This window comes from Agrobacterium sp. SORGH_AS_0745 (assembly GCF_030818995.1).
In the GTDB taxonomy this organism is placed as follows: Bacteria; Pseudomonadota; Alphaproteobacteria; order Rhizobiales; family Rhizobiaceae; genus Agrobacterium; species Agrobacterium tumefaciens.
This window is the reverse complement of sequence record NZ_JAUTBI010000001.1, coordinates 433,580-662,500: the sequence shown is the minus strand read 5'-3', so window position 1 is coordinate 662,500 and position 228,921 is coordinate 433,580. Positions and strand designations below refer to the sequence as shown.

Genomic DNA, 228,921 nt, shown 5'->3' with positions numbered 1-228,921 from the left:
GGACGGCGCGCGCCACGAGGCGCGACGGCCGACCGGCCTGTGTGGGTGGATTGATCGGTGAGTTGAATATCCTTTTGAAGAAATAAAAGTTTGCATCTTCTGCTAAGGAAGATGCCTGTTCTGAATACATTGTGAAGAGAAGATATGTCTGGAAGCGTCCAGGTGTTTTGGGTTTATGCCTGAAACGTCCGAGACCAATCCTTGTGAAACCATGTGATGGCTTAGTCGGCCGGAATTGGTGGAGGGGTTGGAGGTAGGAAGGATCGCTTGTCCGAGGCATTTTTGTTGTTGGAGCTTTTGCTCCTCTGATGGGAATGCTGGATTGATGTTGCCTGACCGCGCATCACCGGATGATATCTCGAGAAGCTGGTCTTAATGATACGACCTCGAAGTGCACCGGCGTGCCTTCAAAGAGGATTGTATCGAACACGTCGATGTCATCAGGAGATGATCTGGTTGTAAAAGGTAACCGGATTTTGCTGGTTTGCGGCTACCGAGAGGTGACCGTATGGCCGGATTTGGAACCCCTTCGAGCGCAAGCGAGGAGGATCAAGAATTCCAAATCAAGCAAATATGGATGAGCATAGACAATGAGAACGAAGAAGTGAATTAAGGGCATTTGGTGGATGCCTTGGCATGCACAGGCGAAGAAGGACGTGATACGCTGCGAAAAGCCGTGGGGAGCTGCGAATAAGCTTTGATCCATGGATCTCCGAATGGGGCAACCCACCTTAAATGCTTGGAAAATCCAGTCTGTTTTATGAACGGCCTGGGTTTCCAAGCATTGTTATAAGGTATCTTACTTTCGAATACATAGGGGTAAGAAGCGAACGCAGGGAACTGAAACATCTAAGTACCTGCAGGAAAGGACATCAACCGAGACTCCGTAAGTAGTGGCGAGCGAACGCGGACCAGGCCAGTGGCAATGATGAATAAAGCGGAACGATTTGGAAAAGTCGGCCATAGAGGGTGATAGCCCCTTACGCGTAGAACAGTCATTGTCCTTGAGTAGGGCGGGGCACGTGAAATCCTGTCTGAACATGGGGAGACCACTCTCCAAGCCTAAGTACTCGTGCATGACCGATAGCGAACAAGTACCGTGAGGGAAAGGTGAAAAGCACCCCGACGAGGGGAGTGAAATAGAACCTGAAACCGGATGCCTACAAACAGTCGGAGCCCGCAAGGGTGACGGCGTACCTTTTGTATAATGGGTCAACGACTTAGTGTAACTAGCAAGCTTAAGCCGGTAGGTGTAGGCGCAGCGAAAGCGAGTCTGAATAGGGCGATTGAGTTAGTTGCATTAGACCCGAAACCGAGTGATCTAGCCATGAGCAGGCTGAAGGTTGGGTAACACCAACTGGAGGGCCGAACCCGTATCTGTTGCAATAGATTGGGATGACTTGTGGCTAGGGGTGAAAGGCCAATCAAACTCGGAAATAGCTGGTTCTCCGCGAAATCTATTTAGGTAGAGCGTCGACCGAATACCCTCGGGGGTAGAGCACTGGATGGGCTATGGGGACTCACCGTCTTACTGATCCTAACCAAACTCCGAATACCGAGGAGTACTAGTCGGCAGACACACGGCGGGTGCTAACGTCCGTCGTGAAAAGGGCAACAACCCTGACCTCCAGCTAAGGTCCCCAAGTCATGGCTAAGTGGGAAAGGATGTGAGGATCCCAAAACAACCAGGATGTTGGCTTAGAAGCAGCCATCATTTAAAGAAAGCGTAACAGCTCACTGGTCTAAATAAGGGTCTTTGCGCCGAAAATGTAACGGGGCTAAAGCCATGCACCGAAGCTGAGGATGTGACAGTTGTAGTGACTGTTGCGTGGTAGCGGAGCGTTCCGTAAGTCTGTGAAGGCGGACCCGTGAGGGCTGCTGGAGATATCGGAAGTGCGAATGTTGACATGAGTAACGATAAAGGGAGTGAGAGACTCCCTCGCCGAAAGACCAAGGGTTCCTGCTTAAAGTTAATCTGAGCAGGGTTAGCCGGCCCCTAAGACGAGGCGGACACGCGTAGTCGATGGGAACCACGTTAATATTCGTGGGCCTGGTGGTAGTGACGGATCTCGTGTGTTGTACATTCTTACTGGATTGAATGTGCGGCGAAGAGGTTCCAGGAAATAGCTCCACCGTATAGACCGTACCCGAAACCGACACAGGTGGTCAGGTAGAGTATACCAAGGCGCTTGAGAGAACTATGTTGAAGGAACTCGGCAAATTGCACGCGTAACTTCGGAAGAAGCGTGACCCCATTTTACGCAAGTATGATGGGGTGGCACAGACCAGGGGGTAGCGACTGTTTATCAAAAACACAGGGCTCTGCGAAGTAGCAATACGACGTATAGGGTCTGACGCCTGCCCGGTGCTGGAAGGTTAAAGGGAGGGGTGCAAGCTCTGAACTGAAGCCCCAGTAAACGGCGGCCGTAACTATAACGGTCCTAAGGTAGCGAAATTCCTTGTCGGGTAAGTTCCGACCTGCACGAATGGCGTAACGACTTCCCCGCTGTCTCCAACATAGACTCAGTGAAATTGAATTCCCCGTGAAGATGCGGGGTTCCTGCGGTCAGACGGAAAGACCCCGTGCACCTTTACTATAGCTTTACACTGGCATTCGCCAAGGCATGTGTAGGATAGGTGGTAGGCTTTGAAGCAGGGACGCCAGTTCTTGTGGAGCCATCCTTGAAATACCACCCTTATCTTCGTGGATGTCTAACCGCGGTCCGTTATCCGGATCCGGGACAGTGTATGGTGGGTAGTTTGACTGGGGCGGTCGCCTCCGAAAGAGTAACGGAGGCGCGCGATGGTGGGCTCAGACCGGTCGGAAATCGGTCGTCGAGTGCAATGGCATAAGCCCGCCTGACTGCGAGACTGACAAGTCGAGCAGAGACGAAAGTCGGTCATAGTGATCCGGTGGTCCCGTGTGGAAGGGCCATCGCTCAACGGATAAAAGGTACGCCGGGGATAACAGGCTGATGACCCCCAAGAGTCCATATCGACGGGGTTGTTTGGCACCTCGATGTCGACTCATCGCATCCTGGGGCTGGAGCAGGTCCCAAGGGTATGGCTGTTCGCCATTTAAAGCGGTACGTGAGTTGGGTTCAGAACGTCGTGAGACAGTTCGGTCCCTATCTGCCGTGGGTGTAGGAATATTGACAGGATCTGTCCCTAGTACGAGAGGACCGGGATGGACGTATCTCTGGTGGATCTGTTGTCCTGCCAAGGGCATAGCAGAGTAGCTATATACGGAATGGATAACCGCTGAAGGCATCTAAGCGGGAAACCAACCTGAAAACGAGTGTTCCCTATCAGAGCCGTGGAAGACGACCACGTTGATAGGACGGGTGTGGAAGCATGGCAACATGTGAAGCTTACCGTTACTAATAGCTCGATCGACTTCTTCGTTCCCATTGTTCATGCTCATCAAAGACGAGCATCATCTGTTCTGTCCTGACGCGCATAGCGCTCCGGACGGGCCGCGCCACAGGGCGCGACGACCTCTGGTCTGTATGGCAAACATACGGGAAGGGTCGCAGAAAGACGTGTTAAATTAAATGAAGCGCAAGCTTCCCAGCTTCTCGAAACAACACTCATGTGAAAACATGAACTGTGTTGCGTTTTGCCGACCTGGTGGTTATCGCGGGGCGGCTGCACCCGTTCCCATTCCGAACACGGCCGTGAAACGCCCCAGCGCCAATGGTACTCCGTCTCAAGACGCGGGAGAGTAGGTCGCTGCCAGGTCTGCAAAACGCAACAAATATCTTCTCAAGCAAACTCTTCGGCCCAGCCGATACAAAGGGCCGCTCAAAGCGGCCTTTTTGCATTGCGGAACATGAAAACATAAGGAAAACGCAACGTGCGTCCCTTAAAGGAGACAAATCGCCTTCGGCAATTTGATCCGGAACTATACATCACAGCGTCCCTGTGATGCAGTCGCGATAAATCCAATACGGATTTACGCTGGTCGCGATAAATCCCATAGGGATTTACGCTGGTCGCGATAAATCCCATAGGGATTTACGCTGGTAACGCGGGGTGGAGCAGCCCGGTAGCTCGTCAGGCTCATAACCTGAAGGCCGCAGGTTCAAATCCTGCCCCCGCAACCAATATCTTCAAGACTATCAACAACAAAGCCCTCCCATCCCGGAGGGCACTTTGCGTTTAGAGCCTTGGATACCGCAAATGACTTGCTGGTGGTACAGCCCCGTGGGGCTCTGGTAGCGTGCAGCTAGGCCTTTGTAAAACACGAGCCGGAACAAGCACTTCAAGCGCTCAGAGCGGCATTCACTTTGTGATCAGGGTTTCCGCGTCACCGACGTGGCGTTGTTTCGGCAGATTTGGGCAAGGTCGCAGGCAGGCGTTTTCTCTCGATCGATTTCACTGGAATTTTCTATGTCGCCCTATCTTGGGCCGGGCGGTAGCAGACACGCAGGCACTCTCAAGTCTTCAAGGACATGCTCGCTCGAGGGTGCAAAGGAGCGAGGCTCACCCCGTGCGCTCCGCAAGAAAGGTCACCTCTGCCGGTTGCCGCAATCCGCTTGCGACAACGGACACTTTCAGTCGACCCGCAAGCGCATCGTCGAACGTCGCGCCGATCACGACATCGGCGTTAGCGTCGACCTCTTCGCGCACGCGCGTGGCTGCTTCGTCCACATCGAACAGCGTCATGTCCGGTCCACCGGAAATCGAGACGAGGAGCCCTTTGGCACCTTTGACCGATGTGTCGTCAAAAAGCGGATTAGCAATCGCTGCTTCGGCGGCAGCTCTTGCACGTCCTTCGCCTGCCGCTTCTCCCGTGCCCATCACAGCTCGGCCCATACCGCGCATCACTGACCTTAGGTCGGCGAAATCGAGATTGATAAGCCCTTCCCTGACAATCAGATCGACGACGGAGCTGACGCCTGCATAAAGAACCCGATCCGCCATTTCGAAAGCCTCAGCAAACGTCGTTGTGGCATCTGCCACCCGGAAGAGGTTCTGATTTGGGATCACGATCACGGCATCCGCGCTTTCGGCTAAACACTCTACCCCGTGTCGGGCCATTCGCATTCGATGTATGCCCTCAAATGCGAATGGCATGGTTACCACGCCGACCGTCAGTATTCCGGCCTTCCGCGCAGCTCGAGCTATAACAGGCGCGGCGCCCGTTCCAGTGCCGCCCCCCATGCCCGCGGTCACGAAACACATATGCATCCCGGTCAGATGGTCCATGATTTCGTCGATCGTTTCTTCGGCCGCCGCTTGTCCGACCTCGGCGAGTGATCCGGCCCCAAGCCCGCCAGTCGCGATCAGGCCGAGTTGCACAACTCGTGGGGCTTTAGACATGGAGAGAGCTTGTGCATCGGTGTTTGCTGCAATGAATTCTACCCCTTGCAGCTTCTGCGCCATCATGTTGTTGACCGCATTACCACCACCGCCGCCGACGCCTATAACGGCAATCCTCGGTTTGAGGTGCAGTATGTCCGGTGTCGTGCCCAAGGTTTGGTTCATTGACGTTCAAGTCCCAAGCGAAAACAGTTTCAGCGTGTGGTGGCGCGACGGTGATCCTCAGCCAGCGCCGTTTGCCTTCGGCCACCGCCGGAACACTGCGCTCGCATTGACACCGCCAAAACCGAAACCATTGGATATTGCGAATTCAGCGTCTAATTGGCGCGCGTGGTTCGCCACAAAATCGATGCCTTCGGCTTCCGGATCCGGAGCATTCAGGTTGAGAGTTGGCGGCGCAATCTGGTGCTGGAGTGCCAGAATGGTGAAGATTGCTTCCAATCCTCCAGCCGCGCCAAGTAGGTGTCCTGTCGCTGACTTCGTCCCGCTTACAGCGACAGTCTTCTCGGAACCAAAGATACTTTTGATGGCCCTGATTTCGCCGAGGTCTCCGACCGGGGTCGAGGTGGCGTGGGCATTCAGATGACCAATTTCGCGGGGGGAAATGCCTGCCTGCGCAATGGCGATCTCCATGGCTCTTTTGGCACCGTTCCCGTCTTCTGGTCCTGACGTGATGTGATGAGCGTCGGCTGTCGTGCCGTAGCCGACGAGTTCGGCAATTGGTGTAGCGCCGCGAGCAATTGCGTGGCTCAGGGATTCAATGACAAGCATGCCCGCTCCTTCGCCCATGACAAAGCCATCGCGTGATGTGTCGAAGGGGCGCGATGCCTTGTCCGGCGTTTCGTTGAAAGCAGTCGACAGAGATCTGGCGGCTGCAAAACCTCCGAGGCTGACGATGTTCATGCAGGCTTCTGTTCCGCCGCATATCGCAATTTCGGCTTCATTTGACCGAATAAGCCTCGCAGCATCGCCAATTGCCTGAACGCCGGCGGCGCACGCGGTTACCGGTGCACCGAGAGGGCCTTTGAAGCCATGACGGATTGAGACATGCCCGGCTGCGAGATTGACCAGAAACGACGGTATGGTGAAGGGCGAAAGGCGACGGACACCGCGTTGATCGACGGTGCGGACCGCTTCGGTTATCGCAGGAAAGCCGCCGATACCGGACGCGATAATCGTCGCGGTCCTCAGCCGTTCCTCATTCGAGGTCGGCTTCCAGTTTGCTTGTGCAAGCGCTTCTTCCGCGGCTGCCAGTGCAAATATGATAAAACGGTCGACCTTGCGTTGGTCCTTCGGAGCCACAATGGTGTCGGGATCGAAGCCGCCCTCGGGATCTTCCATCAATGAGGGGACAACGCCCCCGATTTTCGATGGAAGGTCCGCCACCACGTCGTCACCCAGCCGTCGAATGCCACTTCGACCCGCGAGCAGGCGCGACCAGGAGATACCGACATTCGCTCCAAGGGGACTGACAGCTCCCATTCCTGTGACAACGATACGACGCATGTTTTACACCTGTTCTTCGTTTAAATTGGCATGCCTTCGGCATCCCGACCGACGGTGCGGTCAGGGCCTGTTCTCTGGATATCCAGTTTCTTCAGTGCCTAAATCGCATCCGCCCGAACCCGACGCGGCGACTGCGTTTGGCTTTTGTTTTCCCTAGCTACCGAGCGCGATCCTCAGGCCGCATGATCAGCGCCTGCGATGCGCCTGATTTCCTCCGCCGCTGCGTCGAGGATTCCTTGAGACGTATTCTCGTCTTCCATGATCCGCGACAGGGTAACGGCGCCGACCATGAGAGACAGGATCGCCATCGCCTTGCCGCTGGGATTGGAGCTTCTGGTGTCATCAAGCAGTTCATTGAGCACCTCGAAGTGAGCGCGTATCCCATCCTCGAATGGACGCCTGACTTCTTCACTCTGCCGAGTAGCGTCCGACCCCAGTGCCACCAGGGGGCAACCTTCTGCCTTTTCTCCACGGTGGTCCTTTGACAGATAGAACGCCATCACTGCTTCGAGAGGATCGGAACTGTCCGCAGCCGCTTCAGACCATCTGCGTGTAGCGCTTTCCATCGCGCGCCTCGAAGCCTGGGCTGCAAGATCGTCCTTCGATGCAAACTGCTTGTAGAACCCGCCTTGAGTGAGTCCTGCACCCTTCATCAAATCTTTCAGGCCAATGCCATCGAATCCGTGCTCGCGAAACAGACGGCTGGCAACGTTGATCACCGTCTCCCGATTTTCCTCGGCTTGTGCCCGGCTCACTCTCATATCGACCTCCGGTTAGATTTCGTTTGACATTTATATCGCACATAGATTTAGATCGCAATCTAAATCATTTGCACCGCTGGTCAAGAAGAGAACTTACAATGAAACGCAAACATGTCCTGACTGTCGTGGGTCTTGTCGCAGCGGCTGGGGCCGCCGCCTTTTTCCTCGTTTCTGAAACCCCAAAACGGGAAGCCGAGGCCGCAGACCCAAGGACGGCTTCACCACTGGTAAGGATTGCGGAGGCGAAAAGGACAGGCAGGGCCGACCGGTCATTCACCGGGACGGTCGCATCGCGCGTTCAAAGCAATCTCGGATTTCGCGTTCCCGGTAAAATCGTGGAGCGGCTGGTCGATGTCGGTCAGCAGGTCAAACAGGGCCAACCGCTGATGCGCATTGATGAGACCGATCTTCAGCTTGCACTGACAGCAAAGCGGAATTCGGTCATATCAGCGCGTGCTATTCTGCTTCAGGCGCAAGCCGATGAGAAGCGCTATGCGGCACTGGTCAAGAATGGCCTGGCGGCCACGCCCCAGCGTTACGAACAGGCAAAGGCGGCTCTCGATACAGCGACGGCACAGCTTGCGGCGGCCGAGGCGGAAGCGGAGGTTGCCGAGAATGCGGCAACCTACACCACTCTTGTTGCTGACTCGGATGGAACGGTCGTCGAAACTCTCGGTGATCCGGGACAAGTGGTCGCCGCCGGCCAGACGGTTGTTCAACTCGCAAAGGCCGGCCCTCGCGAGGCGGTCGTCTGGCTGCCTGAGACACTGCGACCTAAGGTGGGATCGGAAGCACAGGCCAGTGTTTATGGAAGCGACGGGCTTAGTGGAAACGCCAGACTGCGACAAATCTCCGATTCGGCTGATCCTCAAACGAGAACCTATGAAGCGCGTTACATTCTTGAGGGTGATGCGGCCTCAGCACCGCTTGGCGCCACTGTAACAATCAGAACACCGGATGCCGAACGCCAGTCGGAAGTCACCGTGCCCGTCGGCGCCATTCTGGACGACGGTAATCGCACAGGTGTGTGGATCGTCGACGGCGCAACGTCAAAGGTGAAGTTCACCCCGATTAAAGTTCAGCAGATTGGCGAGGAGACGGCATTTGTCACGGGGATCGGCACCGGGGAGCAGGTCGTTGCCCTCGGCGCGCATCTTCTCGACGATGGTGCGACCGTCAGGATTGCCTCGAGCCGAGAGGTGAAAAACTAATGCGCTTCAACCTGTCAGCCATCGCGGTTCGCGAACGCGCTATCACCCTGTTCTTTATCGTGCTGCTGGCCGCAGCCGGCGTCTACGCTTTCGTCAAGCTGGGGCGCGCCGAGGATCCGTCCTTTACCATCAAGACATTGACGGTCACGTCAGTCTGGCCGGGTGCAACAGCGCGAGAAATGCAGGACCTGGTCGCCGAGCCGCTTGAGAAACGTATTCAGGAACTGACCTGGTACGACCGCGTCGAGACCACAACGAGGCCAGGTTACGCTTTCCTGACCGTCACCCTCAAGGATAACACGCCGGCAAGTGCGGTTGCAGAAGAGTTCTATCAGGCGCGCAAGAAGCTTGGCGACGAAGCCCGCAATCTCCCCCCGGGCGTGATGGGCCCATTCGTCAACGACGAATATTCTGACGTGAGTTTCGGCCTCTATGCCCTGAAGGCAAAGGGAATGCCGATGCGCGATCTCGTTCGGCAAGCGGAAGTCATCCGCCAGGACCTCCTGCACGTGCCTGGCGTCAAGAAAATCAACATCGTCGGCGAGCGCCCCGAGCAGATTTTCGTCGAGTTCTCCTATGCGAAGCTCGCGACACTCGGCATATCCGCGCAGGATATCGCTTCTGCGTTGCAGCGACAGAACACGGTCACGCCTGCGGGTTCAATCGACACACGAGGCCCACAGGTCTTTATCCGCTTCGACGGAGCTTACAACAGTGTGCAGGCGATTGCCGACACGCCGATCGTTGCTGCTGGACGAACCCTGAAGCTCTCCGATCTTGCAGAGGTGCGACGCGGTTATCAGGATCCCGCCACGTATATCATCCGCCACGAAGGTGAACCGACAATCATGCTGGGTGCGGTGATGCAGGCGGGATGGAACGGTCTTGATCTCGGCAAGGCGCTTGAGGCTCGCTCTGCCGCCATTGCGCAAACGTTGCCGCTGGGGATGACGCTTACCAAAGTCAGCGACCAGGCCGTCAACATCGATGAAGCCGTCGGCGAGTTCATGCTCAAGTTCGCGATGGCGCTTGGCGTGGTTCTGTTTGTCAGTCTGGTGGCACTTGGCTGGCGCGTTGGTATTGTTGTCGCTCTTGCTGTGCCACTCACCCTTGCGGTGGTCTTTCTCATCATGCTGGAGACCGGGCGCTTCTTCGACCGCATCACGCTTGGCGCTTTGATCCTCGCGCTTGGCCTTCTAGTTGACGATGCCATCATTGCCATCGAAGTGATGGTGGTGAAGATGGAGGAGGGCATGGACCGCATCAAGGCGGCCGCCTATGCCTGGAGCCATACGGCAGCGCCGATGCTGTCCGGCACGCTGGTCACGATCATCGGGCTGATGCCCGTGGGTTTTGCCAAGTCGACCGCAGGCGAATATGCCGGTAACATCTTCTGGGTCGTGGGCTTTGCGCTCATCGTATCCTGGATCGTCGCCGTCACCTTCACGCCCTATCTCGGTGTGAAGATGTTGCCCAACATCAAGCCGGTCGAGGGCGGTCATCACGCCATCTATGACACGCCGAATTATCGCCGTCTGCGCTCCGTCATCGAGTTCGCTGTCCGCCATAAGTTCATGGTCTGCGCCGTGGTCGGCATTTCCATGGCCGTTTCGGTCGTTGGAATGGGCGGCGTGAAACAACAGTTTTTCCCGACATCGGATCGGCCTGAGGTGCTGGTTGAGGTGCGCATGCCCGAGGGCACAAGCATCGAGGCGACGGCATCTGCGGTGAAGAAAGTCGAGGACTGGCTGCAAACTCAGCCTGAGACCAATATCGTCACGTCGTACGTAGGGCAGGGCGCACCCCGGTTCTTCTTTGCCATGGCACCGGAACTACCTGACCCTGCCTTCGCCAAGGTCGTCGTGCTCACACCCGATGCCCACGCACGTGAAGAACTGAAGCATCGCCTTCGTGCACTTATTTCGGAGGGTCTTGTTCCTGAAGCGTCCGTCCGCGTCACCCAGCTTGTGTTTGGTCCTTACACGCCGTTCCCGGTCGAGTTCCGGATCATGGGTCCCGATCAGGATGAACTCTACAGGATTTCTGAGCAGGCTCTGGCGATCATGAAGACTATCCCCGATGTTCGCCAAGCCAACCGTGACTGGGGCAACCGAACACCCGTTCTGCGATTTGTGCCCGACCAGGAGCGGCTCAATCTGATTGGTCTTTCTCCATCGGAGGCAGCCCAGCAATTGCAGATGCTGCTCTCCGGCATCCCCGTTACGCAGGTGCGCGACAATATCCGCAACGTGCCCGTCGTCGCTCGCAGTGCTGGCGAAAACCGCCTCGATCCGTCACGTCTTGCCGATTTCTCTCTGATGAGCAGGGATGGCCGTCAGGTTCCGCTGGATCAACTCGGGCACTCCGAAATCCGGTTTGAAGAACCTATCCTGAAGCGTCGTGACCGCACGCCTGTCATCACGATCAGGTCTGATATCAACGAGGCGACGCAGCCTCCGGAGGTTTCCCAACAGGTTATGAAAGCTCTGCAGCCACTCATCGCGTCGCTTCCCGTTGGATATCGTATCGAGATGGGCGGCAACATCGAGGAGTCTCTCAAGGCGAATACGGCACTCGCTCAGGTTTTCCCGGTGATGATTGCTGCCATGCTGATCGTCATCATTCTGCAGGTTCGCAGTCTCTCGACAATGACAATGGTGATGCTGACAGCGCCGCTTGGTCTTGCCGGGGTGGTTCCGACCCTGCTCCTGTTCAATCAGCCTTTCGGCTTCAACGCCATTCTCGGCTTGATCGGACTGGCGGGTATCCTGATGCGCAACACGCTTATCCTGACAGAGCAAATCAAGGAGAACCAGGCGGCGGGGCTTGATGACTATCATGCCGTTATCGAAGCGACAGTGCAGCGGACACGACCCGTGATCCTGACGGCTCTCGCGGCGATCCTGGCGTTCATACCTCTGACCCACTCAGTATTTTGGGGGTCGATGGCCTATACCCTGATCGGTGGAACGGCAGCAGGCACGGTGATGATCCTGCTCTTCCTTCCGGCTCTCTATGCTGTCTGGTTCCGGATCAAGCCACCCAAGGCGGGTGCCGAAAAAGAGACGGTCGAGCACGTAGGGCAGCCACTGGCGCTCGCGGCAGAGTAGGGGCGTCCATGCGTGCCGGCTCAAACCTGAAGCGTGATGTGACGGCGGCATTTAAGGGCAGCAGGAGCCGAACAATGCGTGGCCTCACACCATCTGGCCGAGCACCGTTGAAAGGCTGGGATTTTCCATCTTATCCACATCCGGACCGATCTTCCGCCCGGACTAGTAGCACGGATACCAGACCCCGGCAGCCTATGCCGGGATCATCACTGCGCCCGGCTCCAATGCTGCGGGAGATCAAAGCTTCGCTTTGCCACCGATTTGCCACACCGCGCCAAATGGAATGTTGAAAAACGCAGAACCTCCAATCGCATTTGGATGAAGGTTCCGTGGGAGGTCATGCCGGTACGCGTCGTCGTTTTTTGCGGACTAACTGACGCTGTTGTCGATCCATGCGTGCGTCTGTTCCAGAATCTCGTCCGATAGTTCCGGATCGTCGATTGCCCGGGCGAGTATGACCGCCCCAACCATGGCCGCCCAGCTTCCTATCGCTGTGCGCCGGCGATCTGCCGGGTCCAGTTGCGGGAGTGCCTTTTCGATCCGGCTGATCTGCGCACGAAGGCCTTCTGTCATGGCGGAGCGCGCCGGCGGCGTCTGATGGCGAATTGCTGCAGCGAGACCGGCGGTTGGGCAGCCACCGGCAGCGTTGTCGCGATGGCGAGGCGCAAGATAGGATTTGACGAAATCGCTGAAGTTGCCTCCTCCGACGCTATCTGAAGCAAGGGCATGGGCAAGGGTCTCCGCGACCAGATCGTCTTTTGAACTGAAATGTCCATAAAAGCCGCCGTGAGTAAGACCGGCTGCCTTCATCACCTCCGCAACGCTGACGGCATCGAACCCCTTGTCGCGAAACAGCCGGCTGGCGACATCCAGAATCCGGCGACGGTTTTCCGCCATCTGTTCTCGGCTGACCTTCATTTTCACAATTCTCCCAACATGGTCGTTGACATTTACATGATGGCTATCATATTTAAATCCAATCATGACGATTGTCATGAATATAGGTTCCATCACAGAAAAGAGCAATCCCATGAGCACAAATCCTGCAGTCCTCATCACCGGCGCCTCCACCGGTATTGGTGCAACCTATGCCGATCGGTTTGCGCGGCGCGGCCACGATCTCGTGCTGGTCGCCCGTGACGTGGCGCGAATGGAGGCCGTTGCAAGCCGTCTGCGACAGGAAACCGGCGTGGCCATAGACATCGTCCAGGCGGATCTCACGCAACTCGCCGATCTTGCGAAAGTAGAGACGAGACTGCGCGACGATGACAGCATCGGCATCCTCGTCAATAATGCCGGAACGGCCATCGGTGGAACGTTCATCGAGCAGAGCACCGACGACATGGCCCGGCTTGTTGCACTCAACTCGACTGCACTCGTTCGCCTTGCCAGCGCAATTGCTCCTCGACTCGTCAAGAAAGGTGAGGGTGCAATCGTCAACATCGGCTCCGTGGTTGGTCTGGCGCCGGAGTTCGGCATGACGGTCTACGGCGCAACCAAGGCCTTTGTCCTCTTCCTGTCTCAGGGGCTTAGCCTCGAGCTTGGACCGAAGGGCGTCTACGTTCAGGCTGTTCTTCCCGCCACGACTCGAACCGAAATCTGGGACCATGTCGGCGCCGACGTCAATGCACTGAACAACGTCATGGAGGTGGGCGATCTTGTGGATGCGGCTCTGGTCGGCTTCGACCGTCGCGAGCCGGTGACCATCCCGCCGCTTCCCGATGCCGGTCAGTGGGAAGCCTTTGAAGCTGCGCGCAAGACCATGCTGGCCAACTTCGGCAATGCGCTGCCAGCCGAACGGTACCGCACCGTCGCTTGAGCAGACCGCGCAACCCATACCGCTGCGGCGGCAACACATAGGTAAATCATGACTAAAAAGACGCTTTTCGAACCCTATACGCTCGGCTCCTTGACGCTTTCCAACCGGATCGTCATGGCGCCCCTGACGCGCAATCGCGCCGGTTCGGGCTTTGTCGCAGGTGACCTGACGGCTGAATATTACGGCCAGCGTGCTTCTGCCGGGCTCATCATTTCCGAGGCCACGCAAATATCACAGCAGGGGCAGGGATACCAGGACACGCCCGGTATCTATACCCAGGCGCAGATCGAAGGCTGGCGCAAGGTCACCAGTGCGGTGCACGAGAAGGGTGGCCATATATTCCTCCAGCTCTGGCACGTCGGTCGCATCAGCCATGTTGATCTCCAGCCGAACGGCGCAGCGCCGGTTGCCCCTTCAGCCATCCGCGCCGAGACAAAGACGTTCGTCAACAATGCCTTCGTGGACGTTTCGCAACCCCGTGCCCTTGAACTGGAAGAGCTTCCTGGGATCGTCGACGATTTCCGTCAGGCAGCAGCCAACGCCATCGAGGCTGGTTTCGATGGTGTCGAGATCCACGGGGCCAACGGCTATCTGCTTGATCAGTTCGCCAAGGACGGTGCCAATGTTCGCACAGACGCCTATGGCGGCTCTGTCGAAAACCGTGCGCGCCTCATGCTGGAAGTCACGGCCGCGGTTGTCCAGGAAATCGGCGCTGCACGCACCGGCATCCGCATCTCGCCGGTCTCGCCCGCCAATGGCATTTCGAGTACTGATCCGCAGGCGCAGTTCGATTACATCGTCGATCAGCTCGAAGCCCTTGGCATCGTGTACATTCATGTCGTCGAGGGTGCCACAGGTGGGCGGCGCGATGTCGCGCCATTCGACTTCGGATCATTGCGCCGTCGCTTCAGCAAGACCTATATCGCCAACAACGGCTATGACCTCGAACTGGCGACTTCGCATCTTACCGAGGGCCTGGCGGATCTGATCGCCTTCGGCCGGCCGTTCATTGCCAATCCCGATTTGGTTGAACGATTGAAAAGCGATGCGCCGTTGGCAGAGATAAACCCGGCTACGCTCTACGGTGGCGGTGCTGCGGGTTATATCGATTACCCCTCTTTGGCGGCAGCTGCCGGGCGTTGACTACTTTTGGGGTCGCTCGCTGGTGCGGCCCCATCAAATCAGTGTGCTGTGCCTGATCCGTTGCGGATTGGTGCCGGGTCCCGACACTGAAGGGTTACCCTTTCCCTCGCCGTCTGAAAGTCACGCTTGACTTTAATGATGATATATATCATTAAAAATCATCAATGATGACGGAAATCATCATAAAATTAGTGTCGTAAAACCATATGCCTTGGCGGCAATCCATGGTGATACCGAAAAGAGAGAAAGACGCTATGGCGACGTTTGCTACTAAAAGACAGAAGACTGCCTTTGTGACCGGGGCTTCCAGTGGGATTGGCAAGGCGGCCGCCACGGCTCTGGCCCGGGCAGGCTACCGGGTGATTGGCACGAGTCGTAAGGCCGCACCTGGCGAGATACGTGATGGCATTCGGATGATTGCTTGTGACGTGACTTCCGATTTGTCTGTCTCGGATGCCGTGGCGCTGGCGCATCAGGAACTTGGCCGTATCGACCTTCTGGTCAACAATGCCGGTTACGCCCTGTCCGGGGCGGCCGAAGAAAGCTCGGTGGATCAGGTTCGTTCGCTGTTCGAAACCAATTTTCTGGGTGTCGTTCGGGTGACCAATGCCGTGTTGCCGATGATGCGCCAACAGGGCTATGGCAGGATATTGAACATCGGCTCTGTCCTGGGCTTAATACCCGGTCCTTTTGGAGCCTATTACTCGGCCAGCAAGCACGCCATTGAGGGCTATTCGGAATCGCTGGACCATGAGGTTCGCCAGTTCGGCATCCGTGTCGCCGTGATCGAGCCTTGGGCAACGAAAACTTCGATCGAGGCCAACTCTCCGCAAGGCGACCGTCCGGTTGCAGCCTATGGCCAGACACTGGCCAGATACCGCACGGCGTTTGACTTGGCCATGGCGACCGGCGACACGGCGGATGATGTTGCGGCCACCATCCTGATGGCGGCGCAGGACAAGGCGCCGCGGTTGCGCTACCCCTCCGGCAAGGCGGCCCGGCAGACCTCGTTTGCCCGGCGTTTCCTGCCGCGCGCGCTGTTTGATCGAACCTTGCGCAAGCAATTCAACATCGCGTGAGCGAGAATGACGGCCACGGCAGGGCCTTCCAACAACATGCTCAGTTCGCGCTGAAAGCCTTGGCTTTTTTAGCCATCTGAGCCGATAATATTTTTACACTGGAGAACGTCCGTGAAAGCCTTCGTTGTCGACAAATACAAAAAGAAGGGCGCCTTGCGTCTGGCAGACATGCCCGAGCCCCGGATGGGCGCGAATGATGTTCTGGTTCGCATTCAGGCCACGGCGATCAACCTTCTGGATTCCAAGGTAAGGGACGGCGAGTTCAAGCTGTTCCTGCCCTATCGCCCGCCCTTTATTCTGGGTCACGATCTAGCCGGAACGGTTGTAAGCGTGGGCGCGAATGTGCGGCAATTCAAGGCTGGGGACGAGGTTTACGCCCGTCCGAGGGATCACCGGGCTGGTACCTTTGCAGAGTTCATCGCAATTGACGCCGCCGATGTAGCGCTGAAGCCCGCGAGCCTTTCGATGGAGCAGGCTGCATCCATACCGCTGGTTGGACTGACCGCCTGGCAGGCGCTGGTGGAGGTCGGCAAGGTCAAGCCCGGCCAGAAAGTGTTCATTCAGGCTGGTTCCGGAGGGGTTGGGACCTTTGCCATCCAGCTTGCCAAGCATCTCGGCGCCACGGTGGCCACCACGACCAGTGCCGCGAATATTGACCTGGTCAAAAGCCTCGGCGCCGATGTGGTGATCGACTACAGGACGCAGGATTTCGAACAGGTGCTATCCGGTTATGATCTGGTGCTGAACAGTCAGGATGCCAAGACGCTGGCCAAGTCGCTGAATGTTCTGAAACCGGGTGGTCGGTTGATATCGATCTCGGGGCCGCCGGATGTTCCCTTTGCCAGATCTCTGGGGCTGAACCTGTTCCTGCGCTTGGTGGTACGGATGCTGAGCCGGGGCGTGCTGAAGAAGGCGAAAAGCCGGGGCGTCTTGTATTCCTTCCTGTTTATGCGCGCGGAAGGGCAACAACTTGCCCAGATCGCCAAGCTGATCGACGCCGGCGTGATCCGTCCGGTCGTGGACAAGGTATTTCCCTTTGCTCAGACGGCGGAGGCCTTGGCCCATGTAGAGACCGGGCGCGCCAGGGGCAAGGTCGTTGTGAAGGTCGCAGACTGAGTTCGTATTTTGCAGGAGATGGGGCCGCATGGCTGCGGCCCTATTGCTCCCGCCCGCCATTTTCGACAGAGGCCCGGCAATCGGCGCGGCAAATATCGAGAATTTCATCCGCCAGGGCCGATGCGTCCGGGCAGGCCCGCGATAGCACGATGGCCCCGACAGCTTGCGCCATAATGCTGATGGCTTGCGTGCGGGCATTTGAGCCGGCGGGCTGGTTCGCCGCAAGATTGCTCTCCAGTGCGTCAACAAGGCGCTCGATGCCTTCGCCGAAAACAGCTCTGGTTTCGTTTGGCAGCCGCGCTGCTTCCCCGCTCAGTGCAGCGGCCGTGCAGCCTTGGCCACGCGCATCACGATGCGTGCGCGAGATGTAGGCGTCGATCATCTCGCCCAAATCATACCCGGCATAGCGTGCCAACGTTTCGGAAAACCCTTTGGCGGAGGTTTCTGCTATGAGCGCCTCCTTCGAGACGAAGTGGTTGTAAAATCCACCATGGGTCAGGCCCGCACCCTCCATCAGGTCAGCCACGCCAACGCCATCGAACCCTCGTTCGCGAAACATCCCGGATGCAATCGCAACAATCCGGTCATGATTTTCCTGCTTCTTTTCCTTGGTGATCCGCATGTCAGAACCCTTTCGACGGCGCCGTCTCCATGATGTTGGATATTATCATGGATTGAGAGTATTGCTGACGCTTATCATTAATAATGCGCTCAACACAAGGAACACGTCGTATCGGCTACCTAATTTTCCGTCCTTCGCCGCCGACATCTTGTCGCTGGCTGCAACGAAGCTTCTGTTTCTGGGAAGCTGGCCCGGATTGTTTGGTAAAATAAAGCTCGGTTACGTGGATCGGCGTATCCTCACTGGAACGCCCTTATATGCTGGGGTCCCGGATTTCCTGTCGTAGTCTGCGAGGGCAATGACCTGGTTCATTTCGGGGTAATAACCTGCTACCGAGCCGGGCGGAATATTGTAGGCAACGGCGGTAAATCCGGTAGCGGTTTTGGCGCCACTCCCGCAAATTGCTTCGACATCGATGAGGTCTCCGTCTCTTAGTCCCCGCGTTTCAAGGTCCCGCTGGTTCATGAAGATGACGTCGCGGCGACCGTAGACACCACGGTAGCGGTCGTCGAGGCTGTATATGGTGGTGTTGTACTGGTCATGACTGCGCAAGGTGGTCAGCAAAAGGGCTTCGGGGTCGTGCAAGCGTGTGTCCTCATCAAGGCCCGGTGCGACGAGAAATTCGGCCTTGCCGGACGGCGTATTCCACACACGATCAGAAGCCGCGACAGTGAGCCGGAAGCCTCCGGGCGTTTTCACGCGCGTATTGAAATCATGAAAATCGGGAAATACGATTTCGATCTTGTCGCGGATCTGCTCATAGTCGCCGGCCATGCCGTCCCAGTCGATGTCGTGCCGGTTACCTAGCGTCGCCTTGGCCATGCCGGCAACGATCCAGGGTTCCGAGCGCAACTCATCGCTTGGCGGTTTGAGGAAACCGCGCGACGCGTGCACCATCGACATGGAATCCTCTACCGTGACGGATTGGCGCCCTGTCGCCTGAATATCCAGATCCGTTCGGCCCAGAACCGGCAGGAGGATCGATGTCTTTGCCAGCAGCAGATGCGAGCGATTGAGCTTTGTCGCAAGATGAACGGCCATATCGAGTTTCCGCATGCCCGCGAACGTCGCTTCAGGATCGGACATGGCGACAGCAAGATTGCCACCAAGACACACCAACGCTTTCGACCTGCCCTCAATGATGGCCTCGATTGCCTCCACGGCATTATGGCCCTTTTCACCAGACGGGCGGAAACCGAAGGCTTTCTCCATGCCAGCAAGAAGAGCCTCGTTGGGAATTTCAGTGATGCCGACGGTCCGATCGCCCTGAACGTTGGAATGGCCGCGCAGGGGACAGATACCGGCGCCTGGCCGGCCTATATTGCCGCGCAGCATCAGGAAATTGGCGAGTTGCTGCACATTGGCCGTGCCATGGGCATGCTGTGTGATGCCCATGCCATAACAGAGAATGACGTTTTTCGCCTTGAGGTAGACATCCACGGCGCTATCGAGCGCTTCCAGTGACAGGCCGGATTTCTCGATAATTTCCGACCATTGAGTCTGTTCGATATCGGCTTGCAGGGCTTCGAGGCCAATCGTATGCGCCGCGATGAAATCGCGGTCGATGACGCCGGGTCCGCCAGCTTCGATATCGGCCGCGTCCCGCTCGAAGATGCGCTTCATCATGCCCTTGAGTGCGGCAAGATCGCCGCCGGTACGAACCTGATGATAGGCAGACGCGATCGGCGTGGATGACATCGTCGCCATTTCGATCGGATCCTGCGGGGCTGCAAACCGCTCCAGCGCCCGCTCCTTGAGTGGATTAAAGACGACGATCGGCACACCCCTGCGGGAGGCCTCATGTAATGTCGTCATCATGCGCGGATGGTTGGTGCCGGGATTGTGCCCGAACGAAAAGATCGCGTCGGCATGATCGAAATCCTCCAGCGTTACAGTGCCCTTGCCGACACCGATCGACAGGGGCAGACCGACGCTGGTGGCTTCGTGGCACATGTTGGAACAGTCGGGGAAATTGTTGGTGCCATAGGCGCGAACGAAGAGCTGAAAGAGAAACGCCGCTTCGTTGGAGGCACGACCGGACGTGTAGAACTCGGCCATATGAGGGCTGGGAAGGGCGTTCAACTCCGAGGCAATACGCGCGAATGCGGCATCCCATTCGATCGGCACGTAGCGGTCACTGGCATGATCATAGATCAGCGGATGCGTCAGGCGCCCCTGATCTTCAAGCTTGTGGTCGGTCCATTGCCAGAGATCAGTCACCGAATGAGCGGCAAAGAAATCGGGGCCAACCCGCTTGGCCGTCGATTCCCAGGTGATCGCTTTTGCTCCGTTCTCGCAGAACTCAAACGAACTTGTGTGCTTCGGATCGGGCCAGGCGCAGCCGGGACAATCGAAGCCTTCGGGCTGGTTTGCCTTTAACAATGTCGCCGCGCCCTCGGCGATGATCTGCTGGTGAGCAAGGGTTTTGGCAACGGCTTTTAGTGCGCCCCAGCCACCTGCTGGCGCTGTATAATGCTCTATCCCATCCGGCCGCTTCTCGCTCATCACAGTCTCCCTTCAGCGTGTTTCAATAAATCTAGCATCGAACGCATCAGTACGAACCTAGACCGATGTATAGGTCCAGGTAGACGTCTATCGAATGTGCGGCCAACGAGATTGAGCATATTTTGCCCAGATCAAGATTGGCGGTGGAACAGTATCATGGAAAAGACAGGACAGATGCAAGCCGGGGCGGCAAGCGCCACCCACAATGATGCGATCGGACAAGTGGCGCTTCTGGCCATGGCCGTCGCGGGCGGTATTGCCGTCGCAAACATCTACTACAATCAGCCGATGCTCGGGCTCATCGAGGCGGATTTCAGTCGGCAGCCAGTCACCGGCATGGTGCCCACCGCAACGCAACTCGGTTACGCACTGGGGTTGTTCCTTTTACTGCCGCTCGGCGACCTCGTTAATCGCCGCCGGATGATCATCGGGCAATTCGTGGTGCTTGCCGCCGCGCTTGCGCTGGCTGCACTGGCGCCGACGGCCTGGATGCTGGTTGCAGCATCGGTCATGGTTGGAGCATGCTCGACAGTCGCCCAGCAAATCGTGCCCTTTGCGGCATCGCTGGCCGCGCCGGAAAAGCGCGGCGCCACAATCGGCACCGTTATGGCAGGCGTATTGTCGGGCATATTGTTCAGCCGCACCCTCTCGGGCTTTGTGGGCGAACACGCCGGCTGGCGGGAAATGTTCTGGATCGGCGTACCGCTTGCCCTGCTCGCCGCGGGCCTCATGTTTGCGGTCCTGCCGCATCATCGGCCAACCTCGACTTTGCGATATCATCAGGCGCTCCGGTCGCTCGGCCAGCTATGGAAACGCCACCCGGCCTTGAGGGCAGCGACCATCATCCAGGCGTTTCTGTTCGCGTCGTTCACGGCCTTCTGGACCATCCTCGCTCTCTATCTGGCGGGGCCAGAATTTCAGCTCGGTGCGGATGTCGCGGGTCTGTTTGGGATCGTCGGTGCGGTCGGCATATTTGCAGCGCCTCTGGCAGGAGTTGTTGCCGACAGACGGGGACCGCATTTCGTGGTCTGGATGGGCGCCGGATTGACGATCGCCGCCTGGCTTATCTTCGGCCTCTGGGCATCGATCGCTTCCTTGGTTGTGGGCGTCATCGTGCTTGATTTCGGCATACAGAGCGCGCTGATTTCTAACCAGCACATCATTTATGCCCTGGATGCCGATGCGCGTAGCCGTCTCAACACGGTCTTCATGACTGGAATGTTTCTGGGGGGTGCCACAGGTTCGGCGATGGCGACACTGGCCTGGGGGCAGGGCGACTGGCTCGTCGTCAGCCTTCTCGGCGCGGCGTTTGGCCTCGCAGCCTTCGCGGTTAAAATATTTCATCATCGCCGGCATTCGCTGACGGTTGTCGGAAACTGAGGGCGGAACGATGGAAAAACTACGCATAGGAATCGTCGGCGGTTCGCTTGCCGGCCTCTTCGCTGGCATCATGTTACAACAGGCTGGCCACGATGTCCGCATCTACGAGCGATCGAAGAGCGGTCTTGCAGGTCGGGGAGCGGGCCTCGTCGGTCAGAGGGACCTGCTGCACATTCTCCGGCTGATTGGCTGCGAGCATGTCGCCCGTATCGGCGTGGTGGCTAAGGAACGCATCTATCTCGATCAGGATGGCGTTATCGCCCAGACCGTTAAGGCGCCCCAGACCCAGATCTCCTGGGACTACCTGTTCGAAACTGTCGCTTCTCGCATCGCTTCAGGAAGCTATGTGCTGGGTCGGGATGTCGTCAAAGTGCTGGATGGCGAGAGTGGCGCGGAGCTGATTTTTGGTGACGGCACGCGGGTGAATGTCGATCTGGTTATCGGTGCCGATGGCCTTGGTTCGGTGGTGCGCGCAGCGGTCAATCTCGGAGACACGCAAAACCGCTATTCCGGCTATGTCGCATGGCGTGGATTGATCCCGGAAACGAGGCTTCCAACGGCAGCTAATCTGCTTCTCGACCGGTTTGCCTTTCATGTCAGGCCCGGCGTACATGCGCTCGGTTACCTTGTCCCGGGCTCGAAGGGCGAAATGGACATCGGCAATCGCCGATATAACTGGGTCTGGTATCGCAAAGTGCCAGCAAGCGAACTTGCCCACACGTTCACCGATCTAGATGGGCGAACGCATGCATTTTCGCTGCCGCGTGGTGGCTTGTCGAGCGACCATCTGGAGGCGTTGCGCGTCGATGCGCTGCAGATGCTTCCGCCGCAATTCGCCCAGGCGGTCGAGGCGGAGCCAAGCCCCTCTATCCAGGGCATTTTCGACTACGAGTCGCCCCGCATGACGGGCCGTTCGGTCGTCCTCATCGGCGACGCCGCCTTTGTCGCGCGTCCGCACACCGCGATGGGCGTGTCGAAGGCAGCGGGCGATGTCATGGCGTTGAGCGACAGCCTGGAGTCCGAGGTTGACCTTCCCAGTGCCTTGCAGCGGTTCGAGGATGAGCGCATCGCGGTTGGCCGAGAAATCGTTGCTTATGGCCGGCAACTCGGTGCGTCGGCTATCTGAGTATCGACCGGCTGTCTGTCACGGTACTCAAGAACGATATTTTTAACCCGCTGGCTTCTGCCAGCGGGTTTTTGATTTTGAGAAAGGTCGGATGCTTCAGTTTGGGGGCTTTATCAGGCTTAGTGCGGCGTGGATTTGCGAGACGACGGCGGCACCTTCCCCCACTGCTGCCGCGACCCGCTTGGTCGATCCGGCACGGACATCCCCGATGGCAAAGACATTCGGCAGGCTGGTTTCGAGGGGCAATGGCTTGCGGGAAAAACGACAATGCTCATCGAAGGATTGCCCAGTGACGATGAAGCCCTTGTCATCGGTTTGCACCCGGCTGCTGATCCAGCCAGCGTTCGGATCCGCGCCGATAAAAAGGAAGAAATGATGAAGCGGCAAGGTGTTCACGCTTCCATCCAGGCGGTTGCGCAGTCTTGCGGAGGAGATGCCAGTGGCGTTATCGCCATTGATCGCGTCCACTTCGCAATGCATGTGCAGTTGGACGTTCGGCAGGGCCTTGATACGGTCGATCAGATATTGCGACATCGTATCTTCGAGTGCGCGCCGCACGACCAGATGAAGTGTCTTGACCTGAGGCGCCAGAAAAACGATGGCCTGGCCTGCCGAATTGCCGCCGCCAACCAGGACGATCTCTTCGCCGGCGCAAAGTTTTGCCTCGATCGGCGAGGCCCAATAGGAAACGCCGTTGCCCTCGAAACCGTCAATGTTGGTGATGTCCGGTCGCCTGTAGCGAGCGCCGGATGCGATGACGACACTGCGGGCCGTCACCGATTTTCCACCGTCGAGTTCGAGCGCCAGCACACCTGCGTCATCTTTCGGAGGGATCAGATTTTTGACAGCGACGGGAAGAACCATTTCCGCCCCGAACTTGAGAGCCTGATTGTAGGCACGTCCCGCCAACGCCTGTCCGGATATGCCCGTCGGGAAGCCGAGATAGTTTTCGATCCGAGACGAAGCGCCGGCCTGCCCCCCAATCGAGTGTTCATCGATGACAAGGACGTCGAGCCCTTCCGAAGCGGCATAGACGGCGGTGGCAAGGCCCGCCGGTCCAGCGCCGACAACAGCTACGTCATAGAGCTTTCCGGGCTTGAGGTCCGGCGTCATGCCGAGACATGCTGCGGCCTCCGCATCTGTCGGTTTCTTGAGCACGGTGCCGTTGGGGCAGACCATTAGCGGAAGGTCGGAGGCGAGAATACCCAGGCGTTCGATCAGCGCCTTACCTTCACCCTCCATGGCAGCATCAAGTACGATGTGGGGAAAGGCATTGCGGGCTAGAAATCCTTGCAGACGCGAGAGCGCGGCATTGCCAGCGGTTCCAATCAGAACAGAACCTGCGCCTGCATCGATCAGACCGACGCGGCGCAGGATGAAGGCGCGCATGATGATTTCGCCGACATCGGCCGATCCGATCACCAAGGCCCGCAAATGGGCGGCATCAAAGGGAATGGCCGTGCAGCCCTCGGACCCGGCGCGGGCCCCGGCAAGTGTCGGTCGACCCGACAGCTGGTTGACTTCGCCAGACAACTGGCCTGCTCCATGCGTCGTGATCGGCGCCTCGCCGGAAAGACCTTCGTGGCGAAACACGTCCATCGATCCCTTCAGCACCAGCCAGGCGGGCGCTGCGTGGTCTCCTACCTTGTAGACGAAGTCACCACGAGCGAAATATTTTGGCTCGCCGCTGGCAAAACGCTTGGCCGTCTCGACCTGATGGGGGTTGAGCACCGGAAACATCTGGTCCAGGCGCGCGCTGAGATCTGCCATCTGTTACCTCCAGCTGGAAATGTCGTCCGCAGGTCACCGCCGATTTTTCGGCGAAGTTTCAGTAATATCGCGGTATCGGCCCGCGTTGCGGTGTCTGATCAGGCAGGTCCACCATGGTTTCGTCCACATAACACCAGCCCCAGCCTTCCGGCGGGTCATAGCCCTCGATGATGGGGTGGCGGGTGGTGTGGAAATGCGCGGTCGCGTGGCGGCCGGGGGACTGATCGCAGCAGCCGACATGACCACATTCGCGGCAGAGCCTCAAATGAAGCCATATCTGGCCAGTTTCGAGACATTCCTCGCAGCCAAGCGTCATGGGCTTGACCGATCGGATCGTCGGCAGGTGCGAGCATTGATCAGACATGGTTCCACTCCTGAACGTGTTGGAAATTTCAGTGCTTCAGTGCTTCTTCAAGACACAGTATAAGCTGGTTGAAATCGACTGGCTTCCCAAGGAATGCGAATGCACCGCCATCCATTGCCGCTGCTCTCGTTCGCTCGTCGCAATAGGATGTCATGAAGATCATCGGCGGCTTTTGATCACCACGCGAGTTTAACACGTCCTGCATCTGGATGCCGCTTAAGCCTGGCATTTTAACGTCGACCAGCATGCAGTCGATCGCGACGCGATCACCGCGGGCCAGAAAGTCTTCCGCAGACGAAAACAGCCGGCTCTCGTAACCGCAGGACAAAACGAGATCGTCAAGGGCTTCGCGGATCGACCGATCGTCGTCAACGATGGCTATGACAGGTGTTTTGGACAATTTGATTGGGCCTTGCCTCTTAAAATCAACTGGCTTCTATATGCGCCATCGAGACACAACATTGCACCATACAAGGGTCTAGGTTTTGGCCTCAAAGGCCTAGCAGTTCCGCCTTGCGCACCAGTTCGGCTACGGAGCGCGCCTCCATTTTGCGCATGACATTGCCGCGATGCAGCTTGACCGTGATCTCGCTGATCCCGAGGTTGAACGCAATCTGCTTGTTCATCAGGCCTTGCACGACAGCCGTCATGACCTCATGCTCGCGGCGGGTCAATGTCTTGGCCAGTTCCACGACGGCGCCATTTGCAGCAGATTGCTGGCGCATTTCCCGATCTTTCTGAAAAGCGACCGAGACGGCGTCGAGGATGTCCTGGTCCCGAAAAGGTTTGGTCAGGAAGTCGATGGCGCCTGCTTTCATGGCACGGACTGTCATTGGTATATCACCGTGACCCGTCATGAAGATGATCGGCATTCGGTTGCCGAGTTTTTCCAGGTGGAGCTGAAAATCAAGGCCGTTCGCACCGGGCAGGCGAACGTCGAGAAGAATGCAGCCAGGTCGGTCCAGATCGGCATTTTCGAGCAGGTCCTGGGCGCTTTCAAAGGATTTTGCTTCTGTTCGAATTGACAGGAACAGATCGACCAAAGCCTCGCGTATCGCAGTATCGTCATCGACGACGTAGACAACCGGCGTATCGCCGTTCGGCGGTTTGCCGGACTTTCTCGCATCATTCATGGGTTGCCTCCATCGGGACGATCATTTCGAACAATGCGCCACCATTGATGTGATTGCTGGCAGACAGCGTGCCGCCGCGGGCTTCGAGCATGCTGCGGCAGATGGCAAGGCCCATGCCAAGCCCGGTTGGTTTGGTCGTGCAGAATGGTTTGAACAGGTTTTTGAGAACGTCCGGACTGAGCCCGGGACCTGTGTCGAGAACCTTGATGATCACGCTTTGACCATCCCCAGGCTCGATCGTTACCGATATCCGCCGCATCGCTTCCGGGGTTTCGGCCATGGCGTGAAGGGAATTGGTGATCAGGTTGATCAAGACTTGCTGCAGCTCTATCCGCACAGCGTTGACGGTGGGCACATCGCTTGCTTCAGCTATTTCAACAATGACCCCATTTCTGACCAGCTCGCTCTCCATCAGCGCGCGTGTCTCCGTGACGAGATCGGCCAGCGAAACCGACTCGATATCGGGCGGGCGGTTACCAAGCATTGATCTTGCGCTCTGAATGATGTCGCTGGCACGCTGGCTGTCACGAGCGATGCGCTCAGCTGAGCGGGAAACGGCTGCCAGATCCGGCGGGTCGCGATCCAGCCAGCGCTGCAGGGTCTGGGCGTTGACCACCAAGGCGCCGAGCGGCTGATTGAGTTCGTGCGCGAGCGAGGCAGATAACGCACCGACGGTTGCCGCGCGCGACGCCAATGCCAATTCCGCCTGGGCCTCGAACAGTGCTTTCTGGGCGAGTTCCCGTTCCGTAATGTCGAACATACCGACAATGACACGGTTGAAATTGGCAGGATCTTCAGGAAAGCCAACGGTCAGCAGCACAAATTTGCTGGTGCCATCGCTGGTGATGATGCTGCCCTTGCCTTCGAAATGCGTCTCGTTGTTGAAAATTGCCGCGATGAGATCGAGAAAGGTGGCGTCGTCCTGGGCAATATAGCGGCGCATGGCGCCGGGATTGTTGTTGCCCACATGACCCAGCAATTCAAGTGCCGCCGCGTTGGCGGCAACGGTAGGGACGCTGACGATGCATTGCTCCAGAAAATCCGGGTTCTCCCGAGCGTGAGCACTAAGGTCTTTGACACCATCTGCTTTCAACGCCATCAGCATGGCGCGGACCTGCGAATAGTCGCGCTCCCAAAGTGCAACGCGGCTTTGCTCGAAAATCGTCCGGTAGCGCTCTTCGCTGCTCTGCAGGGCGGCATTGAATTTCACAAGATTGAGGCGCGCGCGCTGATTGCGGATGATCAAGGCGCAGGTGATCAACATTGCAGCAACCGCGACCGCCAGGCGTAGGGTTGCGGCGAGGTCGGTTTGCAGCCCATGAGCTGCAAGATACGAGACTGCCGCCAGACTGATACAGATACCGGTCACCAGCATCGTTCCTTTTTCTGTCAGGGTTTCTGCCGACAGAAGCAAGGTGATGACATAGAGCGTGGCAAGCGCGCTGTGAATGTCGGTATAGGTATCGAGATAGAAGATCAGCGCTGCGAGCAAAAATGCGCAGACGAGCACGCAAAGTTCAAAGCGCGCCGGCAGCCGTCTTTCCGGGTTTACCAGGACCAGCGAATGCAAGGAGATTTCCCACGTTGAGATCGACCGCATTATCAAGCCATCCCTGCTGCCAAAACGCAAATGGCAATTCCAATATTCCTATGCAAACTCAATCTCATAACCGCGCAAAAAAGAAAGGCCATTCCAGGACTGGGATGGCCTCAGATGGATCGCGACATCCATGTGAAAGGGCGCGCTTGAAAATTCAGGGTGCATTGGCATCCAGCATCTCTTCAGTGGAGGGCCTGAATTTGTAGCCTCGGTTCGGCAGGCGAGCCACTATACTTAGGTGTCAGTCCGACTAACCAAGCATTGGATACCGCGCGACCAGATCCTCGCCTACAACCATCTCGTCAAACAAACGATGTGGGCAGGAGCTGAAGATGCAGATTTCAAAACATGTTCTTTCTCTCAAGGACCGGCCTGCAGCCTTCGAAAGCCCGGCGGGATCGATCATGCGCCTTGGTCGCGATCAACTGCCAATCCTCAAAGGCCTTTCAATACGCAGGCTGGTGCTCACGGCACACGCGATCAGGGAGCCTCACTGGCATGCGAATGCCAATGAACTAGGCTACTGTGTCCGCGGCCAGGCACTGGTGACTGTCGTCGGCAATCATGGCAGCCGCGATGTCTTTCTTATCGGCATTGGCGAAATGTTCTTCGTTCCGTCAGGCATGGTTCACGCAATTGAAAATACCGGTGAGACGGAGGCGGAGTTCATCCTTGCCTTTTCGAACGAGGATCCGGAAGATTTCAGCCTGTCTGGCGCCTTCGACGTGATGTCCGACGCCGTGCTGCTGAGCACATTCGAGTGGCAACCGCAAAAGCCGCCGAGTTTTGGCAGGCTGAACGCAAACACAGAGATATTCGACCTGCAGGCCCAGCCAGCCATTGAAAAGCAGGCGCTTCATCCAAACAGGCTCAAATTCCGTGTCGAGGAGTCAGCGCCGCACGTATCGTCGCCGGCGGGCTCTGCAAGGACCGCGCAGGCTCCGGCTTGGTCTGCTCTCGATGGTCTTTCGATGTTTTCTGTCCGCATCAGCGAGATTGGCCTGCGCGAACCGCACTGGCACCCCGAGACCGCCGAAATGGGCTATGTGCTCGAAGGGACCGGTCAGATGACAGTCCTTGATCCCGATGGAAGCGCTGACACTTATTCGATCCATCCGGGTGACGCCTATTTCGTGCCGCCGGCTTACCCGCATCACATCGAAAACGCCGGCAGTGGCACACTGCATATCCTGATTTTCTTCAGTCACAGCGCGCCACAAGATATCGGTTACCGAGCAGCGGCGGCCGGTTATTCACGCAATGTGATCGCTAGCCAGTTGGGCCTTTCCGAGCAAGCCCTCCTGCCTCTTCCTGTCGATATCGACGATCCGCTGATCGTTGCACAGCTCTGAAACCCTGAAATCCAAATCCAAACCCAAACCCAAACCCAATGGAGATTACCATGAACCGCACCCTCGCTGAAAAACATCGCAAGTCGCCTCTTGCAACACCGACTGCCCTTGGCACGAACGCAACCGCCGATATTTCCGGCGCGTTGACGGCGCTGCTGGCCGATGTCTTCGCGCTTTATCTCAAGACGAAGAATTTTCACTGGCATATGAGCGGTCCGCATTTCCGTGATTACCACCTGATGCTGGACGAGCAGGGCGAGCAGATCTTCGCCATGACGGATGACATTGCCGAGCGAGCCCGCAAGATCGGCGGCACCACACTTCGTTCGATCAGCCATATTTCCAGGTTGCAGCGGCTTCTCGACAACGACGCCGATTTCGTGACCCCGGCGGATATGCTGGCCGAGCTTCGCGACGATAACCTCACACTCGTCTCGCTGATGAAGGCGACACACAATCTTTGTGAAGACCATGGCGACATCGCAACCGCCAGCCTGATCGAAAACTGGGTGGATGAGGCAGAGCGCCGTGCCTGGTTCCTGTTCGAAAGCACCCGCGGCGCCGAATGAGCGCGCGAAATTTCGGAGAGGCCCATGATCAACGAACTTTCACTGTCCCGTCGGCAGGTCCTGTTGGCCGGCACCACGGTTTCTCTGGCCTTGGCCATGCCGGCGATGGCTTCCGAAAAGAAAATTTCCCGTAACCCAGAAGGAATTGCATCGATGACCACGAATTTCGTCACCACCAAAGACGGCGTAGAGATCTTCTTCAAGGACTGGGGTCCGAAGGATGCACAGCCGATCGTCTTCCACCATGGCTGGCCGCTGTCGTCAGACGACTGGGATGCCCAGATGCTGTTCTTCCTCAGCAAGGGATATCGTGTTGTGGCCCATGACCGCCGCGGCCATGGACGCTCCAGCCAGGTGAGCAATGGTCACGACATGGATCATTACGCTGCCGATGCCTCCGCCGTCGCCGAATATCTTGACCTGCGCAATGCCGTTCATATCGGTCACTCCACAGGCGGCGGCGAAGTCGCTCGGTACGTCGCACGGCATGGTCAGCCACAGGGACGCGTGGCAAAGGCAATCCTCGTCAGCGCCGTTCCGCCGCTGATGCTGAAAACCGCAGGCAATCCTGATGGCACGCCGATGGAAGTCTTCGATGGGTTCCGTAGCGCCCTGGCAGCCAATCGCGCGCAGTTCTTCCTCGATGTTGCGTCGGGCCCATTTTATGGTTTCAACCGGCCGGATGCGAAAGTTTCGCAGGGTGTGATCGACAATTGGTGGCGCCAGGGGATGATGGGCAGCGCCGTGGCGCACTATGAAGGTATCAAGGCGTTTTCGGAGACAGATCAGACCGAAGACTTGAAGGCGATTACCGTTCCCACGCTGGTGACCCAGGGTGATGACGACCAGGTCGTTCCCTACAAGGCCGCCGTGGAGCTTCAGGCCAAACTGATCAAGAACAGCACGATGAAGATCTACAAGGGCTTCCCGCACGGGATGCTGACCACGCATGCCGACGTGATCAATCCAGACCTGTTGGCCTTCATCAAGGCTTGATTGTTTCCCCATCCCAAGACGTATGTGGCGGCTCCCCAAAGGGCCGCCACTACAAATGCGGGGTCAGCGGGTTAGTCAGCAGCTCGTCGCGAAAGCTCGCGGGCCAGATCAAGAAACGCTTTCACTCCAGCCGACAGATTGCGGCGCCCGGGATAATACAGGCAGAGCCCCGGATACGGTGGTGTCCAGTCCTCCAGCACCCGGACAAGGCGCCCCGCTTTGATGTCGGGGAGCACTTCCTCTTCCATGGTATAGCCCAGGCCGGTACCTTCCAGCACCGAAGTCCTCACAAGGCCCGCTTCATCAAGTGTGATCGGGCCTCGCACATCGATTTGCACCGGCTCGTCGTCTTTTTCAAACCGCCATCGAAACAGTGAGCCGTCCGGCAAGCGAACGCGAATGCATCTGTGATTGAGAAGATCCGGAGGAACCACGGGTTTAGGATGTTGTGCGAAATAGTCCGGAGAACCAACAACAGCGTGTCGCTGGGGCCGGCCGAGCGAAACGGCAATCATGTCGCTGGGAACGAGACCTGCCACCCTGACGCCCAGATCAAAACCGTCATTGACGATATCAACCATTTTTCCTTCCGTGACCAGATCGACATTCATCTCGGGATAGCGACGCAGGAACTCAAGCACGAGCGGTGAGATGATGGCGCGTGCTGCAAACGGTGCCGCATTGATGCGTATCGTTCCAGACGGTGTCTCGCGTTGTGAGCGAACCGTTTCCAGAGCGGCATGAAGGTCCTGAAGCGAAGGCGCAACCTGCTGTACAAAGAGCCTGCCGGCATCTGTCAGCGAGACGCTGCGCGTGGTGCGATTGAACAATCGTACGCCGAGCCCCGCCTCAAGCCTGCCGATGGTGTGGCTGAGCGCAGTTGTGGACATACCGAGATCGATAGCCGCTGCGCGAAACGTCCCGCGCCTGGCGATCGCGATGACTGCTTCGAGTTCCCTAAGGTTTAACTGTTCCATTATCCCGATCTGTTCAACATCACGTGCATATTTATCCCACTTATCCATGCAATGGTAGAGCACTAACTTAGGGGCACCTCACAAGGAGAAATAAGATGGATATGCCCCAAGTTGTGAATATGTATTTTGACGCCGACACCCGCAACGATGCCGACGGGCTGTTGCAAACGCTTGATGTCGATGCGGTGGTCGAGGACGAGAATGCCCGCTATCAGGGCACTGCCGCCATCCGTCAATGGTGGGTGGCCGCCAAGAGTTCGGCTCAATACGTTGCCGAACCTGTGGAAACCACGGTTGACGGTGACAAGGTACTCGTGCGGGCGAGGGTGAGTGGCAAGTTTCCCGGTAGTCCGGTGATGCTAATCCATGCCTTCACGATCAAGGACGACAGGATCGTCAGGCTGGAGATCCGGTCATGATCGACTTTCTCAATCTGAAAGGCAAACGCGCACTCATTACGGCTGGAACCAAGGGTGCTGGCGCTGCGACCGTCAGCCTGTTTCGCGAACTAGGCGCAAAGGTGCTGACGACAGCGCGTGCCCGTCCGGAAAACATGCCGGAAGAATTGTTCGTCGATGCGGACCTGAGCACCGAAGAGGGATGTGAAATCGTCGCAGAGGCCACGCGGCGGCGCCTTGGCGGCGTCGATGTCATCGTCCATATGCTGGGTGGCTCCTCAGCATCGGGGGGCGGCTTTTCTGCCCTGTCGGAGGATGACTGGCACAAGGAAATGTCGCTTAACCTTTATCCGGCTGTCCGGCTGGATCGGCAACTGGTCCCGGATATGGTCGCCCGGGGAAGCGGCGTCGTCGTGCATGTGACATCCATCCAGAGAGTCCTGCCACTTCCGGAATCGACAACAGCCTATGCCGCAGCAAAAGCGGCACTTTCGACCTATAGCAAGGCGATGTCGAAGGAAGTGTCGCCCAAAGGTGTGCGTGTCGTTCGGGTTTCGCCGGGCTGGATCGAAACGGAAGCCTCCGTCCACCTTGCAGAGCGCCTGGCGAAGCAGGCCGGAACTGACCTTGAGGGTGGCAAGAAGATCATCATGGATGGACTGGGCGGCATTCCGCTCGGCCGCCCGGCAAAACCGGAAGAGGTCGCAAACCTGATCGCCTTCCTCGCTTCCGACCGTGCGGCTTCGATTACTGGTACCGAATACACAATTGATGGGGGGACGGTGCCGACAGCGTAGGTTCCGAGATGCGCCTGCAGATCAGGCGGGCGCGTCCCACCCGCCGATCTGTGAATAGATCGCGTCGCGGAGATGGCGGACGTCGTGGTTCAGATCGGCCAGCTCCTTTGGAGTTTGCATTGAAGCTGCAAGCAAGGTGTCGCTGAGGCAGCCCGCCCTGTGCTGCAATGCGCGGCCTTCCTCGGTCAAAGCGATGACCACCTGCCGCTCATTGCTGAGGTTTCTGGTCCTGCGCAACAAGCCGGCTGTCTCAAGGCGCTTCAAGAGCGGCGTCAGTGTGCTCGATTCCAATGCGAGGGCGTTTGCAATGGCGCCAACGGTTTGCTCATCTCCGCTCCAAAGCACGTTTAGCACGAGATATTGCGGGTACGTCAGCCCCAGCTCATCCAGAAGGGGCTTGTAAGCGCGCTGGATGGCAATGCCGGCAGTATAAATTGCGTAGCACAGCTGGTCGTGCAAAGGCGGTGGATTGTTGTGACGTATGGTCATTCTAGGCTCCTTCACACATACATATAGCCAATCATATGGCAAAAATAAATATCGCGATAAGAATTATCTTGACGGAAGGGTCAGCATCTGTCAGCTTATGTGTATCGCGATAACAGTTATCGCAAAACAAAAAGGAAGAAGCCATGACACGCAAGTCCGCAACCGCCCTTTCTGCAATTGCCACCGCCGCATTGTCTGCCGCACTGCCGGCAAACGCTGCCGACACCATTTCCCAGAACCAGTCCGTAAAAAACGTCGTGCTTGTCCATGGCGCTTTTGCTGACGGCTCTGGCTGGAAGGGTGTCTACGACAATCTCACAAAGCGTGGTTACCGCGTGACCATCGTCCAGAATCCCCTGACCTCTCTGGCGGACGACGTTGCCGCCACAAAGCGTGCTCTCGAGCGGCAGGACGGTCCGGTCATTCTGGTCGGACATTCCTGGGGCGGCACGGTCATTACAGAAGCGGGCGTTGATGAAAAGGTTGCTGGCCTCGTCTATGTCTCTGCGCTCTCACCAGATGCCGGCGAAACGACAGCCCAGCAATATCAGGGGTTTGCTCCCGCATCGGAATTCGTCATCGAAACCACGAAGGATGGTTTTGGATATGTCAGCCCGGCAAAGTTCAAGGCTGGTTTTGCTCATGACGTTAGCGATGCCGATGTTGCGTTCATGAGGGACGCTCAGGTCCCGATCAACATGTCGGCGTTCGGCACGAAGCTCGAACATGCTGCCTGGCGCACCAAGCCCAGCTGGGCTGTGATCGCTACCGAGGACAAGGCATTCGACCAGGCAATGCTGATCCATATGGCCGAACGCATCAAAGCCAAGATCACCAAGGTCTCAGCAAGCCACGCCCTGTTCATGACGCAGCCGACGGTCGTCGCTGATACCATCGATGCTGCCGCCAAGGCCGTCTCGGCAAAGCAGAAATGATAGATTCCGCGTTATCGGGACAATCCGCACTGTCCCGATAACGACCGGAACGTATTATTTCGAATTTCACAACAAACTATGAATTATTAGTTCAATTGTTGTGCCCGCGACTTGGTAGCAATATCCACGCATCAGACGAGCAACGGCGTCGCCTGAAACACGAAACCATACATTTGCAGGACGTGAGATGACCCAGAACGACTTTTCCATAACGCGCCGTGGCGCACTGCTTTCAGTTGGTGCAGCCGCAGCGGCGATGGCCATTTCACCCGTATTCACCTTCGCAGCAAACGCTGCCCCCACCAACACATCAATCGAAGGAAACAAGACCATGGGTACTATCACCACCAAGGACGGCGTCGAAATATTCTACAAGGATTGGGGCTCCAAGGATGCTCAGCCCATCGTATTTCATCACGGCTGGCCGTTATCGTCTGACGACTGGGATGCCCAGATGCTGTTCTTCCTCGCCAACGGTTACCGGGTCGTTGCCCATGATCGCCGTGGCCACGGACGCTCTGCCCAGGTCTCCGAAGGGCATGATATGGACCACTATGCCGCCGACGCTTTCGCTGTCGTCGAAGCGCTGGATCTGAAAAATGCCGTGCATATCGGCCATTCCACCGGCGGTGGCGAAGTGGCACGCTATGTGGCGAAGTTTGGTCAGCCGGCCGGTCGTGTCGCCAAGGCCGTTCTGGTATCGGCAGTCCCGCCGCTGATGCTGAAGACCGCAGCCAATCCCGAAGGCCTGCCGATCGAAGTGTTCGACGGCTTCCGTTCGGCGCTGGCGGCCAATCGGGCGCAATTCTTCCGCGATGTCCCGGCCGGCCCGTTCTACGGTTTTAACCGCGATGGCGCCAAGGTTCAGGAAGGCGTAATACAGAATTGGTGGCGCCAGGGCATGATGGGCGGTGCAAAGGCGCACTATGATGGCATCAAGGCCTTCTCCGAAACCGACCAGACGGAAGATCTGAAGGCAATCACGGTGCCGACGCTCGTTCTCCACGGCGAAGACGATCAGATCGTTCCAATCGCGGATTCTGCACTGAAGTCCGCCAAGCTGCTGAAGAATGGTTCGCTGAAGACCTATCCCGGCTTCTCGCATGGCATGCTGACCGTGAATGCCGATGTGCTGAACGCCGATCTTCTGGCATTCATTCGATCCTGACGATAAGAGGTGGCCGTGGCGGAACCTGCCACGGCCACTGATGCAATCCTTGCCGTACTACCGATCGAGACGACGATGCAGTTGACGCCCGAGCTTGTAGCCCTGACCATCAGAGACGTCCGTGACGACGGCCCAGAGCCGGGCTGGACGCCGTTATCTGAAACAGAACTTGACGCTCTGGTTGCCGCTATCGAGCGTGAAGCCGATAGCGATCCAATCTGGGTGTTTGCATACGGTTCCCTGATCTGGAATCCTGAGTTCAAGCCAGCCGGCAGGCGACGTGCCACCGCCCATGGCTGGCATCGTTCGTTTTCCCTGAAAATCGAGCGCTGGCGGGCAACGAGCGCACAGCCAGGTCTGATGATGGCGCTTGAGCGTGGTGGACAGTGCGACGGCGTCATCCTGCAACTCTCGTCCGAGCGGCGGCGTGACGACCTTCGAGCTCTCGTCGCCCGCGAAATCAGGTATCGGGAAGTCATCGACATGGTGCGCTGGGTAAAGGTCAAAACGCCTGACGGCATCCAGAAGGCTCTGACATTCTGGGCGAGCACAAAGCGCGCGGGTCTGACGGCGCCGCTACCGGTGGAAACGACGGCAAAACTGATCGCCAGCGCCTGCGGAGAGGGCGGTTCCTGCGCCCAGTATCTGCACAACACGATCGTCGATCTTCAGGCAGAGGGCATTCGCGATCGAAACCTCTGGCAGTTACAGGCGCGGGTCGCGGCCGAGATCTCCGCACAGCAAGGACGCTGTGGCGGGACAGTCCGGGATATCAATCAAGCATGACCATCTGCGCCGCAACCTGCTCCTCGAAGAATTTGGAGAAGGATGCAATGCGGGGAGGCAGAGCCTGATAGGGCGGGTAGTAAAGGGTCAACCACAGATCGGGTGGGGCCCAGCCCTTGAAGACATGCACGAGGCGCCCACTCTTGAGGTGTTCCGAGACATGAAAGTTCGGCAGCATGGCAACGCCTGCTCCATCTGCGGCCATGTCGGCCAGAACCTCACCATTATTGGCGCTGAAGGCGCGCCCTGCCGATATCGTCATGCTCGAGCCGCCGTCCGAGAGCACCCAGTTCTCTCGCCGGCTTTCGCCGCTATAGGCGAGGCAATCGTCTGGCGTCAACTCGTTCGGATGCTGCATCTCGACAAACCGGCTTCCCGGTGCCGCAACCAGAATGCGCGGCACGACGCGGATTTTCCTCCATATCGTGAACTTGTCCGATGGCTGAGACGAGATGCGGATCGCCAGATCGTAGTCATCATCAACGATATTCACCAGTCCGTCGGACAGTGATATCTCGAAGCCCATCTTCGGGTACCGCTCTTTGAAGCCGGAGAGGATCGGTGGGAGCACCGCCTTGCCAAACCACGTCGGCGCACTGATCCTGAGACGCCCTTCGTCGGATTTGTGAGCGTTCATCACGTCGCGGCGCGCTTCTTCAAGTGTCTTCACCGCCGGCTGAATCTGGGCGGCGAAGATCGCACCGTCTGTTGTCAGCGACACTTGCCGGGTCGTACGGACAAACAGCTGAACGCCGAGTTCGGCTTCAAGTGCGGCAATAGCCCTTGTGACTGCAGCCGGCGTCATGTCGAGTTCGCGGGCAACCTGGGCGAAATTTCGCTTTTCGGCCGCAAGGAGGAAGGTTCGCAGAGCTTTGTAATCGTTCATTGGGATTGTTTCAAAAAGAGCAACGCAGTCGAAATGAATATTGCAATTCTCTGGCGTGATCAATCGGCCTAGATATTCGTCAACAGCCAAACACTAACGGCGACATTGAAAGGCAAGGACATGATCAAGGATATCAAGGGACTGCATCACGTAACCTCAATGGCTTCGGATGCGCGTCAGAACAATCGCTTCTTCACCGACACACTGGGCCTGCGTCGCGTCAAGCAGACCGTTAACTTCGACGACCCGAACGTCTACCACCTTTATTATGGTGACGAGAACGGCTCCGCAGGCACCGTCATGACCTACTTCCCGTTCCCGAACATGATGCTGGGTCGTCCCGGTGTTGGTGAGGTCGGGGAAACCCAGTTCTCCGTGCCAAAGGGCGCATTGAAATTCTGGCAGGATCGGTTTACCGCACACGGTGTCGATGGCTTGAAAACTGACACCGTCTTTGGCGCCAACAGACTTCAATTCATGGGTCCGGACGGCGACAGTCTGGCGCTGATTGAATCTGCCGATGACAACCGCGCGCCGTGGCTGGCGGACGGCATTCCGGGCGATGCAGCTATCCGCGGTTTTGCCGGCGCCCGGTTCAGCCTGCACGATACTGCCGCGACAGAAGAGCTTCTGGGTTTCATGGGGTATCAACGCGCCGAGAAGGAAGGTGACGTGACCCGCTTTATCATTCCCAATGGAAACGGCGCCGATACGATTGATGTCGCAGCACTGCCGAAAACGTCGTTTGCCCGTCAGGGCGCCGGTTCGGTTCACCATATCGCCTTTGCCGTCGAAAACCGCGAAAAGCAACTCGAAGTTCGCAAGGCACTGATGGACACGGGTTATCAGGTTACGCCCGTCATTGACCGCGATTATTTCTGGGCAATCTACTTCCGCACACCAGGCGGCGTGTTGTTCGAGATTGCCACGAACGAGCCGGGGTTTGACCGGGACGAGGACACGGCACATCTGGGCGAGGCGCTTAAGTTGCCGAGCCGGTATGAAGCGTTCCGTGACCAGATCCAGGCAAATCTCGAGCCGCTGACTGCCTAACAACCCCCGCTCACTGGTGTCTGTGGCAACTGATCGGGCTTCTATGGAGAAATGCCAATGGATCAATTGGGAGCAATCAGAGCCTTTGTTCGCGTCGTCGAGGCCGGATCCTTTGCAAAGGCTGCCAGCACGATGGGTGCGCCACGGTCCACCGTGAGCAAGCTTGTTCAGGATCTTGAGGCCAGCTTGAGCCTCAAATTGCTGGAACGAACGACACGTTCACTCACGGTGACACCCGAGGGCGTTGCTTATTACGAGCGCGCCCTCCGGCTGATCGCCGATTTCGATGAAATGAACAACGAGGCGACCCGCGGGCGCCTTGCCACCAGGGGAAAACTTCGTGTTGACGTAGGAGGGACCTTCGCTAATACGATTCTGATCCCTCGGTTGCCAGAGTTTTACGCGCTCTATCCAGAGATCGAGTTGCACCTTGGTGTGACAGAACGTCAGGCCGACATCGTTGAAGAGGGAATAGATTGCGTCATTCGTGCCGGAGATCTGCCCAGCGCATCTCTTGTTGCGAAGAAACTATGCAGCGTCGAGATAGTAACCTGCGCCACCCCGGCGTACCTCGAAAAATACGGCGTGCCAGCTTCGCCATCGGATCTGCAGCGTGATCATGTTTTCGTTCAGTACTTTTTCGCGCGGAGCCTGAAGGCCGCACCAGTGCGATTGATGAATGGTGACGAGAAAATAGAAATCTATAGCCCCATCAAGCTCTCCACCAGTGATGCGACTGCGCATTTGCATGGAATATTGGCGGGGCTGGGTATTGGACAGACATTTGAATTCTTGGCACGCGCCCACATCGCTCGCGGCGCACTGGTCCCCATCCTGCAAGATTGGGCGCCACCACGTTATCCTGTTCACATAGTTAGGCCAGCGGGCCGGTTTCCGAGCGTGAAGTATCGGGTATTTGCAGACTGGGTTGCGGGCGTGTTTTCTGCCTACGACGAGGGTACCGCCACGTCCGGATAGCTTTATCCATATCCATGGATAGTTACTCCACAACGGCGGGCTTCTCCACGTTCTCCTTTGACGATATCCCACGGCTGATGTGAGCCCGTGGCTCTATCCCGAATGGGAGTAGGCTGTGACAGGCTTGGCTCCTTGGTCGCACGAACCCACCTGCAATTTGGAATAACGGTTGTTCAGATCAAGTATAAGGCGACGTGATCGCGATATGGGGCGTCAATGCCAACGGTGACCCGCCATCTTGTCGCGTCAATACTTAACGGCAGACTGCCAAGCATTACGCGGCTCCCACACCGCGCAACCGTTGTTCACTGGCAGTGCCGCGCAGAGCAAATTCAGCCAAATCGCTTCCCACCGAACAGCGAAACCAAGGACGCTGCAGAGGTCTTCAACGCCGACTCTGCGCATCAAATTTCCTTCAGAAGTTTTCGGAACGCGTGGCCGCGTATCGCAGCCCCGTGCGAAGTCCGCAGCTCAGCCGGATCGCGAGATTATTGTTGCGATAAAAGCAATTCATTCGCAATTAATATTGCAATTCTACGGGGTCGCAAGTCGCGCTACCTTTTCTATCAGCAGCCGAGGCAGCAAGCGACAGAAAGCATCGGTTTCAACCTCCCGACGGTATTGGAAGCTCTGTCCCTGGGCACGGCATCCGACCGAAAGGTCCTGCTCATTTCATAACCGGCCGCATTCGCGGTCCAAAACAACCGAAGAGGAATTGACATGTCCAAGCTTGAAGTTCTTACCCCCGCCAACAGCCAGCTCATTTTCATCGATCAGCAGCCGCAGATGGCATTCGGCGTTCAGTCTATCGACCGCCAGACCCTGAAGAACAACGTTGTTGGCTTGGCCAAGGCTGCCAAGATTTTCAACGTGCCAACCACGATTACCACGGTTGAGACCGAGAGCTTCTCCGGCAACACCTTCCCCGAACTTTTGGCCGTCTATCCGCAGAATGACATCCTTGAACGCACCTCGATGAACTCCTGGGATGATCAGAACGTACGCGATGCGCTGGCAAAGAATGCTGCCAACGGCCGCAAGAAGATTGTCGTCTCCGGTCTGTGGACCGAAGTCTGCAACACGACCTTTGCACTCTCTGCTTTGCATGACGTTCCGGAGTACGAAATCTACATGGTCGCCGACGCTTCCGGCGGCACCTCTTCCGATGCGCACAAATATGCAATGGACCGCATGGTGCAGGCTGGCGTCATACCCGTCACCTGGCAGCAGGTCTTGCTCGAATGGCAGCGCGACTGGGCTCGCAAGGAAACCTACGATGCGGTCACCACACTTGTGAAGGAGCATTCCGGCGCTTACGGCATGGGCATCGATTACGCAGTCACCCACGTCCACGGCGGTGCCGAACGCGTCAGCCATGGGAAGCGCATCGGCCCGAACCCCGCGAAGTAAGCCAGATCAACCGCTCCGGTGACGCATCGGAGCGGTTGTCCGTTTTAACGAGGATGACTCTCATGAAAATCTATCTTCTGTCTCTTGGCGCGGGTCTGCTGGTCGGCATCGTCTACAGCCTGCTCAACGTGCGTTCGCCTGCTCCGCCGGTTATCGCGCTTGTCGGCCTGCTCGGCATTCTCGTCGGTGAGCAGATCATCCCGCTCGCCAAATCGCTCTGGAGCAAGGAGCCGGCAGCGGTTTCCTGGCTCCAGCAGGTGAAGCCCCACATGTTCGGTCACATGCCGAAGGGCGGAAATTCTCCGGAGATTGCCCATCGTTCGCAAACCAATTTGGAGGAGCGGAGCTGATGACGACGCGCCGAACCTTCCTTGGAGCGGCCTCGAGCCTGGCGTTTTCGAACCTCTTCTCAAAGGCCAATGCCGCCGATCCCAACCAGACCGGAATAGATACCATGCACCCAGACCTGATCCTCCATAACGGTCGTTTCACGACCCTTGACCGCACCAATCCAAACGCGACCGCGGTCGCCATCAAGGATGGACTGTTTCTTGAAGTCGGTTCGGACAGCGAGGTCATGTCCCTTGCTGGTTCCAACACCAGGATCGTCGATCTCAAGGGCAAGCGCGTCCTGCCCGGCCTCATCGATAACCATACCCACGTTGTGCGTGGCGGGCTAAACTACAATATGGAATTGCGCTGGGACGGCGTGCGCTCGCTGGCAGATGCAATGGACATGCTCAAGCGCCAGGTGGCGATAACGCCAGCCCCGCAATGGGTGCGTGTTGTCGGCGGCTTCACCGAACACCAGTTTGCGGAGAAGCGTCTGCCGACGATTGAGGAGATCAACGCGGTCGCGCCAGATACCCCAGTATTTCTGCTGCACCTCTATGACCGCGCGCTCTTGAACGGTGCTGCACTGCGCGCCGTCGGTTACACCCGCGATACGCCCAATCCACCCGGTGGCGAAATCACCCGTGATGCCAACGGCAATCCGACTGGTCTGTTGCTGGCCAAGCCTAATGCCGGCATTCTCTATTCCACCCTTGCCAAGGGACCCAAACTGCCTCTCGACTATCAGGTCAACTCCACCCGCCATTTCATGCGTGAGCTCAATCGTCTTGGCGTAACGGGTGTGATTGATGCAGGCGGTGGCTTCCAGAACTACCCTGATGACTACGAGGTCATTCAAAAACTCTCTGACGAGAACCAGATGACGGTGCGTCTGGCCTATAATCTCTTTACCCAGAAGCCCAAGGAAGAAAAGCAAGACTTTCTCAACTGGACGTCTTCGGTCAAATACAAGCAGGGCAACGACTATTTCCGTCACAACGGTGCCGGCGAAATGCTGGTCTTCTCCGCGGCGGACTTCGAGGACTTTCGCCAGCCACGTCCGGAAATGGCGCCGGAAATGGAAGGCGAACTTGAAGAAGTGGTGCGCGTTCTGGCCGAGAACCGTTGGCCATGGCGCATGCACGCCACGTATGACGAGACAATCTCCCGTTCGCTTGATGTCTTCGAGAAGGTCAACAAGGACATTCCGCTTGAAGGTTTGAACTGGTTCTTCGACCATGCGGAAACCATCTCGGACCGGTCCATCGACCGCATTGCGGCCCTTGGTGGCGGCATCGCAACCCAGCATCGCATGGCCTATCAGGGCGAATATTTTGTCGAGCGATATGGCCAAGGCGTTGCCGAAGCGACCCCACCGATCCGAAAGATGCTCGACAAGGGCGTCAACGTTTCCGCCGGCACGGATGCGACCCGCGTCGCCTCCTACAACCCCTGGGTCTCGTTGTCCTGGATGGTGACCGGCAAGACGGTTGGTGGCATGCAACTCTATCCGCGTGCCAACTGCCTTGATCGCGAGACGGCTCTGCGGATGTGGACTGAAAAAGTCACATGGTTTTCGAATGAAGAAGGCAAGAAAGGCCGTATCGAGAAAGGCCAGTTCGCCGACCTTGTCGTTCCCGACAAGGACTTCTTCTCCTGCGCCGAAGACGAGATCTCGTTCCTGGTATCGGAGCTGACCATGGTTGGCGGCAAAATCGTCTATGGAGCGGGTGACTTCAAAACGCTCGACGAGAACGACGTGCCGCCTGCAATGCCCGACTGGTCTCCAGTCCGCAAGTTCGGCGGATATGCGGCATGGGGCGAGCCGGAAGGTGCTGGCGCGCGTTCTCTAAGGCGCACGGCTATCTCGACCTGTGGCTGCGCCAGCGATTGCGGCGTGCATGGTCACGACCATGCGGGAGCCTGGACCTCGAAACTTCCGATCGCCGACCTCAAGGGTTTCTTCGGCGCTCTTGGCTGCTCTTGCTGGGCAGTCTGATCGTGCCCTCGCTTGGGCGACTTCTGTTCGCCCAAGCGATCCGACCCTATAATTGCAATATTGGCAATTAAATCGAAACTATTGCTGCAATTGTTGGCAGAGCGATCACCGGCCAATATCGCTCCATCAAACGCGGCCGCTCGATCACGTCAGCGACCAAAAAGGAGCAGGATATGACCTACCAATCCCCTATATCGAATTCGGCCTTGAGCGGACTTGCACGCGTCGTCGGCTCTCCCATTACGAGAACTGTATCGCTGCTTGCTCTCTGCGCTGCCTACATCCAGGGTCCACTCACCAAGATTTTCGATTTCAATGGCGCGCTTGCTGAGATGAATCATTTCGGTCTGCGCCCTGCTGCTCTCTTTGCCGTCGTCGTCATCGTGTTCGAGCTTACGGCCTCCGCGATGGTGGTCTCGGGCTTCCTGCGCTGGGCAGGCGCGCTCGCACTTGCAGGCTTTACGCTTCTCGCAACGTTCATTGCTCTTCGCTTCTGGGAAATGGCGCCCGGCATGGACCGCATGATGGCAACGAACGCCTTCTTCGAACACGTCGGTCTGGCCGGTGCATTCATCTTCGTTGCAGCGGCCGACCTTGCAAAGGGAGCGGGTAAATGAGCGCCGCGAAAACATCCGGGGGCACTTTTGCTCCTCTCGCACAGCCCGTCTTCGCGGTCCTGTGGATTGCAACGGTTCTCGGCAATACCGGAAGCTTCATGCGCGATGTCGCAAGCTCATGGCTGATGACGGACCTCTCGGCATCGCCTGCTGCAGTCGCCATGGTTCAGGCGGCCGGAACATTGCCGATCTTCCTGCTTGCCATTCCGGCAGGCGTTCTCACCGACATTCTGGATCGCCGCAAGTTCCTGATTGCGGTCCAGCTCCTGCTGGCCTCCGTAAGTATCTCGCTGATGGTCCTCTCGCAGACAGGCATGCTTTCCGTGAGCGCACTGATCGGCCTGACCTTCCTCGGCGGCGTTGGTGCCGCATTGATGGGCCCGACCTGGCAGGCGATTGTTCCTGAACTGGTGAGACGCGAGGACGTGAAGAGCGCTGTCGCTCTCAACTCCCTCGGCATCAATATCGCTCGTTCCATCGGCCCAGCTGCTGGCGGTTTGCTTTTGGCAGCGTTCGGGGCGGGGATCACCTATGGCGCAGACGTTGCAAGCTACATCTTCGTTATCGCGGCTCTGGTGTGGTGGCCACGTGCCAAAAACGCCAACGACGCTCTACAAGAGAACTTCTTCGGTGCGTTCAGGGCTGGCCTACGTTACACTCGCTCAAGCCGCCCCCTGCATGTCGTCCTTCTTCGTGCCGCCATCTTCTTCGCATTCGCCAGTGCCGTCTGGGCACTTCTTCCGCTGGTTGCCCGTCAACTGCTGGGTGGTGATGCCAGCTTCTACGGTATTCTGCTTGGTGCGGTCGGCGCCGGTGCGATCGGTGGAGCATTGGTCATGCCGAGGCTACGCGAACGCCTGAGCTCGGATGGTCTGCTTCTTGGCGCAGCGGTGATCACCGCAGTTGTCATGGGTGTCCTTTCGCTCGCCCCGCCGAAGATCGTCGCCATTATCGCTCTTCTGTTCCTCGGTGGTGCTTGGATCACCGCCCTTACGACCCTGAACGGCGCAGCCCAGGCTGTTCTGCCCAATTGGGTGCGTGGGCGTGGCCTCGCTGTCTATCTGACCGTATTCAACGGAGCCATGACGGCGGGCAGCCTCGGCTGGGGTGCTGTGGGCGAAGCCGTTGGAATTCAGACGACATTGCTTATCGGTGCAGCTGGCTTGCTCGTTGCAGGGTTCATCATGCACCGCGTAAAGCTCCCGGCTGGTGACGCCGACATGGTGCCGTCCAACCACTGGCCGGAACCGCTGGTCGCCGAGCCTGTTGCTCATGACCGTGGTCCTGTCCTGATCCTCATCGAGTACAAGGTCGAGAAACAGCATCGTTCAGCCTTCCTGCGTGCTCTCGACCACCTGTCTCAAGAACGCCGCCGCGATGGTGCCTATGGGTGGGGTGTGACGGAAGATTCCGCCGATCCGGAAAAGATCGTCGAGTGGTTCATGGTGGAATCCTGGGCTGAGCACCTCCGCCAGCACAAGCGGGTTTCCAACGCCGATGCAGACGTGCAGGGAAAGGTTCTGACCTACCATGTTGGTCCGGACAAACCCGTCGTTCGTCACTTCCTGACGATCAATCGGCCAGGGGCGGCGTAAATATTCCATAAAAAGGGCGGCTCTGGCCGCCCTTTTTTTATGCCATTTGACGCAGGAAACTTGGAGCCGACTAAACTTTTCTCATTCATCCGTTGTCGTGATAAGGTACCAGATGGATGTCGGCCATCATGCAAGCGGCATCTCAAAACACGAGCGCTATCGCGCCAATCGATTTGGTTTTCTCGCCCATCCTCCCCGCCAGAAAAGCCTGACCAAACGGCGCATATACGGATCGATTAACCGGCTCCTGCTGCATTCGAAGCGAAAAAGCCGCAATCCAGCTTTACAACTGTCTGAAAGACGTGGAGGAGCGTGGCACCGTGAAACATCCTATCCCAGCGCTGTTTGTATGTATGGCGTCGCTCGTCGCCTCAACCGCCCCCGTTTTCGCAAATTGCTTTTCTCTGGTTGGGCGGCCTGAATGGCCGCTCATTGCAGGGGCAGTTTCCTCAGCACAGGTTTGTGAGCAGCTCCCAGCCGGGCCCAACCAAACTCGCAGTTTCCGCGTGCAATCCGCAGAACTTTGCCGTGGCGTGGATCAAAACTCCACTCTCAGAGCTACGGCCATAGTTTACTTGCGAAAGCCCTCCCGACGCGCTTTTCGAGATGCCACCGATGCAGTCGGAGATTGCGGTGATCGTTTCAGTCAACGAAAGAGCATGCAAAATCACCGATGCTCAAATTCAGATCGGCGGTGAGCTGGGAAGCCTGCTGCCCGGCACGGTGGATGCCAGCGAACTCGCGAGGCGCTGGACGGGGTCGCAATTGTCGCAACTCTGCCAGATGCGTTAGTTTTATGAGCGCGTGGTCTACTCCATCTCTCGAAAGACGGCCTGGGTGACAGTGGGCGGCTGACGGTGGCTGCCCCATGGATCGCGTATGCCGATTTATGAGCCTCGCTAATAAGTGTTAGCGAAAAGGCGCATCTAATCATCTTCTTTTGCTTCCCTATGTTGAGATATGGCGTTTCTCCGAGTGCGCCAGGCCATCAACAACGAATGGAGCTGGAGATGAGAGATCACTCACATTTGGAACTTTCGCGGCGGGACTTACTTGTTTCCTCGGCGGCGGCAATTGCTGTCACGGGAGTTGCGGCAAAAGGAGCCGCAGCACAGTCCTCGGGGGAAGAAATGAATTTCAAGACAAGTGTTTCCTTCAAAGTGAACGGCGAGATGCATGATCTCGAACTCGACAATCGCACGAGCTTGCTCGACGCCTTGCGCGAGCACCTTCATCTAACCGGCACAAAGAAAGGCTGCGATCACGGACAGTGCGGCGCTTGTACCGTGATGGTGGATGGACGCCGGATCAATTCGTGCCTGACGTTGGCTGTGATGCACGACGGTGACGAGGTCACCACCATCGAGGGCCTCGGACAGCCTGGAAACCTGCATCCCATGCAAGCCGCGTTCATCAAACACGACGGTTTTCAGTGTGGTTACTGTACTCCCGGACAAATCTGTTCCTCCGTGGCGGTCTTGGAGGAAATTAAGTCGAATATCCCAAGCCACGCCACTGCAGACATTTCCGCAAAGGTGGAAGTCACCGCGGCAGAAGTTCGGGAACGAATGAGCGGAAACATCTGTCGATGCGGCGCCTACTCGAACATTCTCGATGCAATTGCCGAAGTCGGGGGGATCGAAGCATGAGAGCCTTCACATACGAGCGAGCCACAACGGCTCAGGCGGCAGCGAAAGCGGCAGCAGCCAATCCGGAAGCCAAATTCATCGCCGGCGGGACAAATATCCTGGACTTGATGAAGCTGGAGATCGAGCACCCGGCGCATCTCATCGACATCAACGGAGTTGGTCTCGACAAGATCGAAACCACCTCTGATGGCGGTCTGCGCATAGGGGCTCTGGTCCGCAATACCGATCTGGCAAGCGACGAGACTGTCCGTCGCGACTATGGTTTGCTTACCCGCGCCCTGGTCGCCGGGGCATCTGGTCAACTGCGAAACAAGGCCACCACCGCGGGCAATCTCCTACAGCGCACGCGCTGTCCGTATTTCTATGACACCAACCAACCGTGCAACAAGCGGCAGCCGGGAAGCGGATGTTCGGCCCTTGGCGGTTTTTCGCGACAGCATGCAGTCGTTGGAAGCAGCGAATCCTGTATCGCCACTCATCCCAGCGACATGGCTGTTGCGATGAGGGCGCTCGACGCAACCGTCGAAACGGTCAATGGCGACGGCCGTAGCCGCGCAATCCCGATCGCAGACTTTCACAGGCTTCCCGGCGATACCCCACACATCGAGACGGTCCTGGAGCCGGGCGAGTTCATAACTGCGGTCACGCTGCCGAAGCCAATTGGGGGCAAGCATATCTATCGCAAGGTGCGCGATCGGGCCTCCTACGCGTTTGCGCTCGTATCCGTCGCTGCGGTGATCCAGCCGGATGGCACCGGCCGCGTGGCTGTCGGTGGCGTCGCTCACAAACCCTGGCGAACAGGCTCAGGTGACCGGGAGCTGAAGAGCGGTGCAAAAGCCGCAAGCGCGGCACTTCTCGGCGACGCTCGCCCGACGGAGCAAAATCGCTTCAAGATAACCCTCGTGGAACGAACGATCGGTGCGGTGATCGCAGAGGCAAGGGGATAACGACCATGAAATTCGACACACCCGCAATCAACAATCCCATCGACCGGATGAAAGTCGTCGGTCAGCCTATCCCACGCATTGACGGCCAAGAGAAAACGACGGGCCGAGCAATGTATGCCTACGAATGGCACGATCCGAATATTCCTTACGCCTACGGGTATCCGGTCGGTGCCGCGATTGCGAAGGGCCGTATCCGGTCGATATCGACCGACGCCGCAAAGCGGTCCCCCGGCGTTTTGACGGTTGTCACCACCTTGGACGTGGGCAAGCGCGAGAAGGGTAAATTCAACACAGCCAATCTTTTTGGTGGCGATGAAGTCCAGCACTATCACCAGGCGGTGGCAGTGGTCGTCGCAGAAACCTTCGAGCAGGCGCGCGCCGCAGCTTCGCTTGTGACAGTAGAATATGAAACTGCGCCCGGGAGCTTCGATCTCAAGAAGGCCAAGGACAGTGCGGTCAAGCCCGACGAGAAGCAGCAGCCCGACACGGCAGTCGGTGACTTCGAGGGAGCCTTCAAGAGCGCACCGGTCACTCTCGACGAAAGTTATACCACTCCAGATCAGTCACATTCCATGATGGAGCCCCATGCGTCCATCGCTGCGTGGCATGGCGATAAACTGACCGTTTGGACGTCCAGCCAGATGATTGATTGGTGGCGATCCGATCTGGCGACTACACTTGGTATCGACAAGGACAATATCCATTTGATGTCGCCATTCATAGGCGGGGGTTTCGGGGGTAAGCTTTTCTTGCGGGCCGACGCGGTGCTCGCTGCCTTTGCAGCAAAGGCTACTGGACGTCCGGTCAAGGTCGCGCTTCCCCGTCCGTTCATAGCGAACAACACGACGCATCGGCCGGCGACAATCCAGCGTATTCGCATTGGAGCGACACAGGACGGCAAAATCACCGCGATTGCTCACGAAAGCTGGTCGGGTGACCAGCCTGGGGGCCAGCTGGAAACGGCTGTCAATCAGACACGACTGCTCTACGCGGGTGAGAACCGGATGACTGCCATGAGACTGGCCACGCTCCACTTGCCCGAAGGCAATGCGATGCGGGCGCCCGGCGAAGCGCCGGGGTTGATGGCCCTCGAGATCGCCATAGACGAGATAGCCGAAAAGGTGGGCGTCGATCCGGTCGAGTTTCGGATACTCAACGACACTCAGGTCGACCCTGAGAAGCCCGAGCGCGCTTTTACCCAAAGGAACCTGGTCGGCTGTCTCAAGCTCGGGGCGGAACGGTTTGGCTGGAACCAGCGCGGCAAGCCGGGTTCCCGACGCGAAGGAAACTGGCTTATCGGATCGGGTGTTGCAGCCGCTTTGCGCAACAATCTTCTCCTCCCATCCGCAGCAAGGGTTCGGCTCGGCGCTGACGGCATTGCAACGGTTGAAACCGATATGACCGATATCGGGACCGGCAGCTATACCATCATCGCACAAACAGCAGCTGAGATGTTGGGCCTGCCGGTCGATCGAGTAGCCGTCCAGCTGGGCGATTCCCGCTTTCCGGTTTCGGCGGGGTCGGGCGGGCAGTTCGGCGCGAACTGTTCTACCTCCGGCGTCTACGCAGCCTGCGTGAAGCTTCGTGAGGCGGTGGCGCAGAAACTCGGCTTTAACACTGATGACGTCGTGTTCGAGAACGGACAGGTTCGATCAGGAAACCGTTCGGTAGCGCTTACGGAGGCGGCTGCGCCAAACGGCCTTGTTGGCGAGGATGGAATGGAATGGGGCGATCTTTCCGAAGCCCATCAACAGTCAACGTTCGGTGCCCATTTCGTGGAAGTCGGTGTTGACGTGGCCACGGGTGAAACGCGCATTCGACGCATGCTGGCCGTTTGCGCGGCCGGACGGATCCTGAACCCGATAACAGCGCGCAGCCAGGTTATTGGTGCCATGACAATGGGTGTGGGTGGAGCCCTGTCCGAGGAGTTGGCGGTCGATACGAAGCAAGGCTTCTTCGTCAACCACGATCTGGCTGGCTACGAAGTTCCGGTGCATGCTGACATTCCTCATCAGGAAGTGATTTTCATGGACGAAGCAGACCCCATGTCGTCGCCGATGAAGGCCAAGGGCGTTGGCGAGCTTGGTCTCTGCGGGGTTTCTGCAGCTGTCGCCAACGCAATCTACAATGCCACCGGGGTGAGGGTGCGTCACTATCCTGTGACGCTCGACAAGATCATAGGCGGGCTGCCGGATGTTGCATGACGACATCGCCGCCCTTACGGATATCTGTCCTCAGGAGGATATCCAAGCTGCGACAAAGCCGACGCCGGTCAGGTCGTTGCTCACCGATGATACGGAAGAAATATTTGGCTTTGCGATAAGGGAGCTTGCAAAAGGCAGGGTGGCACTTGCCACCCTTGTCGAAATTCGCGGGGGAGCGGCTCGTGCGCTTGGCTCCCATGTCGCCATTGCGGCCGATGGTCGTTTTTGTGGCTATGTGTCGGGGGGCTGCATCGAGGCAGCGGTCGCTTCCGAGGCGCTCGACGCAATGGGCGAGAACAGAGATAGGGAGGTGAAATTCGGATTAGGCTCCCCCTTTTTCGACATTGCCCTGCCGTGCGGTGGTGGAATTACCGTGTCGATCCACGTGCTGCAAAATACCGAGATGTTGAGCGGCGTTCTTGAGCAGCTTTATCAGCGCCGGACCACGGGCCTGTGCTACACGAGGCAGACCCAACAGCTCGAGATCGTCGAGCCGCCATCGCGGGCCGGTTACGCCGACGACCGCTTTTTCACGATCTATCGGCCGCGCACGCGTGTCGTGATTTCCGGTCAAAGTATAGAGGCCGAGAGGGTCGCTGATATAGCCCAATCTTCCGGCTACGAGGTTGTAGCCTGCACAGCGAGCGAAAAGGTTGTGCCCGATATCGATCAGTACACCGCCATTGTTCTTCTCCATCACGACCTCGATGCCGAGCAGGTCGTTCTGCAAGCCGCGTTACGGTCACCCGCATTCTACATCGGCGCCTTGGGGAGCACCCGTACACACCGTAGACGGGTCGATTTCCTTGTAAGCTCCGGTTTCTGCCGGGCAGATACTGATCGGATAAGGGCGCCGATCGGGCTTTTCGGGCCAACCCGCGATGCGAACTCCCTTGCCCTGTCCATCCTTGCCGACATCGCGGCGAGCCGCTTGTCCCTCTATGCGTGAGGTTCGGTGTGGAAGCGGCAGGAGCTAGACGAGTGTCAGTTGCCGTGGTTGTCCTGGCCGCTGGACGATCGAGCAGGATGGCGGGTGCCGGGCACAAGCTTCTTGCGCGTTTTCGGGAAACCAGCCTCGTTCGTCGGGCCGCATTGGCAGCTATTGGGGCCGGCAATCGTTCTGTGGTTGTTGTGACCGGATACCGAAGCTCGGACGTCGAGGCCGAAATTGCAGGGCTCGACCTGATCATCGCGAGAAACTCCAACTTCAGTGACGGAATGGCAAGCTCGATCGTGCTCGGCGTCCAGCGCGCCGCGTTGCAAGCTCCCGACGGGATTATGATCATGCTTGCGGATATGCCGTTGCTTGAACCTGCGGATATTGACGCACTCATCGACGCTTTTGCGGAGAGAAACGGAAAGGCGATTATTCGCGCGGTGTGCGATGGAGATCCGGGAAACCCGGTTGTCTTTCCTCGCGCCGCATTCCCGCAGCTCATGGCGCTTATAGGCGACAGCGGCGCGCGCAAGATAATCACCCAATCTGGTCTCGACGTCATCGATATAGAGATCGGCGAAAGCGCCAAGGTGGACATAGACAACACAGAGCAGCTCGTTGCTTTAGGTGGCGATCCAGAAATCGACTGATCATCGAAACCTCATGTGTGCAGAGGCGTGGATCGCATTTTTACATCGACACCCCTTTTTATTGTCCATCACCGAACATTTGTCGTGCTTAACGCGTTCCTTCAGTTGCGGCACAATGATGTGCCCATGGAGGTGGTCATGACCAAATTCGCGCTTTACGTTCCGCTCGAGGCAATGCCCGGCAAGGAACAGGAGGTCGCCGAGTTTCTGCGATCAGCCTTACCGCTGGTCAATGCAGAGCCCGGCACGATTTCCTGGTATGCGATACAGGGAGGCCCAACTTCGTTTGCAATCTTCGATACGTTCGACGATGAGGACGGTAGGGATGCGCACTTAAATGGCCAAGTCGCTGCAGCCTTGATGGCGAAGGCAGAGGCAGGGGACCTGTTCGCCAAGCCGCCGCAGATACACATGCTGTCTATCCTCGCCGAAAAGCGTTCATAGCCCAGACTATTCGGACCTCATAATGTCGAACAGATGGGCTCAGATCGGCAACAAAATGAGATAATATCTCGTTCACTAATGGCTGGCGGCTGGGATTGCGGTAGCAATCATAAAAGCATCCGTTAGTGGTCGGCAGTTCGAACAAAGTCAGCGCGTGCAGAGTTCTTCCGTCGCTTCGAGCTAATACCTTTGACTTTGACGGACCTTCAGCATTGTGCAACCGTCGCCACATAGACCGGCGTCGGCGCGTAGATCCTCGTCGAGAGCTTTGAGTCCTTTGTGCAGGGAAAGATACTCTCATGCGGATCGTGATCTTCGTTCCAAAGGACGTGCATTCTCTGGAGCTTGCAGGGCTAATGGACGTGTTTGCCGAAGCAAATGCCCGTGTTGAAAAGTTATTCTACGAAGTTGCTGTCTTGGCAGGGCACGAGGGCACGATCCGCTGTGCATCGGGGCTAAAAATCCTGACCGACTGCGCTTTCGATGCGTACCTTGGTAGCCCCGATACATTGCTTGTAGCCGGCAGCGTCGGAGTTCCGCAAAGTCCGGGCGGGCGTGTTGTCGACTGGATTGTTAAAATCGCGGCTCAGGCGCGGCGCTATGGCTCCGTCTGCACAGGGGCATTCGTGCTTGGCGAGGCAGGTCTACTGAAAGACCGGCGTGTTACGACGCACTGGCAGTTCGCGTCACTGTTGGCCGAGCGCTTCCCCGAGACGCGGGTGGAAAGCGACCGGGTTTTTGTGCGTGATGGCGCGATGATCACGTCGGCCGGTTCCAGCGCGGCTATAGATCTCAGCCTTTCCCTCGTCGAGGAGGACTTGGGCCGGGAGATTGCGCTCTACGTTGCTCGCCGACTCGTCGTGTTTCTGAAGCGACCAGGCGATCAGTCGCAGTTCAGCGTGCATCTGGCGGCACAGGCTATCGACCGCAGCCGTCTACACAACGTCCAGCAATATGTTCTGAACCATCCGGCGGCGGACCTCTCTGTCAGCGCCTTGGCGAAGATCGCGGCCATGAGTGTGCGGAACTTTACGCGTGTTTTTTCGCAGGAGGTCGGTATATCGCCATCAGACTATGTCGACCGGACCCGTATCGACGTTGCGCGCTTCCTTTTGGAAGGGAGCCGCCTGCCAATCGCATTGGTGGCAGCGAGAAGTGGTTTTGGATCGACACGCGCGATGCGCCGTGCCTTTGTTTCGCACGCTGGAGTGACGCCGTCCGACTACCGTGATCGCTTTCGGACGTCTGGCGATGGCGCGAGAATCAGTTTGTCCGAAAACGGCTGACGCTTGTCCTGGAACCGCCTCGGCTGCGGGTTGCCCCGTCTGTGTTCGCCGTCCATGGTTCTTGTCATGGAAGAATTCGAAAAACGCATGCAGTCGCACCTCATGCAGCCCGCGCCGGTCATGTCGGACAATGCGCTTCTCAGCTCCGACGCTATCAGGCCAATTCTTGCGACGCTGGTCGAAGAACTAACCGATGGGATCGCGATCGCACAGCGTTTGGGCGCCAATTCGCCTTTGCTCTATGTCAATAAGGCCTTCGAGCATCTGACTGGCTACGCTCGGAACGAGGTCGTCGGGAAAGATTGCCGCTATTTGCAGGGCAACGAGCGCGACCAACAAGAGGTCGTCCACATTCGCGCTGCGATCGAGGCGGCGGAGCCTCTGGACTCAACGCTGCGTAACTATCGAAAGGACGGGTCGGCGTTCTGGAACAGTCTCAGTCTCCGGCCTGCCTGGGTGGGCGAAGAACTATTTTACGTCGGCATACTGCGCGACGTCTCGGCGATTCGCCAGGCGCACACCGCGCTGGATCGTGTCGCGAACCTCGACGCGACCACGGGTTGCCTGAACCGTCAAGCATTTATCCTGGCTACCGAGGAACGTTTCGCAACCAATGCCAAAGCGACGCCCTTGGTCGTGAAGCTGGATGTGATCGGTTTTCACGATTTCAACACGGGATACGGTTTCGAAGTCGGGGATGCCCTGCTTTATGAAACCGGGCGGCGGCTGCGGGACGTGGGAGCTGCCCAGGTGGGACGCATGGGCGCCAATGAGTTCGCTTTGGCTTTTGAGCTCGCGGATGGATCAAGTGCGGATACTATCGTGGCAGCGGTATCCGCTTCGCTTGCCGCTGACTTCGTCGTGCCAGGTGCGAGTGTCTCACTGCGTTTCGCCATCGGCTATGCGGTGGGGCAGCCTCGGGCGAGACCCATTTCGCTGATCCGCAATGCCGGCATCGCCCTGTGGGCCGCCAAGTCCGCCCCTCTGGGTGGTCCGCGACGGTTTCGAGACTCGGATCACGAACAGGCAAGCCGACGCGTGCGAATGACTCGCGAATTGAAGGTCGCGGTCGCGAATGACGAATTTGTGTATCACTTCCAACCCCAGGTAGACCTTGCAACCGGCGAGTGGGTGGGTGCGGAAGCTCTGATACGCTGGAATCATCCTCTGTTTGGCAGCCAGCTCCCCGGAAGTTTCGTCGAGACTGCCGAGCGATCAGGTCTGCTGCTTGATCTGACCGAACGAAGTCTGACGACCGTCGCGGCTTATGCACGGCGCATTAACGCGCATCGCGACAAGGCTTTGCGCTTTGCGGTGAATGTATCCGCCGGGGAGTTCCTGCAGCATCACATGGCCGAAATGCTGGATCGGGTCCTGTGCCTGACCAAGGCCGACCCGGCATGGTTGACGCTTGAGATCACCGAAAGCATGTTCCTCAGCGATACACCCGGCGTGATGGACGCATTTCAGCGGCTGCGACAGAGCGGCGTCGGCCTTTCCGTCGATGACTTCGGCACAGGCTATTCGAACCTGCGCTCGCTCGAAACCTTTCCGGTTACCGAGATCAAGATAGACCGCACCTTTATCAGCGAACTCGCAACGAGGCCGTCCAGAAGGGTGATCGTCCAGGCCGTTATCGATCTTGGACGCGCCCTTGGGTTAACTGTGGTTGCAGAAGGCGTGGAGACCGAGGCCCAGCGCAAAATGCTTCGCGAAATGGGCTGTCCGGTCGGCCAAGGCTACCTTTTCAGCCGTCCCATCGACGCCGAAGTTTTTGCATCCGGCTTGGCACGGATCGGGAGCGACGGGATGGAAACAGCCTAAGGTCAGCGGGAGTCAGGACCGATTTGGCCCCGCGAGTAATCGCGGAGCCAAGAGACGCTGATCAGATGAGGCTGACGTTCTCGGCCTTGGACTTTCCAGTCTTGCGGTCCTGTCCCACATCGTAGCTGACCTTCTGGCCATCCTGAAGAGAACCACCAAACCCTACGGCGGAGATGTGGACGAAGACGTCCGGGCCGCCGTTGTCCGGAGTGATGAAGCCGAAGCCTTTGTCCTGTGCGAAAAATTTGACGGTACCTGTTGCCATGTTATCCTCGTTAATTGAATACGACGCGGTAATACTATTGTTCGATGGCGGTGGCCACAAGGCTTTATGGCCTTCTCGAGCCAAGTCGCCGTGGATGAGTGGTTTTCAAAAACGCCTGTTTTGCGGTCTCAGTCACGATCAGCACGCGATCTGTTGAATTTCAGCACGAATTAATTCGTATTTCCATTCTGCTCCCGCGCACAAAAATTGAAGCAACGAGTTGCTTATGAACAAATTTGTCTCGTTGAGCGGGCCTGATCTTGATCGGCAAAGCAGCGCAGTTTGAAGGCGTAGAGAGTTGCGGCCGCCGAGATCGCTTGCTCTATGTGCATACAGCGCCTCTATAGCGGTCAAAATGCTTAAAGTTTAGTCATTTGCAGGGTTGCGGATATTTTCATCGATCTATCTTGCGGATACGCTATTTGCGTGCTTGTATAGACAACCTAGGCAGTCATCACAGTTGCCGAGCCTGAAGGCGCAGACAGAGCGCAGGAGAGATTTGCATGATCGTCTTCGACAACGTCACCAAGCAATATGCGGGCGCGGCTACTGCCGTAAACGGTTTGTCCCTGACGGCGCCAAACGGCAAGCTGACCGTGTTCGTCGGCCCTTCGGGTTGCGGCAAAACCACATCCTTGCGGATGATCAACAGGTTGATCGTACAATCGTCCGGTTCGATCCTTCTTGACGGCGAACCGACAGATGGCATGGACGTGGCACTGCTGCGTCGTCGTATCGGTTATGTCATCCAGCATGCCGGGCTTTTCCCCCATCGCACCGTTGTTCAGAACATTGCGACCACTGCGCGGCTAAACGGATCGCCGAAGGAAAAAGCACTGCGCACGGCGCATGAGTTGCTTGAGCGTGTAGGGCTAACCGCCGCCTTTGCCGATCGCTATCCGTGGCAGCTTTCGGGTGGCCAGCAGCAACGCGTCGGTGTTGCGCGTGCACTCGCTTCCGATCCCAAATTCATGCTGATGGACGAACCCTTCAGTGCTGTCGATCCCGTCGTTCGCACACAGTTGCAGGACGAATTTCTTCGCTTGCAGCGTGAGATTGGCAAGACCATCATCATGGTGACCCATGATATAGACGAGGCGTTGAAGCTTGGCGATCAGGTTGCTGTTTTGCGTGCCGGCGGAACGCTTGCGCAGATCGCCACTCCAGAGGAATTGCTGGCGCGCCCGGCAGATGCCTTCGTGGCGGACTTTATCGGCCGGGACAGAGGGTATCGCTTCCTGAGTTTTGCAGAATTTGACGGAGCAGTCCCTCTCGGTGCGGAGCCGACAGCCTTGCTCGGCGCAACACCGGACAGCCTTCGTGGCGTTGCAACGGATCGCTGGGTTCTGGTGACTGACGCCGAACATCGTCCCATTGGATGGGCCGATGCGCAAGGTCTCAGGCAGCCACTGCGTGAGGGAGATCTCAATCTCAGTGGCACGCTGGCGCCGGAAGGCAGCAGTTTGCGCCATGTGCTCGATGCAGCGTTGAGTTCGCCCTCCGGCCGCGGGGTCATCGTAGGGTCAACGGGCCAGCTTGTCGGCACCGTCACACTCTCTGATGTCGCCAAAGCCATCGAAGCCGCGCGGGTCGGTCGCTTCGGAGGTCAGCCATGAGGTTTGATTGGCTCTACCGGGAATCCGGGCGGATTTTCGAGCTTTTCATCTGGCATCTAGGCCTTTCGGTCATCCCGGTGGTGATCGGCCTGCTTCTTGCCCTGCCGCTCGGTTGGATTGCGCAGCGGGCCGGTTTATTCCGGTCGACCCTGCTGGGGGTTGCCGGACTTCTTTACACAATTCCGTCGCTTGCGCTGTTCGTCCTGCTGCCGCTGGTGCTCGGCACCCGTATACTCGATCCGCTAAACGTCGTCGTCGCGCTGACGATCTACGCGTTGGCGCTTCTGGTGCGAACAGTGAACGATGGTTTGGAATCGGTTTCGCCAGACGTCCTCCAGGCGGCCAATGCCATGGGCTACAGACAGGTTGCGCGTCTGGTGGTGGTGGAGCTACCGCTCGCGGTCCCTGTGATTGCCGCCGGATTGCGTGTGGCCGTGGTTTCCAATGTCAGCATCGTTTCCGTAGCGGCACTGGTTGGAACGCCGCAACTTGGTCTGCTCTTCACGCAGGGGCTTCAGCTGCGGTTCCTGACGCCGATTATAGCAGGCATCGTACTCTGCGTGCTTCTCGCAGCCTTGCTGGACGGGCTTGTTCTGCTCATTTCACGCCGCCTGACGCCGTGGCAGCCTGGGAGTGCGGCGCGATGATAGAATGGTTTAGCGATCCAGCTCACTGGACAGGGAGTGATGGTGTCATCGTTCTCGTCGGTCAGCATCTGGCTTATAGCTTTGCGGCCCTTTTCCTCGCCTGTCTGATTGGCTTGCCGGTTGGGCTTTATGTGGGACACACGGGACGCGGTGTCGTCTTCATCGCGGGTCTTGCAAATGCGCTGCGCTCCCTTCCAAGCCTCGGCCTGATCGCACTTCTTGTGATTGTTTTTGGCCCCGTTTTCGCATCCGATATGGCTTTTATCGTACCCAGCCTTATCGTGCTCGTGCTTCTGGCCGTGCCGCCGATCATGACTGGCAGTTACGCCGGTATCGCGGCGGTGGATCCCGCTGCGGTGGATGCTGCAAGAGGCATGGGGAAACGTCCGCTCGATATTCTGTTCGATGTGGAACTGCCCTGCGCTCTGCCATTGATCTTTTCCGGTCTGCGCAGCGCCACGCTTCAGATCATCTCGACCGCAACTATCGCCGCTTATGTTTCTCTTGGTGGTCTCGGTCGCCTGATCATCGATGGGCGGGCGCAGAACGATTATTATCAGATGGCCGCAGGTGCCGTTCTCGTCGGTGCGTTGGCCCTGACCGTGGATCTGATCATCGGCGTCATATCGAGGGTCACCGTATCACCAGGCCTGACGCGTCGAGCGAAGCGTTAGAGGTTCTAAAATAACCGGGTTTTCTATTCCACGACTGTTTCAACATAAAGGAGAAGCTCGCATGGCATTCAGGATCATCACTGCCGCCAGCGCATTTGCGCTCATGGCACTTTCCGCTGCTTCGGCATTGGCGCAAAGCAATCCGCTGGCCGCGCCAGCCACTCCGCGAACCGATACGACGACAATCATCGTCGGTTCCGCCGACTTCCCCGAAAGCCAGCTTCTGGCGACGATCTACGCCAAGGCCCTTGCCGCCAAGGGTGTTGCCGTCGAAACGAAGTTGAGCATCGGTAGCCGCGAAGTCTATATCCCTGCGTTGCTGGACGGATCAATCGATCTGTTGCCGGAGTATGCTGGTGCGACGCTGAGCTATCTCGACAAGAACGCCACGGCCCATTCGCCAAGCGATGTGGCCGCAGCGCTCAAGGCGGCTCTGCCGAAAGGCGTCTCGATGCTGACACCCTCCGCAGCACAGGATTCCGATAGCGTGGCTGTGACGCGCGCGACCGCTGACAAATACAAGCTGAAGACGATTGCCGATCTCGCACCCGTAGCCTCGCAGCTCGTACTTGGCGGTCCACCGGAATGGAAAACGCGCAAGGAAGGCATTATCGGTCTGAAGGAACTTTATGGCCTCGAGTTCCAGTCGTTCAAATCGCTTGACGTCGGTGGCCCGCTGACCCTTTCGGCACTCATCAACGGTCAGGTCCATGCTGCAAACCTGTTCTCGACCGATCCGGCCATCGCTGCAAACGATCTCATCGTGCTTGAAGACGTCAAGAACCTCTTTCCCGCCCAGAACATCGTACCAGTGATTGCCACACCGAAAGTTAGCGACGTTGTGACAAGCACTCTCGATGCTGTTTCTGCCGCCCTGACGACGAAAGATCTCGTCGTTATGAACGGTCGTCTGGCCAATCACGACAGTTTCGATGTCGTGGCGGGCGACTGGCTGGCCGAACACAAATTGAACTGAATCCATCGGCAAAGGGCGTGGCATTGCCCCTCCCTTTGCCGACAACCCTGCGTATTGGTGACGTCATAGCTATGGATCACGACAGAAAGATTTTCCGGGAAGTGATGTCACCGATATCTGAGAACGCTCATGACGCGCAGGGCACCGAAGACCAGAGTTCACCACTCTATGTAAAGCTGAAGGACTATGTCCGCAGTCGCGTCGAGGCGGGTGAGTGGAAGATCGGTCAACGTGTTCCATCGGAAAACGAACTGGTCGATATTCTCGGTGTCAGCCGTATGACGGCCAACCGCGCTTTGCGTGAGCTGGCCGACGAAGGGCTTGTGGTGCGTGTACGCGGCAAAGGTTCGTTCGTTGCGTCCAAGAAGCGCACATCGCAGTTCCAGAGCGTACCCAACATTGCCGAAGAAATAACACGCAACGGCGGTGTTCACAGCGCGCGGGTCATACTTCTTCAAATCGAAACCTGCGATCCAGATCTTGCCGAAGCGCTCGCTGTTCCGGCTGGCAGCCTTGCTGCGCACTCGATCATTGTGCATGCGGAAGACGGCGTGCCGATGCAAATCGAGGATCGTTTCGTCAATTCGGACTGCGCGCCCGATTACATCAAACAGGATTTCAACCTCGTAACACCCAACAGTTATCTCACGCGAGTGGCACCGATCGTGAAAGCCGAGCAGCATATCGAGGCGGTCAGCGCACAGCCCTGGGAATGCAAGCTGCTGGCGATTTCCAAGACGGAACCATGCCTGCTCGTGCGTCGTCGCACATGGTCGACAAAGGGGATCGTGTCTTCTGTCCGCCTCCTTTATCCCGGCAGCCGCTATCGTCTTTACAGCAGTAATTGAGACACGGGCCAACGCCGGCAGTATTCAAGATGGAAAATTCCCGCTCCTCGCAGCCGTTTCTGCATCATAGGAAAACGTCATGACTGTTCTACTGGATGATGGATTGAGTTGGCGCGATGTGGCCCATATCGGCAAGGGCGAGGCACTGCGTGTGTCAGACGCGGCCTATCTGCGGATTGACCGGGCGAGCCAGATCGTTGACAGCATCGTCGAAAGCGGTGTGCGTGCCTATGGCATCAATACCGGGGTCGGTGCACTGTCGGACACTGTGGTGGATCGCACCGCGCAGGGTCGGCTGTCGCGCTCCATTATTCTCAGCCATGCCTGCGGTGTCGGCCCGTTGTTGGATCCTCGCGAAGTTCGGGCAATCATGGCGGCGCAGATCGCCAATTTCGCCCATGGGCACTCCGGTGTCCGACGCGAGATCGTCTCGCATCTGTCGACGTTTCTGGAACAGGATTGTATTCCCGACGTGCCGTCCCGCGGATCGGCGGGCTATCTGGTGCACAACGCGCATGTTGCGCTTGTTCTGATCGGAGAGGGCCAGGCCCGGCTCGGCGGGCGCGTTATGAGTGGACGAGATGCCCTGGCGGCAATGGGACTTCAACCCATCGTGCTGGGTGCCAAGGAAGGGCTGAGCCTCGTCAATGGTACAGCCTGTGCGACCGGTCTTTCCTGCATGGCACTCGCGCGGGCCAATCACCTGCTAGATTGGGCCGATGCCATAGCGGCGCTGACGCTTGAAGCAGCAGGCTGCCAGATCGACGCTTTTGACGAGACGGTTCTCGCGCTGCGTCCCTCGACGGGAATCGCGGCCGTCGGGGCCGCTCTGCGATCCCGGCTTGAAGGCAGTGGGCTGGTTGCCGCCGCTCATGGCAGGCGGACACAGGACGCGCTAAGCCTGCGTGCCGTGCCGCATGCGCATGGTGCTGCACGCGACATCTTCGATGCCTGCGCCTCCATCGTTGACCGAGAGCTCGCCTCCGTCACCGACAATCCCGCGATCCTTGGCACGCCCGAGCAGCCCATCGTCTCGTCGGAGGCCCATGCCGTTGCCCCGGCATTGGGGCAGGCGGCAGACAGTCTCGCCATCGCCATTGCACAGATTGCGTCCATGAGCGAGCGCCGTATCGACAGGCTGGTCAATCCTCTGGTGAGTGGTCTGCCGCCATTTCTGGCGACCGATGCCGGAAGCCATTCAGGTTTCATGATCGCGCAATATACGGCCGTAGCCCTTGTCGGCGATAGCAGACGTCTTTCCGCGCCTGCCTCCACAGATGGAGGGCTGACATCGGGATTACAGGAGGATTTCCTCTCTCATCCCACGGCAGCCGCCAACAAGCTGCTCGCGGTTCTCGACAATGCAGAATATATTCTGGCCATCGAATGGATGGCCGGGGTGCAGGCCCATGATTTCCTGGAAAATGTTGCCGGGCGGGCAGCCGGAACAAATGCGGTCTACAATCTGCTTCGCGAGCACCTCCAGCCCTATTCGGATGACCGGCCCCTGTCTGCGGACATGGAAAAGGCAAGGCTGCTCCTGCGTGATTTCTCGCCACCGGATATGTGATTGAAAGCCGTAAGGCTCGTGCCTTACATGGTGAAAGGCAGATCGATACCCTTGGCGCGGATGAAGGGCAGGCCTTTGCGCCGTGCAGTCCAGCCGATAACGTGAAGGCTCCGGGCGGCCGGTTCATGCCGTTGCGCAAGCATCCAGGATTTGCAGTCGATCGCGGCAATGTCCGCCCGGCCCTCGGCCACTGCGATGACGGAAGCGCGGTGCGCACCGGTTTCGAGACAATTTTCAAACAGATCGAGGCCCGCGCCTTCTGCTTCCAGATCGCGTTTCAAGCTGAGATAGCCGGATAATGACTTGTGCTCGTTGAATGCCAGTATTTTCCCGCTAAGAAATCCTTTCGGCAAAGCGGCCTCACCGGTTCTCGAAGGTTCAGCACCCTCTCCACCGTCTGCTATGCGGGCAATGATGGCGCTGGAATAGAACTCGCCTGCACCACCCTTGATGCCATTATAATCGCTCTGTCCAATCACCTGCACATGATCCTGCAGGCCAAACTCCATTGGCCCCCAGCAGGTGCCGGAGATCAGCAGAGCCGGATGCCGCCAGAGCACCGCAAGATCCAATGCATCGGGATCGAGCGTGGCAGGGTCTGCGGCAATGATGGCGCCGTCCTTTCCACGAATACCTCCCGGAACCGCCGGCATATCGCCGTTGCGTCTGGTGAGGCCTTTGGGAGCGTCGATACCCTCTGCTAAAAAACGGGTGCGCATATCGGCCCACAGCTTGTCCGTCTCATTGCGCAGTTCGGGCCAGTCATACATTGGCAGTGCCGCGATCCATGTCACGACGGAATTTCCAGTCTCACGTCTTGTTCCTGCATCGCATGGTCAGAAAAAATCAGAGCGGCAGGCACGACGGGTGACGCGATTAAAACTTGCTCGTCCCGTCTCAAGACAGGATGCGCTACCGGTTCCTTGGCCTTGAAGGCGAAAGCGCGGAACACCTCGAAATAATTGCTGAACACATATCCGTCATTCATCTTCTGCCACTCCGCCCGCCTCTCGCTGTAGAGGGAGGGCAATTTATACCAGGCGGCTGTCGGCATTTTGTGATGCACGAAATGCAGGTTGTTATAGAGAAACAGTGGAGCCAGGATGGAGTTTTCAACAATGATCGTTCTCCCATCCGGCTGTTCGGACCATTGATGTTCGCAATAGGAGCGAATGGCAATGATGGATATGCCCAGATAGGCCGCCACACTAACATAGAGCCAGATTGGAACGCCGAAAATCAGGGATATGACCAGCAGTGTCGGAACAAGTCCGGCCAGATGCAGGGTCCAGGCATAGATCACCCGCCGATCACCCTGCGCGATCTTGCGCCATTCGGATATCGTGAAACCAACAACCATCAACGGAGGGCCGATGACCAGACGCCCGATGAACGTATTGTTCCATCCCAGCAGGACCTTGAGGAACGACGGCATCTTTTGCCAGTCGCCCATGGCCCGGTAATAGCTTTCCGGATCGTCGAATGGGTCGGTCAGACGCTCGTCTGCATGGTGTTGCAGATGCGTGCGCTTGTAACTGCGATAGGGGTAGAAAATCCCGAGCGGCAGAAAGACCAAAGCTTCGTTCAGTCGTGCATTGCGCGTGGGGTGCCCATGCAGAACCTCGTGCTGGAGCGAGGAGTGCAGGGCAACTGCAATGCCCATGAGCACCAGAGAAACGATTGGAAACAACGGATACAGAAAATATCCCGCGAAAATCCAGAGACCGTAACAGACCGCCAACAGCGAGACTGTTGGCCATTCAATTCGGTCACGCGTTCTTCTGCGGCGAATGCCAGTCAGCCGCGCCGTCTTCTTTGCCAATATGTCTGTCATTTCATACTCTTGATGCCCCTGTCACCGTAGGGTCGCATCAGTCTCAGCCAGCCACAACGGGTTTATGGTGACCAACTGTTGATTTTGATAACAGTTTAAGCATTATGGTGATAATTATAAACAAACGGGTGAATTATGGACAAACGCGCGCTCGCAGAATTGTTTCGTGCCCGCCTGATCCAGCTGGTGAACAGGTCAGAAGACAGCCAGGCGTCTTTTGCCGCCGCCATTGGCATTGATCGATCAGCACTTTCGCAATTGCTTTCCGGTGATTCGGCGCGGCTTCCGCGTGTGGAGACGCTGCTGAATATCGCCGAGCGACATTCCGTCTCGCTCGACTGGCTACTCGGTCTTTCCCATGATCAGGGGTTGATGGGGGAATTGCGGCCAAGTTTCGAGATCGAGGAGGGCGGTGCTGATTATACGGATACGCTGTTGATGAAGTGGCATGCGGAAGCTGCAGGCACCAAAATCCGTTATGTTCCGGCACGCATTCCCGATCTGCTTCGCACACCCGAGATCATCGCTTTCGAGGCCATGGGCGCGCATCAGAGTGTGATGGCGCAGGCCAGCGAAACGGCGTTTCGACTCGATTATAATCGCCAGCCTGGTACCGACATGGAAGTTTGCATGCCGCTCGAAACGCTGGAAGCTTTTGCGCAGGGGCGCGGTATGTGGAGCGGTTTGGACCGCGAGACACGTGCCGAACAACTCAAACATATGTCGGGACTTATCAGCGAGCTATACCCATCGTTCCGGCTGTTTCTGTTCAATGAAAAAGAACGCTTTTCCGTGCCCTATACGATCTTCGGTTCGCAACGGGCAGCACTTTTCGTCGGCGCCATGTATCTTGTGCTCAACAACGCTGAAGCCATCCGTAAGATGCAACGTCACTTCGACGAGCTGATACGTTTTACCCGCATTCATGCCCATGAAACCGCGGATTTTGTGATGAATTTGGAAGTCGCTTAGTCCTGTGACGGGTACCAGCTTTCGCACATCATCGAACCGGTTTGCTACGTGACGACATGGTCGGGATTGAACAGGAGAGGAAGGCCGCCATGGCCGCGAAATAACGACCTCCTCCACAAACCGGATCTTTTGTAACGGCGCCAGAAAAAGCCCGGCAGTGCCGGGCTGTAATCTATGATGTTACTTCGGCCGAAAACGCGGATTTGATCAGTGTTTTGGTATATTCAGCCGCCGGCCGCTCGAATATCGCGTCCGTTTCTCCCTCTTCGACAATCTTCCCGTTTCTCATCACGATGACATAATCCGAAATGGCTTTGATGACAGAGAGGTCGTGGCTGATGAAGATGTAGGAAAGGTTGTGCGTTTTCTGCAAATTACGCAAGAGATCGATGACTTGGCCTTGAATGGATCGGTCCAGCGCCGATGTAGGTTCATCGAGAATGACGACATCTGGCTTGAGGATGATCGCGCGGGCAATTGCGATACGCTGACGTTGCCCGCCTGAAAACTCGTGCGGGTAGCGGTTGCGGGCGGCGGGATCGAGGCCGACTTCTTTCAGCGCTTCTATTGCTCGCTCGTCGCGCTGCGCGCGGCTGAGCTGTGGGTCGTGCACAAAGAGACCCTCAGTGATGATCTCTCCAACAGTCTGCCTTGGCGAAAGAGATCCATACGGATCCTGGAACACAAGCTGCAGCTGCCGCCGCAATGGCCTCATTGCCGTTCGGCCAAGTCCGGTGATTTCCGTCTTGCCGAAGAAAATGCGGCCCTCTGCAGTGACAAGGCGCAGAAGCGCGCGACCGAGCGTGGACTTGCCTGATCCGGATTCACCGACGATGCCGATCGTCTGCCCTTGATGAAGGCTGACATTAACGCTGTCCACGGCCCTGAAAGCCCGTGACTTCGACAGGAAGCCGCCCGGGATCACATAATCGATCGTGACGTTCTGGCCAGAAAGAACGACCGGCGCTTCTTTGCCGACCGGCGGCTTGTGGCCGCTGGGTTCGGCATCGAGAAGCATCCTCGTATAGTCCGCCTTCGGGCGCTCGAAGATCTCTTCCGTCGGACCGGTTTCAACGATCTCGCCTCGGCGCATAACCGCAACACGATCGGCAAAATGCCTGACGACACCGAGATCGTGCGTTATCAGCACCACTGCCATGCCGAAGCGCTGCTGCAACGACTTCAGAAGATCGAGAATCTGCGCCTGGATTGTCACGTCGAGCGCGGTGGTTGGCTCATCCGCGATCAGAATATCCGGCTCGTTTGCCAGCGCCATGGCGATCATGACGCGTTGGCGCTGGCCGCCGGAAAGCTCATGCGGGTAGCTGTCGATGCGCCGCTCCGGGTCCGGAATACCGACAAGTTTCAGAAGTTCGAGAACGCGTGCCCTTGCTTCCTTCTTGCTGCCGCCCCGGTGATGGACGATTGGCTCGGCGATCTGCGCGCCGATCCTGTAAAGCGGATCGAGCGAAGTCATCGGCTCCTGGAAAATCATGGTGATTTTCGCGCCACGGATTTTGTTCAGCTCGTTGACCGGCAAGCCTACCAACTCGCGTCCACGATATTGCGCCGAGCCTTGAATGACGCCGTTGGAAGCCAAGAGGCCCATGATGCCCATCATGGTCTGGCTTTTGCCGGAGCCGGATTCCCCGACGACAGCGAGCGTTTCACCCTGCTTTACGTGGAGATCGACACCTTTGACGGCGTTGACCGTGCCGTCTGGCGTGGCAAAATCGACCTTGAGATTGCGGACGGTGAGAATGTTTTCAGATGTCGTATTCATGTCAACGATCCTTGGGATCGAGTGCATCACGCAATCCGTCGCCTACGAAGTTCAGCGAAAAAAGCGTCAGCACGAAGAAGATTGCCGGGAATATCAGTAACCACGGGGCCGACTGAATATTGTTGGCGCCTTCGGAAATGAGCGCACCCCAGCTCGTGAGTGGCGCCTGAACGCCAAGCCCCAGGAAGGAGAGAAAGCTTTCAAGAAGAATGACTTTCGGGACAACGACCGTCACGAACACGACCACGGGACCGATGGTGTTGGGGATGATGTGACGGCGGATGATCTGCCAGTCACTCAAACCCAAGGCCTGAGCTGCCGCCACAAATTCCCGCCGTTTCAAGGCAAGCGTCTGGCCACGCACGATACGCGCCATATCCAGCCACTCCACTGCGCCAATGACAAGGAAGATCAGGATGAAGCTACGCCCGAAGAAAACCACGAGAACCACGACCAGGAAGACGAAGGGCAGCGAATAGAGGATCTCGACGAAACGCATCATTACATTGTCGACGCGCCCGCCGATGTAACCCGCCGTAGCGCCGTAAAGCACGCCGATGCCGAGCGAAACGAGGCTGGCGAGAACGCCGACGGCAATGGAGATCTGGCCGCCCAGCATTACGCGAGCCAGCATGTCGCGACCGTTTGAATCTGTGCCGAAGAAGAAGTATTCGCGATTGACATCGCCTTCCAACTTAAGCGTTCGACCATCATCTTCCGTAGCAACGACTTTCGTGTTTTCGAATTCGTTGGCGCGGTCGAAATAACGTGTCGTGCGCGGGTCAATCGGGCTGCTGGAGGTAACCGTTGCCGTGAAGGTCTGCCCTTCGACGGCAAACTCCTTCAGTTCGACGCGCGCACGGCCTGCCACACCTTCCATGACGCTCTGGAGGTTGTTCACGTCCGGGCGCGGCTCGAGGCTTGGCGCGACGGAGACGTAGGACGAAAACACCTGATCATAGGTGTGTGAAAGGAAATGCGGGCCGATAAACGAGAAAAGTGTGATCAGCACAAGCATGATGGAACCAGCCATGGCGGCCTTGTTTCGTCTGAAACGCAGGGCTGCAAGCTGGAACAAGCTTCGGCTTTTCACCGATGGCTGAGGGGCTATATTGCCGGAGATATCAGTCATGTCTGACCCTCGGATCGAGCAGGCCGTAGAGAATATCGACCACGAGATTGAACAGGATGACGAAAATGGCGATGAGAACCACCGTTCCCATGACCAGCGTGTAGTCGCGATTGATGGCGCCAAGAACGAAGTAGCGGCCGACACCGGGAATGGTGAAGATCGTCTCGATGACCGCCGAGCCCGTCAGCAGCGCTGCGGCGCAAGGCGCAAGATATGAAACGACCGGCAGCATCGCCGCGCGCATGGCGTGAATCACCACGACGCTGCGAGCCGGGAGGCCATAGGCCCTGGCGGTGCGGATATGGTCCATGCGCAGAGCCTCGATCATTGCACCGCGCGTCAGACGCGCGATGACCGCAAGCTGCGGCAAGGCGAGCGCGATCATCGGAAGAATGAGATAGCGTAGCGACCCATCACCCCAGCTACCTGCGGGCAGAAGCCCCAGCAACACGGCGAAGATAAGCGTGAGGACAGGTGCGACGACGAAGTTCGGCACGGTGATACCGATGGTCGAAATGGACATGATGGAGAAATCGAAGGTGCTATTCTGCCTGAGTGCGGCAAAGGTGCCGGCAAGAATACCGCCGACCAACGCCAGCAAAAGAGCATAGCAACCGAGCTCCAGCGAATAGGGCAGGCCTTTGCCGATCAACTGGGCGACGGTGTTGTCCTTGTAGATGTAGCTCGGACCGAAATCGCCGGTGGCGGCGTTGCCGAGATAGATGAGATACTGGCGCCACAATGGCTCATCCAGATGATAGGTTCTCATCAGGTTTTCCATGGTTTGCGGGGGCAGGGGCCGCTCGAGGTTGAACGGACCGCCCGGTGCGAAACGCATCAGGAAAAACGAAATCGTGACGACGATGAACAATGTCGGCACGGCGCTCGCCAAACGGCGCAGGATAAATGAAATCATGATTTTCAGGCTCCGACATGGCACGGTGGTTTCGGCCACCGTGCCAGCACTGCTTATTCGGAAACGCTCAGGAAGCGGCTGAGGTGTTCGTTAGCAGCATTGTCTTCCCAACCCTTCACGCGGTTGGAAACCAGCCACAGGTCCGCCTGTGTGAGAAGCGGAGCAACCGGCTGTTCCTTCATGAGGATGGTTTCTGCCTCGTGCAACAGTTTGGAGCGAGCAGCAGGATCCTTTTCGTCATAGGACTTCTGCATCAGCGCATCATATTCGGCATTATTGAACTTCGAGTAGTTGAAGGTCTTGTTGGAGGATACCGAAAGGGCGAGGAAGTTTTCCGCATCCGCATAGTCGGCAACCCAGCCTGCACGCGCAACGTTGTACTTGCCGCCTTCCTGCAGGTAGCCGTAATGCGAGGCGACGTCGAGGTTCACCAGTGACACTTTGGCGCCAAAGGTGTTTTTCCACATATCCGCAATAGCGGTGGCAACGCGCTCATGGTTCGGGTTTGTGTTGTAGCGAATTTCAACGGAAAGCGGCTTGCCACCCTCGCCGTAACCGGCTTCCTTCATGAGTTTGACGGCTTCGTCTTCACGATCGAGTTGCGACAGCGTCGCAAACTCTGCTTTCGCAGGCTCACCGTAGGAGTCCATGCCCGGAGGAACCATGGAGTAGGCGGGAACCTGCGAACCGCTGTAGATTTCCTTGGCGAGGAAATCGCGGTCGACTGCCATGGACAGGGCTTGACGGACGCGGACATCGTTATACGGCGCTTCACGCGTGTCGAAGGTATAGTAGTATGTCGCAAGCGTCGGCGAAACGTGAACCTGTTCGCCATAGGCCTTGCGCAGGCGGTCGATCTGGTCCGCGGAAAAGTTGTAGGCGAGGTCCATTTCCTTGGCTTCGAAACGACGAACGGATGCGGCCTGGTCGTCGATCGGGTAGAAGATGACCTTGTCGATCTTGGTGTTCGATGCGTCCCAGAAGTTGGTGTTCTTGACCACCGTCAAGCTGTCATTGGGAACATGCGCTTCAAGCTTGTAAGCACCGTTCGACACCATGACGCCCGGCTTTACGAAGTTGGTTCCGTTCTTGTCAAAGCTTGCCTTCGAGATCGGCAGAGCTGTCTGGTGGGCAAGGAGTTCAAGGAAGAACGGTGTTGAGCGCTCGAGTGTGATCTCAAGGGTCTTGTCATCCACGGCCTTGACGCCAAGCTGGTCAACCGAAGTTTCACCCTTGTTTATTTTCTCGGCGTTCTTGATCGGATAAAGAATATTCGCATATTTTGCTGCGGTCTTCGGGTCTTCGACGCGCTGATAGGAGAAAACAAAATCTCCAGCCGTTACCGGAGTGCCATCCGACCACTTCGCATCTGCACGCAGTTTGAACGTGTAGACGGTACCATCCTCAGACAGCGTCCAGCTTTCCGCCGCACCGGGAACGATCTTGCCGGCAGCATCGTAAATGGTGAGACCTTCATAAAGGTCTTTGAGGATAAAGGCTTCGATATTGATCGAGGTCTGTGCCTGATCGAGCGTCTGAGGCTCCCCGGAATTGCCGCGGTGAAGAACTGTTTCTGCAAGTGCGGAACTTGCGCCAATCAGAAGCGATCCTACCAGCAGCGTGGCGCGAGTTGTTGTTTTTATCGACATAATTTCCCTCCCGTGAAGAGTGTGAGTCTACAAACAAGGCCAAATTGCTCCGAAGGGCAACCACAATAAATTGTGAGTTTATGCATACACCGTGACTGCTGATCGAACAGAATAAGGGCAAAGCCATGGCCCGCACGCTGGACATTGCCTCGCGTGACGCGACCTCCGGACGGTTAAATCGATGCGGGAAGCCGTCGGCCCCATCGATATCCTCGTGAAAATACCGATGCCGCCAAAAGCCCGAGTAAGTTTACGGCATCATACATGTCATCGTTTGCATATGCCGGGTAACACTTCATTTAGTAATTTTGTGAAATCTAAAATACGCAGGTTCCAAAGTTTCATCGGCGGGGCTGGTAGAACGAGTGGATCCAACGCGCCCAGCCTTTGGCGGCCCGGAGCGGATATCCGCTTGTCGCCCTATGAGGAGGGGCACAGCTACCCGCGATGTTCCATTGTTTGTTTCCCTGGCTTCCTGCGCGGACAGCTGGAGGAGCGCTTGCCCTGAGGCTATTCATGTCTTTCCTGAAGAATACCAAAATAAAAACAAAGGTCTTATTCGTCATATCAGTGATGAGTTTGATGTCGCTTTCCGGAATCAGCTACGTCAGCTTGCAGTATAAAAATACCGACAATGTTTACAGCGATTTCATCGCCAATGAGGCGCTTGCTGCGGTGCTGAACGCCCGAACGAGCGGCAATCTCAATGCACTCGGCATGCAGATGCTTCGCGCCAGCCTCAATGACTCGACCAGCAGTGATTTCGAGGCCGCTGTCAAAACATTCAAGGCCGACCGGAAGCAACTGGAAGAACGGCAGAATAAAATCATGCAGCTGGTGCCGGCCCGGACGGATGCCGCTCGTGATATCCTCAAGGGCGTTGCCGAGGTTGAGGAAATCGGCAATCAGGTCATCGCTCTCATGCAGGCGGGAAAAAATGCTGAAGCTCAGCAGATGGCGCTTAACGTCCTTCGAAAAATAACTGAAGTCTCACCGAAAATCAGTGCGGGCAACGAGCAACTGATCCAGGTGATGAACGATGGAAGAGAGCGCCTCACGGCCAGCACCAACACGACAATCTGGACAGCTCTGGTCAGCATAGCAATTGTTTCCCTGGCATTGATCGCGCTCGGCCTGCTTATTTCTTCGCGTGGCATTACCACTCCGATTGCGCGGCTTCGCGAGCGGATGGGGTCGTTGGCGGCAGGCGATACAGCCAGCGAAATCGAAGGTATGGACCGCAAGGATGAAGTCGGCCAGATGGCCGCTGCTGTTCAGGCATTTCGCGAGAACGCCATCGAGCGCCTCCGGCTTGAGAATGAAACGGAAAACCATCGGTCATCTTCAGAGCAGGACCGGATAGAGCGCGAGAAACAGAAGGCGAAAGAAGCTGCCGACGTGCAATTCGCCGTCGACAACCTTGCTGCTGCCCTTTCGAAGATCGCTCAGGGCGACGTTACTTACCGGATCGCTCAGCCGTTCGTGTCCAGCCTTGACGGTATTCGCGGCGACTTCAACAGGGCAGCGGAACAGCTGCAATCGACTCTGAACCAGGTGGCGCAGAACGCGCGCGGCATCGACTCCGGCGCGAACGAGATCAGGGCCGCAGCCGACGATCTGGCCAAGCGTACGGAACAGCAGGCAGCGGCCGTCGAGGAGACAGCTGCTGCACTGGAAGAGATCACCACGACGGTGAAAGACTCGACCAAACGGGCGCAAGAAGCGGGCCATTTTGTCAGTCGCGCAAAAGTCGGTGCGGAACAGTCGGGAGAAGTGGTGCAGAAAGCTGTCACGGCAATGGAGCAAATTGCTGCATCCGCTGATGAGATTTCCAACATTATCGGCGTGATCGACGAGATTGCTTTCCAGACCAACCTTCTGGCGCTGAATGCAGGCGTGGAAGCTGCCCGTGCCGGTGAGGCGGGCAAGGGATTTGCGGTTGTTGCCCAAGAGGTTCGCGAACTGGCCCAGCGTTCCGCCGGTGCCGCCAAGGAGATCAAGAATCTCATTACGACATCGAACAGTCAGGTTCAGCAGGGTGTGCAACTGGTTGGCGAAACGGGCAAGGCACTCGAACTCATCGTCACGGAAGTACAGGAAATCAACCGTCACGTGATGGCGATCGCGGAATCGGCACAGGAGCAATCCTCTGGTCTCCAGCAGATCAATACGGCTGTGAACCAGATGGACCAGGACACCCAGAAGAACGCTGCCATGGTGGAAGAAAGCACGGCGGCAAGCCACGGGCTTGCACGCGAGGCTTCGTCGCTCAACCAACTGCTCGCTCGGTTCAAGTTGTCAGAAGGTGGTTACAGCGAAATCTCCGCACCGGTTCGCGCAGCCTCGTCCGCCGACAGGCCTGCAGTTTCTCCTGCGCGTGCACTCGGCGGAAAGATTAAAGCTGCGTTCTCCGGCAATGCTGCCCTGAGCACATCGCCGGACAACTGGGAAGAGTTTTGATAAATGCGCGTCTTTCACGCCTGACGTCTGATGAGAGACTGAAAGCATTGTTTTAAACACTTGCACCGGCGATTGGACTCTGATCGCCGGTGTCTTGCCGATCGCACATCGAATCCGTGACGATTTTTGATCGTATCTCCCCCAAAAAGCGTCCGCTCTTGGGAGAAGTGCCAGTTGATCATTCCAGTACTATTGGCGATTGCCCGCATCACCGACACCTTGCAACCGTATTGGTGGTTATAGCGGTTGTTCTGCGCAGGCGGATCGATATATCTAGGGCCTGGTTCGTCACTTTAATCCGCGGGTACATGGAAACTTCGCTTTATCTGCCCGTCAAAAGTTTCCTCGAGGAAGCGGGCTACACTGTCAAAGGCGAGGTTGGCAGTTGCGACCTCGTGGGCTTGAGCGATAACGATCCGCCTGTTGTCGTCATCTGCGAGCTGAAACTGAGCTTCAATCTGGAGCTTATTTTGCAGGCGGTTGATCGCGCGGCTATGGCAGACGAGGTCTGGATTGCGGCACGGGTCTCAGCCAAGGGCAAGGGCCGCGAGGCTGACAAACGTTACCGCGACCTTTGCCGCAGGCTCGGGATCGGCATGCTCGGCATTTCCGATGTTGGCGACGTCAGCGTCATCGTCAGTTCCATATCACCGATGCCGCGAACCAACCCAAAACGGCGTTCGCGATTGATACGTGAACACAAGAGGCGACGCGGAGATCCGGCGGTGGGTGGAAGCACTCGCGCACCAATCATGACCGCGTATCGCCAACAGGCACTCGGCTGCGCTTTGGCGTTGGCATCAGGGCCGCTGCGCGTGCGTCAGGTCAGATCCGGCATACCAGATGCCGGAAAGATCTTGCTTGCAAACGTCTATGGCTGGTTTGAACGTCTGGATAGAGGCGTCTATGGCTTGACCCCTGCCGGACAGGAGGCGCTACAGCGATGGCCGCAACAAGAAACGCCGGCAACGATCGTCGTACCCAGCTAATTTCTATTCAGCAATAGAGCTTATTTGCGCAGATTATGTAAAAACATGACTGCACACCTTGGAGTTGATTTCATTTCCTCTTGATTTACCTTGTGTATTTCCAATGATGTAATACGGACTTGATAAATAACCGACTCTGTACTCGATGAGTCGTGCAAATGAACATACTTAGCGCCAAACAGAAATTGCTGTATTTTATGTCTGTCCGGTCCGACAATCCGGACCTGCTGAAAGCACAATATCGCGCTTTCACCCGGCAGATGCCGATGATGTATTTGATACTGATTTCAAGTACATGGGCGCTGGCTACTACACATCTGCAACTGGCGCCGTTTTGGCTCACCATTGGAATTCCCGCTTTTTTCACACTCGGCTGCACCGTCAGGGTTGCATTCTGGTGGAGAACCCGCGGTATCGATCCCCCGCCGAAGGTGGCCCATGCAGCGCTTCAGCGCACAAATCGCCTGGCAGCCGGTATCGCCATTATATTCACGCTCTGGTCTTTTTTGCTGGTGCCTTATGGGGACGCCTATACGCAGTCCCATGTCGCCTTCTACATGGCGATTACCGTTATCTCCTGCATCTTCTGTCTGATGTATGTGCGTTCGGCCGCCTTCATGGTCACGGCCATCGTCAACGGCGCCTTCATCATCTTCTTTTTGGCCTCAAGGCAACCGACATTCATCGCCATTGCCATCAATGTCCTTCTGGTCTGCGCTGGCATGATGTCCATCCTGTTGACCAACTACCGCAATTTCGAGCGCATGATTGTTTCGCAGCAGCGTACGGAAGCGCTGAACACATGAGAACCTGCTGCTTGCCAATATCGACAGTCTGACGGAACTGCCCAACCGCCGCGCCTTTTTCGCCCATCTGGAAGCCGAAATCGAAAAAGCAAGGGTGGCGGGAACGCGACTGGCGCTTGGCGTTATCGATCTTGATGGGTTCAAGCCCGTCAACGACCTTTACGGCCATTCCGTGGGCGACAGGCTGCTCGTCAACGTCAGCAAACGTCTCACCGAAACTCTGACGACCAGCAAGGCATTCCGCCTTGGGGGAGATGAGTTTGCGATCGTTGCCCCGATCATACCCGATGATGCGCAACTCGTCGTAAATGCGAACGTGATCTCGGAACGGTTGAGGGCGCCCTATCATCTGCCCGAGGGAACGGTGCATGTCGCTGCTTCCATGGGGATAGCCGTATTTCCGTGCCTCGCTTTGACGCTTGAGCAACTTTTCGACCGCGCGGACTATGCGTTGTATCACGCCAAGAAAACCCGGCGCGGCGATGCCGTCCTATTCGATGCGGAGCACGAAAAGCAGATCAATATCGAAGCCCGTATCGAACATCTGCTCAAGCAGAAAGAGATAGAAAACGAGCTTTCAGTCGTGTTCCAACCGATCGTCGACATACGCGATGGAAGAGCTGCGGGCTTTGAAGCACTGGCGCGCTGGCACAGCCCGGTCCTTGGGCATGTCCCGCCTGCCCAGTTCTTCGCCATTGCCGAGCGGGCCGGTATCGTCAGCTCGCTGACACGGCCTCTTCTTCGAGCCGCTCTCGTTTCCGCATCGGCATGGGAGCCATCCCTTAGACTATCCTTCAACCTCTCGGCCCATGACCTCAATTCCTGCGAAGGCGTGCTGTCATTGATCGGCATCATCGAAAACAGCGGCTTCGACGCAACACGTATTGACCTTGAAATTACCGAAACGGCCTTTGCGCATGATTTCGAACAGGTCAGGCAGTCGGTCGAAATGCTGCGGCGGCTCGGTTGCGGCATTTCGCTTGATGATTTCGGCACCGGTTATTCCAGCCTGACACGGCTGCACGCTCTGCCCCTCACCAAGATCAAGATTGACCGCAGCTTCGTCACGGATCTGCACGAAAAGCCAGCCAGCTACAAAATCGTGAAATCGCTGCTCACGCTCAGCCGCGACATGGGGCTGGAATGCGTGGTGGAAGGGGTCGAAACACGGGAGGAACTCGCGGCCCTTGAAGGTCTCGGTGCTACGCTGGTGCAGGGTTATATCTATGCGGCGCCACTACGAGAACAGGATGTCCGTGAGTTTCTTTCCAGACAGGAAAAAAAGCGCATGATCCTATCAGCCTAAAGTGGCCTGGGTTTTTCGGGCCCGATTTTCCGGCTGCGATGCCTGCCTGCTGATGTTGATCCGGGGAAGGACAGGAAAACAGGGCTCGGCTACTTCTATCGTGGCGTAGAAATGCGTGCTTTGAATAGACGTGTTTGCTTTGTGTGCCCGGCAGGTTTTAGCGTCCGCCTTGTTTTCCGCGCAATCCAGGCGCAGTATAAGCTTCGTTGTGCTGGCAGCACGGCTCCCCGGTGTCAGAGAGGCACCGCCTCTTCTTCGTTGTCATTTAGTGAATGTTTGCGCTGACGGTGCCGTATTTCTTTGCGGTAATCACCGAGATGTCACCTGTCGCGTCACGAGCATGCAGGTTGACGGGCGATTACGCTGCCACCAGTCACAACGCAGACCATCTGCATTTCTCCAGTGCCATTTCATGGCATCTGGTCGTTTCGCTCCTGGATTTTCTTGGTACCGCCCGGACACGACACCGCATCTAGTCCTTAGGGATGTCTGGCTCAAGCACCACTCCGATCGATAGGGGCTTTCGACCGAGAGACAGGAACGCAGCAGTTGCAATGTAGAATAAAACAAGCTCCACGCGGATCAAAGCCGCGCTGAAGCCTCGGATGAAAGGCAAGACCATGAATAGTTACAACGACCAAAGACGCCAGGCGCTCAGGATCGAAGTTTGGGAGAACGAAGGCGGGACTTCCGTCGCCGATACGCTTGACTCCCAATATGGAAGAAGGATCGAGAGGGACCAAACCTGGACCATATATCATGTATTCACCGGTGTGCCGGTACGGGTGGGTGGCCGCAGGCTGACTGAACTCAGCATATCGGAAGCAACCGATGGCATGCTTTCACTCAATCGTCGCAACGTTTTGCGAAGGGAAGAACGCAGCAGGTGTGAAGCATGACACTGGCTTTCCCCAACTCGGCCCGCAGTTTTGACGATGTGCGTAAAGCTGTGCGGTTTTTCGGCCATGACGGCATGTTCGAAATCCGGTTTTTTGTCGAAGCCGCTGCACTCGCCAAGGGCGGCGTGCATGCAACAGGCATGTCGGAAGCCCAATGCCTTTCGTCTTTTGACGCAATGCGCACGCCGATCTACGAGGCTGCCAAGAAGGTGTATGCCAAGTACCGGCGCAATTTGAACGTCCTGACGCCTTCCGACTTCGGCTAGAGCACATCCTGTTTAGACAAAATTGTCTGACGTGCTCTAGCTATTTGTTTTTACGCATTTTCCGGGCGTAAAACTGCTACGCACTTTAGGAAATGCGCGACCATTGCGGGATCATGGAATGGCGCGCGGGCCGGCGTCTACGGTTGCGACGTCGCGAGCCAATGCATCATCGATTTCAGATGGGGACACCTGAAGGAACTGGCGGCGGTTCATGGCGACAGCGATCGCGGGAATCTCTAGATGGGTTCCCACGCGGCGATACGCCGTGAAGCTGAGGCCCTCTATCAATTCCTCGTCTATGACCAGGCGATAAGTGCCCGCTCCCAAGGGTTCCGAAAGGGCCTCCAGACGGAACGGATGCGTGAATGTGATTTCGGTCTCTGTGGTTCTTTCGATCATGTCCAACACCGCTTTCCGTTGCGTTAAAACCTGCACAGTTACAGCCGGTTATCGCAACTACGCGCCGATCAGGATGTAAACGATCAGCGCCACACTTGCCGCAGACAAGACGTAGCCAGCCAGCGTTGCGAGATTCTGTTTTGTCGGTTGGTGAAATATGGAAGACATGGCGTCCTCCTTTGTCGGGGCCAGGGTATTCAACCCTTAAACAGCAGCGCCCGTACTATAGCTGCTGGAACAAACACAGTGGACCCGTTTCACTCATTTAGCAATGAAACAATCCTGATAATCAGAGGTGCTGATCGAAGACACCTCTATGTGAAGGCGAGGAGCGCCGTCACTCGTCCCCCGATGGCCTTTGTCCGTCGGAAGGCCGCAAAAGTCTCGGATATGCCAAAATTCGAATGCCTCACCAAATGATCTTGACAGGGGGCAAGTTTTGGATTTCCTTGTAAACCGGTTTAGTAAATCGCTTTACAAGCCTATCAAGAGGCCAAAGGCCCACGGGAACAGGAACGGGAAGAATGATGGCGCCAAATCGTGCGACCAGTCTGAAGGATGTTGCCCGCACCGCGGGTGTTTCCGTCGCCACGGTGTCGCGGCTGCTCAACGGCTCGCTGGAATTGCCTGCGGACACGAAGGCCCGCATCGAAGACGCCATTCGCCAGCTCAACTATGTTCCTAACCCGCATGCCCGGCGTCTGAGCCGTGGGCGCTCCGATACGATCGGTCTCGTCGTTCCCGATATCGGCAACCCGTTCTTCGGCATGCTGGTTGCAGCAGTGGAAGAGGAGGCAGACAGGCGCGGTCTTGCTGTATCACTTTTCGCAACGTTGAACCGGCCGGGACGCGAACTGTCCTATCTGCGGCTTCTTGCCCGCAACCATGTCGACGGGCTGGTCTTCGTTACCAACCACCCCGATACGGACGAGCTTGCCGAGCTTATCAGCGCCACCGGCAAAGTCGTTGTGGTCGATGAAGACGTCAGTGGGGCATCCGTGCCGAAGCTGTTCTGTGACAATGAACAGGGCGGCCGCCTGGCTGGCGAACACCTTGCCGGATATGGCCACGAACGCGTGCTTTATGTCGGCGGCCCGGCAGAGATGCTCAGCACGCAGCGGCGTTTCCTTGGGTTGGAGACAGCGTTGCGGACACATTGCGGCTCCGAGCCGTCGATCATGCGTTATTGCGGCGACTATACCGCGGAGTTCGGTCGCGAGGCGGCCTTGCGTTTTCTTTCCGAAGGCCGTCCCGCCACGGCAATTTTCGCGAGCTCCGACGAAATCGCCATCGGGATGATTGAAGTCTTGCGGGCGCAGGGTGTGCGCATTCCGCAGGACGTATCGATGATCGGCTTCGACGATGTCGGCCCGCTGCATCTGTTCGATCCGCCGCTTACCGCCATTCGCCAGCCGGTCAGGGCCATTGGCCAGCGCGCCCTGTCGTTGCTCGCCGAAACCAATTGGGAACAGGAAACTCCGGCCCATCCGGAAGAGCTGCTTCCCGTAGAAATCGTCGTGCGGAGCTCCGTTGCGCCGCCGTCGAAACAATAATTGCGACGGACAAAACCAACAGAGGAAGAACGCAAATGACAATAATCAAACGCAGATATTTCTCCGCAGCCCTTGCCGCCACCGTTCTGGCCGGGGCGACGCTTTCCGCCGGCATTGCCGGTGCCGCGGAAAAGACGATAGCCCTCGTGCAGATCAACCAGCAGGCCATCTTTTTCAACGACATGAACAAGGGTGCGGAAAAGGCGGCGAAGGAAGCGGGCGTCAAGCTCGTCATCTTCAATGCCAACAACGATCCTGCAGCGCAAAACAGCGCCATCGAGACCTATATCCAGCAGAAGGTCGATGGGATCGCGGTCGTCGCCATTGATGTCAACGGCATCATGCCTGCGGTAAAGCAGGCCGCCGAAGCGAACATCCCAGTGGTCGCTATCGACGCAATATTGCCCGAAGGGCCTCAGAAGGCACAGATTGGCGTCGACAATGCCAATGCTGGTGCCGACATGGGCAAGTTCTTCGTCGACTATGTGAAGTCAGACATGGGCGGCAAGGCCAAGATCGGCGTCGTCGGGGCCCTAAACTCTTTCATCCAGAATATCCGCCAGAAGGGCTTTGAGGACACGCTCAAGGATCAGTCCGGCATCACGGCGGCTGGCGTCGTTGACGGACAGAACGTGCAGGATACGGCTCTTTCCGCAGCGGAAAACCTCATAACCGGCAATCCGGATATGACCGCAATCTACGCAACGGGTGAACCGGCCCTTCTCGGCGCCGTCGCTGCCGTCGAAAGCCAGAGCAAGCAGAAGGACATCAAGGTCTTCGGCTGGGATCTGACCAAGCAGGCGATCGCTGGCATCGACGCCGGTTATGTCGCGGGTGTCATCCAGCAGGACCCGGCGGCCATGGGTGCTGCGGCCGTCAAGGCGCTGAAGACTGTTTCTGATGGCGGCAGTGTCGAAAAGACGATTGCCGTGCCCGTGACCATCGTCACCAAGGCCAATGTCGAGCCCTACCGGGCGGTCTTCAAATGATCGCCGGCGGACAGCACCCAACCGCTGTCACCGGCGCTGGGGGAGATATTCTCCCCCAGCATCTCTCCGGTGCGGCGCAAGAACCGCGCGTCTCGCTTCGCGGTATCGTAAAGACTTTCGGTTCACATCAGGCGCTGCGCGGCGTCGATCTCGACATCTATCCCGGTGAATGCCTGGGCCTTGTCGGTGACAACGCGGCTGGAAAATCGACGCTGACGAAGGTTATTTCCGGAACCTACATTCCTGATGAAGGATCCATTACGCTCGAAGGGGAAGAGGTCCGTTTCTCCGGTCCCGCCGATGCGCGCAATCGCAATATCGAGATGGTCTTTCAGGATTTGAGCCTCTGTGACCATATAGACGTGATCGGCAACCTGTTTCTTGGGCGCGAGATCACCAAGGGTCCGTTCCTCGACCGGCAGACGATGTTGGCCGAGGCCCGCAAGATGCTGGATGCGCTGGAAATCCGTATTCCAAGGTTGACGGCCAAGGTGGAAAAACTCTCCGGCGGACAGCGGCAGGCAATCGCAATTGCCCGTGCGGCGTCCTTCAATCCCAAGGTCCTGATCATGGACGAACCCACTTCGGCGCTTGCCGTGGCAGAGGTGGAGGCCGTTCTGGCGCTGATCAACCGGGTCAAGGCCAAGGGCGTGTCCGTCATCCTCATCACTCATCGTCTTCAGGATCTGTTCCGCGTGTGTGATCGCATCGCCGTCATGTACGAGGGAACGAAGGTCGCCGAACGGCAGATCAACGAAACCAGCCTCGAAGACCTCGTCAAACTGATCGTGGGAGGTCGCCATTGACCGTCTACACTGAACGCGCCAAGGGCTCACCCGTCGCCGATTTCATCGCCGAAAACGCGCAGGTCTTGTCCATAACGGCCTTTTTCATCGCCTGCATGCTGTTCTTTGCCGTAAGCACTGATACGTTCCTGACGGCAGGCAACCTGCTGAACGTCGTGCGTCAGGCCGCTCCCATCCTCATCGTTTCCGTCGCCATGACGCTTGTCATCATCACCGGCGGGATCGACCTGTCGGTCGGCTCCATGGTTGCGCTGATCAACGCCGTCGGTGCCATCCTCATGGCGGCGGGCTATCCCTGGCCTCTGGTGCTGGTCGCCATGCTCATGCTCGGCGCCGTGCTTGGTCTCTTGCAGGGCTGGTTCATTGCCTATCAGGGCATTCCGGCCTTCATCGTTACGCTCGCAGGCTTGTCCATCCTTCGAGGGGTCGCACTCTATATCACCCAAGGGTATTCGGTGCCTATTCCGGATGCGCCCGGCTTCTTTTTTCTCGGTCGCGGAGACCTGTTCGGTTTCCCGGTGCCGGCGCTGATCGGTATCCTCATCACTGTCGTGGCCTATGTGGTCATTTCGTCCACCCGCTACGGACGCCGGGTCGTGGCGGTAGGCTCCAATCTGGAGGCTGCCCGTCGTGTGGGTATGCCGGCAAAATGGATCCTTGCATCGGTCTATCTGGTGGCAGGCGTGGCATCCGCAATCGCTGGGCTGCTGATCGCGTCACGCCTCGGCTCGGGTTCCTCCAATGCTGCTGTCGGCTTTGAGCTGCAGGTCGTGGCAGCGGTTGTGCTTGGCGGTACATCGTTGATGGGCGGACGCGGAACCATTCTCGGCTCCGTGCTTGGCACCATGACCATTGCCGTGATCGGCAACGGGCTGATCCTGATGCATATTTCGCCCTTTTTCACACAGATCGTCACGGGCGCGATCATTCTTGCCGCAATCTGGCTGAACACGCGCATCTTCACCACCAACTTCCGCTTGGGTTCCAGAAAAAAGGGTTGAGGCCATGGTGGATGAACTCTCGAAAGGCCATATTCGCTCCGGTAATTTCATGACGGTTGCCGGCCCCGTCCCGGTGGAAAAGCTCGGCGTGACGCTGATGCACGAGCATATTCTCAACGATTGCCGCTGCTGGTGGCACGCCCCGAAAACGCCGGAGCGGCAATATCTGGCGGAGGGCTTGGTCTGCCAGGAAATCCTCGGCGAACTTCGCCAGGATCCCTTCGTCAACAAGCACAACATCACGCTGGATGATGAGCCGCTTGCGATTAAAGAACTGCATGAATTCGCCGCCCAGGGCGGCCATACAGTGGTGGAGCCGACCTGCCAGGGTATCGGCAGAAATCCGCTTGCCCTCAGGCGGATATCCGAGGCGACCGGGCTCAACATCGTGATGGGGGCGGGTTATTATCTGGCCTCCTCCCATCCTGAGAAAGTGGCAGCGCTCAGCATCGACGACATCGCCAATGAAATCGTTCACGAGGCGCTTCAGGGCGTCGACGGAACCGGCGTGAAAATCGGTCTGATCGGAGAGATCGGTGTGTCCTCGGACTTCACCCCCGAGGAGCAAAAATCGCTGCGGGGTGCGGCGAGGGCGCAGGCCCGTACAGGTTTGCCCCTCATGGTGCATCTTCCGGGCTGGTTAAGGCTGGGTCACAGGGTTCTCGATGTAGTCGAGCAGGAAGGCGCGGATGTCAGTCACACCGTTCTGTGTCACATGAACCCGTCGCATGATGACCTTGGCTATCAGGGAGAACTTGCCGGCCGCGGTGCCTTCATCGAATACGACATGATCGGAATGGATTTCTTCTATGCCGATCAGCAGGTCCAATGCCCGAGTGACGACGAAGCGGCCAACGCCATCGTCCAGTTGGTGGAGCGGGGATATCTGGACCGCATCCTGCTTTCTCACGATGTTTTCCTGAAGATGATGCTGACGCGGTATGGCGGCAATGGTTACGCCTATATCCTCAAGCATTTCCTGCCGCGATTGAAGCGGCATAGTCTGGATGACCTCACCTTGCAAATCCTCATGCGGGATAACCCGCGCTCGGTCTTCCAGGCGAAGACGTGACGAACCCATAGAAATGGAACGAAAAATGACAAAGAAAATACTTCTCGTGGGCGAAAGCTGGGTCAGCTCCGCCACTCACTACAAGGGCTTCGACCAGTTCGGCAGCGTCACCTTTCACTTGGGCGCGGAACCTCTGGTAAAGGCGCTCGAAAGTAGTGAATACGAGCTGACCTACCTGACGGCGCATGATGCTGTCGAGAAACTTCCCTTCGATATGGCGGGGCTGGATGCGTATGACGCGATCATCCTCTCTGACATCGGTGCCAATTCGCTGCTTTTGCCGCCTGCGGTTTGGCTGCACTCGAAAACCGTTCCAAACCGTCTGAAGCTTCTCAAGGCATGGGTCGAAAAGGGTGGCGGCCTGCTGATGGTTGGCGGATATTTCTCGTTCCAGGGTATCGATGGCAAGGCCCGGTGGCGTCGCACCCCCGTGGAAGATACGCTTCCCGTGACCTGCCTGCCATGGGATGACCGCGTTGAAATTCCAGAAGGATCGACGGCCGACATTCTGATGCCGGATCATCCCACCGTTGCGGGTCTTTCCGGCGAATGGCCGCTTCTCCTCGGTGTCAATGAGGTAGAGGTGCGCGAGCGCGCGGATGTGGACGTGGTCGCCCGCCTGCCTGCGGAGCAGGGCGGTCATCCGCTTCTGGTCACCGGCGTTTTTGGCCAGGGTCGGACAGCGGCGTGGACATCCGACATTGGTCCGCACTGGCTCTCTCCCGCCTTCTGCGAATGGCAGGGCTACGGCCGTTTGTGGAAAAACATTCTGGGCTGGCTGACAGAAGCTCGCTGAGCGCGGCGGCAGGTATCGGTGGAGAGGATCGTCAGTTGGACAAAATATCCGCGAGCTCAAGGATATCGGGAAAGGCTGAAAGCGTGCCCCGACGACTGACGGTCAGCGCAGATGCCTTTGCGCCATGCCTCAACGCCCGTTCATCCACACTGACGTTTCTCAACGCGGCGGAGGCCAGCGTGACGGCCATGAAGCAATCGCCAGCACCCGTCGTGTCGACAACGCCAGTTTTTTCGGCGGGCACGGTCAGGCATTGGTTTGTCGTGCCCAGCATCGAACCCTCGCCGCCAAGGGTGAGGATGACCTGGCGGACACCGGCTGAAATAAGCAATTTTATCGCTGTCGATCCGGTATCCCCGGTCAGGGCGGCCGCTTCGCCGCGGTTGAGGAAAGCGATGTCCGTGAGCGGCCAGAGACTTTCAAACCAGGGTTGGAGAGGTGACGGATTGAATGCGGTGATCATTCCCGTTGCCTTTGCCTGCGACAGTGCGAGACGGGTGGTTGTTTCACCCAGATTGCCTTGAACGACGAGAAGGTCGCCGGGGCTGGCTGTACCAAGGGTTCCGGCCACGTCTTCCGGGGTCAGGGATTGTGCGCAGGCAGTGGTCGTGACGATGCTGTTTTCACCATCGGGCGTGTTGAAGATGATGGAGAGATCGCTGGTCTGCCCATCCATGCCAATGAGGTCGGCGGTCAGAGGTTCGGTTGCAAGGCGGGCGCGGATGGTCGCAGACCTGTCATCTGTACCTACAGCAGCAGTCAATGTGGTATCGAGCCCGCATCGGGCCATGACAATGGCTTGATTGCAGCCTTTTCCGCCAAGATCGCGGAAGGCCTGCCGGCCGAAAATCGAAGCCCCGGCTTCCGGCAGGGCGGAAACGGAATAGGTTTCGTCGAGCGCGATATTGCCGATGACGAAGGCACGCATGAAAAACTTTCGAGAGGACAAGGCATGCAGATCATATCCGACAATAGGGCGAACGCCATCCAGGAAATCTTTGGTCGTGACAAGGCCTTGATCGGCATGGTGCATTGCCCACCGTTTCCCGGAGCACCGAGGTATCGTGGCGCGGCCATGGATGCCATCTACGACGTCTGCATGCGCGACGCCGAGGCTTTGATCGAAGGCGGTATGCATGGTCTTCTCGTTGAAAACCATGGCGATATTCCCTTTTCCAAGCCGGAGGATATCGGTCATGAGACAGCTGCCTTCATGAGCGTGGTGACTGACCGGGTCGCGCGGGCGACTGGCGTTCCGCTCGGTATCAACGTGCTTGCCAATGCGCCGATCCCGGCTTTCGCCACTGCCATGGCAGGCGGGGCGAAATTCATCCGCGTCAACCAGTGGGCCAATGCCTATGTCGCTAACGAGGGTTTCATGGAAGGGCGTGCGGCGGAAGCGATGCGTTATCGATCCCTGCTCAGGGCCGAGCACATAAAGGTTTTCGCCGACAGCCACGTTAAGCATGGCGCGCATGCGATCACGGGTGATCGTAGCATCGATGAGCTGACCCGCGACCTTGCTTTCTTTGATGCGGATGCGGTGATCGCTACTGGCCAGCGAACCGGTAACAGCGCAACGATGGCGGAAATCGAAGAGATCGGGCAGGCCACACATCTTCCGCTTCTGGTCGGTTCTGGTGTTGGGGAAGCCAATATCGTTGAAATCCTGAAGCGCACCAGCGGTGTCATCGTCGCTTCGTCGCTAAAACAGGGCGGTGTCTGGTGGAACCCTGTCGAGCCTGCCCGTGTGCGATCGTTTGTTGAGGCGGCGCAGCCAGGGCTTTCGGGTTGAGGGCAAACGGGAAATGATGATGATGCAAACTCTTTCGATCAACGGGCAGCGACTTATCGATCGACTCGACCGGTTTGCGCAAATAGGCGCGACGGCAAAGGGTGGCGTCAACCGCCAGGCCTTGACCGGCCTCGACCGGCAGGCGCGGCAATTGCTGACGGAGCTGGCGCTGCAGCGGGGCTTCAAGGTCTTTCAGGACCCGATTGCCAATCTGTTCATTCGCCGCGAGGGGAGCAACCCGGATCTGTCGCCGCTGCTTATCGGCAGTCATCTCGACAGTCAGCCCACAGGCGGTCGTTTTGACGGTGCGCTCGGCACGCTCGCAGCTTTTGAGGTTCTGGAAACACTCGAGGATTGCGGGGTGGAAACCGAGCGGCCGGTGGAGGTCGTGTCTTTCACGAATGAAGAGGGCTGCCGCTTCGCGCCGGGCTGCATGGGCTCCATGGCCTTTGCCGCCGGTTCAATTCCAAGCGCCTGGGAGACCATGCGCGCGACTGACGGTGCGCTTTTCGCAGATGAACTCTCCGCCACGCTGGAAAGTCTCCCGGTTGCCGCGATGCGGCCTCTGGGCACGCCGGTTTTCGCTTATCTCGAGGTCCATATCGAGCAAGGCCCTTCATTGGAAAAAGAGGGCTTACCGATCGGCATCGTCACCGGCATACAGGGAACGCGCTGGCTGGAGGTGATTATCGAAGGGCAGACCGCCCACGCTGGAACAACGGCGCTGCAATATCGGCACGACCCCATGCAAGCCACGGCCAACGCGTTTGCTGAACTCTATCGCGACATCATGCCGGCCGATCCGGCCGCGCGTTTCACGATTGGCCGAATGGCCCTTGAGCCCGGCGCGGTGAACGCGATCCCGGCAACGGTGCGCTTCACGATCGATTTTAGACACCCTTCGCTGACAACAATCGGCGTCATGGAGCAGACAATCCGCATGGCTATCCAGCAGGCAGCGGCGGACACAGGCTGCTCGGCGACTATTTCGCAGATTTTTGACATGCCGCCGGCAAGTTTTCCGGATGAATTGCTTGCCGTATTGGATCAGGCCGCACAAGAGCGGGACTTTGCAACAAAGAGAATGCTCTCCGGCGCATTCCACGATGCGCTTTTTATGAACCGCGTCGCGCCATCGGCCATGATTTTCGTACCCTGCCGGGATGGTCTCAGTCACAATGAGGCTGAATATGTGGAGCAGGAGCATAGTATTGCGGGTGGCAACATGCTCTTGGCTTCGCTTCTCCAGCTGCTGGCGCCGACGGCAGCGTTGTAAATTGAATGTTTGCGGGGAGCTTTCGCCCCTTGTTGGGGTTGCTCCGTTTGCAGATCACTGCGCGCTGGCCGATCGCGAGTATAGTTCGGTTGAGAAAAAGCCGAAATGAATCAGCGCTGTAGCAAGTGATCGTATGAAACTGCCTTTTGCTTGAAACTTTCCTCCTGTCGCTCTCGTCACTTGTGCTGTTCCCCGAGACGGGAACGACAGGCCTTCAGAGGCGCGCTTCCGCGCCGAGGCGATTAGGGAAGAGGAATATTCAATGTTCAAGTCCGCAATCCGTACGCTCGCCCTTGCGACGGCAATCTCGACTCTTGCTTCGGGTGCCTTTGCTGAAAATCCAAAGGTCGGCGGTGCAGCAATGTACGAAAACAAGAACATCATCGAGAATGCCGTCAACTCGAAGGATCACACCACGCTGGTCGCCGCCGTCAAGGCTGCCGGTCTCGTAGAAACCCTTCAGGGCAAGGGACCGTTCACGGTCTTTGCTCCGACCAATGAGGCCTTTGCCAAATTGCCGAAGGGTACAGTCGAAACTCTGCTGAAGCCGGAAAACAAGGCGCAGCTGACCAAAATCCTGACCTGTCATGTCGTGGCGGCCGATGCCATGTCCAGCGCCATCGAGAAGATGATCAAGGATGACAACGGCACCCATGATGTGAAGACGGTCGGCGGCTGCATCCTCAAGGCGAAGGAAAGCATGGGCAAGATTACCCTGACCGACGAAGCGGGTGGTGTTGCGCATGTGACGATCGCCGATGTCAAGCAGTCGAACGGCGTCATTCATGTCATCGACAAGGTTCTGCTTCCGAAGATGTGATTGCTCTTATCTTCTGCATGCCTGATCCGGCCACCTCCTCGGTGGCCGGATTTTTTTGTGCTCGACGTTGCTTCTATCGGTGAGTCTATGGTTTGCCGGCATCGCGTACGGCAGGCCGCGGGGAGGAATGCCGGGCGCATCCCTGGGGGCACGACGGCAGACGGCATGCCTGCCCGCATGTTCTCCTGTTCCGTTATCGAAAACAGAAACAGAGTGCGCTATCTTGCCTTCCGGCCCTGGTTGACGTACTCGAAATCGATAGGACCCTGGGCCGATTAACAATAGTGTTTCGTGGCGCTGCGTTTCGGCGCCATACACCTCATGACGTTGGGATTGCGATGAACCTTTACTTGGATTACCTGGCTGAGATCGAAAGCAGAAAAACTCAAGGGCTCGCTCCCAAGCCGATCGACGATGGCGGATTAACCGGCGAAATCATTGCCTTGATCAGGGATACCGGTAGCGAATATCGCGCGGATGCCCTCAAATTCTTCATTTACAACACCTTGCCAGGCACCACGAGCGCTGCCGGCGTCAAGGCGGCCTTTCTGAAGCAGATCATTCTGGGCGAAACTGTCGTTCCGGAGATCACGCCCACTTTCGCCCTTGAACTGCTGTCGCATATGAAGGGTGGCCCCTCCATCGAAGCGCTGCTCGACATCGCCCTTGGCGATGATGCCGGGCTTGCCCAGCAGGCAGGCGAAGTGCTGAAGACGCAGGTGTTCCTCTATGACGCCGACATGTTCCGGCTGCGTGATGCGTTCAAGGCGGGCAATACCGTCGCGAAGGGCGTTCTTGAGAGCTATGCCAAGGCTGAGTTCTTTACCAAGCTCCCCGATGTCGAGGATGAGATCAAGGTCGTGACCTTCATCGCCGCCGAAGGCGATATTTCGACCGATCTTCTGTCGCCTGGCAACCAGGCGCATTCGCGCTCCGACCGGCAGCTGCACGGCCAGTGTATGATCACGCCGGAAGCGCAGGCGGAAATCGTCGCGCTACAGAAGCAGCATCCCGACAAGCGGGTGATGATGATCGCCGAAAAGGGCACGATGGGCGTCGGCTCGTCGCGCATGTCGGGCGTCAACAACGTGGCGCTGTGGACCGGCAAGCAGGCCAGCCCCTATGTGCCCTTCGTCAACTTCGCCCCGATCGTTGCCGGCACCAACGGCATTTCGCCGATCTTCGCCACCACTGTCGACGTCACGGGCGGCATCGGCATCAACCTGAAGAACTGGGTGAAGAAACTCGGCGAAGACGGCAAGCCCATCCTCAACAATGACGGCAATCCGGTTCTGGAGCAGAAATATTCGGTTGAGACCGGCACCGTTTTGAAGATCGACGCCAAGAACTACAAGCTTCGTGACGAGAACGGCACGGAACTGGTCGATCTCTCATCCTCCTTCACACCGCAGAAGATGGAATTCATGAAGGCGGGCAGCTCCTATGCCATCGTCTTCGGCAAGAAGCTCCAGACGTTTGCGGCTGAAACGCTTGGCGTCGAGGCCACCCCGGTCTTTGCGCCCAACAAGGAAATTTCCATCGAAGGCCAGGGCCTCACCGCCGTGGAGAAGATCTTCAACCGCAACGCCGTTGGCGTCACGCCCGGCAAGGTGCTGCATGCCGGCTCCGACGTGCGCGTGAAGGTCAACATCGTCGGCTCGCAGGACACGACCGGTCTGATGACGGCGCAGGAACTTGAGGCGATGGCGGCAACCGTCATTTCGCCGCTGGTGGATGGTGCGTACCAGTCGGGTTGCCACACGGCCTCCGTCTGGGACAAGAAGGCGCAGGCGAACATTCCGAAGCTCATGTCCTTCATGAACAACTTCGGCGTCATCACTGCCCGCGACCCCAAGGGCGTCTATCATTCGATGACGGACGTGATCCACAAGGTGCTGAACGACATCACCGTGGACGACTGGGCGATCATCATCGGCGGCGACAGCCACACCCGCATGTCCAAGGGCGTGGCCTTCGGTGCCGACTCGGGCACTGTGGCGCTGGCACTGGCGACGGGCGAGGCGACCATGCCGATCCCGCAATCCGTCAAGGTCACCTTTAAGGGCAAGATGCAGCCGCATATGGACTTCCGCGATGTTGTCCATGCGACGCAGGCGCAGATGCTGAAGCAGCATGGCGACAACGTTTTCCAGGGCCGCATCATCGAAGTCCATATCGGCACGCTGCTCGCTGACCAGGCCTTCACCTTTACCGACTGGACGGCCGAGATGAAGGCCAAGGCGTCGATCTGTATCTCTGAAGACGAGACGCTGATCGAGTCGCTGGAAATCGCCAAGTCGCGTATCCAGATCATGATCGACAAGGGCATGGATAATGCCGCCCAGACACTGAAGGGCCTGATCGCCAAGGCAGATCAGCGTATTGCCGAAATCCGCTCGGGCGAAAAGCCCGCTCTGGCCCCTGACGACAATGCGAAATATTTCGCTGAAGTCGTCGTGGATCTGGACGTGATCGACGAACCGATGATCGCCGACCCCGACGTCAACAACACCGATGTCTCCCGGCGCTACACCCATGACACGATCCGTCCGGTGTCCTATTACGGCGGCACCAAGAAGGTCGATCTGGGCTTCGTCGGTTCGTGCATGGTGCATAAGGGCGACATAAAGATCGTCGCCCAGATGCTGAAGAACATCGAGAAGGCCGAAGGCAAGGTCGAGTTCAAGGCGCCGCTCGTGGTCGCGGCACCGACCTATAACATCATCGACGAGCTGAAGGCGGAAGGGGATTGGGAAATCCTGCAGAAGTATTCCGGCTTCGAGTTCGATGATCTCAAGCCGAAGACTGCCAACCGGACGGAATACGAGAACATCCTCTATCTGGAGCGCCCGGGCTGCAACCTTTGCATGGGCAACCAGGAGAAGGCGGAGAAGGGTGATACTGTTCTGGCAACCTCGACCCGTCTCTTCCAGGGCCGCGTTGTTGAGGACACTGCCGAGAAGAAGGGTGAATCGCTGCTGGCCTCGACCCCTGTCGTGGTACTGTCGGCAATCCTTGGCCGCACACCGAGCGCTGAGGAATACAAGGCCGCCGTGGTAGGTATCGATCTGACCAAGTTCGCACCGCCGAAAGCTGCGCCAATCGATTCCCTGTCTGTCCAATACTAAAGTATTTCCGGGCGTAGAACTTTACGTCCGGAAAAACGTTTGAAACCAAAGATATAGAGCGCGTCCACCGAATTTAGTTGAAACCGGACGCGCTCTAGGGTTGAAATTACCCGTCAAATTATTGGCAAAACGCCACAATCACGCGAAAAAACGCCGGCACATAACTTCTGATTAATACGCCTGCGGCAGAATAGGAATGATAATTACTTTCGATTAAATATCTATCCGGCAAGAAGCGGCGAGTATGTCTGAAATACGCTCATTTATTGCGGACGATCTCGTGTCCGTGGCTGACATGTTTCACCGTTTTTTGCGGAAGAAAGATGGGGCTGCGACAGATGATCTGACCTCATATTTGCGCGCCGTCTTTCTCGAAAATTCAAACATAAATCCGGATATTCACTCCAAGGTCTATGTGCGCGACGATGGGCGCGTGTCTGGATTTCTGGGTGTTTTGCCCGTGGCAATGGAACTTAATGGCCGGAACATACAGGCCGCTGTCTGCTCTTCCTTTGTCGCTGAAGACCGTGAGACCGATCCCTTTGCCGGAGCGCGTTTGCTGCGCGAAGTTTTGGGTGGACCTCAGGAGCTGACATTTGGGGAGACGATCAACGACGTTTCCGCCGATATGTGGAAGACGATGCGCGGCCAGCTGCTCGCCTCCTACAGTCTCGATTGGCTGCGGATTTTACGCCCGGCTTCATTCGGGCTGGAAATAGCCGCTGATCGTTTCTCCAGCACTTTCCGCGCGCTGACGCCGTTCAGCAAGATCATCGACCGCACCATTTCGGCGCGTGGCCATGGGCGAGCATTATCCTATTACGCATCACATCCGGACAAGGTGGACAGCTTTACCGACGACGACGCGAGCGATACCGAATTCGCGCGTCTGGCACGGGAACTCGTCGGCCACTTTCCGCTCCATCCCGTTTGGACCGAGGAAAGCCTGTTGCACATGCTCCAACACGCCAAACGCAAACGTCTGCACGGCGAACCAGTCCAGCGGATTGTGAGGGCCCGCGGCGGTAGAGCGGTGGGGCTTTTTCTTTACCACGGCAATCCAACGGGCATCGGCCGGACGCTGCAGATCATGGCCGTACCCGGGCAGGAGCAGATCGTGATCGACCGGCTGATCCGCAATGCCTATGATCGTGGTCTCGCGGCCATCAGAGGTCGCACCCAGCCGGCACTGCTCCGGGCGATGCTCGGCAAGAAATGCACGTTTCTGCATGCGTCATCCACCATCGTGCATTCGCGCAATGCGGACCTCCTCAAGGCAGCGACGGATGGGACGGCATTTTTCAACGGCTTTTGCGGTGAAAGCTGGACGCGCCTCATCGGTGACAGCTTTGGTCAGGCGGTCGAGTAATGTGCGGAATTGCCGGATTTTATCGACACGACATGCCGGCCGAGCGCGCAAACGAGCGCCTTGCGCTGATGGCGTCGCGTCTTAAGCATCGTGGTCCAGATGCGCATGGAGCCCTGCTGCGCGGCGATGTCGGCCTTGCCCACGCACGGCTGGCGATTGTGGGCATTGCCGATGGCGCGCAGCCGATGCGCACCGTCGAAGACGATCTTGCCATTTCCTTCAACGGCGAAATCTTCAATCACGTCGAACTGCGCGAAACGCTGTCCGCACGCGGCCACCATTTCCGCACCCACTCCGACACCGAAGTCATCCTGCATGACTATCGAGACAAGGGGCTGGATTGCCTCAACGAATTCAACGGCGATTTTGCCTTCGCCCTGCACGACGCCCGCAACGACACGCTGGTGCTTGCGCGTGACCGGATGGGTGTCCGGCCGCTTTATTATACGTGGCATGAAGGTACGTTTTATTTCGCATCCGAGATCGGGGCCCTTCTGGCGTTGCCGGGAATGACGGCCGAGATCGATCCGGTAGCGCTGGATCAGATATTCACCTTCTGGTTCCCGTTGCCGCCGCGCACCGCCTTTCGCGGCATTCACGAATTGCCGCCCGGTCATCTGATGATCCTGCGCGATGGCGCGTCCACGGTACGGCGCTGGTGGCAGCTTTCCTATCCTGACGGCAAGGACGCAGCACCGCCGGCAAGCCTTGGCGCGCAGGTGGAAGAGCTGACGGCGCTTCTGGCCGACGCAACGCGGATCAGGCTTCGCGCCGATGTGCCTGTCGGCTCCTATCTGTCCGGCGGGCTCGATTCCTCCCTCGTTTCTGCCCTGGCTGCGCAAAGCGTTAGCCGAGGCCTGCGCACATTTTCGCTGGCCTTCGAAAGTGCGGAGCACGACGAAAGTATCTGGCAGAAAACAATGAGCCAGCATCTTGGCGTCGCATCCGAAACCACGGAGTGCTCAACTGCGGACATAGCGCAATACATGCCTGAGGTCATGGAGCACGTGCAGACGCCCATTCTTCGCACAGCACCGGTGCCGCTTTACCTGCTTTCCCGGCATGTGCGCGAACGGGGCATGAAGGTGGTGCTGACCGGTGAAGGTGCTGATGAGCTGTTCGCTGGCTACGATATTTTCCGCGAAGCGCGGGTACGGCGCTTTTGCAGCCGCCAGCCGCAATCGGCTCGCCGGCCGAAACTGTTCCAGCGGCTTTATCCCTACCTTCCGGGGCTGAAACAGCAGACGCCGGATTATCTGGCACGCTTCTTCTCCTTCGGCGCAGAAGCCACCGACGAGCCGCTGTTTTCCCATCGGCCGCGCTTGCGCTCGACGGCGGCGGCGAAAATCTTCTTTTCAGCGGAATTGAAAGCGCAGCTTGGCGACTACGACGCTGCGGCCGATCTTGCCGCGCAGTTGCCGGAGGATTTCCGCCGCTGGCATCCGCTTCATCAGGCGCAGTACCTCGAGACAGCATTTCTCTTGCCCGGCTATATTCTGTCCAGTCAGGGAGACCGGGTCATGATGGCAAATGGAGTGGAAGGCCGGTTTCCGTTCCTCGATCCCCGTGTGGTGGACTTTGCCGCAGCGCTCCATCCCGAGGCGAAACTGCGCGGTCTGAAGGAAAAATATATCCTCAAACAGGCGGCAGCCGAGCTGGTGCCCGATTCAATATTAAACCGACCCAAGCAGCCCTATCGCGCGCCCGACGCAGAAGCCTTCGCGGATGCCGGCTATCTCGAAACCGTACTTTCCACCGGTCAAGTGAGGACCACCGGCCTGTTCCATGCCCAGGCGGTGGAAAAGCTGACGACAAAGGTGCGGCAAAAACAGGCGACCGGCTTTCGCGACAACGCCGCCTTCGTCGGCATACTCTCGACCCAGCTTCTGCACGCTGCCACGACCCATAATTCCACAATGTCATCGCAAAAAATCGAAGGAAGCTCCAAATGACCAATGAAAGCACCGGCATGAAAGCCGAAATTCGCGGTTTCATCATCGAAAACTTTTTGTTCGGTGACGAAAGCCGGCCGTTTGGCGATGATCTTTCGTTGATCGACAATGACATGGTCGATTCCACGGGAATTCTCGAATTGGTGAGCTTCATCGAGGAACGCTATGGCGTCCGCGTTGCCGACGGCGATATCGTACCGGCCAATCTCGATACGATCGACAACATCGCCGCCTTCATCGGTCGCAAGCAGACCGCCTGAAATTTCGGGAAGCGCCAATTGCGTATCGACCACTACCTGCATCGAAGTGCGGAGCGCCATGCCGGCAAGACGGCGCTGGTGGCCGGTGAGACGCGCCTGAGTTACGGCGAACTCAAGACGATGAGCGAGGCTTTCGCCACTGCTCTGATAGCGCGAGGCGCAAACCCGGGAGACCGTGTCGTTCTTGTGCTGGACAATGGCTGGCGCATGGCGGTTGCGGTTTTCGGTTGCTGGATGGCGGGCGCTGTTGCCTGCCCTATCAACCCATCGTCCAAGGCCGCACGCCTTTCGCAAATTCTGGACAGTTGTACGCCCTTTGCCGTGGTTGCCGAGGCCCGGCTGGAAAAGGTCGTTTCGGATGCGGCCGGTTCTTCTCCGTTGTTGCGCATCGTTTCCGGCGCGCCGAACCCAACGGCCGATAGTGTCGATTTTGACGCGATGCTCGAGGAACCGATAGGCGCGCTGCCGCAAAACCTGCTCGATACCGATCTGGCAGTAATCATCTATACATCTGGCTCCACCGGCGAGCCAAAGGGCGTGATGCTGGCACATGATAACATGGATGCGGCCGTCCGTTCGATTACCTTTTATCTCGGCAATAGGCCGGAAGATATTCTGCTCGGAGTATTGCCGCTTTCGTTCGGATATGGCCTGAACCAGCTGCTTTCCAGCGTTTTCGTCGGCGGCACGCTGGTGATCGAGAAATCCTTCGCCTATCCGCATCTGATTTTCGAGCGTATCCGCGACGAGCGGATAACGGGCTTCGCGCTGGTGCCGACCATGCTGTCCATCATGATGCAGACGCGCGATCTGCCGCCGGCGCTGTTTGAAAGCCTGCGCTACGTCACCGCTGCCGCCGCACCCTTGTCGCCCACCCATATCGACTGGCTGCGGACCTTTCTGCCGCATGTGCACCTGTTTTGCATGTATGGCCAGACGGAGTGTACCCGTATCAGCTTTCTGCCGCCGGAAGACCTCGACAGGAAACGCGGTTCTGTCGGCATCGCCATTCCGGGCACTGCCATCGCCGTGGTGAACGAGGACGGAGACAGCCTGTTGCCCGGAGAGGTCGGCGAACTCGTGGTCAGCGGGCCGCACGTCATGCGTGGTTATTGGCGCAACGAGGCTGCCACAGCGCGCGCGCTGCGCGTTGATGCCGCAACGGGCCGGACGCGTCTTCACACCGGCGACCTGTTTACCTGCGATGCCGAGGGTTATCTCACCTTCGTTGCCCGCAAGGACGATATCATCAAGTCGCGTGGCGAAAAGGTTGCGCCGCAGGCGGTCGAGGCCGTTCTGCAAGCCATGCCGGGCGTCTCGGACGCATTGGTCGTCGGCGTTGCGCATGAGGTTTTCGGTCAGGCGGTGAAGGCGATCGTGATCGCATCCGACGAGGCGATCACCGCAAAAGACGTCATGCGCTACTGCGCTCTGCACCTCGAAACCCACATGGTGCCAACACTGGTTGAATTTCGCGATTTCCTGCCGACGACGGATACCGGCAAGGTCAGTCGCCGCCTCGCTGCTCAAGATACGGAGAACAATCGATGACGAACAATGCACAGAGCCTGCCTTTCTCGCCGCTTGAACTTGATGCGGCGGCGGAGGTAGAGCGTATCGCCGAAAAAATCCGCCAGTCGCTTCGTTTCAACCTGCGCAAGCGTGGGCTGGTGCTCGGCATTTCCGGCGGTATCGATTCCAGCGTCTGCGCCGCACTTGCCGTTCACGCGCTCGGGGCAGCAAATGTTATTGGCCTGTTCATGCCGGAAAACGATTCCGACCCGGAAAGCCTGCGCTTGGGGCAGGCTTTGGCGACGAAGCTGGGTATGGACTGCGTGCTGGAAGATATCGGCCCTTCGCTTGCCGCCATGGGTTGTTATGAAAGGCGCGATGGCTTCATCCGCGAGGTTGTTCCTGAATACGGGCCGGGCTGGGCCTCCAAGATCGTCTTCGACAACGCCATGAGCACCGGCGCCTATAATATTTCCTCGCTGGTCGTCCGTTCGCCATCGGGCGAAACGCGCAAGGTTCGTCTCTCCGCAAAAGCCTATCTCGGCATCGTTGCGGCGACGAATATGAAGCAGCGCACGCGCAAGCAGTTCGAATATTATCACGCCGACCGCCTGAACTTCGCGGTGCTCGGAACCCCGAACCGGCTGGAGTACGACCAGGGCTTCTTCGTCAAGAACGGCGACGGCGCTGCCGACATCAAGCCGATCGCCCATCTTTACAAATCACAGGTCTATCAACTCGCGGCCCATCTCGGCGTCCCGCAGGAAATCCGCTCCCGCCCGCCGACAACGGATACCTATTCCATGCCGCAGACGCAGGAAGAGTTCTATTTCGCGCTTCCTTACGACAAGATGGATATCTGCCTCTACGGTCTGGAACACGGCGTGCCTGCAACCGAGATCGCCACGGCGACCGGGTTGACGGAGGACAATGTCCGGTTCGTCTGGACCGATATCGCCGCCAAGCGAAAGGTTGCGCACTATCTGCACCACGCCCCTATCCATTTCCATGAGGGCGCTCAGGCGAAATCCTGAGATTGTTCCAAGCGGCGCCGGCCTGGGCGATCAGGCTGGCGTATGAAACAAACCTCGATATGAATATGTAGCCGCCCGCCAGCAGAAGAGCTGCGAAAGCGGTATGCGGGCGGTAATTACATTTGTTAGTCAAGCCGTTAGGATTGGCAGTGCTTCGCCACCATTCAGTCCGCTGCGAATTCGCACGCCAACAGGGTCTTGTCGCCAAGTGCCGCACCTTCGCGCGCCACAATGGAGACTTTTCCCGGTCCAGCCAGACCTTCAGGCGGCTGCTGGTCCTGCGGAAGCTGCCGGGCATAACCCTTGCTCGATGTACCCATCAGGTCTGAAGTTTCCGGTTTCAAATCATATTTCGCTGCCAGAGCATCGGCACGCTGGCCCTTGATCAAAACACCGACTGCACGATTGGCGAAGAAGACTTCGTCACTCTCAAACCCATCGCGGCCGATCTGGTTCGGAAGCTTATAGATAGCCGCACCCAAAGATGATGTGTCGGCCTTTGCAAGTTTTTCGGCGGCATCATAAATTTCGGTCGCCGATGTCATCGAATAGGGCGGATTGCACAGGGCCGCATCATAGAATGCGGGATCGATTTCGGCAGCCAAAGCGCTACCGGCATGAAGCGCAGTAATGGCTACGGACATTACGACGGTGCCGCGAAGGAAAGGTGTGAATGCAAACATTGGCGTCCCTTAGAATTTGCCCGTCGTGCGTTTGAAGAGATTGCGTCAGGCTTTGCCATTCCTTGGAGCACCATAATTCACGCCCTGTCGATATACGCGAAGCGTTTTCCCCAGCTCGCCAGAACAAAACTCGTCATCCGACCGCAAGGAAAGCGGGGCGGAAGACGGCATTTCCATAGTGGGAATGAAAATGCTCTGTTGTTGCTAGCCTGGCCGATTCAATACAGTTCGGCCGGCTTGGTGTTTGACAATCTGCAGCATGGGCTGCCCGCCCATTTCGGCGGATTCAAACCGGGCAAGAAGGTCGAATGAGGTTACGGCTTCGCCCGCCTTGAAGCATTTTCCGTGGACGGCGAGATGTCCAAGCCCAAATACGGCAAGAAGAGCCTCCGTTTGGTTATCCGACGACGTGTCGAAGAGCAAATTCGCTTGGCCGAAATGCTCGAGACCGGTAGTCCAGGCTCTGGTCGCGCCGTCGTCAAAATAGAGTGTTGCCGAAAAATATTGAACATTGTCGCTTGTCACTACGATAACCTCATATTTCCGCTGCACTAGTCCGGCCGTTTTCACAGGCGGCGATAGCCCATCTAGTCGATTTTTGCGACAATATGATTTGCGCCGTCGTCAGAGCGATTATTCACTGATGGCTCAGAACGGTAACCGTTCGAGATGATCCCGATGCGCCCATGTCAACACGACACAGTTCGCCCGTACACGTCGACGATTGGCAAAAAACGGTCTGGTGGCTTTGCAGTCCCGCTTTATGCGGCAGCGCCAAGAAGTTCCGCCTGACGACGGATCGCATTCTCGATCACATGCCACAGTGTTTCCGCAGCGGAGCGCATGCCGAGGATGGCAAGGCGGTCCGGCGCGCGCCGGATGACGAAAACGCTCATATGTTCCATGCCTGTGCGCGTGGCGGCCCCTTGCCCGAATACCGAGGGATCGAGGTTCACCAGCTTCTGCATGAGCGCGACAATCGGCGCCTCGCCTGCGTCGCTCTCGATTTCGAAGGCGACGAAGCCATCGGTCTGTTCAGTCACGGAACAGGAAGGGCAAAGGCTCGCGAGTTCTGCGGCGAAATCCGTTTCGGCCCGGTCTGCGGCCTCAATCAGCCATTGGCCCGGCCCCGTCCAAAAAGCTGAAACCGTGCCTTGCTGGACCCATTTTCCGGGACCCGGCAAGGTGAGGTCAAAAGGCACCGGTTCTTTGACGTTGCGGCGCAGGCTGAGCGATGCGAGGGCAAGCCCCGAATTTTCCTCAAGTCGCAGCGTGCCATGGCGGGCGCGCCGCGAAGTTTGCGCGCCGAGTGCGGTTGTCGGCTTCAAATCAGGCACGGAGTCTCTCTCCCTCAGGGTCGATGAAATGGGGCGAGACCACACGCAATTCGACCGACTGTCCCTGCAAGGGGTTGGCCGCGACGACGATCTCTCCGATACGGTTTGCACCATCGGCAAGGAAACCAAGACCGATGCTGAAACCGAGGTTGGGCGAATAGCAGGCGGATGTGATCCAGCCTTGATCGGTCTCGGTATTCTGGCTGGCGCCGCGGGTAAACAGATGTGAACCTGACACCACAGGGTCCGTTGCCGCAAGCGGCTGCAGGCCGACGAGCACCCGGCTTTCGCCGACAAGCCCTTCGCGGCGAGTCATGACGGTACCAATCGCGTCTTTCTTGGCCGAAACCATCCTGCCCATGCCCAGCATCTGCGCCGTCGTCTGGCCGTTCAACTCGTTTCCGGCAGCATGGCCTTTTTCGATACGCATGACACCAAGCGCTTCCGTCCCGTAGGCGGTGGCTCCAAAATCCGCACCGATCTCCATCAGCCGGGACATCAGGGCATTACCGTAACGGGCGGGGACTGCAATCTCGTAAGCAAGTTCCCCTGAAAACGAGATCCGGAACAGCCGTGCTCGCAATCCCGCGCAAACCGTCAGTTCGGCGCAGGCCATGAAGGGAAAGGCTGCGTTGGAAAGGTCGAAACCATCGACAATGCGTTCGATAAGGCGGCGGGCGTTCGGACCGGCGACTGCGAGCTGTGCCCAGGCATCCGTTGCCGAGATCAATTGCACATCCAATTCCGGCCACAGGCATTGGCGGGCGAATTCCATGTGACGATAGACCGGGCCGGCCTGGGCCGTGGTCGTGGTGACGATATAATGATCCTCACGCAGACGGGCACAGGTGCCGTCATCATAGGCGTGGCCGTCTTCCCGCAGCATCAGGCCGTAACGGACCATGCCGACCTTGAGGCTCTTCATTGCATTGCAGTAGAGACGGTCGAGAAATTCAGCCGCATCGGCGCCCTGAACATCCACCTTGCCAAGCGTCGTCACATCGCAGATGCCGACGCCCTTTCGGGTGGCCAGAACCTCGCGGTCGACGGATTGCCGCCAATGGGTCTCCCCGGCTTGAGGGAAATATTGAGCACGCATCCATTGACCGACTTCGACGAAAACGGCGCCATGCGCTTCAGCCCAGGCATGGCTGGGTGTCAGGCGGCGCGGACGGAAATGTGCGCCGGTGTCGCCGCCGCCGAGTACCGCCATCGAAACCGGCGTATAGGGAGGGCGAAAAATCGTCGTACCCGTATCCGGTATCGATTTGCCCGTCAGTTCGGACATGATCGCCAATGCGGTGGCATTCGATGTCTTGCCCTGGTCAGTTGCCATACCAAGCGTTGTCCAGCGCTTGAGATGCTCGATGGGCCGCATGTTTTCCTGATGGGCGAGCTTGATGTCCTTGACCGTGACGTCGTTCTGAAAATCGACCCAGGCGCGCCCTTTCCCCGGCACATGCCACAGGGGCTTGATGCCGATTTGCGTATCCTCGGCCTCCGGCAGGGCTGGCCTGGATGCGGCGATCCCCATTTGCTCCAGAGCCGTTATGGCAGCGGATGCACCGGAGATCAGCGCCGCCCCCGTGCTGCCTTTGCCGGCCGCGGCCCCTGAAACGAGCATATGCGAGGGTACGTCACCGGGCAGGAATGCCTGTAGCCCGTCATCCCATAACGGGCGACCGCGCTGGTGCGATGTAAGATGAACATTGGGGTTCCAGCCCCCGGAGATACCAAGCGCACCGCAATCGATGGTTTCGTCATAGCCATCCTTGCGGACATCGATGGAAACCAACCCCAGCCTGCCTTTGCTGCCGGTAACTGTCGCCCCCGCAATCAGGCGGTATTCCGCAAGCGCCCGCGCATCCGGGCGCGGATCGATGACTGCGGCGATCTCGACACCTTTCGCAGCCAGGTCGATAGCGGTCCGATGGCCGTCATCGTTATTGGTGAAGATTGCGACCCTGCCTGCCGGACTGACTGCCCAGCGATTGGCATAGGCACGCAGCGAACCGGCAAGCATGATCCCCGGCCGGTCGTTATTTTTAAACGGGATATGCCTCTCTGTCGCCCCGGCGGCAAGCACCGTGCGCTTTGCAGTGATGCGCCAGAGGGACTGGCGTACGCCCTTAGGTGCGGCAAGATGGTCGGAAACCCGCTCGACCGCACCGAATATGCCATGGTCGAATGAGCCGAAAACCGTGGTGCGGCGCATGACGCGCAGGTTCGGCAGGGTTGAAAACTCCGCCTCTAGCGTTCCGATCCAGTCGGTTGCAGGGGCGCCGTCGAGCAGGTGGCTCTCTGCAAGCAGGCGACCTCCGAGGCGATTGTCCTCGTCCGCCAGAATAACCTTGGCACCGGCACGCGCCGCGGTCAGGGCAGCAGCCAGACCGGCCGCTCCGGCGCCGATGACCAGCAGATCGCAGTGAAGGAACCCCTTGTCGTAACTGTCGGGGTCCGGTTTCATCGACAGGCTTCCAAGTCCCGCAGCCTTGCGAATGGCGGGCTCATAGAGCTTTTCCCAGAACGCCTTCGGCCACATGAACGTTTTGTAGTAAAAGCCTGCGGTCAGGAAATCGGCAAACAGATCATTGATCGCAAGGGCATCGAAAGACAGGGACGGCCAGCGGTTCTGGCTTTTCGCCTCCAACCCGTCGAACAGTTCGACCGTCGTGGCGCGGGTATTCGGCTCCAGCCGCGATCCCGTGCGCAATTCGACCAGCGCATTCGGCTCTTCTGAGCCGGCAGAGATCACGCCTCTGGGGCGATGATATTTGAAGCTGCGCCCCATCAGGCGGACATCGTTTGCCAGAAGTGCCGAGGCGAGCGTGTCGCCGGGATGCCCCTGATAATTCTTTCCATCGAAGGTGAAATGCAGCACCTTGCTGCGGTCGATCAAGCCGTCCTTCAGTCTCATGCTTCATCTGCCTTCTGACGGAGCGCCACCTCGTTTGCGAGTTCCGCTCCGAGGATTTCATGGGTGACGGTGTTTCGCGTGACCACGAGCCAGCTGCGATCACCCTGTTCGTGAAACCACAGTTCCCGATGCAGGCCGGCGGGATTGTCACGCAGATAGACATAATCGTTGAAGTCTTTCGCAGCGCTCTCGGCCATTCCGTCCGGTCGACGCAACAGGGCGGCATCGCCGAGATAGGTGAATTCCTGAGCGTCGCGCGGCCCGAGCAGTGGGTGAGGGATCAGCATTGTTCAAGCCTCAGTGAAGGTTCGGTTGGGCACCGGCGCCCTTTTCGTCGATGACATAGCCCTTTTCGAACCGGTCGAGCCGGTAGGCCTTGGCCGTATCATGCGGGGTATCCGTGGCCAGCAGGTGCGCGAATGCATAGCCGCTGGCCGGCGTCGCCTTGAAGCCGCCGTAACACCAGCCGGCATTGAGATAGAGGCCCTTCACAGGCGTGTGGTCGATGATCGGTGAACCGTCCATCGACATGTCCATGATGCCACCCCATATGCGCAGCAGGCGCGCCCGGCCGATCATCGGCATCAGCGCCATGCCGCCCTCGGCGACATCTTCGATGACGGGCAGATTGCCGCGCTGGGCATAGGAATTATAGCCGTCGATATCGCCACCGAAGACCAGGCCACCCTTGTCGGACTGGCTGACGTAGAAATGGCCTGCTCCGAAGGTTATGACGCCCGGTATGGTCGGCTTCAGCCCTTCCGAAACGAAGGCTTGCAGCACATGGCTTTCAATAGGCAGACGCATGCCCGCCATGGCCATGACGCGGCCGGTCGATCCCGCCACGGCGACGCCGACCTTTCCGGCACCGATGTAGCCACGGCTGGTTTCCACGCCCTTGATCGTTCCATCCTCGATGCGAAATCCCTGGACTTCGCAGTTCTGGATAAGATCGACCCCTGCCAGATCGGCGCCACGCGCGTAACCCCAGGCAACGCCATCGTGGCGGGCAGTTCCAGCGCGGCGCTGGTAAAGGCCGCCCTTGATCGGAAAGCGTGCATTGTCGAAATTGAGAAACGGGATCATAGCGCGGAGATCGTCTTGCGCCAGCAGTTGCGCGTCCGCACCGGCCAGCAGCATGGCGTTGCCGCGACGGCGGTAGGCATCGCGCTGCGCGTCGGTGTGGAACAGGTTCACAATGCCGCGCTGGCTTACCATCGCATTGAAATTGAATTCCTGTTCAAGCCCTTCCCAGAGTTTCATCGAAAACTCATAGAATGGCTCGTTTCCGGGCAGCAGATAGTTTGAGCGGATGATCGTGGTGTTGCGCCCGATGTTTCCTGATCCCAGCCAGCCTTTTTCCAGAACGGCGATCCGCGACTTGGAGAAGGTCTTGGCTAGATAATAGGCCGTTGCAAGTCCATGACCGCCACCGCCAACAATGATGAAATCGTAATGAGGTTGCGGATCGGGGTTCCGCCACAGTGGGCGCCAGCCCTTGTGGCCGGTCAGGGCCTGTTTGAAAACCTGGAGAGCCGAATAGCGCAAATCTGTGTTCCTCGAAAACAGGGCGGTTGTCCAAGTTTATAGCGCGATACCGCACGATTTTTTTATCCGTGACGGACGCATTATTGTCCATTTTGGCCAAGTCGGCTAAGCTTGCCCTGGGGATTGTCTTGGAGCAGGTCATGCACGCCGAAGGGTCGATGTCGATCGGGTTCATACTCATTGAGGGTTATGCGCTGATGTCGTTGGCTGCGGCGGTTGAGCCGCTGCGCGCGGCCAATCACCTTGCCGGCAAAACGCTCTACCATTGCCGGTTTTATTCGGCGAATGGCGGGTTTGGCGCATCCACGTCAGGCGGAGGTTTTGATACCGCGCCCGTTTCGCGGGCTTTGTCTGAGAAGCTGGATCTGGTCTTCATCGTCGCGGGCGGAAATCCCATGCTCTATGAAGATCCGGCACTTGTGCGCAACCTGCGCACGCTCAACCAGCGGGGTGTCAAGCTCGGAGGCATTTCCGGCGGCGCGGCGATCCTTGCTAAATCCGGTCTGATGACGGGCAGACGTTTTACCGTTCACTGGACCCACATCGATCCGCTTAGTGAATATGCCAGCGATCTCCTGATCGAGCGTGCGCTCTACGTCATCGATCGCGATCGCTACACTTGCGCGGGCGGCGTTGCCGCCATTGACATGATGGGGGCTTTTATTGCGAAAGACCATGGTTCTGCCTTCGCGCGCGATGTCAGCGAATGGTTCATACATCCGCGTTTGAGAACGGCCGATGAGCCTCAGTTGGGCCGCGCCGGCCAACGTTTCAACGTCCACCACCCGGTACTCGAAGCTGCAATTGAACTCATGACGACCCATGTTGCGGATCCCCTGTCGCCGGAGCAGCTGGGCCAATTGTGCGGCAGCAGTATTCGCCAGCTCCACCGTCTGTTTTCCAGCCATTTCGACCAGTCCATGATGTCTTTTTACCGTGGTCTTCGGCTGGCAAAGGCGGATGAGCTGCTGCAGCAGACCTCGCTTTCGATCGTTGACGTGGCCTTGCTGACGGGGTTCTCGACCGCTGCCCATTTCACCCGTTGCTACACCCAGAAATACGGCGTCCCGCCCAGCAGAAGGCGTCGTGCCGGGAGAGATTTCGAGCAGCCGTCCGATGGTACCTGACGCCCTACCGGAACAGCGTGCGGTTTTTGCGATGACACTTCGGCAAGGCCGTGCGTCATGCCTGACGTGAAAGGGCCGTTTCGCGCTCCGCATCATGGATCAAGCCCATGATACCCTCGCTCATATCGGCATAGACGCCATTGTTTTCGACCACGCCTTTAACCCGATAGCGGTCCATGACAACAATGCGGTCGGCCAGTGCCACCATCTCCGGCATGTCACTGGTAATGACGAGAATGGCGGTGCCGCCGTCTGCAAGCTCGCGCAGCAGATCGTGCAGATAGGCCTTGGTCTTGATGTCGATGCCAACAGAAGGTTCGTCTACAATCAGCAGCTTCACGTCGGCGGCAAGCCACTTGGCGACGCTGATCTTCTGCTGGTTGCCGCCGGAAAGATTACCCACGGTCTGGCTCAGGCTCGGCGTCTTCACCTCAAGTTTCTGCAGGAAAGGGGTGACCGCCGCACGGATGCGGCTGTCGGAAAGCACGCCGAATGCGTTTGAGAGCTTGCGCCAGATGGGAACGCCCGCATTGGCGAGAACGGAATGCTGGAGAATGAGGCCGTCACCCTTGCGGTCCTCGCTGACGTAACCGACGCCGTATTCGTGGATGGCTTCGGCAACGGAGCGGATGCGGGCCGGGCGATCTTCGATCCGGACTTCGCCCTCCGTGACGGCGAATTTACCCATGATCGATTTTGCCAATTCGGTGCGCCCAGCGCCCACCAGCCCGTAAAGGCCGACGATTTCACCCTTGCGCACGGAAAGACTGACATCGCGATGGCCGATTGCGGTAGAAACACCTTTGAGTTCAAGCACCAGCGGATTGTGCTCGACCGCGCGTTTGCGCCAGCCACCGCCGCCTTCGGCACGGCCAATCATCAGGCGCACCAGGTCCTGGCGTCCGAGACCTTCCATCGACCGGCTTTCGCAGGCGTTTTCGCCATCCCTCAGCACCGTCACCCGGTCGCAAATGTCGAGAACCTCCTCCAACTTGTGGCTGACGAAGACCAGGCTTGCGCCATCATCGCGCAGGCGGCGCAGAATGCGGAAGAGGTTGTCCGTTTCGCTCGGGGTCAGCGATGTCGTGGGTTCGTCGAGCAAAAGAACCCGGCTTTGCAGGGAAAGCGCCTTCGCAATTTCCACGAGCTGCATTTGCGCAACGGAAAGCTCGGATACCGGCATCGCCGGATCGACTTCCAGATTGAGAGCCTGCAGCCAGCGGCGTGCGTCGCGGTTCAGCGCGGCGTAGTCGATGGGTTTGAGATAGTGCGCCCCAAGCTTTTCCATGTGGATATTCTCGGCAATCGAGAAGCGCGGGATGAGGTTGCGTTCCTGATGGACGACACCGATGCCGCGGGCAATGGCCTCGCGCGGGTTGCCGAAGCGTACTTCCTGCCCATCGACAAGGATTTGGCCACTGCTCTGATGGTGGACGCCGGTAATGACCTTGATCAACGTCGATTTGCCGGCGCCGTTCTCACCTAGCAACGCGTGGATCGATCCCGGCTCCAGCGAAAGATTGACGCCCTTGAGCGCCCGAACGCCGGGAAACACTTTTTCGATGTTGCGCGCCTGAAAAACAGGTTGCTTGTCCATGATGTCAGGCCTTTCCTGTCTTTTTGCCGAGATGCGTTTCGCGCAGGCGGTTGATGCCGACGGCGGCGAGGATCATTGCGCCAAGCACCACCTGCACGAGGAACGGATCGATGGAGAACAGCACGAGTGCCTGCGTGATGATGGCAACGATGACGACGCCGAGCAGGGTCGCCCCCACGCTGACATGCCCGCCAGCCAGTACGGCACCGCCGATAACGGGTGCGGCAAAGGACAGGATGAGCCAGTCATCGCCAATGGACGGCTGGCCGATCTGCAGGCGGGATACGAGCAGAATGCCGGCGACCGACGCCAGGAGGCCGGAAATGCCGTGCGCCACAATCATTGTCGTGCGGATCGAAATGCCGGAAAGCTCTGCCGCATGGCTGTTGCCGCCAATGGCAAGGATGAAGCGGCCTATCGGCTGGCGGCGCAGCATGAACCACAGCGCGAATGCAATGATGATGGTGGGTGCGGCGAGCCACGGAACCGGGCCAACGAGCAGTGCCGAGCCGAAGGCTTTCACCGATTCCGGCACGCCGTAGAACGGCTCCGCCCGGGTGATGCCGAGGTTGATACCCTTGTAGATCGACAGGGTCGCCAGTGTGATGACGAAGGCGGAAATGCCTGTGATGGCGATCAGCAGACCGTTGAGCATGCCGCAGACAACACCGATCAGTACCGCAGCAATGGCGGCCACCGGTGCCGGAAGCCCCCAGACCTGCATCAGTCCCGCAAAGGATATTGCCGCCAGTCCGCCGATTGCGCCCACGGACAGGTTCATCTGGCCAATGGCAATGATGATCATCTGGGAAAAGGCGATGAGCGCATTGACCGCGATTGCAAGAAGCAAAATCTGGATGTTGAAGGAAGAGAGGAAGTTGGGGCTGAAGCTGCGGATAAGCGCGATTGCCAGCACCGTGACCAATAGAGGGCCGAACCAGTCGGTTCTGGCAAGTCGTAGAAGGGTGTTGTCGGTCTTCATCGTCCAGTCCTCAAGCCAGGTTACGTCGGGCGAGATAGCTTCGCCGCGCCTTGTCCATCAAAACCGCTAGCAACAGCAGCAGGCCGAGAAATGTCTGGACCCAGAATTCACCGAGCTGAAGCAGCAGCAGGCCGCTGGTGAGCATGGTGACCAAAAGTGCGCCAAGACAGGTGCCGAGCACCGAAACCTTGCCGCCCTGCAAAAGCGTGCCACCGAGAACCGGGCCGAGAAATGCTGGCAGAAGCCAGTCCTGCCCAAGCTGGCCTGCCATGGAAGGAATGGCGGCGCCCGTGCGCGTCACCAGCATCAGGGCGGCGAGTGCTGCAAGCAGGCCCGACAGCATGTGACAGGCAATGAAGATACGGTCGACCCGAATGCCGGAAAGTTCCGCCGCTTCCGGGCGTGCGCCTGCCGCCAGCATTTCGCGGCCAAGAACGGTGCGTCGGTAGAGAAAGGACAGGGCAAGCGCCGTTGCGAGCGTGACGAGAAGCAGCGGCGAGAAATAGGTCGCGAGCTTCATTTTTCCGAAGGCGGCGAAGATCGGCGGTAGGCCACGGTAGGCCTCGGCGCGCGTCAGGAAGATCATCACGCCGAAAAAGATGCTCATGGTGGCAAGCGTGATGATGAAGCTGTGCAGCCCCGTGCGGATGACGGTCCAGCCATTGACGAAACCGAGCGCCGCGCCGGTGGCGAGACCGCCAATGAGGGCGAGCGGCCACGGCACGCCAAGCACCTCGATCAGATAACCACAGGCCATGGCCGCCGAGACGCCGATCGCTCCAACGGCAAGATTGAGGCCGCCAGTCACGATCACCGCCATCATCGACAGGCCGATCATGATGTTGATCGCGGCACTGCGACCAAGCGTGAACAGATTGAAAGGCGAAAGGAAGCCGCTGGCCGCGACGCCAAAAATGACGGCGAAGACGACGATCAGCAGAATGAGGCCAAATTCATTGGTCAGAAAAAAGCGGCCTTGCGAAAGGCTGGACCCCATTCGTCTGTCGCCCTCCTGCGAGCCCTTTGTGAGCAAAGTATCGTTCACGGTCATGAAACTGTCCCGGTATTGGTTCGCCCGAAGCGCCTGCGCGGGTCGCCTGGTCATTGCGCTGCCGCCTGAAAGAATATTTTCTGGCGGGGCAGATTGCCGGGCGCGGTCGTTTGCCGCCCGGCAATTGCTCAAGGCATGATTAGTTGCAGCTCAGATAGGTCGTATCGAAGTTGGTGAGCAGCTTTTTAGTCTCGGCGCGCATGGCATCGATGTAGTTGTCCACCTTGGCGGCATCGACATAGGCGGTGCCGGAATCGATGAACTTGGTCGTCAGCGCATTGGATTTGAACGGCGCATCTTCTTTCACCTTGCAGCCGGCCTGAAGTTTGCTCAGTGCAAACGCGCCGATATAACCCTGGCCATAGGGGTTCTGAAGCATCGTGCCGTCGACGAAACCGTCCTTGATCGCTTTCAGCACGACTTCGTCGTGGTCGATGCCGACCATGTGGATACGCTTGTCGCCGATCTTGCGCAGTGCGTTGGAGGCAACGACAGCAGGAACCCAGGCTGTGGTCACGATACCGTCCACTTCGGAAGCGTGGGCGGCCAGGTAGGCGCTGATCTTTTCTTCCGCCGGTTCCGGCGCGTCGATATCGGCGATGACCTGAACGACCTCGGCGCCGGCTTCGTCAGCTGCCTTTTTTACGGCATCGATACGAAGCTGGGTGTTGGGGTCAACAAGGAAGCCGGTGAAATGAGCGATGCGTTTTTTGCCCGCTCCCATCGCCTTGATCAGCTCCTTGGTGCCGAGATAAGCGGAATTACCGGTGTCGGTACCAAGGCAGAAGGCGGCGGGCGAGGGGTCCTTGAAGCATCCGGCGCCAGCAATCACATTCGCGCCGTTGCCGGTCAGTTCCTCTGCTGTCGAGACCGCGCCGACGGGATCGCCTGGGAAAATCAGGAAGCCGTTATAACCCTGGCTCAGAAGGCTTTCGAGAAGCTGGTTCTGCTGTGCCAGTTCCCACTTTTGCGGCACCTTATAGTCGGCGCCAGCCAGGCCGAAGTCCTTGGCCGCGTCCTTGCCGGCCTGTTCCCAGGCGGCGAAATAAGGGTGCGGACCGCCCGGAACGAGGGCGATCTTGCTGGCGTCCGCCGCCTGCGCGACACCGCACGCTCCCGCGCCGATGATTGCGGCAGCGACGAGGCTGCGCATGAAATACGTCATGTTTTTCTCCTCCATGAAACGGCCTGCTCCTTAAAAAAAGCGACTGGAACCTCCCTTAATCGCTCTTTCTCCCAACAGCCGACTTGCGTAAGCACCATGGACACTAGTATACTTGTATCCAAGTAGCAATGAGATTTTCACGACCGCCTTTTGAAGGGGAGCGTTCATGACGAAAAACACCACTGCCGGTTTCACTGGGCGCGGCTCTCATCAAGAGGCCCCCGGCTCCGGAATCGAAAGCGTGGAGCTTGTGGTCAATCGTTATGGCTCGGTTGCCGATCAGGTTCATGCGGCGTTGCGTCAGGCGATCGTCGAGGTCCGCCTAGCGCCCGGTGCGCCGATCAGTGAAAACTCGATCTGCCGTCAGTTTTCGGTGTCGCGCACCCCGGTGCGTGCCGCGATCCAGCGCCTGTCGGAAGAGGGTCTTGTGGACGTCTATCCGCAACTCGGCAGCTTTGTTGCGCCGATCAGGCTTGGCGAAATTCAGGACAGCCATTTTATCCGCCGTTCACTCGAAGTGGCTTTGCTGCGCGAAGTCGCGCCGAAGTGGACGAAAGAAATGAGCCGTACGATGCGCGACGTCATCGCCGAGCAGGAAAGAGTGATTGCCGCCAACGACGCATCCGGCTTCTTCCATGCCGACGAGGCGTTTCATCGCCTGCTCGGCACGTTTTCCGGTCGCGAAGGTGTCTGGCAGGCGATCCTTGCCGCCAAGGTGACCCTGTCGCGGTTCCATCGTTATTGGGCAAAGCCGGAACGATTGCCCGCCGTCATCGAAGAGCATCTGGCAGTCGTGGATGCTCTCGATCGTGGCGATGCCGAAGGTGCGGAAAAGGCGCTGGTGACGCATCTGGATATGGTTTTCGTGATCTACGAACAGTTGCCTGAAGAAGAGCGGAAGCATTTGTCCATTTGATAGTGGACGTGGAGGAGACAGAATGGAACTGAAACACAAGACGGCGCTCGTGACAGGCGCTTGTGGCGGCATCGGCCGTGCCGTGGTTGCGGCGCTGGTCGCGCAAGGGGCGAGGGTAATCGCCTTCGATCGCGACATCGAAGCTGTTGCGGCGCTTGCGGAGGGGTTTGGCGGTGCTTGTGATCCCGTCGCCGTCGATCTCGGCGATGCGACTGCGCTGCAGGCCGTCATGAAAGATGTCGCCAACCGTTTCGAGGTCATAGACATTCTCGTCAACAATGCCGGTGTGCTGTCGCCGCACAAGCTGGGAGCGACCACGCTTGATGACTGGCACAGGCTGATGGCCGTCAATCTCGATGCCGCCCTGCTGCTGACGCAGGCCGTCGTTCCCGCCATGAAGGAAAACCGCTGGGGGCGGCTGATCAACATCTCGTCCTATGCCTGGAAGTCCGGTGGCCTGACGGCGGGCACGGCCTATTCGGTCTCGAAATCGGCGCTGGTGGGCCTCACTTACTCGTCCGCTCGCGAACTTGCCCCTTTCGGCGTCACCGCCAATGCAGTCGCGCCGGCCTATGTGGTTTCGCCGATGATCATGGAGCAACTGTCAGAGGAAGACCGCCAGCGCCAGCTTGCAGCCATTCCGGTCGGGCGGTTCTGCCAGCCGGAGGAGGTGGCCCATACCGTAGGTTTCCTCGCCTCGCCGCTGTCCGGCTTCATGACCGGCACTGTCGTTGACATGAATGGCGGCCTGCAATTCGGCTGAGATACGGAGATAAATGACCATGACAGAACGCCTCTCGTCCCTTGCGTTGCCGCATCTGCCAAACGACGTCCTTTTGCCCGCCTATGACCGCAAAGCGGTGACACCGGGTATCGTGCATCTCGGCGTTGGCGCTTTTCACCGCGCCCATCAGGCGGTCTTCATCGACGATTGCCTGGCGCGTGGCGAAACCGGCTGGGGCATTGTCGCTGCCTCGCTGCGCAGCCCCGATACTCGCGATGCCATCGCGCCGCAGGACAATCTCTATACATTCTGCCTGCGTGACGGTGAAAACGAAACGCTGCGGATTGTCGGTTCAATCCTCGAGACCATCGTCGCTCCTGAGGATCCGGAGCGGCTGCTGCAAGCCATGACCGATCCGCGGGTCAGAATCGTCACGTTGACGGTCACGGAAAAGGGTTACCTCGCCGATTTGTCGGCGGGCACGCTTCTTCGTGACCATCCCGATGTCGTTCATGATCTGGCGCATCCGCAAAAGCCGCGCTCCGCGCTCGGTTTTCTGCTGGAAGCGACAAGACGCCGGCGGGCCGCCGGGGCTGTGCCGCTGACTTTGCTCTCCTGCGACAATCTTCCGTCCAACGGTCGCATCCTGCACCGTCTTCTGGTGGAGATGGCTGGTCTCACCGATAATGATCTCGCTGCCTTCATCGCGGAAAATCTCTCCTGCCCCTGCGTCATGGTGGACCGCATCGTGCCCGCCACCACCGCAACTGACCGCGAGCGTGTGACGGCGCGTCTCGGCTGCGAGGATGCCTGGCCGGTAATTGCGGAACCCTACTTCCGCTGGGTAATCGAGGATCGCTTTCCGCACGGTCGCCCCGGCATCGAGCTGTCAGGTGCCGAAATCGTTGATGAGGTCGAGCCGTATGAGCATATGAAGCTCAGGATGCTGAACGGCGCTCACACCGCCATGGCCGCAATCGGCCAATGCAGCGGGCTTGAGACGATCGCCGATATCTATGCCGATGCGCGTGTACGCGGTTACGTCGACCGTTACTGGCGGGAGGTTGGTTCGACATTGAGCCCGGCCGTCAGCGGACCGGACTATGTTGCCGGTCTGCGCCAGCGTTTCGCCAACCCCGCCCTTCGTCATCGCGCCGCCCAGATCGCCTCTGACGCTTCACAGAAAGTGCCGCAGCGCATTCTCGCGCCGCTTGCGGAGCTACGTGCCGCAGGCGCGCCGAATACGGCCGCTCTTTTTGCTGTTGCCATGTGGATACGGTCCTGCGCAGCGCTGAACGAGCGGGGAGAGGCAATTGTCATGGCCGATCCGGCATTTTCCGAATGGAGTGCACCCACCGGCAACGGCGAAGAGCAGGACGCGGTCATCGACCGGTTTTTAACATTCCGTCGCGTCTTCGGGCCTGAATGGCAGGCGGATGAGGCATTCGTAACGGCGCTTCGGGCGGTCTATCGCGACATCGTCCAATACGGCGCACTCGGCGCCATCGAACGGCATTTTTCGGAGGAGTAGAATATGAAGGAAACCTGGCGCTGGTTCGGTGAATCGGACCCCATCACCTTGCAGCATGTGCGGCAGACCGGCGCCAGCGGCGTTGTAACGGCGCTGCACCAGATCCCCGACGGCACGGCGTGGCCGGCCGAAGAGATCGCCAAACGCAAGGCGATGATCGAGGCGGCCGGTCTGGAATGGAGTGTCTGCGAATCCATTCCGATGGAACAGTCCATCAAGCGCGGCGATGCCGATGCGCCGAAGGCGATTGCGCGCTGGAAAGATACACTCTCCCGTCTCGGTCGCGCGGGTGTTCCCGTCGTCTGCTACAATTTCATGCCGGTGGTGGACTGGACACGCACGAACCTGCGCTGGCAGGCACGCAATACCGGATTGGCGCTGCGCTTCGAAATGGCGGATTTCGTCGCCTATGACGTCTTCATCCTGAAGCGTATTCGTGCTGCTGAAAATTACGATCCTGCGCTCGTGGCGCGAGCCGAAAAGCGTTTTGCGCAAATGAGCGAAGATGACCAGTCGCTTCTCGAGCGTAACATCATCGCCGGCCTGCCGGGCGGCGCCCTGGTGCAGACGCGCGAATCCATCGCCGCTCTGATTGCTTCGTTCGATGGCGTCGACAGCGCGACCATGCAGGGCAATCTTCTGGCCTTTCTGAGAGAGGTCGTGCCGGTGGCGGAAGAGGTGGGCGTGCATCTCGGCATCCACCCTGATGATCCACCGTTCTCCCTGTTCGGCCTGCCGCGCGTTGTGTCGACACCTGCAGATATTCGCGCCATTCTCTCGGCCGTTGAAAGCCCGAACAATGGCATCACCCTTTGTACCGGCTCCTACGGCGCCCGCAGCGACAATGATCTTGTGGCGATGGCACGGGAGTTCGCGTCTCGCATCAATTTCGCCCATCTTCGGAATGTGACCGTTGAGCCGGATGGTTCCTTCTTTGAGGACGATCATCTGGATGGCGGAACGGACATGATTGGAGTCATCGAGGCATTGTTGCGCGAGGAGCGGGCCGCCGCCAAGGCTGGCCGCCGCACCAATATTCCAATGCGGCCTGACCACGGCCATCTGCTGGGTGATGACATCACCAAAAAGACCAATCCCGGATATTCCTACATTGGCCGCATGAAGGGGCTCGGCGAACTCCGCGGCGTCATCCGCACCATTGAGCGCCAGCTTCGCCGCGAGGAGGGTGCCGCATGAAAACCCGCAAACTTGGTCGCACGGCGCTGTCGCTGAGCGAACTTTCCTTCGGCGCGGCCGGTATCGGTAATCTCTATCGCAGCGTCAGCCGCGAAGATGCGATGGAGACGCTGCAAGCCGCCTGGGACGCCGGCATCCGCTATTTCGATACCGCACCCTATTACGGGCAGGGCCTTTCCGAACGCCGCCTCGGGGATTTTCTTCAGGGGAAACCACGCGACGAATTCGTGCTGTCCACCAAGGTCGGGCGGATTCTGAAACCGGCTGAAGCGGGCGTGACACCGGATTACGGTTTTGTCGATGCACTGCCTTTCGTGGTGGAATACGACTACAGCTATGATGGCATCATGCGCTCGCATGAGCAAAGCCTCGCCCGGCTTGGTCTCGGTTCAGTGGATATTCTCTATGTCCACGATCTGGAGGAGACCACGCTTGGGGAAGAGGCCTATCGCCATCATTTCAGGATATTCACCGAAAGCGGCATCGAGGCCCTGCACGAGTTGAAGGCGACAGGCCGGATCGGCGCGTTCGGTCTTGGCGTGAATGAGGTTCCGGCTTGTCTGAACCTCATGGAGATAGACGAGATCGACTGCATTCTTCTGGCGGGTCGTTACACGCTGCTCGACCGGTCGGCTGCAGCAAAGCTGCTGGGGCGTTGTGCGGAAACCGGCACCTCGCTCGTCATCGGCGGCGTCTTCAACTCTGGCATTCTTGCGACGGGTGCAAGGCCGGGTGCGACTTTCAACTATAGTGAAGCAGCAGCAGATGTCATGGAGCGGGTGCGCGCCATGGAGCTCCACGCTGCCGGGCACGGGGTTGCACTTGCGGCCGCTGCCCTGCATTTTCCGCTGCAAAATGCCGATGTCGCAAGTGTCCTGATCGGCACCGCAAAACCGGACAGCCTTTTGCGCAACCTGTCTATTTTCGAAACGGCCGTGCCGGACGCCGCCTGGGCGGGTTTCGACGCGCTCGCCCTCGAAAATTGACCGCAACGACAGGGAGGAGGACGCCATGGATCTGATCGATACTCACCAGCATCTGATCTTGCGAGGCAAGCTCGGTTATGCCTGGACACGAGGGGAGCCCAGCCTTGCGGGAAGCTTCACCCAGGCTGATTACGCAGCGCTTGTCGAGGGATGTGGCGTAGTGGGTACGATCTTCATGGAAAGCGGGGTGGATGACGGCGACTATCAGGCTGAGGCTCGCCTCATCGCCAGCATGATCGGCGAGGGTGGCTTGCCGATGTTCGGCCAGATCGCCAGTTGCCGACCGGAAACGGATAATGGTTTCGAAGCCTGGCTGGAGGAGTGCCGCCACCTCAACGTGGTCGGTTTCCGGCGCATTCTCCACGTTATGCCCGACGACCTCAGCCGCGAGGAAAATTACCGACGAAACGTGCGCACGATTGGAAAGGCCGGATGGCCGGTCGATCTGTGTTTTCATTCCCGCCAGCTTGCCATTGCCGCCGAACTTGTCGGGGCCTGCCCCGATGTGCGCTTCATGCTCGACCATTGCGGCACGCCGGACATTGCCGGAAACGATTTTCGGGAGTGGAGCGGGCGTATGGCCGACTTGGCGACGCTGCCCAATCTCTTCGTCAAACTCTCCGGCATCACCGCCTATTGTGCACCGGGATGCGCGACGCTGGAAAGCGTGACACCCTATGTGGAAACCGTGATCAACCTGTTCGGACCTGAGAGAATGGTCTGGGGCGGCGACTGGCCGGTGGTCGATCTCGGCTCGGGTCTACCGGAATGGATCGGTATGACGAGTGAGCTTCTTTCAACGCTCTCGCCCGACGAGCAGGCATCGATCGGCCACCGCAATGCCAGACTGTTTTATTTGGCGACATAGCTTGCAGCTTTTCATGCCGATTGTGCATTGCGTCGGCCGGATATGCCAAGAAGCGCGCCGGCGCGCGCTTCATACGCCTGTGCTTTACTCGGCTGGCTGCGCTGCGGTTGTCGTCGCAGAGCGGTTGGTCTCTCCAGAAAGGCTGCGCTGACCGAGGCTGATAATGGTGACTGTCGACAGGGTGGCGGCAATCGATACCCAGAAGCCGTTGCTCGGGCCGAAATTATCGATCACCCAGCCGGAAATGAAGGCGCCGAGCGCCATGCCGATACCGATGCCGGTCATCACCCAGGTCACGCCTTCCGTCAGCATCGATTCCGGGACGCGGCGCTCGATCAGGCCAAATGCCGTGATGAAGATGGGAGAGATTGCAACGCCGCTGAGGAATACGGCGAAGGCAAGCAGGGAAACTGTCGTGCTTGCAAAGAGGAGCGGCAGCGCGGTGAGCGCAAGGACGCTGACGGCGATCAGCAATTGCCGTTGCAGCGGCATTTTGGGGTTGATCGCGCCCAGAAGCAGGCCGACGACAAACGAACCGATGGCATAGACGCCGATGACGAGGCTGGCAGCTTCCGGTTGACCGAGTTCTTTGGTGATGGCAACGGCACTTACCTCGGCTGTGGCGAAAGTGGACCCTACGAAGATCAGGGCGACCGTGATGATCTGGACCGAACGCAGCCGGATAGCCGAATGTTGCCTGCTGCCACTTTCAAAACTGCGTACCTTGGGTTCGGTCGATCGTTGCAGCAGAAAGGCAAAGGTACCGAGTGCCAGCGAGGCGGTGCTGATCATCATACCTGCTTCCGGAAAGAGTGAGACCGCGAGACCGACGGAGAGCGAGGCGCCGGCGATGTAGACAAGTTCGTCGGCGGCGGATTCAAATGCAAAAGCAGTGTTCAGCTCAGGCCGGTCACGGAAGATTTCCGTCCAGCGGGCGCGCATCATCGCGGGAATACTCGGCATGGCCGCGGCGAGGAAGGCCGAAAGAAAGAGCGTCCAGGCAGGCCATCTCTGGTTGGTCGCGATAATCAGGATAGCAAAGGCGATGACCGATATGATGGTGGCCGGGACAAGGACGCTGCTCTGGCCCTTGCGGTCCACCAATCGGGAAATCTGCGGCGCAACCGCGGCATTGGTCAGCGCGAAGGTTGCCGAGACCGCACCGGCAAGCCAATATTCACCATGGGTCTGGGAAAGCATGGCGACGATGCCGATCGGTGCCATCGCAATCGGAAGACGGGCAAAGAAGCCTGCGGCGGAAAAGCCTTTGGCGCCCGGAGCCCGGAAAATTTCTCTATATGGATTAGACATCGGGATGCACCTTGTTTAGGGAGTACCCACCACAAACATACGTGGCGTATGCAAATGAAATAATTGCATACGTCGCGTATGTCAACTAGTATACGCGACGTATGTAGAATTCGGAGAAAAAATGCGCAAACCTCGCAGTGAAATGATTGCCGAGACGCGGGCGAAGCTTCTGGTCGCTGGCCGCAAGGCATTTGGCAGCATCGGCTATGCCGACGCTTCGATGGACGACTTCACTGCCGAAGCAGGGCTGACCCGCGGCGCGCTTTATCATCATTTTGGCGACAAGAAAGGCCTGCTGCTGGCGGTTGTGGGTGAGATCGACGCCGAGATGACGAAAAGGCTCTGTGACATCTCGTCTAGGGCCGCGACGCGTTGGGAGGGTTTCGTTGAGGAAAATGTCGGTTACATTCTCATGGCTCTGGAGCCGGAAATCCAGCGGATCATGTTCCGTGATGGGCCAGCCGTTCTCGGCGACCCTTCACGTTGGCCAAATGCCAATGGTTGTATCTCGGCCGTTGCGCGAAGTCTCGATGCGCTGAAGCAGGAAGGGACGATCGTCGACATTGATCCGGAGGCCTGTGCGCGTTTCATCAATGCGGCGAGCAGCAGTGCAGCCCAGTGGATCGCGAATTCCGACGACCCCGAAACGACCTCGAAACGCGCCGTCGACAGTTTCCGCACCTTTCTGGAAGGGCTGAGGATCACACGCTGATCCGCTTGTCGCCGGTTCTGCGTACACATCAGTGTCAATCTCGTTCCGGCTGAGTGGGTAACCCTGAGCCGGCGATATTCCCCGAAGCGCGCTGAGCGAATCGTGCTGTCTCTCTCCCCCGTAGACTCGTTGGCGCGCCAGGGATGATAAGAAATTGCGGGCTCATCGATACAGTTTTTCCTCCTTGAAGAAAAACCGGCCGATCCGGCTGATTTCTGTTTACTTTTGTCGAAATTGCATCGCATCACGCTGTTTGAATTCGCTCTAAGGCCTTTCGCAAACTACGGAGGATGAGATGAAAGCACTGGTGCTGGAAGAAAAAGGAAAGCTCTCGCTCAGGGAGTTCGACATTCCCGGCAAGCTCGGACCCAAGGATGTGCGCATCCGTACCCATACCGTCGGGATTTGCGGCTCGGACGTCCATTATTATACCCATGGCAAGATCGGCCATTTCGTTGTGCATGCGCCGATGGTGCTGGGCCATGAAGCTTCCGGAACGGTAATCGAGACCGGTGCCGAGGTTGCGCATCTGAAGCCGGGTGATCGCGTCTGCATGGAGCCGGGCATTCCCGATCCGACCTCGCGCGCCTCCAAACTTGGCATTTACAATGTTGATCCGGCGGTCAGCTTCTGGGCAACGCCACCCGTTCACGGTTGCCTGACACCGGAAGTCATTCATCCCGCCGCCTTTACATACAAGTTGCCCGACAACGTTTCCTTTGCCGAAGGCGCCATGGTGGAACCCTTCGCCATCGGGATGCAGGCAGCGCTCAGGGCGCGTATTCAGCCCGGCGATGTTGCCATCGTGACGGGCGCCGGTCCGATCGGCATGATGGTTGCGCTGGCGGCGCTAGCCGGCGGTTGCGCAAAGGTTATCGTTGCCGATCTTGCCCAGCCGAAGCTGGATATCATCGCAGCCTATGACGGCATCGAGACCGTCAACATCCGCGAACGTGACCTGTCGCAGGCCGTGGCTGATGCGACGGATGGCTGGGGTTGCGATGTCGTTTTCGAATGCTCTGGCGCTGCACCCGCCGTGCTCGGTATGGCGAAACTCGCACGTCCCGGCGGCGCCATCGTCCTCGTCGGTATGCCGGTCGATCCGGTGCCGGTCGATATCGTCGGCTTGCAGGCAAAAGAGCTGCGGGTGGAGACGGTTTTCCGCTACGCCAATGTGTATGACCGTGCGGTCGCTCTCATCGCGTCCGGCAAGGTCGATCTGAAGCCGCTGATCTCCGCGACCATTCCCTTCGAAGACAGCATTGCCGGTTTTGATCGTGCGGTGGAGGCAAGGGAAACGGACGTGAAGCTGCAAATTCTGATGCCGCAATAATCCCTTCCGGCAAGCCGCCTGCCGATGCAGGGGCGTCAAAAACCCTTCGGAAAAGTATAAGCTCGACCTGCTGGTGATCGGCGGGTCGAGCTTTAAAAAATCATCACATCGATCTTTAAGATGCGCATTTTCTGGGCGTATGGCGTGCAACTGCGCGAAAAAATGGGCGCAACCGCTGGCTTAGTTGTCGGCGGATGCACGGCACTCTTCAATTTCTGACAAAAAACAGTCAAAAAAGTATCGGTAATTTCCCCGGTATGATGTGGAAGTAAATGTGCCGCAGGCCATATGCTCCCCATCAACGCCTGGGACGAGCCATAAAGAGGAATGGCTTTGCTCCGCGAATACGGCGGACGTGACCGATGGGAGGAAACATCGATGCAGCCCGATCTGGAACTGGTACATATCCGCAAGGGCGAATCCTTCGCCGCCTGGCGGCATGGCTATCCGTTCCGCACCGTGCGCTGGCATTACCATCCCGAATATGAAATTCATCTGGTCGTGGCGACGTCAGGCACGTTCTACATTGGCGATTTCGTCGGTCGCTTCGGCCCGGGCCAGCTAATCATGACTGGCCCAAATCTCCCTCAAAACTGGATCAGCGAGATCGAGCCGGACGAGATCGTTCCCACGCGCTCTCTCGTCATCCAGTTTCCGGAAGCTTTTATCGAGGATGCCTGCGCTTCCATGTCCGAGATGGAGGTAGTTCGCGCCCTTCTGGACCGCAGCCGCCGCGGCATTCTGTTCGACGATGAGACCAGCGATCGCGTTCGCCCGCTGATACTGCGTTTGATCGAGGCGCAGGGGTTGAAGCGTCTTGCGATTTTTTGGGAAATTCTCGATCTGCTGGTCAATGCGCCGGCGCCCGAGGTGCTGGCGAGCCTGAGCTACGAGCTGGACCTGACGGGCATCGGCGATAGCGGCATCAACCGCGCCTTGTCGCATCTGCGCCAGCACCTGACCGAACAGGTCGAGGAAATCGATCTGGCCGACATGGTTGGCCAGAGCCAGAGTGCCTTTTCCCGTGCCTTCAAGCGACATACGGGAACGACTTTGGTGCGCTATCGCAATCAGCTGCGCATCGATCTGGCCTGCCAGATGCTTCTGGTGGATCAGGACGTGAAGGTGGCGGAAGTCTGCTACGACGTGGGCTTTTCAAACCTTTCGAATTTCAACAGGCATTTCCTGAAGCTGAAGGGAATGTCGCCATCGAGGTTTCGTACGGTGTTCGCGGCCCAGAAGGCAGCGGTCATGGCGGATTAAACCAAGATACATCGCGGATTTTTCACCAATTCGGGCAGAGGACTGTCCGGAAACGGGCTCTTATTGCCCAGATTTTCCAAACGGGAGGAAGTTACTATGAGAATGAAATCCAAGTTCCTGATGGCATCGGCCGCACTTGCAATGATGGCCGCTCCGGCATTGGCACAGGACAAGCTGAAAATCGGCATGACGTTCCAGGAACTGAACAACCCCTATTTCGTGTCCATGCAGGAAGCGCTGAAGGAAGCCGCGGCAAGCATCGGCGCTGATGTTGTCGTCACCGACGCCGGCCACGATGTGGCAAAGCAGATTTCCGACGTGGAAGACATGCTGCAGCAGAAGATCGACATCCTGCTTCTGAACCCGACCGACAGCGCCGGCATCGAAGCCGCCGTGCACGCTGCCAAAGCTGCCGGTGTGATTGTCGTTGCTGTCGACGCCAACGCAAACGGCCCGGTCGACACCTTCGTCGGCTCGAAGAACCGTGACGCAGGCTACAAGTCTTGCAAGCATCTCGGTGATGCGCTCGGCGGCAAGGGTGAAGTTGCAATCCTCGACGGTATCCCGGTCGTGCCGATCCTGCAGCGCGTCGAAGGCTGCAAGGCAGCGCTTGCCGAATTTGCCGACATCAAGCTTGTCGACACGCAGAATGGTCGTCAGGACCGCTCCGTTGCGCTCGGCGTCGTTGAAAACATGATCCAGTCCCGTCCGAACCTCGCCGGTATCTTCTCGGTGAATGATGGCGGCGCAATGGGTGCACTCGCTGCGATCCAGGGCTCCGGCAAGGACATCAAGCTGACCTCGGTTGATGGTGCTCCCGAAGCTGTGAAGGCAATTGCCGACGGCGGCCCTTTCATCGAAACGACCGCGCAGTTCCCGCGTGACCAGGTGCGCGTTGGCCTTGCCATGGCGCTTGCCCAGAAGTGGGGCGCCCGCGTCGTTCCGAAGGAAGTACCGATCGACGTCATGGTCGTTGACAGCAAGAACGCCGGCGACTTCAGCTGGTAAGAATTCCTCCCCAGGTCCCGTCCCCGCCTCGTGTGGGGGCGGGACATGTCCCGACCATCGAGGAGGGTAAAATGCTGGAACTGAATGGAATAAGAAAAAGCTTCGGCAAGATCGAGGTCCTGCGCGGCGTTGACCTGCAGGCGCGCGCCGGCGAGGTGCATGCGCTTCTGGGAGAGAACGGCGCTGGCAAGTCGACATTGATGAAAATCCTGTGCGGCATTTTGCAGCCCTCGGAGGGCACGATCCGCATTGATGGAAAGGACCGCCGCTTCGCCAATTACGACGAGGCGATTGCCGCCGGTATCGGCATCGTGTTTCAGGAATTCAGCCTGATCCCCTATCTCGATGCGGTCGAAAACATGTTTCTGGCACGCGAAATCCGCGGACCGCTGCGCCTGCTGAACAAGCGTGCGATGCGTAAACGTGCCGCCGAAATCATGAGCCGTCTGGCCGTGGACGTTCCGCTCGATGTGCCGGTGCACCGCCTTTCCGTTGCCCAGCAGCAATTCGTGGAAATTGCCAAGGCGCTTTCACTCGATGCCCGTATTCTCGTTCTCGATGAGCCGACTGCGACGCTTACCCCGTCCGAGACCGAGCATCTCTTCAAGGTCATGCGCGAGCTGCGGCGTCAGGGTGTCGCTATCATCTTCATTTCCCATCATCTCGAGGAAATATTCGAGATCTGCGACCGCATCACCGTCCTGCGTGATGGCGAACTCATCGCCTCCTGCCTCACCTCTGACGTCGATAATGACCGTCTGGTGGAGATGATGGTCGGCCGGCGCATCGAGGCCAATTTTCCGCCCAAACCGAAGATCGATACAGCTGCGCGCAACGTGATCGAGGTCGAAGAGCTTCAACTGAAAAAAGGCGGGCCGGTCTCGCGCTTTACCCTGCGGCAGGGTGAGATACTCGGTTTTGCCGGGCTTGTCGGTTCCGGGCGCACGGAAACGGTGCTGGCCATGCTTGGCGCGCATTCCGCTTCGCGCCGCAAGATCAAGGTCGATGGCGTCGAGACCCGCTTTTCCGGCCCGGATGAGGCGCTGATGCGCGGCATTGGCCTGCTGCCGGAAAGCCGCAAGGAAGAGGGTCTGATCACCAGTTTCTCCATCCTGCAGAACATCTCCCTCAACAACTATCGCAAGTACCAGAAGGCTCACTGGTTTATCGACCTGAAAAAAGAGCTGGAGCACACGAAAAAGGCGATGGCGCAGGTTCAGGTCAAGGCACAGGGACCCTATGCCCGCGTGGACACGCTGTCCGGTGGAAACCAGCAGAAGATCGTTATCGCCCGCTGGCTGAACCATGACATGCGCGTCCTGATCTTCGACGAACCGACGCGCGGCATCGATGTCGGCGCGAAGGCGGAAATCTATGCGCTGATGCGCGAATTCGCAGCCAAGGGCTATTCTATCATCATGATCTCTTCGGAGCTGCCGGAAGTGATCGGCATGTCGGACCGCGTCTGCGTGTTCCGCTCCGGGGGCATCGTCGCCACCGTCGAGGGCGCAGACATCAATTCAGAAACAATAATGACAAACGCCACCACCGGGAGGGTTGAACATGTCGCTTGATGCAAATGCCGGCATTGCCGAAAAGACGAGCGGTTTCGGCCTTGGCAGCATGCTGCGCTCGCCACTCGCCCTGCCTCTGGCGGGCCTGATTGTCGTATCGATCCTGATGGGTCTTGCGAGCGACAATTTCTTCAGCGTGAACAACATCATGAACGTGCTGCGACAGGTTTCAGTCGTCGGCATTCTGGCCGTGGGCATGACATTCGTCATCCTCACAGGCGGCATCGACCTGTCGGTCGGCGCGGTCATGGCGCTTGTCGGCACGTTGTCTGCCGGCCTGATGGTGAATACCGGCCTGCCTGCGTCGCTCGCCTTGCCGGCCGGGCTGTTCATCGGACTTGGCATCGGTATCTTCAACGGAGCACTTGTCGCCTGGGGCAAGATGCCGGCCATCATCGTCACGCTTGCGACGATGGGAATGGCGCGCGGTCTCGGCCTCATCTATTCCGGCGGTTATCCCGTCAGCGGCATTCCGAGCTGGATTTCCTGGTTTGGCGTCGGTCGCGTTGGCGTCGTGCCGGTGCCTGTTATCATCATGGTGGTGATCTACGCCGTGGCCTGGGTGCTTTTGCAGCGTACGGCTTTCGGTCGTCATGTCTATGCACTCGGCGGCAACGAGTTGGCCGCGCGCCTCTCCGGCGTCAAGACCCGGCGCGTCAAGCTTGCCGTCTATGGTATCTCAGGCGTGACGGCAGCGCTTGCAGCTCTCATTCTGACCGGCCGGCTCATGAGCGGACAGCCCAATGCGGGTGTCGGTTTCGAGCTGGATGCCATTGCGGCCGTGGTTCTCGGCGGCACGGCGATTGCCGGCGGACGCGGGCTCATTCTTGGTACCCTTATCGGCGCGGTGCTGCTCGGCATCCTGAATAACGGCCTCAATCTCATGGGTATCAACCCTTATCTGCAGGATGTCATCAAGGGCGGCATCATTCTGCTCGCCATCTATATCGGGCGCGACTGGCGTTGAGCCCACACGTCATATCTTCAAAGAAGCAGGAGAATTAAATGTCTGAATTGCTGCAAGGCAAGATCGCGGTCATCACCGGCGCCGCGTCCGGTATTGGCCTCGCCACCACCGAGGCGCTACTGGAAAACGGTGCAACCGTCGTCATGGTCGACTGGAACGAGAAAGCCCTGAATGAACTTGTCGGTAAACTCGGCAAGCGCGCCATCGCGCAGGTCACGAACCTTCTGGATGCAGACAGCTGCAATGCCATGATCCCGGAAATCCTTGAGAAGGTCGATCACATCGACATTCTCTACTGCAACGCAGGCACTTATATCGGTGGCGATCTCACCGAAACCACGCCGGAAGCCATCGACAAGATGTTGAACCTCAACGTCAATGCCGTGATGAAGAATGTACAGGCCGTCGTGCCGCACATGTCGGAGCGCAAGACCGGCGACATCATCGTCACCTGCTCGATCGCCGGACATTTCCCGACCTATTGGGAACCGGTCTATTCGGGTTCGAAATGGGCGATCACCAGCTTCGTGCAGGGCATGCGTCGCCAGATGATCCCGCATGGTGTGCGCGTCGCGCAGGTCTCTCCCGGCCCGGTCGTCTCGGCCCTTCTGGCAGACTGGCCGGAAGAAAATCTTCGCAACGCCAAGGAATCGGGTAGCCTCATCGACGCGAGTGAAGTGGCCGATGCGGTTGTTTACATGCTGACCCGCAAGCGCACCGTCACCATCCGCGACATGCTGGTGCTGCCCACCAACTTCGACCGCGTTTAAACTACACTCCCAAGGAGTATCGCAAATGGCTTCCTACCTGATTGGCGTCGATGTCGGTACCGGCTCTGCCCGTGCCGGTGTCTTTGATGTGGCGGGCAGGCTTCTCGCCACCGCCAAGCGCCCGATCACGATGCATCGTGAAGACGGCGGCATAGCCGAACAATCGAGTGGTGAGGTTTGGAAAGCCGTTTGCGACAGCGTGCGGGAAAGTGTCTCGCGCGCCGGCATAGATCCCGCAGCCGTGGTTGGCATCGGTTTCGATGCCACCTGCTCGCTCGTGGTGCGCGGGCCTGAGGATGAGACCCTTCCGGTCGGCGCGCCGGATCATCCAGAGCGCGATATCATCGTCTGGATGGATCACCGCGCCGTCGAACAGGCGGAGCGGATCAATGCGGGCGAACATGCCGTTCTGAAATATGTCGGTGGCCGGATTTCCCCGGAAATGCAGACGCCCAAGCTGCTCTGGCTTCGCGAAAACAGGCCGGATATCTATGCGCGCGCCGAGCACTTCTTTGACCTGACGGACTTCCTGACCTGGAAAGCCTCAGGCGCGCTCGATCGTTCCGCGTGCACGGTTACCTGCAAGTGGACTTATCTCGCCCATGAGGAACGTTGGGATGCGGAATATTTCACCCGCATCGGGCTTGGCGATCTGGCGGAGCAGGGATTCCGCCGTATCGGTGAAAGCGTCGTTCATCCAGGCACGGCGCTGGGTAATGGTTTGACCGATGAAGCCGCAAAAGCCATGGGGCTGGTTGCTGGAACCGCCGTTGCCGCCGGTCTGATCGATGCGCATGCCGGGGGTGTCGGCACGGTGGCTGCGGGCGGCGACGCTTCGCGGTGCCTCGGTTACGTCTTTGGTACCTCTTCCTGTACCATGACAACCACCTCGGAGCCGGCTTTCGTGCCGGGTGTTTGGGGTCCCTATTATTCCGCCATGGTTCCCGGCGCATGGCTCAATGAAGGCGGCCAATCCGCCGCCGGTGCGGCCATTGATTATCTGGTGCAATTGCACCCGGCATTTTCAGAGGCAAAGGCGCTTTCCGAAAAAGAAGGCAAGTCATTACCTGCATGGCTTGCCGACCGTGCACTGGCTTTGGCCACGTCTGCTTCCGCTGCCGTGAAGATTGCCGAGAATTTTCACGTGGTGCCGGAGTTCCTCGGCAACCGCGCGCCCTTCGCCGATCCTCATGCCCGTGCCGTCATTGCCGGTTACGGCACCGAGACGGGGGTGGATTCGCTTGTCGCGCTTTACGTGGCGGGGCTTCTCGGCCTCGGTTACGGGCTTCGCCAGATCATCGAGACGCAGGCGCGTCATGGCGCTCCCGTGGAAACGATCAGTGTCAGCGGCGGCGCGGGCGCGCATCCGCTTGCCAGACAATTGCTGGCGGATGCGACGGGGCTTTCGGTTGAACTCACTGAATGCGAGGAGCCGGTGCTTCTGGGATCGGCGATGCTCGGCGCGGTTGCTGCCAAGGCCTATCCCGACCTGATTTCCGCAATGCCCGCCATGTCGCGTATTGCCAAATATTCGGCACCGGACGCTGCATTCAGCCAAGTGCACCAGTCACGCTACGACGCGTTTCTGGCACTGCAGAATGCGGCGCGCGCCATTCGTTCCGCAAACCATTCCTGAAGCGCCACAAGCTTCCATCGTCCGGCCGTTTTGGCCGCAAAATAAAGAGGATTCCATGCAGTTTTCCGGAAAATCCGTCATCATCACCGGCGCAGGCAAGGGCATCGGCCGTGCCTGCGCTATCCTGATGGCCGCGCGCGGTGCTGAGGTCGTGGCAATCAGCCGGACCCAGTCCGATCTCGACAGCCTGAAAAGCGAAATCGGCGGACGCTCGATCCGTGTCGATCTCGCAGATGTGGCGTCGACGCGGGCCGCGATGGTCGAGGCGGGTCCATGCGATTTTCTCATCAACAGCGCCGGCATCAACGTGCTCGAAAGCGTGCTTGATATGAGCGACGAAGGTTATGAGGCTGTGCTCGGCATCAATCTGCGTGCAGCGCTCATTGCCTGTCAGGAATTCGCCCGCGCCCGCGTCGCAAAGGGTGGCGGTGGCGCAATCGTCAACATCACGTCAATTGCCGGTCATCGCGGTTTTCAGGATCATCTCTGCTACGCGGCCTCGAAAGCGGGGCTTGAAGGCGCAACCCGCGTTCTTGCCAAGGAACTCGGGCCGCACGGCATCCGTGTCAACGCCGTGGCGCCAACCATCACGCTCACTGAACTGGCTGCCGAAGCATGGAACGATCCGGCCAAGAGCGCACCGATGATGGTTCGCCATCCGCTGCAGCGCTTTGCTGAGGCCGAAGACGTGGCACAGAGCATCGCACTGCTTCTGTCAGATGATAGCAGCATGATTTCCGGCGCGGTGTTGCCCATCGATGGCGGGTTCCTTGCCGTCTGACGTTTAAGGGATGCGCGGGTGCAATGCATCGCCGCGCATACTGTTCCAGGACTGGATATCCGCTCAGGTCAGATCCGGATGTCTGCCAACCAGCTGGTTGCGTTTTGCTTGAAGAATTTCCTTCTGTTCATCAAGTTTGAGCAATTCGTCGTCTATCTCCTCGACGCTTTTCTCGATGTGCAGATATTGCTCTGCAAGAAGCGACTTCGCTTCCTTTCGGCTAGACGCATTCGGCGTGTCGCCATAAAGCGGCCGGTTGGCGGTTTCCTTGAGGAAAAATGTCGTCACAATGCCAAAGATGGCCGCGACCATGAGATAGTAGGCCGGCATATAGATATTTTCCGTTACCTCCACCAACCATGCGGTGAGTGTCGGCGTGAGCCCGGCAACGATGATCGAGATATTAAACGCGATAGCCAGCGCGCTGTAGCGGATGCGGGCCGGGAAAAGGGCCGGGAGGGTGGATGCCATGATCCCGATCAGGCAGTTAAGTGCGACCGCCAGGATGAGCAGGCCGAAGAAAATCTGAACAACCTGCCCGCTGGCGATGAGATGAAATGCCGGCAGTGAAAGAAACAGGATCGCCGTGCTGCCAACCGCCAGAAACGGCCTGCGTCCGATCCGGTCGCTCAAAAGCCCAATGGCGGGCTGGACGAACAGCATGCCAACCATAACCGCGATGATGATGAGGACGCCATGGTCCTCGCTGTAATTCAGCGTCTTCGACAGATATGTCGGCATGTAGGTGAGCAGCATGTAATAGGTGACGTTGGTCACGAGGACCATGCCTATGCATATTGCCAGCGAGCGGGAATGTTGGCTCACGATCTCGGCGATGGGAACCATGGGGCGCTCTTTCAGCGACTGCCGGTCTTCTTCTTCGGAGCGCTGCAGGCGTTCGGTGAAGGCTGGTGTTTCTTCTGCCGCGTGGCGCAGATAAAGCCCGATCAGCCCGAGCGGTGCCGCCAGAAAGAACGGAATGCGCCAGCCCCAGTCGAGGAACTTGGCTTCACCCATCGCGGTGCTGAGCAGCACGACGAGCCCCGCGCCAAGCACAAAGCCGGCGATGGAGCCGAAGTCGAGCCAGCTTCCAAGGTAACCGCGCTTCCGGTCAGGCGCGTATTCCGCCACGAAAATGGCCGCACCGGTATATTCGCCGCCAACGGAAAACCCCTGGGCAAGCTTGCATAACAGCAACAGAATGGGTGCCCATATGCCGATGGTGGCATAACCGGGGATGAGGCCGATACAGAAGGTGCTCGCGGCCATGATGATGATTGTCAGGGAGAGGACTTTTTGACGCCCGAATTTGTCGCCCATGGCGCCAAAAAATACGCCCCCCAATGGGCGGATGAGGAAGGGGACGGAGAAGGTTGCGAGCGCCGCCACCGTTTGAACGGCGGGTGACGCGTCAGGGAAGAAGACCTTGCCGACGGCATAGGCGACGAAGCCGTAAACTCCGAAGTCGAACCACTCCATCGCGTTACCGAGAGCGGCTGCCGTAACTGCTTTTTTGACCTTCTCGTCATCGATGACGGTGACGTCGTCGATGCTCAGCGGAGTGGCCTGTATCTGGTTGTTCAATCACTGTCCCCCTGAACTGCATTGCGCCCGAATTTTTTGAGCGCCATGAAAATGCTCGATACGCTTAAGCGTTCCATCGGTCGGCAGAACAATCGGGCCTTAGCTCATCTTATGGGGAGTATGGGCGGGGTCGCCCGAAAGGAGAAAAAAGAACGCCCGGCTGGTAGCCGGGCGTTTTTTAAAGATTAGTGGTGATGCTCAGGCATTTCCTTGAGCTGATCCTTGGTCCACGAGGTAATCGCGTGGACATCGCCGTCTTCATCGCGCATGAAATCGAGATCGCTGAGCGGTACTGCGACGGGCTTTGCGCCAATGCCGAGAAAGCCGCCGACGTCGATGATCGCGGTGCTTGCCGCGCCGACGCCATGGACGTGATCGACCTTGCCGACCTTGTGGTCATCTGCGCCATAAACTGTTGCACCTTCCAGAACCGACGGGGTCAGTTCGGTTTCAACGAGGCGTACGTGATTGGCATGATCCATTTTTCTTCCTCCTGCTTGGGTTGCGATATGGAAACTCCCGCAGTGCAAAACCGTTCCATCGCGTCTGGGGGATTTTGGGCTAAACCGGTTGTCTGAACGCTTAGGGGGCTGGTATGAACTCCAGCGGACCGCCCGCCGCAAAATCACGCTTGAAAAGATTGAACACGTGTGCAATATGAACGCGTGTTCAATCTTTTGAGAGATGGTTATTCCGCATGGACCTGATGCCTTATCCGGATACGTTGGCAGCCCGTGCCGAACTGTGCCGCAGCGTTATTCTTTCCGCCGGGGAACTGGTGCTGAAAGGCTTTCAGGGCGAGGCGACACGCAGCTTCTCGATGAAGGGCCCGCAGGACTTTCTGACGGTGACGGATGCAGCCTCCGAAGCGCATATTCGCGGCGCGATCTCGGCCTGCTTTCCTAAGGACAGTTTTTTCGGCGAGGAGGGCGGCGGTGTGATCGGTGATCGCGTCTGGGTCGTTGATCCCGTGGACGGCACCGCAAATTTCGCCCGCGGCATTCCGCACTTCTGCATCTCCATCGCCTATGTCGAAAACGGGCAAACCGAAATCGGCGCTATCTATAATCCGGCTCTGAATGAACTTTATTTCGCCCGACGCGGCGAGGGGGCAACGCGTAACGGGCAGCCGATCCAGGTTGCGCAGACGGAACGTTTCGATGCGGCCTCGATCGAAATGGGCTGGTCGACCCGTATCGCGAACGCCACCTATCTTGATGTCGTCAAGAACCTGCTCGATATGGGCACCAATGTGCGCCGCGCCGGTTCCGGTGCGCTGGCGCTTGCCTATGTGGCCGATGGCCGCTCCGATGCCTATCTCGAATTGCACATGAATTCATGGGATTGTCTTGCGGGACTGCTACTCGTCAGCGAAGCTGGCGGCGACGTCTGCCCTTTCCTGGAGATCGGTAGTCTTGAAGATGGCGGGCCGGTGCTGGCCGCAGCCAGCGGTGTTGCAAGCGGCGTCAGTCGGGCATCGAAGATACCTTTGGCAGAGCGGCAGCCTTCGGATCGGCAGCGGGCCGTATCGGCCTGAGTTTAGACGAGCGCCCGTCCGTGAAGGGTGCTTGGTGCATGTGGAGGAATGAGATGGATGGACCCGTTTATGCCCGGCCTGCGATCAGCCTGATTGCGGAAGGGCTCGGCCCGCGTAACGTTGCGCTCTATATCGGCGGCAGCGATGGTGCGAGCGACCTTGGGCTCCTTCACCGGCACGGCATTACCACCGTCGTCAACTGCGCCGTCAATCTGGATATCAATCTCGTGCAGGCGTCGGCGGAAGATGGCGACAGGTGCGCGGTGGGGTATGGCGACATCCGTTATTATAAGCTCGGTCTTATCGACGGCGAAGGCAGTCCGGACACGATGATGCTGGGGGCCTATTATATTCTCGACGGCGCATTGCGGCAGACCATGCCGAAGCGCGAAACCTATCCGTTCCCCGATGGCGGCAATGTGCTCGTCAATTGCCGCAGCGGCCGCAGCCGCTCGGTATCGCTGGTCGCGCTTTTCCTGCACAAGCAGCAGCCGCATCTTTACCCTAACCTCGACGATGCACTGGCTGTGATCCGCACGAAGCGGGAATTGCGGCCGGACGAATGGTTCGAGACACCGAAACCGATGCTTTATGCTGCTGCCCGCCGCGCTTCCGACTGGATCGATATGGTCGAAGGCAGAAAGACTGTCCAACCATGCTGAAACGCACGCTTCCTTCCGTCGCCGTCATTGCCGACGCCCATTTCCATGACACGGCGGCCGATTTCGGTTTTCCCGGAATAGAGGTCGATGGAGAACGCATCACCATGCGTAGCTGGTCGGATACACGCGAATCCACCCGTGTTTTCAACGAAAGCGCCGATGCGCTGCATGCTGCACTCGAAGAAGTGCGGCAGCGGGGCATTCGCCATGTGGTGCTGCTTGGCGACTATACCGACGACGGCCAGCGCGCGACATCCGAAACGCTGAAGGGTATTCTGGAGCGTCATCGTGATACCCATGGCACCGCCTTTTATGCGCTGCCCGGCAACCACGATATTTTCGGCCCGCGTGGCCGACATCATACCAAGGAGTTTCTAACGGAGAACGGCAAATGCCTTTCCGTTTCAAGCGATGCGCGGCGGGCCGGTGATCGGGTGGTGATCAGCGACCGGATGTATTGCGAAGGCTACCCCGTTGGCCTTGGCCCGATGGGGGCTTTCGGATATTTCCGCCAGCCGGACTATCTGCATTGGGAAACACCGTTCGGGCTTTCCGATGCGACGGAAGATCGTCTCTACGAGGTGCGTTCCCCCGATGGCACCAATATCTACTGGCTGATGGACGCATCTTATCTGGTTGAGCCGGAGCCGGGCCTCTGGCTGCTCATGATCGACGCCAATATTTTCGAACCGCTTGACGGCACTTTCGAGACGGGTGAGGAAGCGGCTTTCACCGACAGTACCTCTGGCGGCTGGAATGCGCTTTTGCGCTGCAAGCCCTTCATCATCGACTGGATTGCCGATGTGCGCAAAAGAGCGCAGGCGCTCGGCAAGACTTTGCTCGGCTTTTCGCACTATCCGGCGCTCGATCCCTTCGATGGCGCAAGCGGTGCCGAAAGTGCGCTGTTCGGCGAAACCAACGTGGTGCGTCGCACGCCGCGCAAGGCGGTTGAGGATGCGCTGGTTGAGGCCGGGTTCCAAGTCCATTTCAGCGGGCATCTGCATGTGGAAGGCGTAACCCGGCGTGGGGAAGGGGAAACCTCGCTCACCAATATCGCCGTGCCGTCTCTGGTTGCCTTTCCACCCGCCTTCAAGGTCGTCCATCCCCAGCAGCACGAGATTTCCATCGAGACGGTGGAAATGGCCGCGCTGCCGATTAACAGCCGCATTTGCCGGGGGTATGCGCAGGAAATGGCACTTGCGGGCGAGGATGAGGACCGCGCATTTGCGGCCGGCAATTATGGTGATTTCCTGCTTGGCCACAAACGCGCGCTTATCAGGCATCGTTATTTCACCAAGGAGTGGCCAGCCGGGATCGTGGCGGCGATTGCGGATAAAACCATATCCGAGGTTATCGGCCTGCTTGGTGAAAAAAGCCTTGCCTCGCATGATGCCGGGCTTTCCTCCGATCTGCCGATGTTCGAGCTTATTGCTGACTGGTATTGCCTGCGTCAGGGCGCGGGGCTGGCGCTTGTCCATATCGCGCCTCAACGGCTTTCCCTTTACCGGATGCTGGCGGAGCGGTTCGGCCGTGAGCCCGATCACCACGACGGTTCGGTTAAGAGTTTTATCGAAATCTTCTTCGGTGCCCTTGGGCTGTTTCTCGACCGTGCCGAAGGCGGTTTGCGGCATCTGGAGCTCCGTCTCACACCGCAACTCCAATCCGTTGCGGTGTGATCCGTAGGTTTTTTCGACGCAATCCACGATGTGAACGGGGCAGATCAACGTCCCCTCGGGGAAGAGTGGCGGCAAGCAGGACAGGCGAGGTGATCTAGTGGAATCGGTCGTTGTCAGCATCAATCTGTTCGGCGCGGTGGCGCTGCTGCTTTTCGGCCTTGGGCAGATCAAGGACGGAATGTCGCGTGCCTTCGGCGCCAAGCTTCGCATCGGGCTTGCCGCCGGTACACGGGGAGGGTTTCGCTCCTTCATCGCCGGTCTCGTGGCGACGATCGCCCTGCAGAGTTCGACAGCCACGGCGCTGATGGTTGCCTCCTTCGTTGAAAAAGACTTGATCGCACCGGCGATGGCGCAAATCGTGCTGCTCGGCGCGAATGTGGGTACTGCGACGACCGCGTGGATTGTCGCACTCGGTCTTGGCTGGCTGTCGCCGATGCTGATCCTTGCCGGTGTCATTCTATTGCGTGGAAAGTCGGTGCAGCGGCAGGGTGCGGGTGCTGCCCTTGCCGGTGTCGGCCTGATGCTGCTTTCCCTGCATCTTCTTTCCGCGGCGACGGATCCGATCCGGCAGTCGCCGGCGCTTAACCTCTTCATTTCCATGCTCGGCAATGCCTGGCCGGTCGCGTTGATCTTTTCCGCGGTGCTGGCCGTGCTGGCATCATCGAGCCTTGCCATCGTCGTCCTCATACTCTCGCTTGCGGCAAGCGGCGGCATTGAAACAAGCCTCGTTATCGTGCTGGTACTCGGCGCCAATCTCGGCGGCGCGGTTCCGCCGGTGCTGGCGACGTTGAAGGCGCCGGTCGCGGCGCGCCGGGTGGCGCTTGGCAACCTCATCGTCCGGACCACCGGCTGTGTCGCAGCCCTGCCTCTTGCCGGGTACGGCGCGGCACTGCTCGACATGTCGCCTTTCTCGCACGCCAATCTAGCGGTCGATGCGCATCTCCTTTTCAATCTTGCTGTTGCCGCGATCGCATGGCCGCTATCGCCGTTGTTGCTGCGGATGACGACCGCGCTGCTGCCGGAAAAAGAGGGAACCGAAAGCCGCCGCAGCTATCTCGACAGTCATGATCTGGGTCAACCGGTTGCGGCGCTTGCCGGTGCAAGCCGCGAGGTCATGCTGGTTGGTGACCTGATCGAGCGCATGCTGCGTCAGGCGAATGACGCCATGCGCGACAGCGATCTTTCCAAGCTCAATGATATCAGTACGCTGGAAGGCCGGGTCGACAGTATCCAGCATGCCATCAAGGTCTATGTCTCAAAGGTGGGCCAGGACGGTTTGTGCCAGAAGGATCAGCGACGTGCGATGGATATCGTTGAATATGCCATCAATCTCGAACATATCGGCGATATCATCGAGAAGGGCATCCGCCCGGAAATCGCCAAGAAGATCAATCTTGGTCTCAGGTTTTCCGATGATGGCAAAAGCGAGCTGGAACGTCTATTCTCCATCACGCTCGACAATATCCGCATGGCGCAATCCGTTTTCGCCACCCGCAATGCCGACCTTGCCCGTCGGCTGGTGGAGGTGAAGGAAGACGTGCGCCGGCTGGAAAAACAGTCATCGGAGCGACATCTCCAGCGCCTGCGCGACGGCCTGACCGACAGCATCCAGACAAGCTCAGTGCATCTCGACATGCTGCGCGATCTGAAGCGCATCAACGCCCATATCGCCGCCGTCGCACATCCGATCCTCGATGAAAGCGGTCTCCTGATCGAAAGCCGGATCAAGCAGGCGGGTTGAAGCCATGCCAGTAAAACGGCGCTGTGGTTTTTGCCCAGGAGTGCTCTTCTAGCGCGCGGTGATCCTTTCGACCATCTCAACGGGCACGACCTGAAGCCGGGTCTCGGGCTCGTCGCTGTCGAGGGCGGTCAGGACCTTCTCGGTCAGCGCGTCAAAGGATTGGGCAACGGTCGTCAGCTGATAGCTTTTCCAGCCCGCCTGCGGAATATCGTCGAAACCGACAATCGACAGGTCTTCAGGAATTCGGCGGCCCATCTCTAGCCTTGCTGCATCCATGAAGCCAAGTGCCAGCAGATCAGTCACGCAGAAGGCGCCGTCTATTGTCTTGTCCGTCAGCAACTCGCAGCCTGCCTGATAGCCGCTGTCATAACTCGTCGGACCGCCCGACCATGGAACGACCTCGATACCCTCGATGCTCATGCGCTGGGTGAAAGCGCCGGCGCGGCGCAGCTGTGCCGGTGTCTGGCTGCCGCTGGAAACGACCGCGACCTTCCGGCATTTTGCCGCCACAAGCCGCATGGCGGCGAGATCGGCGCCGTGGGAATCGTCGCTCAGCACCATGTTCGTATCGGTCCGGTCGAGGCGCTGGTTGATGAGGATGAGGCGCACGCCATTGGCAATGCATTCGTCGACGATAGATGCTGGCGGCTCGCCGGAGAGTACGACGATGGCCTGGGCGCGAAACTCGAAAAGCAGTTCGATCAGCGGCGCGATATCCTTGCGTGCATCGGCCGCATTCAGCAGCAGGCATTGCAAGCCGCGACGCAGAAGGCCGATGCTGAGGAGGTCGAGCTGTTTTGAAATAAACGGCGAGCTGAGATTGGCACCGACCACCCCGATGAGATTGGATCGGTCATTATTGAGGCCCTGGGCCAGACGGTTGACGCGGTAGCCAAGCTCATGCGCGGCTTTCAGCACCTTGCGCCGGACGGCCTTCGATACGCTGCCGCCGGGGGTGAATGTGCGCGAGACGGCGGAGCGCGAGACACCAGCCTTTTTCGCCACCTCTTCGGCCGTCACGAACCCTCTCGCCATTCAACTTCCCCGTTGCAAAACCTCATGTCTGATATCACAGGCCATAAGGGTCGACTATTCCAATCGAAATATTTCAGGTGCGAAGCGCTTTTGCTGATGGAAGGCGGTTCTCGCTTTCGCCGGCAAATATATCGTCCTTTCCATTTTCATTCTGCGGGAAAAAATGACTGCTTGTGCGTCGATAAAAAAATTTGCAAAACACGTTCAATAAAACCGTTTAAAAACAATGGCATATATCAATGATCACGTGTGCATTTTTTCGTTGACAAAATGCCGTTTAGGATGGATCATGCATTCCAAGGTTAAGCGCTATATGGAATATTTATTCCACGTTTTGCTTGCCGGCGATGTTTCCGGGAGGAGCTGGATCATCGTTGCTCGCGGGCCTGATGTGCCCGCTGCTGAAGCATTGACGCATTGCTCATGTTCGACGCACGCGCCGCCTGTTCCGCAGGTTGCGCGCAGGCAGATGCTTGCCGGCGTGTCGGAGCAATGTTGCGGCCATATGGGGAGGAATAATGGCTCTTTTAAGCGAATCAACGAAGGCGGAGGCACTGGGGCGTCCCCCGGCGACCGCGCCTTCGGCATGGCAGGCCTGGCGATATCGCCTCAAGGTCGCGCTCAGGGAGCCGACGACGCTCATCGGCGTGCTAACGGCGTTACTTTTCACCTATCTGATCGTCGTTCCGATCATCTCTATCGTTCTGGATGCCGTCCGTGTCCAGTTCGGCCACGAACGGCGTCTTGGCAAGGATGTCGGTGACCTCACGCTCTATTATCTCGACAGGGCGTTCTTCTCGCCCGTCGCAACGGATCTTTTCTGGCATCCGCTCTTCAACACGCTCACCGTCGCTTTGGGGGCGATTGCGCTTTCGCTTGTTATCGGCACGGTGCTTGCCTGGCTTATCAGCCGCACGGACATGTTCGGTCGCCGCTGGTTCGCGACCGCGCTGATCGTGCCCTACATGCTGCCCGCATGGACCTTCGCTCTCGCCTGGACGACGCTGTTCAAGAACCGCACCGTTGGCGGCCAACCCGGCTGGTTCGAGGCGATGGGCCTGACACCGCCGGACTGGGTGGCCTATGGGCGCTTCCCGATCACCATCATCCTTGCCCTGCATTACACACCTTTCGTTATCCTGCTGTTCGGCTCGGCGCTGCGCCGCTTCGACTCGCAGCTGGAGGATTCGGCCCGCATTCTCGGCGCTCATCGTTATCAGGTGGCTTTGCAGGTCATCCTGCCCTTGATGCGCCCGGCGCTGCTCTCTTCCATGGTGCTGATCTTTGCAAAGTGCCTTGGCGAATTCGGCGTACCCTATGTTCTCGGGCTTCCCGTGAAGTTCGAAGTCCTCTCGACATCGCTGTTCCGCAGCATCGCCTCGCGCCAGACCGGTGTTGCCGGCGTCGTTGCGGCCTCGATCATGCTCATCGGCATCATCACGCTGATGATCGATGCCCGCCTGGTTCGCGAAGCCCGCCGTTTCGTGACGATCGGCTCGAAGGGGTCGATGAACCGGCAAAGCCGCCTCGGCAAAATGCGTCTTCCGGCAACGGGCTTTGCGGCCGCTGTCTTCATTCTCAGCGTCGGCCTGCCTTTGCTCACCCTCGCTCTCTCGACCGTCATGAAGATGCCGGCCAAATTCACGTTCGACAATTTCACGCTCGATTACTGGATTGGCAGCAATCTCAACACGGTGGCCTTGCAGACCGGCGTTCTTTTAAGCCCCGATCTATGGGCAGCCGCGAAGAACACGATGATGATCGTTGGTCTTGCCTCGCTCACATCTGGCGTCCTCGGTCTTCTGGTCGGGTATGTCGTCATCCGCACGCCGGTGCGCGCCCTGTCGGTCTATCTGCGTCAGGTCACGTTCCTGCCCTATCTCGTGCCCGGCATCGCCTTTGCCGCCGCCTATCTCTCGCTGTTTGCGGTTCCACGCGGGCCGATGCCGGCGCTCTACGGCACGGTGACGATCCTTATCCTCGCACTGATTGCCGACCAGATGCCCTATGCCTCGCGCGCCGGTATCTCGGCCATGACACAGCTTGGAAAGGACCCGGAAGAGGCAGCACAGATTGCCGGTGCCGGTTGGTTCCGCCGCATGGTCTCGATCGTCATCCCGATCCAGAAGGGATCGCTGGTAACGGGGGTTCTCCTGCCCTTCATCTCGGGCATCAAGGGCTTGAGCCTGTTCGTGATACTCGCGGTGCCGAGCACGGATGTTCTGACCACCTATTCGCTGCGGTTGGTCGACTACCACTATACGCAGGCCGCAAACGCCGTGGTGCTGATCATCGCTGGCATTGCCTATTTCGGTACCCTGTTGGCCCAGAAGCTGACCCGCACAAATCTTGCAGAAGGACTTGGAAGCTGATGCCTACCATCAACCTGCGCGGGGCGCAGAAGAACTACGGCGTGAATTCCGCAAATGCGGTTTCCGATCTCGATCTCGAAATCCGCGACGGCGAATTCATGTGCCTGCTTGGCCCTTCCGGCTGCGGCAAGACCACGACGCTGCGCATGATCGCGGGTCTTGAAAACCTCTCCGGCGGTGAAATCCGTGTCGGCGACAGGGTGATAGATTCCGTCAATGACGGCATATTCGTGCCGCCGGAAAAGCGCGAAATGGGGCTCGTCTTCCAGAGCTACGCGCTCTGGCCACATCTGACCATCGAGCGCAACACCGATTTCGGCCTGCGCCTGCGCAAGCTGCCGAAAGCCGAGCGGGAGGCACGCGTCGAGCGCGTCATGCAGGCGCTCGACATTGCCAAGTACCGCGACCGTTATCCGTCACAGCTTTCCGGTGGGCAGCAGCAGCGTGTGGCGCTGGCCCGCATGCTTGCCGTCAATCCCGGCGTGCTGCTTCTGGATGAGCCGCTGTCCAACCTCGATGCCCGGCTGCGGCTGGAAATGCGCGCCGAGCTGAAGCGGCTGCACAAGGAGTTCAAGACCACCATCGTCTTCGTGACGCATGACCAGTGGGAGGCAATGACACTTGCAACGACAATCGCCGTCATGAACGAGGGCACGCTCCAGCAGATGGGTACGCCGAACGATATCTACGACCGTCCGGCCAACCGCTTCGTCGCCGAATTCGTCGGCAGTCCGCCGATCAATATTCTGACCTTCAGCCAGCCCGGCGTGTCTGATATCGCCGACAATGCGGAGGCTTATTTCGCAACGCGCTATCCGCAGTTGCGCGGCATCGCCTCGGTCGGCATGCGGCCGGAGGCGATGGGTTACACGGCAAGGTCTGAGGATGTGCCGCAGGGCAGCCTTTTCGGTGAAATGACGGTGACCGGCGTGCTTCCGACGGGCGGTAGCTGGATTCTCGAATTGAGGAGCGAGAACCACACGCTGTTCCTGACCACCCATGCCCTGCCGCGCGTCGATAGTGGCGACCGTGTGTTTTTCCACGTGCCTCCCGACGCCCTGCATGTGTTCGACGCAAAAGGGCAACGGATTACGGAAGCGGACGCCGTGCTGAGGAGCAGTAGCTACAACTGACAACGACGAAAAGACTGACAATCGCTTGCTGAAGGAGGAGCAGTATGAAGCGGAAAATGACGGGCGGCCTTAGCCGTCTCCTGTGTGCAACGGCAATTCTGGCAACGTTTGGCGGCGTGGCGAAGGCGGGGGAGCCTTTCGACCTCAACGCCCTGATCGAGGCTGCCAAAAAGGAAAAGCCGATCACCGTCTATGACAGCACGGGCAAAATCGTCGAAATGGCGAAGAATTTCGCCAAGAAGTATGGCGTGGGCGCGGAGGGTGCGAAGGTAAAGGCAACAGCGCAGCTGGAGATGGTCATCCGCGAGGCGCGGGCCAACAATATTCAGGGTGACGTCTCGATCATCAGCGATGCCCCGGCGGCGATGGCACAGCTTATTCCAATGGGCTTCGTCGAAAGCTGGTTGCCGCCGGATCTCGCTGGCAATATTCCGCCGGAATATCAGGATCCGCTGACCGTCGTCACCAGCGCCAATGTCTGGGCCTACAATACCGAGCTTTTCGACAAATGCCCGGTTTCCAATATCTGGGAACTGACCGACCCGAAGTGGAAGGGCAAGGTGGCGATGCAGGATCCGCTCGGCAAGGCATCCTATGTCGACTGGTTCAACCAGATGGCTAAGCATGGCGATGGGGAGGTGAAGGCGGCCTATAAGGCGCTTTACGGCAAGGATCTCGAGACCGCAGAGTCAAGCGCGACAGCGGCCTGGGTCAAGGCACTTGCCGCCAACGCGCCGCTGCTGACCGATGCCGATGCAGCGGCGGCGGAAGCCGTTGGCACGCCGGGCCAGAAGCAGCCCTTCATGGGCCTCATCAGCTCGGCGAAGTTTCGCGATAATGCCGACAAGGGCATGAAACTCGGCCTCTGCAAGGAGCTGAAGCCGTGGATCGGCTGGCTTTATCCAGGTGTCGGCCTGATCACCAAGGGTACGGATAGCCCCAATGCTGCAAAGCTGTTCATTCACTACGTCATGACTGCTGAAGGCATCGCGCCGCAGGCGATCGACGGCAAGATGTCCACCAACAAAGACGTGAAACTGCCCGCCGACGAACCTTCGGGTATCGGCGCCGTGCTCGACCGCGTTCTGCCCTACAGCATGGCCACCAGCCTGGAAGACTGGGATGCGCGCGAAACCTGGCAGGACTTCTGGCGGGTGAATTACAAGAAATAACGGGGGGACCGACACAGTGAATATCATGACCAAGAACCGATATGGTGGCGAGCGGCGGCGGATGGCGGCTTCAGCCCTTTCCCTCATCTTCTCGCTGGCGCTTGGCGGTGCTGCCCACGCGCAGGACGCCTTTAATCTCGATGCGCTCATCGACGCCGCGAAGAAGGAAAAACCGATCACCGTTTATGCGGTGACCGGCAAGATCGTCGACACCGCACAGGCCTTCACCGCCAAATATGGCGTGCAGGCAAGCGGCAAGAAAGTGAACGAGGCAACTCAGGTCGAGTTGATGATCCGCGAACATCGCGCCGGCAATGTCGTCGGCGATGTCAGCGTCGCAACGGATGTCGCCTCCGCCATGGGGGAACTTCTGCCGGAAGGCATTGCCACCAGCTGGTCGCCACCGGATATGGAAAGCGATATTCCGCAAAAGCTGCGCGATCCGCTCGTGGTCGTTTCGGATCCGCATGTGTGGACCTACAATACCGAGAAATACGACAAATGCCCGGTCACCAACATCTGGCAGCTGACGGAGTCGCGTTGGAAGGGCAAGCTTGCCATGCTCGATCTCTTCGACAAGCCGCTTTATGCCGACTGGTTCAACCAGATCGAAACCCATCATGATGCCGATGTCGCCAAGGCCTATGAGGAGCTTTACGGCAAGAAGCTGGAAACGGGTGAAAAAAGCGCGACGGCTGCCTGGGTGAAGGCCTTTGCCGAGAACGCTCCCCTGCTGACGGACTCGAGCACGGTTGCCGATGCGGCGGGCGCTCCGGGACAGACCGATCCCTTTTTCGTCATCACCTCGGCGGCGAAATACCGCGATAATGAGGCCAAGGGGCTGAAGCTCGGTCTTTGCAGCGGTGGTCAAACCGTTTTCCGGGTTCCTCTATCCCGGCTTCGGCCTGATTGCCGGGCAGACCAAAAGCCCGAATGCTGCAAAGCTCTTCCTTCACTATCTGATGACGGAAGAGGGCATCGCGCCGCAGACGGTCGATGGCAAAATCTCCGGCAACACGAAAATCGGTCTGCCGGCGGACGAACCATCGCGGGTAGCCGATCATCTCGACGAGTTGATGGCCTTTGATGCCGCAACGGCGGCCGACGACCTCGACAAGCGCGAAGGCTGGCAGGATTTTTGGCGTGTGAACTACAAAAAATAACGGCAGGGCAGGCGCGAGCCTGCCTTGCCTCTTCCTTGGGAGGGGAACGATGAGAAGAAGCAGATTTTTACCGATGACGGCGATAGCCATCGCCGTTGCAGGCATATCCGCAATGGGGGCTGCAGCCGAAGAAACCTTCGATCTCGATGCGATCTTGGCGGCGGCGAAGCAGGAAAAGCCGATCAATATCTACGACAGCACCGGCAAGATCGTGGAGATGGCCGACAAGTTCAGCGCCAAATACGGGTTAAAGGCGACAGGCGTGAAGGTTTCCGCCAACAGCCAGCTGGAAATGATCATCCGTGAAAGCCAGTCCGGCAATGTGCAGGGCGACGTGGTGCTGATCACCGATGCGCCATCGGCGCTCGCGCAGCTTCTGCCGGCGGGTTTTGTCGAGAATTACCTGCCGGGCGACATGGTTGCGAAAATCCCGGCGCAGTTCCAGAACCCGCTGGCAATCTCCACCAACGCCAATGTCTGGGCTTACAATACGGAAGCCTATGATAAATGCCCGGTGACCAACATCTGGGAACTGACCGAGCCGAAATGGAAAGGCAAGGTCGCCATGGTCGATCCCTTGAGCAAGAGCACCTATACGGACTGGTTCAACCAGCTCGAAGCCCACGGCAACGAGAAGGTGGCGGCCGCCTACAAGGCCCATTTTGGCAAGGATATCGAAAAGGATGCGGCCGCAGCCTGGATCAAGGCGCTGGCGCAGAACGGCCCGCTTGCCACTGATGGCGATGACCCGGTGGCAGAGGCCGTCGGCGCACCCGGCCAGAAGCAGCCCTTCTTCGGCCTGCTCAGCTCTGCCAAGTTCCGCGACAATGCCGACAAGGGCTACAAGCTCGGCCTCTGCACTGGTCTCGATCCCTGGGTCGGCTGGACCTACATCAAGCTTGGGCTCATCGCCTCCAAGACCAAAAGTCCGAACATGGCGAAACTCTTCGTCCACTACATACTGACGGAAGAGGGCATCGCACCGCAGATGAAGGACGGCAAGCTGCCGACCAATATCGACATCAAGATGCCGGCTGACGAGCCGTCGGGGCTGATGAAGGTTGCCGACAGGCTGATGGGTTACGAGTCCGCCACCGGCCTCAACGATTTCGATCGTCGCGAGGAATGGCAGGATGTCTGGCGCGTCAACTACAGGAAATAATCCAGGCTGGCGCGGTCCTGCCGCGCCGGTCCCTCCTTTGCGAAAAAATAGACTGGATATGCCGATGCAAAGCCCTTCTTCGACTGAAAACAAATCTGGAAATGAGGAGGCGCTTTCCCGCTCGGTGCGGCTGATGAAAATCGCCGAAGCGGCGGCGCGTGCCGTGCGCGATCCGCTGCTGGTGGCATTCCGCTCTGATATGGCGGTGGATTACAAGGTCGATCTCCACGACATCGTCACCATTCACGACAAACGCGCCGAAGCCGCGATCCGCGCCGTCATTCTCGAACGGGAGCCGAATTCGGCGATCATGGGCGAAGAGGGTGGGCAGATCGGCAACGGCGAGGTGCAATGGTATGTCGATCCGATTGACGGCACGGCGAATTTTGCCCGTGGCCTTGCCTTCTGGTGCGTATCGATTGCCGCCGTCATCGGTGGGGAAGCCGTCGCCGGCGTGGTGTACGACCCCGTGACTGACCAGATGTTTTCCGCCGACCTCGAGGCTTCTTATCTCAATGGCGAAAGGCTACGCTCCCGCAGCGTTGCAGATGAAACCCGGGCGACGCTTATCACGGGCTATCCGGTCTCGCGCGATTTCCGGCTGGATGGGCGGGATGCGGCGCTTTCCAATTTCGGTGCGCTTGTCGAGACCTTCTCGACGCTGCGCCGGCCCGGTAGCGCTGCACTCAGCATCGCGCATGTGGCGGCTGGCTGGACAGATGCTGCTGCGGGCTTCGGCGTCAACGCCTGGGATGTGGCAGCAGCCATCCTCATTCTCAAGAATGCCGGGGGAACATACGAGCCGCTGACCTTGGGGAAGGTGGCGGAGGGGTCGGCCGATTTTCTCTGCCCCGGCTATATCGCTACGGGCGAGGGGGCTAATTACCAGACATTGCAGCGGGTGGCGCGATCCATATCCGCAAGCCGCATAGCCAGGGCAGCGATCCCGCCAAGCCAGACGGCTGCAAACGCCTGAACAAGCAAGGACATGACGGCCGCCACATCGGCGCCGATGGAGACAAGACATGCCGCAACCGGAAAAGACCCTATCTCGCGAACAGGAAACCGGCGAATTGCCGAAGCTCAGCCGCATCTATGAACGGCATCCTCTTTATGGCGTCGATCTCTTCATTTCAGGTAAGGAAGGCGCCAGCGATCTGAAGCTTCTGCGTGAAAACGGCATCACCACCGTCGTCAATTGCGCCGTCAATCTCGACTTCAACTTCGTGGAGCAGCCGCAGATCGTTTCCGATCATGAAGGCAGCGTCTATGGACCCGGCGAAATACGTTATTACAAGATCGGCCTGATCGACGGCGATGGAAATCCCGATACCCAGATGGTTGCGGCCCATTACATCCTGCGGGCGGCGCTCGAACAGATACTGCCCGACAAGCCGTCCTATCCCCGGCGCGAGCGCGGCAGCGTGCTGATCAATTGCCGCGGCGGCCGCTCGCGTTCCGTCGCCGTTGTTGCGCTCTTTCTGCATATGACGTTGCCGGTGGAATTCCCGACGCTCGACGATGCCATCAGCTTCGTACGCGTGAAGCGTGAGCTGCCTGAAAACGAATGGTACAAGGCGCCGAAACCGGTGCTTGCGGAAGCAGCCCGCCGCGCCGCCGGCTGGATTACCACGATCGATGCCGCCCACTAGAGCGGAGGACGGTTTTCACCGCTCGGCCGCTTCCTCGGTGATGCAAATGTGGAGACGTGCCGTGGCTTGCACGTCACGTCGCCATTTTGAAACGGGTTCGGGATTTTTCCAGCTCACGCCTCGGGAAGCGTGGTGTTCCAGACCCGGACCTTTTCGATGTTTCTGTCCGAGCAGGAAACGATCTCGAACTCGAACCCGTCGCCGGAAACACGTTCGCCGATCTCGGGAAGGCGATTGAGGCGCCAGAGGATGTAGCCGGCGACGGTGGAGTAACGATCGTCCTCGTCCACCAGATCGATATCCAGCAGATAGGATACCCGTCTCACGTCGACAGCGCCGTCCAGCAGCCAGGAACCGTCCTCTGCCCGTTCCGAAATCTGCGATTCCTCGCCTTCATCCGGAAATTCGCCGGCGATAGCCTCGAGAATGTCGGTAGGCGTCGTTATTCCCTGAAGCGTGCCGTATTCGTCGACGATGACGGCCATCTGGAGCGGGGATTTGCGCAGCTGCTCCATGACCTGCAACGCGGTGGCGCTTTCATGCACGACGAGGGGTTTGCGCAGCGAGCGCTCTAGGTTCAATTTGCCGTCATGCAGAAGATCGCGTAGCAAGTCCCTTGTTGCGGCGACACCGAGGAACGAATCCAGCTTGCCCTGCGCGAGCATCAGGCGGGAATGGTCGAGTTCCAGCAGGCGGTTCCTTAGCGTATCATGATCGGCGTCGACATCGAGCCAGTCGATTTCCGTCCGTGGCGTCATGATTGAGACAACGGGGCGCTCGGCAAGCGTAAGGACACCGCGGATCATGTCCTTTTCCTCGGATTTGAACAGGTCGCTTCGTGCCGCCTGTGCCGCGATGACGTCGGCTGTCTCGCCTAGGGACTGTTCTTCGCCGACACGGCCGCCCAGAAGCCGCAGAATGGCATCGGACGTCCGCTCGCGCATATCACCGGCGGTGATACGTCTTTCGCGATTGCGCCTGCCAATCTGGTTTGCCGCCTCGATGAGCACAGAAAAGCCGATTGCGGCATAGAGGTAACCCTTGGGAAGGTGGAAGCCGAAGCCTTCGACGATCAGGCTGAAGCCGATCATCAACAAGAAGCCGAGGCAGAGAATGACCACGGTGGGATGTTTCGACACGAAGCTCATCAGCGGCTTCGATGCTGCCATCATCACGGCCATGGCCACGCAGACGGCGGTAATCATCACCCAGAGATTGTTGACCATGCCGACGGCGGTGATGACGCTGTCGAGCGAGAACACGGCATCAAGCACCACGATCTGCACGATCACCTGCCAGAAGACGGCATGGACGACCTTGCCCTGTTTTGGCTTATGCGCGCCCTCCAACCGTTCGTGCAGTTCCATCGTTCCCTTGGCGAGCAGGAACGCACCACCGAGAATGAGGATGAGGTCGCGCCCGGAGAAGGAGAAGTCCGCGACCTGAAATAGCGGCCGCGTCAACGTCACGATCCATGAAATCGAAAACAGCAGCAGAATGCGCATGACAAGCGCCAGCGACAGACCGACGATCCGCGCCTTGTGGCGTTGATGCGGCGGCAGCTTGTCGGCGAGGATCGCGATGAAAACGAGGTTGTCGATGCCGAGGACGACTTCGAGGACGATAAGGGTAACGAGGCCGATCCAGATATTTGGATCTGCGAGGAATTCCATGGTCAGGGGCCTTTATGGGAACGGGCGCGAACGCAAAAAGCCCCGGACTGAACATCCGAGGTTGAAACCCGTTTCGTTGAAGAAAACAAGAAAGGACGAGGCTGGCTTCGCTTTACGCAAGCCAGCCTCGTTCGGTGTCGACTATCGTCGGTACTGTCGCCTTCGTCAGGCATATCGCGGAATTATCCCACTATCAGTCAATTCTTGTGCACGTGGCAGTAGCAGATTCCGGGCGGTCGGGGAAGCGTTTTGCGTGCATCATCCTTTGCGAGGCGGATTTGCAATCCTCCCTGCAAGGGCATTATCGCGTTTTTTCGCCGATATCCGAGGTGGTTCGCTTGTCGATGGCCTTGCCATCGAGGATGCCTCTCAGAACGTCGAGGCGCTCGTTGATAAGCCATCCATAGTAGTTTTCAACCGGCAGGAGGTTCTTTGCGCCTGCATCCACGGCCGTCCGCAGGCGTTCGGCGCGACGCCGGGGTTGGCCGACATTGTAGAGGGTGGCGGTGATGCCGGGATTGCCGGAAATGTCGAAGCCTTTTTCCCTGTAGGCGTCGATGGAATCTCGAAGGATAGCGGCGATGTAGATGATGCTCCGGTCAGGATCCATGACGTCGCGGTAAATCTCTTTCGGCCTGTCGGCGGAGAGTTTCGGCAGACCACTGGTTCTGTTTACGAGATCGGTAACCTGCAGCGCCGTCAACGGGCTGATCTGGCCAAGACCAAAGGTCTGTCCGGCATAGAAGGGCTGGAAGAAGGCCCGCTGGAACGAAATCGCTTCATAGCTCACGCCATCGACGACCTTGCCGCGGAAACTTGCATCCCAAACGATATCGCGGCAGCTCCATTGCTCGGATGTCGTGGCAAGCGTCGCGCAGGAGCGGAATTCCGGACGCTCGAGAAACGTCTTCAGGGCAACGCCCTGATAGCTGAATTTTATATCGAGTTCCGCATAGGAAATGGCCTTGACGTAATATGTCTGCAGGCGGTCCACGGCGGTGACGTTGAAAGTGTGTTCGCCAACGATAGCGCCGACGATATGGATAGGATCGATGCCATAGGCCGCTCCCGCCTTCCTGATCTTGCCAAGTAGACCGGGTTCGCTGTTTAGAAGATCGACCGTCTTGCGGAATTTTTCCTCATAGGTCGTGGAAAACGCCCTGGTCCTGATCGCCGAGGCCTGGGGTATTTCCGGCTGTTGGGCGGAGCGGTTTCCGGGAGGTACGACGACCATCTGCTGCGCTGCGGCATTTGAGGGCAGGCAGGCCAGTGCCAGAATGACAGCGGCCGCGCGGGTGGTCTTCGCAAACAGGCTCATGCAGCGTTCTCTAATATGTGGATTACTATTGCGTGACGGCCTCTTCATAGGCAGGCCGCCCCGGCGTGGCAAGTTCCCGCTGCTCACTTTACCGTTGCTGACCGTTCAGATGCCGTGGCTCCCCCGGCGTTATCCCAGTCAACGCCGCTCGTTGTCGGGACCATCGGGAGCGGAATTATCGGGTTCGTTAAAAGTCGAGCATTTTGTTTCATGTGAACTCAAATCGCCACCGGTAGGTCATGTCGTCAGGAGACGAACATGACCCATCTCATCAAATTGCTGCAAGCATGTTTCATTCTGGCCGTCGCGGGTTTCGCTGCGCCGGTGCAGGCGTCTCCTTCGATGCAGACTGGCAAGTTCACGTCGCAGCCCATCGGGCATTACGATTTCTGCAAGCGGCATACGGATGAATGTCAGCCGGTCAAGGAAATGCCGCCGCTCAGTCTTACGCCTGATGTCTGGGCTACCCTTGTTTCGATCAACAGCGCAGTCAATATCGAAATCGACCAGCGTTCCGACATGGAAGTGTGGGGTTACGAGGACTATTGGGAGTATCCCTATAACGGCGCGGGAGACTGCGAGGACCTCACGCTGGAGAAACGGAAACGGCTTATGGATGCCGGTTTCCCGGTTTCCGATCTGCTGATCACCGTTGTCCGCGACGAAAAAGGCGATGGCCATGCCATCCTCACGGTGAGAACGGACCGCGGAGATTTCATTCTCGACAATATGAAATCGAAGATCTTTCGCTGGGACGAAACGCCCTATACCTATCTCAAGCGTCAATCCACGGAACATGCCGGTCGATGGGTGGATATTGAAGGTTCCGGTTCGCCCGCCATCGCCGCTCGCGAGGTTGGCCGGGCCACCGCCACCTCCGCAACCGCGCGCCGCAACATCCTCGACATCATCATGGGGCGCTGAAGATTTCGCCTCGTGCGGATCGGAAAGCCCCGAAGGGCCGTCCGGTCCGGATATGCCCGGTGGTTCGTTTCACCGGCCTCCGAGGCCGGCTCCGGTCTCTTCATCAAACAAATGCAGGTCGGTCGGGTTGATGTCGAGGCCGACGACTTCGCCGCTCCTGACCTCACTGCGTCCCTGTATAGCGATGACCACTTCGGTCGATGTGCCAAGGGTGAGGAAGGTGGCCGAACCTGTGGTTTCCACGGCCGAAACAGGTAACGTCAGCGCCGCGCCGGTTGCGGTTCGCGGCCGGATGTGTTCCGGCCTGATACCAACGATGACACGCTTGCCGGGCGATAAGGGAGCCGGGTTTTTGATGGACTGCTGCGGCTCGCCTTCACTGAAACGCAGCTGAAGCGCCGCGCCGTCCGGGCTGACCGTTGCCGGAATGAAATTCATTGCCGGTGAACCGATGAAGCCAGCAACAAAACGATTGATCGGGCGGTCGTATAATTCCAGTGGCGTGCCCTGCTGTTCGATCACGCCGTCGCGCATGACGACGACGTGATCCGCCATCGTCATCGCCTCTATCTGGTCATGGGTGACATAGACCGAGGTGGCGTGGAGGCGGTCGTGCAACGCTCGGATTTCCTTGCGCATGTGCACACGCAGGGCCGCGTCTAGATTGGAGAGCGGTTCGTCGAACAGGAATGCCTGCGGGTTGCGGATGATCGCGCGGCTCATCGCCACACGCTGGCGCTGCCCGCCGGAAAGTTCGCGCGGATAGCGCTTCATCAGCTTTGACAGGCCTGTGGTGGCTGCAACCTCCTCTGCCGCCTTGCGGGCTTCCGATTTTGCCACGCCGCGCATGCGCAGCGAGTAGGTCAGGTTCTCCTCCACCGTCATGTGCGGGTAGAGCGCATAGGACTGGAACACCATCGCCACATCGCGCTTGCGCGGCGGCACACCGTTCATCAAAGTGCCTGCAATACGCATGTCGCCGCTCGATATGGTTTCCAGCCCCGCCAGCGAACGCAGCAAGGTGGACTTTCCGCAACCGGACGGGCCGACGAGGGCGACGAAGGTGCCCTTCTTGATGGAAAGATGGATGTTCTTCAGCGCGTGGAAGGCGCCGTAATATTTGTTTACGCCGGAAAGTTCGATCTGAAGGGTCATTTTAACGCTCCCGATGTCAGGCCGGAAACGATGCGGCGCTGCAAGAGAATGAACAGGGCAAGAATGGGCGTCACATACATGGTCGCATAGGCCATGATGTTGTTCCATTCGCTGGTGTTGGGGCCCATGAAGGAATTGAGGCCGACACTGGCAGGCTGCAATTCAGCCGCCTGGATCATCGATTTCGAATAGACGAATTCCCCGAATGCCTGCATGAAAATGAGAATGGCGCTGACGAGAATGCCGTTTCTGGCAAGCGGCAGCACGATGTTGAAGAAGGCGCCGACGCGGGAATTGCCGTCCACAAGCGCTGCCTCTTCCAGCTCCTGCGGCACCGCCATGAAGGTTGCGCGCACCAGCACCACGAAGAAGGGCATACTTTTCGCCGCAATGGCGAGAATGACCGACAGGCGGGGATAATCCAGCAGACCCACTTGCGAGAAGCCGACGAAGATCGGCGTAATCATCAGGGACGCCGGCAGAACCTGCAGCATGAGGATGAGGAAGAGGCCGATATCAACCCAGACGTTGCGATAGCGCGCCAGCACATAGGCGCAGCCAACGCCAAGCACGGTGATGAGCGCCACGGCACTTGAAGCGATGAGCACCGAATTCCACAGATAACGGCCCATATTGCGGCTTTCCCAGACATAGGCATAGGTCTGCCATTGCGGATCGGCCGGCCAGAAGCCCGGCGGGTTCGCAAACATCTCCGAGCCGCTTTTCAGCGAGGTCAGATACATCCAGTAGAGCGGAAAGAGATAGATGACGGCAAGCACGATGGCGATTGCCAGCATCAACCGGTTGCGGGTCGTGATACTCATCCGCGCACCTCATGCCGTGTCGAGCGCACATAAACGACGGAAGCCAGCATGACGAAAACGATCATGATGACGGAGATCGTCGCGCCCTTGCCGAAATCATATTGCCGGAACGAAAGATCCCAGGCCCAATATTGCGCCACGTTGGAACTGTTGTTGGGCCCGCCATCGGTGATGGCCGCGAAAAGATCGAACTGCTGAAGCGTGAAGATCAGGCCGAGCGAGATGATCGCGCCGATGGTGGAACGCATCATCGGCAGGGTGATGGTGTAAAAACGCTGCCAGGCGTTCGCGCCATCCAGCTCCGCCGCTTCGTAGAGATCACCGGGGATGGAGGCGAGGCCGACAGAAAGAAGGATCATGTTGAACGAGGTGCCGAGCCAGATATTGGCGATGACCACGGCCCAGAGCGAAAAATTCGCGTCGGATCGCCAGAAGATATTGCCTGAGATCATGCCGCTTTCCCGCAGGAAGAAATTCAGCACGCCGAAATCGCCTCTGACAATATCCAGTTCCAGATCGCGCCGACGACGAGGCCGGGCATGACCCAGGAAACGAGGAACAGCCCGCGCAGCCAGGTGGCGCCGGGAAAGTTCACCCAGAAGAACAGCGCCAGACCGAAGCCGATGGCAAATTGCCCGGCAATCGAGGTGACGACAAAGGTGACGGTGTTGAAAAGGATCGGCAATGTTTCCGGTTGCCGGAACAGGTCGATATAATTCTTGAAGCCGACGAAGGGGCGCACGAAGGTGCCCAGGCTGAACATGTCGACTTCCTGAAAGCTCATGACGATGTTGTAGATGAGCGGCAGCCCCGCCATGACGAACAGGAAGCCCAAAGGAAAAGCGACAAGGATGAGGTCAAAACCACGACCGTCGCTGACGCTGGAAAACAGTTTTTTCATGAAACATCCTCACAAGCTCCGATCGGGGCCGCCGCTGCATCAAGCAGCAGGCAGCCCCACCGGGAGGAACCCCTTGGATGGGGCCGGGTGAACCCGGCCGCCCGCCCAGACAGATCAGCCTTCGATCAGCTTTATCTTTTCAGCGGCCTGATCGAGCGCGGCCTTCGGCGTCATCTGACCCGACAGGGCGCCCTGGATAGCGTCCTGGATCGCCTTGGAAATCTTCGGCCATTCAGGCGAGGGACCACGCGGCTGCGCATATTTGAGTTGCTCGATAAAGGTCTTGAGCGCTTCGTCCTTCAGCGCGTTGCCGGTGGGCGGAACGGGAATATCGGAACGCGCCGGCAATTGCCCGAAGTTTTTGAACATGTCCTTGTCCTGCGAGGCGAAAAATTCGATGGCCTTGAAGGCTTCGGCGGGATGTTTGCTCTTGGAGAAGATCGCCCAGTTATAGTCGCCCATGGCCGAAGACCGCGGCGCGTCCGGCGTCGGAACCGGCAGTAGCGTCACGCCCCAGTCGAACTTGGCGTCCTTGAGCATGCGGTCGATTTCCCAAGGACCGGAGATCGCCATGGCCGCGTTGCCGGCGTTGAAGGTGGCGGTGGAATCCCACTGGCTGCGCGTCAGCGTATCCGGCGAGGCCAGCTTTTCACTGAGAAGGGTCTTCCATGTTTCAAGCGCCTTCACCGCGCCATCGGTATTGATGTTTTTGTAGGTGGCGCCGGCCATCTGCGCCCATGGCAGAAACTGGAAGGTGCCTTCCTCGTTGGCCTTGGCGCTGAAGCTGATGCCGTAAACATTCTTGGCGGGGTTGGTCAGCTTGCGGGCAGCTCCCACAAGCTCGTCCCAGGTCTGCGGCGGTTTTGCCGCATCGAGACCGGCTGCCTTGAACAGGTCCTTGTTGTAATAGAGTGCGATCGTATTCGTCGCCTTCGGAACGCCGAAATATTTGCCATCCCAGGTTACGGATTTCAGCGGGCCCGGAAAATAGTTTGCCGTCTTGATGACGTCCGACTTCGCAATCATATCCGTCACGTCAAGAAACGCGCCACGTGCGGCGAACATGGCGTGGTTTGGGTTGTCGATGGCGATGATATCGGGCGCGTTGCCGGTCGAGTAGGCGCGCATGGATTCGCTCACCACATCATCGAACTGCAATTGCCGGTATTCGATCTTGATGCCGTTATTGAGCTTGTTGAACTCGTTTACGAGGTTGGGTGCCGGCTGGATGTCCCTGTCCAGCGACCACAGGGTCAAGGTGACATCTTCCGCATGCGCCACCATCGCACCGGCGGATACGCCTGCCAGAACAAGCGCACCGGCGATCATGCATTTCGCGATACCCATAATAATCTCCTCCTCTTGGTTATCGTCTCTGCAATTACTGGAAGCCTTCTCCCAAAGGCTTCCATTCCTCAGGTGGGATCGACGACAAAATCGCCGCCCCGGCAATGTTTCAGATAGTTCAGACCGTGTACCTGTCCCGTCATTTCCAGCGCGTCGCGATAGACGGGGTCATGCCAGCCTTCGATGTCGATCGAGCCGGACCAGCCGGCCAGGCGCAGTTCCGAAATAATGTCCGTCCAGTTGCTGTCGCCGAAGCCCGGCGTGCGCATGAAGACGAATTTTTCCTTGCCGAAAATCCCATGCTCACGAATGACATCCCAACGAATGGTCGCATCCTTGCCGTGCACGTGGAAAATCTTGTCCGCCCATTTGCGGATCTGCGGCAGCGGATCGATGAGATAAACCATCTGGTGGCAGGGTTCCCATTCGATGCCGATATTCTCGTCCGGCGTTTCGTTGAACATGAGTTCCCACGCATCCGGATTATGGGCGATGTTCCAGTCGCCGGTTTGCCAGTTGCCGTCCATGGCGCAATTTTCAAAGGCGATTTTCACGCCCTTGTCCGCTGCGCGTTTGGCAAGCTCGCTCCAGATTTCCTTGTAACGGGGCAGGCTCTCGGGCAGCGGCTTTCCGCGCAGGCGGCCGGTGAAACCGGCAACGCAGGTGGCACCGAAGTGATGAGCATTGTCGATGCAGTCTTTCCAGCCCTGCAAGGTCTGAAGGTCGATTTCCGTTTCCTCCAGCGGATTGCCGAACATGCCGAGCGTGCCGATGGTGATGTCGCGGTCACCGATCGCGTCAAGTGAACGCTTGCCAAGCTCGGCAAGGTCCTGGCCGTTGGTCGTCTGCCAGAAGAACGGTTCGAAGCTTTCGAAACCAAGATCGGCTATCTGCCCGATGCGTTCAGCCGCCTGTCCCTTGGTGGCGCTGACCATGGTGCCGATGCGGATGGATTTTGCCGGATTGCTCACGTCTGTCGGTCCTTATGCTGCGATGGAAACGCGCTGGCCGATGCGGGCGCTTTCAATCGCGCCGATCACCATTGCCAGGCTGTTGATGTTGTCGAAGGAGGCCGTTTCCGGCATCTGGCCGGTACGGATGGATTGAAGAAACGAGAGTATGACGCTGGCGTGGCCGTGCGTATCCTTCTCGGAAATACTATCGGAAACGTTTACGGTTTTGAATCCGCGTAGAAGACCCGGCTCTTCGCCGGCGACGGATGCGGAGAAATTGTCTTCGCCGTCCCAGAGGATCATTCCTTTGGAGCCAATCAGCCGCCAGCGGGCTTCCCAGCTGGTTCTTTCGCCTTCCGCGCACCAGGAGCCGCGATAGGTAAACACCACATCGTTGGAGAATTCGAATATGGCATTGGCGCTTGCCCCGTGGGCGTACCAGGAGCCTGCCGGATTTTTCTCCACGCAAAACACGGAGAGCGGCTTTTCATCGGCGACGAAACGCGCCGCATCGAAAGTGTGGATCGCCATGTCGAGAAGAAGAACGTTCTTCATCTCCTCGCGGAAACCGCCGAAATGGGGCCCGAGGAAAAAGTCGCAGTGAATGGCCGTCAAATCACCGATAATGCCGTCTTCCACGGCCCGGCGCAGCCGTCGGATGCCGGAGATAAAGCGCCGGTTTTGCACCACAGCATGAATTTTTCCGGCCTTTTCCGCCAGTTCCACCAGCTTTTCGGCTTCTTCCATCGAGGCCGCAAGCGGCTTTTCGCTGAGCACATGGCACCCGGCTGCAAGACCGGTTTCAACCACGGCATACCGTGCCTGCGGGATGACGACATCGAACAGGATGTCGGCTTTGGTCCGTGCGAGAACATCGCGGAGATCGACGCCGATGATGACGTCGGTGAGGGAGAATTCTTCGGCAAGCGCGCGTGCCGTGTCTTCGTTCAGATCGACGAACCCGACGATCTTGATCGCGCCGAGAATGTCCGGCGTCGATTGAATGGCGCGCAGCCAGCCTCTGGCCATAGCTCCGCACCCGCATAAAACGGCATTGTATGTCATCTTCTCTCCCCGCTCTCTGGGCAAACTCCTCTTTGCGCAGAGCATCGTAAACGTTTACGACACTAGGATGATCATGTTAGATATGTCAATACCGTTATTGGGGACCCATATTTGGTACCCGGCTCAGGAGGGGGAGTGCATGAAAGGAATTCGTCAGCTTGCCGATTATCTGGAGATATCGATAGGCACCGTTTCCCGTGCCTTGAACGGCAAGCCCGACGTTAACGAGGAGACGCGGCGGCGTGTTCTGGAGGCCGCGGAAAAACTTGGCTATGTCGCAAACCAGTCAGGCCGCAGCCTCAGGCAGGGGACGACTAACGTCATCGGCCTGATGACCGGCAGCGACGCGCAGACGGTGGAGAACTCCGACAACTTCTTCATGGGAGTGACGGATGGTTTGCAAAGCGTGTTTTCCGCTCACAATCTCGATCTTATCGTTCTGCCGTGTCCCGGTGAGGAAGACCCGGACGAATATCTAAAGCGCATGGTGGCGCGCCGCATGGTGGATGCGATGATCATTTCCTCGACCCGCCGTGTCGATAAGCGTGTCGATTTTTTAAAGCAGACCCGCTTGCCTTTCGTAACGCTCGGCCGCACCTCTTCCAGCGCCGATCACGCGTGGATCGATCTCGATTTCGAAGAGGTTGCGCGCAGTGCCGTCAACCGGCTCGCCGCTGCCGGCCATCGCACCATTGCGGTTGCTGCACCCGATAGCGACGTCAATCTCGGTTATGTTTTCATGGACGGGTACCGGCGTGGACTGGAGGAGAACGGCATTGCTTACGATCCTTCTCTGGTCATCCGGGCGAAATCGAGCGAGCAGGGCGGATATCACGCCGCCAGCGAGTGGCTACAGATGCGGCCGCGGCCAACCGCGCTTGTGCTGATCTATGAGTTGATGGCCCTTGGCCTTTATCGCCGTCTGGCGGAAGTGGGTCTGAAACCGGGACGGGATCTTGCGGTCATCGGTTTTCGTGATGGTCCACGCGGCCAGTTTCTCGAACCGCGATTGACCAGTTTCCGCATGTCCCTGCACGATCTCGGCGTAATGGTCGCGCAGACGCTTCTGTCTACCATGCCGGCCTATGCGCCGTTTTACCCAAATCAGGCGCGTTACTGCGTCTGGCCGATGCAGCTTGTCGCCGGAGAGAGCGACCCAGGCCCCCCATCATTATAGGCGTGGCGTCAAAACTTGTGGTCTCGAATGGTCGCAACGCCGAACGGATTGAATTTATATTCGTCCTCCTCATACCGCGTGTCATCGGACAGGTCGGCACGACGATCCTTCAAGGCCGCTTCAACGCCGTCGCGGGTCATTTGATCGGCAATATCGTCAATCAGCGCGGCGATCTTCAGCTGCTCGCTATTGGTTGAGGGCTGCTGCTGGTCTTTTCGGGTGAAGTGTATCTCCACGTCAGGCAATCCGACCAGATGAAAGCCGACGCTCCCCATTCCGTCGGCATCGCCGCCGATGGGCCGGCGCGCGAAGGCTAGACGGCAGGTTCTGGCGAATGCCAGGGCGTCGTTTGCGGTCGCGTTACGGCGCGACTGTTCGAAGAGTTCCTTCCACCGCTGCACGCCATGGGCAACGCCGGCGCTTTCACCCTTTACGGCAACTGCGCCACTATCGAGCATGTGGTGCACGAACATCAGGGCTTTACCGCAGGTCGCCACGGCTGTTTCCGCGGCCATTGACGGGCCGAGCACATAAAGAACCGAGCCGTGGCCTGCAACTGCCTCCTCGTCACTCTCCTGATAGGCGTCCGGCTCGACACGATCCCAGCAGACATTGAAGGAGCGTTCCATCCTGTCGTCCGGTTCATCCTGCGAATAATCCTCATCGAGACTGAAATCGCCGGCAAATTTATCGATAGCGGCGCGAGCGCTCTGCCGCAGCGCTGCCAGACCATTTTCCGGGCCGAGAAAACAAAGGACATGGCGGGGTTTGTATTCGGAGCGGGATTGGGCAACTGCCGGAACGTTGCTCGCGGCCTTGCCGACAGACGGTCTTCCCAGCACAAGGCCACCTAAAAGCGCGAGAACGCCACGACGCTCTGAATTCATCCCATACCTCCCCCACGGCTCCCCTAAACAGGATCGAGGACTTTTATACCGGTACGGGCAAGTCTGACCATATCAATTACGTTGATCTATTTTTTGCAGGGCCCGACTTTTCGCAGGTGAACAGCAAAGCCTCAAGGTTGCGGCAACAACACGCCGACGGCGAATTCTTCGTCCGTTGTCGTGTGGCCAATCTGCGTTTTGCGATATTCGCTGGGGCTGAAGCCGCGCTCGGCACGAAGTGTACGGGAAAGGTGTGGGGCATCGCAAAACCCGGTGGCGAGCGCAATCTGGGTGATCGGGTCCCGCGTGGTGCGCAGGAGGGAAAGGGCGCGGTCGAGCCGCAGCTCAAGATAGACCTTGGAGGGCGTTGCTTTCAGGTCTCCAAGGAAACGCCGTTCGAGGCTGCGTCGGCCAAGGCCGAGATCGCGCGCGAGTTCCAGCACGGTTCTCGGAACCTCGATGTTCTGCTGCATGCGCAGGATCGCCTTTCTGACCAGGGGATCGGTTGCCGTTCTGGTGCTCTGCTGGCCGGGCTGGGGTTTTTCGCCGCTTAGCGCACTGTCGATCATCATGATATTGAGGCTTTTGATGGCGGCCGACTGGCCGACATGGCGCTCAACAAGGAACGCCGCCAGATGCGCAGCACCATGGCCGCCCGAACAGGTCAGGCGGTTACGATCTACGACGAAGAGCTGGTCGGAGACCATCTGCTCGGCGTCAAACCGGTCGAGAAAATCCTGATGATGGAACCAGCTGACGCAGCAGCGATAACCATCCAGCAGGCCGGCTTCATGTAGAATGAAAACGCCGGTGCAGAGCCCGATAAGGGGAGTGCCCGCTGCCGCACGGTCTTTCAGGAACCGCAATGCCTCCGGCGGCAGGGCGCTGTGGTCGCTGATCAATCCGCCGACAACAACGATATAGTCGTAATGCACGGCGTCGATGAGCCGCGTATCCGGTTGCACCTTCACACCACAGCTCGATTGCACATTGCCTAGGGTCGCCGACAGCACGGACCATTCGCACAGGATCGGCCGGGAACGGTCAGCCTCATCGGCAGCAAGACGCAGCACATCGACGAAATTGGCGAAGGCCGACAGCGTGAACCGGTCGGCGAGCAGGAAGGCGACGCTGAGGCGTTTCTTGGCGCGATGAGAACTCATGGCGCAAATATTCACGCAAACAGACGCGATTGTCCAGCCCGGCCGCTGTAAATCTCCGTAGGCTTTTGAATACCGAGAGTTCCAACCAGCAGGCCCGCTCATGACGCGTTTTAATGCCTTCAATCTCCTGCGGAATGCCCTGACCGGCCACAAGAACTGGGACGAGCAATGGCCCGACAGTCAGCCAAAAGCCGAATATGACGTGGTCATCGTCGGCGCCGGCGGCCATGGTCTGGGTGCGGCCTATTATCTGGCCAGCCAGCACGGTATCACCAATGTCGCTGTCATCGACAAGGGCTGGCTCGGCGGCGGCAATACCGGCCGCAACACGACCATCATCCGCTCCAACTATCTCTACGACGAAAGCGCGCGTCTTTACGATCACGCCGTCGATTTGTGGGAGAACTTGAGCCAGGAGCTGAACTACAACGTCATGTATTCGCGGCGCGGCGTGCTGATGCTCGCCCATAATGTCCACGACGTGCAGAGCTTCAAGCGCCACATCCATTCCAACCGTTTGAACGGTGTCGACAATCGCTGGCTTACCCCGGAAGAATGCAAGGAATATTGTCCGCCGCTGAGCATATCGCCAAACGCCCGCTACCCGGTGATGGGCGGTGCGCTTCAGGAACGTGCCGGCACGGCGCGCCACGATGCGGTTGCCTGGGGTTATGCGCGCGGTGCTGCCGCCCGTGGCGTCGATATCATCCAGAATTGCCCGGTCACCGCCATTCGCCGCAACGCCGACGGGTCCGTCGCGGGTGTCGAGACGGCGCGAGGTTTCATCAAGGCGAAGAAGGTGGCGGTTTCCGCCGCTGGCCATACGTCCGTTGTCATGGATACCGCAGGCGTGCGCCTGCCGCTCGAAAGCTATCCGCTGCAGGCTTTGGTATCCGAGCCGATCAAGCCGATCTTCCCCTGCGTGGTCATGTCGAATGCGGTTCACGCCTATATCAGCCAGTCCGACAAGGGTGAGCTGGTGATCGGTTCGGGTACGGACCAGTATACCTCTTATTCGCAGCGCGGCGGCCTGCCGCTGATCGAACATACGATCGCCGCCATCGTCGAAATCTTCCCGATCTTCAACCGCATGCGGATGCTGCGCAAATGGGGCGGCATTGTTGATGTCACGCCGGATCGCTCTGCCATTCTCGGCAAGACGCCGGTCGACGGGCTTTATGTGAATTGCGGCTGGGGCACGGGTGGTTTCAAGGCCACGCCGGGCGCTGCCCACACCTTCGCCTGGACCATCGCGAAAAACGAACCGCACCCGATCAACGCGCCTTTCACGCTGGAGCGTTTCCGCTCCGGCCGCCTGATCGACGAGGCCGCCGCCGCTGCCGTGGCGCACTGAGGAGCTAACCAATGCTGCTGATCCGTTGCCCCTATTGCCATGAAACGCTGCCCGAAGCCGAATTCACCTATGCCGGGCAGGCCCATGTCGTGCGCGCGGCCGACCCCTCATCTCAGAGTGATGAACAGTGGGAAGAATTCCTGTTCATCCCGCGAAAACGCCAGGGGTCCGCATTTCGAGCGCTGGCGGCACCTGCATGGCTGTGGCCGCTTCTTCAATGCGGTGCGCGACACGGTGAGCGACCGTTTCCTGACGACCTATCGCGCAGGCGAGCCGCGTCCTGATCTCTCCTCCCTATCCAGCGCACCAGCCAGCTCCGAGGTGTCGAAATGAGTTCCTATCGCGTTCCCGGCCGTGGCCGGGTGGATGCCGCCCGCTCGGTCAGCTTCACCTTCGATGGGAAGACCTATCGCGGCGTAAAGGGGGATACGGTCGCCTCCGCGCTTCTCGCCAATGGCGTACATCTCATGGGCCGCTCGTTCAAATACCACCGCCCGCGCGGCCCTGTAGCGGCGGGTTCCGAGGAGCCGAATGCGCTGATCGGCACCCGCCGCGGCTCCGGCCGGTTCGAGCCAAATACCCGCGCCACGGTGCAGGAAATCTGGAGCGGGCTGGAAACCACCTCTCAGAACAAATATCCGAGCCTGAAATTCGATATCGGCGCAGTCAACGACATGGCCTATATGCTGTTTTCGGCGGGCTTTTACTACAAGACCTTCATGTGGCCGAAGAGCTTCTGGAACAAGGTCTATGAGCCCTTCATCCGCGCGGCGGCCGGTCTCGGCGTCTCGCCCACGGAAGAAGACCCCGATACCTACGCCTCGCGCAACCTGCATTGCGACGTGTTGATCGTCGGCGCCGGTCCTGCGGGTCTGGCTGCGGCGCGCGCAGCGGCGGTCAATGGTCTCAAGGTCGTGCTAGTGGACGAAAATGCCGAAGCCGGCGGGACGCTGCTGTCCGAGCCGCAGGCGCAGATCGACGGCCAGCCAGCATGGAACTGGCTGGCGGACGAGTTGAAGGCGCTGAAGGAGCGCGGCGTCAGGGTCATGACCCGCACGACGGCGATTGCCTACTACCACCAGAACATGATCGGCCTTTGCGAAAAGCTGACCGACCATCTCGAGACCGTGACCAAGGACATGCCGCGTGAACGCCTGTGGCGGGTGCGGGCGCGCCATGTGGTGCTGGCGCAGGGGGCTCTCGAGAAACCGCTGGTCTTCCATGGCAATGATCGGCCGGGCGTGATGCTTGCGGGCTCCGCCCAGACCTATCTGAACCGCTATGGCGTCAAGGTCGGCAACAGGCCGGTGGTGGTGACGAGCCATGACAGCGCCTGGTATGCCGCCTTCGATCTTCATGGCGCAGGCGCGCCGGTGCAGGCCATCGTCGATACCCGTGCGAAGGTGCGCGAGGAACTGGTGAACGAGGCGCGCGCGCTCGGCATTCCGGTGCGGCTGTCGCATACCGTGACGGCGACTTCGGGCCGGTTGCGTGTGAAATCAGTCCGCGTCAATCCGGTGAATGGCTCCACGGTCGGCGCGGGGCAGGAAATCGCCTGTGATGCGTTGCTGATGTCTGGCGGCTGGACGCCGTCGCTGCATCTGTTTTCCCATACGCAGGGCAAGATTGCCTGGGACGATCAGCGGACCACCTTCCTGCCGGCCATGACCAATGAGGATTGTGCAATTGCCGGCGCTGGGCGCGGGCTTTGGGGCATTGAAGCGGTGCTGAAGGATGGCGCCGAGCAGGGCCGGAAGATCGCTGCAGCCCTGGGCAAGACGGGCGATACCCGCGACTATGCGGTGGAGCACGACCGCACCGGCAGCGGCGTATCGCTGACGGAATTGCCGAGCGATCGCGATGCCGGCAAGGCCAAGGCCTTCGTCGATTACCAGAACGACGTGACCGCAAAGGATCTGCGGCTGGCCGTGCGCGAGGGCATGCGCTCCATCGAGCACGTCAAGCGCTACACCACCAACGGCATGGCGACCGATCAGGGCAAGATGTCCAATATCAACGGCCTCAACATCGCGGCAGAAGCGCTCGGCAAACGCCAGCCGGAAGTAGGCCTCACGACCTTCCGCCCACCCTATACGCCGACGACCTTCGGCGCTTTCGCCGGTTATCATCGCGGCCAGCATTTCGAGGTGACGCGCAAGACGCAGATCGACAGCTGGGCTGAGGAGCATGGCGCGGTTTACGAACCGGTCGGCCAATGGCGGCGCGCCTGGTACTTCCCCAAACCAGGTGAAGACATGGATGCGGCAGTCGGCCGCGAATGCCGGGCGGTGCGGCAAAGCCTCGGCATGTTCGACGCGTCGACGCTCGGCAAGATCGAGGTCGTCGGGCCGGATGCGGTCGAGTTCATGAACCGCATGTACACCAACCCGTGGTCGAAGCTCGCGCCCGGCCGCTGCCGTTACGGCCTGCTTCTGGGTGATGACGGCTTCATTCGCGACGACGGCGTCATCGGCCGCATGACCGAGGATCGCTTCCACGTCACCACCACCACCGGCGGTGCGGCAAGGGTGATGAACATGATGGAGGATTACCTCCAGACCGAATGGCCGGATCTCAACGTCTGGCTGACTTCCACCACCGAGCAATGGTCTACCATTGCGCTGAACGGCCCGAATGCGGCAAAGCTGCTCGCTCCGCTGGTCGAGGGCGTCGAGCTGACGGAAGAGGCTTTCCCGCATATGTCCTGCGCGGAATGCACGGTGGCCGGCATGCCGGCGCGGCTGTTCCGGGTGTCGTTCACCGGCGAGATCGGCTTCGAAGTCAACGTGCCCGCGCCGCTCGGCCGCAAACTCTGGGAAATCCTGTGGGAGGCCGGCCAGCAATACGGCGTCACCGCCTATGGCACGGAAACCATGCATGTGCTGCGTGCCGAAAAGGGTTACATCATCGTCGGCCAGGATACCGACGGCACAGTCACGCCCTATGATGCCGCGATGGGCTGGGCCGTGGGCAAGACCAAACCGGATTTCGTCGGCAAGCGTGGCCTCGCGCGCCCCGATCTCGTCGCCAAGGGCCGTCGTCACCTCGTCGGTCTTCTGACCGAAGACCGCTCGAAGCTGGAAGAGGGCGCGCAGATTGTCTTCGATCCGAAGCAGCCTATCCCGATGAAAATGGTCGGTCATGTCACCTCATCCTATCATTCGGATGCGGTTGGCCAGCCGATTGCGCTGGCGCTGGTCGAGGGCGGCCATGAGCGGATGGGAGAGACCGTCTATATTCCGATGCCCGAACGCACGATTGCCGCAAAAATCACCGGGATGGTCTTTGTCGATCCCGAAAACACCCGCCTGAAGATCTGACCCGGAGATGACAATGAACATGCGCGTTTCCTCCCCCGTTCCCGGCACGCTGGCCGAGAGCAAAGCAGCCCGGGTCAGCATATTGGCTGCGCAGGGGCGGCTGTCGCTGCGTGCGCGCGGCGATCTGGTGCCGCTCAATACAGCCCTTGGCCTGACCTTGCCCGACCGGATCGGCGCTCGCACTGCTGCAGGCGAAATCGAGGCCGTGCGCCTTGGCCCCGACGAATGGACGATCCTTGCTCCCGTTGGCGCGGTCGACGTGGTGATTGCGGCCTGCGCTGGCGTTTATGCCGGCCATCCGCATAGTCTTGTCGATATTTCCGGAAGGGAAGTGACGCTCGCGATCAAGGGGCCGCTCGCCGCCGAGCTTTTGACACTCGGCTGTGCCCGCGACATCGACACCATTGCGGTTGGCGAGGCCCGCAGAACGATTTTCGATGGCGTGACCGTGGTGCTGTGGCGCGATGCGCCGGATGGTTTCCGTATGGATATCTGGAACAGTTTCGCGCCGCATCTCGGCCATTTGCTTGAAACCGGCTGCAAGGAACTTGCCGCCGAAATCGCCTGATCCTTGAGGAGGAAACAATGCTCAACCGTCTGTCCCATAATGCCGTTTCGGATACGGTGATCGCTGACGCCATCGCCGAGGAACTCGATCGCCAGAAAACCCAGATTGAACTGATCGCTTCGGAAAACATCGTGTCCGCCGACGTTCTGGCGGCGCAAGGCTCGGTGCTGACCAACAAATATGCCGAAGGTTATCCCGGCAAACGCTACTATGGCGGCTGCGAATTCGTCGACAAGGTCGAGCAGGTCGCCATCGACCGGCTGAAGCAACTTTTCGGCGCGGAGTTTGCGAACGTTCAGCCGCATTCCGGCGCGCAGGCCAATCAGGCGGTGTTTCTGGCACTTCTTCAGCCGGGCGACCGGATCATGGGGCTTTCGCTGGCCCATGGCGGCCACCTGACCCACGGTTCGCCGGTCACCATGTCGGGCAAGTGGTTCGATGTCGTCTCCTATGAGGTGGATGCAGAGACGCATCTGATCGATATGGAAAAGGTTCGGGCAAAGGCGCTGGAAACCAGGCCGAAGCTGATCGTCGCAGGCGCCTCGGCCTATCCGCGCCAGATCGATTTCGAAGGCTTCCGCAAGATCGCCGACGAGGTTGGCGCATGGCTGATGGTCGACATGGCCCATTATGCCGGCCTGATCGCCGGCGGCAAATATCCAAATCCGGTGCCGCACGCCCATGTCGTCACCTCCACCACCCACAAGACCCTGCGCGGCCCTCGCGGCGGCGTCATTTTGACCAACGATGCCGATCTGGCAAAGAAGCTGAATTCGGCCGTCTTCCCCGGCAATCAGGGCGGCCCGCTGATGCATGTCATCGCTGCCAAGGCCGTTGCCTTCGGCGAGGCGCTGCGGCCGGACTTTGCCGACTACGCCGGTCAGGTCATAGCCAATGCTCAGGCTCTGGCGCGAGTGCTGACGGATGGCGGTCTGGGGATCGTGTCTGGTGGAACCGACAGCCACATGGTTCTGGTCGATCTGCGTCCGAAGGGCGTTACCGGCAAGGTTGCCGAAATCGCTCTTGAGCGGGCAGGTCTCACCTGCAACAAGAACTCCATTCCCAACGACCCGGAAAAGCCCTTCGTCACCTCGGGCATCCGGCTCGGCAGCTCGGCCGGTACCACGCGCGGCTTCGGCGTGGCCGAATTCGAGCGGATCGGCGTGCTGATCCTGCGCGTCATCGACGCGCTGGCTGTCAGTGCCGAAGGCAATGCTGAGATTGAGGCGAACGTGCGGGCCGAGGTTGCAGCGCTGTGTGAGGACTTCCCGATCTACGGCGCGTAACACGCTATTATCGGTCTCGTTAGCCATGATCGGGCAGGGCGGCATCACCGCCAATGTGCCCGATCGCTGATCCATCAAGGGGAGCAGGATTTGACCAGCTATGTCATGAAAGTCTCGTGCCCGGCACGCAGCGGCATCGTTGCTGCCGTGTCCGGATATCTCGCGCGGTCCGGCTGCAACATCAACGACAGTTCGCAATTCACCGACCTGGAAACGGGCCGCTTTTTCATGCGGCTGAGCTTCGTTTCGGAGGAAGGGATGGAACCCGCTGCTCTCGTCGCAGGGTTCGCTTCCGTCGCCGCCGATTTCGACATGGAATACGATGTCCATGATCTCTCGCGGAAAACGAAAGTCGTGATCATGGTTTCACGCTTCGGCCATTGCCTGAACGATCTGCTCTACCGTTCCCACATTGGTGCATTGCCTGTGGAGATTGTCGCTGTCATCTCCAATCACCTCGAATACCAGAAGCAGGTGGTGAACGAGGATATTCCCTTTCACCACATTCGCGTCACGCCGGAGACGAAACCGGAAGCCGAGGCGGCCATACTGCAGGTGGTGCGCGATGCAGGCGCCGAACTCGTCGTGCTGGCGCGCTACATGCAGGTTCTGTCGGAACGGCTGTGCCAGGAAATGTCTGGCCGCATCATCAACATCCACCATTCCTTCCTGCCTTCCTTCAAGGGCGCAAACCCTTACAAGCAGGCCTATGAGCGCGGCGTGCGACTGATCGGCGCGACGGCCCATTACGTCACCGCTGATCTCGATGAAGGCCCGATCATCGAACAGGACACGATCCGCGTCACCCATGCCCAGAGCGGCATGGATTATGTGAGCCTCGGGAGGGACGTGGAAAGCCAGGTTCTGGCACGCGCCATTCATGCCCATATCCATCACCGTGTCTTCCTCAACGGCAACAAGACCGTGGTGTTTCCAGCTTCGCCGGGCGAATATATGTCCGAACGAATGGGATAAGGTTGGGGCGCGGTTGCCGGAGGCCTATTCTTCCACCGGCCCCGTCCCGTCGCTTGCTTCGGGCTCCTGTGGCCGCGCGCTTCGTGTAGATGTGGGATAGGCGCCCGCCATGCTGGCGAACTGGATGTCGTTTTGCGCAAAGGCATCCTTCAGCATCGAATAGGCCTTGCGGCGCACCATGGAGGATTGCCCGCCGGCGCGCAGCATCATGCCGAAACCAAGCGTCATGCCATATTCGCCGAATTGCTCGACACCCTTCAGCTTGACGGTTTCGATCAGGAACTGTCCGAATTCCGGGTCTTCCTTCAGCGCCTTGCCGATCTCCTTGGTAATGGCCCGGACCTTGGCAATGTCAGTATCGAAGGCGACCGTGACGAGGAATTTGTCGATCGACCAGTCGCGGCTCATATTTTCGACGGCGCCGAGCGATCCGAACGGCACGGTGAAAATCGGGCCGCGATGGTGCCGCAGTTTGACCGAGCGGATGCTGAAGGATTCCACCGTGCCGCGGTAGGAACCGCTCTGGATGTATTCGCCGACGCGGAAGGCGTCGTCGATCATGTAGAACACGCCGCTGATGATGTCCTTGACCAGCGTCTGCGAACCGAAACCGATGGCGATGCCGAAGATGCCGGCGCTCGCCAGCAGCGGCCCGATATTGACGCCGAGTTCCGAAAGTGCCGTCATGACCGCAACCGCGGCGATGATGATGCCGAGCATGTTGCGAAGGATCGGCAGAATGGTCAAAAGCCGGTCATCTTGCGGCTGGCCCACACCCGGTTGGCCGCTCATCGGGTTGCCGGCGGGTGTACTCAACTCCAGCCGCCGTGCGATCATCGACTTGATCGCGATCCAGACGAGATCGGCAAGAAGCAGGATCAGCGCCCCGTGCAGGACGCCGACGACGATCGACGTCAGCAATGCGCCATCGGGCAGGGAATTCGGATGCGCGCGCACGAGGAAGATCAGCCACAGGATGGCAGTCCCGACGATTGCAAGCCGCACGCCTCGCTCGACCAGTACCGGGCGAAGATCGCTTTCCCCATAGGTGCCGATGTCGGTTGCCAGCTTTCGCGCCGCGATGCCAAGCGTCGAGGCAAGGCCGGGCAGAACCAGCGCATAAAGCCCGATCCAGAACAGGACCCCGGCACCGGCAAGCCGCAGCCCGAAGAGGATGATGAGGCTGAAGATCAACGCGACGTCGATTGCCCTTGCCCGCTCCGAACCCGGATCGCCGACCGGGCGACGCCAGATCCAGATGCATGCGAGCAGGAACAGGAGCCCGACCATGGCGGAGGACAGAAGCCCGAGCGTTTCACGCGGGACATCGAGATTTTCGAGCGTCCTGAGCAGGGACCAGAAAATGCCGGCAAGTGTCAGGAGCCATGTCCAGCGGACGATCCAGAAATCGCGCCGGGCATAGGCCTCACGGCCAACGACCCGCCGCAGCAGGCGCGTGAAGGCAAAAAGCAGCGGCAACACGATGCTGGTTGCAAGCCAGGGCAGCAGAACGGCGCTCAGCAAAGGTGACCACTGGATGGCAAGGAACATGGCGGTGGCAGCAATGCCGTAGCCGAAGACGGGCAAAAGCCTCCGCGATACGACAGACGAGGCCTCCTTGCCGATATCCGCGCCGTTCCTGCGGGAGGCCTGCATCGCTATGATCCGGTTCGTGGTAATGCCGCCGGCAAGGCCCGCACCGAACAGGATGGATACGTGCAGCAAAAAGACGGCTGCACCGTAGTTTCTGATCTCGTCGCAAAGCCTTCCCAGCGCCGCGATGATCTGCGTGGACATGCCGGGCAGGTCCCTTGCGAGGCGGCCTAGGTGTTCGCGCCGCTTGCTTGCCCATTGGTCGAGATCGCTCAACTGGCTCTGCGGCGTCAGTTCTGGCGGCTGCTCTGTGCCGGCGGCCGCAAGCTTCTGTGTGAGAAGGGCACGAACATCGTCCTGTCCCAGAAGCTGTAGCAACTGGTCGACTTTCTGCTCTGTCGTCTGTTCCGTAGGGGCCGGTCTCGCTGGCGGCGGCAGTTCCTGCGCAGGCAGGCTCGCCGCGCCCAGTACGAAAACTGCGATGGCAGCCGCCATCACTCGGAAAAGGGAGGGAAGGGTGGTCATTGGTCCGCTCCACACCATCCAGGCAGATGCCGCGCATCGCGCGAGCGTGCCAGTTGCATCGCTTCCTCCACAGCGTCCTCGAAGGAATGTCGCAGCTTCTTGCCACCCACCCGGCGGCGCAGGAAATCCGCCCAGAGGAATTCACTGAAGGGAGCGTCTATTTTGGCAAAACCGCCAGCGTCGCGAACCGCGCCGGCCAGCGCGCGGAAGGGATCGTCCTTGAGATCGACGATCCGTTTGGGAAGGTTTTCGATGGGATGGCGCACGCCATCCACGTCGAAAGGATAGACGAAGTTGCGATGGTCCATCACCGACCAGAATTCCTGCCGGTCGAGATGGGAAAGATCGGCAACGATACTGGTCAGGACATGTTTCACGCCTTCCTCATGCAAAGCCAAAGCGAGGTGGTGGTGGTCCACCAGATAAAGACGTTGTTTGTGACCAAGGACGACGGGTACCATATGGTGTCCGAGGAAGTCGGCTCCCTTTTCCTCACGGATGGCGGCCCATTGCCGCCGCTTGTCCTCCACCTCGCGCAGACCGACTGTCATCTGCGTTGGTTTGAGTGAGGTGATTTCAACCGGGGTCAGATGCGGTTCAAGATTGTGTGACATGGCTGTCCTCCCGATGCATGGCCGCCGTCACGGCATCATCGACACTGAAATTGCTGCGCGCCACCATGTCGGATCCGCCGCCCGCAAGCAGCAGATCCTTCACATGGTCGTGCATGCGCGCATAATAGACCACGATGCTGCTGCGCTGCATCGCTGCATCGAACTCCAGCAACGCATCAAGCGCTGTGGAATCCAGTTCGAATGTTTCCTCAAGGCTGACAATCGCGATGTGCAGTTCCGGCCGCGCAACGATGTATTTGGTAACGGCGGCAAGGATCGGTTCCGCATTGCCGAAGAAAAGCGGCTGTGCGGGCCGGAGAATAATCATGCCTGACACATCCTTCGCATCCGGGTGGCGTTCCATGTCGACAAAGTCGTGGCTATCGCCCAGCCGGCCAAGATGCATGACATGCGGTAGGGAAAGCCGGCGAACGAAGACGGCGAAGGAAAGGGCGACGGCGACAAGCATGCCGTTTAGCACACCGAAGGCAAGTACGCTGGCTGCGGCGGCAAGTGCCAGATAGGCGTCGTTGCCGAGCCGCCATAAACGGATGATCGGCGCGGGGTCGAGCGCATGCAGCAGCGCCACGGCGATCACGGCGGCAAGGACTGCTTCCGGGATGAAAGCGAACCAGCTGGCGGCGAGCAGGCTGAAGACCGCCAGACCGATTGCGGCGATGGCAGAGGCAAGCCGGCTTTGCGGCCCAACCGCCTCGCTTGCTGCGCCTGCGGAAAAACCCGCACCAACCGGCATACCCTGCATGGCGGCGCTGGCGATATTGGCAAGCCCGAATGCTCTGAGTTCGCGATTGGAATCGACAATCTCGCCATGGCGAAGCGAAAGGCTTCGGATGGTGCCCCATGATTCCGCAAAGAGGATGAGGACGAGTGGCGGCGCGAAGCGGGCAACATGCGCGACATCGTCGAGCGACACCGAAAACGGGCCGGCCCATATGCCGGCAAGATCGATCTGGCCGACGACGGCTACGCCCCGACTTTGAAGGTTGAGCAGGATCGAGATGGCAATTCCTGCCACGATGACGACGAGGCTGCCGGGAATGGCGGGGCTCCTGCGCAGGAGAAGCAGCACGGCGAGTGCCGCAACGCCGACGGCGATGCTTTCAAGGCTCCAGTCCTGCGGGCGGGAGAGGATTTGCAGGAGAATGGAAAGCGGCTCGCCCGACTGCGCCTTTATCCCGAAGAGGCTCGGCAATTGCTTTATGGTGATCAGAATGGCGAGGCCGAAGGCAAAACCGCGCAGCACCGGGCGCGAGATCACACTCGACAGGGCGCCGAGCCGCGTGGCAGCTGCAAGCAGAAACAGCAGGCCCACCAGAGCGACCGTAATGGCAACGAGCAGCATCTTTTGCGCTGGTGTGACCGAGAGCGTCGCAAGCATTGCCGCCAGGATTGCGGCGGAGGAGGATGTGGGCGAGACGACCGCAAAACGGCTCTGGCCAAAAATGGCATAGACGATGCAGCCCATGATGGCGGCAAGGATGGCGTGCTGGGCTGGAACGCCGGCAATCCCCGAATAGGCGATCGCTTCCGGTAACATCAGGCCGGCAATCGACAACCCCGCCACCACATCGCGCCGGTTGAGTGTCATGGGCATGGAATTGCAACCGCATTGGCGGTGATAAGGGCAAGGACAATTCCACCGGTTAAGATCACGATTCTCCACCATGTTCCCGCGACGCGATGAAGGTTCACCCAATGCGCATACGAGTCAAAGTTTAAATCGCGCCCCCGAAATATTTCGGCTCTTCCGGATGTTGCTTAACGCTGGAGATCGTCCGGCAGGCAGGACGAGCGCCATTTCGGCCAGGCCGCTTCAGCCACCATACTGATCGTCCGTGACGTGCTCCATCCAGTCCACGACCTTGCCGTCTTTCACTTCCTGAAGCGCGATATGCGTCATGGCGACATCGGGTGCCGCCCCGTGCCAGTGCCTTTCGCCCGGCGCGAACCACACGGTATCGCCGGGGCGGATTTCTTCCACGGGGCCACCCTCGCGCTGCACCCTTCCAAACCCTGAAACCACGATCAGGGTCTGTCCGAGCGGGTGCGTGTGCCATGCGGTTCGCGCGCCTGGTTCGAAGGTGACCTGAGCGCCCTGCACCCGCTCTGCATCGAACGGGTTGAACAGAGGATCGATACGGACCGTGCCGGTAAACCATGCCTCGGGGCCTTTGGTTGAGGCCCGTGTTCCCGCGCGCAATATTTCCATGGTCATTCTCCTGACTGGTATCGTGTGGGGGGATTTGAAGCGGTAATGCCTCTCTTGTCCACTGGCGAGTGAAAATTCAGTCAGGCCGCATCGACCCTTGGTCACGGGTGACAGGAACCGGATCTCCGCTATGCCGAGACCCGGTTCCGCCTAAGCCAAAGCGTCAGCCGATCTGCGCGTTGTCGTCACGCTTGATGGCGATAACGGTGGAGCGCGGCAGCTTGCCTTCGCCATCCGGGAAGGGGGCGTCGGGGTGCTGGATGCCGACGAAGTGGGTACGCTTGTCGCCGGACCATGTCTGGCCGGTAACTTCGGAACCCTTCGGCGCGGTCAGGAAACGCTCGATACGGCCGGTGGCCGGATCGCCTGCCAGCATCTGGTTATTGCCCTGGCCGGCGAAGTTGCCTTCGTTGCTGTCCTCTCCGTCGGTCTGGATCCAGAGGAGACCGGTCGAGTCAAACATCATGCCATCGGGCGAGTTGAACATGTTGCCTTCGTTGATGTTCGGAGAGCCGGCATAGGCATCCTTGTGAACGGTGGGGTTGCCGGCCATGCAGAACAGGTCCCACTTGAATCTGCCGTCCGCGTGATCGTCGTTTTCCGGGTACCAGCGCACGATCTGGCCGTATTCGTTCTTTTCGCGCGGGTTGGCAGCATTGATCGCCATGGCGTCGCCGCCAGCATTGGCGCGCAACTTGCCGTCTTTCATTTCGCCGCGACGGCTGTTGTTGGTAAGGGCGCAATAGGCTTCGATGGCGACCGGGTTGATGGCGACCCATTCCGGGCGGTCCATCGTTGTCGCGCCCACCTTGGAAGCGGCCTGACGGGTGAAGACGCAGATTTCATCGATCTTCATGCCTGTCGTCTCAGGCGTTAGAGCCAGCCATTCACCAGCGCCGTCGTCCGAGAACCTGGCGACGTAGAGCGTGCCTTCGTCTAGCAGTTTCGAGGTGTCGCCACCGGGCACGTAAATGCCGTTGGAGACGAATTTGTAGAGGAATTCGCCACGCTCGTCATCGCCCATGTAAACCACCACGCGGCCGTCACGCGCGATCACCACAGCGGCGTTTTCGTGCTTGATGCGGCCAAGGGCGGTGCGCTTGATCGGGGTGGAGGAGGCGTCCGAAGGATCGATCTCAACCACGTAACCGGCGCGGCGCGGCTCGTTGGGGTTCTTGGCGACATCGAAACGCGCATCGAACTTCTCATAGGCGTAACGGGTCTCGGCGACGATGCCGTAGCGCTTGTAGTCATCCGGCAGCTTGAAGGCGGCATCAGTGGTACCGAAATAGCCGTTGAAGTTTTCCTCGCAGGTGAGGTAGGTGCCCCAGGGCGTGCGGCCGGCGCCGCAATTGTTGAAGGTCCCCAGACAGTCGACACCCTTCGGATCTGCGGCGGTCTTGACGAGGTCCGAGCCTGCGGCCGGGCCGGAAAGCTTCATCGGGGTGTTGTGGTGAATACGGCGGTTGAACGGGCTGTCGAGAACGATTTCCCAGCCTCCGGTGCCTTCCGCAACTTCCATGACGGTGACGCCCTGCATGTTCTGCAGGATCTTGACGTCGTCGGCCGTTTTCGGGTTGCCCTTTTCGGCATGCGGCAGGTTGGTTTCGGGGTTTACATATTCATGGTTGACGGCGATCAGCTGGTGATTGCCAACCATGAACAGTTCCATGCCGTCAGTATTTTCGCCGAAGACCTTGTCGGAGTTTTCAACGCTGACACCCTTGGTAGGGTCGAGGTCGGGCACGTTGGAGAACAGCGGCTGGCCCCACTTGGCGACTGGCTTCCAGCTGTAGCCTTCCGGCACGTGAATGGTGTGGTCGGTCGCGGCAGCCACCGGCTTGAAGGGGAAACGGCCGGCTGCCGCTTCCTGCGCTTCCGCCGAGGTGCTGGTCATCAGGTTGCCGAGCGTGCCCATGGCTGCTGCGGCCGAACCGAAGGCAAGCACGCCACCGAGAAAGCCGCGGCGGGAAATCGCGGTCTCGACCACGCGGTCGAAATCGGTTTCGGCCGGCGGCGGGTTTTGCAGCTCGTCCCACGCATCCCAGGAAAGCTTGCTCGTATCGATGTCGGTCATATCGTATCTCCACCGTTGCATGTTTGGAATCATTCCAACACGGTGCGTACCGTTTCAGTGTTTCACACAAATGACGGGAATAACGACTTTAAATATGATCTTCACAGAAAATGATTCTGTATTTTTCCCTTAATGCGGGAGAAGGATACGGGTGAGCAAAAAGCCTTCGAAGCGGCAGAAGTGGAAAGCAATGTCCGTTCCCTTGCGCCACTCGCCGCTGATGTCGGTCGTCAGCCGAAGGGATGCTGAACCGCACTCTTCATAGCCGGATAACTCCGCCGCCTCGAAAAAGAACGAACGCCTGACGGTCGGATAAAGCGCTTTGAACAGGCTTTCCTTGGCCGAAAAGATCAGCCCGGTCATGAAGGGATCGATGTCGTTTCCAAGACTGAGGCGTTCGTTCGCGGTCAGTACCTGCGGGGCAATATCGCAAGCTTCCTCCTCGTTCAGAAGCCTTTCGATATCGATGCCAATGCCGCAGAACCGCTCGGAAGAGCCGGCAAGCGCAATTGCCCGCTCGTGGCTGTGGGAAATCGCGCCGACCACGCCTTCGGGCCAGATAGGGGCGCGATCCTCTCCCATGCCGGGAAAGGAGGCGCGGCCGGTCAGACGGCGTATGGCTTCGGCAGCACATCTGCGCCCGGCGATAAATTCCGCCTTGCGTCTGGGCGCAGCGCGCAAAAGCTGCGGCGGCAAGGGAGGGACCTTGCCGCCGCGCCCTTCTTCGGCGCTGTAATGAAGGGTGACACAGTGACAATCGCATCTGTCATCCGGCCAAGGCCAGATGGCCTCGGGTGGATCGCCGGAAACAGCTTCGCCGTGAAACGCCGGCACGTTGGCCATTTCTGTCATCCTCATCACGCGGACCGATGCTCAGGCGGCAAGCGTGGCGCCGCCATCGACCACGATCTGCTGCATCGTCACATGGCCTGCCTGATCGGAGGCGAGGAACAGCACCGTGTCGGCGATGTCGTCCGGCCGCGCGATTTTGCCCAGCGGAATGCCGAGCTTGAACTGCTCGGGAAGACCGGCGACCAGTCGCTGTTTGCCGCTGGGATCGTTCAGCATGCCGGCCAGCATCGGCGTATCGGTGGAGCCGGGTGACACCACATTGCAGCGCACGCCATAGGGCGCGAGTTCAAGTGCTGCGCAATGGCTGAGGCTGACGAGTGCGGCCTTGGAAGCACAATAGGCGAGCATGCCGATGCGCGGCACAACGGCGGCGTTGGAGGCAATGTTGACGATTGCCCCGCGCCGCTGCCGCTTGAAGACGCCGCTCCATTGCCGCAGCAGGTAGAACGGCCCCGCAGCATTGACATCCATGCAGGCGTTCCAGTCCTGCGGCGTCAGGCTTTCGCTGTCGCCGAGCCGGAGGATGCCGGCGGCATTGACGAGAATGTCTAGCCCGCCCCATTCCTTCTCGATCGCCTTGCTCGCCGCCTCCACTGCCGCCGCGTCCGTGATGTCGAGCGTGATTTGGCGGAAGGTTGCATCGGTTGCATCGGCAATGAGGTCAAGGCCGATGACCTCGGCCCCTTCCTCGGTGAAACGCTCGGCGATGCGGCGGCCGATGCCCTGCGCGGCACCCGTCACCAGCACGCGCCGCCCGTTAAATCTGTTCTGCATCATCTTGTCCGTCCGCTCAGGCCGCGAGCCGCTTTTCTTCGATCAGCGCCCACCAGGCAGAAAGCGTCGGTACGCGGGCAAGCTCTTCGAAGCCCACGATGACGCCGCGTTCCTTCAGTTCGCCGGCAAGCTTCATCACCTGCAGCGAATCCAGCCCATAGAAGATCAGGTTCTCATCCGGGTCGATGTCGCTCTCGTCCTCCACCATTTGCAGGACGCGGGCCTTCAGCCATTCGCTGATATCGGTGGTCTCTCCCGCGCCGGCAAGGCTTTCAGTGTCGATCACCACGCCGCAGCGTGTTGCCACATATTGCAGCGCCATGCGGTGTTCGGCTTCGGAAAAATCGGCGACGGCATCACCCAGCATGAAGGGCTGAATATCCTTCATGAAGGCTTCAACAGCCGTCATCATGCAGCCGATATGGGCATAGACGCCGCCGATGATGATCTGGTCGCGGCCCCACCCCTTCATACGCTCGGCAAGGTCTGAACGCTGGAAGGCGCTGTAGCGCCATTTGGTCAGCACCACATCGTCGGGCGTCGGCGCAAGCTTGTCCACGACCTTCTGCAACTCCGGGTCGACCACGGTCAGGCCCGGTCCCCACATGTCGTTCAGAAGCGCGCGGTCGGCGGCAGGCTGGTCGTGCGGCTGGGCGGTGTAGATGACCGGCACGCCGTTCTGAACCGCCCATGCCTTTACCTTTGCAAGATTGTCGATGAGGGTTGTCATCAACCTGCCGTCGGCCTCGTAGAACCGCAGGAAATAACGCTGCATGTCGTGGATGAGCAGCACGGCGCGCTTGGCGTCCGGCTGCCATTTGGTCTTGTTGGCCGGAAAGCTTGCTGCGACCGGCATCGGATAATCGGAAATGGTGGGGATCGTCATATTGACCTCGATAGTTTGGCGCATCGGCATGGGCGACACGCAATTTTCAAATGGTTGGGGCGTGCACGCTCCGTTACGCCGGGATGGGCGCTGCGAGCATGTCGCGTAGACGTTTCTTGTCGATCTTGCCGACGGCAGTAAGCGGCATGGTGTCGATGAAACGCACCCGGTCCGGCAGCTTGTAATCCGCAACACCCAGACCAGAGAGATGCTGGCGGATGGCCGGTGCCTTGAGAGCGGGATTGCGGGAAACGACGAAGACGCAGCTTTTTTCACCGAGGAGTTCGTCCTGCATCGCCACCAGTGCGGCATGCGTCACATCCGGATGCTGCAGGATCAGGTTTTCCACCTCTTCCGATGCGACCTTCTCGCCGCCGCGATTGATCTGGTCTTTCACCCGGCCAACCACCCGCAGGTAACCTTCGGGCGTGCGCTGAACGACATCGCCGGAATAATAAAAACCCTGGTTGTCGAAGACGCGCGCGCTGTGCTCGGCGGCGCGGTAATATCCGCGAAACGTATAGGGGCCGCGCGTCGCCAGCATGCCGGCTTCGCCTTCTGGAACGTCGTTGCCGTCCTCATCAACGATGCGGATCTCGTCATCCGGGCTGATCGGCCGCCCTTGCGTGGTGAAGACAACATGGTCGGGATCACCGGCGCGGGTATAGTTCACCAGACCTTCCGCCATGCCGAAGACCTGCTGGAGGGCGCAACCCAGCACCTGCGGCACTTGGCGGGCTAAAGCTTCAGCGAAGCTTGCGCCGCCGACCTGCAACAGCTTGAGGGATTTCAGCCGTTCGCGATGGGCGGGCGCCACCTGTAACCACAGCGCCACGGCCGGCGGCACCAGAGGCACAATGTCGATGCCATGTTTTTCGATGAGGTCGAAGCAGGCAAGCGGCTCGGGATTGGCCGCCATTACCACGGTGCCGCCAGCGTGGAACACGCCAAGCGCACCCGGCGAACTCATGGGGTAATTATGCGCCACCGGAATGGCGCAGAGGAAACGGGTCTGCGGCGTCAGCTCGCAGATTTCCGCACTGGCCCGGGCGCTGTAGTCATAGTCGTTATGCGTGCGGGGGATCAGTTTCGGTGTTCCGGTGCTGCCGCCGGAAAGCTGGAACAACGCTACCTCATCAGCTGCCGAAGGGCCGTAATGCGGCGCATTTTCGGCGGGTGATGAGAGCCATTGTTCGAGGCTGCGCTGCGGTTCCGTCTCACCAAGCAGCAGCGTTACGGCAAGCTGCGGAGAGGCAAGCTTCAGCGCCTCCAGAAACGTGTCATTGGCAAAAAGCTCGTGGGAACGCGAGCCGATCACCAGCTTTGGCGCAATCTGTTCCGCATAGGAGGTCATTTCCAGCCGACGATGGCTGAAAAGCGCATTGACGGGTGCAGCGCCGATTTTCATCAGAGCGAAAAAGACGAGATAGAACTCCGCGATATTTGGTAATTGCACCAGTGCCGTATCGCCCCTGCCGATCCCGGCGGCAGCCAGATGCCCGGCAAGATTGGAAGATTGCCGGTCGAGATCGGCATAGGTGAAGCGGCGGTCGCCGCAGATCAGCGCGGTCGCGTCCGGCCGAAGTTCCACCTGCTGGGTGAGGATGTCGCTGAGCGGTCTGTCGATCCAGTAGCCGCGGTCGCGGTATCGGCGCGCCAGATCTTCGGGCCAGCGTTCAAATTCGATTGTCATGGTGTGTCCCTGGGAAAATTAGGCAGAAAGACCGCAGGCGTTCAGCATGGTCTTGAGCTTGGTCTGCACCTCGGCCCATTCGGATTCGGGTTCCGAGGCTTCAACGATGCCGGCGCCTGCGAACAGCCGCACGGTTTGCCGCTGCACGGTGCCGCAACGGATTGTCACTACCCATTCGCCGTTACCCTCGGCATCCGTCCAGCCGACCATGCCGGTGAACAGCCCACGCTCGAAAGGCTCGACGAAGCGAATAAGCCTGCGGGCACGCTCGGTGGGGAAACCGCAAACAGCAGGTGTGGGATGCAGCAGGCACGCGAGTTGCAGCGCATTGGTCTCGGGATCAGCAAGGCGACCCTCGATGCGCGTCGAAAGATGCCAGAGAGCGGCCGTGTTGATGAGGGAGGGTTTTTCGGGAACGTCGATTTCAGTGCAGCAAGGCGTAAGCAGCGAGCGTATATCCTCGATCACGAGGCTATGCTCGTAATGGTCTTTTTCCGAAGCCGAAAGCCGGTCTGCATTGGCCTTGTCCGCCACTGGGTCAGCCATGCGTTTTGCCGAGCCCGCGAGCGGGTTCGAGATGACTTTTTCACCGTGCTTGCGGATGAGGAGTTCGGGGCTCACGCCGATCAGATCGCCGCCATCGGGCAGCGGAATGCGAAACTGGTAACCCTCGCGGTTCTGTTTGGCGAGGCTGGCCAGCAATCTTTCGACATTGACCTCGGAGGCGAAGGTCAGTTCACGCATGACCGAAAGCACCGCCTTGCGGACATCGGAATGGCGGAAATTGACGATGGCATGCTCGACGGCGCGCTTGAAACCATTTTCATCGGGCAGGCTGTTCTGGCCGACAAGCGTTGGCATGGCCGAATCAGTCGAGATCGAAGCGGTACCTTTTGGATTCCACTCATGGTTGTTGGGGATATATAGGCAGGATGGCTCGTTGACGTCGAAGGGGATGGCGCCAATGGCGATGGGATTGTCCTGTCTGGCCCTTCGCGCCCTCTCAAAAGCGGCCTTTATCGCCTTCTGCAAAGGGCTTCCCGCGTCTTCAGCGCCATGGGCAGGAATCGTTATCCTTTCGCGAATGCCTCTGGCACGCAGTTCGCCCGAGCCAGAAGTGAACAGAAATTCTCTATCAAAATCAGTAATTTCGTCGGAATCGACGTCATTCGTCCTGAGTGCTCCCGTTTTCATGGGATGCCTCCTGTGCGAGTGGTTGACGGTGGCTTATACTTGATTATGATAATCATGTTTTGTCAATCGGTGCAAATTCACATGCTAAATTTAACCCCCATGCAGGTTGCCTACTGGGTCGGCCGAGAGGCGGACGGGATACTCGGAAAAGTTACGCCGCATCTCTATATCGAGTTCGAAGGCAGGGGGCTGGAGGCGGAAAGACTGGCTGTCGCGGTCGAAAGGCTTTGCCGGCGTCACCCCATGCTCAGCCTCAGGATTGATGCGGAAGGGCGACAGACGGCGGACCCCGCCGGCCGGCCGCTCCGCCTCGACGTGGAGGACATGGCGTCTCTCAATGAGGAGGCGCTTGCGCACCGTCTTGCCACCAAACGTGAGAAGTGGAGCCATCGCCAGATCGATCTGCGCGTTGCCCCGCCGGCGGCAGTGTCGCTCAGCCTGCTGCCCGCAGGTCGCGCCAGGCTGCATGTGGATACCGACATGTTGGCCATCGATCCCGCCAGTATACGTATCGTGCTGGAAGATCTCGCCCGCTTTTATGAAGCCGACGCGGACGAACTCGAGCCATTGGGGGATACACCACCATCGTTTTTCAGCTGGGCGGAACGTCTTGCATCCGATCCGGAACTCACAGCCCAGCGTGAAAGGGATCGGCTGTGGTGGCGGCAACATATTGCCGATATTCCGGAGGCACCGCCATTGCCGTTTTTGCCCGAGGACCCGTCACGCGCCGTTCACACCGATCGCCTTGCAGCAAGACTTTCTCCGGCTGAACGCAGCAGTCTGGAACGGGTGGCGCGGCGCTGCGGCGTGACCACGTCGACCCTGTTGCTTGGTATCTTTGCAGTGGTGCTTTCGCAGGCGACGAATACGGAAAAGTTCCGGCTTTCCGTGCCGGCTTTCTGGCGCGCGCCGCTGGTGGAAGGGGTCGATGGCATCGTCGGCGAATTCTCCAATGTGCTCATTCTTGGCGTTGATATCCGGCCTGAGGAGAGCCTTGAGCGACTGCTTGGACGGCTGTTAGGAGAGATGAACGGGCTTCTGGCGCACCAGTCCTATCCCGGGGTCAGCGTCATGCGCGACCTTTCCCGCCTGCGCGGCGGTTTGCAGACCTCACCGGTTGTCTTTACCGCGGGTGTCGATTTGCCCGGGGGCGAGTTGTTTTCGGAAAATGTGGGGCGCGTGTTCGGCCCGATGATCCACACCGTCTCGCAGGGGCCTGGAGTTGCGCTGGATGCGCAGGTCGCAGCGCTCGATGGCGGGCTTTTGGTCAACTGGGATGTGCGGCTCGATGCGCTGCCGGAAAGCTGGCTGCGAGCCCTGTTCGACGCCCATACCGCCCTTCTTCGCCACCTTGCCGCCAGCCCTGATCTCGTTTCCGAGACCTTGGAGCGATTAGGCTTGCAAGCGCCTGAAGCGACAGTGCAGACAAAAGGAAAATCCATGGAACGGCCACTCTCAGCCTTGCAAAAGGCCTATCTGCTCGGTCGCGGCACCCATCTGCCGCTGAGCGGCGTGGCGATGCAGGAGTTCCGCGAATATCGCGGCAATATCGATCCGGCATTGCTTCGCTCGCGCCTCACCGCAATGGTCGAGCGGCATGAAAGCCTGCGCACCCACATCGATGAGCGGCGTCTGGTGCAAGTGGTCTCGGATGAGCCGAAGCTAAACCTTGATATTGTTGATCTTTCGCACCTGTCCGCTGCCGAAGCCGAACAGCGGATCGGCACCGTGCGGCAGGATTTCTCCCATGCCCATTTCGATCTTGCCGCCTCTCCCTGGCAGGTCACGGTGTTTCGTCTGCCGGAAATTGCGGTGGGGGACAGCGTGGCGGTCTTCCTGCGCTTCGACGCCCTCATTCTCGACGGACGGGGAATAGCCAGCCTTGCGGCTGAACTCTTCGATGATGTCGTGCTGCCCGCATCAGCCGTAGCCACCACCGCCGCGCAGCAAGATGTAGCAGCGGCCCGTGCCGAGGATGCCGCATACTGGGCTGAGAAACTTGAGGGTGCGGAAGTGCCCTCGCAACTGCCTTGGAAAGCCCCGCTCGAAACCATTGCCGTTTCGCGTTACAGCCGCCAGAGCCTGACCGTGGAAAAACAACGCTTTACCGCCTTTTCACGGATCGGCGCGAAAGAGCGGCTGTTCAAAAATTCGGCGCTGACGGCGGTAATCCTCGATGTGCTATCGCTTTGGCTGAACGAAGGTGCCCTCGTCGTCGGCATTCCCGTCGCCCCGCAGGTGGAAGGCGCGTTTGCCAATCGCTCGAGCTTCATCGCGGTCAAATGGGATGCGGCCAAGGGCGATTTTGCGGAGCGGGCCGCAGCTTTGCAAACCGATGTGCTTGAGGGCCTCAATCATCTGGCTTTTTCAGGGATCGATCTCAATCGCATCCTTCTCAACGCCAATCCGGGTGGGCTCGCCCTGCCTGTCGTCATCACCAACGGTCTTTCATGGCCGACGCTTTCGCAAGATTCCACGCTTCGTTGGACGGACGGGCTGACCCAAACACCACAGGTGGCGCTGGATTTCCGCTTTTCGCAAAACCCGAATGGCGATCTCGTCCTCGATATCGATTATGCGGAGCAGGCGATCGATGCCGCAATGGTGGCGGACATTCTCGGTGCGATAGAGCGTGCGATTGCCGCGATCACCGCCAGCGGGACGTTCTCGATGAATTCCCGTGAGATCGTCGACCTGTCGCACTATCGGCTGAATGGCGACGAGCGGAACTTCGTCTGCCCGCCATTACTGGAACGGATCGCCTCGCATCTTTTCGAAGGAGACGGATCGCGCACGGCCCTGATCAACGGCAAACGGCGCGTGTCATATGGCGAGCTCGGCGATACGGTGGCGCGGGCGATGGCGGGCCTTAAGACGCGCGGCATTGGCCGGGGCGATGTCGTAGCGGTGTGCCTGCCGCGCAGTCCGGAGCATACAGCCGTCACGCTGGCCGCTGCACTTATCGGCGCCATCTGGGTGCCGATCGATGCGAGCTCGCCGGAAGATCGCCTGCACTATCTGCTGACCAATTGCCGCCCGGCCATGATCGTCGCCCGTTCCGTTCCGCAAGGATTTGACGCTGTCGGTCCCGAGGAGCTTCTCGCAGCGCCAGCCGCCTCCGGCGTGCCCGTTAACGCGGCGGAACTGGCGGCACTTTCAGCAAGCGAAGCACCCGCTTATTACCTCTACACTTCCGGCACGACAGGCAAACCGAAATGCGTCGTGCTCTCTAACAGGGCCACGGCCAATGTCATCGGCAGCACGCTTTCGGAATGGGCGGTGACGGAAAATGACGTCTTCATCTCCGTCACGCCCTTGCACCACGACATGTCGGTCTTCGATGTATTCGGCGCGCTTGCCGCCGGTGCGACACTGGTGCTGCCGGAACCCGGCGAGGAAAAGGATGCGGTCCGCTGGAACGAGCTGGTGGCCGAACACGGCGTTACGCTGTGGTGCTCGGTGCCGGCGATTCTTGAGATGCTATTGTCCTGCCATCGTGGCGACCAGCTCGGCTCGCTCCGGCTCGTCGCGCAGGGCGGTGATTACATCAAGCCCGTGGTCATCGAGGAGTTGCGCCGGCTGAAACCCGAGCTTCGGCTGATATCGCTGGGCGGGCCGACGGAAACGACCATCTGGAGCATCTGGCACGAGATCGTGGCAGCCGATACCACGGCGATACCCTATGGACACCCTCTACCCAGCAATCGATATTTCATCCTCAACGATCAGGGCGGCCATTGCCCGGCGGGCGTTGTCGGACGCATCCACACAGTGGGCGTGAATGTGGCGATCGGCTATCTTGAAGATGGTGCCATTACCCAGACGGATTTCGTCACGGTCAGCGATCCCGGTGGACATGCGGTGCGCGCCTTCCGCACCGGAGACCGGGGCCGTTACCGGCCGGATGGCAAGATCATGTTCGCCAGCCGCGTCAACGGTTACGTCAAGGTGCGCGGGGTGCGGGTCTCGCTGCCGGATGTGGAAAATGAACTTATCCGCCACCCCTCCATCCAGCGTGTACTGGTGGTGGATTACGGTGCCGAGCAAAAGGGGGAGGCTGCTATCGGCGTGCTTTATGTTCCGATGCCTGGCATTGAGCTTTCCGCCGCCGATATGCGCAATTTCGCCCGCAGGCATCTGCCGGAATCGCATGTGCCCGGCCGCTTTCTCAATGTGGCCGATCTGCCGCTATCGGCCAATGGCAAGCCGGATCGCCGCCGCGCCCGCGAATTGCTGACGGCAGCGGAACCGGCAAAGGCACCTGCGGCTGTAACAATCAAAGTCGCCGATCAGGGTGATCGCCGCGTGCTGGATATCTATCTCGGCGTGCTGGGCAAAAACCCGGAAAATGTGGACACGAGCAGCGATTTGCTGGCGCTTGGCCTTTTGCCTTCGCATCTGAAAACCGTCTCGGCCGAAATTCGCAGCGCCTTCGGCGTGGAGCTTTCGCCGCAGCAACTCCTGCGTTGCCGAAACGCCAAACAGGTCAGTTCGCTTTTACCCGCCTCGGCGGCATGAACCGCATCATTGCGGCCAGAAAATCACAGGAATAATCCAAGGAAAAACAGATGGCGCATATCGATCCTGCCAGTGGCTGGCTTCCCCTGACCCAGCCGCAACTCGATTTCTGGGAGGAGTTTTCCTTCCATCCCGACGAACCGGTCTCTACCGTCGCCCATTACATCGAGCTTTCCGGTGCCGTGAACGAAGGCGCTCTGCTTGAGGCAATCAGGCGCACCGTGCGCGAATCGGAAGTTCTGTCGATCCGTTTTCGCGTCGGTGAGGATGGCGAGACGCCGCAGCAATGCTGCGATCCGCTCCACGCTCCGATGGTCGAGCTTGTCGATCTCCGTGCCCATCCGGCGCCTTTCGAGGAAGCGCTGGGGCGCATGAACGCGGATGTCGAGGCAGGGCTTGATCTTCGAACCGACAAGCTCTCCGCCCAGGTGCTTTACCGCATCGCCGACGATCGCTACCTCTGGTATATCCGTGCCCATCATATCGTCGTCGACGGTTATGGTTTGACGCTGGTGGAGCAGCGCTGCGGGCAGCTTTACGGGCACTATTGCGGCAAGGGCGAGGCGGGTCCGGATTTCCATCCTTTCCCCAGTTTTCTTGCCGAAGAGGACGCTTACCGGCAAAGCCGCCGTTTCGAAAAGGACCGCGAGTTCTGGACGGCCTATCTCGCGCCGCCGGTGGATCTGCCCGTGCTGGACAAGGATTGCGAGGATTACGGTGGCGGCGGCCTGCATGCCGATGCGGGATTGCCGGAAGGTTTCAGCACAAGACTGCAACAGATATCCGGCGCACTGGAGATAGGCTGGCCGGACCTGCTGGTGCTGCTTTCAGGCCTTTATCTTCACCGCGTATTGCCGCGCCCGGATCGCGATGTGCTGACGCTGTGGCTGCCCTTCATGAGCCGCTGGGGCAGCGTCGGCGCGCATATGCCCGCCATGCTCGTCAATATCCTGCCTTTCCATCTGACAATAGAACCGCAGGAGAGCCTTGGTAGCTTCCTTGCGCGCAATGCCGCCAATCTGCGCCGGCAGCGCCTGCATGGCCGCTACCGCATCGAACAGATCGCCGCCGATCGCAACATATCAAAGGGCCGGCGGTTTTTCTTCTCACCGCTTATCAACGTCCTGCCCTTCAGCGCGCCGGTATTTGCAGGGCTTGCCGTTATCAGGCACATTCTCGCCAATGGTCCGGGCGACGGGTTCAACCTGACCTTCCGTGGCGAGGATGACGGCAGTGATCTGAACCTGCATATCGACGCGGATTCCGCACTGACCGAAGCCGACGATTTCGCGCGTTACCGCGAGGAGATGCCGCTGTTTCTGGATGCCATGCTGCGCGACGAGGCGCTGGCGGCTCCGGCCGAAGAGGTTTCCGCGGCCTTCCGTCTGGCGGTTTGAGAAGCCGGGTGCTCTGCAAGAAGGGGACGGAAATCTCTCTGCCGTCACTCTGCATTTGGTCGGGAGTGACTGGGTGCGGATGTGATAAACCCGGCTCCGTTATGCAAAACCCTGCCTGATGGGGTGACATGCTGTCCTCCCACCCAACGTCATCCTTGGGCTTGTCCCAAGGATCCAGTGGGGACAGGCCCGAGCATGACGGAAGAGAGCTTTCCGGACATTTGTTAAAAAGCAAAACCCGGCGCCGCCATGCGGAGCCGGGTTTATTGCGAAGCCTGGCCAGCACTCAGGCTAGCGTGGTCAGCACACGGCCCGAAGCGCCTGCTTCGGCGAAACGGCTGAAGACGCCGCTGGTGGTCGTGCGCAGCCGGTCGACATCCTCGGGGCCGTAGCGGTCGGAGCGGTAGCTCATCAACACGCGGATGGAGCGTTCGCCGCCAATCGTTTCTTCCATTACCTCGAATTGCAGCCCCAGCATGGATTCGTGCTTGTCGGGATCGATCTGCCGGAACTCGACGGTTTTGCCGTCCGGCCCTGAAAGCGTGCCGTTCAGCTTGTTCTTGGCGTGGATCTGGATGAATACCTCGAACAGATGGTCGCGGCCGGGCGTCATGCCGAGCGCCTCTTCGACGAGATCGATTGGAATTTCGCTGTGTTCCAGAGAGCCATTGACCGTGTTCTTCACCGAGGAAATCAGTTCGCCGACCGTCATCTCCTCGCGGAAACGCACACGATGGGCAACGACCGTGGTGAAATAGCCGATCGTATCGAAATAGCCGCTGTCGGTGCGCCCGGACGCCGATGTGCCGACCACGAGATCGCTCAGCCCGCCCAGATGGCGCAGCGACGCGGCGATGGCGGCATAAACGACGTTGAACAGGGAGGCGCTGTTCTGCTTGGCGATGGCGTAAAGTCCGTCGCTGACGTGTTTTTCCAGCTTGAACTCGATCCAGCCGCCCGCCGGCGCCTCGTCGTGTGCAGCATCTGTCGGCGTGCTGTTCTGTCCGGTAAGGACCAGGCCTTTCGGTGCGTCCCGCAGCATATCGGTCCAGTAGGCAAGGTGGTCGCCGTTGACGCCGGATGCCACCTGTTTTCTGGCGAATTCATGGAAGGGTGCGGGCTTGCTCGCAAAGACAGGGGCCTTGCCCGTGGCTCTTGCCCTATAGGCTTCGGTCAGCTCGTCCATCATCAGGTTCACCGACCATTCGTCCAGCACAATATGGTGGAAGAGGAAAGAGAGCACCTGGCCGCCGGTTTGGGGATTGCGCAGGAAACGCAGCCGCATCGGCAATTCGCGGGCAAGGTCGAACCGCCAGGACGCTTCCGTATGCCGGTCCACGCCTTCGCTTTCCTCACTCGTCCAGAACCACTTATAGCCGGGCAGGTCGTGCATCGGCACGATCTTTTGCAGAACCGTCCCATCTTCGACGTAAAAATGGGTTCGCAGGCCGGGATGACGCTCGATAATATCGAGGAATGCACATTCGAAAGCGCTCTCATCCACCGGATCGAGGAAATCGAGCGCGAAGGGGATGTTGAAAATCTCGCCGAAACCGAAGGCGGCATAGGCTTTCCAGAGCGACATCTGCGCAAGAGAAAGCGGTGCCGTCAGCGAGCCGGTCGCGGTTGCTTCCGCCTGTGCAGGGGCGGCGGTTTCGAGACGCGTCGCCTGTTTTGCGAGCGATGCGGCGGTGGGATAGCTGAACAGGTCGTTGAAACGCAGCTCGATGCCGTGATTGCTCAAAAGGCGTCCGATGATGCGGGTCGCGATCAGCGAATGGCCGCCAAAATCGAAGAAATCGTCATCCGGTCCCATGTCTGTCGACGCAAGCGCTTCGCGGAATTCGGCAAGAATTGCCGCGGCAGTCTCGTCGTCGCTGGAGCGGGAGGCGGCGGGCAGGGATGCTGCAGCCTCCGGCCCTGCGGACGAGGTTTGATGCGTAATGCCGGAAAAATCCGCACCGCCTTCGAGATGGGCGATGAAACGCTCCAGCAGAAATGCCGTCGCATGCGGCGAGGCCTCCTTGCCGCCGGTCAGTTCCAGACGGATGTGGCCATCAACCGTGCTGCCAGCAGCGAGCGTCAGGCCAAGGCCGGACTGGAGAGAGGGGAGTGGCAGGCGCTCGAACCGGAGCCGCTCGACGGATGAGGTTTCAGCCGATGTTGGCAGGGTCTGAAGCGTGAAGGTGGCAACCTCGTCGTTGTGTTCGCCATGTCGGGCCAACCCAGCCAGCACGGCTTTTTCGGCCTCCTGCGGCGACTGGCTACGTGAGATCGAGACGCGGGCGACCGCATCTGCCGGAAGCGGCAGGCCGGCCTCGTTCCCGGGTTGCAGGGGCAGGCGCAGGGTAACAGTGTCGAGATCGCCATTGGTCGCCAGAAAAAGCGCGAAACGGGCACCGGTGCGTGCCAGAAGCGCGTCCGGTGCGGCCGAGCCGTTTGGGTCGAGAAGGGCAGCCGGAAGATCGACGCCGTGGCAGTGGCTCGCCGGCTTGGTCCCGTTATTTCGGAGAGAGACGACGGGCGTGCCGGAGGCCGGTCCTTGCAGCCAGGGGAGCGGAACTGGATTGACGATGGCGTTTTCGGTGATGCGTGGCGAAAGCGGCTTTGGTGCCTCGCCAGCATAGGCTGCGGCAATAGCGCCCAGCAAAATCTGCGGTGAGAGGGATTCACCAAGCAGGCCATGCACCAGAAGCGCCAGCAGTACCTCTCCTTCGCTCAAGAGCACGATGGCCTGAAACGGCGGATCGATTTCCGCGTCGAACGGGCTTGCCTGAAGGTCGTGCAGAAGGGCCACCGCTTCGTCTTTCGATGCCGTCTGAAACAGTTGCACGAGAGATGCCGAAGGGGCCTCTACGCTCTTGGCAAGGGTGCCGTCTTCTCCAAAGGAAAACCGCACGCGCAGTTCGGGCCATGCCTCGCAAACCGTCTCCAGTGCCGATGTCAGGCGCAGAAGGTCGCTCTCGCCGCCGATGCGGTAGGTGAGAATATGCCGGAAGACCTGATCGGGGTCCTGAAACTGCTGGAACCAGACCCGCTCCTCATATTGGCTTGGCTGCGATCCGCTCCGTGGGGCTTCGTCCGCATTGTCGAAGGTTTGTTCGATGCGGCGCGCAAGCATGCGCGAATTATCTGCTGCCATGGTCCTCTCCTTGGAAGTATAATGTTGAGGTAGGTCGCGCTTGGCGGGGAAAGTCCCCTCTTGCGGGGATCAGCAGCCCGCGCGCGACTGCTCGATCAGCGCCTGCCAGGCGGTAAGCGTGGGCTGACGGGCGAGATCGTCATAGTGAAGTCGCGTGCCGGCGAGCTGCGAAAGCGGCGGGATCAGGCGCATGAGAGCGAGGGAGTGAAGTCCGCAGCCGAACAGGTTGGCGTTCGGGCCGATATGCCCCACCTCATCGTCCAGAACCTTGGCGAGATGGGCTTTGAGTTCCGTCGTCATCATGTCCGCCTCCAGCTTGCCAGCCGCCGCGATTGCCGGTTCATTCATCGAAATGATCGTGAACGCCGCTTGCTCCGCGCCGCCAGTAGCCGGAAGCGCGCGTCCATTTGGGGTTCGCGCCGTACTCGCCGATCAGGATTGCGCGCAGGTCTTTCGCCGCTTTCGATTCGCAGGCGACCCAGCTGAAGAAATCGCCCTCAGGCAGTTCAAGCGTACGCAGCGCCTCCGTCAGGGCGTCGTGATCGGCGCCGCCCGCGGCCTCCTGCGTTACCCAGATGATCGACGCGTCAGCTTTCGTGGCGAGGTCCAGGCGATCAGCCTCCGTCTCAACTTCGATCAGGGCGACGACGCGGGTGCCCTTGGGCATTTCTTCCAGTCGCCGTGCAAGGGCGGGAAGGCCGGTATCGTCGGCAATCAGCAGATGCCAGTCGAAGGTGAAGGGAATGGTGAACGAGCCGCGCGGGCCTGCAATCCATGCCTTGTCACCCACCCTGGCGGATTTTGCCCAGTTGCTGGCGGGGCCATCATGGTGCGTGGCGAAATCGATGGCGAGTTCACCCTTCTCGGCATCGAAGCTGCGCGGCGTGTAATCGCGTGCGAGCGGGCGCGGCGCGCCTTCGGGAAATTCGAGGCCGTTCGGGCCGATCACCGGCAGGTTAGGTTCGGTTTCGCCGGGAAGCGGGAAGAACATCTTGACGTGGTCGTCAAAACCGAGACTGGCAAAGCCTTCAAGCTCAGGCCCGGTCAATACGATGCGCACCATGGACCGGCTGAGTTTTTCCACCCGGGCCACGTCAAGGCAGCGTAGCTTGACGGCGTAACGATGGCGTTTGGGGGTCCGGTCCTGAACGCCGGTTTCAATGCTTTGTGCAATGCTCATGTTGCTGTCTTCCCTGGGATATCGCCGATGGGGATCGGCAGTTTCGCTGTCCCGGATCGGCATGCCGGACAATCGCGCACCGGAGTTTTCCGGCGGGAGATCCGACGTCGTTGTGTCAAGATGCGCGAACCATAACAGGCGGTTCCGGCGGTCGCAATATAAGTTTCTTCAAAAACTCAAGTTTATGTCCGGCGCATGGTTTGCGCCGGAATTGCGCTTGTCGAAAAGGCGTTTAACGGCGGCCTGCCCAGCTTTCCACCGCGTCCAGCGTGTGCAGCGCGCTTGGGATGGACGGCGTCGTGACCCGGCTGGAATCGAGAAAGATGATCCGGCCGTCACGCGCCGGTTTGACGAAGCGTTCCCAGCCGGGAATGATTTTTTCGAGTGCGGCGCGCGTTCCGGCTTCGCCTCGGGCGGGGCTGTTATAGCTGTTCATCACCACCAGCAGATCAGGGTTGAGCTTGCCAAAAGCCTCGGCACTGAGCGGCATCGTCAGGGTGGAACCCAGCCCACCCGACGAGGTGGCGTTGTCGATTTTCAGCCGTGCGTAACCCAGATCCTCGAGCGCCTGCACCGCACCGGACATATCGCCGACCGCGTTGATCTGGTCGGTCAGCAGAATTGCGAGATAGGTCTTGCCTTTTGCGTCTTCGCCGAGTGCTTTTTTGACGGTGGCGAGTTTCTCGTCATAGGTCTTCCGGCGCTCGGCAAAAGCGTCACTTCTGCCAACGAGACCCGAAAGATTCTCTTCGACGCTGAAGCCATAGGTGTGGCCAGTGCTTACCTTCTGCAGATAGACGGGCGCGACGGTGGAAAGCTGCTCGGCCTTGCCGCTGTCCATTTCCGTGGCGACGATCAGGTCAGGTTGCAGCGCTCTCAGCTTTTCCAGATCGATCTGACCCACCGCGCCGAAACCTTTCGGTTTCGTGCGGCCTTCACCGAGAACGGTGTCGATGAAATCAACGGCAGTGGCGAATTTGCCGTCGCTGTTGCGGCCATAGGCGCCTACCACGTTGGCGCCAAGATCCATCAGCGGCACGCCCAGCAGCGGTTCGTGCATGACGACAATGCGCTGCGGCTGCTCGGGGATGGAGACCGTGCGGCCGGCGGCATCGGTGACGGTTCGCTCTGCGGCAAGGCTGCTTCCGGCGGTCAGAAGTGCTGCTACGAGGATGGCAAATCGCATGGCATACCCTTTGTTCAATTTCTTCAGTGGCGGTTAGTTCTGCGCAGCGCCTGCAGGCGCAGCGTGAGGATGAAAAGCGGCACGCCGATCAGCGTCAGCGCAAGGCCTATCGGCATCGGCGTATCGGCCACCAGCCCACGCGAAAGCGTATCGGCGGTCACCACCAGAATGCCGCCCGTCAGCCCCGACAGGAAAAGCCTGGCGCGACCGACGGCGGGCGACAGGAAGGTGGCGAGATGCGGGGCGATGACGCCGAGAAAGGTCAAGGCGCCGACAGCGGTGACGGAAGCGGAGCTGAGGATGACCGCAAAAACGATGACGAGCGGGCGCGAACGTTTGACCGTTTCGCCGAGCGCCATGGCCATCTCGTTACCGAGATCAAATACTGCAAGCGCCCGGCCGATGAGGAAAATGCCCACAAGGCTGACCGCGAAAAGAGGCGCGAACACGAGGATGATCGGCCAGCTCGCCTGAAACAGCGAACCCGCCATCCAGTCTGCAAGCGACAGCGATGTTTCCGTTGGTGTGTAGAGCAAAAGCACTGATGAGACTGATGAAAGGGCGGATTCGATTGCGATGCCCATCAGCAGGATGGCGAGCCCGCTGGAACGTTCGCGCCCCACGAGCGCGATGAGCAGGAAAGCTACCGCAAGGCCGCCGCCGACGGCCGCAAGCGCCACCATGGTCTTGGGCGCCGCCGGCACCAGCACCAGAAGCAGCATTATGGTGGTCATTGATCCCTGGCTCAGACCGAACAGGCCGGGATCGGCAAGCGGATTGCGGGCGACCGATTGCAGCATGGCCCCGGCCAGCGCAACGCTCCATCCGGCCATGAAACCAAGCAGGATGCGCGGCAGCCGTACCGTCCACAGCGCATAGGCCTGATCGTCGCTCAAATGCCCGCCGGCAACGCCGTGCAGAAGGTCAATGAGACCGGTCTGTGTATTTCCGAGACTAATGGAAATGGCGGCCAGCACCAACGCCAGCAGGATCAGTGCAAGGCCGGCCTTTAGGTTGCCGATGCCGATCTGCATCCCGCTCGGCAGCCGCAGGACCGCTTTGCCATCGGTGGCCAATTGCCTTTTCATGACAGCCCTCTTCATGACAGCTTATTGGCCGAAGGTGAAAGATAGAAGCGCTTGACTATGACGATGAAGACGAGGCCGCCGAGCAGGTCCATGAACAGTCCGGTATTGACCACATACGGCCTGAACAGGGTTTGCGCGCCCAGATCGGCCAGCACGCACAGAATCGCCCCGACAAGGGCTGAAGCGGGCAAAGCGAGCGTGAAATTCACCCCGACCAGCGGCCGGACCATATGCGGAACGATGAGGCCGACGAAGCCGATGGGACCGCAGATGGCCACGGCCGAGCCGGACGCCAGCATTGTGGCGAAAAGTGCGATCCGGGAAACGCGCGTGACGTTGACGCCGGCGGAAGCGGCTTTTTCCGCACCCAGCAGTACCAGCGTCAGCGGGCCGGCAACCGACCAGAGCATCACCATCGCAATGGCGCCAATCCACCAGAAATCGGTGAGGCGCTCGGCATAGACGTGGTTGATATTGCCGCCGACCCAGCTCAGGAATTCGGCGCGACGTGTGGGGTTTGACAAAAGGAGGGCATTGGTGATGCCGATCAGCAGCATGGAGACAAGCGCACCGGACAGGATGAGCGACAGGCCGCGCGGATCGTTTGACCGCCCGGCCAGCCGGGCAACGAGGAAGCAGGCGCCAAAGCCGAAGCCGGCGCCGATAAGCGCGATGAGCCCCTGTATTTCGGGCGAGAAATCGAACACCAGCGCACCGGCGACCACAAAAAGCGTCGCACCGGCATTCAGGCCCAGGGTGGAGGGCGAGGCGAGAGGATTGCGGGCAAGCCCCTGCAGCACGCAGCCACTGACGGCCGTGGTGGCGCCGACATAGATCGCAATCAGTGAGCGCGGGATTTGCTGATAGAGGAGAACCGACTGTTCATAGGTTTCGGCCTCGCCGTGCACGAGCGTCGTCGCGATTTCGGCAAGTGGCAGGTCGCCAGTCATCAGCACGAAGTTGGTGACGAGAACAACGGCCAGCAAGATCGCGGCGGCAAAGATCAGCATTATTTTAGATGTCATGCCGGAATGGCCTGTTCCTGCCGCTCCAGCCGCGGCACGCAGATGAGCCGCCCCTGCCGGGAAAATATGTCGGCCTCGAGATCAAAGACGTCGGCCACATTGGCTGATGTGACGGTATTCGCAACAGGCCCGGAGGCGAGAACCCGTCCGGCTTTCAGCATGATGACGTCATCGGCGAAGGTTGAGGCGAGGTTGAGATCATGCAGCACGACGATAACAGTTTTGCCGTGCCTGTCCGTCAGTTCGCGCACGAGGCTGAGGACGGCATATTGATATTTCATGTCGAGATGGTTGACCGGCTCGTCCATCAGGATCACCTCCGTGTCCTGAGCGAGCACCATGGCGATGAAGGCGCGCTGGCGCTGGCCGCCGGACAGCGTGTTGACCTGCGCCCTGGCCTTGTCTTCCAGCCCGACGGTCTTCAGCGCTTCGGCAAAAAGCGCCCGGTCGCGTTCGGAGGGACCGCCGCCAAGCCCGTAACGTGCATAACCCGCAAGCTCGATCAATTCGCCAAGCGTCATATAGTCAGGGCAATGGCATTCCTGCGGCAGATAGGAGATGCGGCGGGCGAGTTCGCGGCGTCCGATCGCGCCGATCAGGCGGTCACCGAGGCTTATCCTGCCTGATGATAAAGGCACGAAGCCCATGATGGTCTTCAACAGCGTCGACTTGCCACAGCCGTTGGGTCCGACCAGCGCTGTGACGCGGCCGGTTTGAAAGCGGGCAGACAGGCCCTGCAATACGGCGATGTGTCCGTAACTCGCATGAAGGTCCGTGGCATCAAGCACCGGATTACAACTCCTGTTATTCATAGGGCCATGCGTCGACTCGACGCACGTCCTACCTAAGCTGTTGAATTCACATATCGAACTTGCGGAAATCGGGTTCTGTACCGGCAAGCGCGACAGGCTGGTCTTGAAGCGACACTAAACTATAGTAAAATTCTCCACAAATCGAAATTTGCCGATTCACATCGCGGATTTCGTGATGATTTTTTCATTCGAGGTGTTTCATGTCAGTCGCGCTCAAGCTTCACGTCGGCATGTCGCTGGCGCCAACCTGGCTCAGCGGCGAGGCATGGCGGCGTCAAGACAGCGGTATAGACGGGGTTTTCTCCAGCGATTATTTCGTCGATCTTGCAAAGCGCGCCGAGGCTGCGCATGTGGATTTTGTCTTCCGGCCCGACACGCTGTTTCTGCGCACTGAGGGGCTGGAGACCGGCGGCGGATTTGCGAGCATGGACCCGAACATGCTTCTGGCCGCCATCGCACGGGAGACCAGCCATGTCGGCCTGTTATCCACGGTTTCAACGACATTCCTGCCGCCTTATGTGATTGCCCGCCAACTGCAATCGCTGAACTGGCTGAGCAATGGCCGGGCGGGATGGAACATCGTCACGGCGCTGGACGGCCACGAAAATTTCGGCCTGAAAGAAATGCCATCGCCACAGGAGCGTTATGAACGCGCCGCCGAGTTCACGCAGGTAGTACAGCAGCTCTGGGCGAGCTTTCCCAACGAGGCGCTGAAGCTGGACAAAGAGAGCGGGCGTTTTGCAGATCCGTCGCTGGTCCAGCCAATCGCGCATGAAGGAAAGCACTTCAGCGTCAAAGGCCCGCTCAACCTGCCGGCCCATTCCAGCCGTATTCCACTGGTGCAGGCTGGAGCTTCCCCCGAAGGCCGCGATTTCGCAGCCTCCGTTGCGGATGCGGTCTTCGCCTCGACGCCGGATATGCAGGCGGCAATCGAGCTTCGGGCGGATTTACGGCAAAGAGCGGAGCGGCATGGGCGCTCACCGGATGTGGTGAAGCTGATGCCGGGTCTCAGTCTTTATCTGGCGGACACCAAGAAGGAGGCGCTGGAGCTATTTGCGGAGACCCACGCAAGGGCCAACCATGGCCGCATATTTGCATCCATTCAAAATCTGACGGGTCTTGACCTTTCCGACTGGTCGCTCACGCGGATCGTCACCCCTTCTGACTTGCCGCCGCCGCCCGAGACACCGAGAAGCCGCACCCATGCCAATCTGCTCCGCCGGTTGATCGAACGGGAAACGCTGAGCGTTGCCGAATTGTTGCGGCGACCGGAAGTGATGGGGTCGGGCCATTGGCAGATCATCGGCACGGTTGAGGATGCTTTTGAAAGCATCCGCGAATGGGTGGCGGCCGGCGCGATAGACGGCTTTGTCGCGGTGCCCGGCGGTTCGGTCGCGTCGATGCGGCTGGTGCTGGAGCGGCTGCTTCCGAGGCTCGGCGATGCCGGGCTGTTCCGCACCGCCTATTCCGGCAGCACCTTCGCCGACCACCTGGCCGGATAGGTTTACGAGCCGCCGGATTCTGCCGTCGCCTTTCCGGCCGCTTCAAGAAGCTGCGGAAAGTGCCGCTCGGTCTCGGCGGTCGCGAGGAAAGAAACGGTGGTGACGACGCAACAGATTTCGCCCTGTGCGTCGAAAACCGGGGCGGCCTTGCCGGTCAGGGCGGAGAACAGGTGTTCGTTGAGTTCCGCCCCGCCTGTCTCACGAATGGCGTGCAGGACTTTAGCGTCTGGGCGGGACCCGCGAAAGGCGGGCGGCTGCAGCTTGCGCACCGGCGCTGTCCTATCCGGTGGCAGATAAGCCTGAAAAAGCAGCCCGCAGGCGCTGTTATCCAGCGGTAGAACATCCCCCAGCGCCACGGTGCTGATGGAGAAGCTGGCACTCCTGTGCCACTGCACCACGGTCGGGCCGCGATCGGTCCAGATCGCCACGCCGCAACTGGCGCCGATCTGCGAGGCCAGTGCTTTCATCTGTCGACCGGCGGTTTCGACCGGATTGATTCGTCTGAGCGCGCTGACGCCTATCGAGAGCGCGGTTGGGCCGAGGTCGTAGCTGCCGGTTGCAGGGTCCTGTGCCACCAGTCCTTCCCGCACGAGGCTTTGCAGGTAACGATGAGCTGTGGAACGGCCTGTGCCGGCGCGTTTGGCGAGTTCGCCCAGTGCAAGCGCCCCGTCCGATTTTGCCAGAAGGTCGAGAAAACGGGCAGCAATAGAGACCGACTGAATGAGGGCAGAGCGCTTCTCTCCGTCGTTTTCAGGCAGATTGTCCGGCTCGTCATCCATGGCGTCCAAGTCGCTCCCCGATTTATGTCGTGAACATGCCTAGCGCATCCGACCGGAAATCGGAATCGATTTCTGAGTTATTTCAACGCCTTCCCCTTGAGGCGGGGAGTTACATGACAACGGCCAGTCGATAAACTTTGTTGTAAATATGGCACATCCCGTTACGGAACCCTATCCGTCCACAATACGGAACGCATTCTCTATTGCGAAACGGATAACGCTTCCGTTACTTGAATATGACTTTGATACTCATGTTTATTAGGGGTGTGTTATGGGGTTTCGTTCTAGCGGCCGTTTGATGGGCGGGGTCAGCGTTTTGACGCTGGCCGCCCTGTTTGTGACGCCGATTTTCGCCCAGGAGCAACAGGTCGAGGCCTCGGGAACGACCGTTCTCAAGCCGATTGTGGTGACCGGCGAAAAAGTCGCGCGCGACATGAAGAACACGGCGTCTTCCGTCTCGGTCAAATCCAGCGATGAACTGAAAAAGGAAAAGACCGGCGATCCAACCGTCTCAGACGCGATCAAGGACATTCCAAACGTTGTTTATACCGACAATGTCAGCGCCCCGATCATTCGCGGTCTCGACACGCAGGGACCGAACACCGGAGCAACGGCGTTCTTCGCCGGCACCGTGCCGCGCGCCACGATCAATGTCGATGGTCACTATCTCGGTTATAACGAGTTCATCTATGGCGCGACGTCCATCTGGGATGTCGAAAGCATCGAGGTCTTCCGTGGGCCGCAGACCACATCGCAGGGCGCTAACGCCATTGCCGGCGCCATTCTCGTCAATACCAAGGACCCGACGTTTACGCCGGAAGCAAGCTATCAGGCCGAAATCGGGAATTATCACCAGAAGCGGGCGTCCTTTGCGGTCTCAGGCCCGTTGATCGAAGACGAGCTGGCGGCGCGTCTGGCAATCGATTATTCGGGTCGCGATACCTTTATCGATTACATCAATTCCGGTTTTGCCCACGCAGGCACCAACCAGGATTTCAAGGAATTCAACGCGCGTTTCAAGCTTCTGTGGGAACCGCCGGAAATTCCGGGCCTGACGACCAAGCTGACTTATTCCTATAACGCCGCCAACCGGCCGAGTCAGGAAGCGGCGTCGCGTCCTTTCGAGGATCTCAACCACGTCACCACCACCATGCCGAGCTGGAGCCAGAATACCCACACCGGTATTCTCGACATCAATTACGACTTTGAAAACGGCGTAAAACTCTTCAACCAGACGCAATTTTCCGCCTCAGACGCGCGCCGCAGGGTGGGTGTGGTCAATAATGGCGACGCCAATATCGATCAGAAGAATGTGTCCCACGAGACCCGTGTGACCTTCGGTGACCAGGAAGACGTTCTGAGTGGCGTCGCGGGCATCTATTACGCCCATACGCAGGCCGATGAAATTCTCTATCTTCTGAACCCGGCAAACAGAAGAACCCTTTCGACATTTGACGATACCAAGGACAATCTCGGCATTTTCAGCGAGTTGAGCTACCGTCTGACCGACCAGTGGACGCTTACCGGCGGCCTGCGTTACCAGACCGATCGTATTCAGCGCGCGGGCCGCTCCGTCTATTCCAACGTCGCGGTTGATTTTGACGAGACCTTTTCCGAATTGCTTCCCAAGGCCTCGCTTGCCTATGCGATCAACGATGACTGGACCGTTGGCGGCATGATCAGCCGTGGTTACAATCCCGGCGGCATATCGCTGAACATCTCGTCGGGCCAATGGTTGCCCTTCGAGAAGGAAACCATCTGGAACTACGAACTCTACACCCGCGCGAAGTTGCTGGATGACAGGCTGACGCTCAACAGCAACCTGTTCTACATGGATTACAAGAACGCCCAGTACAATATTCCGGTCGTTATCTCGTCAGGCATTACTCAATCCTACACCATCAATGCGCAGAAAGCGCATGCCTATGGTCTGGAAGTCGGCGCCGACTATCAGGTTCTCGACAATGTGACGCTGAAGGCAAGTGCCGGCGTGCTGAAGACCGAAATCGACCAGATTTCCAGCAATGCCAGCTATGCAGGCAATGAATTCGCGAAATCGCCTGGTTACATGTTCAGCATCGGGGCAAGCTGGGATGTGACCGACAAGTTCACCGTCTCGGGTCAGGTGCGTCATATCGATGGTTATTATTCCGATACGGCCAACACGGCTGCCTATGCGATCGACCCCTACACCATCGCCGATGTGCGTGCGAGCTACAAGTTCCAGGAGGAGATGGAGGTCTACGCTTACGTGAAGAACGTCTTCGACGAGCGTGCGCCGACCTATATGCAGCAGAACCGCGGCATTGGCGGCATCGAGGCCAGCATGACCGAACCGCGCATGTTCGGCATTGGTGTCAGAGGCACGTTCTAAGCGATTGCCTGAACCGGAAAAGTAAAAAGGCCTTCGAAGTGATTTTCGAAGGCCTTTTTTTCATGAAGGAAATGATGCGGAGAAGGTCTCAGAAAAACGCCTGAATGCCCGTCTGCGCCCGGCCGAGGATCAGCGCGTGAACGTCGTGCGTGCCCTCGTAGGTGTTGACCGTTTCGAGGTTCTGGGCGTGGCGCATCACGTGGTACTCGATCTGGATGCCGTTGCCGCCGTGCATGTCGCGGGCCTGGCGGGCGATATCCAGCGCCTTGCCGCAATTGTTGCGCTTGATGATGGAGATCATTTCCGGCGCCATTTTGTGCTCGTCCATCAGGCGGCCGACGCGCAGCGATGCCTGGAGGCCGAGAGCGATCTCGGTCTGCATGTCGGCGAGCTTTTTCTGGTAAAGCTGCATGCCGGCCAGCGGCTTGCCGAACTGCTTGCGGTCGAGACCATATTGCAGGGCGCGGAACCAGCAATCTTCCGCAGCGCCCATCACTCCCCAGGAAATGCCGTAGCGGGCGCGGTTGAGGCAGCCGAACGGGCCTTTCAGGCCGGAAACATTCGGAAGCAGCGCATCTTCGCCCACTTCCACGCCATCCATGACGATCTCGCCTGTTATGGAGGCGCGCAGCGAAAGCTTGCCGCCGATCTTCGGTGCAGACAGACCCTTCATGCCTTTTTCCAGCACGAAGCCGCGAATCTGGTTGTCGTGGGCTTCGGATTTCGCCCAGACGACGAAGACATCGGCGATGGGCGCATTGGAAATCCACATTTTCGAACCACGCAGGCGATATCCGCCGGCGATCTTTTCGGCGCGGGTCTTCATTCCGCCCGGATCGGAGCCGGCATCCGGTTCGGTCAGGCCGAAACAGCCGATCAGCTCGCCGGAGACGAGGCCGGGCAGGTATTTCTTCTTCTGTTCGTCCGAGCCATAAGCGAAGATCGGATGGATGACGAGTGAGGACTGCACGCTCATCATCGAGCGATAACCGCTGTCGATCCGCTCCACCTCGCGGGCCACGAGACCATAGGCCACGTAGCTGGCATTTGCGGCGCCATATTCTTCCGGCAGGGTGACGCCCAGAAGGCCGGTGCGGCCCATCAGGCGGAACAGTTCCGGTTCGGTGGTCTCAGAAAGATAGGCCTCGGACACACGCGGCATAAGTTCCGATTTGCCGAAGGCTGCGGCGGCGTCGCGGATCATCCGCTCGTCGTCGGTCAGTTGGTCTTCCAGCAGAAAAGGGTCCTGCCAATTGAATGCTGCGCGTTCGCTCACGTTATGCCTCCGGATTTGCTGGCCGGATTATTCGTGTTAGCCCCTGATGGCACAAGCCATGTTTACTCATTTTTGCATTACATATAGTAATGGCTCATGACGTCTCTCAGCCGCAAACTCCTGCCCTCCACCAGTGCGCTTGCCGCCTTTGATTCCGTTGCCCGGCTTGGCAGCTTTTCAGCCGCTGCGGATGAACTTGCCTTGACGCAAGGGGCGATCAGCCGTCAGGTTATGTCACTGGAAGAACAGCTTGGCGTGCGCCTGTTCGAGCGCGGCGCGCGTGGTGTGTCACTGACGACCGAGGGTGGTGCTTACGCGAAATCGATTGCCGCAGCCCTTGGCGAGATACGTGCCGCCTCGTTGCAGATCATGACCAAAACGCATGGCAACACGCTCAATCTAGCGATGCTGCCGACATTCGGCACCCGCTGGCTTCTGCCGCGCATTCCTGATTTCGTCTCCAGTCATCCGGAAATCACCATCAATTTCGCCACCCGCATCGGCCAGTTCGACTTCGAGCGTGAGCAACTGGATATGGCGATCCACATCGGGCAGGCGGATTGGCCGGGGGCGGAAAGCACCTTTCTGATGCATGAGATGGTTGCGCCGGTATGCAGCCCCGAATTCCTGAAGGCGCATCCGGTCGAAAAGGGTGAGGACATTGCCGGCCTGCCTCTGCTGCACATGGCCTCGCGGCCGGGTGCCTGGAGCCACTGGTTCGAGAGCCTCGGCCATTCGCTTGCCTTGCCGCAGGGCATGCGGTTCGAGCAGTTTTCCAGCGTGGCACAGGCCTGTATCGCCGGACTTGGCGTGGCTTTGATGCCGCTTTTCCTGATCGATAACGAACTGAAATCGCGGCAACTGGTGAAAGCCTACGATCATCAGGCCAAAAGCCCGAGTTCCTATTATGCGGTCGCGCCGCTATCCCGAGCCAACCACGTTCCAGTCGTGCTGTTTCGCGACTGGCTGGTACGGCAGGTCGAGGCCTATCGTGCGGCTGGCAATCTGCCACTGGAAAAATAAGCGCACTTTTTTCGGGCACTTAGGTTTCGTGCCTCGATTTTTGCCCGGTTTTGTCTCTGGCCGGACTCGACACGACGGTTTTGGTCGATTATCGTGATTAAACGTTTAATCAGCCCTTTCGGACCATCATGGCGTCTTCACGGCCTGCCACCAATCTGAGCGCGATAGCAGCGGCACTCGGCGTGTCGGTTGCAACCGTGTCCAATGCGCTGTCGGGCAAGGGCCGTGTTTCGCCGGAACTGGTGGAGCGCATCCGCAAGACCGCAAGCGAACTTGGTTATGTGCCGAGTTCCGCGGGCAGGGCGCTGCGCACCGGCAGGTCAGGAGTTCTCGGGCTGGTGCTGCCGGATATCGCCAATCCACTCTTCCCACAGATCGCGCAGGCCATCGAAAAGGCAGCCGTCAATGCCGGTTATGGTGTTTTGATCGCCGACTCCCGCGGCGAGATCGCCATGCAGACGGACGCCATCAACCGGCTGATCGAGCGTGGAGTGGATGGCATGGTCGTCGTTCCCCGCCGCGGCACGCGTATCGCGGATGTCGATTGCCCGGTGGCGGTGATCGACAGCCCCTCGACGCCCGGAAACACCGTAGCCGCTGACCACTGGGATGGCGGCCGGCAGATCGGCGAATATCTGGCAGCCCTCGGACACGACAAGGTGGTGCTGATCGGCAAGAACCGCGACTCAAATGTGCAGAACGACCGCCTCGGCGGCATTCGCGATGGTCTGGGCAAGGCCTGCGTCACAGAGACGCTGTGGGTAGACGCCATTGAAAAGGTGGATGGTGCGGGTTGCCGTCTCGGCCTTACCGAAAAGGTGAGGGATGGTTTCACTGCCTTTGCTGCCGTATCCGACCTGCATGCGTTGCGCGCGCTCACTGAATTGCAGCGCGAGGGCATCGAGGTGCCGGAAGAGGCGAGTGTCACCGGCTTCGACGATCTGATTTTCTCCGCCGTGGTGACGCCGCCGCTGACGACGATGCGCATGGATATGCGCCGCATCGCCGATCTGGCCGTGGATGCGCTGTTGCGCGCGATCGATGGCGAGGCGGGCATCGAAAACGGCATAGCTGCCGAGGTCACGGCAGAAATCTCGAAAGTACCGATGGCGCTGATCATGCGCGGCTCCACCGGCGAAAAAAAGCATGATGCGATTGAAGCCAAAAACACGACAGCAGGAGAACTCACACCATGAAAAAAATCATTCTTGCATCGGGCACCGCCCTGATGCTGACGATGGGTGCCGCGCAGGCGCAGGACAAGACGCTGACGATCTCGGTCTACGCCTTCGCGCAGGACGAATTCAAGGAACTGGTCTATACACCGTTCGAAAAGCAATGCGGCTGCAAGCTGGTCGTCGAGACCGGCAACAGCGTTGAGCGCCTCGCCAAGATGGAGGCCAACAAGGCCAATCCGGTGGTCGATCTCGCCATTGTTTCCATGGCGGATGCGCTTTCCGCCACCCGCAAGGACCTGATCCAGAAGATCGATGCCGCCAAGGTGCCGAATATCGGCAAGCTCTATGACATCGCCAAGGATCCGAATGGCGACGGCATGAGCGTCGGCGTCAATTTCTACGCCACGTCAATCGTTTACCGCACAGACAAGATGAAGATCGATAGCTGGGCCGATCTTTTGAAGGACGGCATCGTCGACCACGTCGCTTTCCCGAATGTCACTACCAATCAGGGCCCGCCGGCGCTTTACATGCTGGGCAAGGCCATCGGCAAGGATACGCCTGATCTCTCCGGCGCTATCGAAGCCGTGGGCGAAAAGAAGGACGATATCGTCACGTTCTACGTGAAATCGTCGCAGCTGGTGCAGCTCATGCAGCAGGAAGAAATCTGGGCCGCCCCCATCGGCCGCTTCTCCTGGGCGCCCTTTACCAAGCTCGATCTGCCGCTTGCCTGGGCAACGCCCAAGGAAGGCCAGACCGGCGGCATGAACGTGCTCGTGGTGCCGAAGGGCACGAAGAACGAAGATCTGGCACTGCAGTTCATGGATTTCTGGCTCTCGACCGACGTTCAGAAGGCGCTGGCCGAAAAGCTCGTGGACAGCCCCACCAACAAGGAAGTCAAGGTGTCCGACGAGGTGGCGAACAATATCACCTATGGCGACGAAACCGCAAAAAGCCTGCAGCTCATTCCTTCCGCCGTGACGCTCGACAACCGTGACAAGTGGCTGTCGGAGTGGAACGCCAAGGTCGGCCAGTAAGTCCTTATCAAGGTTTGGAATGGGGCATTTAAAACGTCCGAAAGGGCGGCTCCATTCCCGGAAAAGCGGTTTGGTCGTCCCCTGACCGCTTTTCCACCTCTCAATTCCGCAAGCTGGCCATGACCGCTTGCAGTAACAATCGGCCGCAGGCCGTTCAGGGAATAAAGCGATGTTTCAGAACCGGGCCGAAGCGCTGGCGCTTGCATTGCCCGCCGCTATTTTCGCGGCGGCGGTCTTTCTTGTGCCGGTCTTCATGCTTCTGTCGGAGGGCTTTCACACCACTGACGGCTGGACATTGTCCGCTTACGCCGATTTCTTCTCCGATCCGCTGAACAGGGCGGTTTTCCTGCGCACCCTGAAGCTTGGCGCGCTCGTCACCATTGTATCTGCGGTGGTGGGTTATGCGGCGGCTTTCGCCATCGTCAATCTGTCGCAGGGCGCGAAAGGACATGTCGTCAATCTGGTCGTCTTGCCGCTGATGATCTCGCCGGTTGCCCGAACCTATGCCTGGATCGTCATTCTCGGCAGAACCGGCATCGTCAACCAGGCGCTTCAGGCGGTAGGACTGAGCGATGCGCCGATCCGTATACTGTTTTCCGAAACGGCTGTTTTCATCGGCCTTCTGCAATTGTTCCTGCCATTGATGATCATTTCCCTCATCAGTGCGCTGGAGAATATGCCCAAGGATACGATCGCAGCCGCCCGCGTTCTTGGCGCAAACTGGCTGCAGGTGTTCTGGAAGGTCATCCTGCCGCTCACCAAGGAGGGGCTTGTTGTCGGCGGCACGCTGGTCTTCACCGGTTCGCTCACGGCCTATATCACGCCGGCCATTCTCGGCGGCTCCAAGGTGCTGATGCTGGAAACCCTGCTCTATCAGCAGGTGACGGTCTCCAACAATTTCGTCGCCGCCAGCGTCATCGCCTTCATCCTGATCGTCATGAGCTTTGCCGCCAATATCCTGCTGAAGCGCATCGCCACCGCAAGGAACAAGAAATGACCCGGCAGCTCTTCATTCCGCTCACGCTCCTGCTCGTTGTCGGCTTCCTGATCGGGCCGTTCCTCATCATCGTTGCGGCCTCGTTTTCGGCCGGCGACACGCTCGCCTTTCCGCCGCAGGGCTTTTCACTGAAATGGATCGCGAAGGTCTTCACCGTCGAAAGTTTCCGCGAAAGCTTCGCGATGTCGATGTTCCTTGCCATCGGCGGCACATTCACGGCGCTCGTCCTCGGTATTCCCGCTTCCTACGCCATGTCGCGCTACAAGCTGCCCTTTGCGGAAACCGTGCGCACGATCGTTTCGGCGCCGATCATCGTGCCGGGTATCATCGTCGGTCTGGCGCTGTTGCGCTATTTCGTCGTGCCCTTCGGCATCGGCATCACGCTTGCCCTGTTTCTCGCGCACACGGCGCTCATCCTGCCCTATGCGGTACGGGTGGTTTCGGCCAGCCTCAACAATCTGCGTTCGGATATCGAGGAGGCGGCGGTGCTGCTCGGCTCGTCGCGGTTTGGCGCATTTTTCCGTGTGGTGCTGCCCAATATTCGCGGTGGTATCCTGTCGGCCTTCATCCTCGGTTTCGTGACGAGTTTCAATCAGGTGCCCGTGTCGCTGTTCCTGTCGGGTCCGGGCGTGCGCACGTTGCCCATCGACATGCTGGGCTACATGGAAATCGTCTTCGATCCGTCTGTCGCTGCACTCTCATCGCTGCTCGCCTTCCTTTCCATCGGCATCGTCTTCCTGGCCGAACGTTTTCTGGGGTTCTCCCGTTATGTCTGACGCAAATTACCTTTCGCTTCAAAAAGTCTCGCTCGCCTACGGCAACAGCATCGCCGTCAAGGATCTCGACCTCGATATCCGCAAGGGTGAACTTCTCGCGCTGCTCGGTCCTTCCGGCTGTGGCAAGACCACCACGATGCGCGCCATTGCCGGGCTGATGCCGGTGGCGGGCGGGCGCATCGATCTCGACGGCGCCGATATCACCCGCGTCGCCGCCAACAAGCGCGCTGTCGGGCTGGTGTTTCAGTCCTATGCGCTGTTTCCGCACCTGACGGTTTACGAAAACGTGGCCTTCGGCCTCAAACTCAAGGGCATGAACGGCAAGGCGCTTGATGACAAGGTCGCCTCCGGCCTGAAGTCCGTGGGATTATCGAACTTCGCATCGCGCAAGCCGGCCGAGCTTTCCGGCGGCCAGCAGCAGCGCGTGGCGCTGGCGCGCTCCATGGTCATGGAGCCGAAGGTGCTGCTGCTCGATGAACCGCTCTCCAACCTTGATGCGCGCCTCAGGCTTGAAATGCGCACCGAATTGCAGCGCGTGCAGAAGGAAACCGGTGTGACGATGATCTTCGTCACCCATGACCAGATCGAGGCGCTCGCACTGGCCGACCGTATTGTCGTCATGAAGGGCGGCAAGATTGAGCAGATCGGTACGCCGGAAGAGATCTATAATGCGCCGGTTTCCGCCTTCGTGGCGGATTTCGTCGGCTTTGAAAATATCTTCGCGCTGGAAGGCGGCGCGTTGAAAACCGAAAACGGCACAACACCGCTTACCGGACCAGTCCCTTCAGCATCTGGACTGGCCTGGCGGCCGCGCATGGTCACCCTTGGTTCAGGTCCTTTCCAGGGAACCGTGCGCGGCACATCCTTTGCCGGAAATACCCGTGAGTACCTGCTGGATACGCTGCTTGGTCCCATCAAGGCGGAGACCGACGCTGCGCTGACCGCCCATACGATCGGTGATACGCTCGCCTTCGACCTTCCGGTCGAAAAGGCGGCAAGCCTCAAGGTGTTTGGCTGATCATGGGTGTGTGGATCGATACTGATATGGGCTTTGACGATATCGCCGCCATCATGGTGGTGCAATCGGCAGGCCTTGCCATAGACGGCATTTCGCTGGTCTTCGGCAATGCGACGCTGGATGTTGTCTGCAGCAACGCCGCAGGCGCGGTCGCCGCCTTCGGCTGGTCCATGCCGCTCCATCAGGGCCGTGCCAAACCCGTCCTTGGCGCGCTCGAAACCGCACAATGCATTCTGGGTGACAGCGGCATTCCGACCGTCGGCCGTAGCCTGCCGGATGCCCCCGCTTTGCCGCAAAGCGACGCTTTCACTGCGCTGTGCGGCTGGCTTGAGGGGGCAGGCGAAAAGCGTATCCTCGCGCTCGGCCCGCTTACCAATATCGCCGCCCTTTGCCTTGCCCGGCCCGATCTTGCCGCGAAAATTTCCGATCTGACCTGGATGGGTGGCGGCGTGACGAGCGGCAACCACACCGCATCTGCCGAATTCAACGCCTTTGCCGATCCGGAAGCGCTGGCCATCGTGCTTTCCCATGACCTGCCGCTGCGCATGGTCGATCTGGACGCCTGCCGCAAGGTCACCGCCTCGCCAGCCGATGTGCTGCCGATCCGAAATGCTGGCGGCAAAAACGCCGGCCTGATTGCCGACCTGTTGGAAGGTTTCATCGGCATCGCCACGAGACGCGGCAGACCGGCCATGGCGCTTTACGATCCCGTTGCCGCTGTCGGCTTCACCTCCGAGCTGCTTGGCTGGCGCCATACGCGGATCGATGTCGAGCTTCACGCGGCGCTAACGCGCGGGCGAACGGTGGTTGAGCCGCGTGCCGACAAGGTTGCCGCCTTCAACGCGCATTTCGCCGACACCGTGAATGCCGAAGCGGCAAAGGCTGCGGTTCTCGAGGCGTTGCGCCGCGAGGCTGCCCGATGAGTGCACAATCCCCGATACGCGAGCCGGTCGATCTTAACGACGATGCGCTGCGCGCCCGCGCGGTTGCCGCTGCGCGCGGCGATGCGGCTTTCGATGTTCTCATTACCGGCGGAACGCTGGTGGATGTGGTGACGGGGGAGATTCGCGCCGCTGATATCGGCATTGTCGGTCCGCTAATCGCCAGCGTTCACGAACCGGCAAGCCGCAGCGATGCTGCGCAGCTCGTCGACGCGTCGGGCGCCTTTGTCTCGCCCGGCCTGATCGACACGCATATGCACATCGAAAGCTCGATGATAACGCCCGCTGCCTATGCGGCAGCAGTGGTTGCCCGCGGCGTCACGACTATCGTCTGGGACCCGCATGAATTCGGCAATGTCCATGGTGTCGAAGGGGTGCGCTGGGCGGCGAAATCCATCGAAAACCTGCCGCTGCGCGCCATTCTGCTTGCACCCTCCTCAGTGCCATCAGCACCGGGGCTGGAGCGCGGCGGCGCTGATTTCGATGCCGGAATTCTCGCTGATATCCTGTCATGGCCGCAGATTGGCGGGGTTGCGGAAATCATGAACATGCGCGGCGTCATCGAACGCGATCCGCGCATGAGCGGCATCGTACAGGCCGGTCTTGTCTCGGAAAAGCTGATCTGTGGCCATGCGCGCGGCCTGAAGGACGCCGATCTCAACGCCTTCATGGTGGCAGGCGTTTCTTCCGATCACGAGCTGGTCTCGGCTGAAGACTTGATGGCGAAGCTTCGGGCGGGGTTGACCATCGAGCTGCGCGGCTCGCACGATCATCTGCTGCCGGAATTTGTGGAGGCGCTGAATGCGCTCGGCCACCTGCCGCAGACGCTGACGCTCTGCACTGACGATGTTTTCCCGGACGATCTGTTGCGGGGCGGCGGGCTGGATGATGTGGTGCGCCGCCTTGTCCGTTATGGCCTGAAGCCGGAATGGGCGCTGCGCGCCGCAACACTGAATGCTGCGCAAAGGCTTGGCCGTGCCGATCTTGGCCTCATCGCCGCCGGTCGCCGTGCCGATATCGTCGTTTTCGAGGATTTGAGTGGTTTTTCACCCCGTCATGTCTTGGCCGGTGGCAGGGCGGTTGCGGAAGCCGGGCATATGCTCGTCGACATTCCAGCCTGCGATGCGGCGGCGCTCGAAGGCTCGATGAAGCTGCCGCTGCGCGCAGCCGATGATTTCCGGGTTGCCTGCGAGGGCGCAAGGGTGCGCCTTGCCACCATCGACCGCCCACGCTTCACGCAATGGGGCGAGGTGGAAGCCGAGGTGAAGGATGGTTTCGTCGTTCCCCCCGAAGGCGCCACGATGATTTCCGTCACCCACCGCCACGGCAAAGCCGAGCCAGTTACCAGGACCGGCTTCCTTACCGGCTGGGGACGCTGGAACGGCGCCTTCGCCACCACCGTCTCGCATGACAGCCACAACCTCACTGTCTTCGGCGGTAATCCCGAAGACATGGCGCTGGCCGCCAATGCGGTGATTGCGACAGGCGGCGGCATGGCTGTCGCCTCTGAGGGTAAGGTGACCGCGCTTTTACCCCTGCCGCTCTCAGGCCTCGTTTCCGATGCGCCGCTTGAAGACGTGGCACAGGCTTTAGAGGAATTACGCACCGCTGTCGGCAAGGTGGTGGAGTGGCAGCCGCCCTATCTCGTCTTCAAGGCCTGCTTCGGCGCCACGCTCGCCTGCAATATCGGCCCGCACCAGACGGATATGGGCATTGCCGATGTGTTGACGGGACGGGTGATGGAAAGCCCGGTGATTGCGGTGGTGGGGTAAACCAGGGTCGAGCGTTGCCAAAAAGCCGGCATATTGCTAAATCCAACCCCTGTTTACCTGTCGCTCTATATGGATGTTGAACATGGGTGCCTCGAAGTCATCAGATAAGTAAGCCGCAACGACGATATTTCGTTGTTGCGGCGTTCTGTCGAACGATCCCTGTTTCTTCGGGCAGACGCCGCCAAATGTCCTCATTTGAGCGGATCAATTCTAATGTCTATTCCAACTCCCGTTTGGGGGAGATCGCTGTTGGCAGCAATGCTGCTCATGGCTCCCTTTGATATTCTCGCCTCGCTGGCCATGGATATTTACCTGCCGGTCGTCCCCATCATGCCGGAAGCCCTCGGCACGACACCGGTGGTGGTTCAACTCACGCTCACCGTTTACATGGTGATGCTCGGCCTTGGGCAAATCGTGTTTGGCCCCATCTCCGACCGCATCGGCCGCCGGCCCGTCTTGATCGGCGGTGCCCTGCTGTTCGTCGTGGCCTCGTTCTGCCTCGCAGCTGTGACAACGGCGAGCGCCTTTATCGTTTTCCGGTTCCTTCAGTCGGCTGGAGCGGCGGCGGCATTGGTCGCCACTTTCGCCACCGTTCGCGACGTCTATGCGGATCGTCCAGAAGCAACGACGATATACGGAACGTTCAGCTCCATTCTCGCATTCGTCCCGGCACTCGGTCCGATTGTCGGGGCGGTCATCGCCAATGAATTCGGCTGGCGTGCCATCTTCGTCACCCTGGGCGCGGCAGCTTTCATTGCGACGGTTGCCGCAGGGATGAACTGGAGCGAAACCCGACCGGCGACGGCAACGATGTCACGCCCATCGCCTTTGCGCATGTTGGGCAGTGGTCGCTTCTGGACCTATACGCTTGGGTTCAGCACTGCCATGGGAACGTTTTTCGTATTCTTCTCCACCGCTCCGCTCGTCATGATCGGCAGGGCAGGTCTCTCCGAGGTGGAGTTCAGCCTGGCTTTTGCAACCGTCGCAATCGCAATGATCGTTACCACCCGTTTTGCGAAGTTTTTCGTTGCCAGATGGGGTGTGCAGGGCAGTCTCGTGAGGGGCATGGCCCTGTTGTTGGTGGGGGCGTTTCTGTTCACTGCAGGTGAAGTCGGGGCGGTTCCGTCATTTTTGACGTTTATCGTACCGATGTGGGTCATGGCGGTCGGAATCGTTTTTACGGTTTCAGTCACCGCCAATGGCGCGCTGGAGGAGTTCGGGCACATGGCTGGAACAGCCGTCGCCTTCTATTTCTGCATTCAAAGTCTGTTTGTGGGAATAGCGGGCACCTTGGCTGTCGTCATTCTGCCGGGTGATGCGGCATGGCCGGTGATCGCCTATTCATCGATCATGGCCTGCCTTGTCCTGACGGCGCTATATTTGTTGAACCGCCGGAATATCTGAGCGAGAAAGCCGGGCAGCGCGTCTGCCGCTGCCCGGCTTTTCAGATTTGGGAATGCAAAAAGTGGCTTTCGGCCTTATTCCGCCGCCAGTTCCTGCTCCACCAGTGTTGCCCAGAAAGCGACGCCGGGAACGATTGCCGCGTCGTTGAAGTCGTAGGAGGTGTTGTGGTGCAGCGCGCCATCCACCGCCGGGCCGTTGCCGAGCCAGACGTAGCAGCCGGGGGCTTCGCCCGCGAAAAAGGCGAAGTCGTCGCCGGCGGTCGAGGGCGGGAAGGCGGTGCGGGATTTGTTGCCGAAGACGGTCTTGGCGGCTCGCAGCGCCCGTTTCGTCGCATCGGCATCGTTGATGACGGGCGGAATGCGGCGGATGAATTCATAGCTTGCCTCGATGCCGAACATCGCCGCCGTACCCTTGGCGAGCCTGCCGATTTCCGTTTCAAGCTGGCTGCGCACCTCAGGCGCGTAGGCGCGTGCGGTGCCGCCGATTTCGACGATATCGGGAATGACGTTGAGCGCCTTGGGGTCACCCGCCTGCACCGAGCAGGCGCTGACGACGGCAGGTTGCAGCGGATCGACGACGCGGCCGACGATGCTTTGCAGCGAAGCGAGGAAGGTGCCCGCCGCCGTTACCGGATCGCGGCCGAGATGCGGCTTGGCGCCGTGGGTGCCAATGCCCCTGAAGGTGACGCGCCAGCTATCGGAAGAGGCAAGCTGCGGTCCTTCCACCACGGCCATTTCGTCAATGCCAAGCCCCGGCATGTTGTGCAGGCCATAAACTGCATCGCAGGGAAACAGGTCGAAAAGCCCGTCCTCAACCATTTTCTTGGCGCCGCCACGGCCTTCCTCGGCCGGCTGGAAGATGAAATGGACGGTGCCGGAAAAATCGCGGGTACTGGCGAGATAACGCGCAGCGCCCAGCAGCATGGCGGTGTGGCCGTCATGGCCGCAGGCATGCATCTTGCCGGGGAACTTCGATTTATAGGGCCGGTCGGGAATTTCCGGCATGGCCAGCGCATCCATGTCGGCGCGAAGACCGATGCTGCGGGTGCCGTTGCCCACCTGCAGCGTGCCGACCACGCCGGTGCCGCCCAAGCCGCGATGCACCTTCACTCCCGCCCTTTCGAGAAGATCGGCGACGATGGCGCTGGTTCTCTCCTCTTCAAAGCCCAGTTCCGGATGGGCGTGGAGGTCGTGGCGAAGCTCCGTCAGGAATGGCAGGTCCTCGCCGATGCGGTCCAGCAGTCTCATGGGTAGCTTGTCCTTGAATATGGGGAAAACCCACGCCATAGGTGGGCTTGTCCGAATGCCTGTTGCTTTGTTTCCTTCTAGCTGAAAAACCCAATGAAATGAACCCGCCGCATGCCTGCGGTTGTCGAAATGCCTGATATGCCGAACGGGGATGGCGCGGATGAAAATCACTTCCGCTTTTGCCGTCCCGCTTCTGAAAGGAAAACCGATGCCGCAATCCGCATCGCCCGCCGCATCATCCCCCGCCGCGCCGCATGAGTTCTGGCAGGATGTTCTTCCGCCCCGTTCATTCGATACGACAGGCCCGCATTCGGCTTTCTTTCCGGCGGAGCTGGATGACGGGCGGCAGATCTGCCTGCCGATCCGGCCCTTGGCGGATGGCGAACATGCGCTCGCCTCGCTCATCGTCAATCAGGCCTCTTTTGACGTGCTGGAAGTGCTGGCCGCCGACCTGGCGGAAAAGCTTCGCCCCCTCAAGCCAGATGTCGTGATCGGCCTGCCGACTCTGGGGCTCACGCTTGCCGCAGCCGTTGCCCGTCACCTCGGCCATTCACGATATGTGCCGCTCGGCACTTCGCGCAAATTCTGGTATCTGGAGGAATTGTCGGTGCCGATGTCCTCCATCACCACCAAGCAGGAAAAACGGCTTTACATCGATCCGCGCATGTTGCCACTCATCGAGGGCAGGCGGGTGGCGCTGGTGGACGATGTCATCTCCAGCGGCAGTTCCATCATTTCAGGTCTTTCGCTTCTCGCCTCATCCGGCATCAAGCCGGTGGCAATCGGCGCTGCCATGCTGCAATCGGATCGCTGGGTGCAAAAAATCGCTGCTTTCGGGCCGGAATGGCCGGAGCGGGTGAGGGGTGTTTTCGCGACGCCGCTGCTGAAAAAAGCCGTAGGCGGCTGGCAGGCTTGACGTTGCGCAATTCCCGGCAAAAGGCAAGTGGTGATAATTTCATCGTTGCCTAATTTGCGTCTTGCGGAGCCGTGAGAGATCGTCCTAAGATCGTTTCTGACAGACTATAGCAGTCGGCGAAAAATGCGCCGGTTTGCTCTCGCGCGGTGTTATTCCGGCGTCTGCCCGCCCCCTTTGGTTTTGCCGCTTACTGGAATTTCTTGACATGCATGCAGTGTTCGACGGTCATAATGATGTGCTGCTTCGGTTGTGGCGCAACAGCAAGGCCGGTGGCGATCCGGTGGCTGAATTCAAGAACGGTACCCGCGAAGGCCATATCGACGGTCCGCGTGCACGTGCAGGCGGTCTCGGCGGCGGCATCTGCGCCATCTACATTCCCTCCGGCGATCTGGTCCTGCAGGAGCCGGACGCGCAGGGTCATTACGATACACCGCTTGCGGCGCCGCTCGAACGCCAGCCCTCGCTCGATATTGCGATGGAAAAGGCTGCGATCGCGCTCAGGCTTGACCGTGCCGGCGCCTGGCGCCTTTGCCGCTCGACGGCCGATATCCGCAAGGCCTTTGCCGAGGATATTTTCGCGGCCGTGCTGCACATGGAAGGCTGTGAGGCGATCGGTGCCGATCTCGATGCGCTTGAGGTTTTTTATGCCGCCGGCCTGCGTTCGCTCGGTCCGGTCTGGAGCCGGCACAATATTTTCGGTCACGGCGTTCCCTTCTCCTATCCAATGTCGCCCGATACCGCGCCCGGCCTTACCGATGCCGGTTTTGCGCTGGTCAAGGAGTGCAACCGGCTCGGCATTCTCATCGATCTCGCCCACATCACCGAAAAGGGCTTCTGGGATGTGGCGAAGACCACGAACCAGCCTTTGATCGCCAGCCATTCCAACGCACATGCGCTCACCCCCGTCGCCCGCAATCTTACTGACCGGCAGATGGATGCCATCAAGGAGAGCGGCGGTCTGGTGGGTCTCAACTACGCGGTCACCATGTTGCGGGCGGATGCGCGCGACATTGCCGACACGCCGCTTTCCGACATGGTGCGCCACATCGACTACATGGTGGAGCGTATGGGCGTCGATTGCGTGGCGCTCGGATCGGATTTCGACGGCGCGACGGTACCCGTTGGCGTTGCCGATGCCAGCGGCAACCACAATCTGGTTGCGGCGCTGAAATCGGCGGGCTACGGTGATGGAGAACTTGCTAAAATATGCCGGGAAAACTGGCTGCGCGTCCTATCCCAGGCCTGGCACGAGCCGGCCTGAAGGCAAATAAAAGCGAACTAAATCAATCTCATAACAAAAGGGGAGATCCTATGATCAAATCGCTCAACAAGTCCATGCGTATCCTCAGCACCAGCGCTGCTCTGTCGCTGATGATGCTGTCTGCGCCGCACGCTTTTGCCGCCACGCCGGCCGATACGCTGGTTGAAGGTTTCGCCATCGACGACATCATCACGCTCGATCCGGGTGAGGCATTCGAGCTTTCGGCAGCTGAAGTTACTGGCAACACCTACAGCAAGCTGGTTTCCATCGATCTCAACGACACCTCCAAGGTGATCGGCGATCTGGCCGAGAGCTGGACGACCTCTGAAGACGGTCTCACCTATACCTTCAAGCTGAAGACCGGCCTGAAATTCGCCTCCGGCAATCCGGTGACGGCAGATGATGTTGCCTTTTCCTTTGAACGTGCCATCAAGCTCGACAAGTCGCCAGCATTCCTTCTGACGCAGTTCGGTCTCAAGGGCGACAACGTCACTGAGAAGGCGAAAGCGACGGATGCCAACACCTTCGTACTGACGGTCGACAAGCCCTACGCACCGAGCTTCGTGCTGAACGTTCTGACCGCGACCGTTGCCGCAGTTGTCGACAAGAAGCTGGTGACCGAAAAGGCCAAGCCCGTCACGCCGAGCGCCGATTACAAATACGACACCGATTTCGGCAATGCGTTCCTGAAAACAGGTTATGCCGGTTCCGGCCCCTACAAGATCCTTGGCTGGAAGGCCAACGAAGCCGTCATTCTGGAGGCCAACCCCAACTATTACGGTGAGAAGCCGAAGTTGAAGCGCGTGGTCTATCGTCACATGAAGGAAAGCTCCGGCCAGCGCCTGGCGCTTGAAAACGGTGATATCGACGTTGCCCGCAACCTCGAGCCGGGTGATATGGAAGCCGTTTCCAAGAAGGAAGGCCTTGCCGTCACCTCCGCGCCCAAGGGCACCGTTTATTACTTCAGCCTCAACCAGAAGAACGAGAACCTGAAGAAGCCTGAGGTCGTTGAGGCCTTTAAATATCTCGTCGACTACGACGCGATCGGCGCGACGATCATCAAGGGCATCGGCGAAATCCACCAGACCTTCCTGCCAAAGGGCCAGCTCGGCGCGCTTGACGAGAACCCATACAAGCTCGACGTCGCCAAGGCCAAGGAACTGCTGGCGAAGGCTGGTCTGAAGGACGGCTTCACCGTGACCATGGATGTGCGCAACACGCAGCCGGTGACCGGCATTGCCGAAAGCGTACAGCAGACGCTGGCGCAGGCTGGCATCAAGCTGGAAATCATTCCCGGCGACGGCAAGCAGACGCTTACCAAGTATCGCGCCCGCACGCACGATATCTACATCGGCCAGTGGGGTTCGGACTATTTCGACCCGAACTCGAATGCCGAGACCTTCACGATCAACTACGACAACTCCGAAGAAGGCAAGAACAAGACGCTTGCCTGGCGTAACGCCTGGGACGTTCCGGAGTTGACGAAGGAAACGCAGTCGGCACTTCTGGAAAAGGATAATGCCAAGCGCGCCGCCATCTATCAGAACCTCCAGAAGGAAGTTCTCGAAAAAGGCCCGTTCGTCATCATCTTCCAGCAGACGGAAGTGGCGGGATACTCCGCGAAGCTCAAGGGCCTGAAGCTCGGACCGAGCTTCGACACCAACTATGTCTATACGATCTCCAAGGAATGATCCGGAAGGATCGGTCTCTTGAGCATCGTTGAAGCAAATAGCCGGGCGAGGCAGGGCAAACGCCGTGCCAACGCCCGCGCGAAGGCCATTCTCGGCTTCGCCGTCACCGTCATCACCACCTTTCTGGGGCTGATGGCGGTCACATTTTTCATTGGCCGCGTTGTGCCGATCGATCCCGCACTGGCGATCGTCGGCGACCGCGCGCCTGCGCATGTGGTCGAGCGCGTGCGTGAGCAGCTCGGCCTCAACCTGCCGCTCTGGCAGCAGTTCTTCATCTATCTGAAGCAGGCGCTGTCGGGTGATTTCGGCATCTCAGTCCTCACCACCAACCCGGTGATGGAGGATATCAAGCGGGTTTTCCCGGCAACCATAGAGCTTGCCACGCTCGGCACCATCATCGGCGCCGTTTTTGGCATTCCGCTCGGCGTGCTTGCCGCGGTCAAGCGCGGCAGCTTTGCCGACCAGGTCGTGCGCGTCATCGGCCTTATCGGCTATTCCGTGCCGATTTTCTGGCTTGGCCTCCTGGCGCTGCTGGTGTTTTACGCCCGGTTGCAATGGGTCGCCTATCCCGGCCGGATGGATATCGTCTACGAATTCACCTTTACGCCGGTCACGGGTTTCTTCCTGATCGACGCGATCTGGCAACGGCAATGGGACGTATTGTGGGATCTGTTCCGCCACATCATCCTGCCCGCCTCGCTGCTCGGCTATTTTTCGCTGGCCTATATCAGCCGCATGACGCGTTCGTTCATGCTGAATGAGCTCGCCCAGGAATATATCGTTGCGGCGCGCGCCAAGGGGCTTTCTGAAACGCGCATCATCTGGTTTCACGCTCTGCGCAACGCCGCCGTGCCGCTGGTGACCGTGATTGCGCTATCTTACGCCGGTCTGCTGGAGGGTTCGGTGCTGACCGAAACCATCTTCGCGTGGCCGGGGCTCGGCCTCTACATCACCAATTCCCTGCAGAATGCGGATATGAATGCCGTTCTTGGCGGCACGATCGTGATCGGCGCCATCTTCGTCGGCATCAATCTCTTCTCCGATCTGCTTTACCGGACGCTCGACCCAAGGACGCGCAGCCGATGACGATTTCGACCGATACACTCAAACCCTACAGCCGCGAATGGCTGCTCTCCGACCGGCCTGCCTCGCGCAGGCAGGCACGGCTAGGCCGTGCCTATGTCATCTGGCGGCGCTTTTCGGAAAACCGGCTGGCGCTGCTTGGCCTCGGCATCATCATTGCGCTGCTGCTTGTCGCACTGTTCGCCAATGTGCTTGCACCACACGATCCGGTGCAGGGCGATCTGCGCAATGCCCGGCTTCTGCCTCCGGGGACAGAAGGTTACCTGCTCGGCACTGACGATCAGGGGCGTGATATTCTCTCGCGCCTCATCCACGGTTCGCGGCTGACCCTGTTCGTCGTGCTTCTGGTGGCCATCATCGCCGCACCCATCGGACTCATCGTCGGCACCGTTTCGGGTTATGCCGGCGGCTGGGTGGATGCCGTTCTGATGCGCATCACCGATATCTTTCTGGCCTTTCCGAAGCTGGTTCTGGCGCTTGCGCTGGTGGCCGCACTTGGACCGGGCATTGAAAACGCGGTGCTCGCCATCGCGGTCACCTCATGGCCGCCTTATGCGCGCATCGCGCGCGCCGAAACCATGACCTTCCGCAATTCCGATTTCATCGCGGCGGTCAAGCTCATGGGCGCGTCGCCGTTCCGCATCGTTCTGAAACACGTCATGCCGCTTTGCATGTCGTCGCTCATCGTGCGTGTCACGCTCGATATGGCGGGCATCATCCTCACAGCAGCCGGTCTCGGCTTCCTTGGCCTCGGTGCACAGCCGCCGCTGCCGGAATGGGGCGCGATGATTGCTTCCGGACGCCGCTTCATTCTCGATCAATGGTGGGTTGCCGCCATGCCGGGTATTGCGATCCTGATCGTCAGCCTCGGTTTCAACCTTCTGGGCGATGGCCTGCGCGATGCGCTGGACCCCAAGGAGGCGAACCAATGAGCGCGCCGCTTCTGACCGTCGAGAACCTGCGCGTTTCCTTCCCCACCCGCACCGGGCTGGTGGAGGCGGTGCGTGGCGTCTCGTTCACGCTGGGACGCGAACGCCTTGGCATCGTCGGCGAGTCCGGCTCCGGCAAATCGCAGACCGGCCGCGCCATTATGGGGCTGACCCCGAAAAGTGCGCGCATCGAGGCCGATGTGTTGCGCTTCGGAGATGTCGATCTTCTCGGTGCTTCGGCAAAGGAGCGGCGGCTCATGCGCGGCAAGCGCCTGGCCATGATCCTGCAGGACCCGAAATATTCGTTGAACCCGGTCATGCCCATCGGCCGCCAGATCATGGAAACGCTGCGTACCCATGAAAGCATCGGTTCCGGCGAGGCGCGCCAACGCACGCTCGCCATGCTGGAGGCGGTGCAGATCCGCGATCCCGAGCGCGTGTTCGATCTTTACCCGCACGAGGTTTCCGGCGGAATGGGCCAACGCGTCATGATTGCCATGATGCTGGTATGCGGCCCGGAACTTCTGATCGCCGATGAGCCGACTTCCGCGCTCGACGTGACGGTCCAGCTCGAAGTGCTCGATATTCTCGACAAGCTGGTTCGCGACCGCGGCATGGGGCTGATTTTCGTCAGCCACGATCTGAGGCTGGTGTCGTCTTTCTGCGACCGCGTTCTCGTCATGTATGCGGGCAAGGTCGTTGAGGAGCTGTCTTCTGCCAATCTTAAAGAGGCGAAGCATCCCTATACGCAGGGTCTTTTGAACTGCCTGCCGGAAATTGGCGGCCACCGGCATCCGCTGCCGGTTCTGGAACGCAAGGCGGAGTGGCGCGCATGAGCACGGTTCTTTCTATCAAAGACATGGTGGTCGATTTCGACGGATATATCGCGCTCGACAGCGTCAGCATCGATGTGGCCGAGGGTGAGTCCTTCGGTATCGTCGGCGAGTCCGGTTCCGGCAAGTCGACGCTGCTTCGGGCGATTGCCGGCCTCAACCATTTCGACGAAGGCTCGTTGATGGTGGCCGGTCGCTCCTATTCGAGCAAGCACCGCGACAAGAGCTTCTATAGCGATGTACAGATGGTGTTTCAGGACCCTTACGGTTCCCTGCACCCCCGCCAGACAGTGGATGCGCTGCTGCTGGAACCACTCGTCATCCATGGTCTCGACAATCGCGAGCATCGGATCGCGCGCGCGCTTGATGAGGTGGGTCTCGGCACCGGTTTCCGCTTCCGCTATTCGCACCAGCTTTCCGGCGGTCAGCGGCAGCGTATCGCCATTGCCCGCGCGCTGATCGTCGAGCCGAAGATTCTGCTACTGGATGAGCCGACCTCGGCGCTCGACGCGTCCATCCAGGCGGAAATCCTCAATCTGCTGGAACAGGCCCGCAAGGACCGCAACCTCACCTTCGTTATGGTCAGCCACGATCTCGGCGTCATCAGCCACATGTGCGATCGCCTTGCGGTGATGAAAAGCGGCAAGGTGGTAGAAATGCTGGAGGCGGAAGCGCTGGAAAGCCGCGAGTTTACTGCGGATTATACCAGGCAGCTGCTGGTGGCGAGCGAGGGCTTCAAGCGCGCTTGAGCTGCCGCTATAGTCGGGTCAAGCCCGGCATGACGGACAGTGTCGGCCAAAACAGGGTATCCCGACCATGCAATTGCGCGCATTGATGTATTTCGACGAACTTGTCCGCACCAATTCCATGCGCGCCGCTGCCGAAAACCTGAATGTCGCGCCGACGGCAGTCAGCCGCCAGATCGAGAACCTCGAATATTATTTTGGCTCGCCTTTGGTGGACCGTTCCAGCCGGGGCGTGAAGCTGACGGCGGCGGGGGAATTGCTGGCTGCCCGCGCCGGCAAGACGCTGCGCGAACTCGATCATGTGCACCAGCTGATCGATGACCTGAAGGGGCTTCAGCGCGGCCGGGTCACCGTTTATGCCAATGGCGCGACGGTTGCGAACCTTCTGGCGCCGGTGCTGGCGCAGTTCAGCCTCAAATATCCGCAGTTGCGCTTCGAGGTGCACATCACCAGCGCGCGCCAGGCGATGGAAGCACTGGGTGCAGCCGAAGCGGATCTGGTCGTCAGCCTTTTTGCGCCCAAGGTCTCCGGCGTGAAAGTGCGCTCGCGCACCCGTATCAGTTACGATGCTATCTTTCCGACCGGCCATGCTCTTGCCGCGCAGGCGGAAGTCTCGCTGAAGGAACTGGCCAGCCTGCCGCTTGCCCTGCCGGACAAGAGTTTCGCGGCGCGTCAGGCCTTCGATACGCTGTTTGCCGATGCCGGTATCGAGCTTGATCCCGTCTTTATCACCAGTTCGCTGGAAATGCTGAAGGAACTTGTTCTGGGCCATGCGGCGGCCACGCTGTTGCCTGCCTTGTCGGTAGCGCGTGAAATCCGCAGCGGCCAGATGGTTGCTGTTCCGCTTTCCGGCAAGAAGGGCATCCACACCCAGATCGATCTCTGCGTGGCGCCCGACCGGCAACTATCCTTCGCCGCCTCCAAGCTTGCCGATTTCATCGAGCGTTTCATGCGCGAGGCGACAGCGGGGTAGGGGAATTCGTCAGCCTGGAGAATTGTCCATCCCGGTTGATTTCCATCCGTATTTCCGTGTAGCCATTTCAGCTACACGGAGCACACAAAAATCACGATTGTGTGTGCGCCTGCAACATGACACTCTTTTTGCAACGGGCGGTCTTCGAAAGGCAAAAATGCCTCGGCCGCCAGACAGGGGACAATGATGCCACGCACTTATTTTTCGCAGCCGCTGAAAGTTACGCGGCGCGCCGCGCTTGCGCTTGCACTGGGGACGGCGCTCTGGATGCCGCTTTCGATGACGGACGCCGCGGCCGCGCCAAAGACCGCCTTGACGCTGGGCATGACAGTGGAGCCGACGGGTCTCGACCCGACAATTGCGGCACCCGTCGCCATCGGTCAGGTCAGCTGGCAGAACATATTCGAAGGTCTCGTCACCATCGACCACGACGGCAAGGTGAAACCGCAGCTTGCCGAAAGCTGGGAAATTTCAGCCGATGGCAAGACCTATACGTTCAAGCTGCGCCAGGGTGTTACTTTCCACGACGGCGAGGCCTTCGATTCCTCTGTTGCGAAATTTTCGCTCGACAGGGCGCGCGGTGAAACGTCGGTAAACCCACAAAAACGCTTCTTCACCGCCATCGAGAGCATAGAAACGCCGGATGCCGCGACGCTGGTACTGAAGCTGAAGCAGCCGGCGGGCAGCCTGATCTACTGGCTCGGCTGGCCGGCCTCCGTCATGGTTGCGCCGAAGAGCGCTGACAATAACCGTACCACGCCCATCGGCACCGGCCCGTTCAAGTTCGCAAACTGGGCCAAGGGCGACAAGGTGGAATTGGAGAAGAACGCGGCCTATTGGGACAAGGCGGTGGCGGTGAAACTTGAAAAGGCCACCTTCCGCTTCGTTTCCGATCCGCAGGCGCAGGCAGCGGCACTGAAATCCGGCGATATCGATGCCTTCCCGGAATTCGGCGCGCCGGAACTGATGACGTCCTTCGACGGCGATGCGCGTCTCGGTACCTTCGTCGGCAATACGGAACTCAAGGTCGTGGCTGGCATGAACAATGCCCGCAAACCCTTCAACGACAAGCGCGTGCGCCAGGCGCTGATGATGGCGGTGGACCGCGGCACGGTGATTGAAGGCGCATGGTCGGGTTACGGCACGGCCATCGGCAGCCACTACACGCCGAACGATCGCGGTTACATCGATACGACCGGTGTTCATTCTTACGATATAGACAAGGCAAAGGCGCTTCTTGCCGAAGCGGGTTACCCCGACGGTTTCAGCTTCACGATCAAGGCCCCGCAAATGGCCTATGCCCAGCGGACCTCGCAAATCCTCCAGGCGATGTTGGCCGAAATCGGTGTCACCATGACCATCGAGACCACGGAATTTCCGGCAAAATGGGTGGCGGATGTTTTGAAGGGCGCGGATTACGACATGACCATCGTCGCCCACGCTGAGCCGATGGATATCGATATCTACTCCCGTGATCCCTATTATTTCAACTATAAGAACCCTGCCTTCAACGAGGTCATCGCCAATGTCGAAAAGACGGCGGATGCGGCCGAGCAGGAAAAGCTTTACGGCGAAGCCCAGAAAATCCTCGCCGAAGATGTGCCGGCGCTGTTCTTGTTCGTGATGCCGAAACTCGGCGTCTGGGACAAGAAGTTGAAGGGGTTGTGGGAAAACGAACCCATTCCGTCCAATGTGCTGACGGATGTGCATTGGGAAGAGTGACGTTTGTTGTGAACGGCGAGGCGCATTCCTACCCACCACCTCATTCCCGTGCCTGTCACAGAAATCCAGCCAGCCCAAGTCGTTGGGCTGAAAGGAAACTTTCCGCCGCGCAGGCACGCTTCGGCTGGATCCCAGTGACAAGCACAGGGGTGAGGGAAGAGTGTGCGGGGATGACAATAAATCCATCCGCCACATCCCGAAACGAAACAACGCAAGGAAAGAATGCCAGATGGTTAGCCGTTCTCGTCCGGCGCCTTGCAAGCCTCATCGTCACGCTGTTTGCGGTGTCGCTCATCATCTACATCATCATGGGGCTGTTGCCGGGTGATCCGGCGGCCATCATGCTCGGTACGTCGGCGAGCCCGGATACGCTTCTCGCGCTGCAAAAGCAGATGGGTCTCGATCAGCCCTTGCCATTGCGTTACATCCACTGGCTTGCAGGCGTATTCCGGGGTGATCTCGGACAATCCTACACCTACGGCGTGCCGGTAGCGGGGCTTATTGTCGAGCGGCTTGCCGTCACCCTGCCGCTTGCGCTGCTCGCGGTCTGCCTATCGGTCGCCATCGCCATTCCGCTCGGCGTCGCGGCAGCGAGAAGCCGAAACGGGCCGGTGGATTTCGCAGCCGGGCTGTTTTCCCATGTCGGCATTGCCGTTCCCGGTTTCTGGGTTGGGCTGCTGCTCATCATCGTCTTTTCCACCACGCTCGGCTGGATGCCATCAGGCGGTTTTCCCCGGCTGGCGTCCGAGTTTTTCTGCCGGATTTATCGCGCTTGTGCTTCCAGCCATTGCACTTGCGCTGTCGCAGGCAGGCGTCCTCACCCGCGTCTGCCGCTCGGCAGTACTTGAGGTAATGAACGAGGATTTCGTGCGCACCGCCCGCGCCAAGGGGCTGAGCGAGCGGGTAGCGCTGTGGCGACATGCGGTGCCGAACGCCATGATCCCCGTTGTCACCATGATCGGCCTGCAATTCACCTTCCTGATTGCCGGGGCAGTGCTGGTGGAGAATGTCTTCAACCTGCCGGGCCTCGGGCGGCTTGCCTATCAGGCGTTGACCCAGCGGGATATCGTCGTCATGCAGTCCGTCGTGCTGTTCTTCTCGGCGCTTGTCATCGTCATGAATTTTCTGGTCGATATCGCCTATCTCTTTATCGATCCAAGACTGCGGGCAGGTGCACGATGATGCGACTGATCCGCCGCCGCCCCGCTTTCGTCCTTGGCATCGCCGTCACTCTCTTTCTTGTCGCGGTTGCCCTGCTTTCGCTGGTCTGGACGCCGGTTTCTCCGACGAAGATACAGATTGCCCAGAAGCTGAAATCGCCCTTTGCCTATGGCGGGCTTGGCACCGACCATTTTGGCCGCGATGTGCTGTCCATGCTGATGGCGGGGGCATGGAATTCGCTCTCCACCTCCATCGCCGCCGTTGCGATCGGCGCGCTCATTGGCACGGCGCTTGGCGTATCGGTCGCGGCACTGCGCGGTTTCACTGAAACCCTGGTGATGCGCGCCTGCGATATCATCTTCGCCGTACCGCCGATTTTGTCGGCCATGATGCTCGGCGCGTTCATCGGTACGGGGCGGTTCACCGCCATCATCGCCATTGCCACCTTCATGGTGCCGGTCTTTGCGCGGCTGACGCTGGGTGCGGCCTTGCAGATATGGTCGCGGGAATATGTCACCGCCGCCACCAGCATCGGCCAGAACCGCGCCAAGATCACGCTGTTTCATATCGTGCCGAATATTTCCAACCAGATCATCGTGCAGGTGACCATCCAGCTCGGCCTTGCCATCCTCACCGAAGCGGGACTCTCATTCCTCGGTCTCGGCATGCCTCCGCCGGCCGCCACCTGGGGGCGGATGCTGGCCGATGCGCAGACCTATCTAGGTGCTGCACCCTGGCTTGCCATCATGCCCGGCCTTGCCATTGCGCTCGCGGTCTTCGGCCTCAATCTGCTTGGCGATGGCCTGCGCGACCTGCTGGACCCACGCGATACCAGCTGACCGCTTCAAGCCGATATCGCCCATATTATCTGTTTTCTGACGAGACGAAGCTTATGACCGATCTCATACACCTCAACACGCTCGAAATCCTGGCGCTTTACGGGCAAAAGAAGCTGTCGCCATCGGAATATTGGCAGGCGGTAGAGGCCCGTATCGACGCATTCGAGCCCACGGTGAACGCGCTTTACGCCTATGATCCCGAGGATGCCCGCAAGCAGGCGCTGGCCTCGACGATGCGCTGGCAAAAAGGTGAAACGCTCGGGGCCCTCGATGGGATTCCGGTGTCGCTGAAGGAACTGATCGCCACCAAAGGCCAGCCAGTTCCGCTTGGCACCAAAGCGGTGGAACTGGTGCCGGCTCTGGAAGACGCGCCAGTTGCGGCCCGCTGCCGCGAGGACGGCGCCATCATTTACGCCAAAACCACCTGCCCGGATTACGGCATGTTGTCATCGGGTCTTTCCAGTTTCCACAAGCTCAGCCGCAACCCGTGGGACCCGACACAGAACCCCGGCGGCTCCAGTGCCGGTGCGGCTTCTGCCGGTGCTGCGGGTTACGGCACGCTGCATATCGGTACGGATATTGGCGGCTCGGTGCGGCTACCGGCGGGGTGGACGGGGCTGTTCGGCTTCAAGCCCAGCCAGGGCCGCATACCCGTCGATCCCTATTATACAGGCCGCTGCGCCGGGCCGATGACCCGCACCGTCGTTGACGCCGCCTATGCCATGGCCACGCTTTCCCGCCCGGACTGGCGTGACGGCACCGCGCTGCCGCCCAACGATATCAACTGGATGGACCTCGATATCGACGTAAAGGGCCTGAGGATCGGCCTGATGCTGGATGCCGGCTGCGGCTTGGCTCTGGACGATGAGGTGCGGGATGCTGTTTTGGCGTCCGCAAAGCTGTTCGAAGATGCAGGTGCCATCGTGGTCCCGGTCGAGCCGGTGCTGTCTCGGGACATGCTGGATGGGCTGGATGATTTCTGGCGGGCGAAATTCTGGGGCGATATGGCGGCGCTGAGTGACGAACGACGCGCGGCGATCCTTCCCTATATTCACGAATGGGCGCAGAAGGGCGCTGATGTTTCCGGCGCGCGTGCCGTTTTCGGTTTCAACCAGACCATGGAAATGCGCAAAGCCTGCGGGCGGTTGATGCAGTCAGTTGATGTGGTGATTTCACCCGTCAATCCCGTCGTCTCCTATCCGGCCGACTGGGCCTCGCCCACCAACGACCCCGAGCGACCCTTCGAACATATCGCCTTCACCGTCCCTTGGAACATGTCGGAACAGCCGGCATCCTCGATCAATTGCGGCTTCTCGAAATCCGGGATGCCCATCGGCTTGCAGATCGTCGGCCCGCGTTACGCGGATCTGCTCGTTCTCAAGCTTTCCAACGCCTTCGAGGATTGGGGCGGCGGTGTTCGTCGCTGGCCGGAGCCGCCCAAAGCGCGCTGATCCCGTCTTTATCGGCCCTGTAGTATAGCCATAATACCCGCTTCTCCACCCCTCCTGTTACGGTGCCCCGGGCATTCGAAATGGGAGGAGCAAGCATGCCGAAGAAGATTTTGATGATCACCGGCGATTTCGCCGAGGACTACGAGACCATGGTGCCGTTCCAGACGCTGCTTGCGGTTGGTCACACGGTGCATGCCGTCTGCCCCGGCAAGAAGGCTGGCCAGACGATCGCGACCGCGATCCATGATTTCGAGGGCGACCAGACCTATTCAGAAAAACGCGGCCATAATTTCGCGCTCAACGCAACTTTTGCCGATATCATGGTCGCGGATTACGACGCGCTGGTCATTCCGGGTGGTCGCGCGCCGGAATATCTGCGGCTGAATGCGGATGTGCTTGCCGCCGTGAAGCATTTCTTCGAGGCTGACAAGCCGGTCGCGGCTGTCTGCCACGGTGCCCAATTGCTGGCGGCTGCGGGTGTCCTCAAGGGCCGCACCTGCTCGGCCTATCCGGCCTGCCGCCCCGAGGTGGAACTGGCGGGCGGTACCTATGCCGATATCGCCATCGATGCGGCGGTTACCGACGGCAAGCTGGTGACGGCGCCCGCATGGCCGGCGCATCCGGCATGGCTTTCGCAATTCATGGTGGTGCTCGGCAGATAAGGCCGGCGGAATGGGGCTTTTACCGGTCCCGTTTCCCGTCTATCTTCTGCAGCTTGCTGAGGGAGGACACCATGTGCAAGCTTTTCATCAAGGCAGACCCGACGCTTTGGGAAAGCCATACCCGGTCTTTGCGGATCGATGGCATGGTCACCAGCGTCAGACTTGAAAACTTCTTCTGGACGACTCTGGACGAGATTTCACGCCGCGATGGCATGAACAGCGCGCAGCTCATTGCCAAGCTTTATAATGAATCGATCGATGCCGGGCATGATCTCGGCAACTTCACCTCGTTTTTACGAGTCTGCTGCGGGCGTTATCTGGCCTTGCAGCTTTCCGGCGATATTCCGGCGCGCAGCGACATTCCGATTGCTGCGCTGGATGCAGACAGCATTCTCGACGCGGAAAAGATGAATTATCACTGAGATAAAGGGAAGGGCGCAGCCACCGCGCCCTTCGCCTCAGCTCTTAAGCGCCCTTGGATCAAGCGCATCACGCACGGCGTCGCCGATGTAGTTGACGCTCAGAACCGTCAGCGAGATTGCCAGTCCAGGCCACAGCACGCGCGAGGGCGTCAGCTGCAGGAAGTTGGCGCCATCGAACAACAGCCGTCCCCAGGTCGGAAAGTCGGACGGAAAACCGAGGCCGAGGAAGGACAGCGCCGATTCCGTGATGATGGCCGAGGCGATGCCGAGCGTGGCTGAGACCATGATCGAACTCAACACATTCGGCAGGATATGGCGCAGGATAATGCGGTATTCGCGCATGCCGCTCGATTTCGCCGCCATGATAAACTCCTGGCTTTTGATCGTCAGCACGTCGCCGCGCACGATGCGTGCGGTATGCATCCAGCTGGTTACCCCGATCACGAAGACGATGAGGATGAAGATACCGGTTTCCGGCCCGAAAGCGGCACGCAGCGTATCGCGGAACAGCATGAGAATGACGAGCAGCAGTGGCAGCAGCGGCAGGGCCAGAAAAAGGTCCGTCAGCCGCATAAGCGGCCCGTCAAGTCTTCGGAAATAGCCTGACAGCACCCCCACCAGCGTGCCGAGAAACAGCGCCAGCAGCATGGCGGTGATGCCGACGGCAAGCGAGATGCGCCCGCCCGCCAGCACCTGCGCCAGCATGTCCTTGCCCAGATTGTCGGTGCCGAAGGGATGCGCCAGCGACGGCCACTGGTTGCGTTCCTTCACATTGATGGCATTGGGCGCGACAGTGTGGATATAGGGGCCGACATAGACCGCAAGCAAAATAAAGATGAAAACGAACAGGCCTGCCACGCCGCCCTTGTGGACCCGGAACTGTTTCCAGATATCGGCAAGTGCCGATTGCACAGGCGTGGCGGCGACGGCTGGTGCTGCGAGGGTGGCGTCAGTCATAGCGGATCCTCGGGTCGAGAATGCCGTAAAGCACGTCGGCAATCAGGTTGAAGAGCACGATAAGCACCGCGAAAATGAAGGTCAGCGTCTGCACCAGCGGAATATCCGCACCCTGAACGGCGGTGATCAGCAATTGGCCAAGCCCGTTCACACGGAAAATCTGTTCGGTAATGATGGCGCCGGAAAAGATCGTCGGCACGCCGAGTGCGATGACGGTGACGACGGGTATAAGGCTGTTGCGCAGGACGTGAACGAGCAGAACGGATTTTTCCTTCACGCCCTTGGCACGCGCGGTGCGTACATAGTCCTGATGGAGATTGTCCAGCATCGAGGCGCGCACGAAACGGCTGATCTGCGAGACGTTGTAAAGGGTCAGCACCAGAACCGGCATGAACATCTGTTTGATCTGTGCCACGAGGCTTCCCCAGTCAGTCACCTGCAGATTGGTGTCGTAGACGGAAGGGAACCATTGCAGATAGGAGCTGAAGATGACGACCAGCAGCACGCCGGTGAAGAAGGTGGGAACCGAATAACCCACCATCGAGACGAAGGTGCCGATCTGATCGAAGATCGAATATTGCTTGTAGGCGGAAATGACGCCGATCGGGATCGCCAGAAGCGCGCCGAAGAGATAGGCAAGGCCGACGACCCAAAGCGTTTGCGGCATGCGCTGGATGACGAGATCGACCACCGGGCTGCGCGTTGCCCAGGACAGCACACGCATGCGGCTGCCGTCGCCGATCTGCCAGCCTGTCAGCTTCTCGAACAGGTTCAGCGGTTCATTGATGAAGAATTGCTGCAGCCACAGCATGTAACGGATGAAGAAGGGCTGGTCGAGACCGAGCGAGGCGCGGATCTGCTCGCGCACTTCGGGCGGAATGGTCAGCGGCAGGTCGCCGGTCGGATCATTCGGCGCCAGATCGAGCAGGGCGAAGATGACGAAGCTGATGACGAGCAACGTCGGTACGGCAAAGGCAAGCCGCCGGAGCGTAAAGGTAAACATCGGAAAGTCTCCAGACCGTCAGGGTCTCGCAAAATGAGCGCGGTCCCCCCGTCAGGGGCGACCGCGCATTTGCGGGTTACTTTTTGCGGGACCAATCCGCGACGTTCCAGAGTTCCGAATCCCAGGCGTTCATGCGAACGCCTTCGAGTGTCAGCGAATGCGAGGAGACGCTGCCGCGATGGATGAGCGGAATATGCGCGCCTTCTTCGGTCAGCATATCGTTCAGCTGCTTGGAAATCTCACCGCGCTTGGCAGGGTCTGCGGTCTTGGAGAGTTCGCCCACCAGCTTGTCGAATTCCGGGTTGCAATAACGCGGAATGTTCTGGCCCTGCCAGCCGTTAGCCGGAGCCGGGATCTTGTCGCATAGCCATTCCGCCAGATATTTTTCCGGGTCTGTACCGTCGAAATTGTTGGTGTACATTTCAACATCGGCGAAAAATTTCTGGAAGGTGTCGGGGCTTGCCGGATCGCCGCCGAAGAAGACGGAGGCGCTGACATTGCGCAGTTCGGAAGCAACGCCAATCTGCGACCACATGTCCTTCACCAGTTCCTGCGTGGCCTGGCGAACGGAGTTTGTGGAGGTCTGGTAGAGGAAGGACAGTTTCACACCGTTCTTGGCGCGGATGCCATCGGCGCCCTTTACCCAGCCCGCATCGTCCAGCAGCTTGTTTGCGCCTTCCAGATCCTGTTTCAGGCACCAGCTGTCATTCTTGGTCGAAGCGACGGCTTCCGGGGCCGGCACGATATTGCAGGTCGGCTTGCCTGCCTCGCCATAACCTGCCTCATCGATAGTATCGCGGTCGATTGCAAGCGAGAGCGCGCGGCGCACGGCCGGGTCGGAAAGGGCCGGATGCGGGCCGCCTTCCTTGGTGGAGCGCTTGTCACCCAGCGCAGGATCGGCGTTGTACCAGTTGAGATTGATACGCTCGACCTGCGTGCCGAAGGCAGTTTCCAGCTTGCCCTTGCCGGCAGCTACCATGGTGGCCAGAATTTCCGGCTCCACCTGCATGTTCCAGGCGTAGTCGAATTCGCCGGTTTCAAGAACGGCGCGTGCAGCGGAAGCTGCATCGCCGCCGCCCTTCAGGGTAGCCGTGGCGAAGGCGGGCTTGGCCGGATCGCGATAATTGGGGTTGGCCACGAAGCTGATGACGTCGTTCGGCTTGAAATCCTTGACCACGAAGGGGCCGGTGCCGATGGGGCCGAAATTGGCGGATGTGCAGCCGGGAGCCGCAGCGCCGAACGCATTTTTCAAACTGTTTCTTCTGGATGACAGGCGATTGTGCGCCAACAAATGCGGAGTAGGGGTAGGGCTTCGGTTCGTTGAAGCTGATCTTGATGGTGTGGGCGTCGATCGCCTCGACGTTCTTCACGCCTTCATATTGTGCCGCCTGCGCGCAGCCGCCGTCCGGTGCGATGCAATATTTCCAGGTGAAGATGACGTCGTCAGCGGTAAAGGGCGTGCCATCAGACCATTTGACGTCGCTCTTCAGTTTCCACGTCATGCTGAGCAGATCTTTCGCGATGCCGCCATTGTCGACCGTCGGAATTTCGCTCACCAGCATCGGCACCAGCTCGCCTTTTTCGTCGTAGCGCGCCAGCGGCTCGATCACCATGGACGAGCTGTAGACTTCCTTCGTGCCAGCGGAAAGATATGGGTTGAGTGTCGATACAGCCTGCCAGAAAAGGATTTTCAGTTCGCCGTCACTGCCACGCTCGGCATGGGCGGCAGAGCCTGCCATGGCCAAGGCCGCCACCGTGCTGGCAAAGAGAACGCTGCGCTTCTTCATTGTGATTTTCCCCTTTGAAGATTTTATCTGTTTGAATGTTTGACGCTTTTCCTCAACGTCATTTGCAAGTCTTTTGTTTTAAGTGTTTGACTTTGCTAACGAATATTCTTCCGTTCCTAATGATGCTATTGTCAGTTTTTTTGAAATGCAAGCCCCAAACTCTGATTGATGAACAAAATTTGAGCCGATTGGCTTCGGGCCTATTTTTCACTCATCTAGCGAAATTCATACTTGCAAAAGCAGAAATTCCAAACGCAATATGGTTCCCGACAACCCGGCGGGGAACAAAAAAAGGAAAAATGGGAATGCCGATATTGAACCGTGTGGCCGAGATGCAGGAAGAAGTAGCCGGTTGGAGGCGCCACCTGCACGAGACGCCGGAGCTGCTCTACGACGTCTTCGAAACCTCGAAATTCGTGGCGGAGAAACTCAAATCCTTCGGATGCGATATCGTCGAAACCGGCATTGGCAAGACCGGCGTGGTGGGCATCATCAAGGGGCGGCACGGGGACGGCCCGACCATCGGTTTCCGCTCCGACATGGATGCGCTGCCGATCCTCGAAACCAGCGGCAAGCCCTGGGCTTCCAAGGTTCCGGGCAAGGCCCATTCCTGCGGCCATGACGGGCACACAGCCATGCTTTTGGGCGCGGCGCAATATCTGGCCGAGACCCGTAATTTCAAAGGGTCCGTGGCCGTCATCTTCCAGCCGGCTGAAGAGGGTGGCGCAGGGGCACTTGCCATGCTGAACGACGGCATGATGGAGAAATTCGGCATTTCTCAGGTCTATGGCATGCATAACGAGCCGGGCATTCCGGTCGGCAATTTCGCCATCCGCAAGGGTTCGACGATGGCGGCGGCGGATAGTTTCGAGATCGTCATTACCGGCAAGGGCAGCCATGCGGCGGCCCCCCATCTTTCCGTCGATCCGGTGCTGACCTCGGCCTATATCATCATCGCCCTGCAATCCATCGTCTCGCGGGAAACGGACCCGTTGAAATCGCTGGTCGTCACCGTCGCCACTACCCACGGCGGCACAGCGGGCAATGTCATTCCCGGTTCGGTGACGCTGACCGGCACGGTGCGCACCCTGCTGCCGGAAACCCGCGATTTCGCCGAAAAACGGCTGAAGGAAGTGGCGACAGCCACCGCCATGGCGCATGGCGCGACGGCGGAGGTGAGATACGATCGCGGTTATCCCGTTACTTTTAACCACAATGACGAAACCGAATTCGCAACCAGCGTGGCGGCAGGCGTGGCGGGCGCAAACGCCGTCAACACCAATCCCAACCCGCATATGGGCGCGGAAGATTTTTCCTACATGCTGGAAGCACGCCCCGGCGCCTTCATCTTCATCGGTAACGGCGACACGGCCGGGCTGCACAATGCCGCCTATGACTTCAACGACGAGGCCCTGCCTTACGGCATCAGCTACTGGGTCTCGATGGCCGAAACCGCGCTTGCTGCGTAAGACATCCGGCGGCCTTCATGGCCGCCTTTCGCTTTTCAGGAGATCGGCATGCTTTTGGCGGCAACATCCATGGAACAGACCGGCGGTTCGGTAAGTCCGGTTCTTTCGGTTCAAAATCTGACCACGTCCTTCCGCGTTGATGGCGGCTGGAAATCGGTGGTCCGCAATATGAGTTTCGACATTGCGCCCCGCGAGACGGTGGCGATCGTTGGCGAAAGCGGCTCGGGCAAAAGCGTGACGTCGCTGTCGATCATGCGGCTTCTCGATAAGAAAACGAGCCGCATCGAGGGTAAGGTCATGCTCGGCGGGCGCGATTTGCTGGCACTTCCGGAAGAGGAGATGCGCAAGGTTCGCGGCAAGGACATTTCGATGATCTTCCAGGAGCCGATGACCAGCCTCAATCCGATCTTCCCGATCGGCAAGCAGATCGCCGAAGCGCTGACCGTGCACCAGGATATTTCCTCATCTGCTGCCAAGGCCGAGGTTGTCAGGCTTCTGGAAAAAGTCCGCATTCCCAATGCGAAGAACCGTTTCGACGACTATCCGCACCAGTTTTCCGGCGGCATGCGCCAGCGCGTGATGATTGCCATGGCGCTTGCCTCCAAGCCGAAGCTCCTGATTGCAGACGAGCCGACGACGGCGCTCGACGTGACCATTCAGGGCCAGATTCTCGACCTTATCAAGCAATTGCAGGAAGAGGAGGGCATGTCGGTCCTGTTCATCACCCATGATATGGGCGTGGTGGCGGAAGTGGCTGACCGCACCATCGTCATGTTCCGCGGCGACGTGGTGGAAACCGGCACAACGGACGATATCTTCCATCGCGGGAACCATCCCTATACGCGCGCCCTGCTTTCGGCGGTGCCGAAGCTCGGTTCGATGAAAGAGCGGGTACTGCCCGCCCGTTTTCCGATCATCGAT

188 protein-coding genes, 1 tRNA gene, 2 rRNA genes and 7 pseudogenes (1 of these 198 running past the window's edge) are annotated in these 228,921 nt (G+C 59.0%); 128 read left to right on the top strand and 70 right to left on the bottom strand.

Annotation, left to right across the window (positions count from 1 at the left end; all coding sequences use genetic code 11):
- Positions 1-598: 598 nt before the first annotated feature.
- From QE432_RS02930 to QE432_RS02920, 3 genes are all read left to right on the top strand, one after another.
- Positions 599-3,405: ribosomal RNA gene (locus QE432_RS02930) — 23S ribosomal RNA — on the top strand.
- 221 nt (positions 3,406-3,626) lie between these two features.
- Positions 3,627-3,741 (top strand): 5S ribosomal RNA (rrf, locus tag QE432_RS02925).
- Between the two features lie 288 nt (positions 3,742-4,029).
- Positions 4,030-4,106: transfer RNA gene (locus tag QE432_RS02920), tRNA-Met, on the top strand.
- 379 nt (positions 4,107-4,485) lie between these two features.
- Here QE432_RS02920 and ftsZ read toward each other — a convergent pair.
- The 3 genes from ftsZ to QE432_RS02905 form a co-directional block, all read right to left on the bottom strand.
- Complete coding sequence (ftsZ, locus tag QE432_RS02915; RefSeq protein WP_174012249.1) at positions 4,486-5,490, bottom strand: cell division protein FtsZ; 1,005 nt, start codon at positions 5,488-5,490, stop codon at positions 4,486-4,488.
- Between the two features lie 57 nt (positions 5,491-5,547).
- Positions 5,548-6,831: a beta-ketoacyl-ACP synthase II gene (fabF, locus tag QE432_RS02910; protein ID WP_060642809.1), complete on the bottom strand. Its 1,284-nt coding sequence runs from the start codon at positions 6,829-6,831 to the stop codon at positions 5,548-5,550.
- 173 nt (positions 6,832-7,004) lie between these two features.
- On the bottom strand, positions 7,005-7,592 hold the full coding sequence (locus QE432_RS02905) for a TetR/AcrR family transcriptional regulator (protein ID WP_003519277.1): 588 nt from the start codon (positions 7,590-7,592) through the stop codon (positions 7,005-7,007).
- A gap of 98 nt (positions 7,593-7,690) precedes the next feature.
- On the opposite strand from QE432_RS02905, the gene QE432_RS02900 reads away from it, so the two are divergent.
- The 3 genes and pseudogenes from QE432_RS02900 to QE432_RS02890 all read left to right on the top strand — a co-directional run.
- Complete coding sequence (locus QE432_RS02900; RefSeq protein WP_174012251.1) at positions 7,691-8,803, top strand: efflux RND transporter periplasmic adaptor subunit; 1,113 nt, start codon at positions 7,691-7,693, stop codon at positions 8,801-8,803.
- Positions 8,803-11,913: an efflux RND transporter permease subunit gene (locus tag QE432_RS02895; RefSeq protein WP_306623342.1), complete on the top strand. Its 3,111-nt coding sequence runs from the start codon at positions 8,803-8,805 to the stop codon at positions 11,911-11,913. Before QE432_RS02900 ends, QE432_RS02895 begins: the two co-directional genes overlap by 1 nt.
- Positions 11,914-12,085: 172 nt before the next feature.
- A pseudogene (locus QE432_RS02890) lies at positions 12,086-12,235 on the top strand (IS3 family transposase); the annotation flags it as partial.
- A 47-nt stretch (positions 12,236-12,282) separates the two neighbouring features.
- Here the strand turns inward: QE432_RS02890 and QE432_RS02885 are convergent.
- Positions 12,283-12,831, bottom strand: a complete 549-nt coding sequence (locus QE432_RS02885; RefSeq protein ID WP_065658404.1) for a TetR/AcrR family transcriptional regulator — start codon at positions 12,829-12,831, stop codon at positions 12,283-12,285.
- Between the two features lie 112 nt (positions 12,832-12,943).
- Between QE432_RS02885 and QE432_RS02880 the strand changes: the two genes are divergently transcribed.
- The 4 genes from QE432_RS02880 to QE432_RS02865 all read left to right on the top strand — a co-directional run bounded on the left by QE432_RS02880 (position 12,944) and on the right by QE432_RS02865 (position 17,070).
- The gene (locus QE432_RS02880; RefSeq protein ID WP_003519273.1) at positions 12,944-13,732 is read left to right on the top strand and encodes an SDR family NAD(P)-dependent oxidoreductase; all 789 of its coding nucleotides are present in this window, start codon (positions 12,944-12,946) and stop codon (positions 13,730-13,732) included.
- 48 nt (positions 13,733-13,780) lie between these two features.
- On the top strand, positions 13,781-14,875 hold the full coding sequence (locus QE432_RS02875) for an alkene reductase (protein ID WP_003519272.1): 1,095 nt from the start codon (positions 13,781-13,783) through the stop codon (positions 14,873-14,875).
- A gap of 254 nt (positions 14,876-15,129) precedes the next feature.
- On the top strand, positions 15,130-15,954 hold the full coding sequence (locus tag QE432_RS02870; protein ID WP_003519271.1) for an oxidoreductase: 825 nt from the start codon (positions 15,130-15,132) through the stop codon (positions 15,952-15,954).
- Positions 15,955-16,065: 111 nt separating this feature from the next.
- On the top strand, positions 16,066-17,070 hold the full coding sequence (locus QE432_RS02865; RefSeq protein WP_003519270.1) for an NADP-dependent oxidoreductase: 1,005 nt from the start codon (positions 16,066-16,068) through the stop codon (positions 17,068-17,070).
- A 40-nt stretch (positions 17,071-17,110) separates the two neighbouring features.
- Here the strand turns inward: QE432_RS02865 and QE432_RS02860 are convergent, their stop codons facing one another.
- Positions 17,111-17,692 carry a TetR/AcrR family transcriptional regulator gene (locus QE432_RS02860; protein ID WP_003519268.1) on the bottom strand — a complete coding sequence of 194 codons (582 nt, stop codon included), beginning with the start codon at positions 17,690-17,692 and terminating at the stop codon, positions 17,111-17,113.
- A gap of 219 nt (positions 17,693-17,911) precedes the next feature.
- Positions 17,912-20,197, bottom strand: a complete 2,286-nt coding sequence (locus QE432_RS02855) for an FdhF/YdeP family oxidoreductase (protein ID WP_111802151.1) — start codon at positions 20,195-20,197, stop codon at positions 17,912-17,914.
- 156 nt (positions 20,198-20,353) lie between these two features.
- Here QE432_RS02855 and QE432_RS02850 point away from each other — a divergent pair, with 156 nt between their 5' ends.
- Both QE432_RS02850 and QE432_RS02845 read left to right on the top strand, forming a co-directional pair.
- Complete coding sequence (locus QE432_RS02850) at positions 20,354-21,577, top strand: MFS transporter (RefSeq protein WP_038494749.1); 1,224 nt, start codon at positions 20,354-20,356, stop codon at positions 21,575-21,577.
- A gap of 10 nt (positions 21,578-21,587) precedes the next feature.
- A complete protein-coding gene (locus tag QE432_RS02845; RefSeq protein WP_003519263.1) occupies positions 21,588-22,703 on the top strand; it encodes an FAD binding domain-containing protein in 1,116 nt (371 codons plus the stop codon).
- A 96-nt stretch (positions 22,704-22,799) separates the two neighbouring features.
- Here the strand turns inward: QE432_RS02845 and QE432_RS02840 are convergent, their stop codons facing one another.
- The 5 genes from QE432_RS02840 to QE432_RS02820 form a co-directional block, all read right to left on the bottom strand.
- Complete coding sequence (locus QE432_RS02840; RefSeq protein ID WP_306623339.1) at positions 22,800-24,473, bottom strand: FAD-dependent oxidoreductase; 1,674 nt, start codon at positions 24,471-24,473, stop codon at positions 22,800-22,802.
- A gap of 58 nt (positions 24,474-24,531) precedes the next feature.
- Positions 24,532-24,837, bottom strand: a complete 306-nt coding sequence (locus QE432_RS02835; protein ID WP_003519260.1) for a UBP-type zinc finger domain-containing protein — start codon at positions 24,835-24,837, stop codon at positions 24,532-24,534.
- A gap of 28 nt (positions 24,838-24,865) precedes the next feature.
- The gene (locus tag QE432_RS02830; RefSeq protein WP_003519258.1) at positions 24,866-25,237 is read right to left on the bottom strand and encodes a response regulator transcription factor; all 372 of its coding nucleotides are present in this window, start codon (positions 25,235-25,237) and stop codon (positions 24,866-24,868) included.
- A 91-nt stretch (positions 25,238-25,328) separates the two neighbouring features.
- Positions 25,329-25,970: a response regulator transcription factor gene (locus QE432_RS02825; RefSeq protein WP_003519256.1), complete on the bottom strand. Its 642-nt coding sequence runs from the start codon at positions 25,968-25,970 to the stop codon at positions 25,329-25,331.
- On the bottom strand, positions 25,963-27,570 hold the full coding sequence (locus tag QE432_RS02820) for an ATP-binding protein (RefSeq protein ID WP_236768967.1): 1,608 nt from the start codon (positions 27,568-27,570) through the stop codon (positions 25,963-25,965). The genes QE432_RS02825 and QE432_RS02820 overlap by 8 nt, the downstream gene beginning before the upstream one ends.
- 332 nt (positions 27,571-27,902) lie before the next feature.
- Here QE432_RS02820 and QE432_RS02815 point away from each other — a divergent pair, with 332 nt between their 5' ends.
- From QE432_RS02815 to QE432_RS02805, 3 genes are read left to right on the top strand one after another with little or no spacing between them, the layout of a single operon-like run.
- A complete protein-coding gene (locus QE432_RS02815) occupies positions 27,903-28,922 on the top strand; it encodes a cupin domain-containing protein (protein WP_003519252.1) in 1,020 nt (339 codons plus the stop codon).
- Between the two features lie 50 nt (positions 28,923-28,972).
- The gene (locus QE432_RS02810) at positions 28,973-29,491 is read left to right on the top strand and encodes a Dps family protein (RefSeq protein WP_003519251.1); all 519 of its coding nucleotides are present in this window, start codon (positions 28,973-28,975) and stop codon (positions 29,489-29,491) included.
- 24 nt (positions 29,492-29,515) lie between these two features.
- Positions 29,516-30,487: an alpha/beta fold hydrolase gene (locus QE432_RS02805; protein WP_003519249.1), complete on the top strand. Its 972-nt coding sequence runs from the start codon at positions 29,516-29,518 to the stop codon at positions 30,485-30,487.
- A 71-nt stretch (positions 30,488-30,558) separates the two neighbouring features.
- Here QE432_RS02805 and QE432_RS02800 read toward each other — a convergent pair whose 3' ends face one another.
- Positions 30,559-31,512, bottom strand: coding sequence for a LysR family transcriptional regulator (locus tag QE432_RS02800; RefSeq protein WP_025595167.1), 954 nt, complete (start codon positions 31,510-31,512; stop codon positions 30,559-30,561).
- Between the two features lie 47 nt (positions 31,513-31,559).
- Here QE432_RS02800 and QE432_RS02795 point away from each other — a divergent pair, with 47 nt between their 5' ends.
- On the top strand, positions 31,560-31,883 hold the full coding sequence (locus tag QE432_RS02795) for a nuclear transport factor 2 family protein (RefSeq protein WP_003519246.1): 324 nt from the start codon (positions 31,560-31,562) through the stop codon (positions 31,881-31,883).
- Complete coding sequence (locus QE432_RS02790) at positions 31,880-32,659, top strand: SDR family oxidoreductase (protein WP_013762165.1); 780 nt, start codon at positions 31,880-31,882, stop codon at positions 32,657-32,659. Before QE432_RS02795 ends, QE432_RS02790 begins: the two co-directional genes overlap by 4 nt.
- A 21-nt stretch (positions 32,660-32,680) precedes the next feature.
- On the opposite strand, the gene QE432_RS02785 is transcribed toward QE432_RS02790, so the two are convergent.
- Positions 32,681-33,148, bottom strand: coding sequence for a MarR family winged helix-turn-helix transcriptional regulator (locus tag QE432_RS02785; protein WP_003519242.1), 468 nt, complete (start codon positions 33,146-33,148; stop codon positions 32,681-32,683).
- 143 nt (positions 33,149-33,291) lie between these two features.
- Between QE432_RS02785 and QE432_RS02780 the strand changes: the two genes are divergently transcribed.
- The 3 genes from QE432_RS02780 (at position 33,292) to QE432_RS02770 (ending at position 36,037) form a co-directional block, all read left to right on the top strand.
- Positions 33,292-34,083, top strand: a complete 792-nt coding sequence (locus QE432_RS02780; RefSeq protein ID WP_003519240.1) for an alpha/beta fold hydrolase — start codon at positions 33,292-33,294, stop codon at positions 34,081-34,083.
- Positions 34,084-34,270: 187 nt separating this feature from the next.
- A complete protein-coding gene (locus QE432_RS02775) occupies positions 34,271-35,251 on the top strand; it encodes an alpha/beta fold hydrolase (RefSeq protein ID WP_019566822.1) in 981 nt (326 codons plus the stop codon).
- 75 nt (positions 35,252-35,326) lie between these two features.
- Complete coding sequence (locus tag QE432_RS02770; protein ID WP_025595163.1) at positions 35,327-36,037, top strand: gamma-glutamylcyclotransferase; 711 nt, start codon at positions 35,327-35,329, stop codon at positions 36,035-36,037.
- Here QE432_RS02770 and QE432_RS02765 read toward each other — a convergent pair.
- Positions 36,024-36,923, bottom strand: a complete 900-nt coding sequence (locus QE432_RS02765; protein WP_306623336.1) for a LysR family transcriptional regulator — start codon at positions 36,921-36,923, stop codon at positions 36,024-36,026. The two genes, QE432_RS02770 and QE432_RS02765, sit on opposite strands and share 14 nt — an antisense overlap.
- Before the next feature lie 120 nt (positions 36,924-37,043).
- Here QE432_RS02765 and QE432_RS02760 point away from each other — a divergent pair, with 120 nt between their 5' ends.
- The 17 genes from QE432_RS02760 (at position 37,044) to QE432_RS02680 (ending at position 54,849) form a co-directional block, all read left to right on the top strand.
- A complete protein-coding gene (locus QE432_RS02760; protein WP_003519234.1) occupies positions 37,044-37,976 on the top strand; it encodes a VOC family protein in 933 nt (310 codons plus the stop codon).
- 57 nt (positions 37,977-38,033) lie between these two features.
- The gene (locus tag QE432_RS02755; protein WP_025595162.1) at positions 38,034-38,954 is read left to right on the top strand and encodes a LysR family transcriptional regulator; all 921 of its coding nucleotides are present in this window, start codon (positions 38,034-38,036) and stop codon (positions 38,952-38,954) included.
- A 720-nt stretch (positions 38,955-39,674) separates the two neighbouring features.
- The gene (locus tag QE432_RS02750) at positions 39,675-40,364 is read left to right on the top strand and encodes a hydrolase (RefSeq protein ID WP_013762171.1); all 690 of its coding nucleotides are present in this window, start codon (positions 39,675-39,677) and stop codon (positions 40,362-40,364) included.
- Between the two features lie 62 nt (positions 40,365-40,426).
- Entirely contained in the window at positions 40,427-40,714 is a 288-nt protein-coding gene (locus QE432_RS02745; RefSeq protein WP_003519470.1) for a XapX domain-containing protein, read from the top strand.
- A complete protein-coding gene (locus QE432_RS02740; protein WP_013762172.1) occupies positions 40,714-42,696 on the top strand; it encodes an amidohydrolase in 1,983 nt (660 codons plus the stop codon). Before QE432_RS02745 ends, QE432_RS02740 begins: the two co-directional genes overlap by 1 nt.
- 173 nt (positions 42,697-42,869) lie before the next feature.
- A complete protein-coding gene (locus QE432_RS02735) occupies positions 42,870-43,313 on the top strand; it encodes a DoxX family protein (RefSeq protein WP_003519413.1) in 444 nt (147 codons plus the stop codon).
- Positions 43,310-44,908 (top strand): MFS transporter, encoded by a 1,599-nt coding sequence (locus tag QE432_RS02730; RefSeq protein ID WP_306623330.1) that lies wholly within the window; start codon positions 43,310-43,312, stop codon positions 44,906-44,908. The genes QE432_RS02735 and QE432_RS02730 overlap by 4 nt, the downstream gene beginning before the upstream one ends.
- Positions 44,909-45,020: 112 nt before the next feature.
- A complete protein-coding gene (locus QE432_RS02725; RefSeq protein WP_141566664.1) occupies positions 45,021-45,329 on the top strand; it encodes a hypothetical protein in 309 nt (102 codons plus the stop codon).
- A 194-nt stretch (positions 45,330-45,523) separates the two neighbouring features.
- Positions 45,524-45,700 carry a hypothetical protein gene (locus QE432_RS02720; protein WP_003518350.1) on the top strand — a complete coding sequence of 59 codons (177 nt, stop codon included), beginning with the start codon at positions 45,524-45,526 and terminating at the stop codon, positions 45,698-45,700.
- 218 nt (positions 45,701-45,918) lie between these two features.
- A complete protein-coding gene (gene paoA / locus QE432_RS02715; RefSeq protein WP_003518348.1) occupies positions 45,919-46,557 on the top strand; it encodes an aldehyde dehydrogenase iron-sulfur subunit PaoA in 639 nt (212 codons plus the stop codon).
- Positions 46,554-47,504, top strand: a complete 951-nt coding sequence (locus tag QE432_RS02710; RefSeq protein WP_003518347.1) for an FAD binding domain-containing protein — start codon at positions 46,554-46,556, stop codon at positions 47,502-47,504. Before paoA ends, QE432_RS02710 begins: the two co-directional genes overlap by 4 nt.
- A 5-nt stretch (positions 47,505-47,509) precedes the next feature.
- A complete protein-coding gene (paoC, locus tag QE432_RS02705; protein ID WP_038494776.1) occupies positions 47,510-49,708 on the top strand; it encodes an aldehyde oxidoreductase molybdenum-binding subunit PaoC in 2,199 nt (732 codons plus the stop codon).
- Positions 49,698-50,657, top strand: coding sequence for an XdhC family protein (locus QE432_RS02700; RefSeq protein ID WP_306623326.1), 960 nt, complete (start codon positions 49,698-49,700; stop codon positions 50,655-50,657). Before paoC ends, QE432_RS02700 begins: the two co-directional genes overlap by 11 nt.
- Positions 50,658-50,689: 32 nt before the next feature.
- A complete protein-coding gene (locus QE432_RS02695; protein WP_306623323.1) occupies positions 50,690-51,295 on the top strand; it encodes a nucleotidyltransferase family protein in 606 nt (201 codons plus the stop codon).
- A gap of 138 nt (positions 51,296-51,433) precedes the next feature.
- Positions 51,434-51,739 carry a putative quinol monooxygenase gene (locus QE432_RS02690; RefSeq protein WP_035252727.1) on the top strand — a complete coding sequence of 102 codons (306 nt, stop codon included), beginning with the start codon at positions 51,434-51,436 and terminating at the stop codon, positions 51,737-51,739.
- Positions 51,740-52,038: 299 nt separating this feature from the next.
- Complete coding sequence (locus tag QE432_RS02685; protein ID WP_306623320.1) at positions 52,039-53,025, top strand: GlxA family transcriptional regulator; 987 nt, start codon at positions 52,039-52,041, stop codon at positions 53,023-53,025.
- A 66-nt stretch (positions 53,026-53,091) separates the two neighbouring features.
- Positions 53,092-54,849, top strand: a complete 1,758-nt coding sequence (locus QE432_RS02680; protein ID WP_306623317.1) for a putative bifunctional diguanylate cyclase/phosphodiesterase — start codon at positions 53,092-53,094, stop codon at positions 54,847-54,849.
- Between the two features lie 61 nt (positions 54,850-54,910).
- Here the strand turns inward: QE432_RS02680 and QE432_RS02675 are convergent, their stop codons facing one another.
- Positions 54,911-55,114 carry a cold-shock protein gene (locus tag QE432_RS02675; protein ID WP_003518333.1) on the bottom strand — a complete coding sequence of 68 codons (204 nt, stop codon included), beginning with the start codon at positions 55,112-55,114 and terminating at the stop codon, positions 54,911-54,913.
- Positions 55,115-55,617: 503 nt separating this feature from the next.
- Between QE432_RS02675 and QE432_RS02670 the strand changes: the two genes are divergently transcribed.
- The 6 genes from QE432_RS02670 (at position 55,618) to QE432_RS02645 (ending at position 61,445) form a co-directional block, all read left to right on the top strand.
- On the top strand, positions 55,618-56,730 hold the full coding sequence (locus QE432_RS02670) for an ABC transporter ATP-binding protein (protein ID WP_111800920.1): 1,113 nt from the start codon (positions 55,618-55,620) through the stop codon (positions 56,728-56,730).
- Positions 56,727-57,377: an ABC transporter permease gene (locus QE432_RS02665; protein WP_003518331.1), complete on the top strand. Its 651-nt coding sequence runs from the start codon at positions 56,727-56,729 to the stop codon at positions 57,375-57,377. The genes QE432_RS02670 and QE432_RS02665 overlap by 4 nt, the downstream gene beginning before the upstream one ends.
- Entirely contained in the window at positions 57,374-58,051 is a 678-nt protein-coding gene (locus QE432_RS02660) for an ABC transporter permease (RefSeq protein ID WP_003518330.1), read from the top strand. Before QE432_RS02665 ends, QE432_RS02660 begins: the two co-directional genes overlap by 4 nt.
- Positions 58,052-58,112: 61 nt before the next feature.
- The gene (locus tag QE432_RS02655; protein ID WP_003518329.1) at positions 58,113-59,027 is read left to right on the top strand and encodes an ABC transporter substrate-binding protein; all 915 of its coding nucleotides are present in this window, start codon (positions 58,113-58,115) and stop codon (positions 59,025-59,027) included.
- A gap of 104 nt (positions 59,028-59,131) precedes the next feature.
- On the top strand, positions 59,132-59,875 hold the full coding sequence (gene hutC / locus QE432_RS02650) for a histidine utilization repressor (RefSeq protein ID WP_174012265.1): 744 nt from the start codon (positions 59,132-59,134) through the stop codon (positions 59,873-59,875).
- Positions 59,876-59,954: 79 nt separating this feature from the next.
- Positions 59,955-61,445, top strand: coding sequence for an HAL/PAL/TAL family ammonia-lyase (locus QE432_RS02645; protein WP_065705719.1), 1,491 nt, complete (start codon positions 59,955-59,957; stop codon positions 61,443-61,445).
- A gap of 23 nt (positions 61,446-61,468) precedes the next feature.
- Here QE432_RS02645 and QE432_RS02640 read toward each other — a convergent pair whose 3' ends face one another.
- Positions 61,469-62,215 (bottom strand): PhnD/SsuA/transferrin family substrate-binding protein, encoded by a 747-nt coding sequence (locus QE432_RS02640; protein ID WP_065687446.1) that lies wholly within the window; start codon positions 62,213-62,215, stop codon positions 61,469-61,471.
- A gap of 20 nt (positions 62,216-62,235) precedes the next feature.
- The gene (locus QE432_RS02635; protein WP_065705723.1) at positions 62,236-63,279 is read right to left on the bottom strand and encodes a fatty acid desaturase; all 1,044 of its coding nucleotides are present in this window, start codon (positions 63,277-63,279) and stop codon (positions 62,236-62,238) included.
- A 135-nt stretch (positions 63,280-63,414) separates the two neighbouring features.
- On the opposite strand from QE432_RS02635, the gene QE432_RS02630 reads away from it, so the two are divergent.
- Positions 63,415-64,251, top strand: a complete 837-nt coding sequence (locus QE432_RS02630; RefSeq protein ID WP_019566842.1) for a helix-turn-helix domain-containing protein — start codon at positions 63,415-63,417, stop codon at positions 64,249-64,251.
- A gap of 172 nt (positions 64,252-64,423) precedes the next feature.
- Here QE432_RS02630 and QE432_RS02625 read toward each other — a convergent pair whose 3' ends face one another.
- Genes QE432_RS02625 through QE432_RS02610 form a run of 4 tightly spaced genes read right to left on the bottom strand, consistent with a single transcriptional unit; the run spans position 64,424 to position 69,731 of the window.
- A complete protein-coding gene (locus QE432_RS02625) occupies positions 64,424-66,034 on the bottom strand; it encodes an ABC transporter ATP-binding protein (RefSeq protein WP_065687444.1) in 1,611 nt (536 codons plus the stop codon).
- Between the two features lies 1 nt (position 66,035).
- Positions 66,036-67,166, bottom strand: coding sequence for an ABC transporter permease (locus QE432_RS02620; protein WP_003518322.1), 1,131 nt, complete (start codon positions 67,164-67,166; stop codon positions 66,036-66,038).
- Positions 67,159-68,082, bottom strand: a complete 924-nt coding sequence (oppB, locus tag QE432_RS02615) for an oligopeptide ABC transporter permease OppB (RefSeq protein ID WP_003518321.1) — start codon at positions 68,080-68,082, stop codon at positions 67,159-67,161. The genes QE432_RS02620 and oppB overlap by 8 nt, the downstream gene beginning before the upstream one ends.
- A 53-nt stretch (positions 68,083-68,135) precedes the next feature.
- Positions 68,136-69,731 (bottom strand): peptide ABC transporter substrate-binding protein, encoded by a 1,596-nt coding sequence (locus QE432_RS02610; protein ID WP_306623311.1) that lies wholly within the window; start codon positions 69,729-69,731, stop codon positions 68,136-68,138.
- Between the two features lie 516 nt (positions 69,732-70,247).
- On the opposite strand from QE432_RS02610, the gene QE432_RS02605 reads away from it, so the two are divergent.
- The 5 genes and pseudogenes from QE432_RS02605 (at position 70,248) to QE432_RS02585 (ending at position 76,457) form a co-directional block, all read left to right on the top strand.
- On the top strand, positions 70,248-72,191 hold the full coding sequence (locus QE432_RS02605; RefSeq protein ID WP_112391853.1) for a methyl-accepting chemotaxis protein: 1,944 nt from the start codon (positions 70,248-70,250) through the stop codon (positions 72,189-72,191).
- Positions 72,192-72,499: 308 nt separating this feature from the next.
- On the top strand, positions 72,500-73,180 hold the full coding sequence (locus tag QE432_RS02600; RefSeq protein WP_065658436.1) for a DUF2161 domain-containing phosphodiesterase: 681 nt from the start codon (positions 72,500-72,502) through the stop codon (positions 73,178-73,180).
- A gap of 158 nt (positions 73,181-73,338) precedes the next feature.
- Positions 73,339-75,292 (top strand): annotated as a pseudogene (locus QE432_RS02595) (putative bifunctional diguanylate cyclase/phosphodiesterase).
- Positions 75,293-75,897: 605 nt separating this feature from the next.
- The gene (locus tag QE432_RS02590) at positions 75,898-76,191 is read left to right on the top strand and encodes a hypothetical protein (RefSeq protein WP_111800146.1); all 294 of its coding nucleotides are present in this window, start codon (positions 75,898-75,900) and stop codon (positions 76,189-76,191) included.
- The gene (locus QE432_RS02585) at positions 76,188-76,457 is read left to right on the top strand and encodes a DUF1488 domain-containing protein (RefSeq protein WP_003518274.1); all 270 of its coding nucleotides are present in this window, start codon (positions 76,188-76,190) and stop codon (positions 76,455-76,457) included. The genes QE432_RS02590 and QE432_RS02585 overlap by 4 nt, the downstream gene beginning before the upstream one ends.
- Before the next feature lie 111 nt (positions 76,458-76,568).
- Here the strand turns inward: QE432_RS02585 and QE432_RS02580 are convergent, their stop codons facing one another.
- On the bottom strand, positions 76,569-76,856 hold the full coding sequence (locus QE432_RS02580; RefSeq protein ID WP_174012315.1) for a hypothetical protein: 288 nt from the start codon (positions 76,854-76,856) through the stop codon (positions 76,569-76,571).
- A gap of 527 nt (positions 76,857-77,383) precedes the next feature.
- Here QE432_RS02580 and QE432_RS02575 point away from each other — a divergent pair.
- Genes QE432_RS02575 through QE432_RS02550 form a run of 6 tightly spaced genes read left to right on the top strand, consistent with a single transcriptional unit; the run spans position 77,384 to position 83,073 of the window.
- A complete protein-coding gene (locus tag QE432_RS02575) occupies positions 77,384-78,409 on the top strand; it encodes a LacI family DNA-binding transcriptional regulator (RefSeq protein ID WP_112391855.1) in 1,026 nt (341 codons plus the stop codon).
- Positions 78,410-78,444: 35 nt separating this feature from the next.
- Positions 78,445-79,398 (top strand): ABC transporter substrate-binding protein, encoded by a 954-nt coding sequence (locus tag QE432_RS02570; protein ID WP_174012270.1) that lies wholly within the window; start codon positions 78,445-78,447, stop codon positions 79,396-79,398.
- Positions 79,395-80,204, top strand: a complete 810-nt coding sequence (locus QE432_RS02565; RefSeq protein WP_013762213.1) for an ATP-binding cassette domain-containing protein — start codon at positions 79,395-79,397, stop codon at positions 80,202-80,204. The genes QE432_RS02570 and QE432_RS02565 overlap by 4 nt, the downstream gene beginning before the upstream one ends.
- Positions 80,201-81,205: an ABC transporter permease gene (locus QE432_RS02560; RefSeq protein ID WP_003518264.1), complete on the top strand. Its 1,005-nt coding sequence runs from the start codon at positions 80,201-80,203 to the stop codon at positions 81,203-81,205. Before QE432_RS02565 ends, QE432_RS02560 begins: the two co-directional genes overlap by 4 nt.
- Positions 81,206-81,209: 4 nt before the next feature.
- Entirely contained in the window at positions 81,210-82,277 is a 1,068-nt protein-coding gene (locus tag QE432_RS02555) for a phosphotriesterase family protein (RefSeq protein WP_306623307.1), read from the top strand.
- A gap of 25 nt (positions 82,278-82,302) precedes the next feature.
- The gene (locus tag QE432_RS02550) at positions 82,303-83,073 is read left to right on the top strand and encodes a glutamine amidotransferase (protein ID WP_174012274.1); all 771 of its coding nucleotides are present in this window, start codon (positions 82,303-82,305) and stop codon (positions 83,071-83,073) included.
- 31 nt (positions 83,074-83,104) lie between these two features.
- Here the strand turns inward: QE432_RS02550 and QE432_RS02545 are convergent, their stop codons facing one another.
- Positions 83,105-84,001 carry a ribokinase gene (locus QE432_RS02545; protein WP_013762216.1) on the bottom strand — a complete coding sequence of 299 codons (897 nt, stop codon included), beginning with the start codon at positions 83,999-84,001 and terminating at the stop codon, positions 83,105-83,107.
- A 24-nt stretch (positions 84,002-84,025) separates the two neighbouring features.
- Here QE432_RS02545 and QE432_RS02540 point away from each other — a divergent pair, with 24 nt between their 5' ends.
- From QE432_RS02540 to nadE, 9 genes are all read left to right on the top strand, one after another.
- Positions 84,026-84,868 (top strand): BtpA/SgcQ family protein, encoded by an 843-nt coding sequence (locus QE432_RS02540; protein WP_174012276.1) that lies wholly within the window; start codon positions 84,026-84,028, stop codon positions 84,866-84,868.
- A gap of 22 nt (positions 84,869-84,890) precedes the next feature.
- A complete protein-coding gene (locus tag QE432_RS02535) occupies positions 84,891-86,144 on the top strand; it encodes a Zn-dependent hydrolase (protein WP_174012317.1) in 1,254 nt (417 codons plus the stop codon).
- 262 nt (positions 86,145-86,406) lie between these two features.
- A complete protein-coding gene (locus QE432_RS02530) occupies positions 86,407-86,964 on the top strand; it encodes a fasciclin domain-containing protein (RefSeq protein ID WP_003518253.1) in 558 nt (185 codons plus the stop codon).
- A gap of 338 nt (positions 86,965-87,302) precedes the next feature.
- Entirely contained in the window at positions 87,303-90,092 is a 2,790-nt protein-coding gene (locus QE432_RS02525) for a bifunctional aconitate hydratase 2/2-methylisocitrate dehydratase (protein WP_019566858.1), read from the top strand.
- Positions 90,093-90,336: 244 nt separating this feature from the next.
- Positions 90,337-91,461 carry a hypothetical protein gene (locus QE432_RS02520; RefSeq protein WP_013762220.1) on the top strand — a complete coding sequence of 375 codons (1,125 nt, stop codon included), beginning with the start codon at positions 90,337-90,339 and terminating at the stop codon, positions 91,459-91,461.
- Entirely contained in the window at positions 91,461-93,413 is a 1,953-nt protein-coding gene (asnB, locus tag QE432_RS02515; protein WP_065705743.1) for an asparagine synthase (glutamine-hydrolyzing), read from the top strand. The genes QE432_RS02520 and asnB overlap by 1 nt, the downstream gene beginning before the upstream one ends.
- Positions 93,410-93,673 carry an acyl carrier protein gene (locus QE432_RS02510; protein ID WP_003518245.1) on the top strand — a complete coding sequence of 88 codons (264 nt, stop codon included), beginning with the start codon at positions 93,410-93,412 and terminating at the stop codon, positions 93,671-93,673. Before asnB ends, QE432_RS02510 begins: the two co-directional genes overlap by 4 nt.
- 18 nt (positions 93,674-93,691) lie before the next feature.
- Complete coding sequence (locus QE432_RS02505) at positions 93,692-95,224, top strand: class I adenylate-forming enzyme family protein (protein WP_174012278.1); 1,533 nt, start codon at positions 93,692-93,694, stop codon at positions 95,222-95,224.
- A complete protein-coding gene (gene nadE / locus QE432_RS02500; protein ID WP_065705748.1) occupies positions 95,221-96,219 on the top strand; it encodes an NAD(+) synthase in 999 nt (332 codons plus the stop codon). The genes QE432_RS02505 and nadE overlap by 4 nt, the downstream gene beginning before the upstream one ends.
- Before the next feature lie 164 nt (positions 96,220-96,383).
- On the opposite strand, the gene QE432_RS02495 is transcribed toward nadE, so the two are convergent.
- From QE432_RS02495 to QE432_RS02470, 6 genes are all read right to left on the bottom strand, one after another.
- Positions 96,384-96,902, bottom strand: coding sequence for a hypothetical protein (locus QE432_RS02495; protein WP_306623301.1), 519 nt, complete (start codon positions 96,900-96,902; stop codon positions 96,384-96,386).
- Between the two features lie 204 nt (positions 96,903-97,106).
- Positions 97,107-97,427 (bottom strand): hypothetical protein, encoded by a 321-nt coding sequence (locus QE432_RS02490; protein ID WP_236761584.1) that lies wholly within the window; start codon positions 97,425-97,427, stop codon positions 97,107-97,109.
- A 236-nt stretch (positions 97,428-97,663) separates the two neighbouring features.
- The gene (locus QE432_RS02485; RefSeq protein WP_306623299.1) at positions 97,664-98,239 is read right to left on the bottom strand and encodes a sarcosine oxidase subunit gamma; all 576 of its coding nucleotides are present in this window, start codon (positions 98,237-98,239) and stop codon (positions 97,664-97,666) included.
- Positions 98,232-101,156, bottom strand: coding sequence for a sarcosine oxidase subunit alpha family protein (locus tag QE432_RS02480; RefSeq protein ID WP_306623297.1), 2,925 nt, complete (start codon positions 101,154-101,156; stop codon positions 98,232-98,234). Before QE432_RS02480 ends, QE432_RS02485 begins: the two co-directional genes overlap by 8 nt.
- Positions 101,153-101,443, bottom strand: coding sequence for a sarcosine oxidase subunit delta (locus QE432_RS02475; protein ID WP_003518230.1), 291 nt, complete (start codon positions 101,441-101,443; stop codon positions 101,153-101,155). Before QE432_RS02475 ends, QE432_RS02480 begins: the two co-directional genes overlap by 4 nt.
- Positions 101,444-101,453: 10 nt before the next feature.
- Positions 101,454-102,704: a sarcosine oxidase subunit beta family protein gene (locus QE432_RS02470; RefSeq protein ID WP_003518227.1), complete on the bottom strand. Its 1,251-nt coding sequence runs from the start codon at positions 102,702-102,704 to the stop codon at positions 101,454-101,456.
- Between the two features lie 140 nt (positions 102,705-102,844).
- On the opposite strand from QE432_RS02470, the gene QE432_RS02465 reads away from it, so the two are divergent.
- Positions 102,845-103,831 carry a GlxA family transcriptional regulator gene (locus tag QE432_RS02465; RefSeq protein ID WP_065705754.1) on the top strand — a complete coding sequence of 329 codons (987 nt, stop codon included), beginning with the start codon at positions 102,845-102,847 and terminating at the stop codon, positions 103,829-103,831.
- Positions 103,832-103,886: 55 nt separating this feature from the next.
- On the opposite strand, the gene QE432_RS02460 is transcribed toward QE432_RS02465, so the two are convergent.
- The 4 genes from QE432_RS02460 to QE432_RS02445 form a co-directional block, all read right to left on the bottom strand.
- On the bottom strand, positions 103,887-105,428 hold the full coding sequence (locus tag QE432_RS02460; protein ID WP_019566868.1) for a sugar ABC transporter ATP-binding protein: 1,542 nt from the start codon (positions 105,426-105,428) through the stop codon (positions 103,887-103,889).
- Between the two features lie 4 nt (positions 105,429-105,432).
- Positions 105,433-106,410: an ABC transporter permease gene (locus QE432_RS02455; RefSeq protein ID WP_019566869.1), complete on the bottom strand. Its 978-nt coding sequence runs from the start codon at positions 106,408-106,410 to the stop codon at positions 105,433-105,435.
- 10 nt (positions 106,411-106,420) lie between these two features.
- The gene (locus QE432_RS02450; protein ID WP_019566870.1) at positions 106,421-107,461 is read right to left on the bottom strand and encodes an ABC transporter permease; all 1,041 of its coding nucleotides are present in this window, start codon (positions 107,459-107,461) and stop codon (positions 106,421-106,423) included.
- A 139-nt stretch (positions 107,462-107,600) separates the two neighbouring features.
- Positions 107,601-108,641 carry a sugar ABC transporter substrate-binding protein gene (locus tag QE432_RS02445; RefSeq protein WP_019566871.1) on the bottom strand — a complete coding sequence of 347 codons (1,041 nt, stop codon included), beginning with the start codon at positions 108,639-108,641 and terminating at the stop codon, positions 107,601-107,603.
- A gap of 151 nt (positions 108,642-108,792) precedes the next feature.
- On the opposite strand from QE432_RS02445, the gene QE432_RS02440 reads away from it, so the two are divergent.
- Genes QE432_RS02440 through QE432_RS02415 form a run of 6 tightly spaced genes read left to right on the top strand, consistent with a single transcriptional unit; the run spans position 108,793 to position 114,848 of the window.
- On the top strand, positions 108,793-109,542 hold the full coding sequence (locus QE432_RS02440) for a GntR family transcriptional regulator (RefSeq protein ID WP_019566872.1): 750 nt from the start codon (positions 108,793-108,795) through the stop codon (positions 109,540-109,542).
- Between the two features lie 22 nt (positions 109,543-109,564).
- The gene (locus QE432_RS02435; protein ID WP_003518213.1) at positions 109,565-110,305 is read left to right on the top strand and encodes an SDR family NAD(P)-dependent oxidoreductase; all 741 of its coding nucleotides are present in this window, start codon (positions 109,565-109,567) and stop codon (positions 110,303-110,305) included.
- Positions 110,306-110,324: 19 nt separating this feature from the next.
- Positions 110,325-111,797 carry a mannitol dehydrogenase family protein gene (locus QE432_RS02430; RefSeq protein WP_065705832.1) on the top strand — a complete coding sequence of 491 codons (1,473 nt, stop codon included), beginning with the start codon at positions 110,325-110,327 and terminating at the stop codon, positions 111,795-111,797.
- A gap of 3 nt (positions 111,798-111,800) precedes the next feature.
- The gene (gene uxuA, locus QE432_RS02425) at positions 111,801-112,994 is read left to right on the top strand and encodes a mannonate dehydratase (protein WP_065705756.1); all 1,194 of its coding nucleotides are present in this window, start codon (positions 111,801-111,803) and stop codon (positions 112,992-112,994) included.
- The gene (locus QE432_RS02420) at positions 112,991-113,980 is read left to right on the top strand and encodes an aldo/keto reductase (protein ID WP_065705758.1); all 990 of its coding nucleotides are present in this window, start codon (positions 112,991-112,993) and stop codon (positions 113,978-113,980) included. Before uxuA ends, QE432_RS02420 begins: the two co-directional genes overlap by 4 nt.
- Positions 113,981-114,005: 25 nt before the next feature.
- The gene (locus QE432_RS02415) at positions 114,006-114,848 is read left to right on the top strand and encodes an amidohydrolase family protein (RefSeq protein WP_060642853.1); all 843 of its coding nucleotides are present in this window, start codon (positions 114,006-114,008) and stop codon (positions 114,846-114,848) included.
- Between the two features lie 84 nt (positions 114,849-114,932).
- On the opposite strand, the gene QE432_RS02410 is transcribed toward QE432_RS02415, so the two are convergent.
- A complete protein-coding gene (locus QE432_RS02410) occupies positions 114,933-116,159 on the bottom strand; it encodes an MFS transporter (RefSeq protein ID WP_065705760.1) in 1,227 nt (408 codons plus the stop codon).
- 121 nt (positions 116,160-116,280) lie between these two features.
- Here QE432_RS02410 and QE432_RS02405 point away from each other — a divergent pair, with 121 nt between their 5' ends.
- From QE432_RS02405 to QE432_RS02365, 9 genes are all read left to right on the top strand, one after another.
- A complete protein-coding gene (locus QE432_RS02405) occupies positions 116,281-116,871 on the top strand; it encodes a TetR/AcrR family transcriptional regulator (protein WP_065705762.1) in 591 nt (196 codons plus the stop codon).
- A 295-nt stretch (positions 116,872-117,166) separates the two neighbouring features.
- Complete coding sequence (locus QE432_RS02400) at positions 117,167-118,204, top strand: NAD(P)-dependent alcohol dehydrogenase (protein WP_019566879.1); 1,038 nt, start codon at positions 117,167-117,169, stop codon at positions 118,202-118,204.
- A gap of 378 nt (positions 118,205-118,582) precedes the next feature.
- Positions 118,583-119,467, top strand: a complete 885-nt coding sequence (locus tag QE432_RS02395; RefSeq protein ID WP_003518205.1) for an AraC family transcriptional regulator — start codon at positions 118,583-118,585, stop codon at positions 119,465-119,467.
- Between the two features lie 96 nt (positions 119,468-119,563).
- Complete coding sequence (locus QE432_RS02390; protein WP_013762239.1) at positions 119,564-120,475, top strand: ABC transporter substrate-binding protein; 912 nt, start codon at positions 119,564-119,566, stop codon at positions 120,473-120,475.
- Positions 120,476-120,546: 71 nt separating this feature from the next.
- Entirely contained in the window at positions 120,547-122,049 is a 1,503-nt protein-coding gene (locus QE432_RS02385) for a sugar ABC transporter ATP-binding protein (protein WP_065705766.1), read from the top strand.
- Positions 122,039-123,016, top strand: coding sequence for an ABC transporter permease (locus QE432_RS02380; RefSeq protein ID WP_174012288.1), 978 nt, complete (start codon positions 122,039-122,041; stop codon positions 123,014-123,016). Before QE432_RS02385 ends, QE432_RS02380 begins: the two co-directional genes overlap by 11 nt.
- Positions 123,017-123,054: 38 nt before the next feature.
- The gene (locus QE432_RS02375) at positions 123,055-123,786 is read left to right on the top strand and encodes an SDR family oxidoreductase (protein ID WP_065705768.1); all 732 of its coding nucleotides are present in this window, start codon (positions 123,055-123,057) and stop codon (positions 123,784-123,786) included.
- Between the two features lie 25 nt (positions 123,787-123,811).
- Entirely contained in the window at positions 123,812-125,422 is a 1,611-nt protein-coding gene (locus tag QE432_RS02370) for an FGGY-family carbohydrate kinase (protein WP_013762242.1), read from the top strand.
- A gap of 55 nt (positions 125,423-125,477) precedes the next feature.
- Entirely contained in the window at positions 125,478-126,203 is a 726-nt protein-coding gene (locus QE432_RS02365) for an SDR family oxidoreductase (protein ID WP_065705833.1), read from the top strand.
- Positions 126,204-126,266: 63 nt separating this feature from the next.
- Here the strand turns inward: QE432_RS02365 and proP are convergent, their stop codons facing one another.
- Together proP and QE432_RS02355 are read right to left on the bottom strand one after the other, a co-directional pair.
- A complete protein-coding gene (gene proP / locus QE432_RS02360) occupies positions 126,267-127,787 on the bottom strand; it encodes a glycine betaine/L-proline transporter ProP (protein WP_162995277.1) in 1,521 nt (506 codons plus the stop codon).
- 185 nt (positions 127,788-127,972) lie between these two features.
- Complete coding sequence (locus QE432_RS02355; RefSeq protein WP_003518197.1) at positions 127,973-128,269, bottom strand: PRC-barrel domain-containing protein; 297 nt, start codon at positions 128,267-128,269, stop codon at positions 127,973-127,975.
- Between the two features lie 215 nt (positions 128,270-128,484).
- Here QE432_RS02355 and QE432_RS02350 point away from each other — a divergent pair, with 215 nt between their 5' ends.
- The 4 genes from QE432_RS02350 (at position 128,485) to QE432_RS02335 (ending at position 133,403) form a co-directional block, all read left to right on the top strand.
- Positions 128,485-129,324, top strand: coding sequence for an inositol monophosphatase family protein (locus tag QE432_RS02350; RefSeq protein WP_019566887.1), 840 nt, complete (start codon positions 128,485-128,487; stop codon positions 129,322-129,324).
- A 53-nt stretch (positions 129,325-129,377) separates the two neighbouring features.
- The gene (locus QE432_RS02345; RefSeq protein ID WP_019566888.1) at positions 129,378-129,986 is read left to right on the top strand and encodes a dual specificity protein phosphatase family protein; all 609 of its coding nucleotides are present in this window, start codon (positions 129,378-129,380) and stop codon (positions 129,984-129,986) included.
- On the top strand, positions 129,980-131,662 hold the full coding sequence (locus QE432_RS02340; RefSeq protein ID WP_065705772.1) for a metallophosphoesterase family protein: 1,683 nt from the start codon (positions 129,980-129,982) through the stop codon (positions 131,660-131,662). The genes QE432_RS02345 and QE432_RS02340 overlap by 7 nt, the downstream gene beginning before the upstream one ends.
- Positions 131,663-131,759: 97 nt before the next feature.
- Complete coding sequence (locus QE432_RS02335) at positions 131,760-133,403, top strand: Na/Pi cotransporter family protein (protein WP_065705774.1); 1,644 nt, start codon at positions 131,760-131,762, stop codon at positions 133,401-133,403.
- A gap of 48 nt (positions 133,404-133,451) precedes the next feature.
- Here the strand turns inward: QE432_RS02335 and QE432_RS02330 are convergent, their stop codons facing one another.
- A complete protein-coding gene (locus QE432_RS02330) occupies positions 133,452-134,438 on the bottom strand; it encodes a LacI family DNA-binding transcriptional regulator (RefSeq protein WP_003518188.1) in 987 nt (328 codons plus the stop codon).
- 518 nt (positions 134,439-134,956) lie between these two features.
- Here QE432_RS02330 and QE432_RS02325 point away from each other — a divergent pair.
- The 7 genes and pseudogenes from QE432_RS02325 to QE432_RS02295 all read left to right on the top strand — a co-directional run bounded on the left by QE432_RS02325 (position 134,957) and on the right by QE432_RS02295 (position 143,092).
- Positions 134,957-136,810, top strand: coding sequence for an ABC transporter permease (locus QE432_RS02325; protein ID WP_003518186.1), 1,854 nt, complete (start codon positions 134,957-134,959; stop codon positions 136,808-136,810).
- On the top strand, positions 136,810-137,943 hold the full coding sequence (locus QE432_RS02320; protein WP_174012291.1) for an ABC transporter ATP-binding protein: 1,134 nt from the start codon (positions 136,810-136,812) through the stop codon (positions 137,941-137,943). Before QE432_RS02325 ends, QE432_RS02320 begins: the two co-directional genes overlap by 1 nt.
- A gap of 44 nt (positions 137,944-137,987) precedes the next feature.
- Positions 137,988-139,115: an ABC transporter substrate-binding protein gene (locus QE432_RS02315; protein WP_019566893.1), complete on the top strand. Its 1,128-nt coding sequence runs from the start codon at positions 137,988-137,990 to the stop codon at positions 139,113-139,115.
- Between the two features lie 61 nt (positions 139,116-139,176).
- Positions 139,177-140,278 (top strand): annotated as a pseudogene (locus QE432_RS02310) (ABC transporter substrate-binding protein).
- A 73-nt stretch (positions 140,279-140,351) separates the two neighbouring features.
- Positions 140,352-141,440, top strand: coding sequence for an ABC transporter substrate-binding protein (locus QE432_RS02305; RefSeq protein ID WP_035200115.1), 1,089 nt, complete (start codon positions 140,352-140,354; stop codon positions 141,438-141,440).
- 58 nt (positions 141,441-141,498) lie between these two features.
- The gene (locus tag QE432_RS02300) at positions 141,499-142,416 is read left to right on the top strand and encodes an inositol monophosphatase family protein (protein ID WP_035252692.1); all 918 of its coding nucleotides are present in this window, start codon (positions 141,499-141,501) and stop codon (positions 142,414-142,416) included.
- Between the two features lie 49 nt (positions 142,417-142,465).
- Positions 142,466-143,092 carry a dual specificity protein phosphatase family protein gene (locus QE432_RS02295; RefSeq protein WP_013762253.1) on the top strand — a complete coding sequence of 209 codons (627 nt, stop codon included), beginning with the start codon at positions 142,466-142,468 and terminating at the stop codon, positions 143,090-143,092.
- Positions 143,093-143,205: 113 nt separating this feature from the next.
- Here QE432_RS02295 and QE432_RS02290 read toward each other — a convergent pair whose 3' ends face one another.
- Positions 143,206-144,765 carry a TerC family protein gene (locus QE432_RS02290; protein WP_038494886.1) on the bottom strand — a complete coding sequence of 520 codons (1,560 nt, stop codon included), beginning with the start codon at positions 144,763-144,765 and terminating at the stop codon, positions 143,206-143,208.
- A 301-nt stretch (positions 144,766-145,066) separates the two neighbouring features.
- Positions 145,067-146,083, bottom strand: coding sequence for a DUF1402 family protein (locus tag QE432_RS02285; protein WP_003518169.1), 1,017 nt, complete (start codon positions 146,081-146,083; stop codon positions 145,067-145,069).
- A gap of 258 nt (positions 146,084-146,341) precedes the next feature.
- Between QE432_RS02285 and QE432_RS02280 the strand changes: the two genes are divergently transcribed.
- On the top strand, positions 146,342-147,007 hold the full coding sequence (locus QE432_RS02280) for a transglutaminase-like cysteine peptidase (RefSeq protein ID WP_038494889.1): 666 nt from the start codon (positions 146,342-146,344) through the stop codon (positions 147,005-147,007).
- Positions 147,008-147,076: 69 nt separating this feature from the next.
- Here QE432_RS02280 and QE432_RS02275 read toward each other — a convergent pair whose 3' ends face one another.
- The 6 genes and pseudogenes from QE432_RS02275 to QE432_RS02250 all read right to left on the bottom strand — a co-directional run bounded on the left by QE432_RS02275 (position 147,077) and on the right by QE432_RS02250 (position 153,252).
- Positions 147,077-148,162 (bottom strand): ABC transporter ATP-binding protein, encoded by a 1,086-nt coding sequence (locus tag QE432_RS02275; RefSeq protein WP_065658464.1) that lies wholly within the window; start codon positions 148,160-148,162, stop codon positions 147,077-147,079.
- Positions 148,159-148,986, bottom strand: coding sequence for a carbohydrate ABC transporter permease (locus tag QE432_RS02270; protein ID WP_003518166.1), 828 nt, complete (start codon positions 148,984-148,986; stop codon positions 148,159-148,161). The genes QE432_RS02275 and QE432_RS02270 overlap by 4 nt, the downstream gene beginning before the upstream one ends.
- Positions 148,983-149,887: pseudogene (locus QE432_RS02265) on the bottom strand (carbohydrate ABC transporter permease). Before QE432_RS02265 ends, QE432_RS02270 begins: the two are co-directional and overlap by 4 nt.
- A gap of 114 nt (positions 149,888-150,001) precedes the next feature.
- The gene (locus QE432_RS02260; protein WP_111800903.1) at positions 150,002-151,234 is read right to left on the bottom strand and encodes an ABC transporter substrate-binding protein; all 1,233 of its coding nucleotides are present in this window, start codon (positions 151,232-151,234) and stop codon (positions 150,002-150,004) included.
- A 68-nt stretch (positions 151,235-151,302) separates the two neighbouring features.
- Positions 151,303-152,205, bottom strand: a complete 903-nt coding sequence (locus QE432_RS02255; protein ID WP_013762259.1) for a sugar phosphate isomerase/epimerase family protein — start codon at positions 152,203-152,205, stop codon at positions 151,303-151,305.
- Between the two features lie 12 nt (positions 152,206-152,217).
- Complete coding sequence (locus QE432_RS02250; protein WP_174012295.1) at positions 152,218-153,252, bottom strand: Gfo/Idh/MocA family protein; 1,035 nt, start codon at positions 153,250-153,252, stop codon at positions 152,218-152,220.
- A gap of 139 nt (positions 153,253-153,391) precedes the next feature.
- Between QE432_RS02250 and QE432_RS02245 the strand changes: the two genes are divergently transcribed.
- Positions 153,392-154,429, top strand: a complete 1,038-nt coding sequence (locus tag QE432_RS02245) for a LacI family DNA-binding transcriptional regulator (protein WP_019566904.1) — start codon at positions 153,392-153,394, stop codon at positions 154,427-154,429.
- An 8-nt stretch (positions 154,430-154,437) separates the two neighbouring features.
- On the opposite strand, the gene QE432_RS02240 is transcribed toward QE432_RS02245, so the two are convergent.
- Together QE432_RS02240 and QE432_RS02235 are read right to left on the bottom strand one after the other, a co-directional pair.
- Positions 154,438-155,316, bottom strand: a complete 879-nt coding sequence (locus tag QE432_RS02240) for a hypothetical protein (protein WP_174012297.1) — start codon at positions 155,314-155,316, stop codon at positions 154,438-154,440.
- A gap of 131 nt (positions 155,317-155,447) precedes the next feature.
- Positions 155,448-156,479, bottom strand: a complete 1,032-nt coding sequence (locus QE432_RS02235) for a GlxA family transcriptional regulator (protein ID WP_060642870.1) — start codon at positions 156,477-156,479, stop codon at positions 155,448-155,450.
- Between the two features lie 100 nt (positions 156,480-156,579).
- Here QE432_RS02235 and QE432_RS02230 point away from each other — a divergent pair, with 100 nt between their 5' ends.
- The 6 genes and pseudogenes from QE432_RS02230 to purU all read left to right on the top strand — a co-directional run bounded on the left by QE432_RS02230 (position 156,580) and on the right by purU (position 163,982).
- The gene (locus tag QE432_RS02230; protein WP_003518155.1) at positions 156,580-157,833 is read left to right on the top strand and encodes a sarcosine oxidase subunit beta family protein; all 1,254 of its coding nucleotides are present in this window, start codon (positions 156,580-156,582) and stop codon (positions 157,831-157,833) included.
- A gap of 11 nt (positions 157,834-157,844) precedes the next feature.
- Positions 157,845-158,166 (top strand): annotated as a pseudogene (locus tag QE432_RS02225) (sarcosine oxidase subunit delta).
- A complete protein-coding gene (locus tag QE432_RS02220; RefSeq protein WP_174012299.1) occupies positions 158,163-161,153 on the top strand; it encodes a sarcosine oxidase subunit alpha in 2,991 nt (996 codons plus the stop codon). The pseudogene QE432_RS02225 and the gene QE432_RS02220 overlap by 4 nt, the downstream one beginning before the upstream one ends.
- Before the next feature lie 13 nt (positions 161,154-161,166).
- A complete protein-coding gene (gene soxG, locus QE432_RS02215; RefSeq protein ID WP_174012301.1) occupies positions 161,167-161,721 on the top strand; it encodes a sarcosine oxidase subunit gamma family protein in 555 nt (184 codons plus the stop codon).
- Between the two features lie 17 nt (positions 161,722-161,738).
- Positions 161,739-163,007 carry a serine hydroxymethyltransferase gene (gene glyA / locus QE432_RS02210; protein WP_019566911.1) on the top strand — a complete coding sequence of 423 codons (1,269 nt, stop codon included), beginning with the start codon at positions 161,739-161,741 and terminating at the stop codon, positions 163,005-163,007.
- A 90-nt stretch (positions 163,008-163,097) separates the two neighbouring features.
- On the top strand, positions 163,098-163,982 hold the full coding sequence (gene purU / locus QE432_RS02205; protein WP_065705836.1) for a formyltetrahydrofolate deformylase: 885 nt from the start codon (positions 163,098-163,100) through the stop codon (positions 163,980-163,982).
- A 24-nt stretch (positions 163,983-164,006) separates the two neighbouring features.
- On the opposite strand, the gene QE432_RS02200 is transcribed toward purU, so the two are convergent.
- The 10 genes from QE432_RS02200 to QE432_RS02155 all read right to left on the bottom strand — a co-directional run bounded on the left by QE432_RS02200 (position 164,007) and on the right by QE432_RS02155 (position 176,420).
- Positions 164,007-166,100 (bottom strand): mechanosensitive ion channel domain-containing protein, encoded by a 2,094-nt coding sequence (locus QE432_RS02200; RefSeq protein WP_174012303.1) that lies wholly within the window; start codon positions 166,098-166,100, stop codon positions 164,007-164,009.
- Complete coding sequence (locus QE432_RS02195) at positions 166,097-166,714, bottom strand: ParB-like protein (protein WP_013762270.1); 618 nt, start codon at positions 166,712-166,714, stop codon at positions 166,097-166,099. Before QE432_RS02195 ends, QE432_RS02200 begins: the two co-directional genes overlap by 4 nt.
- The gene (locus QE432_RS02190) at positions 166,698-168,329 is read right to left on the bottom strand and encodes a SulP family inorganic anion transporter (RefSeq protein ID WP_370647632.1); all 1,632 of its coding nucleotides are present in this window, start codon (positions 168,327-168,329) and stop codon (positions 166,698-166,700) included. The genes QE432_RS02195 and QE432_RS02190 overlap by 17 nt, the downstream gene beginning before the upstream one ends.
- A gap of 219 nt (positions 168,330-168,548) precedes the next feature.
- A complete protein-coding gene (locus QE432_RS02185) occupies positions 168,549-168,944 on the bottom strand; it encodes a (R)-mandelonitrile lyase (RefSeq protein ID WP_003518141.1) in 396 nt (131 codons plus the stop codon).
- Between the two features lie 163 nt (positions 168,945-169,107).
- The gene (locus QE432_RS02180; RefSeq protein ID WP_306623279.1) at positions 169,108-171,021 is read right to left on the bottom strand and encodes a PhoX family protein; all 1,914 of its coding nucleotides are present in this window, start codon (positions 171,019-171,021) and stop codon (positions 169,108-169,110) included.
- 129 nt (positions 171,022-171,150) lie between these two features.
- A complete protein-coding gene (locus tag QE432_RS02175; RefSeq protein WP_065658476.1) occupies positions 171,151-171,864 on the bottom strand; it encodes a 4'-phosphopantetheinyl transferase family protein in 714 nt (237 codons plus the stop codon).
- A 30-nt stretch (positions 171,865-171,894) separates the two neighbouring features.
- Complete coding sequence (gene dhbA / locus QE432_RS02170; RefSeq protein WP_013762274.1) at positions 171,895-172,650, bottom strand: 2,3-dihydro-2,3-dihydroxybenzoate dehydrogenase; 756 nt, start codon at positions 172,648-172,650, stop codon at positions 171,895-171,897.
- Between the two features lie 13 nt (positions 172,651-172,663).
- Positions 172,664-173,533 carry an isochorismatase gene (locus tag QE432_RS02165; RefSeq protein WP_013762275.1) on the bottom strand — a complete coding sequence of 290 codons (870 nt, stop codon included), beginning with the start codon at positions 173,531-173,533 and terminating at the stop codon, positions 172,664-172,666.
- Positions 173,534-173,606: 73 nt separating this feature from the next.
- Positions 173,607-175,226, bottom strand: coding sequence for a (2,3-dihydroxybenzoyl)adenylate synthase (locus QE432_RS02160; RefSeq protein ID WP_065658478.1), 1,620 nt, complete (start codon positions 175,224-175,226; stop codon positions 173,607-173,609).
- 18 nt (positions 175,227-175,244) lie between these two features.
- Entirely contained in the window at positions 175,245-176,420 is a 1,176-nt protein-coding gene (locus tag QE432_RS02155) for an isochorismate synthase (RefSeq protein ID WP_306623277.1), read from the bottom strand.
- A gap of 81 nt (positions 176,421-176,501) precedes the next feature.
- On the opposite strand from QE432_RS02155, the gene QE432_RS02150 reads away from it, so the two are divergent.
- Together QE432_RS02150 and QE432_RS02145 are read left to right on the top strand one after the other, a co-directional pair.
- The gene (locus tag QE432_RS02150; protein ID WP_174012307.1) at positions 176,502-180,941 is read left to right on the top strand and encodes a non-ribosomal peptide synthetase; all 4,440 of its coding nucleotides are present in this window, start codon (positions 176,502-176,504) and stop codon (positions 180,939-180,941) included.
- A 50-nt stretch (positions 180,942-180,991) separates the two neighbouring features.
- A complete protein-coding gene (locus tag QE432_RS02145; RefSeq protein ID WP_111795975.1) occupies positions 180,992-182,338 on the top strand; it encodes a condensation domain-containing protein in 1,347 nt (448 codons plus the stop codon).
- 286 nt (positions 182,339-182,624) lie between these two features.
- Here QE432_RS02145 and QE432_RS02140 read toward each other — a convergent pair whose 3' ends face one another.
- From QE432_RS02140 to QE432_RS02110, 7 genes are all read right to left on the bottom strand, one after another.
- Positions 182,625-185,480, bottom strand: a complete 2,856-nt coding sequence (locus QE432_RS02140) for a condensation domain-containing protein (protein WP_111802269.1) — start codon at positions 185,478-185,480, stop codon at positions 182,625-182,627.
- A gap of 69 nt (positions 185,481-185,549) precedes the next feature.
- Entirely contained in the window at positions 185,550-185,828 is a 279-nt protein-coding gene (locus QE432_RS02135; RefSeq protein WP_038494938.1) for a phosphopantetheine-binding protein, read from the bottom strand.
- Complete coding sequence (locus QE432_RS02130; RefSeq protein WP_038495885.1) at positions 185,821-186,660, bottom strand: siderophore-interacting protein; 840 nt, start codon at positions 186,658-186,660, stop codon at positions 185,821-185,823. The genes QE432_RS02135 and QE432_RS02130 overlap by 8 nt, the downstream gene beginning before the upstream one ends.
- A 232-nt stretch (positions 186,661-186,892) precedes the next feature.
- A complete protein-coding gene (locus QE432_RS02125) occupies positions 186,893-187,846 on the bottom strand; it encodes an ABC transporter substrate-binding protein (RefSeq protein ID WP_019566926.1) in 954 nt (317 codons plus the stop codon).
- Between the two features lie 23 nt (positions 187,847-187,869).
- Positions 187,870-188,934, bottom strand: coding sequence for a FecCD family ABC transporter permease (locus tag QE432_RS02120; RefSeq protein WP_306623275.1), 1,065 nt, complete (start codon positions 188,932-188,934; stop codon positions 187,870-187,872).
- Between the two features lie 11 nt (positions 188,935-188,945).
- On the bottom strand, positions 188,946-189,959 hold the full coding sequence (locus QE432_RS02115; RefSeq protein ID WP_174012311.1) for a FecCD family ABC transporter permease: 1,014 nt from the start codon (positions 189,957-189,959) through the stop codon (positions 188,946-188,948).
- Positions 189,956-190,771 (bottom strand): ABC transporter ATP-binding protein, encoded by an 816-nt coding sequence (locus tag QE432_RS02110; protein ID WP_065658486.1) that lies wholly within the window; start codon positions 190,769-190,771, stop codon positions 189,956-189,958. Before QE432_RS02110 ends, QE432_RS02115 begins: the two co-directional genes overlap by 4 nt.
- Positions 190,772-190,971: 200 nt before the next feature.
- On the opposite strand from QE432_RS02110, the gene QE432_RS02105 reads away from it, so the two are divergent.
- Complete coding sequence (locus QE432_RS02105; protein WP_065658487.1) at positions 190,972-192,273, top strand: NtaA/DmoA family FMN-dependent monooxygenase; 1,302 nt, start codon at positions 190,972-190,974, stop codon at positions 192,271-192,273.
- 2 nt (positions 192,274-192,275) lie between these two features.
- Here the strand turns inward: QE432_RS02105 and QE432_RS02100 are convergent, their stop codons facing one another.
- Entirely contained in the window at positions 192,276-193,052 is a 777-nt protein-coding gene (locus QE432_RS02100) for an IclR family transcriptional regulator (protein ID WP_065705812.1), read from the bottom strand.
- Positions 193,053-193,323: 271 nt separating this feature from the next.
- Between QE432_RS02100 and QE432_RS02095 the strand changes: the two genes are divergently transcribed.
- Complete coding sequence (locus QE432_RS02095) at positions 193,324-195,426, top strand: TonB-dependent receptor (protein ID WP_065705816.1); 2,103 nt, start codon at positions 193,324-193,326, stop codon at positions 195,424-195,426.
- Between the two features lie 88 nt (positions 195,427-195,514).
- On the opposite strand, the gene QE432_RS02090 is transcribed toward QE432_RS02095, so the two are convergent.
- Entirely contained in the window at positions 195,515-196,702 is a 1,188-nt protein-coding gene (locus tag QE432_RS02090) for an acyl-CoA dehydrogenase (RefSeq protein WP_003518112.1), read from the bottom strand.
- 96 nt (positions 196,703-196,798) lie between these two features.
- On the opposite strand from QE432_RS02090, the gene QE432_RS02085 reads away from it, so the two are divergent.
- From QE432_RS02085 to cml, 9 genes are all read left to right on the top strand, one after another.
- Positions 196,799-197,725: a LysR family transcriptional regulator gene (locus QE432_RS02085; protein WP_003518111.1), complete on the top strand. Its 927-nt coding sequence runs from the start codon at positions 196,799-196,801 to the stop codon at positions 197,723-197,725.
- Between the two features lie 128 nt (positions 197,726-197,853).
- Positions 197,854-198,921, top strand: a complete 1,068-nt coding sequence (locus tag QE432_RS02080) for a LacI family DNA-binding transcriptional regulator (protein WP_065705819.1) — start codon at positions 197,854-197,856, stop codon at positions 198,919-198,921.
- Entirely contained in the window at positions 198,918-199,940 is a 1,023-nt protein-coding gene (locus tag QE432_RS02075; RefSeq protein ID WP_003518109.1) for an ABC transporter substrate-binding protein, read from the top strand. The genes QE432_RS02080 and QE432_RS02075 overlap by 4 nt, the downstream gene beginning before the upstream one ends.
- 169 nt (positions 199,941-200,109) lie before the next feature.
- Positions 200,110-200,937 carry an ABC transporter permease gene (locus QE432_RS02070; protein WP_003504739.1) on the top strand — a complete coding sequence of 276 codons (828 nt, stop codon included), beginning with the start codon at positions 200,110-200,112 and terminating at the stop codon, positions 200,935-200,937.
- Entirely contained in the window at positions 200,934-201,713 is a 780-nt protein-coding gene (locus QE432_RS02065) for an ABC transporter permease (RefSeq protein WP_003504740.1), read from the top strand. The genes QE432_RS02070 and QE432_RS02065 overlap by 4 nt, the downstream gene beginning before the upstream one ends.
- Positions 201,706-202,731 carry an ABC transporter ATP-binding protein gene (locus QE432_RS02060; RefSeq protein ID WP_003504741.1) on the top strand — a complete coding sequence of 342 codons (1,026 nt, stop codon included), beginning with the start codon at positions 201,706-201,708 and terminating at the stop codon, positions 202,729-202,731. The genes QE432_RS02065 and QE432_RS02060 overlap by 8 nt, the downstream gene beginning before the upstream one ends.
- Before the next feature lie 2 nt (positions 202,732-202,733).
- The gene (locus tag QE432_RS02055) at positions 202,734-203,654 is read left to right on the top strand and encodes a nucleoside hydrolase (protein WP_003518107.1); all 921 of its coding nucleotides are present in this window, start codon (positions 202,734-202,736) and stop codon (positions 203,652-203,654) included.
- Complete coding sequence (locus QE432_RS02050; protein WP_065705821.1) at positions 203,651-205,444, top strand: adenine deaminase; 1,794 nt, start codon at positions 203,651-203,653, stop codon at positions 205,442-205,444. Before QE432_RS02055 ends, QE432_RS02050 begins: the two co-directional genes overlap by 4 nt.
- Before the next feature lie 213 nt (positions 205,445-205,657).
- Entirely contained in the window at positions 205,658-206,848 is a 1,191-nt protein-coding gene (cml, locus tag QE432_RS02045) for a CmlA/FloR family chloramphenicol efflux MFS transporter (protein ID WP_025595074.1), read from the top strand.
- A gap of 74 nt (positions 206,849-206,922) precedes the next feature.
- Here the strand turns inward: cml and QE432_RS02040 are convergent, their stop codons facing one another.
- Positions 206,923-208,095, bottom strand: a complete 1,173-nt coding sequence (locus QE432_RS02040) for a M20 aminoacylase family protein (RefSeq protein WP_065705843.1) — start codon at positions 208,093-208,095, stop codon at positions 206,923-206,925.
- A 208-nt stretch (positions 208,096-208,303) separates the two neighbouring features.
- Here QE432_RS02040 and QE432_RS02035 point away from each other — a divergent pair, with 208 nt between their 5' ends.
- The 14 genes and pseudogenes from QE432_RS02035 (at position 208,304) to QE432_RS01970 (ending at position 222,784) form a co-directional block, all read left to right on the top strand.
- A complete protein-coding gene (locus QE432_RS02035; protein WP_035252713.1) occupies positions 208,304-209,011 on the top strand; it encodes a phosphoribosyltransferase in 708 nt (235 codons plus the stop codon).
- A 205-nt stretch (positions 209,012-209,216) separates the two neighbouring features.
- The gene (locus QE432_RS02030) at positions 209,217-210,272 is read left to right on the top strand and encodes a dipeptidase (protein WP_003518101.1); all 1,056 of its coding nucleotides are present in this window, start codon (positions 209,217-209,219) and stop codon (positions 210,270-210,272) included.
- A 50-nt stretch (positions 210,273-210,322) separates the two neighbouring features.
- Positions 210,323-211,963: an ABC transporter substrate-binding protein gene (locus QE432_RS02025; protein WP_003518100.1), complete on the top strand. Its 1,641-nt coding sequence runs from the start codon at positions 210,323-210,325 to the stop codon at positions 211,961-211,963.
- Positions 211,964-211,981: 18 nt separating this feature from the next.
- A complete protein-coding gene (locus QE432_RS02020) occupies positions 211,982-213,049 on the top strand; it encodes an ABC transporter permease (protein WP_003518099.1) in 1,068 nt (355 codons plus the stop codon).
- Positions 213,046-213,978: a nickel transporter permease gene (gene nikC, locus QE432_RS02015; RefSeq protein ID WP_003518097.1), complete on the top strand. Its 933-nt coding sequence runs from the start codon at positions 213,046-213,048 to the stop codon at positions 213,976-213,978. The genes QE432_RS02020 and nikC overlap by 4 nt, the downstream gene beginning before the upstream one ends.
- Positions 213,975-214,811: an ABC transporter ATP-binding protein gene (locus QE432_RS02010; RefSeq protein ID WP_003518096.1), complete on the top strand. Its 837-nt coding sequence runs from the start codon at positions 213,975-213,977 to the stop codon at positions 214,809-214,811. The genes nikC and QE432_RS02010 overlap by 4 nt, the downstream gene beginning before the upstream one ends.
- Positions 214,808-215,557 (top strand): ABC transporter ATP-binding protein, encoded by a 750-nt coding sequence (locus QE432_RS02005; RefSeq protein ID WP_003518095.1) that lies wholly within the window; start codon positions 214,808-214,810, stop codon positions 215,555-215,557. Before QE432_RS02010 ends, QE432_RS02005 begins: the two co-directional genes overlap by 4 nt.
- Before the next feature lie 67 nt (positions 215,558-215,624).
- Positions 215,625-216,527, top strand: coding sequence for a LysR family transcriptional regulator (locus QE432_RS02000; RefSeq protein WP_306623269.1), 903 nt, complete (start codon positions 215,625-215,627; stop codon positions 216,525-216,527).
- Between the two features lie 186 nt (positions 216,528-216,713).
- Positions 216,714-218,249, top strand: a complete 1,536-nt coding sequence (locus QE432_RS01995) for an ABC transporter substrate-binding protein (protein ID WP_003518093.1) — start codon at positions 216,714-216,716, stop codon at positions 218,247-218,249.
- A gap of 170 nt (positions 218,250-218,419) precedes the next feature.
- A pseudogene (locus tag QE432_RS01990) lies at positions 218,420-219,431 on the top strand (ABC transporter permease).
- Positions 219,428-220,249 (top strand): ABC transporter permease, encoded by an 822-nt coding sequence (locus QE432_RS01985; protein WP_013762300.1) that lies wholly within the window; start codon positions 219,428-219,430, stop codon positions 220,247-220,249. Before QE432_RS01990 ends, QE432_RS01985 begins: the two are co-directional and overlap by 4 nt.
- A 53-nt stretch (positions 220,250-220,302) precedes the next feature.
- Positions 220,303-221,700 (top strand): amidase, encoded by a 1,398-nt coding sequence (locus QE432_RS01980; protein WP_065658495.1) that lies wholly within the window; start codon positions 220,303-220,305, stop codon positions 221,698-221,700.
- A 95-nt stretch (positions 221,701-221,795) separates the two neighbouring features.
- Positions 221,796-222,362, top strand: a complete 567-nt coding sequence (locus QE432_RS01975; RefSeq protein WP_019566944.1) for a DJ-1/PfpI family protein — start codon at positions 221,796-221,798, stop codon at positions 222,360-222,362.
- A gap of 71 nt (positions 222,363-222,433) precedes the next feature.
- The gene (locus QE432_RS01970) at positions 222,434-222,784 is read left to right on the top strand and encodes a ribbon-helix-helix domain-containing protein (protein ID WP_003518088.1); all 351 of its coding nucleotides are present in this window, start codon (positions 222,434-222,436) and stop codon (positions 222,782-222,784) included.
- 36 nt (positions 222,785-222,820) lie between these two features.
- Here QE432_RS01970 and QE432_RS01965 read toward each other — a convergent pair whose 3' ends face one another.
- The 3 genes and pseudogenes from QE432_RS01965 to QE432_RS01955 form a co-directional block, all read right to left on the bottom strand.
- Positions 222,821-223,741, bottom strand: coding sequence for an ABC transporter permease (locus QE432_RS01965; protein WP_013762302.1), 921 nt, complete (start codon positions 223,739-223,741; stop codon positions 222,821-222,823).
- Complete coding sequence (locus tag QE432_RS01960; protein ID WP_003518086.1) at positions 223,734-224,744, bottom strand: ABC transporter permease; 1,011 nt, start codon at positions 224,742-224,744, stop codon at positions 223,734-223,736. Before QE432_RS01960 ends, QE432_RS01965 begins: the two co-directional genes overlap by 8 nt.
- A gap of 76 nt (positions 224,745-224,820) precedes the next feature.
- Positions 224,821-226,531, bottom strand: a pseudogene (locus tag QE432_RS01955) (peptide ABC transporter substrate-binding protein).
- Positions 226,532-226,836: 305 nt separating this feature from the next.
- Here QE432_RS01955 and QE432_RS01950 point away from each other — a divergent pair.
- On the top strand, positions 226,837-228,000 hold the full coding sequence (locus QE432_RS01950) for a M20 aminoacylase family protein (protein ID WP_003518084.1): 1,164 nt from the start codon (positions 226,837-226,839) through the stop codon (positions 227,998-228,000).
- 48 nt (positions 228,001-228,048) lie between these two features.
- Positions 228,049-228,921: the start of an ABC transporter ATP-binding protein gene (locus tag QE432_RS01945; protein WP_003518082.1), read on the top strand. Its footprint extends 978 nt past the window's final position; the window shows 873 of its 1,851 coding nt (coding positions 1-873); it begins with the start codon at positions 228,049-228,051; its stop codon lies beyond the right edge, outside the window.

Coding starts and splice junctions, on each gene's coding strand:
- QE432_RS02250 (WP_174012295.1), bottom strand. CDS start 153,252: ATGACATACAATGCCGTTTTATGCGGGTGCGGAGCTATGGCCAGAGGC.
- QE432_RS02510 (WP_003518245.1), top strand. CDS start 93,410: ATGACCAATGAAAGCACCGGCATGAAAGCCGAAATTCGCGGTTTCATC.
- QE432_RS02305 (WP_035200115.1), top strand. CDS start 140,352: ATGACGGCGATAGCCATCGCCGTTGCAGGCATATCCGCAATGGGGGCT.
- glyA (WP_019566911.1), top strand. CDS start 161,739: ATGCTCAACCGTCTGTCCCATAATGCCGTTTCGGATACGGTGATCGCT.
- hutC (WP_174012265.1), top strand. CDS start 59,132: ATGTCACCGATATCTGAGAACGCTCATGACGCGCAGGGCACCGAAGAC.
- QE432_RS02110 (WP_065658486.1), bottom strand. CDS start 190,771: ATGAATAACAGGAGTTGTAATCCGGTGCTTGATGCCACGGACCTTCAT.
- QE432_RS02330 (WP_003518188.1), bottom strand. CDS start 134,438: ATGGCGAGAGGGTTCGTGACGGCCGAAGAGGTGGCGAAAAAGGCTGGT.
- QE432_RS02175 (WP_065658476.1), bottom strand. CDS start 171,864: ATGGCCAACGTGCCGGCGTTTCACGGCGAAGCTGTTTCCGGCGATCCA.
- QE432_RS02900 (WP_174012251.1), top strand. CDS start 7,691: ATGAAACGCAAACATGTCCTGACTGTCGTGGGTCTTGTCGCAGCGGCT.
- QE432_RS02525 (WP_019566858.1), top strand. CDS start 87,303: ATGAACCTTTACTTGGATTACCTGGCTGAGATCGAAAGCAGAAAAACT.
- QE432_RS02290 (WP_038494886.1), bottom strand. CDS start 144,765: ATGGAATTCCTCGCAGATCCAAATATCTGGATCGGCCTCGTTACCCTT.
- QE432_RS02455 (WP_019566869.1), bottom strand. CDS start 106,410: ATGAAGACCGACAACACCCTTCTACGACTTGCCAGAACCGACTGGTTC.
- QE432_RS02855 (WP_111802151.1), bottom strand. CDS start 20,197: ATGAGCGAGAAGCGGCCGGATGGGATAGAGCATTATACAGCGCCAGCA.
- QE432_RS01950 (WP_003518084.1), top strand. CDS start 226,837: ATGCCGATATTGAACCGTGTGGCCGAGATGCAGGAAGAAGTAGCCGGT.
- QE432_RS02115 (WP_174012311.1), bottom strand. CDS start 189,959: ATGACATCTAAAATAATGCTGATCTTTGCCGCCGCGATCTTGCTGGCC.
- QE432_RS02135 (WP_038494938.1), bottom strand. CDS start 185,828: ATGAATGAACCGGCAATCGCGGCGGCTGGCAAGCTGGAGGCGGACATG.
- cml (WP_025595074.1), top strand. CDS start 205,658: ATGTCTATTCCAACTCCCGTTTGGGGGAGATCGCTGTTGGCAGCAATG.
- QE432_RS02405 (WP_065705762.1), top strand. CDS start 116,281: ATGCGCAAACCTCGCAGTGAAATGATTGCCGAGACGCGGGCGAAGCTT.
- QE432_RS02120 (WP_306623275.1), bottom strand. CDS start 188,934: ATGAAAAGGCAATTGGCCACCGATGGCAAAGCGGTCCTGCGGCTGCCG.
- QE432_RS02105 (WP_065658487.1), top strand. CDS start 190,972: ATGTCAGTCGCGCTCAAGCTTCACGTCGGCATGTCGCTGGCGCCAACC.
- QE432_RS02085 (WP_003518111.1), top strand. CDS start 196,799: ATGACGTCTCTCAGCCGCAAACTCCTGCCCTCCACCAGTGCGCTTGCC.
- QE432_RS02195 (WP_013762270.1), bottom strand. CDS start 166,714: ATGTCACACAATCTTGAACCGCATCTGACCCCGGTTGAAATCACCTCA.
- QE432_RS02365 (WP_065705833.1), top strand. CDS start 125,478: ATGCAGTTTTCCGGAAAATCCGTCATCATCACCGGCGCAGGCAAGGGC.
- QE432_RS02585 (WP_003518274.1), top strand. CDS start 76,188: ATGACACTGGCTTTCCCCAACTCGGCCCGCAGTTTTGACGATGTGCGT.
- QE432_RS02380 (WP_174012288.1), top strand. CDS start 122,039: ATGTCGCTTGATGCAAATGCCGGCATTGCCGAAAAGACGAGCGGTTTC.
- QE432_RS02075 (WP_003518109.1), top strand. CDS start 198,918: ATGAAAAAAATCATTCTTGCATCGGGCACCGCCCTGATGCTGACGATG.
- QE432_RS02345 (WP_019566888.1), top strand. CDS start 129,378: ATGGATGGACCCGTTTATGCCCGGCCTGCGATCAGCCTGATTGCGGAA.
- QE432_RS02005 (WP_003518095.1), top strand. CDS start 214,808: ATGAGCACGGTTCTTTCTATCAAAGACATGGTGGTCGATTTCGACGGA.
- QE432_RS02315 (WP_019566893.1), top strand. CDS start 137,988: ATGAAGCGGAAAATGACGGGCGGCCTTAGCCGTCTCCTGTGTGCAACG.
- QE432_RS02025 (WP_003518100.1), top strand. CDS start 210,323: ATGATCAAATCGCTCAACAAGTCCATGCGTATCCTCAGCACCAGCGCT.
- QE432_RS02765 (WP_306623336.1), bottom strand. CDS start 36,923: ATGAACGATTACAAAGCTCTGCGAACCTTCCTCCTTGCGGCCGAAAAG.
- QE432_RS02430 (WP_065705832.1), top strand. CDS start 110,325: ATGACAGAACGCCTCTCGTCCCTTGCGTTGCCGCATCTGCCAAACGAC.
- QE432_RS02415 (WP_060642853.1), top strand. CDS start 114,006: ATGGATCTGATCGATACTCACCAGCATCTGATCTTGCGAGGCAAGCTC.
- QE432_RS02575 (WP_112391855.1), top strand. CDS start 77,384: ATGGCGCCAAATCGTGCGACCAGTCTGAAGGATGTTGCCCGCACCGCG.
- QE432_RS02035 (WP_035252713.1), top strand. CDS start 208,304: ATGCCGCAATCCGCATCGCCCGCCGCATCATCCCCCGCCGCGCCGCAT.
- QE432_RS02845 (WP_003519263.1), top strand. CDS start 21,588: ATGGAAAAACTACGCATAGGAATCGTCGGCGGTTCGCTTGCCGGCCTC.
- QE432_RS02685 (WP_306623320.1), top strand. CDS start 52,039: ATGCGGATCGTGATCTTCGTTCCAAAGGACGTGCATTCTCTGGAGCTT.
- QE432_RS02870 (WP_003519271.1), top strand. CDS start 15,130: ATGGCGACGTTTGCTACTAAAAGACAGAAGACTGCCTTTGTGACCGGG.
- QE432_RS02130 (WP_038495885.1), bottom strand. CDS start 186,660: ATGAGCATTGCACAAAGCATTGAAACCGGCGTTCAGGACCGGACCCCC.
- QE432_RS02725 (WP_141566664.1), top strand. CDS start 45,021: ATGGATGTCGGCCATCATGCAAGCGGCATCTCAAAACACGAGCGCTAT.
- QE432_RS02630 (WP_019566842.1), top strand. CDS start 63,415: ATGGACAAACGCGCGCTCGCAGAATTGTTTCGTGCCCGCCTGATCCAG.
- QE432_RS01970 (WP_003518088.1), top strand. CDS start 222,434: ATGTGCAAGCTTTTCATCAAGGCAGACCCGACGCTTTGGGAAAGCCAT.
- paoC (WP_038494776.1), top strand. CDS start 47,510: ATGAAATTCGACACACCCGCAATCAACAATCCCATCGACCGGATGAAA.
- QE432_RS02645 (WP_065705719.1), top strand. CDS start 59,955: ATGACTGTTCTACTGGATGATGGATTGAGTTGGCGCGATGTGGCCCAT.
- QE432_RS02540 (WP_174012276.1), top strand. CDS start 84,026: ATGCAGATCATATCCGACAATAGGGCGAACGCCATCCAGGAAATCTTT.
- QE432_RS02010 (WP_003518096.1), top strand. CDS start 213,975: ATGAGCGCGCCGCTTCTGACCGTCGAGAACCTGCGCGTTTCCTTCCCC.
- QE432_RS02600 (WP_065658436.1), top strand. CDS start 72,500: ATGGAAACTTCGCTTTATCTGCCCGTCAAAAGTTTCCTCGAGGAAGCG.
- QE432_RS02080 (WP_065705819.1), top strand. CDS start 197,854: ATGGCGTCTTCACGGCCTGCCACCAATCTGAGCGCGATAGCAGCGGCA.
- QE432_RS02570 (WP_174012270.1), top strand. CDS start 78,445: ATGACAATAATCAAACGCAGATATTTCTCCGCAGCCCTTGCCGCCACC.
- QE432_RS01965 (WP_013762302.1), bottom strand. CDS start 223,741: ATGACTGACGCCACCCTCGCAGCACCAGCCGTCGCCGCCACGCCTGTG.
- QE432_RS02665 (WP_003518331.1), top strand. CDS start 56,727: ATGAGGTTTGATTGGCTCTACCGGGAATCCGGGCGGATTTTCGAGCTT.
- QE432_RS02200 (WP_174012303.1), bottom strand. CDS start 166,100: ATGACCACCCTTCCCTCCCTTTTCCGAGTGATGGCGGCTGCCATCGCA.
- QE432_RS02660 (WP_003518330.1), top strand. CDS start 57,374: ATGATAGAATGGTTTAGCGATCCAGCTCACTGGACAGGGAGTGATGGT.
- QE432_RS02065 (WP_003504740.1), top strand. CDS start 200,934: ATGACCCGGCAGCTCTTCATTCCGCTCACGCTCCTGCTCGTTGTCGGC.
- QE432_RS02095 (WP_065705816.1), top strand. CDS start 193,324: ATGGGGTTTCGTTCTAGCGGCCGTTTGATGGGCGGGGTCAGCGTTTTG.
- asnB (WP_065705743.1), top strand. CDS start 91,461: ATGTGCGGAATTGCCGGATTTTATCGACACGACATGCCGGCCGAGCGC.
- QE432_RS02060 (WP_003504741.1), top strand. CDS start 201,706: ATGTCTGACGCAAATTACCTTTCGCTTCAAAAAGTCTCGCTCGCCTAC.
- QE432_RS02735 (WP_003519413.1), top strand. CDS start 42,870: ATGACCTACCAATCCCCTATATCGAATTCGGCCTTGAGCGGACTTGCA.
- QE432_RS02740 (WP_013762172.1), top strand. CDS start 40,714: ATGACGACGCGCCGAACCTTCCTTGGAGCGGCCTCGAGCCTGGCGTTT.
- QE432_RS02375 (WP_065705768.1), top strand. CDS start 123,055: ATGTCTGAATTGCTGCAAGGCAAGATCGCGGTCATCACCGGCGCCGCG.
- QE432_RS02235 (WP_060642870.1), bottom strand. CDS start 156,479: ATGAGTTCTCATCGCGCCAAGAAACGCCTCAGCGTCGCCTTCCTGCTC.
- QE432_RS02710 (WP_003518347.1), top strand. CDS start 46,554: ATGAGAGCCTTCACATACGAGCGAGCCACAACGGCTCAGGCGGCAGCG.
- QE432_RS02150 (WP_174012307.1), top strand. CDS start 176,502: ATGCTAAATTTAACCCCCATGCAGGTTGCCTACTGGGTCGGCCGAGAG.
- QE432_RS02495 (WP_306623301.1), bottom strand. CDS start 96,902: ATGTTTGCATTCACACCTTTCCTTCGCGGCACCGTCGTAATGTCCGTA.
- QE432_RS02320 (WP_174012291.1), top strand. CDS start 136,810: ATGCCTACCATCAACCTGCGCGGGGCGCAGAAGAACTACGGCGTGAAT.
- QE432_RS02745 (WP_003519470.1), top strand. CDS start 40,427: ATGAAAATCTATCTTCTGTCTCTTGGCGCGGGTCTGCTGGTCGGCATC.
- QE432_RS02810 (WP_003519251.1), top strand. CDS start 28,973: ATGAACCGCACCCTCGCTGAAAAACATCGCAAGTCGCCTCTTGCAACA.
- QE432_RS02520 (WP_013762220.1), top strand. CDS start 90,337: ATGTCTGAAATACGCTCATTTATTGCGGACGATCTCGTGTCCGTGGCT.
- QE432_RS02750 (WP_013762171.1), top strand. CDS start 39,675: ATGTCCAAGCTTGAAGTTCTTACCCCCGCCAACAGCCAGCTCATTTTC.
- QE432_RS02435 (WP_003518213.1), top strand. CDS start 109,565: ATGGAACTGAAACACAAGACGGCGCTCGTGACAGGCGCTTGTGGCGGC.
- uxuA (WP_065705756.1), top strand. CDS start 111,801: ATGAAGGAAACCTGGCGCTGGTTCGGTGAATCGGACCCCATCACCTTG.
- QE432_RS01975 (WP_019566944.1), top strand. CDS start 221,796: ATGCCGAAGAAGATTTTGATGATCACCGGCGATTTCGCCGAGGACTAC.
- QE432_RS02445 (WP_019566871.1), bottom strand. CDS start 108,641: ATGGAGGAGAAAAACATGACGTATTTCATGCGCAGCCTCGTCGCTGCC.
- QE432_RS02440 (WP_019566872.1), top strand. CDS start 108,793: ATGACGAAAAACACCACTGCCGGTTTCACTGGGCGCGGCTCTCATCAA.
- QE432_RS02555 (WP_306623307.1), top strand. CDS start 81,210: ATGGTGGATGAACTCTCGAAAGGCCATATTCGCTCCGGTAATTTCATG.
- nadE (WP_065705748.1), top strand. CDS start 95,221: ATGACGAACAATGCACAGAGCCTGCCTTTCTCGCCGCTTGAACTTGAT.
- QE432_RS02620 (WP_003518322.1), bottom strand. CDS start 67,166: ATGACTGATATCTCCGGCAATATAGCCCCTCAGCCATCGGTGAAAAGC.
- QE432_RS02165 (WP_013762275.1), bottom strand. CDS start 173,533: ATGACGATCCCCACCATTTCCGATTATCCGATGCCGGTCGCAGCAAGC.
- QE432_RS02625 (WP_065687444.1), bottom strand. CDS start 66,034: ATGAATACGACATCTGAAAACATTCTCACCGTCCGCAATCTCAAGGTC.
- paoA (WP_003518348.1), top strand. CDS start 45,919: ATGAGAGATCACTCACATTTGGAACTTTCGCGGCGGGACTTACTTGTT.
- QE432_RS02295 (WP_013762253.1), top strand. CDS start 142,466: ATGCCGCAACCGGAAAAGACCCTATCTCGCGAACAGGAAACCGGCGAA.
- QE432_RS02325 (WP_003518186.1), top strand. CDS start 134,957: ATGGCTCTTTTAAGCGAATCAACGAAGGCGGAGGCACTGGGGCGTCCC.
- QE432_RS02070 (WP_003504739.1), top strand. CDS start 200,110: ATGTTTCAGAACCGGGCCGAAGCGCTGGCGCTTGCATTGCCCGCCGCT.
- QE432_RS02905 (WP_003519277.1), bottom strand. CDS start 7,592: ATGAGAGTGAGCCGGGCACAAGCCGAGGAAAATCGGGAGACGGTGATC.
- QE432_RS02140 (WP_111802269.1), bottom strand. CDS start 185,480: ATGGCAGCAGATAATTCGCGCATGCTTGCGCGCCGCATCGAACAAACC.
- oppB (WP_003518321.1), bottom strand. CDS start 68,082: ATGATTTCATTTATCCTGCGCCGTTTGGCGAGCGCCGTGCCGACATTG.
- QE432_RS02825 (WP_003519256.1), bottom strand. CDS start 25,970: ATGAATGATGCGAGAAAGTCCGGCAAACCGCCGAACGGCGATACGCCG.
- QE432_RS02760 (WP_003519234.1), top strand. CDS start 37,044: ATGATCAAGGATATCAAGGGACTGCATCACGTAACCTCAATGGCTTCG.
- QE432_RS01980 (WP_065658495.1), top strand. CDS start 220,303: ATGACCGATCTCATACACCTCAACACGCTCGAAATCCTGGCGCTTTAC.
- QE432_RS02635 (WP_065705723.1), bottom strand. CDS start 63,279: ATGACAGACATATTGGCAAAGAAGACGGCGCGGCTGACTGGCATTCGC.
- QE432_RS02895 (WP_306623342.1), top strand. CDS start 8,803: ATGCGCTTCAACCTGTCAGCCATCGCGGTTCGCGAACGCGCTATCACC.
- QE432_RS02475 (WP_003518230.1), bottom strand. CDS start 101,443: ATGCTGATCCCTCACCCACTGCTCGGGCCGCGCGACGCTCAGGAATTC.
- QE432_RS02545 (WP_013762216.1), bottom strand. CDS start 84,001: ATGCGTGCCTTCGTCATCGGCAATATCGCGCTCGACGAAACCTATTCC.
- QE432_RS02860 (WP_003519268.1), bottom strand. CDS start 17,692: ATGCGGATCACCAAGGAAAAGAAGCAGGAAAATCATGACCGGATTGTT.
- QE432_RS02370 (WP_013762242.1), top strand. CDS start 123,812: ATGGCTTCCTACCTGATTGGCGTCGATGTCGGTACCGGCTCTGCCCGT.
- QE432_RS02280 (WP_038494889.1), top strand. CDS start 146,342: ATGACCCATCTCATCAAATTGCTGCAAGCATGTTTCATTCTGGCCGTC.
- QE432_RS02885 (WP_065658404.1), bottom strand. CDS start 12,831: ATGAAGGTCAGCCGAGAACAGATGGCGGAAAACCGTCGCCGGATTCTG.
- QE432_RS02800 (WP_025595167.1), bottom strand. CDS start 31,512: ATGGATAAGTGGGATAAATATGCACGTGATGTTGAACAGATCGGGATA.
- QE432_RS02155 (WP_306623277.1), bottom strand. CDS start 176,420: ATGAAAACGGGAGCACTCAGGACGAATGACGTCGATTCCGACGAAATT.
- QE432_RS02590 (WP_111800146.1), top strand. CDS start 75,898: ATGAAAGGCAAGACCATGAATAGTTACAACGACCAAAGACGCCAGGCG.
- QE432_RS02785 (WP_003519242.1), bottom strand. CDS start 33,148: ATGACCATACGTCACAACAATCCACCGCCTTTGCACGACCAGCTGTGC.
- QE432_RS02260 (WP_111800903.1), bottom strand. CDS start 151,234: ATGGGTATCGCGAAATGCATGATCGCCGGTGCGCTTGTTCTGGCAGGC.
- QE432_RS02055 (WP_003518107.1), top strand. CDS start 202,734: ATGGGTGTGTGGATCGATACTGATATGGGCTTTGACGATATCGCCGCC.
- QE432_RS02230 (WP_003518155.1), top strand. CDS start 156,580: ATGACGCGTTTTAATGCCTTCAATCTCCTGCGGAATGCCCTGACCGGC.
- QE432_RS02180 (WP_306623279.1), bottom strand. CDS start 171,021: ATGACCGACATCGATACGAGCAAGCTTTCCTGGGATGCGTGGGACGAG.
- QE432_RS02790 (WP_013762165.1), top strand. CDS start 31,880: ATGATCGACTTTCTCAATCTGAAAGGCAAACGCGCACTCATTACGGCT.
- QE432_RS02730 (WP_306623330.1), top strand. CDS start 43,310: ATGAGCGCCGCGAAAACATCCGGGGGCACTTTTGCTCCTCTCGCACAG.
- QE432_RS02690 (WP_035252727.1), top strand. CDS start 51,434: ATGACCAAATTCGCGCTTTACGTTCCGCTCGAGGCAATGCCCGGCAAG.
- QE432_RS02700 (WP_306623326.1), top strand. CDS start 49,698: ATGTTGCATGACGACATCGCCGCCCTTACGGATATCTGTCCTCAGGAG.
- QE432_RS02880 (WP_003519273.1), top strand. CDS start 12,944: ATGAGCACAAATCCTGCAGTCCTCATCACCGGCGCCTCCACCGGTATT.
- QE432_RS02670 (WP_111800920.1), top strand. CDS start 55,618: ATGATCGTCTTCGACAACGTCACCAAGCAATATGCGGGCGCGGCTACT.
- QE432_RS02535 (WP_174012317.1), top strand. CDS start 84,891: ATGCAAACTCTTTCGATCAACGGGCAGCGACTTATCGATCGACTCGAC.
- soxG (WP_174012301.1), top strand. CDS start 161,167: ATGAACATGCGCGTTTCCTCCCCCGTTCCCGGCACGCTGGCCGAGAGC.
- QE432_RS02040 (WP_065705843.1), bottom strand. CDS start 208,095: ATGAGACTGCTGGACCGCATCGGCGAGGACCTGCCATTCCTGACGGAG.
- QE432_RS02050 (WP_065705821.1), top strand. CDS start 203,651: ATGAGTGCACAATCCCCGATACGCGAGCCGGTCGATCTTAACGACGAT.
- QE432_RS02780 (WP_003519240.1), top strand. CDS start 33,292: ATGACACGCAAGTCCGCAACCGCCCTTTCTGCAATTGCCACCGCCGCA.
- QE432_RS02840 (WP_306623339.1), bottom strand. CDS start 24,473: ATGGCAGATCTCAGCGCGCGCCTGGACCAGATGTTTCCGGTGCTCAAC.
- QE432_RS02755 (WP_025595162.1), top strand. CDS start 38,034: ATGGATCAATTGGGAGCAATCAGAGCCTTTGTTCGCGTCGTCGAGGCC.
- QE432_RS02655 (WP_003518329.1), top strand. CDS start 58,113: ATGGCATTCAGGATCATCACTGCCGCCAGCGCATTTGCGCTCATGGCA.
- QE432_RS02000 (WP_306623269.1), top strand. CDS start 215,625: ATGCAATTGCGCGCATTGATGTATTTCGACGAACTTGTCCGCACCAAT.
- QE432_RS02875 (WP_003519272.1), top strand. CDS start 13,781: ATGACTAAAAAGACGCTTTTCGAACCCTATACGCTCGGCTCCTTGACG.
- QE432_RS02770 (WP_025595163.1), top strand. CDS start 35,327: ATGCAGTTGACGCCCGAGCTTGTAGCCCTGACCATCAGAGACGTCCGT.
- QE432_RS02285 (WP_003518169.1), bottom strand. CDS start 146,083: ATGAGCCTGTTTGCGAAGACCACCCGCGCGGCCGCTGTCATTCTGGCA.
- QE432_RS02460 (WP_019566868.1), bottom strand. CDS start 105,428: ATGGACAAGCAACCTGTTTTTCAGGCGCGCAACATCGAAAAAGTGTTT.
- QE432_RS02820 (WP_236768967.1), bottom strand. CDS start 27,570: ATGCGGTCGATCTCAACGTGGGAAATCTCCTTGCATTCGCTGGTCCTG.
- QE432_RS02160 (WP_065658478.1), bottom strand. CDS start 175,226: ATGACAATCGAATTTGAACGCTGGCCCGAAGATCTGGCGCGCCGATAC.
- QE432_RS02300 (WP_035252692.1), top strand. CDS start 141,499: ATGCCGATGCAAAGCCCTTCTTCGACTGAAAACAAATCTGGAAATGAG.
- QE432_RS02465 (WP_065705754.1), top strand. CDS start 102,845: ATGCACGCCGAAGGGTCGATGTCGATCGGGTTCATACTCATTGAGGGT.
- QE432_RS02185 (WP_003518141.1), bottom strand. CDS start 168,944: ATGGAAATATTGCGCGCGGGAACACGGGCCTCAACCAAAGGCCCCGAG.
- QE432_RS02385 (WP_065705766.1), top strand. CDS start 120,547: ATGCTGGAACTGAATGGAATAAGAAAAAGCTTCGGCAAGATCGAGGTC.
- QE432_RS02675 (WP_003518333.1), bottom strand. CDS start 55,114: ATGGCAACAGGTACCGTCAAATTTTTCGCACAGGACAAAGGCTTCGGC.
- nikC (WP_003518097.1), top strand. CDS start 213,046: ATGACGATTTCGACCGATACACTCAAACCCTACAGCCGCGAATGGCTG.
- QE432_RS02420 (WP_065705758.1), top strand. CDS start 112,991: ATGAAAACCCGCAAACTTGGTCGCACGGCGCTGTCGCTGAGCGAACTT.
- QE432_RS01960 (WP_003518086.1), bottom strand. CDS start 224,744: ATGTTTACCTTTACGCTCCGGCGGCTTGCCTTTGCCGTACCGACGTTG.
- fabF (WP_060642809.1), bottom strand. CDS start 6,831: ATGCGTCGTATCGTTGTCACAGGAATGGGAGCTGTCAGTCCCCTTGGA.
- QE432_RS02605 (WP_112391853.1), top strand. CDS start 70,248: ATGTCTTTCCTGAAGAATACCAAAATAAAAACAAAGGTCTTATTCGTC.
- QE432_RS02390 (WP_013762239.1), top strand. CDS start 119,564: ATGAGAATGAAATCCAAGTTCCTGATGGCATCGGCCGCACTTGCAATG.
- QE432_RS02125 (WP_019566926.1), bottom strand. CDS start 187,846: ATGCGATTTGCCATCCTCGTAGCAGCACTTCTGACCGCCGGAAGCAGC.
- QE432_RS02270 (WP_003518166.1), bottom strand. CDS start 148,986: ATGAGTATCACGACCCGCAACCGGTTGATGCTGGCAATCGCCATCGTG.
- QE432_RS02275 (WP_065658464.1), bottom strand. CDS start 148,162: ATGACCCTTCAGATCGAACTTTCCGGCGTAAACAAATATTACGGCGCC.
- QE432_RS02400 (WP_019566879.1), top strand. CDS start 117,167: ATGAAAGCACTGGTGCTGGAAGAAAAAGGAAAGCTCTCGCTCAGGGAG.
- QE432_RS02355 (WP_003518197.1), bottom strand. CDS start 128,269: ATGGATCATGCCAATCACGTACGCCTCGTTGAAACCGAACTGACCCCG.
- QE432_RS02145 (WP_111795975.1), top strand. CDS start 180,992: ATGGCGCATATCGATCCTGCCAGTGGCTGGCTTCCCCTGACCCAGCCG.
- QE432_RS02220 (WP_174012299.1), top strand. CDS start 158,163: ATGAGTTCCTATCGCGTTCCCGGCCGTGGCCGGGTGGATGCCGCCCGC.
- QE432_RS02775 (WP_019566822.1), top strand. CDS start 34,271: ATGACCCAGAACGACTTTTCCATAACGCGCCGTGGCGCACTGCTTTCA.
- QE432_RS02030 (WP_003518101.1), top strand. CDS start 209,217: ATGCATGCAGTGTTCGACGGTCATAATGATGTGCTGCTTCGGTTGTGG.
- QE432_RS02395 (WP_003518205.1), top strand. CDS start 118,583: ATGCAGCCCGATCTGGAACTGGTACATATCCGCAAGGGCGAATCCTTC.
- QE432_RS02580 (WP_174012315.1), bottom strand. CDS start 76,856: ATGATCGAAAGAACCACAGAGACCGAAATCACATTCACGCATCCGTTC.
- dhbA (WP_013762274.1), bottom strand. CDS start 172,650: ATGATGCAGAACAGATTTAACGGGCGGCGCGTGCTGGTGACGGGTGCC.
- QE432_RS02450 (WP_019566870.1), bottom strand. CDS start 107,461: ATGACCGTGAACGATACTTTGCTCACAAAGGGCTCGCAGGAGGGCGAC.
- QE432_RS02850 (WP_038494749.1), top strand. CDS start 20,354: ATGGAAAAGACAGGACAGATGCAAGCCGGGGCGGCAAGCGCCACCCAC.
- QE432_RS01985 (WP_013762300.1), top strand. CDS start 219,428: ATGATGCGACTGATCCGCCGCCGCCCCGCTTTCGTCCTTGGCATCGCC.
- QE432_RS02795 (WP_003519246.1), top strand. CDS start 31,560: ATGGATATGCCCCAAGTTGTGAATATGTATTTTGACGCCGACACCCGC.
- QE432_RS02835 (WP_003519260.1), bottom strand. CDS start 24,837: ATGTCTGATCAATGCTCGCACCTGCCGACGATCCGATCGGTCAAGCCC.
- QE432_RS02720 (WP_003518350.1), top strand. CDS start 45,524: ATGCAGTCGGAGATTGCGGTGATCGTTTCAGTCAACGAAAGAGCATGC.
- QE432_RS02805 (WP_003519249.1), top strand. CDS start 29,516: ATGATCAACGAACTTTCACTGTCCCGTCGGCAGGTCCTGTTGGCCGGC.
- QE432_RS02480 (WP_306623297.1), bottom strand. CDS start 101,156: ATGAGACTGAAGGACGGCTTGATCGACCGCAGCAAGGTGCTGCATTTC.
- QE432_RS02565 (WP_013762213.1), top strand. CDS start 79,395: ATGATCGCCGGCGGACAGCACCCAACCGCTGTCACCGGCGCTGGGGGA.
- QE432_RS02640 (WP_065687446.1), bottom strand. CDS start 62,215: ATGTATGACTGGCCCGAACTGCGCAATGAGACGGACAAGCTGTGGGCC.
- QE432_RS01995 (WP_003518093.1), top strand. CDS start 216,714: ATGCCACGCACTTATTTTTCGCAGCCGCTGAAAGTTACGCGGCGCGCC.
- QE432_RS02815 (WP_003519252.1), top strand. CDS start 27,903: ATGCAGATTTCAAAACATGTTCTTTCTCTCAAGGACCGGCCTGCAGCC.
- QE432_RS02610 (WP_306623311.1), bottom strand. CDS start 69,731: ATGTCGATAAAAACAACAACTCGCGCCACGCTGCTGGTAGGATCGCTT.
- QE432_RS02245 (WP_019566904.1), top strand. CDS start 153,392: ATGAAAGGAATTCGTCAGCTTGCCGATTATCTGGAGATATCGATAGGC.
- QE432_RS02240 (WP_174012297.1), bottom strand. CDS start 155,316: ATGAATTCAGAGCGTCGTGGCGTTCTCGCGCTTTTAGGTGGCCTTGTG.
- ftsZ (WP_174012249.1), bottom strand. CDS start 5,490: ATGAACCAAACCTTGGGCACGACACCGGACATACTGCACCTCAAACCG.
- QE432_RS02340 (WP_065705772.1), top strand. CDS start 129,980: ATGCTGAAACGCACGCTTCCTTCCGTCGCCGTCATTGCCGACGCCCAT.
- QE432_RS02680 (WP_306623317.1), top strand. CDS start 53,092: ATGGAAGAATTCGAAAAACGCATGCAGTCGCACCTCATGCAGCCCGCG.
- QE432_RS02350 (WP_019566887.1), top strand. CDS start 128,485: ATGGACCTGATGCCTTATCCGGATACGTTGGCAGCCCGTGCCGAACTG.
- QE432_RS02410 (WP_065705760.1), bottom strand. CDS start 116,159: ATGTCTAATCCATATAGAGAAATTTTCCGGGCTCCGGGCGCCAAAGGC.
- QE432_RS02530 (WP_003518253.1), top strand. CDS start 86,407: ATGTTCAAGTCCGCAATCCGTACGCTCGCCCTTGCGACGGCAATCTCG.
- QE432_RS02190 (WP_370647632.1), bottom strand. CDS start 168,329: ATGCCCATGACACTCAACCGGCGCGATGTGGTGGCGGGGTTGTCGATT.
- QE432_RS02550 (WP_174012274.1), top strand. CDS start 82,303: ATGACAAAGAAAATACTTCTCGTGGGCGAAAGCTGGGTCAGCTCCGCC.
- QE432_RS02100 (WP_065705812.1), bottom strand. CDS start 193,052: ATGGATGACGAGCCGGACAATCTGCCTGAAAACGACGGAGAGAAGCGC.